This is a genomic window from Bradyrhizobium sp. Y36, assembly GCF_002531575.1.
In the GTDB taxonomy this organism is placed as follows: domain Bacteria; phylum Pseudomonadota; class Alphaproteobacteria; order Rhizobiales; family Xanthobacteraceae; genus Bradyrhizobium.
Window position 1 is genome coordinate 220,236 of record NZ_NWTI01000002.1, and the last position, 220,871, is coordinate 441,106.

Genomic DNA, 220,871 nt, shown 5'->3' on the forward strand with positions numbered 1-220,871 from the left:
CGGGTCTCGGCGAGGTAGCGCGCGGTGCCCAGCAGCATGGTGGTGTGGCCGTCATGGCCGCAGCCGTGGAAGCGGCCGGGGATCTTGGAGCTCCATTTCAGGTTGGTGTTCTCCTCCATCGGCAGCGCGTCCATGTCGGCGCGCAGGCCAATGCGCTTGCCTCCCGAGCCCTTGCCCTTGATGACCCCGATCACGCCGGTGCCGCCGAGGCCGCGATGCACCTCGATGCCCCAGCTCGTCAGCTTGTCCGCGACGATGCCGGAGGTGCGCACTTCCTCGAAGCCGATTTCGGGATGGGCATGAAGGTCGCGCCTGATGGCAGTGAGTTCGTCGGCAAAGCCGTCGATGCGCTCGAGTGTGGGCATGTGTTCCTGTCCGGTTAGCGTGAAGGGGGATTGAAGACGGGGCCGTTCGGCTTGATGCGGATACCCGGCCGCAGGCGGGTCCAGGGCAGCGACGCGGTGTCGGCCGGCATCGCGCCGGGCGCGGCGCAGATCATCAGCTTCTCCGCGATCGGCTCGAAATCGGCGCGGAAGTGCACGGAACTCTTGTTGACCAGGATCTTCTCCTGCGTCGGCTCGATCCCGACATAGCGGTACATCGCCTGGTCGGCGAGCTGCGCCTTGTGCGAGGACACGACGACACGGACGTCGCCGATGCGCAAGGCCGCGGAAGGACCCATTTCCATCTCGCGGCCGCCATAGTAGGGGCCGGGTGCAATGAAGCGTCCGTCGGACAATGTCTCGACGACAAAGGTCTCGGTGTAGGGCTCGTCGCCGGGAATGCCGGACTTGCCGCCGAGCGACAGCGTGACGGTGGCGCCGACGCCGGCCGCATGCGCGGCCTTGGCCGATTCCGGATCGTAGATCGCGCCGGTCGCGGCACTCGCCTTGTTGCGCACCAGCGCGCGCAGCATGCCGGTGGTGTCGGAATCGCCCCCGGCGCCCGGGTTGTCCTGGGTGTCGGCGATGATGATCGGCTTGCTCGCGCCCTTGGCAAGTTCCATGGCATGGCGCACGCCGTCGTCGGGTGACCAGATCTTGCCGTCGAAATCGTCCTCGTGGCTCTCGATCAGCTTGACGATCGCATCGGCCGCGCGATCGGCGTCTTCCTGCGTCCTCCCGTAGGCAAACACGCTCGGGCCGCAATCGCGGAAATCCGCGGCGGGGAAGCCGGGCGCGAAAGACAGCGTCGGAACCGCATCGCTCTCCAGCGCGGCGAGCTTGTCGTAGATGCCCTTGGTGGGCTGGTCGTTGGTGCATTGCCAGCTGATCGGAATCAGGAACGGCAGTTGCCGGAACGCCTTGGCGAAGCGTTGCTTGGTCTTCAGCAGCAAAGCGAGATGTCGCGCCGAAGCGCGGCCGGTCTCGGCCATGTCGACATGCGGATAGGTGCGGTAGGCGATCAGCGCATCGGCATGGTCCACCATCTCGGGCGTGACGTTGGCGTGGAGATCGAGGCTGGTGACCAGCGGAACGTCCTTGCCGATGACGCGGCGGACGCGCGCCAGGATCTCGCCTTCGCCGTCGTCGAGATGCTCGGTCACCATGGCGCCGTGCAGGTCGAGATAGACGGCGTCGATGGGGCCGGCGGCCTTGATGCCGTCCACCATCACCTTGACGATGCGCTCGAAGGCGTCCTCGGTGACATGTGCCGACGGGCTGGCGCCGCAGGCGATCGTCGGAACCAGTTCCCAGCCATTGGATTCGGCGCTGTCGACGAAACCGGCGAGGCCGACATTGATGCGCCGCATCACCTTGAGGACGTCGGCCCCTTCAGTCATCGCCGGCCAGCCGCCGCCGTGCTGGAAGTCCGCAAATGTCGCCTTTGTCGGGGCGAAGGTATTGGTCTCGTGCAGGAAGCCGCCGACGGCGATGCGTGTCATTCAATTCAGGTCCAGCGTTGAAAAGTGAGCGACGTTAGCCTTGGCCCAGAGGCGAGGGCAAGGCGGGACGCAGTCGCGCCGCGCATAGGGTCAAGCTGTTTTGGGAATGCTGCTCCGCCGTCATTCCGGGCTCATCGCTTCGCGATGCCCCGGAATGACAGGGATGAGTGTCGCTACGCGCTCGCCGCCACGCCGTCCGCCACCGGCCGGAAGTTCGCAAAGTCCCAGTTGCGTCCGGGAGCCGCATCCAGCAGCGCCTTGGTGTAGGCCTCCTTCGGATGCGTCAGCACTTCGGCGGCGGGGCCCTGCTCGACGACGCGGCCGTGCTGCATTACCACGACCTCGTCGCAGATTTGCGCCGCGACGCGCAGATCGTGGGTGATGAACAGGATCGCGATGCCGAGCCGCTTCTGGATCTCGTCGAGCAGGTCCAGCACCTGCGCCTGCACGGAGACGTCAAGCGCGGAGACCGCTTCGTCCGCGACCAGCACGTCCGGATCGAGCGCGAGCGCGCGGGCAATGGCGATGCGCTGGCGCTGGCCGCCCGAGAACTGGTGCGGATAGCGCGAGACGGCATCGGCGGGCAGGCCGACCAGTTCGAGCAGCTCGCGCGCGCGCTTGATCGCATCTGCGTGCGCGACGCCGTAGTTGATCGGACCTTCCGCGATGCTCTCGCCGACGGTGACGCGCGGGTTGAGCGAACGGTAGGGATCCTGGAACACGATCTGGATCTTCTGCCGGTGGGGCTGCAGCAGGCGGCGCGAGATGTCGGCGATCTCGCGGCCGGCGAGGCGCACGCCGCCCGATGTCGGGTCGATCAGGCGCACGATGCAGCGCGCCACGGTCGACTTGCCCGAGCCGCTCTCGCCGACGATGCCGAGCGTGCGGCCCTTGCGCAAGGTCAGCGTGACCTTGTCGGCGGCAACGACCTCGCGGCCTTTGCCGAAGAAGGCGCGTTCCTTGTACACCTTGCTGAGGTCGTTGGCCTCGAGCACGACGGGCTCGCGGCTTTCTTCGCGCGGCGGCCGCGGCACCAGGCTCGGCACCGCAGCGAGCAGGTTGCGGGTGTATTCCATGGCGGGGTTGCGCAGCACGGTGTCGAGCGGACCGGTCTCGACCAGGCGGCCCTGACGCATCACCGCGACACGGTCGGCGATCTCGGCAACCACGCCCATGTCATGGGTGATGAACAGAACCGCGGTGCCGTGCTCGCGCTGCAGCTCGCGGATCAGCGACAGGATCTGCTTCTGCGTGGTGACGTCGAGCGCGGTGGTCGGCTCGTCGGCGATCAGCAGCTTCGGCTCCAGCACCAGCGCCATCGCGATCATGATGCGCTGGCGCTGGCCGCCGGAGAGGCGGTGCGGATAGGAGGCAAAGATGCGCTCGACCTGGGGCAGGTGGACCTGCTCCATCATGTCGAGGATGCGCTTCTTGCGCGCCCTGGCATCGAGCTTGGTGTGCGCGCGCAGCACCTCGTCGATCTGGCGGCCGACCGGCACCACCGGATTGAGCGCCGTCATGGGCTCCTGGAAGATCATCGCCATTTGCGTTGCACGCAGTTGCCGCAGGCGGCGATCGGTCGCGGTGAGGATCTCCTCGCCGACCAATTTGACGCTGCCGCCGGTCGGTACCAGCGTGCCCTTCGGCAACAGGCCCATCGTGGTGAGCGAGGTTACCGACTTGCCCGAGCCGCTTTCACCGACGAGGCACAGCGTCTCGCGTTCGCGGACCTGGATCGAGATGCCGTCGATGATCTTGTGTCCGCCCGGCTTCTTGCCGACGGAGACGACGAGGTTGTTGATGTCGAGGATGGTGTTGGTCACGTCAGTTCTCTCCGCCGTCATTCCGGGGCGCGCGTTAGCGCGAGCCCGGAATCCATCGGGCCGCAGCGTCGGTGGTGAAATGGATTCCGGGCTCGCGACTTCGTCGCGCCCCGGAATGACTGAGTGGGGAATATCACTTGCCTTCCCGCTGCTTCATGCGGGGGTCGAGAGCGTCGCGGGCGGCGTCGCCGATCAGATTGATGCTGAGGATGGCGATCGAGAGCAGGAGGCCCGGCCAGAAGATCAGCGACGGCTTGATCTGGAAGTACTGGCGGCCCTCGGCCATGATGTTGCCCCAGGTCGGCGTCTCCGGCGAGATGCCGGCGCCGAGGAAGGAGAGAATGGCCTCGGTGAGGATGGCGCTGGCGCAGATATAGGTGCCCTGGACGATCAGCGGGGCGACCGTGTTCGGCATCAGATGCCGCCACATGATCTTCGGCAGCGACGAGCCGACCGAGATGGCGGCCTCGACATAAGGCTCCTCACGCGCCGACAGCACCACGGAGCGCACCAAGCGAGCGACGCGCGGAATCTCCGGAATGGTGATCGCGATCAGCACGGTCCAGATGCTGGCGCCGGAGAGCGAGACCACGGCGATCGCGAGCAGGATGCTCGGCATCGCCATCAGGCCGTCCATGATGCGCATCATCACGGCGTCGACCAGCTTGAAGAAGCCGGAGACGAGGCCGATCGCGAGCCCGATGGCGATCGACAGGATCGCCGAGCCGATGCCGATCAGGAGCGAGATGCGGCCGCCATAGACCACGCGCGACAACAGATCGCGACCATAGGCGTCGGTGCCGAGCAGGAATTGCGCCGAGGAAGGCTTCAATCGCTGCGACGGCGCAAGCTGAATCGGATCGTGCGGCGCGATCAGCGGCGCGATGATCGAGATCAGCAGAATCAGCGCGAGCAGCACCGTCGCCGTGGCGATGATCGGCGTCGAGGTGAGGAACCCGAAACGCGGCCGCAGCGGCGACGTGATCGGAATGGAGGACTGGGGAAGGGTATCGACCGACATGTTTGTTCTTAAATCCTTGCCTCAGTACCGGATCCGGGGATCGAGCAGGGTGTAGGCGACGTCGATCAGAAGATTGACGACGACATAGACCAGCGACGTCAGCAGGATCATCGCCTGGATCACCGGATAGTCGCGCGCCAGCACCGCATCCACGGTGAGGCGGCCGATGCCGGGAATGTTGAACACGCTCTCGGTGACGACGACGCCGGAGATCAGCAGCGCAAAGCCGGTGCCGATCACGGTGATGACGGGCACGGCTGCGTTGCGCAGCGCGTGGCGCATCATCACGGCGACCTCGTTGATGCCCTTGGCGCGCGCGGTGCGGACGTAGTCCTCGCCGAGCACGTCCAGCATCGCCGCACGCGTCATGCGCGCGATCAGCGCGATGTAGATGAAGGAGAGGGCACAGGTCGGCAGGATGATGCGCTCGAAGAACGGGCCGAAGCCGGCGCTGATGCTCTTGAAACCCTGCACCGGAACCCAGCGCAGTTCGATCGCGAACAGCTCGATCAGGACATAGCCGACCACGAACACGGGCACCGAGAAGCCGAGCACGGAAAGACCCATCACGAAACGGTCGATCCAGGTGCCGTGCTTCCACGCCGCGATCACCCCCAAGGGAACTGCGACGAGCACGGCGAGGACGATGGTGCACAGCGCGATCGAGATCGAGGGCTCGACGCGCTGGCCGATCATCTTCATGACCGGCAGATTGGAGATCAGGGACGTCCCGAGGTCGCCGTGCAGCAGCTTGTTCACCCAGGTGATGAACTGCACGATCAGCGGTTCGTTGAGACCGAGCGAGGTGCGGATGCGCTCCAGCCGTTCCGGGGTCGCGTTGTCGCCGGCGAGGATCGCGGCAGGATCGCCGGGGGTGAGGCGGAGCAGGAGGAAGACGAACAGCGCGACGACGCCCATGACGGGCACGGCGGCGAAAATTCGGCGAAGGAGATATCCGAGCAAGTTGGATCCGTCTGATTAGAGTCAAATCGGCCGGTCAGCCGTGATGGACTGTTCTGCCACCAGCCTAACATTTCAGCAATTCCCGTGCCATGAGGGCCACAGTTTTTGCAGTGCGGTCAGTCGCTGCCGCGAAGGCTGGTTCGAGCCTGTCATTCCGGGGCGCTTCGAAGACGCGAAACCGGAATCCTGGGATTCCGGGTTCGGGCCCTTCGGATCGCCCCAAAACTCAAAATCACTCCAAGGTCGCCAGCAGCCCCGCCATCAGCCGGCCGCGCTCGACCAGACTCTCGACCTCGATATACTCCTCCAGCGTGTGGCCATTGGCGCCGCGCACGCCCAGGCCGTCGAGCGTCGGGATGCCCATCGCGCCGGTGAAGTTGCCGTCGGAGCCGCCGCCCGAACTGGCGTGCGGTAATTCCGCGCCAAGAGATTTGGCAATGCCGCGCGCCTTTTCGTACAGCGCCATCGTGCCGGCATCCGGCTCCCACACTGGCCGCGTCACGCCGCGCGTCACCTTGAAGGCAACGTCGTTGGTCGTGCCTGACAGCGCCAGCATCCGCTCGACCCCGCGGTCGAGATCGGCCTGCCGTTTGGCCATGGAGAGCGCTTCGCCGGTGGCGGTCGTAGCAACGCAATTGACCCATTGGCCGCCATGCACGACGCCGACCGAGAAGGTGCAGTCCTCGGTCGTCATCGCGTCGATGGCAAGGATCTGCCGCGCCATCTCGCGGATTGCCGAGCGTCCCGCCGACAGTGTCGCACCGGCGTGACTCGGCCGGCCCGTCGCCTCGAGATTGAAACGCGCGATGGCGTAACGTCCGGTGGTGACGCCGTTGTCGGCGCGGCCGGGCTCGGGCACCAGCACATATTTGTTGCGCGCCGCCTCCGCCTCGATGATGTCGCGCGTCGAGGGCGTGCCGACTTCCTCGTCCGGCGTGAACAGCACGGTGATCGGCAGCGGCGTGGTGAAGGATGCGCGCGCCAGCTGCCGGATCGCTTCCAGCGAGAGGTAATTGCCGCCCTTCATGTCGTAGATGCCCGGGCCGTAGCACCTGTTGCCCTCGCGGCGCCATTTCAGCTTCTCGATGGTGCCGACCGGGTGGACGGTATCCATGTGGCCGGCGATCAGGATGCCGGGCTCGCCCTGCCTCGGATGCGGAAAGCGCGCGCGGATCACGCCGCCAAAGCCCTGCCGGCCGGCGATGCGTTCGATCGTCGCACCCATGATCGCCATATCCCGCGCCGCGATATCGAGCATGCGGTTGACCGCATCGGCGTCCCAGGTCGGGCTCTCGCACTCCACCCAGGTGCGCAGGCCTTCGAGCATGGCCTCGGAATCGAAGGGAAGATTGGCTGGATTCATCTGAATGTCTCTCAAGCTTCGAAAGATGGAACGCGCATTGCATCGCCGCGAGGCGAGACGAGCGGAGAGTGTTGTAGAGCTAAATCGATCCTTGTGGAGCCCGTGGCCGCGCCGCCAGGGCTTGCAGCGAAACCGGATTGACGCGCTCGGCACTGTCTGCAAGTCTCGAAAGATAAAGGCATTGCATGAGGTTAGTTCGCCCAAGGAACGAACCACATGCACAATCAATAACCCGCCTTTGAACAGTTTCACGTCAGGAGAAACTTTTTATGTTGCACTTCATGCGCCGGGGGCCTCGCGCGTTTGCCTCCAAACTTGCGCTGTCTGTCGTCGCGCTCTCGACGGCGCTCGCCTCGCCGGTGCTTGCGGCCGGCAAGACCATCACGGCGGTGATGCATTCGGATCTGCGCATCATCGATCCGATCTTCACCACGGCCTACATTACGCGTGACCATGGCTACATGGTCTACGACACGCTGGTGGCTCCTGATTCAAACTTCAAGATCCAGCCGCAGATGGCGGACTGGAAGATCTCCGACGACAAGCTCACCTACACCTTCACCCTGCGCGACGGCCTGAAGTGGCATGACGGCGCGCCGGTGACGGCGGAAGACTGCGTCGCTTCGCTGAAGCGCTGGGCCGCCGTCGACGGCATGGGCCAGAAGCTCATGGACTTCACCGCGAGCATCGAGGCGACTGACGCCAAGACCATCACGCTGAAGCTGAAGGAGCCTTACGGTCTCGTGCTCGACTCCATCGGCAAGCCGTCCTCGCGCGTCGCCTTCATGATGCCGAAGCGCCTCGCCGAGACGCCGCCGGACAAGCAGATCCCCGAGCAGATCGGCTCGGGCCCCTTCAAGTTCGTCGCGTCTGAATTCCAGCCCGGCGTGAAGGCGGTCTACGTCAAGAATACCGACTACGTGCCGCGCAAGGAGCCGGCGAGCTGGACCTCCGGCGGCAAGGTGGCGAAGGTCGACCGGGTCGAATGGATCACCATGCCGGATTCGCAGACCGCAGTGAACGCGCTGCAGTCGGGCGACATCGACTTCATGGAGAACCTGCCATACGACATGCTGCCGGTGCTGGAGGCGAACAAGGAGATCACCATCGAGGTCTCGAACAAGTTCGGCTTCCAGACGCTCGGCCGGATGAACTTCCTCTATCCGCCCTTCGACAACGTGAAGGTGCGACGGGCTGCTCTTCTGGCGATGAACCAGAAGGACGTGCTCGACGCGCTGGTCGGCAACGCCAAGTACCAGAAGATCTGCGGTGCCTTCTTCGTGTGCGACACGCCGTTCGCGACCGACATCGGTGCCGAGTCCCTGATCAAGGGCAACGGCATGGCGGAAGCCAAGAAGGCGCTCGCCGAGTCCGGCTACGACGGCACCCCGGTCGTGGTCATGGCGCCCGGCGACGTCACCACGCTGAAGGCGCAGCCGATCGTCGCAGCCCAGCTGCTGCGCGAGGCCGGCTTCAAGGTCGACCTGCAAGCGACCGACTGGCAAACGGTGGTGAGCCGCCGCGCCAGCCAGAAGCCGCCGAAGGAAGGCGGCTGGAACATGTTCTTCACCAACTGGGTCGCGGCCGACGTCTCCAACCCGATCGCCAATCTCTCGATCGGCGGCCAGGGCAAGAAGGGCGGCTGGTTCGGCTGGGCGGACGACCCCAAGATCGAGCAGCTCAAGGACGCCTTCGTCCGCGCGCCGTCGCTCGACGAGCAGAAGAAGATCGCTGCCGACATCCAGAAGGAAGCCTATGAGCAGGTGATCTACATCCCGCTCGGGCAGTACCTTTTGCCGAGCGGCTGGCGCAAATCGCTGACCGGCGTGCTCGACGGCCCGGCGACACCGCTGTTCTGGAACGTCGACAAGTCGGAGTAAGGGGGAGGCGGATTCACGAGCCTTCGCTGTATTCACCACGCGGCGCCGCTGTCACCAGCGGCGCCGTTGTCTTTTCCAGGTCTGCGCCGATCGAAAAGGCGTGAGGTCCTTAACCTTTTCAGTTTCCAGTCATTGCTATTTGTTTCAATCCTGAAATAGATGTGCCGTCCTCGCGCATCACTTTCCTTATCCCCTTTGATCCCGTGCCGATCGATCTTGCATTCCAGGCGATGGCCCAACGGTCCGATCGCGCGCCGGCGCGATGGCGGCGGCCTTTCCTCCGCTGGCTCGACGGCGTCGAGGCCGGCTGGGCGGTGCCGCTTCTCATCGCCTGCTTCGTTGCGGTCTGGACGCTTTATCTTGCCATCGCCTATGCCGGTGGCGGCCTGCACCCCGATACGCTGGAGGCCTGGACGTTGGGGCGGGATTTTGCCTGGGGCTATGCCAAGCATCCGCCGCTGATGGGGTGGGTCGCGGCGGCGTGGACCTCGGTCTTCCCGACCAGCGACTGGTCGCTGCAATTGATGGCGATGGCCAATGCGGGACTCGCACTGTTCTTCGTCGATCTGATCTCGCGGCAGTTCGTCACCGGGCACAAGCGCATTCTGGTGCTGCTGCTCCTGATGCTGACGCCCGCCTATCAATTCCACGCCCAGCGCTTCAACGCCAATGCCGTGCAGCTCGCGATCTGGCCGCTGGCGACCTGGTGCTTCCTGCGCGCGTTCGAGACCCGCGGTTCGCTATGGGCGATTGCGGTGGGGTGCACGACGGCGCTGGCGATGGTCGGCAAGTATTACTCGATTTTCCTCGTCGCGAGCTTCGCCTTTGCTGCGCTGGCGCATCCGGGGCGGCGCGTCTATTTCACCTCCGCCTCGCCCTGGATATCGATCGTCGTTGGGCTCGCCGCGCTGTCACCGCACATCCACTGGCTGGCGACAACCGGGGCCTCGTCCTTCACCTATGCGTTGGCTCACGCCAACGGCATTGCTGCGAGCTCGCTCAGCGAGGCCAGGACTTTTGTGTTGGGCCTGGTAGCGGCCATGGGCGTGTCGGCCGTGCTGTGGGTGCTGATCGCCGGCACGCGGCTGAAGCAGCTGCCGGCCGACTTCGCGGCCATGAGCCCGGGACTGCGGCTCCTGGTCTACGTTGCGATCGGCACGATCGTGCTGCCCGTGCTGACGTCGCTTGCGATGGGGACGGATCTGCCGTCCTTGTGGGCGTTGCAGGGTCTGTTCCTGTTCGTCGTTCCAGTGGTCTGTGGCACGCGCTACCCGATCGAGCGCTTCTACACCGTCAACGTCACCATGATCGTGGCCGGCGTCACGCTGGCTGCCGTCCTGGTCGCAGCTCCGATCCATGCCGTCCATCGCAACGATCACGGATATGAAGAGGGACGGAATCTCTACGCACAGGCGGCCCGCGAATTGACGCGCCAGTGGCGGGAGCTGACCGGCGAGCCGCTGAGTGCGGTGAGTGGTGATGGTTCGCTGGCTTTCGCCACCGCGTTCTACAGCCCGGACCATCCGAACAATGCGGGGCCCTTCGAGTTCGAAGATACGTTAGGCTTGCCCAAGGCCGCGCCCGAGCGCGGCATGGCCGCACTTTGTTTCCGCGACCAGGACATCTGCATTCATTGGATGGGGTGGGTGTCCCGCCGCGTCGGACATGTCGTCCGGCGCGAGTTTACCGTGCAGGCGTCGCTGTGGGGCCGGCCGGGTCTTGCGCGGGAGGTGGTCGTGCTGATGGTGCCGCCGCAGGACAAAGCGCCGGCCAGCGCGGCGGATGAATTCAGCGCCAACCGACGGGGGACCGAGTAGGCGTCGTGCTCAGCAGTGGCTGTCGCGCACCTGCTCCAGGCCCTCGCTCGCGAAAGGCGTTGGCAGCGCGGCCTGTCCGAGGCCTGGCTCGGAACGTTCCGCCGTCTGCGGTTCGACGTCAGCGTGATCTTCGCGGTGTTCCAGTTCCATCGCAGCGGCCCTTCAAAATTGCTGCACGACAACATCGCGGCCGCCGGGAAGTTCCTCAGCCGATGGGACGATGATGCGGCTTGAACAGCCGTCCCTTCTCCACCACCAGCACGATCGCGAGCGCAGCGAGCGTCGACAGGAAGAAGCCGACCGAGAACGGCAACAGCGTGCCGTCGAAGCTCTGTCCGATCGCCATGCCGACCACGATCCCGATCAGCGTCGTGATCGAACCGTAGAGCGAGGAGGCCGTGCCGGCGATGCGACCCTGCGGCTCCATGGCGAGCGCGGTGAAGTTCGCGACCATCATGCCGAACGAGAACATCATCAGGGCGGAGAGCACCATGAACAGGCTCAGCGGCAGCATGCCGAGGCTTTCCGTCAGCAGCATTACGCCGGCGACGGCCGTGTAGAGCACCAGCGCCCCGTGCGAGATCACGCGCATGCCGAGCCGCCCCACCAGCCTCGCATTGAGGAAGCCGGCGACGGCGGTGCCGGCCGCAATCGCCGCGAAGGCGAGCGGGAAGTAATGGCCGAGGTGATAGACGCCGGTGAAGACCTGCTGGGCGCAGAAGACATAAGCGAACAGCGCGCCAATGACGCTGCCTGCGGCCGTGGCATAGCCGATGGTCTGGCGATTGGTCACGGTCTGCCGGAACGCCACGAGCACGTCGGCGGGCGCCAGCGACCGGCGTCCGGACTCGGGGAGGGTTTCAGGCAGCCGCAGCACGCACCATGCAAGCGCGAGCAGGCCGTAGAGCATCAACACCACGAAGATGCCGCGCCATGCCGTTACCATCAGCACCGCCTGTCCGAACGAGGGCGCGATCACGGGCACCGCGATGAACACCATCATGGCGAGCGACATCACGCTCGCCATGCGGCGGCCGACATAGCAGTCGCGCACGATCGAGGTCGCGATCACGCGCGTGGCCGAGGTGCCGAGCCCCTGCAGCGCGCGCGCCAGCAGCAGCGTCTCGAACGAGGGCGCCGCGACCGCCAGCACGCTCGCCACCGCATAGACCGCCATGCCGCCGAGCAGCACCGGCCGGCGGCCGAAGCGATCCGACAACGGGCCCATGATGAACTGGCCGGCGCCGAAGCCGATCAGGAAGGTCGACAGCACCAGCTGAAGATGGTTCGCGACGGGAATCTTGAACGCCGACCCGATGTTGGGCAGCGCCGGCAGCATCATGTCCATTGCAAGCGGATTCAGCGCCATGATGGACGCGATCACGATGACGAATTCTGGAAAACCCATGGGACGGTGCCCGGAGGACACCCAGGAGTCGGCATTGACGTCGGACAAGCAGCTCACCTTCTGAAATCGAGCGACTTTATCCATTGTTTATGTTGCGTTGCACAACCCATGTTTCGGGATGGCAGGCAGGCGGGCGGACAAGAATTGGTGAAGCGGGGGCGGGGTCGCCTCCCCAATCAGCCGCGCTTGCGGGCCTGCTCGACCAGGCCGCGCGCCAGGCGCCCGGCGGTGTCGACATAGTCGAGATCCCGATGGATCAGCATCACGGTGGTGGCGCCGTCCAGAAGGATCACGAGCTGGCGGGCCAGCGTCTCTGCCCCAGCCACGCCGTGATCGCGCAACTCCGTCTCGAGCCAGGCCTCGAAGCGCTTCTTGTGCGCGGCGCCGGCCTTGACGGCCGGATGTGCCGGCGTGTTGGCGAGCTCGGCGATGGTGCGCAGGAAACCGCAGCCGCGCCAGCGCGGCGTATTCACGGAGCGTCCGAGCTTGACGAAGAGACCGCGGACCTTGTCGGCGACGGTGCCGTCGGTCTCGGCGAACCAGCGCATGTAGAGCTCCAGCGTCGGCTGGTCCCTCGCGGCGATGGTCTCTGCGACGAGCTCGTCCTTGCTGGTGAAGTGATAATAGAGCGTCTTCTTGGTAACGCCCGCCTTCTCGGCGACCGCGTCCATGCTGACCGCCCGGATGCCCTCGCCATAGAACAGGCGGGTCGCCGCAAGGACGATCTGCTCGCGCGTGGTGTCACCTCTTTCCGACATCCAGGCAATGTATACTGCCTAGTGAGTATACACAACAAGGCGGCTGTGGCTGACTTCCGTCCGACTGCTTGACCTGGAAGGAGCTGCGACTTGTCCGATTTGATACTCTGGGAAACACGGGGCGCGACCGCGCTGTTGACGTTCAACCGCCCCGGCAAGCTCAACGCTTTGAGCTACGCTCTCATCGACCGGCTGACGGCGATCCTCGACCGCATCGAGGATGATGCGAATGTTCGCGCGGTGGTCCTGACCGGGGCGGGCGATCGCGCCTTCTCGGCGGGCGCCGACATTGCCGAATTCTCCGAGAGCGCGAGGCGCGGACCGGACATTGCCGTGAAGGACTTCGTGCGCCGCGGGCAGGCGATGACGGCCCGCATGGAGGCCTTTCCAAAGCCGATCATCGCCGCGGTCAACGGCATCGCCTTCGGTGGCGGCTGCGAGATCACGGAGGCCGTGCATCTGGCCGTCGCCAGCGAGCGCGCGACCTTTGCCAAGCCGGAGATCGCGATCGGCATCACGCCGACCTTCGGCGGCACGCAGCGGCTGCCGCGGCTCGCCGGCCGGAAGCGGGCGCTGGAGCACCTGCTGACCGGAGATTCCTTTTCACCACAGCGAGCCCTGGAGATGGGATTGGTCAACCGCATCGTGCCGCATGCGCAGCTTCTCGACGCCGCCTTCGCACTGGCGGATCGGATCTCGCGGCATTCGCAGCTGGCGGTCGCCCGCGTGATCACGGCCGCCACGCGGGGCCTCAACGTCTCGATCGCGGAGGGCCTTGCCATCGAGAGCGAGCAGTTCGCGCGCATGGCCGCGACGGCTGAAACCCGCGAGGCGCTCGACGCCTGGCTGGCCGCCCGCGCGTCGCGGTAGGGGGCTGCCGGATCTTTCGCGACGCCGGCAACCAAGGATTCACCATAACAGCGGGCACGGCGCGTCGGGGAGATGAATCCGCAACCCATCCTGTCCATTGTGGCCCGACCCGCGCCGCGCAGTGCGCCCAGGGAACCCAGGAAGACAGGTATTTTCGCGGTGTCCGACGTGACCGATACAGCACGATGGTTGGCGCCCTCGGCCCCGGCCGCGAGGCGGGGGATCTGGCTGTCCTGCCTGATCGCGCTGACCGCGCTGTTCGTGTTCGGCAACCTCGCCAACTATGCCTTGCTCGACCTGAGATATGGCTGGGATCTTCTCGTCAATTGCGCGGCGGTCGATGCGCACCGAGCGGGGCTCGATCCCTACTTCGTCAAGAACCTGAAGGGCACCAGTTTCTCCTATCCCTATTTGCCGGTGACGCTCGACGTGTTCCGCCCGCTTTGCGCCGGTGGCCTTCTCGTCGATCATTACATGGGCCTCTATTTCGTCCTCGCCGTGCTCTGCGGGCTGCTCCTGCCCGGGCTCGGCCGAACGCGTCCGCGCGATGTCGCACTGAGGGTGTTGTGCGTGCTCGGCGCTTTCGTCGGTTTCGAATGGGTGCAAGTCTCGGGCAACTTCGCCATCCTGAGCGGCGTGCTGACCGCGATCGCGTTGATGCTCCTGCTTCGTGCGCCGACCGCCGGCGTGCCGGAAGAGCCGGGCTTTGCCTTGCGCCTCGCCGGTGCCGCGCTGCTCGGACTCGTGATGTCGTTCAAGCTGGTGTTCTTCCTGGTGCCGGCCGCGCTCTATCTTCTGCCGCTGCCGCGCGGCCGCAAGCTGCTGCTGATGGCGGTGGCGGCGTTCAGCTTCGCCTTGCCGATCCTGATATCGCGGCTGTTCTATCCCGATCTGTTCGCGAGCTGGCTGCTTGCGATCGGGGGACGAATTCCGGGCCAGCACGCCGTCGATCTCGTGGAGATCAATCCGTCGCTGCTGCTGCTCGCGCAGAATCTGCTGCATCATGCCGGCCTCGAGAGCAGGCCGGCCGTGCTCGCGACCTATGCGCTCGCCGCGCTCGCGCTCGTGCTCGTCCCGTTCGCCTTGTCGGTCCTGCGCGTGGCTGCGAGCCGGTCCGTGAGGGAAGGGGGATCGCGTTGGTCGCAGCTGGACCGCTGGCTGATGGATCATCCGCGCGCGGCCATGCGGATCACGGTGCTGGCCATGTTTGCGCTCTATCTCTGCTCGCCCAGGCTGAAGGAATACGCCTTCTTCGAGCTCGCGCTCTATGCCGCCATTCTTGTCGCCGACCTGCCGGTCCGCCCGCTCGCGGCCTTTCTCAGCGTCGGCCTGATCGCTCCCGCGCTGATCTCGCTGACGCGGACGACGCTCGAGGGGACTTTTGTCCTCCTCGTCGCCGCGTTGATCTGCTTCTGGATCCTGCTGCTGGATTTTCGCGCGGAGCCAGAACGCCTCGAGATGGAGGGCGCGAGCCCATGACTGACATCGCCGCGCCCGCGGAGGGCGGAAAACATATGGCCTTTGCCACTGAGACGCCGGGGAGCAATTGGCTGACCCGCTTCATCCTGGCGTTGGCGGTGCTGGTCGCAATGCTCGTCGCCATCGACATGGGCATGGACGGAACGTTCGGCTGGGATGCGCGGGTGAACTGCGCCGCCGTCGATGCGCATGTCCAGGGTCTCGATCCCTATTTCGTCAAGAACCTCAAGGACACCAAGCTCTCTTATCCCTATCTTCCGGTGACGCTCGATGCCTTCCGCCCGATTTGCGCCGGCGGTTTTCTCGTCGCGCACCACAAGCCGATCTTTCTCCTGCTCACGCTGATCTCTGCGCTGCTGCTGCCCGGTCTCGGCAGGTCCCGGCCGGGCGCGAGGGACATCGCGCTGCGGCTCATGTGTGCGTTTGGCGGCTTCCTCGGCTTCGAATGGATCGTCGCCACCGGAAATTTCGCAGCCCTGAGCGGCCTGCTGACGGCCGCATCGCTCGCCTTGCTGCTGCGCCCCGCACGGTCGGGCCAAGGCGCCGGCACAAGCCTGGCACCGCAGCTTGCAGGCGCCGCGTTGCTCGGCCTCGTGACCTCGTTCAAGCTGGTGTTCTTCCCGGTTCTGGCCGCGCTCTATTTCCTGCCACAGCCGAGAGGCCGCAAGCTTGTCCTGATCGCCGTCGCTTCCGGCATGTTCGCCCTCCCGATCCTCGTCTCGCTGGTGATCTACCCGGACCTGTTCAGGAGCTGGCTGAGCGCGATCCTCGGCCAGATCCCCGGGCAGCATTCGCCGGGCAACGAGGTCAATCCGTCGCTGCTCTTCATCGGGCTGACGCTTGCGGACAGGATCGGGCTTGCCGGCAGCAAGCCGGTGGTTGCCGCGATCTACGGCCTGCTCGCGCTCGCGCTGGTGCTCGCACCGCTCGCGATCTCGGTGTGGCACATGATCGGGGCGTGGCGCCCGGCGCGCAAGGCTTCGCCGCTTCAGGTGCTCGACGACTGGCTGGTCGCCCATCCCGAAACTGCGATGCGCATCACCGTGCTCGCGATGTATGCGCTCTATCTGTGCGCGCCCAGGCTGAAGGAATATGCCTTCTTCGAGGTCGCGCTCTACGCCGCCGTTCTCGTCGTCGAGCTGCCTGCCGTCCTGATGGCCGCCGTGCTCGCGATCGCGATCGCGATCCCGATCCTGGCGTCGGTCTCGGGCGTCTTCATCAGCGGCTTCGCCCAGCTCACCTTCGCGCTGATCTGCTTCTGGCTGCTGCTGCCGCGTGCACCCTCGGGCGATGCGGCGCCTCGGTAGATCCGATCTTACCGGGACGAGGCCTGTCGACGCGTGTAGAGGCTGACATAGGCGCCGGTGTACTCTTCTTTCCAGCCTCTCTCGCCGACCAGAAACTGCCGCAGCGGATCATGGGCCCTGACCCAGAGCACCGCGTCGATCGTGTACTTGCTGATCACCTTGTCCCAGCTGGCTGCGTCGATGTCCCAGCGAACCAGCTCGTGGTAGTCGCGCAGCAACTCATCCGGATAGGCAGTCGCCGCCCGTCCGTCGACGAAGACGGGCACTGATCCCCGCGTCCTGAAGATCAGGAGCCCGCCGACATTCCAATGGTTCAAGAGGCGCGCGTGCGAGACGTTCGCCTCGAGATAGCTTGCATCCTTCTCCGAGAGCATGTCGGGCAAGGCCAGAGCCGTGCGGACCTGCATGAAGGTGAACGGCAGCAGCAGCACGCCGACCACGCCTGCCGCCAGCATCGCGCGCCGGACCTCGGAGCCCGAAAACCGCCTCGGCAGCAGCCGGTCGAGATGGAGCGCCATCGGGACGCTGGAGAAGAGGAAGAAGAACGCGGTGTACCTGAACTGATAGAGGCCGAGAAACAGGAAGAGCCACGCCAGCACGCGCGCCTCGAGGGGAACGCGGGTGGTGTTGCGGTAGCGCAGCTCCAGGACGACGAACGTCAGCGCATAGACGATGCCGGGAAGGCTCCCCGGCATCTCCATGTTGAAGAAGTACGAGCGCCACTCGCCGATATCGGCCTGGACGAAATGACCGAGCGTCGCCCTCACGCCGTCATAGACGTGCCATCCCAGCGGATTGACGAAGATCGCGATGACGCAGCCCACGCCCGCCAGGCAGTTGTTCCGGAAGTTGGTCCAGTCGCGCCGCAGCAGGGCGATGCCGCCGAACACGCCGAGGATCGGAAAGGCGAGCATGAAGCCGCCGTGCAGATTGACCCAGGCGACCATCATCGGCGGCAACAGGAACCAGTTCCGCCGCCGCAGGCATTCGCCGTAGAACACGACCGCGAACAGCATGGTTGCGATGTTCGGCGAAGCCGCCAGATACATGTTGGGCGAGGCTTCGTAGCAGGGATAGAGCAGGCACGCGGCGAACACCGCGATGCAAATCGCGGGAGCCGATGCACCGCTGCTGAGGCCGCAGAAGGTCAGATAGCCGGTGATGACCGCGCCGCAGGCGACGACCATGAGCACGATCCCGGCAAAGCCCGCGTGCTGATACAGCACGCTCGCCATCACGTCCCACAGCCAGGACAGATTGTACCAGCGCCGGTCGCCGAGGGTGAACGCCCACGGATCCTGGAAGGGCACCTCGCCCTGCTGCCTGATCAGGTCGCCGGCGGCGAGGTGCCAGCCGAGATCGTAATGGCCGAGCAGCAGCGGCCCGTTCGACAGATAGAACACGGCGAGGAAGGCGATCAGGAAGAGGTAGACCTCGAACCCGTGCCGGTCACGTCCGGACGCGGCTTGTGCGTCGCCAATCCCGGGCCGGGACCAATCCTCGCGCGCGTCCATCGGAGCTCTCACCATCGCAGCCAGCCGCGCCAGGCTGCCATGTGCCCGGGTCTGCATTGCTTTAGCGGGAGACGCTCTAAGGCGGAGTAAAGGGGCCGGTCGCACCGAACGGGTTCTCGCATCAAGGGTATGTTGGTGAACCAATGATTGTGCTCCCGGCGGCGATCGCAGGCTTGCTTCATCGGATTCCGCCCCAAGGCCGATCGCGTTTGCACGCTATCTTGTGGCAGCCGTGATGGCCTTTTGTCGCCATCGGCGCGGGTCGACGGGCGTGGCATGTGCGGCGGTGCGCTCTTCGTATGACACGCTGAGGTTGACGGTCGATTGCCGACGACGTATCAATATTGATCTTTGCTGATCATTTTCGTTGCCCATTGCCTTGATTGTCGAACAATTTTTTAAGGCCGTCGTCGTGCGGCCGCAGGAGGATTGCATGACCAAGAAGCCGAAGGCCGCGATGTCGGTCGTCAGCCTGGATGGACAAGACCATCCCTTCGCACTCCTTGCGCCCTTGTCCGATGCCGCCCCCTTGGTGGCTGAGGTCAAGCCCCAGGTCATCACTGCAGCAAAAATGTCGGCGATCGGCCGATACGAGTGGAAAAACCGCGGCGTCGCCTGCATCGGCTACACTGCAGGCATGGCGGTGGCTTACGCGTCGGCTTACGCCCGATTGCAGGCGCATGATCCCGTCGCGGACCGGATGGCGCGCGCTCTGGAGCCGGCGTTCGTCGATTCCCACGGCAATCTGAAGGGAGATGCCCTGTCCTGGTACGCTGACCAGTTGAGAGCCATCGGCATGGGCACGGCGACGTCGGCCGAACGCCTGCGAGCCCTGTTCGTGCTGCTGCTCGGTCTCGGGATGCGGGAGAGCAGCGGGCGCTTCTGTGAGGGACGCGATCGGCACGCCAACAACCGGGCCGCTGACACGGCGGAGGCGGGGCTGTTCCAGATGAGCTTCAACCTCGTTGCGCCGCGTGCCGAATTGCTCGACGTCTTCCACCACTATCAGGACCATCCCGATGAGGGGCTCCGCGAGATATTCGAGGTGAATATGCGGCCGCGGGAAAACGACGACGACCGCGAGAATTTCGGTGACCCCAATTCCCGGGGCTTCGCCTTTCAGAGGCTCAGCAAGCAATGTCCGGCCATGGTGGTCGAGATCGCGGCGCTGGGGCTGCGGGAGCAGGCGGGACATTGGGGACCGATCATCAATCGCGCCGCGGAGGTACGGTCGGCGAGCAAGGAATTGCTGCTGGCGGTGGAACGGATCGTCGATGCGCCCGCCATCGCGGAGGCCGGGCCCGCCGCGCGGGGGCTCGGCGCAGACGCGACGCTGAGCCGTGCGGATCTCGCCCGCCGCTTTTCGGCACCGGTTCCTCTCGCCTCTCTGCTGCCCATCAACACGGGGTTATCGAGTGCCAAGGAGGAGACGATGATCTCGCTCCTCGGCTCGCCCCATATGCCTCTCACGACCGTCGGGCAGAACGAGCGCGCGTCCGATCTTGTCAAGCGCAACCTCGTGCTGGAGCGAATGTCGCCGCTCTTCCGCCTGACCGGCCTCAAGCCCGCGGTCGACGACGTGAAAGCCGTTCTGACGAAAGCGTTCGCAAAACAGCCCACTCTCGCGGAGGTTCTTTCGACAGAAGGCATGCTCAGCGTGCGCATGCGCAAGCCGACCAATGGTTCGGTCAGCACCCACGTCTCCAATCACGGCTGGGGAACGGCGGTGGATTTCAAGGTCGTCGGCTTCGACGCGCCCGCGAACACCGGTGCGACCGTGCCGGAGTTCATTGCGCTCCTGATTCCGCTTTTCAATAAGGCGGGTTGGTACTCAGGCGTCGCCTTCAACGACACCATGCATTTCGAGGTCTCGGAGGAGCGCATCCGGGAATGGGCGAAAAAGAAACTGTTGAAGTAGACCGGTCGTGCCGGGAGGGCCTTTGTCGTCTCGACGTCGCCTGGAATCGACTGTGCTGGGCGGAAGCCGGGGTGCGGCGTGGCCGTGAACAGTCGGCTGCCAAATCTGCAATGCCGCTCCCGACCGGGCTGTCGCAACGCCAGCTGCCGTCAAATCTCGTGGTGCGGGCAGCCGGGGTCGAACCGGCACAGCGCTTGCGCACCGAGGGATTTTAAGTCCCTTGCGTCTACCAATTCCGCCATGCCCGCTTGATCCAACGAGATCAAACACTTAAGTCCATCCCCGGGCGTCTGGAATTGGTGCTTTGCGTCTGCCGGGGACGTTCTTCCTTAAGCGAGCCGGGCGCACAAGGCAAAGCCTCAATCCGGACACCGGGAGTTGCTTTAGGCATTCTCAATCCAACGGGACTATTCATCCGGCATGTCTGCTTCGTTCTCCTCTTCCCTGCGCGGCCTTGGTGCGCTCCTCGCGCTGCTTGTGGCCGGCGCCGCGCTGTCCGGCTGCGCCGGCATGAGCGAGACCATCGCGCCGGCTTTTGCCGATCCCGCCAAATACGAATTGTACGACTGCAAGCAGCTGGAGGCTGAGCGCAAGACGCTCGCCAAGCGCACCGACGACTTGCGGGGGCTGATGGAGAAGGCCGAGACCGGGGCAGGTGGCGCGGTCGTGTCCGAGCTCGCTTATCGCAACGATTATGTCGCGGTGCGCGGGCAGGCCCAATTGGCCGAGGACGCCTGGCGCCGCAACAGATGCCGGGAAACGCCGCCCGAGGCGACACCGCCTGCGCCGTCACCCGCCGCAGTCAAGCCCGCACCGAAATCGGGCAGAGCGGCCCGCTGAAGCGCGGCGCCGTCGGCGCTTCGTCTCAGGGCCGCCAGCCGTAGATCCAGTCCTGCCGTGCCAGCATGCGGTCCGGGCCGAGCGCGCGGATCGCAAGGTCGCGCGCGACCGCAAACGGTCCGCTCAGGTGATAGATGCGGCCCTGCTGCCGCGCGGTCCGCTGCACCCGCCGCACACGCGCCTGGCGCGCGCGGCCATATTGCGCCAGCGCGGCCGAGATCCCCGCGCTGCTCTCGGCGGCCTCAAGACTCAAATGCCGGGCGAGCACGGCGGCGTCCTCGATCGCCATGCCGGCTCCTTGCGCTGCGAAAGGCAGCATCGCGTGCACGGCGTCGCCGAGCAGCGCCACCGGACCCTTGCTCCAGGGGCAGCCGTCGGGCACGCCGAACAGCGCCCATTTCCGCCAGCTGTCGACCGTGGCGAGCATCATGCGCGCCGAGGCCGGCCAGCGTGGGCCGGCAAAGGCGTCCATCACCTCGAGGGGATCGCCTGATGTGCTCCAGCCGGGCCTGTTCCAGGTGCCCGGCAGCACGGCGACCACGTTGATCTGCCGTCCGCCCGCGATCGGATAGGCGACGAGATGGGCATTCGGTCCCATCCAGAGCTGAACCCGGCGCGCGGTATAGTCCTTCGGCAGTTGCGTGGCGTCCAGCGTGCCGCGCCAGGCGATCAGTCCGGAGAAGCGCGGCTGCACCTCGGGAAACAGATGCTGGCGCACCGTCGACCAGATGCCGTCGGCGCCGATCAGCGCGCCGGCGAGATCGCTGCGGCGGATCGTGCCGCTGCGATGGACGACCGTCAGGCCCTTGGCATGAGGCGCGGCGTCTTCGAAGGTCGCGCCCAGTTTCAGGTCGACGTCGGGATGGTCGGCAACGGCGCCGGCCAGCGCCGATTGCAGATCGGCGCGGTGGACCACCCAATAGGGCGCGCCGGCCCGCAGCGAAGCGGCGTCACCGAGCGGCATGCGCAGGAGCTCGCCACCGGCCCGCGCGCTCATGATCGAGACCGCCTCCGGCACGACGGCGCGCAGCTTGAGGCGCTCGGCGAGGCCAAGCTCCACCAGCACGCGGCTGGCATTGGGGGAGAGTTGCAGTCCGGCGCCGACTTCCTCGAGGCGCTCGGCCTTTTCCAGCACGACGATGCGGAAGCCACGGGCGGCGAGCGCGAGCGCGGCCGTCAGCCCTCCGATGCCGGCACCGGCGATGACAATCGTTCGGGAGAGCGCCACCCCTGACCGGTGGAGGCGGTCAGGCCACCTTGTCCTTCAGCACGCATTCCGGCGGACGGGCTTCGCCCGCCTTCAGGTCGGCGGCAAACCGGTACAGCGTCGAGCAATAGGGGCAGATGATCTCGTTGTCGTTGCCGAGGTCGAGGAAGACGTGCGGATGGTCGAACGGAGGGTTGGCGCCCACGCACATGAACTCTTGCGAGCCGATCTCGATGACGGGGACACCGGCATCGTTATGGAAGTGCGGGACGACATGGTCGGACATCGTAACTCATCCTGGAGTGGCAATGGCGGCAGACACAATCAAGAACTGACGCGGCATCTTTGAGGCGCCGCGGACCATACTGGCGGGTGTGGATGATTGCTAGTCCAGCGGAACCGAAAGGCCCGCAATTGCCCCATGCTCATTTGCTCATGCAAATTCGACACAATCTTGGGGCCTGAGAGAAGCCCTTCTTTCGTCGGGGACGTTGTGTCGCAATTTTGGCATACTATGTCTCTCGGAGAAGCGAATTTGCGCCGAAAGACGAATCATCCTGCGCCAATCGATCCCGAGGACCGTAGGGCTTTTCCAGATCTGGCTTTTCCACATGAAATGGCTGCGAATCACCACAGCTCTGACCGGTATCGCGGCCTGCGGATTCATGCTCGCGCAGGTAGCACCGCACGCCCGTGAGGCCGGCGCGATCCTCGCCGCCCAGGACGATCCGGCCGCGCTCTCCGAGCTCAAGCTCGATTCATTGCTGCGGCAGAATGGCCGCCTGGTTCAGGACAACGTCGAGGCCGCGCTCGCCGCCGGCGATGCCGATCTCGCCGACAGCTTTGTCGCGCTGGCGCGTGACCGCAACATCGCGCTGCCCGACGAGCTCCTGAGCCGCGTTGGCGAGGCCGTCAAAGCCGAAGCTTCCACCTCGCACTTCGCCAAGCGGTTCGCCACCGGCCTCGTCACCGGCAACGCCGATGACGTTGCCAGCCTCTCCGGCACGGTGGCCGGCGATCTCTTCGTGATCGGCGACGTCAGGGACGTGGTGCGCGAGGGCAAGCATCTGGCCATGGGCGAGGACACCGACCGCCTCGTGCTCGGCCTTGCGGCTGCAGGCCTCGCTGTGACCGCGGCGACCTACGTCTCCGTCGGTGGCGCGGCGCCGGTGCGGGCCGGGCTGACGCTGGTGAAGGATGCGCGGAAAGTCGGGCGGCTCGGCGAAGGCCTTGCCGTGTGGGCCGGCCGCTCCGCGCGCGAGGTCGTCGACACGCCGATGCTCCAGAATGCGGTCGCCAGGGGTTCGGTGTTCCGCCCGGGCGAGACGGTGGGCGCGATCAAGGCCGCGTTCCGCGCCGAGAAGGCCGGTGCGCTGGTCCGGCTCGGCAAGGACGTGACGCGCGTCGCCGAGAAGACCGGCACGCGCGGGGCGATGGATACGCTGCGCATCGCCGAAGGTCCGAAGGACGTCGCACGCGCGGCGCGGCTCGCGGAAGCGCAGGGCGGCAAGACGCGCGCGATCATGAAGCTGCTCGGCCGCGGCGCGCTGCTGCTTGTCGGAGGCGCGTTCGATCTGGCGCTGTGGCTCTTCGGTGCGGCACTGACGCTGTTCGGCCTTCTCTCATCCATCAAGGCGACCACCGAGCGCCTCACCCAGGCCTGGTGCGATCGCAAACGGGCGCGGCGGCTGCGCCGTGCCCGGATCGCAGCCGAAGCGGCTCTGGCGAACGCGGCCGTCTCGGCCTGAGGCGCCCGGCGCTTCGGGTTATTGTTTGAGCATGATGTTGCCGGAAAACGGCTGCACACTTTCCCGGATCGTGCTCTAAGATCAATCATTCCCCGCAACACTACGGAACTGATGATGCCGAGCTTTCACAACGGCGCCGTTGAAATTGCCTATCTCGACGAAGGCGAGGGCGATCCGATCATTCTGGTGCATGGCTTTGCCTCCAGCAAGAACGTGAACTGGGTCTATCCGACCTGGGTTTCCGAGCTGCGCAAGAACGGCCGGCGGGTGATCGCGCTCGACAATCGCGGCCATGGCGAAAGCGCAAAGCTCTACGATCCCGCGCAGTACTCGATTCCCGTGATGGCCGGCGACGTGCTCGCGCTGATGGATCATCTCGCCATCCCGCAGGCCGACATCATGGGCTATTCGATGGGGGGCCGGATGACGGCCTGGCTGTCTCTCAACGAGCCGCAGCGGCTGCGCTCGGCGATCCTCGGCGGCATCGGCATCGGCGGCCTGATCGAGGGCACCGGCCCCGGCGAGAACGTTGCGAAGGCGCTGGAAGCGCCCGCGCTCGACGACGTCACCGATCCCGTCGGCCGCACGTTTCGTGCGTTTGCGGATCAAACCCGTTCCGACCGCAAAGCGCTTGCCGCCTGCCTGCGCGGCACGCGCGATCTCATGACGAAGGACGAAGCCGCGCGCATCGACGTGCCGGTGCTGATCGCAGTCGGCTCGACCGACGACGTCGCAGGAAGCGCCAGCGCGCTCGGCGAAATCATCCCCGGCTCCGAAGTGCTCGACATCCCGAACCGCGACCACATGCGCGCGGTCGGCGACAAGGTCTACAAATCAGGCGTGCTGGACTTCCTGTCACGCCGAGGCTGAGGTGGCAAAGAGCCAGGAGGCTGTCGCCTGCCAATCTGATTTCGGTGACGACCGCTGCTTCACACCGCCTTGTCGCTGAACGCGGCGGGAAGCGTGGCGAGGAACGACATGACGCGCTGTGTGCGCAGGGGCGGGCGGCGGCCCGAGGGGCGCAGCATCCATAGAGGTTCCCCGGACGCGCGCCACGGCGCCAGCACTTCGACCAGTCGGCCGGTGCGAAGGTCTTCGTTGACGAGCCACGCCGGCCCCCAGCCTACCCCAAACCCATTCGCGACCAAAGCGAGCGAAGCGTGCGCGTCATCGCAAATGTGCTTGGGCTTTGGCGTGACGCGAATGGGTGCTTTGCCGCGCGGGTTGGCGAAGCGCCACGTCAGGATCTGACCGCTCGCGGGATTCCGGAAGCCGACGTGGTCGTGCGCGGAAAGCTCGTCTGGAGTGGCCGGCGCGCCGCGCGCCTTCAGATAGGCGGGCGAGGCGCAAGCGATCCAGGAGAACGTGCAAAGCCGCCGCGCCTGATGACCGGGCGCGCGGTCGAGCGGCCCCGAGCGGATCGCGATGTCGACGCCTTCCGCCGCGAGATCGAGAATCTCGTTGCGGAATTTGACCTCGATCTCGATTTCCGGCCGTTCCCGCAGGAACGCCGGCAGTCGCGGCAGGATGCAGGCGCGCGCGAACGAAGCGGGGGCGGTCACGCGCACCCGTCCGCCTTCGTCGCGCGCGACTTCGCCGAGCGCGGATTGGACATGGGCGAGACTTTCGACCAACGCGCGTCCCGCCGCCATCAACCTGTCGCCCTCCGCCGTCAGCGCCAACGAATGGGTGGAGCGATGCAGGAGCCGCAACCCGCGAGCCTTTTCGAGGCGGGCCACTGCCTTGGACATCGCCGAGGTGGTCGTCCCCGCCCGCCGCGCGGCTTCGGCGAAGGAGCCCGCCTCGACGACGCGGACGAAGGCAAGAAGACGCGAGAGGTCGGGAGGCAAGGTTGTTGTGGACATGTAGTCCACATAGTCATGGCTGCGCAGGCACTACAAGAGGCATTCCCGGACGGCTAAATCGGGGGCGTCAGCGCGCATTCTGCGGCGCAGGAAACGCGGGAAATCCCATGAACCTCATCGAAATCACCCAGGAAGCCCTCGATGCCGCCGAGCGAGCTATCCCACCGGGACAGCCGATCTACATGCTCAATCTGCTGCGCTATCGCGCCCAGGCGCATTACGAGGACGGATTCGACGCCGCGCCCTGCTCGGGCCGCGAAGCCTTTAATGAACGCTATAGGCCGGCATTCCGCCGTCTTGCGGCCGGCAAGCCGCTGGTGCGGATATTTTCCGTGCCGGTCCTTGCGAGCCTCGTCGGCTCGCCGAGCGAACGCTGGGACGAAGCGGCGATCAATGAGTACGGCGATTTCGCTACCTTCCGCTCGATCGTCGAGACCGAGACTTACCAACGCGAAGTCGCCCCGCACCGGCACGCGGCGCTCGAGGATTTCCGGCTGATCGCGCTCGCCAAGGCGACGTGAACGCATGGAAGCGAATGAATGCGCTCGCTGCCTGGACGAAGCCAAGCGCGAGAACGCTTCATCCCAATCTCACCGCGCTTTGACGTCGTCGCCAAACCGTCGCGCCACTGCCATCAGCACCACGAAGGTCGCGACCCACACCATCCGCGCGCCGTAGCGATCGTGCGGGCCGGAGATGACGGCGCAGATGAAGGCGTTGCCGAGCAGCGCCAGCGTCACGGTCGCCGCCAGCAAGGTCAGGTCGTCGAGCCGGCGGCTGGCGAGTGCACGGGCGAGCAGCGCAAACAGCGCCAGCATCGAGGCCAATGCGACGGGCACGTGCAGCCAGTTGACATAGTCGAAATTGACGCCCCAGTGCTGCTGCCGTGCCGCGCGCATCGGCGCGGCCTGTGCGGGGATATAGCGCTCGATGATGCCGCGGGTGTGCGGGATCCAGCCATTGGTGCCTTCGCCGGTCGCCACATGCAGCAATTGCTGCGCCATCGCGCGGAGCGCCGCGCCGGCCTGCCAGGCCGGATAATCCTTCAGCGACTGCACGACGATGTAGCCCATCTCGTCGTTGAGCCCATCGAAGCGGCCGAGCGTGTTGAACATGCTGTTGCCCCACAGGAATTCGTCGGCGGTCGCCGGCAATTCGTTGCGATAGGGACAGAGCTTGAATGTCTCGCGCGGGCAATGATCGCTGAGGTAACGCGCGACGATGCCGTCCTGCATCATGCGGCCGAAGGCGACGCCGTAACCACCGGGCGTCCAGGCGACCTTGCCGGACAACGCGTAATTCGCCGAGACCAGCATCACGCCGCCCGCCACGATGGTGAGGCTCGCCTGCGCCAATCCGGCGAGCGGAAGGCGCTGCTTCAGAAACGGCCGGGCCATCCAGCCCACGGCACAAAGACCGAGCAGCACGCCGAGCGTGGCGCTGTGGGTTGCCGCGGCGAAGGCGGTGAAGACGAACAGCGCGATCTTTTCCGGCGTCGAGGTGCGGCCCGCGCCGACCACCAGCAAGAACAGCGACAGCACCGAAAGCCCGGCGAAGATGTCGGTGAGCAGCATGCTCGCAAGCCAGGGCAGCGCGGTCGACACGATCAGGCACAGGCTGATCGCGACGAAGCGCAAGGTCTGCATCATCGAGAGCACGCGCAGGGTGAGCTGAAGCAGCCACAGCGTCGCCAGCGACTGGACCGCGAGGTTGACCCAGAAGCCGAAGCTCTCGCCGTAGTGCAGATAGAGGCCGAACACCGTGGAGCGGCTCGGCACGAGATAACCCTCATACCACCGCGCCAGATAGCCGCCGGTATCCCATTGCAACAGCGGATAGCCGTTCCAGAACGCCGGCGCGATCATCAGCAGGGGCAGAGCCACCGCCGCCAGACGCAGCCCAAGCGCATCAGCGGCGCGCGCGCGCAATTGATCGGTGGTGATGCTCAAATCCGCTCCCGTCCTCGCCCCGAACCATGCTCGCAATAACGGTCGGGAGAGAATTCACCAATAGTTTGACGCCGCCCGGCTTGAATTTGGCAGAACTCTGACCACTTTGAGCCAACCTTGCCGCTTGGGGGCGTCAGAAGAAACCGTGGTGTTTCAACATCTTGACGTGCTTTCGCGACGCAACGTGCTGTTCACTCTCAGGCAAGCCCGATAGGGCTTTGTCGCCTAGACTATGCTATAGAGCCGGTCACACGAGCCCCATTCACATGGGCAAATCCCAAAGAGCGAATCCATGGCAGTGCATCAGGTCAATCCGGGAGGAAAGCTCGCATCGCTCGACCCGATCTGGGATCGGATCCGGGGCGAAGCGGAGGACATCGTCCGTCGCGAGCCGGAGCTTGCGACCTTCATCTATTCCTCGGTGCTGCATCACAGCCGCCTGGAGGACTCGGTCGTTCACCGCGTCGCCGAGCGGCTCGATCATTCCGCGCTGTCGGGCGACCTGGTGCGCCAGGCCTATATCGACGCGCTGCGCGACGATCCTGACATCGGCAACGCCTTCCGCGCCGATCTCGTCGCCGTCTACGACCGCGATCCCGCGACCTCGCGCTTCATCGATCCCTTGCTCTACTTCAAGGGCTTTCACGCCATCCAGACCCATCGCCTCGCGCACTGGCTCTATCTGAGGGGCCGCAAGGATTTCTCGTATTATCTGCAGAGCCGCGCCTCGGCGGTGTTCCAGACCGACATCAATCCCGCCGCGCGCATCGGCCGCGGCATCTTCCTCGACCACGCCACGGGGTTCGTCTGCGGCGAGACGGCTGTCATCGAGGACGACGTCTCGATCCTGCACGGCGTCACGCTCGGCGGCACCGGCAAGGAGAACGAGGATCGTCATCCCAAGATTCGCCATGGCGTCTTGATCGGCGCCGGCGCGAAGATCCTCGGCAATATCGAGATCGGCCATTGCGCGCGCATCGCCGCCGGCTCGGTCGTGGTCAAGCCGGTGCCGCACAATGTCACGGTCGCGGGCGTGCCCGCCAAGATCGTCGGCGAGGCCGGCTGTGCCGAGCCGTCGCGCACCATGGATCAGATGATCAACGCGATGGGGCTGTGAGTTCGCGTGCAAGGGCCGGATTTTCCGGCCCTTTTCGTCCCCAAATTCTTTGGCAATTCATGCTGGCGGTTCGCCGCATCTCGTCCTAAAACCCGCCGACCAATTTCGATCGGAGACTTGCCGTGGACGTCAAAGAAGTCAGAAAGTTAGATGCGTATCTGAAGCGCGTATTCGGCAATCCCAAGATCCGCGTCGTGCCGCGGCCGAAGAAGGACGATTCCGCCGAGGTCTATATCGGTGAGGAATTCATCGGCGTGCTCTTCGTCGACGACGAGGACGATGACCGCTCGTTCCAGTTCCAGATGGCGATCCTCGAAGACGATCTCGTCGATCAGGAATAGTTCTCGACGCCTCTCGTGTCCCGGACGCGCTGCCGCGTGAAACGCTGCTGCGCAGAGCCGGGACCCGGGAGCCACACGGCGCCTGTCTGCAACATGGGCCCCGGCTCAGCAGTGCGTCGTCGAAGAGACGATGCGCTGCGTCTGGGGGCACGCACCGGGATCGAGGCGCGCTCTTCCCGCACCGTCATTGCGAGCGAAGCGAAGCAATCCAGGAATCTTTCCGCAGAGGGATTGTGGATGGCTTCGCTGTGCTCACGCTGACAGCCCAAATCCACTTCGAAAAACACGAAACATCACAGGAGCTTGTCTACTGTGCATGGGGTTGTTTTCGCAGTTTTTGCATCGAGCGCGTGGCCTCAAGGCCGGCGTTCAACCCTTCGGCCCGCGCAGCTGCGCGGTCAGCCTGTCCATTGCCTCCGCCGTCTCGCGCCATTGCGACAGCCAGCTTCGTGGAAAGCGGAAGGTGAGGTCGGCGCCGCCGACGCGGCGCTCCGACAGGCACATCCCGGGCGTCGCGGCATCGCGCGTGCAGCGCGCGGTCAGCGCCGGGCTTGCGGCGGAATAGAGATCCTCGCTGCCGTAAGGCGTGTCGGCGCGAAACATCCGCATTGTCAGGCCGTCCGCGGGCGTCACGGCAGCCTGGTCGAGATAGCGCGGATAGATCGTGGCTGTACGCTGCTCGGGCGAGAGCGCATCGTGATGCGCCGAGATCGACAGGAAGATGCGGTCGATCGATTGCACCGCCGCTTCCACGGTGTCGGCGGTGACGTGCTTCGGCGCGCCGGGCGGCTCCAGCGAGGGATAGACGAAGTCGAGATCGATGCGCTCCTGCGGCCCGGAGTGACGCTGGATCTTCATGCGGATCGCGGTCACCGGCAGGTTGAACAACGTGCCGCCGACGCTGACCGGCAGCTTGTCGGGAGCGTTCGCGCCGCCCGAGCCCCAGGTCGGCCACAACAGATAGGCGACCAGTGCGACCGCGCCCATCGCCGCCGCGCTGCCGAGCACGATCGGCACGACATGCGCCCGGGGGCGCGTGCGTGGGGATCCGATGGGAGCTGCCGAAAACATCGTCATGAGCTTGCGCAAGGTCGAGCCGGACGTCGGCCGGTGGCCGACGAATCAGCGGCGAATATGCCACGCGGCGGCGATTTCGCGCAGCGTTCCCGGCTGCGGGGCGCGGGGGCAGCCCTGCGCGGGCGGGGCGGCGGCGTTAACCTTCCCTTAAGGATAATGTAGCGTTAACCAGCCCTTTTTGTCACAGGAAGGCGGTGGCGTTGCGTAAGGGCGGACCGTTCCGATGACACCTGAAGCTTTCAATACCCTCTTCTCGATCGGCATCGGTTTCGCGCTCGCGGGCGCGCTCGTGAACGGATACCAGGCGCTCGCGCAGCGGCCCGCCGGCTTCGGCCTGCTGCAGGACGGCGTGGCGCCGAAGACCTTCGCGGCGGTTCCGTTCCTGGTGTTCGCCGCGCCCTTCATCATCATGCGCAACACGCTGCGCGGCATGCGGGTGGAAAGCCGCCGCGTGGAATTCGTGATGATGGCGACCCTCATCGCCGGCTTCTGGAGCATGATGAGCGGCACCTTCTTCCTGATGACGCTGCGCGCCGCCGGCGTTCTGGCCTGATGCCGCCGCCTTGGCCGCTGCCGACGCGGCGGCCCTTTGCGTCAACGCTGCGGTTTGGCTATGCCTGTGGTCGACGTGACAGGAGACCTCCATGGCGATCTACGAGCTCGACGGGCAGGCGCCCGACCTTCCCGCCGACGGCAATTACTTCATCGCCGAGACTGCGACCGTGATCGGCCGCGTGCGCCTGAAACCGGGCGCGAGCGTCTGGTTCGGCGCGGTGCTGCGCGGCGACAATGAGTGGATCGAGATCGGCGAGGGCGCCAACGTGCAGGACGGCTCGACCTGCCACACCGACCTCGGTTTCCCGCTCGTCATCGGCAACAACTGCACGGTCGGCCACAACGTCATCCTGCACGGCTGCACCATCGAGGAGGGCGCTCTCGTCGGCATGGGCTCGATCGTGATGAACGGCGCCAGGATTGGCCGCAACAGCATCGTCGGCGCCGGCTCCGTCATCACCGAGGGCAAGGAATTTCCCGAACGCTCCCTGATCATCGGCTCGCCGGCGCGCGTGCTCCGCACGCTCGACGATGCGCAGGTGCAGCGAATGGGAAGCGCGGCCAGGTTCTATGTCGCCAACGGTCCGCGCTTCAAAAAGGGCCTGAAGCGGATCGGTTGACGCTCGGGCGATATCTGCCCGGTCCCGCGCACACGGTTCCGTGCCGTAAAAATACCGGTTGAAACTTTAAGCCTCCGCTAGCGCCGCACCGGTATCGTGGGGTGTTTTCAACCAGGGGGAGCTGCGCCATGAATGCTGCGGCACCGGCATCCGGCCTCGTCGCCGGAACAAATCTATTGAAGAAGCTCGTTCGCTTCGCGCGCGGCGCCGACACGCTGAGCGTCGCGGAGAAGGTCTACAGCATCGCTGCCTTCCTCGCGATCGTCACCACATTCCTGCTGGTGATGTCGGTGCAGACCGTACGTCTGCAGACGACGTATCGCCACATGCATGTGTCCTCCGCGGAGGCGGCGATCGCCGTGGGGCGCGTCAATGCGCTGATCTACGCCGTCGTGATGGAGTCGCGCGGCATCTACATGTCCACCGATCGTCGCGCGATGATGCCGTTCGCGGATAGGCTGAACCAGCGCAACCGCGAACTGGCCGACGCGGTGAAGAGCATGGAGCGCACCGTCAGCAATGACGATGCCGAACTGTTCGCTGCCTTCCGCCAGCGCATCGCGCAATTCATCGATTTCCGCAAGGAGCTGGCGCGGCGCGGCGTCGAGATCAGCTCCGCGGCGGCGCGCGAGTGGGGCGACAACGCCGTCAACCGGACGCTGCGCAGCCAGCTCAACTCAGACCTCGAAGCGCTCGAGCAGATCTACAGGCAGCGCGCCCTCGATGCGGACGCGCTCGCCGACGAGAACCGCTACGCGGCGGCCTATCTTTTCGCGCTCGGGCTCGCGGCGCTGCTGTTCGCGGGATTGAACGTCGTCGTCATGCGCGGCTCCGTGGTCGGCGCGCTGGCCGATATCACGCAGGCGACCGACAGGATCGCGCAGGGCGACGTCAAGAGCGAGGTGCCGCATCTCGGACGTCACGACGAGATCGGACGTCTTGCCCGTGCGGTGCAGAATTTCCGCGACGCGGTGGCGCGCATCTTCGAGCTCGAGGAGCTCGAGCTCGGCACGGCGCAGGCACGCGACGCGGCGATGACCGAGCGCGACACGTTCAATGACAAGTACCAGGCCAAGAAGTGGCAACTCTCTGCCGCGATCAACAGCATGCCGCAGGGCCTGGTCATGCTGGACGGCAAGGCCAACGTGGTCGCGATGAACGCGAATTATCGGCAGATCTACAATCTGCCCGAGACGATCCAGGCCGGATCGACCCTCGAGGAAATCCTCCAGCACCGGGTGAAGAGCGGGCTGTTCGATGGCGACGTCACGAAATACGTCGCGGCGGTTCTCGGCCGGATCGCCAGGCGCGAGCCGGCGGCCTACGAGATCGCCTTGAACGACGGCCGCACCATCAAGATCTACGAGCGACCGATGGACGGCGGCGGCTGGGTGTCGGTGCAGGAGGACGTCACCGAGCAGCGTCAGCGTGAGCGCATTCTCGAGCGCATGGAGCGCTTCCTCGCCACCATCATCGAGAACGTGGCCGAGGGCATCATCGCCAAGGATGCGCGCAATCTGCGCTACGTCTTCGTCAACAAGGCTGCCGAGAAGATGATCGGAATGTCGCGTGGCGAGATCATCGGCAAGACCGCGCGGGAATTGTTCTCCGCGGAAGCGGCCGCGCTGATCGAGCGGCGCGATCAGCAGCTGCTCGCCCAGAAGCAGCAGCTCGAACCGATCGTCGACACCATCGACAATCCCACGCGCGGCCGCCGCGTGATCTCGGCCCGCCGGGTGCAGATCGGCGGCGCCAACGAAGAGTCCCACATGTTCGTGACGATGGTCGAGGATCGGACCGAGGGACTGGTCGCGGCCGCGTAATTGCCGGCGCGCCGCGGCACGGCGTGTCAGCGGCCTTCGGATTGGCCCGCTTCGATGGTGCCGGCGATCTTCTCGTGGCCGGCGGCCCACAGGGCATGCTCGTCGCTGCCGTTTTGGTAGGGATTGGCCTCGGCCGGAATGGTCTCGCGCGCGGCGCGTTCGCCCTCCGCGAAGGGATCGCGATCTGTCATTGTCATTGGCCTCCTCAAGCCATCAAGCCGGTGTGGCGGCAATTGTTCCGGAACCGGACTTCGCAGCAGCGGTTGACCGGCGAAGGAGATTTCCAATGGCCGCATCGCCCGCAACCGCCTCACTCAAGACCATGATGCTGATCTTCGCGCTCGCGGCGATGCCCGCAATCGCCTTCGCACAGGCGGCCGGCGGGTCTGCCGGATCGAGTGGTGGTCCTGCGGGCTCGACCGGGGGTGTCGCCAATTCGCCGGCTCCGCCGCCTGGCACCAACAGTCTCGGCACGGCTCAGTCGTCAGGACCGGGCGGTGGAGGCGGCGCCGCCACCGGCGGCGGGACAGACGCGGCCGTCAATGCCGAGAATCGCCTGCTCGACAAGAAGCTCAAGAGCATCTGCCGCGGCTGCTGAACGCTCGCGCGGAAGTGAGGCAGTGTGGCTGTCCCGAATGCCCTGGTGACGCTAGCTTGATCCTGCTTTGAAGCGTGGAGCATGTCCATGCGGAGGAATCGAGTGATGTTACGCAGGATGATGATGGCGGCGCTGGCCGTTGCAGCGATTGGGCTGTCGGTGCCGCATGTGGCCGAGGCGCGAGGATTCGGGCACGGTGGCTGGGGTCACGGTGGCGGCTGGGGCCATGGCGGTCACTGGCATGGCGGCGGCTTCTGGCCGGGAGTGGCGATCGGAGCGGGCATCGCAGGCGCCGGCCTGTACGGCGGCTATTACGGCTACGGCTATGGCTACCCCTATTACGCCGTTCCCGACGACTATGGTCCTGCCTACAACGATGGCTATGGCGGCTGTTACGTGGCGCGCAAGCGCGTCATGACGCCTGCGGGATGGCGGTATCGCCGTGTGGACGTCTGCGAATAGTGCCTCGGCCAGAGGCGACCGACCAAAAAACAAGGCCGTTGACGCAGTATACCGTCAACGACCTTGCCAGCCCCGGACATTGAAATCGGCTCACGCCATCCGGTAATCGCGAGCATCGCGCGGAATCATACGGACGAATGTGATCCAGTTCACAAGTCGGAAAAATTAGTCCCGTTGTGAGCTGCTCAGCCGCGCGAGCGCTTGCGCGCACTGGCGTGGACGCGATGCCGCACCGGTTTCCTGCGGGTAACCGCAGGCGTCTCGACGTCGGTCGATCGTGCGCTGGCGAACGATTGCCGCAGGCCGTCGATGGACTCGTTCAGCGAAGCGACCTGTTCGGACAGGCGCTTGGTGTCGGCCTGCTGCGCCGCCATCAGCCGCTTCATCGTCTGGAGCTGGTCCTGCACGACCTGGAGCTGGTCGATCGATTCCTGCTGGGTCGCCTCCAGCCCCTTGGTCTTCTCGACGAGTTGCTCGGAGGCCTGGGCCGTCCGGGCCTGGAGCTGCCGCGATGCCACCACCCGGTCGGCTTCTGGTGCGGCGCCGGTATAGGCCCGCCAGATCGCTATCGAGGTCACCCCCGCGATCAGGAGCAGGAGGGCAGCGGCGGTCAGCGCGATGGGCTGGGCGCCAAGGCGAAGCAGGGGGTGGGACCGTGTGTCCTCTGCGAGATCGATCATCGCTGACAAAATCCAAATTGAAACTTGGTGAGTGGCGAAGACCGGCAAGCCGAAAGCCGCCGGGGCGTCCCGAAAGCGTTACTGTTCGGCAACAATTGGGACCAAAAAGAGGCTGGTCTGCTCAGATCAGTGCAATAAGCGAGGAAAGAGGTCTCTTGTTACCTCTTGGGCCATCGTCTCCGGCTCAGGCCGGATCGCTGCGCCCTGTCCGGGGAAGCGGTGCCAGCCGGATCGATCAAGGCCGGGCTAAAGCATGATCCGGAAAAGTGCGAAGCGGTTTTCCGAAAAGATCATGCTTAAACAACAACCTAAAGCGCGATGACGATCATCCTGATCGCATCGCGCTGTAGGCCGTGATCCGTATCAGAATCGGTAGGCGAGGCCGACCGTCGCAGTGTGGGTGCGGTCCTTGACGCGGGCGGTGAAGCGGTCGTCGAACCCGATCCCGACTCCCCCTGCGGCGAAGAAGGTCTGGGTCGAAGTCCCGAAATCGGCATAGCGGTAATCGACGCGCGCGAGCCAATGGCCAATCATGTGCTCGACACCGCCGCCGAGGGTCCAGCCGGCTTTGGTCGATGCAAAGGTTTCATTGTGAGCACTGCCGAAGCAGAAGGAGTTTCCGGGAACCACAGTGCAACTGGCGTTCAATTCGAGGCGGTGCCACGCCACGCCGCCGGAGCCGTAGACCAGTGTGTCGGGCGCTACGAGATAACCGAGACGGCCACGGAAGCTGCCGTCCCATGTTTCCTTCACGGTGCCGGATGGAAGGCCGACAAAAGGGACGCCGAAGAAGAGCCCAGCCGTCCCCGGTACGGGATTCGTCGTCTTCTTGTTGTCGGCCCAGCCAACATCGGCCTCGACGCCGGCCACCCAGGATGTCGAGATCTGCGCGTTGTAACCGAGATAGCCACCGAACCTCGCCGCGACGCTGTCGATCGCGCCGCCGGTGCCGCCCGTAGGTACGATCGCGCCGGCACCGAAAGTCGGGGCAATGTCGGAGGTCTGCCAGTCATTGTCTCCCCAGCGTGCGCCGATCGAAACACCGGCGTAAAATCCCGACCATGTCGGCGCGGCAGCCGGCGGCGCCTTCACCGGCAAGTCAGCCGCCAGCACCGGGCTCATCAGGGCGGCCCATGCCAGCGTCCCGACAACCGTCGAGATCAAGTATTTTGCTGCGTTCAGCCCCACCGCGCGCTCCGAATCTGCAAATGATTTTCGCAAGCTCGCAGTTCCCAGCATCGGCAGCAACCAAGGCGGAACTCGCAGCCGCAAAACGATCCCGATGTTGCCGCAGGGACACGCCTATGTCGCGGCCCCGAGATCAATCGGTGCTGCAGCACCTACGGCTGGAAGCCCGACAGCATTCCGTCATAGGCCTTCGGCCGCGGCGCCGCGTAGGGGCCGAGCCGCGACGTCTTCAGTCCAAGCCGCACCAGTGATTCCGCCAGCGTCACCGCCGCCGCGACGCCGTCGATCACGGGCAGGCCGTGGGTGGTCGCGAGCTCAGCGGCGAGATCGGCCATGCCGGCGCAGCCGAGCACGATGGCTTCCGCCCGATCGTCGCGGATCGCGGCGGTGATCTCGGCGGAGATCTTTGCGAGCGCGTCGGCGTTGCGTTCTTCCAGCGCGAGCACCGGCACCTCGGCGGCGCGAACGCGGGCGCAGCGCTCGGCGAGACCGTATTTCCGCAAATTATGTTCGATCGGCACGATGGAGACGCCGAGCGTCGTCACCACGGCAAAGCGCGCGGCGATCAGGCTCGCCATGTGGAAGCCGGCTTCGCCGATGCCGATCACGGGAGCCTTCGCAACGGCACGCGCGGCGTCGAGGCCGGTGTCGTCGAAGCAGGCGATGATGTGGGCGTCCGCACCGTCGCGATCGGCCTCGCGGATGCAGCCGAGCATGCCGGGGACAGCGAAGGCTTCGTCGTAAAATCCCTCGATCGAGACCGGGCCCATCGCCGGCTGCCGCGCGTCGATCGTCGTGTCGGGCAGGGCGACCGCGCGTGCCGCAGCGCCGATCTTCGCCGTCATGGACGCAGTGGTGTTGGGATTGACGATGTGCAGTCGCATCTCGATCAGACAAGCCCCTTGTCAGACAAGCCCTTTGCCGGCATCCGAACCCTTGGCCGCCTGCCGCTTGTTGAGCATGTGGATGGTGCCGAGCGCAAGGGTGATCACCGTGAACGAGACCGCCGAGATCACGGTGCCGAGCGCGTAGATATCGGGGTTCGTCACCGTGGTGGTGAGGCCCTGAAGATCGAGCGGCAATGTATTCACCGCCCCGATCGCCTGGCTGGAGCGGGCGAGCTCGTCCCAGGACAGCGTGAAGCCGAACAGGCCGATGCCGATCACCGAAGGCAGGATGATCGGCAGCACGACATGGCGGAAGGTCTGCCATGGCGTCGCGCCGAGATCGCGCGCGGCTTCTTCCAGCCTGGGATCGAAGCGGTTGAAGATTGCGAACATGATCAGAAGCCCGAACGGCAGCGTCCATGTCAGATGCGCGCCGAGCCCCGATGTGAGCAGGCCCATCGAGGTCTCGAAATTCTCGTTCCAATGTGCCTTAATCAGGTCGTCGATGATACGGAATTCCAGGGAGATGCCGAGCGAGGTGATGATCGAAGGCACGATCAGGCTGGCGATGGCCGAATAGAACAGGATGCTTTGCGCCTTGAACTTTCGCCGGAACGCCATGCCGGCGGCGACCGACAGCACGACGGTGACGATCATCACGATCACGCCCAGCAACAGCGAGCGGCGGAACGCCGCGCCGAGATCGACGATGCCGGTGCCCTGGAACAGTTTTGCGATCCAGAACGTCGAGACGCCGTTCATCGGGAAGGTGAGGCCGCCCTGTGGTCCCTGGAACGACAGCACGTAGATCGCGATCATCGGGCCGTAGAGAAACAGCACATAGGCTGCGAAGAAGATCGCGAGCACGTAGAACGAGCGCGGGCGTCCTTCCTTCATGCCTAGAGCTCCTTCTTGATGTCGACGATGCGCGACATCATCGTGATGATCAGGAAGGTGATGATGAGCAGGATCACGGCGTTGGCCGCTGCGGCCGGGAACTGCAGCGCGTTGACCCGCGTCTCGATGATCTTGCCGGCGGCGGCGATCTGCTGGCCGCCCATCACGCCGATGGTGATGAAGTCGCCCATCACGATGGTGATGACGAAGATCGAGCCGATCACGATGCCGGGCTTGGCCAGCGGAATGATGACGTTCACGAGGGTCTGGAAGCCGGTGGCGCCGGCGTCATAGGCGGCCTCGATCAGCGACTTGTCGATGCGGATCATCGAGTTGAAGATCGGCACCACCATGAAGAAGGTGAAGAGGTGCACGAGTGCCAGCACAACAGAGAATTCGGAGAACAGCAGCCATTCCAGCGGGTGGTTGATCAGACCCGTCTTGACCAGGCCGGAGTTCACGAGGCCGTTGCGGCCGAGCAGCGGAATCCAGGCGATCATGCGGATCACGTTGGAGGTCCAGAACGGGATCGTGCAGAGCAGCGACAATCCCATCTGCCAGGTCTTCGACCTGACGTGGAAGGCGAGGAAATAGGCGACCCAAAAGCCGATGAACAGCGTGATCGCCCAGACCATGAAGCAGAGCTTCAGCGTCTTCAGATAGGTTTTGCCGATCGTACAGAGGTCGGGGAGCTGCGCGATGCAGCCTTCGAACGTGTCGGTGTAGCCGCGGCCGGAGAACGCCGGCAGCAGGTGGTACTCGTTGTAGTCCCAGAACGAGACGATGACGACGAAGACGAGCGGAATGAGGAAGAAGGCGAGAAACACCAGCATCATCGGCCCGGCCTGGAGCCAGGAGACGAAGGAGGGCGGCAGGCGCGTCGGCTTGGCCGCGCGCGCCGTGCCCGACCCCGGGATCAGACCCGGGGACGCCTGTTGCAGAACTTCTTCCGACATCTGCGTTACGCCGCGATGAACTCATTCCATTTGCGGACCATGTAGTCGTTCTCGTCCATCACGGCGTTCCAGCAGGCGACGCCGCCCATGCGGTCCTCATAGGAGCCGCCATCGCGCACGGCGCCGGCCTTCTCCAGCAACGAGCCGTCGGGCGCCTTGATGTCCTTCTCGGCCGCCTTGCCTTCCATCCAGTACGCCCACTCGTAGGGCTCCATATTTGCCTTCGCGGTGGAGAGCACGGCGGAGTAATAGCCTTGACGGTTGAGATAGGCGCCGGCATAGCCTGATAGAAACCAGTTGACGAACTCGTAGGCCCAGTCGAGCTTCGCACCCGACACGCCCTTGGAGACGCAGAAGCCCGAGGCCCAGGAGCGGTAGCCTTCCTTCAGCGGCTGGAAGGTGCAGGCGATCCCCATCGAGCGTACCTTCGTCACGGCAGGAGACCACATCGACTGGATGACGGTTTCACCCGACGCCATCAGGTTCACGCTCTCGTTGAAGTCCTTCCAGAAGGCGCGGAACTGGCCGGCCTTCTTGGCCTCGGTCATCACCTTCATGGTGAGATCGATCTCTTCCTTGGTCATGTTGCCCTTGTCGGCATATTTGTACTTGCCGGTGGCTTCCACGACCATCGCGGCATCCATGATGCCGATCGAGGGGATGTTGAGGATCGAGGCCTTGCCCTTGAATTCGGGGTTGAGCAGCTCGGACCAGGAGCTGATCGGCCGCTTGATCAGGTCGGGGCGGATGCCGAGCGTGTCGGCGTTGTAGACGGTCGGGATTAGCGTGACGAACTCGGTCGCCGATGTCGCGAACTTCTTGGAGTCCTTGCCTTCGAGATAAAGCACCTTCCAGGGCGCGGTGCCCTGGCCGCCGATCTTCTTGCCGCCGGGCGTCTCGCCCTTGGTGAAGACCGGCGTGATGTTGTCGAATTCCTTGATCTTCCGGGCATCGAGCGCAAGGATGTTGCCCGACGGCACGATCTTCTTCAGCGAGAAATATTCGGTGTCCAGCACGTCGAAGGAGTTCGGCTGGGTCATCACGCGCTTGGTGACGTCGTCGGTGGTCGCGGTGATGTATTCGATCTTGATACCGGTGTCCTTCAGGCACTGCTTGGAGATGTCGTCGCCCTCGTTCACGGCGGTGCCGAGATAGCGCAGCACCTTCGCATCGGCCGACTTCACATAGGGAAAGCCGGTGATGGCGCCGGAGCCGGCGGCAAGGCCGGCGAGACCTGCGGTACCCCTAAGCAGCGTACGGCGGCTGACGCCTTTCGTCCCAGTGGTCTTGCTCATGTCAGTCACTCCTCTGTTGCGCATTTCCAGTGATCGATCGGCGCTATTGCAGGCGTTGCGCCTTGGCGGGATCCCAGGTGGCCAGCACGCGATCGCCCGGACGAAACGGATGGACGTCGAAGGTGGCCTCGGGAACGTGGGAGAACAGGGCGGTGCCGTCGTCGAGGGTGAGCGAGACGGCGATGTAGGAGCCCTGGTACTCGGTCTGGGTCAGCAGCGCCGGCGCGCCGAAGGCGCCGTCAGTGAACGGCGCGATGCCGAGCTGATCGGCGCGCACGGCGATGAGCTTGCCGGCGTCGCTGAGCACGTTGTGGCCGCCGATGAAGCGCGCCACGAATTCGGTGCGGGGGTGGTGGAAGATGTCGCGGGCCGTGCCCTGCTGCTCGATCTTGCCCTGGTTCATCACCACGATGTGGTCGGCGAGCGCCATCGCCTCTTCCTGGCCGTGGGTGACCTGGATGAAGCTGATGCCGAGCTCGCGCTGCAGCCGCTTCAGTTCACCGCGCATCTTCACCCGCAGGAACGGATCGAGCGCGGAGAGCGGCTCGTCGAGCAGCAGGATCTGCGGCTCGGTGATCAGCGCGCGCGCCAGCGCGACGCGCTGCTGCTGGCCGCCGGAGAGCTGCGCGGGCAGGCGGCCCGCATATTGGCTCATCGCCACCAGCTCCAGCAATTCGCCGGCGCGCTTGTGCCGCGTCGGCTTGTCGATGCCGCGCATCTTCAGGGCGAAGGCGACGTTGTCGATCACGGACAGATGCGGAAACAGCGCGTACGACTGGAACATCATCGCGGTGCCGCGGTCGGCCGGCGGCAGGTCGGTGACGTTCTGGCTGCCCAGGATGATGTCGCCCGCGCTGACCGCCTCGTGGCCCGCGATCATGCGCAGGGTCGAGGTCTTGCCGCAGCCGGACGGGCCGAGCAGACAGCAATAGGTGCCGGCCGGGATCTTCAGATTGACGGTGTCGACCGCCAGCGTGGTGTCGTAGCGCTTGGTGACGGCGACCAGTTCGAGGGCGGCGGGAGTGGCCATGGCATGTCCAGGGAGGGCGGTGCTTGGGCCTCTCTCCGCAAGGTCCGTGCCAACCGCCTGTCCTGAGGCCAAATTCCGGAACTGTGCAGCGGAGTCAGATCGTTAGATCGAATCCCGCAGATCGGGCCGCCTGCCGGGCACACAATCCTCTGCACACAAAACGGGCGAGGATTGTATAAAGTTTCGCCTGTAATTGGATACAGCTCGTCGACTAACATTCGGAGCGAACGTCGTCGATCGAGCCCACGCACCATGGCCGCCAAGTCCCGCCCCACATCCGACGCGCCCGATGCGAGCGATCGCGTCGGCCGCATCCGGGAGGGCGTGACCGCTGCAATCCTCGAGCATCGCCTGCTGCCAGGCACCAAGCTCGGCGAGGACGAGATCGGGGAAATCTACGGCGCGAGCCGCACGCTGGTCCGCACCGCGCTGCAGCAGCTTGCGCATGAGGGCATCGTCAGCATCGAGAAGAACCGCGGCGCCTTCGTCGCGCGCCCGACGCCGGCCGATGCCCGCGAGGTGTTCGAGGCGCGCCGCCTGATCGAGCCCACCATCGTCGATCATGCCATCGATGCGGCATCGCCGGCCTGGTTCGATCGTCTCGGCCGGCATCTTGCCGAGGAACGCGAGGCCGAGCGGCGCGGCGATGCGCGCGCCTCGGTCCGGCTCTCCGGCGAATTCCACAAGCTCGTGGCCGAGATGAGCGGCCACAGCATCTATCTCGGCTTCCTCAAGGAGCTGATCGCGCGCTCCTCGCTGATCATCCTGCTCTACCGCCGCCACGACACGCCGGCCTGCGGCACCGATCATCACGCCGAGATCGTCACCTCGATCCGCGAACGCGACAAGGCGAGGGCGCGCGCGCAGATGCTGTCGCATCTGAACGAGATCGAGGCCGAGCTGTTCTTGAAAGATCCCGCCGCCGACGAACTGCGGCTCGCGGATGTGCTGGGTTCCTGAGCGCGCAGCGCCAGGGTACGATCGTCCGGACTGGATTGCTTCTATTCCCGATCGTCGGGAACCTGCTTCTTGCAATGCGAAGCGGTTGCGGTTGGCGGGACGGCGGGAGACGGTGCGGCGCTTGGCGCAATCTCGGGTCTGTCATCGGAGGCGTGACTTCTAAGCGTCTCCAAAACCAGAAAGAATTTCTCGGCTAACATGAGTCCGGTTCGCTGATGCGTTCATCTTGGTTTCGAGAGCAGCGAGATTCGCTATCAATTCGACCGCCCGCGAATCTCTGCAGCAATTGTAGTTCGCAACGTCGCGACGAATTATGACAGTCGACGATCACGCCGCGCGATGTAACGTGACTATTCCTCGCGGGCCGGACAGGCTATATGCTGGCGCTCTGTCATCGAACTGTCATGTCTCCGGAAATGCTGAAATCAGACGCTACGCCGGCGCGCAAAACTGTGAGCGCGCCGGATGGGATTCCTGTCCCAAAAGACAACAAGAGAACGCAAGTTATCGCGGGCTTCCTCAGACAGATTGAACCGGCCGGGCCCGGCGCGGAACCTGCGGTCGTCGAGGGCGCCGTGATCGATCAGACGCCATCGCAAGACACGGCGCCCACGCCGCAACCGGCTCAGTCGACCGTTGCCGCGCATCCCGCCGGCGAGATCGAGCTCAAGCTTCTCGTCGATGCCCATCGCATCGCGGATTTCGACGCCGCGCCCGTCATCGCGGCCAACGCGCGCAACAAGGGCGTGCGCAAGCATCTCAGGTCCGTCTCCTACGACACGCCGGAACGGGCGCTTCGGCGCAACGGCCTGAGCCTGCGCGTCCGCCAGATTGGTGCGCGCTTCGTGCAGACCGTGAAGACCGAGGTTGCCGACGATCCGCTGCGCCGTGGCGAGTGGGAGGCCAGCGTGCCGTCGCTTGCGCCCGATCTCGCTCTGGCGATGCCTTTCATTCCGGAGAAGCTTCGCGGCGCTCTCCAAGCGCATCCGCTCGAAGCCGTCTTCACCGCCGACATCCATCGGCATGCACGCATGATCGACCTGCCGACCGGCACGGTTGAAGTCGCATTCGACCAGGGCCAGCTGACGGCCGGCGACCGCTCGCTGCCGGTGAGCGAGATCGAGCTCGAACTCAAGAGCGGCAGCGCGAGCACGATCTACGATGTTGCCTTGCTGCTTGCGGAGCAGGGGGCGGTGAAGCCGTCGATCCGCAGCAAGTCGGCGCGCGGCTTCGACCTTGCCGCCGACCTGCCGCCGGCGGCCCGACGGCCGCGCAAACTTCGCCTCGATCCGTCGGTGACGCTCGACGAAGCCTTCGCGACCATCCTGCGCTCCTGCTTCCTTCATCTGCTTCAGTCGCTGCCGGCGGCCGAGGACGGCCGCGATCCGGAAGGCGTGCATCAGCTGCGCGTCTCGCTGCGCCGGCTGCGATCGGCGCTGGATCTGATGCGATCGGTCGGCGCGCTCAGCGATCTCGACGCGCTGCGCTCGGAAGCGAAATGGCTGGCGCAAGCGTTGTCCGCTGCGCGCGACTGGGATGTGTTCCGGCTCGAGACCTTGCCGGCGGTCGCAACAGCCTGTCCTGCGGTCGCAGGCTTCGATGCGCTCGGCCGGGCTGCGGCCGGTCGCCAGTCCGACGCCTATCGCAGGGCGCATCATGCGCTCGACGATCGCCGCTGCGCCGTATTCCTGATCGGCCTCGGTCACTGGATCGAGACGCGGGGATGGCGCAACGATGTGGCCGCCGAGGATCTCGGCCAGCTCGCCGAGCCCGCCGTCAACTTCGCGCAGCGTATCCTGTCGGAGCAGCACGCGAAGGTGCTCAAGCGCGGCCGCCGCTTCAAGTCGCTCACGGTCGAGGAGCTGCACAGGGTCCGGCTCGCGACCAAGCGGCTGCGTTATCTCGGCGAATTCCTGCTGCCGCTGTATGAGGACCGCAAGTCCACGAGACGCTTCTCGCGCCGGCTTGCCGATCTGCAGGAGCAGCTCGGCGCCTTCAACGACATGGCGGTCACGGCCTCATTGCTGGAGGGGCTCGATCCCGAGGCCGACAGCGCCATTGCCGCGGCGGCGATCGCCGGCTGGCAGGCGCGCGCATCGGTCGGCGTGCAGCCCGTCTTGCAAGGCAGCTGGCGCGATTTCACCCGCGCGCGTGTGCCCTGGTCGTCACAGGGCTGAGTGCAGCCCCAAAAAAGTTGCGGCCAGGCTTTGGGGGAAGCCTGGCCGCGCGCGAACCGGTCTGGGACGGGGAGGGGTGGGGATGTGACCGGGTCGCGTAACCTGTTGTCTCGTTTCTAATCTCTTGCGCTGGCGGTGGAGACCGCCGGCCTGGTATCGCCGAGCGAGACCCAGACGTTGGGATCGCTCTGCGACTGCCGCTTGACGAAGCGGTAGCCGGTCTCCGTCCAGGCGACGACGTTCTCGTTCTGATTGTCGAGAACGAACTCGCCCTTGTCGGTCTTCACCGTCAGCACCGCGTGTCCTTCGCCCTTCTTGTCGCGCACGACGGTGATGAGCAGGGCCTCGCGCGGCCATCCGGCATCGATCAGCATCTTGCGCTTCAACAGCACGTAGTCTTCACAGTCGCCGTAACCGTCGGTCGGCAGCGACCACTTCTCGATCACGCCCCAGTGCTCCTGGTCGGTCAAAGGCTTGACGGTCTCGTTGACCCAGCGATTGACCTTGACGAGGTCGCGCCATGCAGCCTGCGACATCACGATGTCGCGCGGCTGCGTCGGTGCGCCCTGGCACTGGGCGGCATTGTCCGCGCAGAACTCGACCCAGCCGATCGGTGCACGCGTGGTGTCACCGAGGCTCGCGTAGAGCAGACGGCCTTCGCCGGCCTGCGCTGCCGCGCTGATCCCGAAGAGCATGGCGGCCAGCGCCAGACCCTTCCCCTGTCCCCTGAAGTCAAACATTGCGGCCCCCGTTTCTTGTTGGGACCACATTTCGCACGGAGCTTTTGAGTTGCCGCTAAGTCAGCCAAGTCAAGTCGAGACGAATACAAGTAAAAGCTGGAGCGAATTCGATCTATACTTGAATCGAATTCTCATAAAATTTGAAACAACAGCAATTGATTCAAATTTTATCGATTAACCCGGAAATGCCGCTGGAACCGCCATTTCCATCCGCAAACGGTGCGCGCGTTAACCCGCGCCGGAGCCGTCGCGGGGCATGAAAAAGGCGGCGTCCGCATCGCGGAGGCCGCCTTCGAGGCTGGAAATACAGGGGTTTTGGCGCGCTTGGGCTTTACCGCGCGGTAACGCTCTCTTCGAGAGTCTCGATCGGCTGCTCGTGCAGGAACTCCAGCGCGAAGCCGTCTTCGAGGTTTCGGACCACGCGGCCCTGGACCCGGCCGAGCAGAACCGTCGATTTGAGCGGCGGCCGGTTCTCCGCGGCAATGGCCGCGCCCGACAGCGAGAGGTCGATGATGCGGCAGGTCATCTTGGTGCCGTCCTCGAGCGTCAGCACCGCAATCGGGTTGCGCGGCACGATACGGTCGTGACGGCGGTCTTCCGGCAGATTGAGGATGTCGCGGTTGGCGAGCCAGGTCAGCTGAGCCGCGAGCTTGTCGCGCTTCCTGGGCGTCGCTCCGATCGTCATGGCAAAGCCGTTGTCGATGATGCGGGTGATCTTGCCCTCGACGCGGCCGATATGGTCGAGATAGGCGACCACGCGGTCACCGACATTGCCGATGCCGGGGGCGAGCAGGGCAAGGCCGCCGGGTGACATGTTGATCACCTGGCAGGGGAATTCCCGGCGGTCGGGCAGCATGTAGCGGCCGAGCAGGTGCACCTTCACCCGCTGGAAGCGCCGGCGCTCCTCGGCGGCCGGAAGAAATTTTTTGTTCGCCAACGCCATTTTCAACACCCGACCCCCCGCCCGGGCGGAGTCCGGGACGACCCTAAGGTGCACAGGGTTAATGCCGCGTTAGGATTGGGCGCGGCAGTCACGGACAGACATAATGCGCTTCAAAAGCCACACCCGAAAGGGGGCTCAAGCCGGCCTCGTCGCCCGACGCTGCAGCACCACCAGCAGCGCCAGCAGCAGCGCGGCCGACAGGCCGAGCGACCAGTGGATGCCGATCGCCGCGCCAAACAGCCCGACCGTGATGCCGCTGAACGCCCGCATGCCGAGCCCGGCCATATTATAAAGGCCGACGACGCGGCCGCGGATGTCGGCCGGCGCGTTCAGCTGCACCAGCGCCTGCGCCATGGTGTTGAACGACAGCTCGAAGAAGCCGGCGCAGAACAGCAGCATGATCGCGACCGGATAGATCCGCACCAAAGCGAAGCCGAGCAGCGCCAGGCTCCAGAGCATCGCGAGCAGGATCGCGGCGCTCGGCGTGCCCTTCAGGCGTCCCCAGGATTCCAGCGCGATCGCGGCGAGCACTGCGCCGGCCGCATCGGCCGCGAGCAGCACGCTGTAGGAGACGCCGGGATCGCCATGGCCGAGGTCGCCGGCAAAGCCCGGCATCTGGGCGTGGTAGGCATTGCCGATCATGAAGGAGGTGAGGCCGGCAAGCCAGGTCATCGCCGTCAGCACCGGCTGGGTGCCGATGGCGCGGATGGTCAGCACGATGTCGGCAAGGCCGCGGACCGCAAAGCGCCGCACCGCCACGCTCTTGTCGCGCACCGGCGCCCAGAACAGCCACAGCAGCATCGGCAGATAGAACAGCGTGTTGAAGATGATGCCGTGCGAGGTGCCGAGCGTCAGCATGATCACGCCGCCGACCGCAGGTCCCACCAGGATGCCGAGATAGCGCGCCATCGCGTTGAGCCGCACGGCGCTCGGCAGGTCGGCGGGGCCGACGAGGTCGTAGAGCAGCAGCTGGTTCGGCGTCTGCCAGAGCACGCCGGCGCAGCCATGGATCACCAGCAGCAGCATCGCGTGCCACATCTGGATCGTGTCGGTGAGGAAGAAGAATCCCCATCCGCTCGATGCCACGATGAACAGCAGCATGCCGCACTGGATGATGCGGCGCGGGTCGAACCGGTCGGCGAGCCCGCCGACCGCGACCGAGAACAGCAGGAACGGCAGCCAGTGCGACAGCACCGCAAAGCCCGCCAGCGCCGGCGAATGGAATTTCTGGAACACCACCCAATAACTGATCACGTGCTCGATATTGTCGGCCATCATCGCCAGCACGTAGGAGGCGAACTGGAGCCGGTACGGCCCCGACTTCATCGCCGCGAACGAGCCGGATGCGGCGGCAGGATTTTGGGGCAGGGGGTTCAAGGGAGCACCTGGGTAGGAACCTTGCGGCCTTACACGGTCGCTGGCGAGCGCTCAAGACAATTGGGCGTGCGGCGCCACGAACCCGCTAACCGATCTTCTCTCGCGCATAGGCCTCTGCCTGTGCGACGAGGTGATCGAGCGCGTCTCGGGCGGTGTCGAGCACGAGATGCTCCCGGTCCCACGGTTCATAGTGACGATTCACGACATCGTCCCAGCTTGGCAGCTTATGGCCGCTGATGTCGGCCGAGCGGCTTTCCACGCGTTGCCGGTGCAAAACCGGGTCACTGCACACAACTTCGATCTCGACGATTGGAGCAGAGTTCTGCAAGGCGGTCTGCCGCCAGGCCGCGCGGCTGACGTGGACTGGATTGACGCAATCGGCAATGACGGGCCGGCGGAGCTTCAGATTTTCGGCCGCGATCGCGTTGGCGATGGCGTAGCCTGCCGCACCGACTGCGAGACCATTGTCCCGCAGGGCCTGCTCAATGGCATCGATGCGAAGATGCGTCGCTGTGAGCCGCATCGCCAGCTCGCGGGAAAGGGCCGTCTTTCCGGTGCCGGGAAGGCCGCCAAAGACGATCAATGCCGGGCGTCCGAGGATTGTCATTTTTCGGGATCGCTCATGGGGTCCGCAAGCCGCAGCTTGGCACGGCCGCGCATCTCACATACGCTTCGACTTACGCCCGCACCCTTCAATCATAACAGACGGGCAATGAGGAAACAGCCATGCAACAGATCCGCGTCTGCACGCACGCCGGTCCCGGCTCGGAGCCGGTCATCAAGACCGTGCCGTGGCCGAAGGTCGGCAGGAAGGCCGCGCTGATCAAGGTCGGCGCCTGCGGGGTCTGCGGCACCGATCTGCACATCCTGAAAGGTCACTGGCCGAAACCGCTGCCTTGGCCGTTCACGCTCGGGCACGAGCTCGGCGGCGTCATCGTCGAATGCGGCGAGGAGTTCACCGAGGACTTCATGAGCAAGCCGCTCAAGGTCGGCTCGAAGGTGATGATCCCGCCGCTGATGCCCTGCGGCCATTGCTATTACTGCATCCACTATCCGCAGACCGCCAACAAGTGCCTGACGCCGGTCTATTACGGCCGCTATCTCGGCTTCGACAAGGCGCCGCACATGTGGGGCGGCTGGGCCGAATATGTCTATGTCGATCTCGAGATGCTGCCGGGCACCAAGATCTACAAGCTGCCCGACGACATGTCGCTGCGGCTCGGCGCGCTGTCGGAGCCGCTGACCTCCTGCATCCGTGCCTTCAACCGCGCCAGCCGTGCCGGCGGCTTTACCTGGGGCGACACGGTGGTGATCCAGGGCTCGGGCCCGATCGGCATTCTCGCGGTCGCGGCCGCCAGGGAGATGGGGGCAGGGCGCGTGATCTGCGTCGGTGCGCCCGAGGAGCCGCGGCTCAAGCTCGCCCGCGAGTTCGGCGCAGAAGCGACCGTGAATATCGAGGAGCTCAAATCGCCGCAGCAGCGCATCGCGCGCGTCCGCGAGATCGTCGGCGGCTTCGGCGCCGATCTCGTCATGGACTGCTCGGGCCATCCGACCGCCGGCCCCGAAGGCATCGAGATGCTGCGCGACGGCGGCACCTATGTCGAGATGGGCCAGTTCACCGACGCCGGCTCGATCGAGACGTCCTGGCACCGCATCTGCACCAAGGATCTCAACGTGCTGGGCTCCTGGGGCTTCACCGGCAACGATTTGCCGCTCGGCGTCGACATGCTCTACCGCACCGCGAACAAATATCCGTGGCTGAAGATGCAGACGATCTACCCGTTCACGGAAGCGGGCGTTTCGCAGGCCGTGAAGGACGCGATGGCGATGAAGACGGTGAAGTCGACCATCGTGCCGTGGCCGGAGCTGGTGGAGTAGCGGATGCCGTCGATCCCGCACGATCTTGCGGCCTTCCTGGTCGGGGCCAAGCGGCGCACCTATGCCGGCCTCGACGACGACGCGACGGTGGCAGCGCCACTGCTCGCGGGCTCAAAGCAGCTCGAGCACCGCGCGCCGCCCTACGCCTATCGCGATATCTATTTCGGGATGGGATTCTTCGTCGGGCAGGAGACGGTGTTGCGGGACGAGCGCGTGATCTGGTCGATGAGCTATAGCGGCGGCGCCCGCGCCGAGATCACGGATCGCGACACCTTTCTGGCGATCTACCAGTTCCTGCGCCAGGCGCTGCTGGCCGTGTCGATCGAAGAACCGTACCGCGGACCGCGCCGGTTCGAGCAGGCGGGAATGCTCTATCGCAACGAGGTCGACGGCGCGCTCGATCGCTTTCACGGTGTCGAGACGATAGCGCGGCGTGACGGCGCACCGCTGTACGAGCTGCGCTATGGTGGCGGTCTGCTGCGATAACCCTGTAGCCCGGATGGAGCGCAGCGGAATCCGGGGCCGCTCGCGGCGGAAAGACTTTTCCCGGATTGCGCTGCGCTCCATCCGGGCTACAGGTCGAGTTTGGAATGAAGGAAGAGATGACAAACGAATCCCACCCGCGTCCCCGTTCCCCCTTCAATGCCATCCGCGCGATCGACTACACCGTGATCTTCGTGCGCGACATGGCGGCGATGCGCCGCTTCTACCAGGACGTGCTCGCGTTTCCGCTGCTGCGGGAGCTCTCGCCGAACTGGATCGAATACGGCCTTGGCCACAACACGCTGGCGCTGGCGCGGCCGAGCCGCACTTCTGGTGATGCGCTGCTGCCCGCGGGCAGCGCCGCGCTGCAGCTGGCCTTCAAGGTCTCCGCGGCAGAGGTCGATGCCTGCGCCGAGGAACTCGTCCGGCAGGGTGTGGCGCTGGTGTCGCCGCCGACGAACCAGTCCTTCGGCCACCGCACGCTGTTCTTCCGCGACCCCGACGGCAATTTGCTGGAGGTCTACGCGGAGATCTGAGCGGCCGTTCCGCAAAAGTTCCCTCCAGCTGCCTCGAACTGTGCACGCACAGGTGAAACTTAGGCCCAGGTTCCGGCTTTCACTCTACGGGAGTGATGGCGTGAAGCGAATCCTGAAACCGATCACATATATCCTGGCGGCGATCTACTTCCTGGTGGACGCGGTCTTCATGGCCGTGGCCGCACCCGTCGCCCGCTGGATCGGGCGGTATGTCCAATTCAAGCGGTTGCGCGCCTGGATCGAATCACTTTCGCCATATGCGTCACTCGCCCTGTTCTTGGTGCCCGTCATCATTCTGGAGCCGGTCAAGCCGGTTGCTGCGTATCTCACCGCAACCGGTCAGGTGCTGAGCGGAGCGGTGGTCTTGATCGTGGGCGAGCTGCTCAAGCTGGTGCTGGTCGAACGCCTGTTTCATCTGACGCGCGACAAGCTGATGCGCATTCCAGCCTTTGCCTGGGCTTACGGAAAATACGCCGCGGCGAAGGCGTGGCTGCAGGAGACGGACGCTTGGCGCTTCGTCCGGGCCGTGAGCCGCGCGGTGAGGGACAGTGTTGCGCGGGCAAGAGCAAGGCTGGTCAACGGTTTCAGCAGGCTGGCGACCTCCCGGGACTGAAAGGGTCGCGCGAATTTGTCTTACATCGCGCGCGATCCTCGCTAAGACAATCCAAGTGCGCCCGAAGCGGCGGGGACATGATCTGGATCAGGGAACACAGGGACCATGACGCGTGACGCGAACGTTCGAGCCGGCCAGTGCCATTGTGGCGCGGTGCGCTTCGAGGTGACACTCAGCGACGGCTTCAAATCGATCCGCCGCTGCACCTGCTCCTATTGTCGAATGCGAGGCGCCGTCGTTGCCATGGCGGCGATGGGCGGGATCAAGTTCCTGCGGGGCGAGGAGGCGCTGACGACGTACCGCTTCCATACCGGATCGGCGCAGCACTTCTTCTGCTCCCGCTGCGGAATCTACACCCACCACCAGCGCCGGTCCGACCAATCGCTTTATGCCGTCAATGTCGCCTGCCTGGATGGGGTGAGCCCGTTCGATTTCGCCGAGGTGCCGGTCATGGACGGCGTCAATCACACCAATGACACCGGCAAGCCGACGCGTCAGGCAGGCACCCTTCGCTTCGTCCCTGCCGACTAAAGCTCCGTCAGCCCGCGATACCTACGCGAGCTTGCGCTTCGCCGCGGTTGCCTTGTCGCCGGTGTTCGGCGTGCCGGTCGGCTCGATCAGCATGAGGTGAACCTCCTCGCGCGCCACGGGGCGGTGCTCGACCCCTTTGGGGACGACATAGAGCTCGCCGGGACCGAGCGTCACAGTGCGGTCCCGCAATTCGATGTCCAGGCGGCCTTTCAGAACCAGAAAGAAATCGTCGGTGTCGTCGTGCTTGTGCCAGGTGAACTCGCCCTTCACCTTCACCACCATCACGTCGCAATCGTTGAAGGTGGTGACGGTGCGCGGCGACCAATGCTCCTCGAAGGTGGCGAGCTTGTCGGCCAGCGAGATGCGATCTGTCATGTTTCCCCCTGTTGCTCTTGCGTGCAAGATGTGGGATCGCGTGAAGGGCGCGACAAGATCGTGGTCATCTGTCCGGTCGATCCTGCCGTGCCGGCTTTGTCTCGGAGATCGCGCGAGAGCCGGCTATGTGACGCATCCGGTCAACATGGCCTGCGCCCATTCGGGGCGATTGTTGGCGAGCGCGCGTGCCGAAGCGGCGTCCCAATCATATTCGAGGGCCAGGAGCTCGACCTGCCAGCCCCGTTTCTGCTTCGTGAGGATCGCGTAGCGGGCGTGCGGCGAGCGATACTCCAGGTTGGCGGCAAACGGAATGTCGCCGAACACCGGGCAGCCGACGCTTCCCGGATTGAGAACCAGGCATTCGCCGGGGCCCTGGACGACCGCCTGACGATGGCTATGGCCGCACAGCACCACGCGGGCGGTCGGCTCACTCTCGAGACGCGTTGCCAGCACCTCGCGGCGTGCCGGCACGTAGCGGCCGTCATCGAGCAATTCCTCCAGCAGGCACGTCGTGTCGTCGTCGGGCGTGCCGTGGCAAGCCAATATCCCGTCGTCGAGCCGCAATTGCGAGGGCAGGCTGTGGAGCGCATGCCGTTGCTCCGCAGTCAATGCGCGACGTGCAAACAGGCCTGCCGGCGAGAGCTTGTCGTCCGGAAACTCCTCGATCCAGCGGTCATGGTTTCCGCGCACGGTCGGCAACGCCAGCGCCTGCAGCGCCTCGAAGGTCTCTTTCGGCCACAACGGGCTGGTGACGCAATCGCCGAGGTTCACGGTGCGATCGACGCCTCGCGCCTTGATGTCGGCCAGCACGGCCTCCAACGCGGCAAGGTTGCCGTGGATATCGGACATGACGGCCAATCGCATGGTTTATGCTCCCCATTGATCTCGGCCGGTTACTGCCGGCTCCGGTTGCACTGATGTTAAAGGCCGGCACAAAAATCCGCTGCAACCTTCAGGCGCGGTTCTCCCAGCCAAGCCATGCAACATAGGCATGGTGATTTCCGCGCGCTTGGCGTAAAGAGCGCCCAGATCAAATCGCCAGCGTGCGGCCGGGCCGATTGCCGCGCACGCCAGCCTCAGGCCCCTCGGCTCGCTGTTGCCGCGCCTGAATTAACCAAGGTTCTCCATCCGTGTCTCTTCCGGCCCTGACCCCGCCGCTCGCCCGCGCTTTGGCTGAGCGGAACTATGATTCACTGACCCCCGTCCAGCTCGCCGTGCTTGCCCACGAAGCCAACGGCCGCGACCTCCTGGTCTCGGCCCAGACCGGCTCCGGCAAGACCGTCGCCTACGGATTGGCCATCGCCAGGAATCTCCTCGGCGACGACGAGCAGTTCGGGCAGGCCGCAGCCCCGCTCGCCCTGATCGTGGCACCGACCCGCGAGCTGGCGCTTCAGGTTCAGCGCGAGCTCGCCTGGCTCTATGGGCAGGCGGGGGGCCGCGTCGTCTCCTGTGTCGGCGGCATGGATCCGCGCCGCGAGCAGCGCGAGCTTGCGGCCGGCGCCCACATCGTCGTCGGCACACCCGGCCGGCTGTGCGATCATTTGCGCCGCGGCCGGCTCGATATCTCCGAGCTCGCCGCGGTCGTGCTCGACGAGGCCGACGAGATGCTCAATCTCGGCTTTCGCGAGGACATGGAATTCATCCTCGAGACCACGCCGGAGACGCGCCGCACCCTGATGTTCTCGGCGACGTTCCCGCGCGGCATCGTCGCGCTGGCGCGGCAGTATCAGCGCGACGCCTTCCGGATCGAGGTCGCCGGCGACGAGGGCGGCCACGCCGACATCGAATATCGCGCGATCCGCATCGCGCCCGCCGACGTCGAGCACGCCGTCGTCAACGTGCTGCGCTTCTACGAGGCGCCGAGCGCGCTCGTCTTCTGCAGCACGCGCGACAACGTCAGGCACTTGCAGGCTGCGTTGCTGGAGCGCGGTTTTGCCGTGGTCGCGCTGTCGGGTGAATTGACACAGAACGAGCGGACCATGGCGCTGCAGTCGCTGCGCGACGGCCGCGCCCGCGTCTGCGTCGCGACCGACGTCGCCGCGCGCGGCATCGACCTGCCGAGCCTCGACCTCGTCATCCACGCCGACCTGCCCAACGACGCCGAGGTGATGCAGCATCGTTCGGGGCGCACGGGGCGCGCGGGCCGCAAGGGCACGAGCGTCCTGCTGGTGCCGCCGGCGCGGCGCCGGCGCGCCGAGCTGCTGCTCAATCTCTCCGGAATCGACGCGGCCTGGGGCACGGCGCCCCAGGCGGAGGAGATCCGCAAGCTCGACCACGATCGCATGAAGGACGTGCTGTTCACCGAGGAGACCACGCCCGACGATCTGGCGCTGGCGCAGGCCTTGCTCGCCGAACGGCCGGCCGAGGACATCGCCGCCGCGCTGGCGCGGCTCTATCGCGCGCGGCTGCCGTCGCCGGAGGACATCATCGATCCCGGCGAGCGACCCGCCCGGTCGCGTGACGATCGCGGCCGCGACAAATTCCGCGATCGCGGCGAGGGCGGCGACGACCGCGCCGACAAGCCCCGGCCGAAATCGGGGAAGGCGTCGGCGAAGCATACCATGGCCGAAGGCAGCGTCTGGTTCCGCGCGGCGATCGGACGGCGCAAGAATGCGGAGGCGCGCTGGCTGTTGCCGATGATCTGCCGCCGCGGCGGCATCGACAAGCGCGACATCGGCGCCATCAAGGTCATGGACACCACCACCGAGTTCGAGATTTCCGAGCGGGTCGCGGAATCCTTTGCCGCCAAGGTCAAGCGCCCGGACAAGGAAGACAGCATCCGCATCGAGCCGATGGCGGAGGTGCCGCAGCGACAAGAGGCCGCGGAAGAGCGGCCGCACGCGCCGCGCCGGGAGAGGGACGATCGCGAACGCCGCGACGAGCGCCCGCGCGAGCCAAATGATTTCAAGCCAAGCGAATTCAAATCACGTGATTTCAAGCCAAGCGAATTCAAGCCACGTGAATTCAAGCCGCGCGGCAAACCTTCGAGCGAGCGCGGACCGCGTTTCGACGATGCGCCGCCGTTCGGAAAGAAAAAGAAGAATCGCGACAAGCAGGCCCGCGCGGAGCCCTCGGTCACGCCGTGGCCGGTGAAGGGTGCGCCGGGAAAGAAGCCGAAGAAGAAAAAGCATCGCGGCTGAACCGCCCTCGGTCAGCGCAGACAGCAATGATGCCGCCGGATGGCACCGGCGGCATCATCTGAAGGGTCAGCTGTGCGTTCAGCGACCGCCGCCGCCACCGCCACCGCCACCACCTCCGCCGCCACCACCGCCACCTCCGCCGCCGTCACGCATCGACGAGCTGTAGCGCGGGTCAGTCTGCTTCATGTAGATCGGCGAAGTGTCGTTCGTGATGCGACCGACCAGGCGGCGTGCGCGGCCCGGGGTGGACGATTCCGCAACGATGCCGCAGCTTTCGAAGAAGCCGAATTGGCAGCCATCGGTTCGGTGCGACGCCGCGTTGGCGCCGGTCGTTGCGAATGCGCTCGTCGCAACGCATGCAGCAAAAACAAGTTTCGACAATGTGAGCTTCATGGATATTCTCCAGCCTCGGTTCGGCGAGACCGGAACGGCTCGCACATCCCTTCGACGGAGCCTGTTCTGATCCGGTTCGAGGCCGTGATGTCACGCCCGCGTGAGCCGGGGCCGCCGGGGAGGGACGTTACGTCGCAGTGAGGTCGCGCAGCATATAGGTCGCGCCATCGCCGTAGGAGGCGAGCTTTGACCGCAGTTCCACGTCCGCCGCGACGGGCTTGAAGCCGAGACGCTGCCACATCGGCCGCGTGGCGTAGACCGAGACCAGTGCCAGCATTGCGAAGCCGGAGGTGCGCGCCAGCCGTTCGATATCGGCGACATAGGCGCGCAGAACGCCGCCGCGAAACTCGGCCAATACGGCGACGTCGTGGACGTAGAGGCAATCCGCGTCGTCCGGCAATCGTGCAAGCAGGCCGTCGAGCGGCGGGATCCGGTGCTGCGTCCAGGGATGCGAAAGGCCGTAGCCGGCGATCTCACTGCCGGCGATGAGCACGCGGCATCCGTCGGGATAGAGCCGCATCTTCTCCGCGAACACCTCCGGGCTTTCGGGGAGGTCGGGATGAATCCGTGCGGCGATCGCGCTGATCGCGGGCAGGTCGGTTGCGTGCGCCGGGCGCCAGTGCGGCTTGCTCATGTGTCGTCGTTCCGTTTCGGTTGGCTCAGTTTATTCCGCTGCGTCGTGGCGCGCAGCGAAAAATATCCTTGCCGCAGTCTTGGGAATACGAGACCGCGCGCGGCGTCCTATCCATGCAAGCCAATTGCATGACAGGAGATATCATGACGTCCCCGATCCGCCTCGCGCTCGCGCTCGCACTCTCGCTCGCGATCGTTCCCGCCGCCTTCGCCGCGCCGCCGACCAAGACCGGCAAGACCGACAAGGGCAACGTGCTCACCGATGCCAAGGGCATGACGCTCTACACCTTCGACAAGGACATGGACGGCAAGTCCGCCTGCAACGGTCCGTGTGCGACCAACTGGCCGGTGCTGAAGGCCGAGGCGAGCGACGCTGCCGGCGACGGTTACACCATCATCACCCGCGACGACGGCTCCAAGCAGTGGGCCTACAAGGGCAAGCCGCTCTACACTTTCGCCAAGGACACCAAGCCCGGCGACATCACCGGCGACGGTTTTCTGAACGGCGCCTGGCATCTGGCGACGCCGTAGCGGCGTATCGCGCGCCGGCTGTTGCAGGCGACAGCCGGCGGCACGGCCGCGCCGTCATCTCGGATATTCCAGCTGCATCGCGACGAAGTCGGCCGTGCGCGCCCCGTAGCGCGCGTCGATGTCGTGCAGCGTCCGGTCCAGCGCGCGCGCCGGCGGCAGGTCGAACGCGGCCGGCGGCGTCAGCTTTGCCGGCCATTCGGCCACGACCTTGTCGGGCAGGATGCGAAGACCGCCGCGGCTTGTCTGCGGCTCTGCCGTGGCGGCGAAGGTGAGGGCGCGCGAGCGGTAGGTGCGCGACCACGCATCGGCGACGAGCGCAAGCGAGACCTCGTCGACACCAGGCGTGAGCGCAATTCCGAGCTGCTCGCGATTCCAGAAGGCGAGCGTGTTGGCGATCGCCGTCAGCGCGAAGGGGCGGGTGAACCTGAACGCCTCGCTGCGGTGGCGCGCATCCCAGTGCGCAAGGCCAATCTCGCGGGCGACCGCCTCCGCCCTGGCGCGGCCGGCGATGGCCTCGACCAGGGTCAGGGCCATCGGCATGGATGCGGTGATACCGGTCGTCGTCGCGACGCCGCGGTCGACCACCAGCCTGCGATCGGCGACATAGCGGATCGCCGAATGCTTCTGCAGATCGCGCACGGAATACCAGTGCGTGGTGGCCTGCCGGCCGTCGAGCAGCCCGGTGCTGGCAACGACCATGGCACCGACGCAGACGCCGACGACGATCGCGCCCTTGCCGGCCTGGCTTCTGATCCACTGCAAGGCCGCGGCATCGTCTTCGCGGCTCATCGCGGGCACGATCACGTAGTCGGCGCCGTCGGGATGGGCCGCGTCGAACTCGGCGATGGTCGCGTGCGGCTGCACTTTCAGCGCGGGGAAGAGTGTGACGGGTCCAGGCTGTGTCGACAATGTGAGGACGTCGGCGACATCGGCCCGCGCGAGAATGCCGTAAGGCATCAGATAGTCGGTCGTCTCGGTCATGTCGTTGATGCCGACGATGGCGATCAGGGGGCGCTTGCGCTTCGGCGGCTTCAGCGCCGCAAGCGTCGCCTCGGTTTCGTCTTTGGATATCGCAGGCGCGGTTCCCGGAGCCGGCGCGCCGGGCAGCAGCAACAGCCAGGTTCCGCCGATGACTGCGAGCAACGCCACGCAGCCGAGAGCGCTCCATGCCAGAATGCGCCAGCTCATGAGATGCCACCCGATCGTCGTTGCTTCACGCCGCGCGGAAGCTACTCGTTCGCAGCACGATCAGGAATGACGCAGATCCCGCAAAAACGGTCGCGTGCGCCGGCGCGATCAATCGTCACGCAGTGGGAACTACCGCAGTCCCTCATACACCATCAGCCCGCGTGCGATCTGCAATTTGCGGATCGCGCGTGGCAGCAGCTTCTCCGGCTGGTGCAGATAGCGCCAGGAGGTGAGGGTGAAGGTCGAAAGCGCGCCGCACTCGTCGTCGAACGGCGCGAGCACGCCGGTCACGCTCACCGGCGTGTGCGGGCGGGCGTTGAAGGGCAGCAGCAACAGCTCGAGATAGGCCTTGCTGCCGTCCTCGCGCGCGGCGGTGACGCCGGCGATCGCGCCCAGCGTCTCGTCGGCGACGATGGTCGTGATCTCCGCGAGCTCGCTGCGGCTCGCATCATCGAACAGCGCCGCGAAGCTCTGGTCCTTGAGGTCACGCCCCGCCAGCGCGCAGACCCGCGTGCCGGCGACGCGGAAGGGAAAGCCGAGATGGGGCTCGCAGGAGAGGACAAAAATGTCGCCGAGCAGGCCGCGCACCGCAGCCGGATCGATGTCGGCCCTGTCAGGGGCCCGCGCAGCGCCGCGCTTCTTGTCCCAATACGCGAAGAACGCGCGGCTCGACGAATGTTTCATGTCTGAACGCTTACCCCGGGGGTGCGACCTCGGAAGGACAGACCTGTCCCGCTTCAGTGCACCCGCGATCCCTTGTGTTGTTGTGCAGGAGGGGATTTGCAGCGTCCATGCCGCAGCGGCGTTTTCGCCTCCCTTAAGGCCGCCTTTGCGTCGTTAACGTTAAGTTAACTATGCGCTTTGCGCCGCGCCCCGCGCTGCTATGGTGATCGCAGTCGCAAGTCCCGCCGCTTTCTCCAGGTTCTCGGCGGGGTCTGTACACAGGGCGTCAAACAGTTTGGCCATGGGCCGGGGAGGGGTGGGGATACACCTTCATTCCCGAGGCACCAAAAGGCCGACACGGACAGGCGGGGCTTTCCCAGGGCCCCGCCTTTTCCTTTTGTGCACTTGCGCAAGGCCGGCAAAGGCGACTATCTGCAAGCATATCGCTCCGATCGCGCCTGAAAGCGAAGCTGCCTTGGATTCCCCGCCGCAAGATTCGTCGCAAGATCCCCAGCCCGCCCTGCCGGTCGTCCATGAGGAGGCCCCGCGCGAGCCGATCCTGACGCTGCCTGTGGCGCTGACTGCCTATATCCTCCTCCTGGCGGTGATCCATCTGCGGGTGCTGCTGCCGCCGGAGCTGGAGAACTGGACCATCGACGTCTTTGGCTTCATCCCGAAGCGCTACGATTCCTCGCTGCTCAATCTTGAGATCCCCGGCGGCGCCGGCGCGAAGGTCTGGACCTTCGTCACCTATTCGCTGCTGCACGCCAACCTGACCCATCTCGGCTTCAACGTGCTCTGGCTGCTGCCGTTCGGCAGCGCGCTGGCGCGGCGCTTTGGCGCGGTCAGGTTCTTCCTGTTCCTGGCAGTGACGGCGGCGGCCGGTGCGCTCGCCCATCTCGTCACCCACGAGCATGCGGTGGCGCCGATGATCGGCGCCTCGGCCTCGGTGTCGGGCGCGATGGCCGCCGCCATCCGCTTTGCCTTCGTCCGCGGCAGCTTCCTGTCGTTCAACCGATCGGATGCCGATACCGCCGCCAGGGTTCCGGCGCTGCCGCTGTCGCGCGCGCTGCGCGACGGGCGGGTGGTCGGATTCCTCGCCGTGTGGTTCGGCGTCAACATCATCTTCGGCGTCGGCGCGATTGGCGTCGATTCCGAAACCACCAGCGTGGCCTGGCAGGCGCATATCGGCGGCTTCTTCGCCGGCCTGTTGCTGTTCACCTTCTTCGATCCGGTGCCGCGCGTGCGAAGCGATGCTGCGGATGCGTCATCACAGGACGTTTCAGACCGTATCTGAAGCGGCGCTTGCGGCGCGGCCCGAATTCATCCATCATTTGCGCGAAGAATGTTCGAAGCGACAAAGCGGTAGCGACGCTGCTTCGCAAAGCGCCCGCGCGTGAAACTGGCGCCAAACAAAACTGTTAGTTGAAGACTCGACGAACAAGTCCGGACCGCCAAAGCGCGGACGGATCCGATTCAGGGAGGCGACAATGACGGTACGTTCCATTCTCAATACCAAGGGCCACCAGATCATGAGCGTCGAGCCCGACGCCAAGCTGGCGGCCGCGGTCAAACTGCTCGGCGAAAAGAAGATCGGCGCGGTGCTGGTGATGAACCAGAGCCGGCTCGAGGGCATCCTGTCCGAGCGCGACATCGTGCGCGTGCTCGGCGAGCGCGGTGCCAGCGTGCTGGAAGAGCCGGTCTCTCAGGTCATGACCCGCAAGGTCGTCACCTGCAAGGAGACCGACACGGTCGCCGAGCTCATGGAGATGATGACATCGGGCAAGTTCCGCCATCTGCCCGTGCTCGACAACGGCAAGGTGGTCGGCCTGATCTCGATCGGCGACATCGTCAAGCGCCGGGTCCAGGAATACGAGAACGAGCAGGAAGCCCTGCGCGACTACATCAAGACGGCCTGATCAGGCCTGCTCGTCTCAGGCCTGATCGTCGGCCTTCGGCGCGTGGCCCGCAGGCGCGGGGGCCAGCACGTCGATCGCCTCCTGGATCGACTCCAGCGCGCGTTCGGCGGCGCGCGCGCCGTGGGCGATCAGGTCCTCGGAGCGGTGGAAGTCGAACCAGCCGAACTGGCCGACCCGGGGCGAGATCAAGAGGTCCGGCGGATCGCCGGCGAGGCGGGCGCGAGTGATGCGGTCCTGCATGATGTTGAAGGCATCGACCATCACCGAGGAGATGCCCGGGCGCCCGGCGCTGCCGAAGAACTCGCGCTTCATCGTCTTCTCGGGTGAGAACAAGCGCGGAAAACGCCGCTTGGCGGTCGTCTCCTCCGGCTCGGCTGCGACCGGCGCGGCCATCGCGCCGTGCGAATAGATCGTCGTGGAATGGGTGAAGATGTCACTGGAAAGATTTGCAGCGATGACGATTTCGGCGCCGAGCGCACGGGCCGCCGAGACCGGTACCGGATTCACCAGCGCGCCGTCGACCAGCCAGCGGTCGCCGATCAGCATGGGCTGGAAGATGCCGGGCAGGGCGTAGGACGCGCGCATCGCATCGACGACGCGGCCATGCGTCAGCCAGATCTCGTGACCGGTGCGGACCTCGGTCGCGACACTCGCGAACTTGACCGGCAAATCCTCGATCAGGGTCTGGCCAACCGCATCCGCAAGGCGGCTTGCCAGCTTCTCGCCGCCAAGCAGGCCCGAGCCGTTGAGGCGGATGTCGAGATAGCCGATGATGTTGCGCATGCCCTGCAGGCTGCGGCCCCATTCTTCGAACGTCTCGAGCCGCCCGGCCGCATGGAGGCCGCCGACCACGGCGCCGATGGACGTGCCGACCACGACATCGGGCACGATGCCGTTGGCGATCAGGGTCCGGAGGATACCGATATGAGCAAAGCCGCGCGCCGCGCCGCCGCCGAGGGCGAGGCCGATGACCGGCCGCCGGGTGGGGCCAAGGCCGATCTTCTCACCGTTCGCCCCGTTTGCGCTGCGCCCCTTCAAGATGTCCAGCACCGAAACTCTCCTACGCCGGGGCCAACGCTGCAGCCAAGGCTGCGGCCGAGCCCGTATCGTCAGACTAGGTACCGCACTCGCACTCCGCCATCCCGGGCGCGAAGCATGGTTTATGCCGCTTTGGAGAGGGCACCGGGCAGGAGTATGGCGAGGGGCGGTTGCCTCAGGACTAATCACGCAGGCGTCAACCGGGTTCCATCAATCCGGGGACCCGTATTTCCTGGGGGTTCAGAGGCTTGAATTTGCCGCGTTTTCGGTGAAAAGCAGGGAGCATGACACGCGGGGGTGACGGCATCATCGGATGGCGGCGCAGCGGCAGGCTGCTGCCGGCGCTGATCCTTGCTGCGTGCCTCGTTACCTCGGGCCAACATGCTGCCCAGGCGCAGCTTTTCTCCGATCGCCCGCCGCCGGTGCCGCCCGCCTCGGTGCCCGATCCCGGCGGCGCCATCAATCTGGCACCGCCCGGCGGGCCGGGTGCCGGCCCGCCGAGCCTGCCGCCGACCCTGATGCAGCCGGCGACGCCCAGCATGCCGCCGCCCGCGGTCTCCACCGTGCCGCCGGCCGCGCCGCTCAATGCGGCCGTGCCCGGGCAGGGCGTGCTGTCGCTGACCGCCAAATACGGCAAGGACACGCCGGCGATCACCAGCGGTCTGGTCTGGCGCGTGTTCGCCGACCGCCCCGACGAGAACGGCACCTTCAAGCTGATCCGCGAAGACCGCAACGCGACGCCGAACATCGTGCTGCCGCCCGGCAATTACGTCGTGCACGTCGCCTTCGGCCTCGTCAGCGCGGTGCGCACCGTCAGCCTGAAGGCCGAGACCGACCGCGAATCCTTCGTGCTGCCGGCCGGCGGCCTGCGCATCGAAGGCCGCGTCGGCACCAGCCGCATCCCGCAGAACCAGATCTCGTTCGCAATCTACAAGGGCAGCCAGTTCGAATCCGGCGAGCGCGCCTCCCTGGTGCCGAACGTCGCCGCCGGCGACGTCGTGCTGATCCCGGAAGGCACCTACTACATCATCTCCAACTATGGCGACGCCAACTCGGTGGTGCGCTCGGACATCCGCGTCCAGGCCGGCAAGCTCACCGACGTCACCATCACCCACCGCGCTGCCGTGATCACGCTCAAGCTGGTCAGCGACAAGGGCGGCGAGGCGCTCGCCAACACCGCCTGGTCGGTGCTGACCCCCGGCGGCGACGTCATCAAGGAATCCATCGGCGCCTTCCCGCGCGTGGTGCTCTCCGAAGGCGAATACCGCGCCATCGCCAAGAACGAGGGCAAGGTCTACGAGCGCGGCTTCAATGTCGTGAACGGCGTCGACGGCGAAGTGGAAGTCGTCGCGCGCTAGAGCCGGGCGGCGCGGCTGCCTGCTGTATCAAGTCCGGCTTGACGTCGAGCCCGACTTCTCATCGCACGCATCATCGTGCATCTCCTGTTACCGCTTGCCAATTGCGCGGCCGGGAGAGTCGATCGCTCTGTGTACGGTGTTGAATACCGGCAGCACCGAAGAAATTGGCCGCTCGGGGCCAAGCAAACACCGCTGATCAGCGCTTATTCCCGCGCTCCGCGCGTTCATCACAGTCCGGTGCAAGATACCTATTTCCGATCATCAATTTTATTCTCTTTCCGTCCTGCTGCGTTATATGTCGGGCATCCGTCTAACGGAGGAGGCCGGAGCAGGCTTGTGCGTCTGCGAGACCGGCGGGAGCAGGGGACCAACTCGCCGGCATGTTCGAAGTGATCCTCACCAGGCGCAAGCGGTTTGGTTGGCGATGGCAGGTGTGCGACCAGTCCGGCAAGATCTTTGCTGACGGCTTCGAGCGCACCCGGCCGTCCGCCAAATACCATGGCGAGCGCGCATTATTCTTCCTGTTGTCGCAGGCCCATCTGCACAACCGCTCGGCGGCGCCCAGCAAGGACTAACGGCGGTACGGGCTACGGCCTCACACATCGACGACCAGCTTGCCCTTGGCGGCGTGATCCCTGATCAGCGCATAGGCCCCGCCGACATTCTCCAGCGTGAAACGCCTGGCATCGAGGATCGGCACGAGCTTGCCGGCCTCGGCAAGGCGCGTGGCCTCCATCATGATCTCGCCATGGTGCGCGCGGCCTTCGCCCGACAGCAGCGGCAGCAGGGTGAACACGCCGGAATAGGTGGCGGCACGGAATGACAGCGGGGCAAGCGCGTGCGTCCCCCAGCCGAGTGCACTCACCACATGGCCGAAGCGGCGCACCGCCTGGAAGGATGCGTCGAGCACCTTGCCGCCGACGGTGTCGTAGACGATGTCGAAGCCGCGGCCGCCGGTATGCTGGGCAACATAGGCATCGACCGCGCTGTCGCGGTCGATGAACACCGCGCCAAGACCTTCGACGGTGGGGCGCTGCGACACGGAGCCGGTGGCGAACACGTCCGCCCCGAAGGCGCGCGCGATCTGGATCGCGACATGGCCGACGCCGCCGGCGCCGCCATGGATCAACACCTTTTGGCCCGCCTTCAGGCCCGCGCGGTCGATCAGGCCTTCCCAGGCCGTGATGACGATCAGCGGCAGCGCCGCTGCTTCCCGCATGCTGAGATTGGCGGGCTTCAAGGCGAGGAGATCGGCATCGACCGCGGCGAACTCGGCGAGCGATCCCTGCACGCCGCCGACACCTCCGGTCATGCCGTAGACCTCGTCGCCCGGCTTGAACCGCGTCACCTCGCGCCCGGTGCGCTCGACGATCCCGGCAAGATCGATCCCGGGAATCGCCGGCAGCGGATGGCGCGCATGGGCGGCGGCGCCGGCATGGATCTTGGTGTCGAGCGGATTGACCCCGCTGGCCCGCACCCGGACAAGCACCTCGCGCGGACCGACCTCGGGCGTGGAGATGGTCGAGAGCCGCAGCGGCGTGTTGTGAGCCTCCAGCACGGCCGCGCGCATCGTCGATTGTGTCGTCATGATCGTCTGTCTCCGTTGTCGGCCTCCAATATGTCCATGAATTTTTGCATGGGAAGGAACAAGGTTGTACGATTGCCGTGCGTTTTTGTATGAGGTTGTCCGATGGATTGGAGCGATCTGCGCATCTTCCTGGCGATTGCGCGCGAAGGCACGCTCGGCGCGGCCGCACGCAGGATCGGCCAGACCCAGCCGACGATGGGGCGGCGGCTTCGCGCGCTCGAGACATCGCTGGGACAGACGCTGTTCCAGCGCACGGCGGACGGCTTCGTGCTGACCGATGAGGGCGCCGCCGTGCTGCGTCACGCCGAGCGGATCGAGGACGAGGCGCTCGCGCTGGAGCGCGAGGTGTCCGGAGCGAAGACGCAGCTCGATGGGCCGCTGCGCCTGTCGTCGTCCGACTGGTTCGGGACGGTGATGCTCTCGCCGCTGATCGCCGCGTTCGGCAAGCGGCACCCCGCCGTGACGGTGGAGCTTCTGACCGATGCGCGGCTCTACAGCCTGCCGCGGCGCGAGGCCGATCTGGTCTTCCGCATCAAGCCCTTCAGCGAGCCCGAGGTGATCTCCCGCAAGCTGCTGCACATTCCGTACGCGCTCTATGGCAAGAAGGGCAGCAAGCCGCCGCGTGCCGGTGACGGCAGCGGCGTTCGCGTCGTGACCATGAACGCGGAATTCGCCGACATGCCGGACGCGGTCTGGCTGAAACGCATGCTGCCGCATGCAGAGGTCGCCTCGCGCAGCAACAACAGGCAGGTGCAGGCCGAGCTTTGCGCGCGCGGCGGCGGCCTTGCCGTGCTGCCCCGCCCGCTCGGCGACGGCGACCGGCGGCTGGTCGCGCTCGACATCGGCACGGCGCCGCCCGGCCGCGACACTTATCTCGGCTATCACCGCGACATGAAGCGCCTCGCCCGCCTGCGTGCGTTGCTCGATCTCGTGATCGAGAAGCTGGCAGCTGATGCTGCGTAGCCCGGATGAAGCGAAAGCGTAATCCGGGGCGCTCCTTCCGCTCGGATAGATTCCCGGATTGCGCTGCGCTCCATCCGGGCTACCAGATATCGCGTTGCCCGACGGGCAAAACACGCGAGCGGTAGGGCAACGCCCTTCGTCAAAAATATTCCACTTTACCGAATTTCGGGAATGGCGTATCCATCGCGGTAACCCGGCCCAAGGAAGAGGGGCGTATCGCGATCGTCACGAACGCGGGCTGGGCGGCGGTGGACGTCAGTCACATCGGCGCGAAGGGTCTTGCAGGGCGGGCAACCGTGAGCAAGACGATCGCGCACACGACCGATGTGATCGGCGTACGGCAAAATCGTGTGGTCCTGACGCCCGGGGTCTGTGCGTCAAGTCTTGCGGTGATGCGTGTCGTTCAACCGGACGCGCGCGTCAGTCATCCGAAAGGCGACGGGGGCAAGAGTGCAACGCTCCCCGGGGAGAGCACGCCATAAGCCGTCAACCCACTGCGCAGGGAAGGCCGGGATGTCCTGGCTACACCTGTATGCCGCTGTGCAGCTTCTTGTTACGCAGGATTCGCACAGTGGACCGCGGGTGCCAGCCGGCGCCCGGTCTTCCCTGCGCCCTCTTTCAAGCGAGGGCGAAGAGACGAAGCAAAACTCGGGCGAGGAAAGCCGCGAGAATGCAGTGGTGTGTCTACGACATGAGCTGCGTGCCGCAAGCTCGATCTCGTAGGGTGGGCAAAGGCGCATTGCGCCGCGCCCACGATCTCTCTCGACAAGCAACAAGGCGTGGGCACGCTGCGCTTTGCCCACCCTACGGCACTCCATTCAAGAGGGCGAAGCGATCAGGCAAAGCTCGGGCGAACAAGCCGCGAGAATGCGATCCCATGTCAGCTATTCAACAACTCAGTCATTCACCAACGCTCTCGTGCCCCGGACGTAGCGCAGCGCTACTTCAGCGTTGCGCTGCAGAGCCGGGGCCCACGTTGCAGCACGCGCTGCGCTTGCTGGGTCCCGGCTCTGCGCAGCAACGCAAGAGCGTTGCAGCGCGTCCGGGACACGAGAGACGCGGGCCCGAACTTCGAGCGCGCGCCCGAACGCATCGCCTTCGCATCACCGTCATAGTCTCTAACACGCACTAACCAACGCCTGACTTAAAACTGTCATAATCGCCGAACGGAACCCGCGCCTGCGCGTTATTTACATGTCGTTAAGTGCGCCTGCATTGGATGCGCCGTGAAAGTGCGTTGGGGACTGCGATGACTGCCGCGAAGAAGATGCCGGGAAAACCGGCCGCCGAAATGTTCGACGACATCCCGGTGCTTCAGCGAAAATGGCGCGCCGCGTTGAAGCCGGGCGATCGGCTGCCGCGCTACGAGGACGTCATGCTCGGCAGTCTCGGACGGCTCGCCGATCACATCGCGCTTCTGAGGAACGACGGCAGGCTCGAACTGTCGCGCAGCGGACGTTACGTGCAGAAATGGCTCGGCGAGGAGCGCTGGGACATTGCGGTCGCGGAGCTGTCGCCCGATTGCGCCACGGCGCTGTCGGAAGCTGCTTCCATCGCGCTCGCGACGGGGCAGCCACATCACGCGAGCGCGCATTGCGTGCGCGACGGCATGGTCAGGACCTACGATGTGCTGGCGCTGCCGACGGCCTCGCGCTGGGGCGCCATGCTGGTCGGCGCCTATGTCAACGAGCGCGGTGCGCAGTACAATCTGCTGGACGCGATCTTCGCCGCGACCGACGATGCGGTCATCTCGCTGGTGATCATGCGCGATGCCGGCGGCAAGCCGTTCGATTTGCAGGTCGTGCATCACAACAACAGCGCAGGCGCGCTGCTGAATGTCGCGAGCGGCAGCCTGTTGTGGCGGCGGATCGGCGAGGGCAACACGTTGCTGGCCTTGCCCGAGATCATGGACTTCCTGCTCAAGGCCGTCGCGGGCAGTCGCGGCGAGCAGCTCGAGATCGAGCACGGGGATCGCCACCTCCGCCTCAGCGCCACCGCCTTCGCCGACGTTGTTTCGCTGACGATCTCCGATGTCACGGCGTTGAAGCGGCGCGACGCCTCGTTCCGCCTGCTGTTCGATAACAACCCGATGCCGATGTGGGTGTTCGACGCCGAGAGCAAGGAGTTCCTCAGCGTCAACGACGCCGCGGTCCAGCACTACGGCTACAGCCGCGCCACTTTCCTGCGCATGAAGCTGCACGAGATCTGGCCCGAGGACGAGTGGGACAGCCACGCCGAGGCGCTGGAGCGCATCGGCGACACCTATCATTCCTCGCGCAACTGGCGGCATTTGCGCGCCGACGGCAGCGAGATCGAGGTGCTGACCTTCGGCCGTCGCGTCGCCTTCGACGATCGCGACGGCTATCTGGTCGCCGTGGTCGACATCACCGAGCGGCGCAAGGCGGAGGCGCGCATCGCGCACATGGCGCACCACGACGGACTCACCGACCTGCCGAACCGCCAATATTTCCAGGAGCGCCTGAAGCAGGCCCTGGACCAGGCCGGAGACAAGCGCGTCGGCGTGCTCTACATCGACCTCGATCTGTTCAAGAACATCAACGATTCCTTTGGTCATCCCGTCGGCGATCGCCTGCTCAAGGAGGTCGCCGGACGCCTGACCACCGCCGTCCGCGGCGGCAATCTCGCGGCCCGGCTCGGCGGCGACGAATTCGCTGTGATCCTGGGGGCCGACATCTCGCCGAACGAGGCCAGCGCCTGCGCTGGCCTGCTGATCGACATGCTGAAGGCGCCCTACGATCTCGACGGTCAGGAGATGGTGATCGGCGCCAGCATCGGCATCGCGCTGTCGCCCGGCGACGGCGTGACTCCGGAAGAGCTGATGCGCAATGCCGACATGGCGCTGTATCGGGCGAAGTCCGAGGGCGGCGGCGTGCACCATTTCTTCGAGCGCGAGATGGACCTGCAGGCACAGAAGCGCCGCGACATGGAGCTCGATCTGCGCCGTGCCTTCGCCAATGGCGAGTTCGAGCTGCACTACCAGCCGCTGGTGTCGATCGCCTCCGATCGCATCTCCGGCTTCGAGTCCTTGCTGCGCTGGCGTCATCCGGACAAGGGCATGATCTCGCCCGGGGAGTTCATTCCCGTCGCCGAGGACATCGGCCTCATCACGCAGCTCGGGGAGTGGGTGCTTCGCGAGGCCTGCGCCGAAGCGGTGAAATGGCCCGTCGACGTCAAGGTCGCCGTCAATTTGTCGCCCGCGCAATTCCGCAGCCGCAACCTGGTTCAAATCGTGATCTCGGCGCTGGCGCAGTCCGGCCTGTCGCCGCGGCGGCTCGAGCTCGAGATCACCGAGTCGATCTTCCTGGCCGAGACCGACGCCAATCTCGCCATCCTGCATCAGCTGCGCGAGCTCGGCGTCGGCATCTCCATGGATGATTTCGGCACCGGCTATTCCAGCCTCAGCTATTTGCGCAGCTTCCCGTTCGACAAGATCAAGATCGACCGTTCCTTCGTCAAGGATCTGGCGGAGCGGCCCGATTGCGGCGCGATCGTGCGCGCGATCTCCGGGCTCGGCCGCAGCCTCAACATCACGACGACCGCGGAGGGCGTCGAGACCGAGGACCAGCTCGACTGGCTGCGCGCCGAGGGCTGCAACGAGGTGCAGGGCTTTCTGTTCAGCGCGGCGCGGCCTGCGGCTGAGATCGCGAAGCTGCTCGCCGATTTCGGCCAGCGCGCGTCACGGGCGGCGTAGGCCTTCGGGGTAGCTGTCATAGACCAGCGCCTTGAAGGCGGGCGTGATGCGGCTGCGCTCGTTCTGGGTCTGCTGCATCATGAGGTAGACCATGTCGAGCTTGGGATCGACGCCGAAATAGGTGCCGCTGCCACTGTCCCATTTCAATTCGCCGAGCGAGCCCGGCGGCGGCGGCTTCGCATTGCCGGGATCGGTCCGCACCGCAAGGCCGTAGCCATAGCCAAAGCCGTCGCCTGGAAAATAGAAATAGTCGCGACCGACGCCGGAGCCGGGCCCGATATGATCGGTCGTCATCGCCTTGAACGCGGCGGGGCTCAGATAGCGCCTGCCTTCGAACTCGCCGCCATTGAGCAGCATCTGCGAGAAGCGCTGATAGTCGGTGATGGTCGAGAGCAGGCCGCCGCCGCCGGACTGCCATTCCGGATGGTCGAGGCGCTCGCGCTCGGCCGCGAGCAGGATGAAATCGTTCGGCAGCGGCCGCGCCATCCGCGCCAGCTCGTCCTCGGTCGCCAGCGCGAATTTGGTGCTGGTCATGCCGAGCGGATCGAAGATGCGCGCCTTCAGGAATTCGTACAGCGTCTGGCCCGAGATGATCTCGATGACGGCGCCGAGCACGTCGGTGGAATGACCGTAGCGCCACAGCGTTCCCGGCTGCCGCGCCAGCGGCAGCTTGGCGATGCGGTCGGCGAATTCCTTGTTGTTGAACGGTCCCTCGAAGATGTTGGCGGCCTTGTAGGCCTGCTCGACCCATTTGCCGCCGATGTAGTCGTAGCTGATGCCCGAGGTGTGCCGCAGCAGGTCCTCGATGTTGACGGGGCGGACCGGCGGCACGAGGTCGAGCTCGAGCTTGCCGTCGGGCAGGGTGACCTCGAGGCCGACCTTGGTGCCGGCGAACAGGGGAACGTATTTCGACACGGGGTCGGTGAGCGCGAGCTTGCCCTCGTCGATCAGCATCATCGCCCCCAGGCACGTGATCGGCTTGGTCATCGAGTGGATGGCGAAGATCGTGTCGGGCGTCATCGCAAGGCCCGTCCGGGTGTCGCGCACGCCGAAGGTCTTGAGATAGACCGGCTTGCCGTGCTGCTGCACCAGGATCACCGCGCCCGGCAGGCGGCCGCTTCCGACCTCGTCGTTGAAATACGCCGTGATGCGCTCCAGCCCGTCGGGCGAGGGGGCGGGGATGTCGGCGGCCCGGCCTCGCGCCATCGAGCCGGCGAGCAGCGCGGCTCCGACCAGAAAATCACGACGCTTCATTCGGGCTTCCTCCCTCGGCGGGATCAAAGCCGCAAGACGCCGAAGGCGTCAACACGCCATCGATTAAAAACGCGTCACGATTTCCGAAAGGAACGGTCGCGGACGGTCTTCGCTCGGCTTGGTCGGCGTGCCCACGTGGATGAAGCCGGCGAGCTTCTCATCCGGCTTGAGGCCGAGGCCGTCGAGCACGTCGCGGTCGAACGAGAACCAGCCGGTCAGCCAGCAGGCGCCGTAGCCGAGCGCGGTCGCGGCCGTGACGATGTTCATGGCGCTGGCGCCCGCCGACAATTCCTGCTCGAAGGCCGGCACCTTCGGATGCGGCTTGGTGAAGCTGACGATGCCGATCACCAGCGGCGCATCCATCAGGCGCTTGCGCTCGGTCTCGACGTCGGCCGCGGGCGCGCCGGGATTCTTCCGCGCAAACACCTTGGCGATCACCTCGCCGGCGCGTGCACGGGCATCGCCCTCGAAAATGATGAAGCGCCAGGGCGCCAGCTTGCCGTGGTCGGGCACGCGCGCGCCGATGGTGAGGATGGTCTCGAGCTCGGCCGCCGAAGGGCCGGGCCCGGTCATCTCGCGCGGCTTGACCGAGCGGCGGGTCTTCAGGAGTTCGATGGCGTCGGGCACTGCGATATCCTCTTCAAATGGTCTGCGGGCGTGCCATGCCGAGATAAGCATGCACGCCCGCAACCGGAAGCGAATTTAGATCGATTTCAGGGATCAGACCGTGCCGCGCATCCGCTTGACGTCCGGTGGCGTTGCCTCGTCGACCAGCGCGGCGATCGCTTCCTCGGTCGTCATCACCTTCTGGCCGTCGCTGCCGAGCCGGCGGACCGAGACCGAATGCGTCTCGGCCTCTTTCTTGCCGACCACGAGCAGCGCCGGGATCTTGGCCAGCGAGTGCTCGCGGACCTTGTAGTTGATCTTCTCGTTGCGCAGATCGATCTCGACCCGAAGCCCTGCGCGCCGCGCCTGCTCCAGCACCACCTTGGCGTATTCGTCGCCTTCCGAGGTGATGGTCGTGACCACCGCCTGGACCGGCGAGAGCCAGAGCGGGAAGTTGCCGGCATAGTGCTCGATCAGGATGCCGATATAGCGCTCCATCGAGCCGCAGATCGCGCGGTGCACCATCACAGGCGGTTTCTTGCCGCCGTCATGGTCGATGTAGAACGCGCCGAACCGCTCCGGCAGGTTGAAGTCGACCTGCGTCGTGCCGCACTGCCAGTCGCGGCCGATGGCGTCGCGCAGCACGTATTCGAACTTCGGCCCGTAGAACGCGCCTTCGCCCGGGTTGATCTCGGTCTTGATGTGATTGCTCTGCGACTGGATCTCGCGCAGCACGGTGGCCATCACGCGCTCGGCGTGATCCCACATCTCGTCCGTGCCGACGCGCTTTTCCGGCCGCGTCGACAGCTTCACGGTGAGATCGCCGGTGAAGCCGAAATCCGCGTAGGTCGACAGGATCAGATCGTTGATCTTCAGGCACTCCTCGGCGAGTTGGTCCTCGGTGCAGAAGATGTGCGCGTCGTCCTGGGTGAAGCCGCGCACGCGCATCAGCCCGTGCATGGCGCCGGACGGCTCGTAGCGATGCACCACGCCGAACTCGGCGAGGCGCAAGGGCAGGTCGCGATAGCTCTTCAGGCCGTGCTTGAAGATCTGCACGTGACCCGGGCAGTTCATCGGCTTGAGCGCAAACCAGCGCTTGTCCTCGGCCTCGTCGCCGGCCGACTGCGCCGCGAACATGTTCTCGCGATACCAGCCCCAATGGCCCGAGGTCTCCCACAGCACCTTGTCGAGGATCTGCGGCGCATTGACCTCGCTGTAGTCGCCGGTCAGGCGGCGGCGCATATAGGCGATCAGCTGCTGGAAGATGGTCCAGCCCTTCGGATGCCAGAACACGACGCCCGGACCTTCCTCCTGGAAATGGAAGAGGTCGAGCTCGCGCCCGAGCTTGCGATGGTCGCGCTTCTCGGCCTCCTCGATCTGCTTGAGGTAGGCGTCGAGGTCCTCCTGCTTGGCGAAGGCGGTGCCGTAGATGCGCGTCAGCATCGGGTTGTTGCTGTCGCCGCGCCAATAGGCGCCGGCCACCTTCATCAGCTTGAAGGCGTTACCGACCTTGCCGGTCGAGGTCATGTGCGGGCCGCGGCACAGGTCGAACCAGTCGCCCTGGTAGTAGATCTTGATCGGTTCGGTGCCGGGAATGGCGTCGACCAGCTCGACCTTGAAGGCCTCGCCCTTGTCGCGGAACACCTGTTTTGTTTTCTCGCGATCCCAAACCTCCTTCGTGAAAGGTTTGTCGCGCGCGATGAGCTCGCGCATCTTCTTCTCGATCGCGGCGAAGTCCTCCGGCGTGAAAGGCTCGTTGCGGAAGAAATCGTAGTAGAAGCCGTTCTCGATCACGGGGCCGATGGTGACCTGCGTGCCCGGCCACAGCGTCTGCACGGCCTCGGCGAGAACGTGCGCGCAGTCGTGGCGGATCAATTCGAGCGCTTCCGGCTCGTCGCGGGTGACCAGCTTGATCTTGGCATCATCGTCGATGGGATCGTTGAGATCGGCGAGTACGCCGTCGAGCGCCATGGCGACCGTGCGCTTGGCCAGCGACGGCGAGATGCCCTTGGCGATGTCGAGGCCGGTGATGCCCTTGTCGTATTCGCGCCGGGCGCCGTCGGGGAAGGTGAGGGTAACTTTGGCTGCGGGGGTCACGGGCTTGAGATTGGAAAGGCTGTACTGGAAGCCGGACTCGGATTTGGGCTGGTCGGTCATTGCTTTTCTCCTGAGGCTCACTCCTGCGAACGAGCGCAGGTAAGCGGGAACGAGCGATATAACAGGCGATTCGGCCTGCGCAATCCGGCATTTCCAAGAAAATCGGCGCATAAAACGGGGGGCGCGCGAAGTATTTCGGATCGGCCCTTTAACTGGCTGGATAACCGCTCTACATGCATTTGCATGGAAAGCTCGCCCGCCGGCCGTTTTGCGCCGACCGCCCTGATGCTCGGCAATCTCGTCACCGGCTGCTCGGTGCTGGCCCCTGCGGGCATGCTGCCGGAATTGTCGGCGGGGCTCGGGATCAGCATCCATGCGGCCGGGCTGCTCATCACCTTCGGCGCGGTGACGCTGTGCATCGGCTCGCCGCTGACGGCCTGGCTGACCAGCCGCATCGACCGGCGGACGCTGCTGACCACGACGCTGGCGGTGCTCGCGCTCGGCAATCTCGCCTCGGCCTTTGCGCCCGACTACACCATTCTCCTCATCATCCGCCTCGTCATGCTTGGCGTCGGCGCACTCTATACACCGCAGGCTGCGGGCACGGCGGCACTGATCGTGCCGGCCGAGCGGCGCGGCAGCACCATCGCTTACATCTTCCTCGGCTGGTCGCTGGCCGCCGCCGTCGGCCTGCCGCTGATCACCTTCATCGCCAGCCGCTATGGCTGGCGCGCCGCCTATGGCGAGATCGGTGTGCTCGGCTGCATCAGCTTCCTGCTGTTGCTGCTGCGCCTGCCGGCAGGCCTGAAGGGCGCGCCGGTGGACCTGAAGACCTGGGCCGAGGTCGGCCGCAACGGCACAATCCTGCTGCTGCTTGCGGTCACCATGCTGCAGATGTCGGGGCAGTTCGTGGTGTTCACCTTCATGGGCCCGCTGCTTGGCAAGCTCACCGGCGCCGGCCCCGATGCGATCGGCACGGTGTTCGCGCTCTACGGCGTCTGCGGCTTTCTCGGCGTCGTCGTCGCCACCCGCATCGTCGATGGCTGGGGCCCTTATCGCACCTCGCTGTTGTTCACCTGCCTGCTGCTGTCAGGGATCGCCGGCTGGGCGTTCGGTGCGGGCACGCTTGCCTTCATGACGGCAGGTGTCGCGGTCTGGGGGCTCGGGTTCGCCTCGACCAATTCGATGCAGCAGGTGCGGCTGGTTGCGGCCGCGCCGCCCCTTGCATCGGCGACCGTCGCGCTCAATACGTCGGTCCTCTATATCGGCCAGGCCGTCGGCTCCGCCATCGGCGGAGTGTTGTTCGCCCGCGAGCTGCTGCATACGCTCGGCTTCGTCGCCGTCGGCTTCGTCATGCTGGCCTTGATGCTGGTGGTCCTGACCCGGCCCCGTCAGGCTGCTGCCGCGGCCTGACTCCCGCGCTTTCCTATGCGCAAGGTGCTTGGCAAACCGCGCGCCGGAGCGCTAGAAGGCCGGTCATGGGGACCAAAGAGAGTTGACTGAAATGAGGATGATTCTGGCGGTTGCCGCGGTGCTCTATTCAGCCTCCGCGTTCGCGCAGGCCGACAAGCCACCGATGGTGGGGGACAAGCCCTTGGTGCAGGTCAAGCCCAAGGGGACCAAGGCGGGGGCCAAGGAGGCCGCGGCCAAGCCGGCGGCAGCACCGAAGGGCAAGCCGCAATCGATCGCGGCCCGGCTTCAGGCCTGCCTCGAGCTTGATGACGGCACCAAGGACCGGCTCAATTGCTACGACGCCATCATTCCGCCGACGCCAAAGCCGAAGCCGGCGAAGGCCAAGGGCTACGCCGATTGCAAATTCTTCAAGGAAGAAGACGAGCGGCTGGCCTGCTTCAACGGCTTTGCCGAGAGCATTCCGAAGCTGCCTAAGACCTGATTCTCGGAGCTGATTCTCGCCAGGCTCAGTCGCTGATCCGGCTGAGCACGGCCCGGAAGGCGATGCCCGGCACCTGCAGCGCGTTGCCTTCGAACTCCGCGGTGTCGCCGTCCTCCCGGCCGGCGAGCGCCAGCGTGATGCGGTCGAGGCCGAACAGCGCCTTGAAGGACGGGTCGTCATTGTAGCGCTGGGTCGAGATCTTGACCTTGATGCTGTCGCCTTCGCCCGTATAGGTGCCGATGAAGGCGAAGGCCGAATTGCCGCCGCGCATCTTGCCACCCATCACATAAACGACGCCGCAGCCCGTTCCGTGGACGGTGTGGAAGTCGACCTTGTACAATCCCTGACGCACTGCCCTGTCCCCGCGGAATTCCGATCACAACGTGGTCGGCAAATTATGGCCGTTGCCGGCGGAAGCAATCCGGTCGCTTCCGGGGATGTCGGCCATCAACATCACATTTTGATCAGCGCCTGAGGCAATTGCAGGCAGTGCAGCCCAATGCCGGCTCGCGCAATATCCGTCAGCGGCTCGGCGCTGAAGGGTTGGTGGAAGCCACGCGCGTCAGCGCCAGTGCCGGCGTCGCCGACATCTTCACCAGCACGTCCTTGAGCGGATCTCGCGTCCAGGCGCGGGTGACATAGTCGCGATGGGTGATGCCCTCGGCGGTCTCGACGAATACCACGCTGCCGGGCCGCAAGGGGCCGTCCATGTCCTCGGCGACGCTGATGCCCTTCTGCCGCAGCATGCTCATCAGTTCGCGGTCGCGCCGCGCCGTGCCGCGGGTATAGGCGCTGACGAAGAAGCCGGAGCGGTGGCTCTCGATCCAGGAGGCGAACTTGTCCATTTCGCCGTAGACGGCGTCGAGCAGCACGACGCCGCGGACGCGATCGCTGATGCCGCCGACCTCGAGGCTCCAGGCCGTCGGCAGGAAGCCGCCGCTATAGCCGACGATGACGATCGGCATGTTGGCGAAGGCGCGCGCGCTGTTGGGATCGCCGGTGACGCGGGCCAGGTGCTCGGCCGATTCCGCCATGAAGCGCTTGAAGCCGCCCGGCTGCCAGAACTTGCCGGCGCTGGAATCGGCGGCATCGACCGCCATCTGCGGGGCAAGCAGCACGGCATTGGCGCCGGAATCGGTGATCTGCCTGGGCACCAGCTGGCGATCGCGCACGTCGCGTTCGAGCGTCGCGCCATTGCCGTGGAAGAACACCACGATCACGCCCGGCTTGCGTACGTCGAAATGCTCGGGCACGTGCATCAGCACGCGGCTGTCATTGTAGGTCTCGTCCTGCCAGAACACGCGCCCCGAATAGCTGCGATGTCCGCGACGGTCGCCCTTGCTGATGTTGAGGAAGGGCGCGTCGGAGGCGGGGTTGTTGCCGAAATAGGGAAAGGCCGACGACTTCATGCTGACGAGGGTCGTCAGGTCGTCGCGGGGAGGACGCTTGTAGGGGGCCTGCGGCTCCAGCGACGCGACCTTATAGGGCGCCTGCTCTGGCGGCTGTTGCTGCACGGCGCGCTTGGGCGAGAAGTCCGACATCTGCCGTTGCAGGAGGCTCTCGCTCGCCGAGGGGAAGCGCTCCTTGAATTGCGGAGCGGGAAAGCGATCCTCGAACGTGTCGCCGCTTGCGACTTGCTGGTTCGTCTTCGCAACGACCTGAACATTGGCCTGCGAGTTCGCCGCAAGCGCCGCCGGGTTCGGCGCCTTGCCGCATTGAACCAGCGTCAGCGACAGCGGCACCAAGGCTGAGATCAGGCCGACCCGAAGCGCACGACCGCGCCGACCGGACGGTGTCCGGTCGCCACGACCATCAGCTCTCAGTTTCGGAACGGCCCCGACCATCCACCCATGACCCCAAAGTCACGTCCATCGGCATATCAAGACAATTGAGCCGACTGGCGTTTAGGCGACGTTAAGCGTCCGGACAGACTTCCCCACATCCGGAACGCTCAAAGGGACCATGTAATCGTGTCCTGATTGTGGGGAAAAGGAACGGGGCTTCCCGGGGTATCGGCAGGCTTTTTGCCTGGCAGCGGGGAGAGGCGGTGCTGAAATACCCGTTTTCGCCGCCTCATTTAACCCTTGTTAACCCTGCTTGAATTGACTGGGCCAAGTGCACGATGCGCCCGCGAGGCAAGACGCCTGAGCGAAGGACCCCGATGACGGCATCAGATGCGGGAACTGCCCCCTGGACTGGCCGGCTGACCGGGGGCGGGAGCGGGGTCTCGGTTCTGGTCGCAACCGCCATCGTCGTGGCCGACATGATCGGGGTCGGCGTCTTCACCAGCCTCGGCTTCCAGGTCAAGGATATCCCGTCCGGTTTCTCGATCCTGCTGCTGTGGACCGTTGGCGGCATCGTCGCGCTGTGCGGCGTGTTCGCCTATAGCGAGCTCGGGGCGATGTTTCCGCGCTCGAGCGGCGAGTACAATTTCCTGGGACGGGCCTATCACCCGGCTTTCGGCTTTCTCGCCGGCTGGGTGTCGGCGACGGTGGGCTTCGCCGCACCGGTGGCGCTCGCGGCGATGGCGTTCGGCGAATACGCCAAATCGGTCGTGCCTGATTTGCCGCCGATCCCGCTCGCCATCGCCGTGGTGTGGCTGGTCTCGCTTGTGCAGCTGACCGGCGTCAGGCACTCCTCGACCTTCCAGCTGATCTCGACCATCATCAAGGTCGTGCTGATCGTCGCCTTCCTGGTCGCCGGCTTCGTCGTCAGCGTGCCGCAGTCGATCGCCTTCACGCCGCAGCCGGGCGATCTCGCCCACATCGTCAGCGCCCCCTTCGCGATCGGGCTCGTCTTCGTGATGTACTCGTTCTCGGGCTGGAATGCCGCGACCTACATCATCGGCGAGATGAACATGCCGCAGCGCGACCTGCCGCGCGCGCTGCTGGCGGGCACGCTGATCGTGCTCGTGCTCTACGTCGCGCTGAACGCGGTATTTCTGCATTCGACGCCGGTCGGCGCGCTCGCCGGCCAGCTCGACGTCGCCCGCGTCGCCGGAAGCGCCATCTTCGGCAGTCTCGGGGGGCGCATCGTCGGCGCCATGATCTGCGTCGGCCTGATCTCCTCGATCTCTGCGATGATGTGGATCGGCCCGCGCGTGATGATGACGATGGGAGAGGACATTCCGGCCTTGCGGGTGTTCTCGAAGCGATCGACGAGCGGCGCGCCGGCCTATGCGATCCTGTTTCAGCTCGCGGTCGCCAACCTCCTGCTGTTCACGCGCAGCTTCGAGGCGGTGCTCGACTTCATCCAGTTCGCGCTGCTGTTCTGCTCGTTCTTCACGGTCGCCGGAGTCATCAAGCTGCGCATCACCGATCCCGATTTGCCCAGGCCCTATCGCGCCTGGGGATACCCGTTCACCCCGCTGGTTTTCCTGCTCGTGACAGGGTTCATGATGTACTACCTGTTGACCGAGCGGCCGGTGCAGTCGCTCTCGGGGATGCTGGTCATGCTCTCCGGCCTGTTGATTTATGCTGTTTTCCGCAGGCGGCCGGTCGCCGCTGATACGTCACTCATTCGCGAATAGACATGGTCCGAGCCTTCAGAATTGCGGCCGCCGCTGTTGCCCTGCTGGCCGTGGCCGTCTCGTCCGCAAGCGCCGCCGAGGTCACCTTCGATGATACCGCGCGCTTCCTTGCGGGCATGCAGCCTTCGGCAGATTCGCCGCTGGTGCCGCTCACCAGGGATCCCAGCTGGCAGCGCCACGCAAAATTCTTCGACGGCGCCTTCGCCCAGCTCGAACAACGCCAGCTCGCGAAGATCCGCGACTGGGCCGACGTCAATCTGGCCGCGCCGCGGCCGACCATGTTCTACATGTTCAGCGGCCCCGATTTCCTCTACGCCAATGCCTTCTATTCCAAGGCCAGCACCTACGTGCTCGGCGCGCTGGAGCCGGTCGGCGCGGTGCCGGATCTGACGCGGCTGCCGCGCGGCTCGGTGGGCGCTGCGCTCTACAATGTCGAGCGCTCGCTCGGCTCGATCCTGAGCTTCTCGTTCTTCATCACCAAGCAGATGAAGGTCGACCTGCACGCCAACCAGGTCAATGGCACCTTGCCGATCCTCTATGTCTTCCTGGCGCGCTCGGGCAAGACCATCCGCAACGTCGAGATGGTCGCGCTCGACGACAAGGGCGGGATCCATGTCGGCGAGGACAATCCGGGGCGTAACGCGACGCACGGCGCTCGCATCACCTTTGCCGGCAGCGATGGCGAAGCGCGCACGCTGTATTATTTTTCGACCGACCTTTCCAATGCGGGTGCGCGCAACACCGGCTTCCTGAAATTCTGCGAGACGCTGGGGCCCGGCAACAGCCTGCTCAAGAGCGCATCCTACCTGCTGCACAAGAGCGACTTCGCGGTGGTCCGCGACTGGCTGCTCGCCAACAGCGCCACCATCATCCAGGACGATTCCGGCATTCCGCTTGCCAACTATGGCGCAAGGCAGTGGCGGTTCTTCCCGTTCGGCCGTTATCTCGGGCCGATCGGCGAATTTCCCGGCCGTTACCAGGAGCGCTACGCCGAGCTGTTCACGCGCGCCCAGCCGATCGATTTCGGCGTCGGCTATCGCTGGCGCATGCGTGAATCGAATTTGCTGCTGGCGGTGAGGGTGCCGGGCACCGAGACGGGACCGGGCGGGGAGGCCACTTCGTCGGCGGAGCCGACACCAAAGCCACCGCGTCCAAAACGGCTGCGGCCGCCTGAGCCAATCCCGCCGCCGCCGGGGCGATTCTACTGGTTCCGCTGATCACCAGTGCACGCTCTGGCTCGGCACGATGAACGCCGTCGTGCTCGGCGCCGTCGCAAGGCTCGAAGCCAGGTACCAGCCAGAACCAAGCACGAGCGTCAGCAAGGCGACGATCGCGAGCAGGTCCATGGTGCGGGGGTCGTGGTGCCGCCTGGCGCTGGGGGCCGGCCCAGGCTTGAGGTGCAGATGAGGGCTGATTTTCCAGCGCATTGTTGTTTCCTCCCGGGGGAGCGCCGAAACAACGCCGGAGGAACCTCTAATGTTCCGCAGAGCTCGCCGAAGCGTAGGACAACGCCGCGATCTCAGGATGCGTTGACGCCGCGCCAGCGGCCGTAGCGCCAGGGCAGATACCAGCGCGCGCCTTGCGGTGCGGCGAGCGGCACATTGTCGATACCCGACGTGCCGAAAGGATTGCAGCGCAGCAGCCGCGCGAGCGTCATCCAGCCGCCGGCCCAGAGGCCGAAGCGTTCGATCGCCTCGTCGCCATACACCGAGCAAGTCGGCAGATGCCGGCAATTGTAACCGACCAGGGGCGAGAGCGTGTGCCGGTAAATCCAGATCAGCGCACGGCCGAATCGGCGCGGGAGCCGAAGCGCCCCCTCGACCGAACTGGAACAGTGTCCGCAGGCTGAATGCTTCATGTGCGCGGTGCCGTCAGATTATGCGGTGAGTTGCCCGGTTCCGACGCAAGGAACGCCAAGGAACTGTAAGGTGTTGTTTGTACGCCATATTTTGCATGCTTTTGGGGAGCAGTGCAGCAAGTACCTATGGACGATCTGTATTCCCCCGGATACCATTTTTGTGACGTCCATGTGTACACTCGTCGGACGGAAAACGGGGCTTGCCTGAATCGCCTCCGGGGCTTGGGGAAGGGACCAGTTTGAAAGTTCTGAAGTCGCTTAAGCTTCGCGGCTGGTTGCTGGTGGGAACCGCCGTCTGTGGAGTTGCGCTGGCTGGCGCCATCGCGACATTCGGGTCATCGGCCAAGGCCGGCGGCGCGCTCGAAGAGCGCAAGCTTCCGATGAAATTCAACTGGATTGCGTGCGAGCCGAATTGCCGCGGCTGGGTCAGCGCGGTCGGCATCATCACCGCCGATACCCCGAAAGATTTCGAAGAGTTCTCGCGCGGCCGTCAGCTCGGCGGCGCCACCGTGGTGCTGGATTCCAGCGGCGGTTCCGTCAATGACGCGATCACGCTCGGTCGTCGCTTCCGCAATCTCGGTCTCCTGACCACGGTCGGCGTCAGCCTGCGCGGCGGTCAGTCGGCCCGTCCGGCGGTCGCGCCCGAGGCCTATTGCGAATCCATGTGCGTGTTCCTGCTGCTGGCCGGCAAGAAGCGCTACGTGCCGGAAGCGGCCCATGTCCGCGTCCACCAGATCTGGATGGGCGACCGCGCCGACGATGCCAAGGCGGCGAGCTACAGCGCGCAGGATCTGATGATCGTGGAGCGCGACATCGGTCGGCTCGCCAAATACACCTTCGATATGGGCGGCGCCGGTGATTTGCTGTCGCTCGCGCTCAGTGTTCCGCCCTGGGAAGATCTGCACGAGCTGGATGCCGGCGAGCTCAAGCTCACCAATCTCGTGACGACCGATCTCGTCGCCGACGTGCTGCCGCACGTGGACATCTCCGCGCCGGCGATGGCGGAACTCACCCCGAAGACGCAGGCAAGGTTCGGCGTGGAACCGGAGCAGCCTTCCAAGTCGACCAAGACGGCGGAGGCCCTGGTGCCGACCGGCGGCGTGGCCGCGCCGGCGGCGGCCGCTCAGAAGTAAGCTCTCAAATCCTGGGAATCTCGCGCCGCAATCTCTGGATTCCGGGTTCGTCGCTTGCGACGTCCCGGAACGATCATGAGAGGTCAGCCCTGCGCCGCGGCCGGCTGCTTGGTGTCGGACTTCGTCTTGGCTTCGATCTGGCCGATGGCATCGACCACGGCATCGAAGGTCAGAAGGGTGGAGGCGTGGCGTGCCTTGTAGTCGCGCACCGGCTCGAGGAACTTGATGTCCTCCCATTTGCCTTCAGGAGGCGCACCGTTCTCCTTCAGCATCTTGCGAACAGTTTCGCGTAACTCGCGGAGTTCGCTCGCAGTCGAACCCACCACCCGACTTGCCATGATGGATGAAGAGGCTTGGCCCAGCGCACAAGCTTTCACGTCGTGGGCGAAGTCGGTGACGGTATCTCCGGCCATCTTCAGATCGACCTTGACGGTCGAGCCGCACAGCTTGGAGTGGGCCGTGGCGGAGGCATCAGGGTCCGGCAGCCGTCCGAGACGCGGAATATTGCCGGCCAGTTCGATGATCCGCTTGTTGTAAATGTCGTTCAGCATGTGATGGAGTCCAGCACTTCCACACCCACTTCCCAGCCGGATCGGCCTTGGCGGGCGCCGTCCAGGGTCCTATATAGGGTCGGAACTGGCGGAAAAACAGTCCAGCGGTGCGGCGGCAGTGATCCAGATCTGCGCGTCCGGCGTTTTTGACGCGAGGCCCTTTTCCGCCAAAGCTGTTCTCTTCAGGCGTCCGGCGGCTTGCCGCCCCGTCTGCCGGTGACACTCCGGCCACGAGGCCGTCGAACGGAGTAGACATGGACGCGACAATCAAGCCGATCCGCCCCAGCAAGCAGCCCGAGACCCGTCCGGCCGAGCTTGATCCCGCTGAATTCCTCGCGGCCGCCGTCCGCGCCGACCAGCCGCGCCCGGCACGTGCCGAGGCGGAGGCGGCGGTGAAGACGCTGCTCGCCTATATCGGCGAGAACACCGAGCGCGAGGGCCTGCTCGACACGCCGCGCCGCGTGGTCGAGGCTTTCGACGAGCTCTATCAGGGCTACCATCAGTGCCCGGCCGAGGTGCTCGACCGCACCTTCGGCGAGACCGCCGGCTATGACGATTTCGTGCTGGTGCGCGACATCGAGTTCACCTCCCAGTGCGAGCATCACATGATGCCGTTCTACGGCAAGGCGCACATCGCCTACACGCCGGTGGAACGCGTCGTCGGCCTCTCCAAGCTCGCCCGCCTGACCGACATCTTCGCCCGCCGGCTCCAGACCCAGGAGCACCTGACGGCGCAGATCGCGGCGGCCATTGACGAGGTGCTCAAGCCCCGCGGCGTCGCCGTGCTGATCGAGGCCGAGCATACCTGCATGTCGGTGCGCGGCGTCGCCAAGCATGGCGCCTCCACCTTCACCAGCCGCTTCACCGGCATGTTCCGCGACAATCCGGCGGAGCAGGCCCGCTTCCTGTCCCTGGTGCGAGGCCTGCAGCGCTGACCTCGCGGACGAACGGCGAGAGTTGCTGTGTCTGCTCACTCCCATGAGATCGAGGAAGGCTTGTCCTTCCTGCCGCGCTTCGATGCGAACGGCCTCGTGACCGTTGTCGCGACCGACGTCGCCACCGGTGACGTTTTGATGGTCGCGCACATGAATGACGAGGCGCTGCGCAAGACGATTGCGACCGGCGAAGCCTGGTACTTCAGCCGCTCGCGCAAGGCCTTGTGGCGAAAAGGTGAGACCTCAGGTCAAACCCAGCGCGTGGTCGAGATGCGCACCGATTGCGACCAGGACGCGGTCTGGATTCGCGTCGAGCAGATCGGGGCCGCCTGCCACACCGGCCGGCGCTCGTGCTTCTACCGCAAGGTCGAGGCCGAAGGCGGAGGTGCGACGCTGGTCTTCGCCGATGCCGAGCGGCTGTTTGATCCGAACGACGTCTACAAGAAGTAGCCTGCGTCATTCCGGGGCGCACCGCAGGTGCGAGCCCGGAATCCATCCGACGGCATCATGTGAGGCTCGATGGATTCCGGGCTCATCGCTTCGCGACGCCCCGGAATGACTCGGGGAGGGGCTGATGCCCGAATTAACCCCGCATTAACCATACCTGTCCCACGGTGAGACGACAGGCGCCGAATTGCCGGCGCCGCTCAACGCCGCGCGAGGCGGGCCCTTCGTCATGTCGGTCGACAACTCCAGTGCCTCGCAGACGGCGGTTCTCGATCCGACGCGCGCGCGCGTCGCCGGTGCGATCAAGCAGGCCTCGAACGTTGCCGGCGTCAGCTTCCAGTACATGCTGACCACCGCCAAGATGGAATCGGATTTCGATCCGACGGCAGGGGCCTCCACCTCGTCCGCGCATGGGCTCTACCAGTTCATCGACCAGACCTGGCTCGGCACGGTGAAGGAAGCCGGCACCCAGCTCGGCTACGGCAATTATTCCGACGCCATCACCCGGACATCGTCGGGCAGCTACACCGTCGACGATCCCGCGATGAAGCGCTCGATCATGAAGCTGCGCGACGATCCGGAAGCGGCTTCCAGCATGGCGGCCGCGCTGACGCAGTCGAACAGCTTCAAGCTCACCGGTCTGCTCGGCCGCAGGCCGAGCGACAGCGAACTCTATATGGCGCATTTCATGGGCGTCGGCGGCGCCGCTAAGCTGATCGCCAATGCCGAGGACAATCCGCAAGCGGTCGGCGCGCGGCTGTTTCCCAATGCGGCCTCCGCCAATCGCTCGATCTTCTACGCCAAGGATGGCCGCGCCCGCAGCGTCTCCGAGGTCTACTCGGTGCTGGACGCGCGCTATGCCAGCGCGGCCAATTCGAAAGTCACCCGCAGCGCGATGGCGATGTATGGCGGCACGCCGTCGACGACGCAGGTTGCGAGCGCGAATGGCGTGCAGCCGACCGCACCTGTTGTCGACAACGCGGCTTATCTCCAGACTTTTCCCAACACCAACACCAACACCAACGCCGTGACGCCGGTCAGCGCGACGTCATCGACGACGGTCGCTGACAATTCGCCCGTCGCGCCGGCCTTCCGCTCGATCTACCAGCCCGGCGATGCCACCCAGCCGGTCTCGGCCACCGTGCAGAAATTGTGGGGCAACAACGCCTCGCTCACCTCGGTGGCATCGGCCACGCCCGACGTGCGTCCGCCGCAGCCGCTCGATCTCTTCAGCGATCGCAGCGGCACGTTCAGCAGCTGATACGCTTCCCGCGTCCCGGACGCGCTGCGCTGGGTCCGCGGCAGGCGGCTAAGGGTCCTTGTTCCCTTAACAAATCATCAACAAAACCAGCCAGTTATGGTGAACGCTTTGTTAAGCGTCGTGGTTTATTTTGTGTTGCAGGTGACGAGCCGTCACCATTTTCGTTTGTTGTGTAAGCCGGAAGCAGCATGATTGTTCGGCAGTTCATCAATTGGATCAGGACTGCGCCCGCCGGCGAGCGGGCCGAGGCGACACGGGCGTTGGCCCGGGCCTGGCTGATCTCGGACCTTTCGGTCGACGACCGCATCGCCGCCGAAGGCGCGCTTCTGATGCTGCTCGACGATCCCTCGCCGCTGGTGCGGCAGGCGATGGCCGAGGCTTTTGCGCGCAGCGCGGAGGCGCCGGCGTCGATCGTGCGGGCGCTGTCGGCGGACCAGCCGACGGTCGCGCTGCCCGTGCTCGAACATTCCCCGCTGCTGATCGACGCCGATCTCGTCGACATCGTCGCCACCGGCAATGACGACGTGCAATGCGCGGTCGCCCGCCGCATCGCGCTGCCGGTCTCGGTCTGCGCCGCCATCGCCGAAGTCGGCTGCGCGGCGGCCGCGCTGGAGCTGATCGAAAATCCCCATGCCGAGCTGGCGCCGTTCTCCTGGAATCGCATCGTCGAGCGCCATGGCCATCTGGCCGCGATCCGCGAGGCGATGCTGGTGCTGGATGATCTGCCGTCCGCAACCCGCGCGGCGCTGGTGGCAAAGCTCTCGGAGACGCTGGCGCAATTCGTCGTGGCGCGGAACTGGCTGAGCGCCGATCGCGCCGATCGCATCACGATCGAGGCGCGCGACCGCTCCACCATCAACATCGCGGCGCGCTCGCGCGGCGAGGACATGCAGGGCCTGGTGCATCATTTGCGCGTCACGGGCCAGCTGACCGCCGGCCTGATCCTGCGCGCGCTGCTGTCGAGCAATCTCGACCTGTTCGACGCGGCGCTGGCCGAGCTTGCCGATCTGCCGCTGGCGCGCGTCACCGCGCTGCTGCATGACCGCGGCGGCAACAGCCTGCACGCGCTGCTCCGCCGTGCCGGGTTGCCTGAGGCGACCTTCGCCGCGTTCCAGGTCGCGCTCGATGCCTGCCACGAGCAGGGCTTCGTCGGCAGCGACGACGGCGCGGTGCGGCTGCGCCGGCGCATGGTCGAGCGCGTGCTCACCCATTGCGAGACCGACCGCGGCGCCACCGAGCCGCTGATGGTCCTGCTGCGCCGCTTCGCCACGGAATCGGCGCGGGAAGAGGCCAGGATGTTCTGCGACGAGCTGGTCGCGGACGAGGCGATCGATCCCGCCTACGACGATCTGATCGCGGCGTAACGGGATGCCGTAGGGTGGGCAAAGGCGCCAAGCGCCGTGCCCACGATTTCTCAGTGATGACGAGGTAAGGAGACGTGGGCACGCTTCGCTTTGCCCACCCTACGATCCTGATCGTGGCGACAGAGCCGGGCCTTTCAACACCGTCGCAAGAGCTCCTCGCACCGACGAGCGGAGAGAGCGGGGGCCTTACTCCGCCGGCGCGATGCTCGGCGCCAGGATCACCTCGAGATGCTCGGGGCGGTCGCGGTTGACCTGGGTCAGGTAGTCGTCGGCGACCTTGCGCAGGCGGCGGCTGAGCTCGGCGGAAACGCTGATGGTGTCGAGCTTGGTGTTCTCGTGCACGATGGCGAGGATGGCGTTGATGTGGTGCGTGAACAGTTCGGCCGGGACTCTCTCCAGATCAGGCGCATGCTCGATGACGCGGCACAGGCTCTCGGCGATTCCCGACGCGGCCGGATAGCCGAACGTCGCGGCGTCGCCCTTGATGTCGTGGGCAGCGTGAAACAGCTCGTCGCGCCGTTCCCTGGTGAACCCATCATTGCGGATGGCGACATAGGCGGCCGACAGGCGGTTGACCTCGATCGTCATCCAGTCCTTGAACTCGCCGGAGAGGCCCGCGAGCGCCTGCTCGGCGCGGCCGACCGGATCGTCCAGGTCCTTCTCGTCGACGCGGCGCAGCACCTTGCGCAGCGGGTTGGGCTGCGTGATGATTTGATGCGTGGCGAAGGCCTTGACCTCGATGTCCTTTGCGCTGTTCTTCGCCATGATGCCTGCCTCGCCTGAAGACGCCTGCGCTAGATGGTGGAGCGGGCCTTGTCGAGCAGCGAGGGCTGCTGCAGCACCTCGTGCTTTTCGCCGACGCGGCGCTCGGGGCCCATATAGGCGGAGTTGGTGTTGCGGCGCCGGTCCGGACCGAAATAGGTCTTGGTCTTGATGAAGGGCCGGGGATTGGCGACGACGTTGAGGATGCGCTGATAGAGCCCCTTGGCCGAGATCGGCTTGGCCAGGAATTCGGTGACGCCGGCATCGCGCGCGACGGTGACGCGGCGCTTCTCGGAGTGGCCGGTGAGCATGATGATGGGCGCGTAAGGGTTGCCCTTGGATTCCGGTTGCCGGATCATCTGCGCGAGCTCGAGCCCGTCGAAGATCGGCATCGCCCAGTCGGTGATGACGATGTCGGGCACGTAATGGCTGTACATTTCCAGCGCGGTGGCGCCGTCCTCGGCTTCATAGACCTCGCGCGCGCCGAACGAATGCAGCAGCGTGCGCAGGATGCGGCGCATGTGCGGATTGTCGTCGCAGACGAGGAAGCGCAGCTTGTTGAAGTCGATACGGAACATGAGGCCTGGGCCAAAGCGGTCAACCTTCGTTAACCATATCGTGGCGGCGGTTAACGAAGGGTTGCTGCGGCCTTCCGAGACGCCTTCTGGGGAGGGGCGTTGCAATATCGTAATTTCGCCATTTTTTATCGTAAAACAATAAAAATACTCGATTGAACGGAGACCCAGTCTAATGAGCGTGATCGCGTTTCCTTACCCCGCACCGGTCGAGCCGCGGCTGCGCCGCATCGGGCGGATCGTGGCCATCGGCGCGCTGGTCTGCGTTGCGGGGGCGGTGCTCGCCGTGCCGCTGCTGTGGTCGAGCGACGAGCTGTTGCGGCACTGGATCGCGACACAGTCCCCGCTCGGTGCACGGCCCTACACGCTCCATCCCGGCACGCGCCTCGTTGGCGCGTTGATCAGCCTGGTCGGCCTGGCACCCGTGCTCTACGCCTTGTGGCAGCTCTCGATGTTGTTCTCCCGGTTTGCGCGCGGCGAGGTCTTCGTCACCGGGAACGCCTGGCGTATCCGTCGGATGGGCCTTGCGCTGATCGCCAATGCCTTGATCTCGCCCTTGGTGCAGATGCTCACCACGATCAATTTGACGCGAGCGAACGAGCCGGGCCAGATCGTGGTCATGTTCGGCATCGAACAGTCGCAGGTGCTGTCGGTGCTGAGTGGCCTCGCACTCGTCGCCTTCGCCACCGTGATGGCCGATGCCGTCCGCCTCTGGCACGAGAACAGCGAGATCATCTGATCATGCCGATCATCGTCAATCTCGACGTCATGCTCGCCCGGCGCAAGATCAGGTCGCGCGAGCTCGCCATGCGCATCGAGCTCACCGAGGCGAACGTCTCGCTGCTGAAGTCGGGCAAGGTGCGCGGCATCCGCTTCGACACGCTGGAGCGGATCTGCGCCGTGCTCGACTGCCAGCCCGGCGACATCCTGGAATATGTCCCCGACAGCGCGGACGACGCGCAGGACGCGCGCGCGGCCGGCCGCAAGTCGGCCTAGCCAACCCCGTTTCAACTCAAGCCCCGTTCAACTCTGGACTGGAGACCTCTGCGATGAACCGCCTCGCGCGCGTTCTTGTGAGCGCGGCTGCGCTCGCGCTTGCCAGTTGCAGCTCGGTGCCGCTGACATCGATCCCGCGGCTGGCGCGCATCGATGCCAAGACGACGGACCTGTCGATGCTGCGCGTCGCCGTGCAACTGCCAGCGGCGCTGCGGCCGCGTTCGGGCGGCGTCAAGCTCGACGTCGTCACCAAGGTGGCGGGTGAGGCGGAGGCCAAGACGAGTTTTGCCATGGTGGAGATGAGCGAGGCGCGAGATCGTGCCGGCCTGCCAGCGCCGCCGCAGGGCTCGGCAACCTACGCCTATCGCTTGTCACCGGGCGATGCGGCCCGCTTCGAAGCGCTGCGCGCCGCCATGGTCGAGCAGGGGAAGCAAGGCAGGCGCGGGTCGATGGGGCTCGGCGTGGCGGCGAAGGAATTCTGTCGCGCGAACGCGGCGCCGCAGGCCTCGCTGCCCGTCACGATCTATCTGATGACCTCGGAGACGCAGAGCTTCGTCCCCGTCGTCAGGGATTTCGACATGCTCTCCGATCCCGCTCTGGCGGGCGGCCTGGACTCGATCCAGCCTTGCGCTCAGTAGCCGAACTGCTCGCGCAAGATACGCTCTTCCAGACTGTGGCCGGGGTCGAACATCATCCGCATCGAGATGGTCTTGTCGGACAAGACCTCGACGCGGCGGACGTCGCGTACCTCGTCATGGTCGGCGACCGCCGCCACGGGGCGCTTGTCGCCCTCCAGCACCTCGATCACGACATAGGCGGTGTTGGGCAGCAGCGCGCCGCGCCAGCGGCGCGGGCGAAACGCGCTGATCGGGGTCAACGCCAGGAGAGCGGCGTTGATCGGCAGGATCGGTCCCTGCGCCGACAGATTGTAGGCGGTCGAGCCGGCCGGCGTTGCCACCATGATGCCGTCGGCGATCAGCTCCGGCATGCGCTCACGCTCGTCGATCATGATCCGCAGGCGCGCGGCCTGGTAGGTCTGCCGGAACAGGGCGACTTCGTTGATGGCGTGGTGCAGATGGACGCGGTCGTTGACGTCGGTCGCGCGCATCAGAAGCGGATTGATCTCGGATTCGTGCGCGGCTTCGAGCCGCGCGCGCAGATCGTGCGTCGCGTATTCGTTCATCAGGAAACCGACGGTGCCGCGATGCATGCCGTAGATCGGCTTTCCCGTGTGCATGTTCTGGTGCAGCGTTTGCAACATCAGCCCGTCGCCGCCGAGAGCGACCACGATGTCGGCCTCCTCGAGGGCGCAATTGCCATAGTCCCTGGTGAGCTGGACATAGGCGGCCTGCGCTTCGCTGCTCGGGCTGGCGACGAAGGCGATCCGGTCGTATCGCTGGGGCTTGGTCATGGCTTGTCGGGCAGGGCCGCTGGCTGGAGAAAGTTCCGCCGCGCTCGTCTATACGAGGTGGGCCTGCATTGTCGAGGACGACCGCCCCTCAAGGCAAACGGGCGATTGTCGTTCTCGGAGAACAAAACGGGTTGATTTGAGCCAGCCGAGGCTGCGCCATCGACCAATGATCCCGCAAACCGTCGCAATTCCTCGCTAGCTTTGCCGTGCATCGGCTATGACAGCCGGGCAGGGAGACCAATCATGCTCACGATCTTGCCGACGCTGCGACGAACCGGGCTGGTGCTGGCCGTGTCCACGGTCGCGCTCGCGAGCGTCGTGCGCGCGGACGATCCGCAGCCGCCGCGCGCCGAGGCCGCCTCGCCCGCGGGACAGAAGGGTGGGCGCGCCGGCAACGCACAAAGCGCGATGCAGGCTGCGCCGTCGGCGGCCGAGCTGCATCGTCTTCCGCCAGATTCGACCACGCAGCAGACGCTGGATCTGCCCGGCCGGACCCTCAACTTCGCCGCAACCGCCGGCTCCATCCGCGTGTTCGACGGCAAGGGCGAGCCGCTTGCCGACATCGCCTATACGTCCTATCAGCTCGACGGCGCTGACCGCGCCACGCGGCCGGTCACGTTCCTGTTCAACGGCGGACCCGGGGCGTCCTCGGCGTGGCTCCAGTTCGGCGCAGCCGGTCCGTGGCGGCTGCCGCTTGATGGCGATGGGCTGTCGCCGTCCGCCTCGCCCGAGGTGAAGCCGAACGCGGAGACCTGGCTCGACTTCACCGACCTCGTCTTCATCGATCCCGTCAGCACCGGCTACAGCCGCTTCGTGGCGAGCGGCGAGGATGCGCGAAAATCGTTCTATTCCGTCGACGGCGACGTCAACACCATCGCGCTGGTGATCCGCCGCTGGCTCGAGAAGCACGACCGCCTGACCTCGCCGAAATACGTCGCGGGCGAAAGCTATGGCGGCATTCGCGGGCCCAAGGTCGTGCGTCAGTTGCAGATCCAGCATGGCGTCGGCATCAAGGGCCTGATCCTGGTGTCGCCGCTATTGGACTTCCGCGAGTTCACCGGCACCAGCCTTCTGCAATATGTCGCGACGCTGCCGAGCTACGTGGCGGTGGCCCGTGAAGCCAAGGGACCGGTCAAGCGCGCCGATCTCGCCGACGTCGAAGCCTACGCCCGCGGTGAATTCCTGGCCGACCTCGTCAAGGGCGAGGCGGACAAGGAGGCCACCAATCGTCTGGCCGACAGGGTCGCCGCGCTCACCGGCATCGACCAGGCGGTGAGCCGCAGGCTTGCCGGCCGCTTCGACGTCGGTGAATTCCGCCGCGAGTTCGACCGCAAGAACGGCAAGGTGACCGGACGTTACGACGCTTCGGTGCGCGGCTTCGATCCCTATCCGGATTCCAGCAGCTCGCGGTTCGGCGACCCCTCGGGCGATGCGCTCCAGGCGCCGCTGACGAGCGCTGCGGTCGACGTGCTCTCGCGCAAGCTCAATTGGCGGCCGGACGGCTCCTACGAAGTGCTCAACGGCGCGGTGGAAGGCCATTGGGATTTCGGCCGCGGCATCAACCCGCCGCAATCGGTGTCCGAGCTGCGCCAGATCCTCGCCACCGACGCCAAGCTGAACGTCCTGGTCGCGCACGGCCTGTTCGATCTCGCCACGCCCTATTTCGGAACGAAGCGGGTGCTCGACCAGATGCCGGCCTTTGCGACGCAGCGCGTGAAGTTCGTCGTCTATCCCGGCGGCCACATGTTCTATTCCCAAGGCGGCTCGCGCCAGGCGTTTCGCAGCGAGGTCGAGGGGATGATCAGGGAATAGGCCGGCGCTTGCGCGGCTTGTACCTGCGCTCAATTTCCTTGGCGAGAACGTTCCCCGGCTTCACATGCGCGCCCGCGACCCAGACGTCGCTGACCTTGCCGCGGGCGTTGCGGATGCGGCGGACGGGCTCGCCGTGACTGGCGTAGCCGGCGCCCCAGGCGATCTTGCCGGTATCGCGGCCGGTGACCTCGATCTCGGTGGCATCCATGAACGGGTTGTTGAACTGCGGATTGGCGACGAGAACGCGGTTGCCCATTGGCACGAAATCGCTCGCGCCCCAGATCGTCCACCAGCGGCCGGTCCAGTCGCGCAGGCGACGGTCGGGCGCGCCGCGGCTCTTGAAGACGCGCAGGATCTGCATCGCGCCGTCCATCCAGAACGGCGCTGCGCCGTCGAGCGAGTTGCTGAGGATGCTGATCGAAAGCTCACAGGCGGGGATCGAACAGGTCCGCGAGACGTAGCCCTGGAAGCCGCCGCCATGGCCGAACCAGTCCCAGCCGTCGGTCTTGCCGGCGTTGACGCCTAGGCCATAATAGGCCTCAAGGGTCTGCGGAATGCGCCAGTGATGCCGCGTCATCTCGCGGCGGCTGGCAACCGACAGCACGCTCTTTTTCGCGTTGGGGGCAAGCTGATTGAAGAAGCGCGCGGTGTCGCCGGCGGTGGCGGCAAAGCCGGTGGCGGACGCCATTGCATGGGTGGGATTGTCGCCGGGGATCACGCCGCGCAGGCCCAACGGCATGCGTCGCGTGTGGCCGCGCGAAAGCAACGCGCCCTTGGGGAGCGGCGCGTCAGGTTCGGTCTCGCGCAGGCCCGCAGGCTCGACGATCTCGCGCTTGATCCAGGCCGGGTAGGGCTCCTTTGTTATCGCTTCAATCACGAGACCCATCAGGCCAAAGCCGTGATTGGAATATTTGAAGCGCGTGCCTGATGCGATCGTGGTCGGCAGCTTCAGCTCCGCGATCAGCTCCTTCGCGTTCAGATAGGTGCGGTTGTCGGTGAACTGGCCGGAATCGACGCCGTCGCGCGTCAGCCCGGCGCTGTGCGAGAGCGCCTGCGCAATCGTCGTCTCGGCCACGCGCGGATGCAGTCCGCTGACATATTGACCGACGGGATCATCGAGCCGGAGCTTGCGTTGCTCGCGCAGCTTCATGATGCCGGCTGAGGTGAAACTCTTGGAATGCGAGGCGATGCGGAAGCGGTGGCGTGGGGTGAGCTTTTCGCCGGTGTCGAGATTGGCGAGGCCGAATGCGTGCTCGGCGACGACCTCGCCGCGATGGGCAAAAGCGAGCAAGACGCCGGGCTGCTGGATTGTGGTCTGCTGGAATTCGATCCAGGAGCTAATGTAGTCGATCGCGGATCGCAGCCACGGGTCCATTGCGCTACCAATTTGCTGGGGGAGATTTGGTGCGCAAAGCTAGCCGAGAAAGCAGAACGGGCACAACCCCTGGGGGGGTGCCCGTTCGCGTCGTTCGAAGATGCGATTGTCTCAGTAGACGAGCGTCGCGCCGGTCGGCTTGTCGAGCGCCGCGGCGAGCGAGCGATACTCGGAGCTGTCGGTGCCGGCGAGCGAGGCGATCTTGTTCAGGTGGTACTGCGCCTGTTCGCGGTTGCCCTGCTCGAGCTGCCAGAGGCCGTAATACTGCCAGGTGCGGACATGGTTCGGATCGTCCTTCAGCGCCAGCTCGTAATAGACCTTCGACGACTGGTAGTCGCCGAGCTTGCGATAGGAGTAGCCGATCAGGTTGGCGACGTCGGCGACGTCGTCGCGCTTGAGGGACTTCAGCTGGCCGATCGCGCCGGTGTAGTCGTGGTTGTCGTAGATCGTGGTGTAGGCGGTGCGATAGGCAGCGAGAAATTTCGGATCGTTGACGGAAGAGCTCTTCTTCTTGCCCTTCTTGGACGAGGAGTCCGACTTCGGCGGCGAGGAGGGCTCGTCACTGCCGGCGGCATAGGCGCTGGACAGCACCGGTGCGGCCGCCAGCGACATGGCGACGAGACCCGGCACGACAAGCATTGAGAGTTTGCGCATTGAAGTTCTCCCGTATGGAACGTGGCGATCCTACACGATTGCCCGAAGACCGGAACACCCGTCCGGCAAAAACATTCCCGCATCGCACGATCCCCCGGCGCAGATGACAAACTTGTCATCGAGATGAACGGAAGCCTGCAATCGGCTTCAGATCGGGTTCAGCGCCCGCCCCCTAGGCTCCCACCTACGATCGAAGGGGTAGCGAGAGGGCGCCGCCTCGAGATCCTTCCAAGAGGAGACCACCATGCTGAAGACCATTTCCGCAGCCTTGCTCGCCGCTTCCGTGATCGCAGCCCCGGCCTTCGCCGCCGAGACCGGCAAGACCACCACGACCGCCCCGGTGATCAAGGCGGACCAGGCCCAGACGAAGGCCTCGACCACCACCGCGAAGCCCGAAGCCGCCGTCAAGGCCGACACCAAGGCGCCCGACGTCAAGGCGGACGCCAAGGTGGATACCAAGTCGAAGGCGATGAATGCCAACGCGGCCGTCACGCCGGACGAGCACAAGACGGTGCGCAAGCATCGCCATCACCACAAGCATCTGTCGGCCAAGAAGTCGCAGAAGGCGCAGCCGGACCTCACCAAGCCGGCGACCCTCGAGAAGCGCAGCTAACGACTGATCCTGCACGCGGCGGCATCGCATTGCCCCGCCGCCGCGTCAGGGCTTCAGGCCCGTCCCGTCCCGGCGCCTTGCGCGACAGCGCAAGACGCCGGCGGCGGGACGGTGCGTTGGTCGCAATGCCGCCCTTGCGGACGCGAATTCCCTTCGCGCAACCGAGCGGCTAGAACGGCTTTCGAGTCTGTTCGAGCGGAGCGCGTGACCTGTGGGGCGATTGGCGAAACATACGGTGCGGCTGGCGTTGATCCTGGCCTTGCCGCTGGCGCTTGCCGCCTGTTTCGGCAGCGACAGTGACCGTCCGACCTTCATGGGCGGGTCCCAGGCCGGCGGGCCGCAGCCCTTCCCGGACAATTTCCGCAGTGACACGCTGGCGCTGATGCGCACCTATCTGAACAACCCGGTCGGCGTGCGCGAGGCCAGCATGGCCGAGCCGGTCCAGCGCGAGGTCGGCGGCCGGCAGTTCTACGTCAGCTGCCTGCATTTCACCCCGCGCGAGAGCGACGGCAGCTACAAGGCCATGCGCGAGCGCGCCGTCATCTTCGTCAACGGACGGGCGGACCGTGTCGTCGACCGGACCAACGAGCTCTGCGCCGGTGCGGTTTACGCACCCTTTCCGGAACTCGAAAAGATGGCGCGGTAGCACAAAGCCCGCCTTCATCGCCTGGTGTTACAAGGATCGCCGCCGGAGCTGCCGGATCACATTTCGGGGAGCTTTGAACGGGGCGATTTCGTCGTGCGACAAATCGTTACGGAGAGCCGCGCAGGCAATAAAAACAGCCGGCGCGGGGCCTCGTGACGGAACAAAATCGCGATGTTGCCACTCCGTCACAGTAACGAACGATCAACGTTCCGGCATCGCCGCGAAGCAACCCAATTCACGCCACGTTGTTTCCTGAGTGTCGTAAATGAAAGAACGGGGATGATCATGAAATCGATTTTGCTGGGTGCAGCCGCCCTGCTTGCGCTGGTGGCGCCGGCTGCAGCCGCGGACATGCAACCGCGCACCTACGCCAAGGCTCCGGCCTATACGCCGCCGGCGGTGATCTATAACTGGACCGGTTTCTATATCGGCGGCCATGTCGGCGGCGCGTTTGCCGGCGACAGCAGCTTCCAGTCCAGCGACGCCCGCTTCCTGGGCGGCGTGCAGGGCGGCTTCGACTACCAGTTCGCCCCCAACTGGGTGGTGGGTATCGAGGCCCAGTATTCCTGGCTGCCGACCAACAATAACGGTGTCACGTTCCCGCTGGGCACGCAGGTGACCTCCAACACGGACCAGCTCGGGTCGGTGACGGGCCGCATCGGCTACACCTGGGGTCCGACGCTGCTCTACGCCAAGGGTGGTTACGCCTGGCGCAATGGCGGTCTCGGCGTCAACGTTGCCGGAGTACCGCAGGCCTTCACCACCACCGGCAACAGCAAGGACGGCTACACCGTCGGTGCCGGCCTCGAATACATGTTCGCGCCGAACTGGTCGGCCAAGGCCGAATACCAGTACTATAATTTCGGCAGCACCACCTTCACCTCCGGTCCGGCCGACATCGTCGGCGTCCGCGGCCGAGAGGACGAGCATACCGTCAAGGTCGGTGTGAACTATCGCTTCGGCTGGGGCGGTCCGGCAGCCTCGCGCTACTGACCCTCCACCGCGATCAAACTCTGACAAAGGCCGGCTCTGCCGGCCTTTCGTTTGTCCGCCGTCTCCGGTCAGCCCGCCCGCGTTTGCAATGCGTGAACCATCTGGCGCGTCATTTGCAAACGAACATTCCGGCGCGCGCCTTCTCACGCGCGTCATGGGATCCGGGTAAAGCAAAAATAATTTTTGCCGCTTACGGAACTCGCGCTCCGGAAAGCGTTATATGAGAATTACCGGGCTGGTGGGACGACGGACATGCGTATCTTGGTGTCGGCAGTAGCGCTCTCGTGCTTCTTTTCCATGCCGTGCTCTGCACAGACAATCCTCAAATCCGAGCCTCTGATGCTGGCACCTTACGAGGTGGCTTTCGTCAAGGACGCATCCTGTCCGTCGGGCAAGGTTCTGAAGGTCACCGGCGCCATCCGCGGGCTGCATCGCCGCAAGGCCTGCGTGGCCATGCCGGGTGAGCAGGCCTCCCTTGCGGCGGCGACGCCCTGACAACCAGCGGCATCCGCCGGTCGAACTTCACGTATTGAGCTGGAGCTCGGTCCGGGACTGGCGCTCGGCCTCGGCCTTGTTCTTGGCGGGGTCCTCGCCGTGGGCGGCCCGGCAGGGCCTGATCTCGTAATCATTGTCGAGCACCCGACGCGGCCCTGGACGGTCGTCGTCGGCGCTGACGTCCACGACCAGGCCGCTCCGCTGCGCGAGCTTCCAGACGTCGGACTCGCTCGGATAGGCCTTGCTGATCTGGGCGTCGTTGCAGAACAGGGCGTAGGGCATTTCTTCCCGCTCCGGAAAACCCGTTAACGACCTTGCGGGCTGACAGGTTCCAGGGGGAAGTTGATCACGGCGCCGTGATCAGGGGGCCGGGCCCTGAGTCCTTAACGAGTCCTGAATCGCGAAAAAAAGAATCCCTGGGACTCGTTTGGCGGAATCAGCGGATGTTTCCGGCCATGACGAGCGACCTGAAAACCTCCTGCGGGCACATGCTCCTGCCGCTGACGCTGGCGCTATTCGGCGCCTGCACGGCCAATCTTTTCCTGGTCTGGTCCTGGTTGTAGGGGCCGGTCGGCCTATTTCTTGACCAATGGGCCGGAGGCGTCGCGGATGGCGGCGCGCAGTTTGGTCAGGGTTTCGGCACAATACTCCTCCCGCTCGCGCTCGAACCGCTCCTGATGCTTGCGGAAACTGGCGATGCGGGCCTGCATCTCGGTGCGGAAGTCGCCGATCGCCCGCGCTGGCGGGAGAGGCGCGGGCGGGGGCGGCGGGGGAGCTTTCTCGACCGCGACGGTGACGGTCTCGACAGTGACAACCTCCGTCGTCACCGTCGACGCGACATGGGTCCCCTCAGGCAGAAAGACATCATCCTTTTTGCCGGTTACCGATTGGACGAAGGCTAGTGTCTGCGCGATCAGTGCGTCGCGTTCCCTGATCCATTTCATGATCCACCTCAGCCACCCCCCATTCCAGCAAAGCGGCTGCGTCGAATCAAGACGGTTGACAAGGGATTGCATATTTTTCCCGGTCGCCCGAAAGTGGACAAATGGATTCCGGAACAGACCGTTCGGACGAAGCGGAGGGCCTGAGGCTCATCCGCGCGTTCCTGTCGCTGCCGCCCGACAAGCGGGCAGAGGTGATCGCGTTCGTGGAGGAATTGGCGCGTGCGCAAACCCGGCCCGAGGAGGGCACGGAGGCGTCGCCAAGGTGAGCCCGCTAGCGCTGGCGCGGGTTGACGTTGGGCTCGAACGGGGCGCCCACCACCCGAACCGGCGTTAGATCCGACGTCCGGGGGACATCGGTCATCGATCTCTCGGCGACCAGCCTTTCGGGCTGTGGTCGAAGCACTGGCTCAAGCAGGGTCAACGTGCCGGCCACGGCGCCACAGCACAGCGTCACGGTCGCCAGCAGAAACATGTTTCGGTTTTCTTCTCTGATCCGCATGGGCCGACAACGGCTGAAGGCTCGCCGCGGTTCCGCTGCCGCCAGGCTCCGGATCGCGTGAGCGACAGCGGGTCAAGCTTGCGCGAAGCTTACGTCGGGACGCGGAAGGGTTATCTTCCCGTAAGCGGACGCATTCGATTTGCATTAAATCTTAACGACCCCGGGTTCCAATGCACGGTGCAGGGCTTATGCCTTGGCAGGACATTGGTGGGCGGCGGAAATGAGCTTTTTGAACAATCTGAAGATCGTCTGGAAGGTGGCGCTGATCGTGGCGGTGATGGGCTGCGCGATGATCGCGGTCGCGGGCTTCGGCGTGCGCGAACTCTCCGCAACCGTCGACGGCTTTGGCGAACTGGCCGCCGCGCAATCCGCCGCGCTCAACCTTGCGCGCGCGCAGCGCCGCAGCGAGACATACCATGCCGCGCTCTATGCCGTCTTCACCGAGGCAACCGAGGCCGGCAATGTGGCTCGCCTGAAGACCGCCAACCAGAACCGCGACGAGATCCGTCAATACCTGGACGCGGCGGAGCAGGATGATCCGCAGCGCGCCAGCCAGATCAAGAGCATTGGCGACCAGCTCAAGGCCGCGTTCGCGGGCTGCGACCCGGTGCTGAAGGCGGGATCGCAGGCCAGCAGCACGGAAGAGAATGCCAAAGCCGCCGACCGCGCACACAAGGAGTGCGATCCGCTGCTCGATGCGGCGCTGGCACGCATTGCCCAGTTCACCACCGAAACCGGTCAGGCCGTCGCCAAGCGCAAGGAGGCCATCAACCGCGACGCGCGCGCCGCGACCTGGACCGCGGTCGGCGTCAGCGCCGGCGGCCTGATCCTGGGCATCGCGATCGCGCTGTTCATCGGCCTCAAGGCGATGTCGCAGCCGATCGCCCGGCTCAAGCGCGCCATGGAGGGGCTCGCCCGCAACGATCTCAACACCGACGTGCCCGAGAAGGAGCGTCGCGACGAGATCGGCGAGATGGCGAGAACGGTCGAGGTGTTCAAGACCAATGGGCTCGAGGTCGAGCGTCTCAAGGCCGCGCAGCTCGAAGTGGAAAAGCAGGCCGCCGAGCAGCGCCGCCGCGACATGGTCAACCTCGCCGACGGTTTCGAGCGTGCGGTCGGCGAGATCATCGACACCGTCGGATCGGCGTCCACCGAGCTCGAAGCCTCGTCCTCGACGCTGGCCACCACCGCGCAGCGCGCGCAGGAGCTGACCTCGGTCGTCGCGGTCGCCTCGGGCGAGGCCACCGGCAACGTGCAGTCGGTCGCGACCGCCACCGAAGAGCTGTCCTCGTCGGTCAACGAGATCAGCCGTCAGGTGCAGGAATCCGCGCGGATGGCGGGTGAGGCCGTCGCCCAGGCCCGCACCACGACCGAACGGGTCAGCGAGCTCTCGGTCGCGGCGACGCGGATCGGCGACGTCGTCGAGCTGATCAACACCATTGCGGGCCAGACCAACCTTCTGGCGCTGAACGCCACGATCGAGGCGGCGCGCGCCGGCGAGGCGGGCCGCGGCTTTGCCGTGGTCGCCTCCGAGGTGAAGACGCTGGCCGAGCAGACCGCGAAAGCGACCGGCGAGATCAGCCAGCAGATCACCGGCATCCAGACCGCGACGCAGGAATCCGTCAACGCGATCCGCGACATCTCCGTGACCATCGAGCGGCTGTCGGAGGTGTCGTCGACGATTGCCGCCGCGGTCGAGGAGCAGGGCGCTGCGACCCAGGAGATCTCGCGCAACGTGCAGCAGGCCGCCCACGGCACCCAGCAGGTCTCCACCAACATCACCGACGTGCAGCGCGGCGCGGCCGAGACCGGCTCGGCCTCCTCGCAGGTGCTCTCGACCGCCAAGATGCTGGCGAGCGACAGCAACCGGCTGAAGGACGAGGTCGGCAAATTCCTGCGGACCGTGCGCTCGGCCTGAGCATAATGGCGGCGTACGTTCGCCGCGCGCGCGATCAAGCCAGCAGGAAACCGAGCACGAACACGAGCAGCATGGCCGTCATGACGACGGCCGTCACCGCGCCGGCGGCGATCATGGCCTTTTCTCGGGGCGTGGTGGAGCGCATTGCACGCGCATGCTACATCATGTTGAACGCCGATCCAATCTGAGGTCAGGCCGTCTTCGGAAACCCGCCTCGGTCAGGCAAAGAGCCTCGCCTGGAAGAACCGCGTGACGCGGTCGATCGCATCGAACGTCATCGGGTCGGTGTCAGAGAAATCAAAGCCGTGGGCCTTGCCTGGATAGGGCACGAATTCGGCCTCGGCGCCCACCGACTTGCCGAGCGCGACCAGTTGCCGTCCCTTCGCAACCGGTACGTTCCTGTCCGCCTCGCCGTGCAGTGCGATCAGGGGCGGCAGGTGGTTGACGTTGGCGGCCATAGCGTCGGGCATGCCGCCATAGAGGACCGCGAGTGCGGCGATACGCATGTCACGCGCGGCGGCGTCGGCGGCGATGTAGCCGCCCAGCGAGAAGCCGAGCAGGCCGATGCGTCCGGAACTGTCGGGTCGGCCAACGATGGTCGTCACGGTGACAGAGACCGTATCGGCCCAACCGTCGAACCGCTCTGCGTCATAGGCTTTCCGGCTCTCAGCCGTGCTGGACCTCGCCATCAACTCCGCCGTATCGGCCGGCGTCATGTAGCGAAGGAAATAGGTGTCGATGCCCTTGACTGACAGCGCATCGGCATATCGCTCATAAGCGCGGAGCCTGAGCTCGATGCCGCGGGAGCCATGCAGCACGATCACGGCAGGACGCTTCCCGGCCGTAGCCGCCGCATAACGCGACACGGTCAGGCTGTCATGGCCGGAGGTGACGTCGAATTGTTCAATGGTCGCTCCCCGCGCGGTGACGGGCGACAGTATTGCGGCGAGGCCGGTCAACGCGGTTCGGCGCGTGATCATCAGTGAACTCGCTGGCAGGGATTTCGGGCGCGATCTCTCGCCTGTATAGTGCGCTTGCGACGGAATCTTGACGCGAGCCCTCTTCGATGAATCCCAATCGTCCCCCCGTGCTCGCCCACGAACGCTTCGTCGCCGATCGCGACAATTTCTCAGGGCTGGATCTTGCCGCAAGGTTCGAGCGGATCGAGCGGACGAACCTCTGGGGCGCTGCCGGCTCGGTGTCGGGGCTCGGTTCGGAGGACATGGCCACCGCCGCGATCCGCGGCGCGCTTCCTTCGCTGTTGCAGCGGCTCGGCGCGCGCTCGCTGCTCGATGCGCCCTGCGGAGATGCGGGCTGGATCGGCCGCGTCAAGCTCGACCTCGACTATATCGGCGTCGACATCGTGCCCTCGCTGATCGCCGCCAACAAAAGGCGCGTGGCGGACGGCGAACTGACCGGCCGATTCCTCATTGCCGATGTCACGCGTGATGCGCTGCCGCGTGCCGATCTGATCCTGTGCCGGGACTGCCTGGTGCATCTGAGCTTTCAGAACATCGCGCGCGTCATCAGCCGCTTTCGCGACAGCGGCGCGCAATACCTGCTCGCCACGACATTTCCGGAATGGGAGGACAACGGCGATTGCGAGGATGGCGACTGGCGTGCGCTCAACCTGACGAAGGCGCCGTTCAATTGGCCCGCGCCGCGCGAGTTGATCGACGAGCGCTGCGAGGAGGGCGACGGCGGCTGGCGCGACAAGAGTCTCGGGCTGTGGCGGCTGGACGCCCTGCCGGATCCCGTCCGCATGGCCACGGATGTGTGACAGCTGCGGGCACAACCTCCATTGCGGACTCGATCGCACCGGCGATAGACTTCGGGTTGTGTGAGCGATCTCCCGTCGCATGCCGGAGCCCACCATGAATCTACGTGCCGTCCTGGTCGCGTTGTCGATCTGGTGCAGCGCGCCGGCGCTGGCGCAGCAGGACGGGGCCGCGCTCTATGCCGCGCATTGCGCGCAATGCCACGACAGCGATGCGCAGGCCCGTGTGCCCGGCCGCAGCGCCCTGCAGGCGATGTCGTTCGACCATGTGCTGGGGACGTTGACCACAGGCAGCATGGCGGCGATGGCGAAGGACCGCAGCGACGCCGATCGCCGCGCGATAGCTTCCTTCGTCACGGGCAAGATGCCGGCTGGCGCCGCCGCCGCCGCGGACGGCCGCTGCGCGCAGCAGGCGAGCGGCTTCCCGCAAGCCCTCGACGGTCCGCGCTGGAACGGATGGGGCGTCGACGCGGCCAACAGCCGGTTCCAGCCGGCAGACATGGCCGGGCTGACGGCGGAGCAGGTGCCGCACCTGCGGCTGAAATGGGCTTATGCCTTTCCCGGGGCCTCGGTGTCGTTCGCGCCGCCGACGATCGTCGGCGGGATGCTGTTCATCGGCGGCACCGATCGCAAGGTGCATGCGCTCGATGCGCGAAGCGGCTGCACGCTGTGGACCTTGGCGATCGATGCAGCGGTGCGCGCCGCAATCAGCTTTGCGAAGCTTCCGGGCTCCGATCAGGACGCGATCTTCTTCGGCGACCTGCGCGCCAACGCCTATGCGGTGAACGCGCTGACCGGTGCGCTGATCTGGAAGACGAAGGTGGAGGAGCATGCGGCCGCGCGCATCACCGGTGCGCCGACGCTGCACGATGGCGTGCTCTACGTGCCGGTGTCCTCGCTCGAGGAGGCCGCCGGCTCGCAAGCCTCCTACGAATGCTGCACCTTCCGCGGCAGCGTGGTGGCGCTGGAAGCTGCGACCGGCAAGACGATCTGGCAGGCCTACACGATTCCCGAGATCCCGCATCCCACGACCAGGAATGCCCGGGGCACGCAGCTGTTCGGGCCCTCGGGCGCTGCGATCTGGTCGGCGCCGACGATCGATGCGAAGCGTGGCGCGGTCTATGTGGCGACCAGCAATTCCTATTCGAACCCGCCGGCTGCGACCGCCGATTCCATCCTCGCGTTCGAGCTGACAACCGGGAAGCTGCTGTGGAAGCAGCAGGCAACGCTGAAGGACGCCTTCGTCGTGGCGTGCTTCATGGCAGACAAGACCAATTGTCCCGATGAGCCCGGGCCCGATCACGATTTCGGCCAGTCGCCGGTCCTCGTCACCTTGCGCGATGGCAAGCGCATCCTGGCCATCGCGCAAAAGTCCGGCGTCGTGCACGCGCTCGATCCCGACGACGGCGGCAAGATCCTGTGGCAGACAAGGATCGGGAAGGGCGGTTCGCTCGGCGGCAGCGAGTGGGGTTCGGCCGCGGACGGCGAGCGCATCTATGTCGCCAACTCCGACGTGCGCTTCATGCGTGATGGCACGCGGCAGCTCGATTCCACGCAAGGCGGCGGCCTGTTCGGCCTCGATCTCGCCAGCGGGAAAGTCGTGATGGAGGTGCCGCCCATCGCCTGTGGCGACCGTCCTCAATGCAGCCCGGCGCTCTCCGCGGCGGTGAGCCTGATCCCCGGCGTCGTGTTCTCCGGCGGCGTCAGCGGATTCCTGCGCGCCTACGCCACCGACGGCAAGCTGCTCTGGGAGTTCGACACCGCGCGGGACTTCAAGGCGGTGAACGGCATCCCCGCCCATGGCGGCGCGATCGACGGCCCCGGCCCCGTCATCGCCGGCGGCATGCTCTACACCAATTCCGGCTACGGCCAATGGAGCGGCGTCGCCGGCAACGTGCTGCTGGCGTTCGAGGTCGGAACGGAGTGAGCGTCACGCGTTCGCTCTCGTGTCCCGGACGCGCTGCAATGCTGGTGTTGCTGCGCTGAGCCCGGGCAAGGGCCGCCCTTCAATTTCGCATCCGTCCAGAACGAAGAGCGCATTCAATGATCGATGCCAGATGCTGCTGCGGTATGCTTTCACTGTCGCTGCCGGGACCATCGCAGCTCGTCGTCGCCTGTCATTGCCTCGACTGCCAGCGCCGAACCGGCGCGCCGTTCGGTGTCGGCGCCTTCTATCCGGCGCACGCCGTCACGATTTCAGGACCGTCACAGGAATACGTCAGGACAGCCGCAAGCGGCGGCAAGGTCCGTAGCCATTTTTGTCCCGACTGCGGCACAACGGTCTTTTGGCAAGCCGACAATCTGCCTGGGATGATCGGCGTTGCCGTTGGCGCCATCGCGGATCCGGACTTTCCACCACCGATCAGATCGGTGTTCGAACAGTCGAAACATGGCTGGGTGGAGATCGCAGGTGCCGAGCATTCTCAGCAGGGCAGCGTGGCGAAGAAGAATTCGAGCTGAGGGTATCAGAAGCTGGTGCCGGCTGAGGGGATTGAACCCCCGACCTTCGGTTTACAAAACCGCTGCTCTACCGCTGAGCTAAGCCGGCGACGCTGGGGAAGCAGGGCAGGGCTCGGCAGATGCGCCGGGTTGTCCGCCCGCGCGTCGCAATATCAGACTTGGTTGGAAAGTGCCAGAACCCGCGATGATGGTTGCGGGCATGGATCAGGCGGCCCGAAGGCCGCCTGATCCGATGCTCGCTCTCGATCGCCTTACTGGCAGATATGCCGGCGGCCGTCTTCGCCCTTGAACCAGGTGCCGGGCGTGCAGACGAAGCCGTTACGCTGGGCATAGGTGCGGGTGTCCCAGCCGCGATTGTCCCAGCCACGGTTGTCCCACGAATTGTCGTAGGCGTAGGAATTGTCCCAGGCGCGGAATGGCGCCGAGGCGATCGCGCCGGCAGTGCCGATCGCGGCGCCGGCGACGCCGGCCGCAACGTCGGTCGGCCAGAAGCCGGTGCGGCTCCTGTTCCAGTCGTTATTCCAGTCGCCATTGGCCTGACGATAGGAATTGGTCTGGCGATAGGACGCGCGATGGTGACGGTATCCGCGATCGGTGTAGGGATTGCCGGGACCGAGATTCTGGCAATTGGCGTTGGGGAATTGCGCCGCGCAGCGGCCGGGTTCGTTGACGACGGCCTGCGCCATGGCAGAGCCTGCCAGCATGGTTGCCGCAATCGCCGTGGCGCCGAGAAGTTTGAAGGTCATGGTTGTTTGGCTCCCAGTTTGTTGATGGGGGCTAAACGCTGGCGGCGCCGGACGTTCCGACGAAATCGGTGGATTTCGAGACGTGACGGTCAAACCAATGTGAGACTGCGGTTCCGCTGGCGGCGTCAAGCGCCGTTAACGCTTCGCTAGCTCGCCTGGCAGCATTTGAGCGGCGCGCAATCCTTACACATTAGGCTTACCGGAATTTGGTGAGCGGGCCTTAACCCTCTCCTCCCAGGGATCGGTTAGGTTGCGGCCGCATAACCGGGGTCCCCTCATGCGTGCTGTGGCGCTCGCTGCCTTTCTGATCGGACTGCCCGCGACGGCATTTGCCGGCAGCGGCTTCGATATCGTCGTGCCCGGCCGGCCCGGCGTGCCAATCATCATCAACAATATCGACGCCTCCTATACTGTCATCGAAGGGACCTGGGGCCTCGGCAAGGACATCCAGGTGCAGCCCACGATCTATGGCGGGCGCTACATCGCCGAGCGGCAGCCGTCCGATGTCGGTCATTATTATCCGACGATGGGCCTGCGGCCCGGCTACGGCCGGCTCGAGGTCGAGCCGCCCGCGAACCGCAAATTGCCGAAACCTGCCGAGAGCTATCATCAGAGCTGGGGCGCGCAATCCGCGCCGCTGCCGGCGCAGATGGATCCGCCTGTCGATCCGCCGCCGGTGATCTACGCGCCCGAGATCAACGATCGTCCGCGGCCGCCGCGGCCGCGGCCGCGTGCCCAAGTCCCCGGCAGACCGCCGGGTTAAGAAACGTCCAAATCCAACAAACGGAAATCAACAGGAGAGAGTAATGCGTCAGATGATTTCGGGACTGGTCGCGGCGGCTGCCGTGATGTTCGTCGGAGTGGCACCCGCCGCGGCCTGCGGCTTCAATCCGTGCCAGCCGGTCGCGCCGGTCTATTCCGGCTGCAACACCGGTTGCGGCGGCTACGGTTATGGTGCCGGCTACGGCTACGGCTACGGCTATGGCGCCGGCTACGGCGCCTATGAGCGTCTCGCCGAGCCCACCACGCAGTATTACCACGTCAACCAGGGCCCGACCTACACCGGCCCCGGCGCCTTCGCGCCGTATCCGACCTACCGTGAAGACGCGGTCGTCGCGCCCGCCAATTACGGCTACGGCTACGGCTATCGCGCCGCCGTGGCGCCGTATCATCGCCCGTACTACCGTCCGTATCGCTACGGCTACGGCCCGCGCGTGGGCTATCTGCCGCGCGTGCACTACGGCTACGGTCCGCGCTATGGCTACGCCCACCGCCACGCGCCGTATTACGGCGGCCATCGCGTGCTGCGCCGCTATTACTGATCTCTGATCGGTTGACCTGACGAGACGCCCGTTCGCAAAAATGCGGACGGGCGTTTTGCTTTTCTACCGCTTCATCAGCCCCAGCCGGCTGGCGCCAACATAGAGCGACAGCACGGCCGCGTTCGACACGTTCAGGCTCTTGATCTCGCCGGGCATGTCGAGCCGCGCCACGACGCTGCAGGTCTCGCGCGTCAACTGCCGCAGGCCTTTGCCTTCCGCTCCCAACACCAGCGCGAGCGGCTCGCGCAGCGCGACGTCCGAGAGATCCTCGCTGCCTTCGCTGTCGAGGCCGACGGTCTGAAAGCCGCGGTCGTTGAGCGCCGTGAGTGCGCGCGCGAGGTTCTGAACGGTCACCATGGGCACCAGCTCCAGCGCGCCGGAGGCGGCCTTGGCGAGCACGCCGGTCGCTTCGGGACTGTGGCGTGCGGTGGTGACGATCGCCTTGACCGCGAACGCCGCCGCCGAGCGCAGGATCGCCCCGACATTATGGGGATCGGTGATCTGGTCTAGCACCAGCACCATGCCTTCCTGCTTCAGGGTCTCGATGTCGGGCGAGGGCAGGGGATCGGCTTCGGCGAGCAGGCCCTGGTGCACGGCGTCGGGCGAGAGCAGCCGGTCGATCTCCTGAGGCCGGACGATCTCGGGGGTGACGCGGGTCTTGATGTTCTCATCCGCCAGGCGCTTGGCCGCGTTCTCGGTCAAGGTCAGCTTGCGGATCCGGCGCTGAGGGTTGGCCAGCGCCATGGAAACGGAGTGCCAGCCATAGAGGATGACCGGCCCGTCGGTTGCCGAATCGCGGTCGCGCCAGGGCGGGCGGCCGGCCGATTTCTCGGCCTTTTTGAAGGGCTTACCGTCCCGGCGGCGGCCCTTGGGTGCGAATTTTCGATCGTTCATGGCTGCGCTTGTGTCACGGGTTCCGGAATATGGCAATTTGGCCATCTCCCGAGGCCATTATGGGCCATTTTCCCCGAACGCGTCGGTTGACTTTGCCCCACCGCATCGCCCATAAACGCGCCCGGTCGCGCCCCCATCCGGGCTGTCGCGGCCTTCACGTTCCATGGCCGTCTTCGGTCCGCCGGCAAGGTCCGGCCCGATTGTGCTGCCGTCGAGCGGGGGAGTGTCCCGAGTGGCAAAGGGAGCTGACTGTAAATCAGCCGCCTCATGGCTTCGCAGGTTCGAGTCCTGCCTCCCCCACCAGCCTTCGCTCGCTTCGCGAGCTACGGCTCGGCAAGCCAGCGCAAGTACTCGTAGCGCGAAGCGAGTGAAGGCTGTCGCGCCGTAGCCCGTCAGGGCGTAGGCGGACTGTGTCGACAAATGTTAGTCGGCCGCTCTCCTATTTCCCATGCTCTTCCCGCTCGTGGATGACGTTCGCGCGCCCGACCAGGAGATCGTCGACCATGCCGATGCGCTTGCTGTCCTTGCCCGCATAGGGCATCGCGTGCAGCACGTAGCGCATCGCGTTGAGGCGGGCGCGCTTCTTGTCGTCGGACTTGATGACGATCCAGGGGCAGTCCGCCGTATCGGTGTGGAAGAACATGGATTCCTTGGCGCGGGTGTAGTCGTCCCATTTGTCGAGCGAGGCGAGGTCGATCGGAGACAGCTTCCACTGCTTCAGCGGATGGCCCTCACGCTCCTTGAAGCGGCGGCGTTGCTCCTCGCGGCTGACCGAGAACCAGAACTTGATGAGGTGCAAGCCGCTGCGCACGAGATTGCGTTCGAACTCGGGGACCTGACGCAGGAATTCGTCGTACTCTCCAGGCGAGCAGAAGCTCATCACCCGCTCGACGCCGGCCCGGTTGTACCAGCTGCGGTCGAACAGCACGATCTCGCCGGCGGTCGGCAGATGCTGCACGTAGCGCTGGAAGTACCACTGGCCGCGCTCGACCTCGCTCGGCTTTTCCAGAGCCACGACACGCGCGCCACGCGGATTGAGATGTTCCATGAAGCGCTTGATCGCGCCACCCTTGCCCGCGGCGTCGCGGCCCTCGAACAACAGGACGAGGCGCTGCCGGCCTTCCTTCATCCAGTTCTGCAATTTCAGCAGCTCGGTCTGAAGGACGAACTTCTGCTCCTCGTAGTCGCGGCGATACATTCGCGACTTGTAGGGGTAACCGCCCAGCCGCCAATCGTCGGCCAATTCGTCGCTGGTGATGCGCCTCGCACGCTTGGCTTCCTTGCCCGCCAGCATCGCCTGGAGACGCTTGGCATCATCAGGCGCCGCGCCGGTCAGTATGGCCTGCACCGGCTCGCTGTCCGGCGAAAGGGCCGGCGGCCCCTTCAGCACGCTGTCGAGCGCCGCCATCTCGGTTTGCAGCGCGGCCGATGACGACTGCTCGGCAAAAGACCTTTCGACCGCCGTCAGCTCGATCGCGCTCGTCCGCGCGCTTGCCGACTTGACCTTCGCTGCCGGTTTGCCGGGGGCCTTCCGGCGGCGCGCCTGAGGGGACTTGCTGGAAAGAGGTGCCATTCGCCTTGCTTGTCCTGATGCACTGGGAATCCCTCTTCTAGAGCGAAAGCCCGATCGGGCGAGTTGACGTGGATCAAGCGGCAAGCATCTCCTTCACCATCGGCACCACCTTCCGTCCATAAAGCGCGATGCTCTTCATCAGCTTCTCGTGCGGCAGGGGGCCCGCCGAATATTTCAACTGAAACCGCGAAATGCCGAGCGTCTTCGCCGTCTTGGCGATCTTGCGCGCGACCGTTTCCGGCGAGCCGACATAGAGCGAGCCGTGCTCGGCCTCATGCACGAACTCGTCGCGGCCCATTGGCGGCCAGCCGCGCTCCTTGCCGATGCGGTCGCGCATCGCCTTATAGTCGGGCCACAGCTCTTCGCGCGCCTCCGCATCCGTCTCGGCGACATAGCCGGGCGAATGCACGCCGATCGGCTGCGCGGGGCGGCCGAATTCCTTGGCGGCGCGGTGATGGAGATCGACGAAGGGCGCAAAGCGCGCGGGATCGCCGCCGATGATCGCGAGCATCAGCGGCAAATCATAATGTGCGGCGCGCACCACCGATTGCGGGCTGCCGCCGACGCCGATCCAGGTCTTGAGCCGGCCGTTCTCGACCGGGGGATAGACCAGCTGGTCCCGCAGCGGCGGGCGCAGCTTGCCTTCCCAGTTCACCGGCTGTTGCGACAAGAGTGCGGCGAACAGATCGAGCTTCTCCTCGAACAGCTCTTCGTATTTGCGCAGGTCGAAGCCGAACAGCGGAAAGGATTCGGTGAACGAGCCGCGTCCGAGGATCACCTCGGCGCGTCCGTTCGAGAGCGCATCGAGCGTGGCAAAGCGCTGGAACACGCGGATGGGATCGTCCGACGACAGCACCGTCGCGGCCGAGCCGAGATGGATGCGCCGGGTGCGCGATGCGATCGCCGCGAGCACGGTCTCGGGCGAGGAGATCGCGAAGTCGGCGCGGTGATGCTCGCCGAGCCCGATGAAGTCGAGGCCGAGCTCGTCGGCAAGCACGGCCTCGTCGACGACGTTGCGGATCACCTGCGCATGGGCAAGCATGGCGCCGGAGGCGTCCCTGGTGACGTCGCCAAAGGTGTCCAGTCCGAATTCGAGCGGTGCGGTCATCGATCAGGTCTCTGCGGGAAGGATCGGCCAGATTTAATGGCCGACCGCCGGCCCACAAGGCGGCTTTCGGAAATGCTCGGTTTCCGTTCGTGAGGTCTATCGCGTGACCCGCACCACCATCTTGCCGAGTGCCCCGCGCGTCTGCATGGTCCTGAACGCCTCCCGGAAATCCTCCAGCGCGAAGACGCGACCGACCACGGGCTTCAGCTGGCCGTCGGCGAGCCAGCCCGTCAGTTGCGACATCAGGCGCTTCTGCAGTTCGGGCTCGCGCAGCGGAATCTGCGCGAGATCGACGCCGAGCAGCGCGCCGCCTTTCAGCAGCGGCAGGTTGAACGGCAGCGCGGGGATGGAGCCGGCGGCAAAGCCGACCACGAGATGACGGCCGCGCCAGGCGATGGAGCGAAACGCCTGCACCGAGATCTCGCCGCCGACTGGATCGAAGATCACGTCGGCGCCGTGTCCCGCCGTCAGTTCCTTCAGCGTGTCGCGCCAGCCGGCCTGCGTGTAGTCGATCACGGCATCCGCGCCATGCGCCTGTGCGAATTCGCGCTTGTCCGGTGTCGATGCCGCCGCGATCACGCGGGCGCCGAGCAGCTTTCCGATCTGGACGGCCGCGATGCCCGTGCCGCCGGCCGCGCCCAGCACCAGAAGCTGCTCGCCTGCGAGCAACGTGGCGCGTGCGCTCAGCGCATAGAGTGCGGTCAGATAATTGGCGCGGAACGAGGCGGCGATCTCGGCCGCGACGCCGTCGGGCAGGGGGTGGAGCGCTTCGGGCCTGACGACGATCTCCTCGGCCAGCGCGCCCGACCGCGTCATGCCCATCACGCGCATGCCGGGCTGATAGCCGCCGGGTGCGCCGGGCGCGTCCGTCACAACGCCCGCGAACTCCGTCCCGGGAATGAAGGGCAGGGGATCTTTGGTCTGGTAGCGTCCCTCGATCTTCAAACCGTCGACGAAGCCGATTCCGGCAGCCTCCACGCGAACGCGCAATTGCCCGGGTTCGATGGACGGCGGCGGGACGTCCTTCAGCTCGATCTGATCGATGGGGGCGTATTGCTCGACGACGACGGCTTTCATGTCGGACCTCTGTTGTTGCAGCTATCCTGACAGGTCCCGAGGCCAGCCTCTTGTGTCTACCGCCACATTCCGCGCATCCGCGCCCCGATGTCGATCTTCGGCCCCTGCGCCGCGGTGCGGGCCGCGCCGCTTGCTGCTTTCGGCCAGGCGGTGCGGTCGAACAGATGGACGAGCGGCTCCGGGATGAAGCGGGTGCGCGAGGCGTAGACGTGGCGGTCGCCCTTGGCGGCCTGGCCGTGGGTGAAGAACCGCTGGGGCACGACGAGGTGCAGATCGTCCTTGGCGCGCGTCATCGCGACGTAGAGCAGGCGGCGCTCCTCCTCGAGCTCGGCAGAGGTGCCGGCGCCGAGATCGGACGGCATGCAGCCGTCGACGACGTTGAGCACGAACACGGATTTCCACTCCTGGCCCTTGGCGGAGTGGATGGTGGAGAGGATCAGATAGTCTTCGTCGCGCAGAGGTGGACCTGACTTGTCGCTGGTCGCATCGGGCGGATCGAGCGTGAGCTCGGTCAGGAACTTCTCGCGGCTGGCATAGCCGCTCGCGATCTGCTCGAGCTGCATCAGATCGGCGCGGCGCGTCTCGGAATCCTCGTGCAGGCGATCCAGATGCGGCTCGTACCAGAGCCGCACGCGCTCGAGATCGACAGGCCATTCCGAATAGCGCAAATTCTCGACCGTGCGGACGAAGGCAGTCCAGTCGTCGCCCGTGCGCGCCGGGACGGGAAGCTGGCCGAGCGCATGCAGCGGATCGGTGCTCTCCGACATCTGGTCGAGCACGCGCTGCGCGGTCGCAGGCCCGATGCCCGGGAGCAGATGCAGGATGCGGAAGCCGGCGACGCGGTCGCGCGGGTTCTCGGCGAAGCGCAGCAAGGCCAGCACGTCCTTGACGTGGGCGGCGTCGAGGAACTTCAGCCCGCCGAACTTGACGAAGGGAATGTTGCGGCGGGTCAGCTCGATTTCCAGCGGGCCGGAATGCGAGGACGTGCGGAACAGCACCGCCTGGTGCTTGAGCAGCGCGCCCTGCTCGCGGTTCGCCAGAACCTCCTCGACGATGTAGCGCGCCTGGTCGGCCTCGTCGTGGACGGTGACGAGCTGCGGCTTATGTCCCGAGCTGCGGTCGGTCCAGAGATTCTTGGTGAAGCGTTCGCGGGCGAGGCCAATGACGCCGTTGGCCGCCGCCAGCACCGCTTGCGTCGAACGATAATTGCGGTCGAGCGTGATCATCTCCGCGCGGGGCGAGAAGCTCTGCGGAAACTCCAGGATGTTGCGCACGGTGGCGGCGCGGAACGAATAGATCGACTGCGCGTCGTCGCCGACCACGGTCAGCCCGCGTCCGTCAGGCTTCAGCGCCAGCAGGATCGAGGATTGCAGGCGGTTGGTGTCCTGGTATTCGTCGACCAGGACGTGATCGAAGCGGCCGCCGATCTCCTCGGCGATCAGCGCATCGCTCATCATCTGCGACCAGTAGAGCAGGAGGTCGTCGTAATCGAGCACGTGCTGGGCCTGCTTGGCCTCGACGTAAGCCGCGAACAGGCCCTTCAGCTCGGCGGCCCAGCCCGCGCACCAGGGATAGTGCGCCCCCAGCACCTTCTCGATCTCCATCTCGGCGTTGACGCAGCGCGAGTAGATCGAAAGACACGTGCCCTTGGCGGGAAAGCGGCTCTCGGTCTTCGACAGGCCGCGCTCGTGCCGGACCAGGTTCATCAGGTCGGCAGAGTCCTCGCGGTCGTGAATGGTGAAGGCGGGATCGACGCCGATCCGCTCGGCATATTCGCGCAGCAGCCGCGCGCCGATGCCGTGGAAGGTGCCGGCCCAGGTGAGGGCGTCGCGCATGATCGCGGCGTTGTTCTCGCCGAGCACCTTGCGGGCGATGCGCTCGACCCGGCCGGCCATCTCGGCGGCGGCGCGGCGGGAAAATGTCATCAAGAGGATGCGGCGCGGGTCGCTGCCTGCGACGATCAGATGCGCGACGCGATGGGCCAGCGTGTTGGTCTTGCCGGAGCCGGCCCCGGCGATGACGAGCAGGGGGGCGCCCACGGTCGCTCCATCAGCCACGCCATGCTCGACGGCGCGGCGCTGCTCCGCATTGAGCGTGTCCAGATATGTCGCCACGAATCGCCCCGGTGAAAGGGCGAGAGTCGGCGATCCCGGCGGGAATCGCAATGCGGCTGGACGGAACCGATGCTAAGACCTAGGGGAAAGATGGCCCCCAAGTTCCAGCCCGAAAAGTGTACCCGGCATGACCGAACCTACGCCCGACCAGTTCGAGATGCGGCGGCTGGAATCGCTCAGCAACACCATCTTTGGCGTGGCCATGACGCTGCTCGCTTACGACCTGCCCAAGGCGGCCGTGTTCGCCGGCGCGCCCGACTGGAACGATCTTGCCCGGGTCTATTCCGGCAAGCTGATAGGCTTCGCGCTCAGCTTCATCATCGCCGGTGTGTTCTGGATCAGCCATCACCGGCGGCTGGCGCGCCAGCCGGTGGGCAGCCGCGGCGCGGTGATGCTCAACCTGTTCTTTCTTCTTTCGATCGTGCTGCTGCCGGTGACCAACGGCCTTTACACCAATTATCCCATGAGCAGCGCCGTCGCCGTGCTCTACGGCCTGCATCTGACCTCGATCGCCGGCCTCAACGCCTGGCTATGGTGGAGGATATTGGGCGGCTGGCGGCATGAGATCATGGCCTCGCTGTTTCCGCTGCTCGTGTTCATTCCGGGCACGATCGTGGCGGCATTCGCGCCGCATGTCGCGCCCTTCCTGTGGTTCGTCGCCTTCGGCGGGCTCCTGATCCAGCGCTTCTACGGTGCGCGGACCGGGCCCGATGCGTAGGGCGACAGCTCACCCGGGCGTCGCGCCGAACCCATCGGCCGGCACGTAAAGCTTGACCGGACGGATTTCGTAGACCGCAGTCGGATTGACCGCACGCAGCTTCCGCGCCGCCGCGATCGCCTCCTCCTCGCTGGCGCATTCCATCAGGTGAAAGCCGAGGAGCTGTTCCTTGGTCTCTGCAAACGGGCCGTCCAGCACCATGCCGGCGCCGGGGCCGCGCAAGGTGCGGGCCTTTCGGGTCTCATCCAGGCGGGCGGCCGGCCCGAACTGCCCGCTGGCCCGCAGGGGCGCCTGAACCTCGATGACTTTGGCCACGACCGCGGCGTCCTGCTCCGGCGTCCAGGACAGGATCTCGTCTTCCACGTGGTAGGCCAGGATCGCGTAGAGCATCTTTCCCTCGTTGTTTTTCTGCACAGATCCAAAGGACGTAGCAGCACGGACGGTGCCGACAATCCCCAGGGAGAGATTCAAGCACAAAATATTGCGTGGTCCGGCCGCGACGAAACCGTCCTGAAACCCGATTGGGCGCTTGCCGTGTGAACGCCGCCGAAAGCGGTCGCGACTGATGACCACAACAACAAGATTTCTGCTGGAGGCGGCAATGTCGGGTCACACCATCAAGTCCGTTTGCAAGATCATCTGCGACGCGCGTCGGACCGGACAATCGGAGACGGCCGATCCGCACGACCAGAGCGGCCATCACCGCTATTACGGCAGTTCGGCCGAGAATGGCGGCGAGCGCATCGTGGAAACCAGGCGCGGCAAGCGCCCTCGCGCCATCAATGTCTGCGGCTTCTGAAGCCTTCAAGGCGAATGTCGTTCGACATGAATGTCCTGCAAATATCGATCGCGGCGATGCCGTTCCTGCTCGCGCTGACCAGCCGGATGGGCAAGGCCATCGTGCCATGCCTGCTGACGAGCATCTTCACGGTGCTGCTCGGTGCGGAGCCTCATCGCGCCGTCGTGGCCTGGTGCGTCGGCATGCTGATTGCGGCCGTTGCGCTACGCGAGCGGCTTCGCGCGGGCTGACACGGCAGGCGTCACTTCCCGCTCAAGACCTGCTTGACCAGGGCCTCGCGCAGCGCTGCCAGCTCGCCGCTCGCCTCCATCTGCGCGATCACCTTGCCAACCTTCGGCACCAGATCGCGATGGCGTTCGTGCAGGTAATGGTAGATGTGGATGCGCTCCAGCGGCGGCGAGAGCGGATAGATCCTGTCCTGCAGATTGAGCTTCCTCACCGCGGCGAGCCCGCTGAAGAGGTCGGTGACCATCACGTCGAAACGGTCGGCGTCGAGCATCCGCACCATGTTGTCGAGGCCGGTGGTCGCCGTGACGCGGGCCATGCCGCGCGTGCCCGCTTCCGAGGAGCCGACGCCGCGGACGATGCCGATGCTGTAGTCCCTGATCGAATCCCAGCCAGCGACCTCGAACCGGATCCTGGTCGCGAACACCGCCGGCTCGATGTAGTTGATCGCCGGCGTGATCTGGACCAGCGTCGGGTAGTCGCGCGAGAGCGTGCCGATCCGCTGGACCTCGCCATCGACCTCGCCGGCGCTCGACAGCGCGAGCGCACGCTTGCCGGGGACGTCCTCGAATTCCAGCCTGATGTTCAGCTTGGCATAGACGGCCCGCAGCATCTCGCCGCCGACATATTGATCGGGGATGTCGGCGATCCGCGCCAGCCGGATCGTGTCCTGCGCCTGGGTGGGACCGGCTGCGAGCAGCGACAGGCAGGCGACAGCTAGGCGCCACATCAGGCGTCTCCCTCGGTCGTGCATTGCTACCCCTGGATTCGGACTCCGGCACGATCTACCGGGAGTTGGCGCCTTTGGCGCTGGCCGCAACGATGACCGCTCGCTCGTCCTGCGAGTCCGACCGGACTTTCACCGATGTCATTCTAGCACGCACAGTGCTAGTTTGCGCGGGAATCCTGCTGCCGGGCGGAAGACATGACCCGCCGACCTCGAGCCGCCTACGGGCCGGCAGGGTGATTGCGCATCGGGCCGGAGCAGAGAGCCGCCATTTCGGGGGACGTGGTGCATGGCCGACGCAGGTGACGAGGGTCCCAAGCGCAGCCGCGCCATTGCGCCGGCGGCCGCGAAGCCGGGTCTGTCCGGCATCGGTGCCGCGCTCGCGCCTGCGATGTCCGCATCGCTGCTGTCGCGGCTGTTCAACTGGACCCGCAGCGGCGTCGGGCCGCGGCTTCTCGCCGCCGTGCTGCTGTTCTCCTCGGTCGTGACGCTGACGCTGACCGGGCTCCAGCTCTATCTCGACTACGACCGCGAGGTCGCCCTGATCGAGACGCGGCTCGACGAGATCGGCCGCAGCACCACCGGCAGCCTCGGCGAAAGCCTGTGGAATCTCGACCAGAATCAGCTCAAGCTCCAGCTCGACGGTATCCTGCGGCTGCCCGACATCCGCGCCGCCGAGGTGCGCGAGATCGCCGACCGTCCCAATCCGATCCGCATCGCGGTCGGCGAGCCGGGCACGCGTTCGATCGTGACGCGCGACTATCCCTTGAACACCAATGTGCAGGGGACCTCGCGCCCGATCGGCGTGCTCCATGTCGAGGCGACGCTGAGCGAGGTCTATCAGCATTTGCTGAACCGGACGCTCGTCATCCTGGCCAGCCAGGCGGCGAAGACATTCCTCGTCTCGCTCTTCATCATCTACATGTTTCACCTGCTGGTGACGCGGCATCTGGTTGCCATCGCCGAGTTCGTCAGCAAGTACAGCCTGGCGCGGCCGCCGCCGCCCTTGCGCCTGGAGCGCCGGCCGCCCTACGACGCCGACGAGCTGGACAAGGTGATCGAGGCCTTCAACGCCATGTGCGCAAACCTGGAGCGGGCCTATGGCGAGCTGCGCGAGGCCAATGCAAACCTCGAGCGCGACCTGATCATCCGCCGACGTGCGGAAGAGGAGGCGCGGGCGAGCGAGGAGCGCTTCCGCGATTATGCCGAGACCGCCTCTGACTGGTTCTGGGAGACCGGGCCGGACCACTGCTTCACCTACCTGTCCGACCGGGTGATCGCCTTCGGCATGGATCCCAAGGTACGGATAGGCACGCGCCGCGTCGATACCGCGCTCGACCGCGAGACCGAGCCCGAGAAATGGCGCGCGCATTTGGCGACGCTGGACCGTCACGAACCGTTCCGCAAGTTCGAATATCGGGGGCGCGATACCACCGGGCGCATGCATCATTTCAGCGTCAACGGCAAGCCGGTGTTCGACGCCGACGGACGCTTCACGGGCTACCGCGGCTCCGCGACCGATCTCACCTCGCAGCACGAAACCGAGGAGCGGCTGCGTCAAGCTCAGAAGATGGACGCGATCGGCCAGCTTACCGGCGGCGTCGCGCACGACTTTAACAACGTGCTCACGGTCATCACCGGCACCATCGAGATCATCCGGGACGAGCTTGCGGACAAGCCCGAGCTCGCCGCGATCGCGCAGCTGATCGACGATGCGGCCGCGCGCGGCGCGGAGATCACCTCGCAGCTATTGACCTTCGCGCGCCGCCAGCCGCTGGAGCCGCGCGAGATCGACGTCAACGCCCTCGTGGTCGAGACCGCGAAGCTGCTCAAGCCGATCCTCGGCGAGCATATCGAGATCGATACCCGGCTCGCCGACGACGTCTGGTCCGCGATGGCCGATCCCTCGCAGCTGTCATCCGCAATCGTGAACCTCGCGGTCAACGCGCGCGACGCGATGCCGGGCGGCGGCAGGCTGACCCTGGAGACCGCGAACCGCGAGCTTGACGGCATGAGCAGCTCCGGCGACGGCATGGGCCGCGCCGGCGATGGCGACGTCCTGCGCGGCGCCTTCGTGATGGTCGCGGTCAGCGACACCGGTCACGGCATTCCGGCCGACATCCGCGAGCGCGTGTTCGAGCCCTTCTTCACCACCAAGGATGTCGGTCGCGGCACCGGGCTCGGGCTCAGCATGGTCTACGGCTTTGCCCGCCAGACCGGCGGCACGGTCGCCATCGAGAGCGAGGAGGGGCAGGGCACGGTGATGCGGCTGTTCCTGCCGCGGTCGAAGGGCGAGGCGCCGGCCAAGTCGGCCCCGGTTCAGCCGCTCGCCACGGCACGCGGACACGAGACGATCCTCGTCGTCGAGGACGATCCGCTGGTGCAGGGCTATGTCATCGCCCAGCTCGGCAGCCTCGGCTATCGCACGCTGGTGGCCGGCGACGGCGCGTCCGCGCTGGCACTGGTCGACCAGGGCGCCAGGTTCGATCTCCTGTTCACCGACATCATCATGCCCGGCGGCATGAACGGCCGGGAGCTGGCCGACGCGGTCCGGCTGCGCCGGCCGGGCGTGCGCGTGCTCTTCACGTCCGGCTACACCGACGATACCATCGTCCACGAAGGGCATCTGGATCCCGGCGTGGCGCTGCTCGGCAAGCCGTACCGGAAGTCGGAGCTGTCGGAGAAGATTCGCGAGGTGCTTGCGGGCGACCCGCCGGCCTGAGCTGTACGAGCCACGAAAAAGGCGCGGCGGGGAGGCCCCGTCGCGCCCGATTTCTTGCTCGCTGGTCCAGGGCTGAGAGCGCCCCGATGCCAGGCCCTTGTTCAGAACTTAGCGGGCGATCCCAGCGAGGTGACAGCGCTTGGTAAAAGACACTGGATCACCTCCTTTCGTTGGTTTCGGAAGACCTCAATATAGGCGGCATTGCCTCCGCTGTTAAGGGGGCTGCCGCTTTCCGGAGGAACCGGCGCGGTCCGTAACAGCCGCCGATGACGCCGGAAAGCCGTGTCCTGAACAGTTGAGACCGCCGCCGGGCCGTGTTAGGGAGCCCCTGACGCGGGTGTAGCTCAATGGTAGAGCAGCAGCCTTCCAAGCTGAATACGAGGGTTCGATTCCCTTCACCCGCTCCAGACGTTCAGAAGCGCATTCAAGCCTGATCCAGGTCAATGTCCCCGGCGCCGGATGGTCTATCCATCGGTCGCAACTTCGGGACACAAAGACATGACCGACAAGCCGATCGACTGGACGCCGGATCTCTCCTTGCCGACCTCCAAATCCACCGTCCAGCACTTCATCGCAAACGCCGGCGGCGACCGCCTGGAGATCGACACCACGCCCTGGGGCGAGGCTGATCTTACGGTGAACGGCCGGTCGATTGCTCATCTCGAGACCGCAGCGAGCGCCGGCGAGGCGTTTCGGACGCTCGAGACGATCGCGGAAGATTTCGAAGCCGGCAAGCAAGCCAGCAGGGATGCGCGCCTCGATCAGGTGATCGAGGATGACGAGGTCCGCGAAAAGCTGGGTCTGACGCGCATCTAGGGCCGTCTCGGTCCGTGAGATCGCTGCTCGCGATGAGCGCCCGCCGCGCCCGTCGGAACGAAGCGACGCGGATCGCCTAGGAACCATCACGCGGCGCACGAGTTGGCCGGTCGGGCGGGACCGAAAGTCACACGAGGCCAAACCGTGCAGCAAGACGTGCGCGTGCGCACCACCGCGCAGATCGCGGGTCATCCGATTCATCCGATGCTGGTGCCGATCCCGATCGCGTGCTTCGTCGGCGCGCTCTTCACCGACATCGCCTATGTCGCCAGTGCCGAGATCATGTGGGCGGATTTTTCCGCCTGGCTCCTGCTCGTCGGCGTCGTCTTCGGCGTGTTGGCGGCGATCGCGGGCCTCACCGATTTTCTCGGCAACCGCCTGGTGCGGGCGCAGACGCCGGCCTGGCCGCATCTGATCGGCAACGCCGTCGCGCTGATCCTTGGCATCGTCAATGCGCTGATCCACACCCGCGATGCCTGGACGTCGGTGTGGCCGACGGGGCTGGTTCTGTCCGTGATCACGGTCCTGATCCTGCCGGTCACCGGCTGGCTCGGCTGGGCCCTGGTCTATCGCCACGGCGTGGGAGTTGCGCGATGAATTTCCCGATTGGACGCGCGCTGCTGTGCTCCTCGGTGCTGCTGCTGGCCGGCTGCGATGACGGCAGCGGCGATCCCAAGGCGCAGATCGGCGCCAACCCGAAACTTCCCGACATCCAGCAATATCTGCTGCCGCCCATGCACATCGCGCGCATCGTCGGCTGGAAGAAGGACGAGGCGCCTTCTGTGGCCGAGGACCTGCAGATCAAGGCGTTCGCGACCGGCCTGCAGCATCCGCGTTTCCTCTACGTGCTGCCCAATGGCGACGTGCTGGTGGCTGAATCCAAAGCGCCAAAGGGGGCAGGCATCAAGCGGCCCAAGGAGATCGTCATGGGCTATGTCGAGTCCTGGGCGACCTCGGGCGGCGACGACACCGGGCCCGGCAACCGCATCACGCTGCTGCGCGACAACAATGGCGACGGTGTGCCGGATACGCAAAGCGTCTTCCTCGACCATCTCAACTCGCCGTTCGGCATCGCGCTGGTCGGCAGCGATCTTTATGTCGCCAATGCCGATGCGATCGTCAGATATCCCTATGGGGAAGGCGACACGAAGATTACCGCGCCGGGCACGGTGCTGACATCGCTGCCGGGCGGACCGATCAACCATCACTGGACCAAGAGCCTGGTCGCCAGTCCCGACGGCTCAAAACTCTACGCCGGCGTCGGCTCCAACAGCAACATCACCGAGAACGGCATGGAGGCCGAGCACAACCGCGCTGCCATCCTCGAGGTCGATCGTGCCAGCGGGCGCTGGCGCGTGTTCGCGAGCGGTCTGCGCAATCCCAACGGCCTCAGCTTCGAGCCGCAGACCGGCGCGCTATGGACCGTAGTGAACGAGCGCGACGAGCTCGGTCCCGATCTCGTGCCCGATTACATGACCTCGGTGAAGGACGGCGGCTTCTACGGTTGGCCCTACAGCTATTACGGCCAGCACGTCGATCCCCGCGTCAAGCCGCAGCGGCCGGATCTCGTCGCCAGGGCGATTGCGCCGGACTATGCCCTGAGCTCGCATGTCGCGCCGCTCGGGATGGCCTTCAACACCGGGACGAGCCTGCCGGCGGCCTATCGCGGCGGCGCCTTTGTCGGCGAGCATGGCAGCTGGAACAGGCAGGTGCTCAACGGCTACAAGGTGGTGTTCGTGCCGTTCACCGATGGCAAGCCGAGTGGCCCGGCGCAGGACGTCGTGACCGGCTTTCTCAACAGCGACAACAAGGCGCGCGGCCGGCCCGTCGGCGTTGCCATCGACAAATCAGGCGCATTGCTGGTCGCCGACGACAGCGGCAACACGGTCTGGCGCGTCACCGCCGCACATCCGCAACTGACGCAACGTTAAGCTCGCGTGCGCGTTGTCCGGCAGACGTTCTTCTGAAACTCAAAGCCAGGAGTGGGACAATGGGCCTTGCTCAATATGCCATCGTGCCGGTGCGGAACGAATGGGGCGTGCTGCACGACGGCGACGTCAGGAACACCTATGCCACCAAGGAAGCTGCGTTCGAATCCGCGGTCGCCGCCGCATCGCTCGCGCTTCGTGAGGGGCACGAAGTCCAGGTCAGCGTGCCCGGCCGCGAAGCAGGAGAAAGCGCACTCGGCATCTAGCCGTCACACGATCAGCCGGCCGCGCCGCGCGGCGATGCCGATCGCAACCTCGGTGCCGGCATTGAAATCGAGACGGTCCGCCTCGATGCCGTCACTGAAGATGACGCCGTTCTCCGGCATCAAGGAGCGGATGCGCAATTGGTCGGCCGGGGCCAGCCGGCCGCAGACGAGATTGGTCTGCGAATGACGGCTCGGGAAGGGCTCGCGCACGGCAAAGCGCAGCTCCGGCGCATCCCAGGGCAGGGCTTCGTAACGCGTTAGCGGGGGAGGCCGGCCAAGGCTGCCGGCAATGGCCAGCGATCCCGTGATTATGCTCTTGAACCAGGCGGTTGATCCGAGCCCGGTCGAGACGATCAGGCCGCTCGAGGACTGCCGTTCCGTGGCGCCGCCGGTCGCAAGCTCGTAGATCGCCGAGACATGCGTGCGCGCGCCGACGAACAGGTCGTTGACGGCGTGGAGCACCTGACCATTGCTGAGCCGCGCCTCCGCCATCGTCACAGCCTGGCTGCCGCGCTTGTCGGCGGCGACTTCCGGCAGCAGCTTCGCAAGGTCGCCAGGGGCGAAGGGCAGCAGGATGCCGTCGTGGCGGGCGGGGTCCGGGTTGAGCCCGATCAGCGGATGGTCGTTGAGATATTTCATCGTGTTGGCGACGACGCCGTCCTGGCCGAGCGCGACCACGATGTCGTCGGGGGCAAAGATGAAGTTCGGCAGGAAGCTGCGGTCGATGACCTGATAGCGCCCCCATTGCTCCAGGACCTGCAACGTGGTGTGACGCTGCGCCCGGTAGACCTCGTGCTCGCGCTCATAGTCGGAGAAGTCGGCGCCGAGACGCTCCACGTAGAAGCGCGCCTGCGCCGCCGTGAGGTGGCGCGCGATCAGGTCCTCCAGCCTGGTCTTGCGCGTCACCAGCACGATCTTGCGGTCATTGGCGGCGGGCATTGGCGGCCTCCGTCGGCTTCGGCTTCTCCATCAGCTGGCTGAGCAGGTCCGGCGAGACGTTGAGCTGGCCGATCTTCTCGGCCTTTTCGGCGATGCCGGAGAAGGCCTGCGCGATCAGCTGCCCCGGCTGCATGCCGGCCGCAGCGAGCGCCTGGATCACGCGGGTGTCGACGCCCTCGAAGATCTTCATCAGCGCGCCGACGCGATAGGCCTCGGCGTCGGCCAGCGTTCTCGTATTTTCGGCATTGAGCCCGACGAAATCCTTGCGCTTGCCTTCCAGCACGATGTCCGCGGCCATGCCGGCCTCGCGCAGCTCGTTGCGCTTGGCCGCAACGCTTGCCTCGGCGTCCATCTGGGTCTCGCGGATCGAGCGCTTCTTCTGCTCGACCGCGATCTCGGTGTCGAGCTCGCTCTCGCGAATGGCGCGCTCCTGCTCGACGGCGAAGTTGCGCCGGGCGAAGATGGCCTCGTCCGCGTTCTTCAGGATCGCTTCGCGCGCTTGCGCCTCCAGCGCCCTCGCGGTGTCCGGCGTCGCCCTGATGCCGCGGATCGACACGCCGAGGATTTCGAGGCCGAGGGAAACGATGTCGGCGCGCGCCCTCAATCCGCCTGCGATGATGTCGGCGATGCGGTCGGAGGCCTGCAGCGCCTCCCTCAGCGTCAGCTCCTTCACTGCCTGCTGGGCGAGAACCTCGACCGTGCCGAGAATCCGTTCCGGCAGCTTCTCCGGATCGTCGCTCGCATAGGTCTTGCCGTCGGCCTTCAGCGTGAAGTCGAGCATCGATGCCGCCTTCTTGGGGTCGCTGACGCGATAGGTCACCTGGCCCTGCACGGTCAGCGTCTGAAAGTCGCGCGCGGTCTGCTCGAAGATGAAGGAGGCGTCGCGGCTGCCGATGGGCACGGCGACCAGCATGGTCACCGGCGCGTAATACAGCGCGGAAAGACCGGCGCCCTCGGCGACGATGGCGCCGGCGCGGTACTTCATCAGATAGGTGGTGGGCTGAGCCTTGATGAATCTGACGCCGAACATGGCCTTCTCCGATCGCTGTCTGTAAGTGTGCCTGAGCAACTAAGTAAGTTGGACTGTACAACTAACTATGCTACTGTCAAGGCCAAAGCAGCGGAGTTCGGCGATGGCAGGCGAGGCGCTTGGCAAAGACCTTGGCAAAGGGCTTGGGAAACCTGGACAATTGGACTTTCCGCGCCCGCTGACCACGGTCGATGTGGCGATCTTCACGATCCGCGACGACCGCCTCCAGGTGCTGCTGGTGCGGCGTCCGGCGGGCGAGGGCGAGCCGTTTCCGGAAAGCCTGGCGCTGCCCGGCGGCTTCGTCGATGTCGCGAAGGACCGCGATCTCGCGGCCTGCGCCGCCCGCAAGCTGAAAGAGAAGACCGGCGTCACCAGTCCGTACCTCGAGCAGCTCGGAAGCTGGGGCAGCGCGACACGCGATCCGCGCGGCTGGTCGGCGACGCACGCCTATTTCGCGCTGATCCCGGAGGAGGCCGGCGAGCTCTCCGCGGATGCGCGCTGGTTTCCGTTGTCCGGCGGCAGGCTGAAGGAGAAGCTCGCCTTCGATCACGGCGAGATCCTTTCGACCGCCATTCAGCGCCTGCGCAACAAGGTGGAGTATACCTCATTGCCGGCCTATCTGATGCCGGCCGAGTTCACGCTGCCGGATCTGCAGCGGGTCTACGAGATCGTGCTCGACCGTCCGCTGGAGAAGAGCGCCTTCCGCACCCGCATCCTGTCGGCCGACATGATCGAGCCGGTGGCGAGGATGCGGCGCGGCCCCAACCGTCCGGCGCAGCTCTATCGCCTGACGAAGGGCCGCGAGCCCGTCTATTTCGTGCGGACATTCAACCCGCCGGAATGAGCGCCCGATCGAACGCCGCCCTGCGGCCAGCGCTGCCATGCCATTCGGAACGGACATGCCCTCGAGCCCAGTCTCCGGCTAAGACTGGCTGTGCCGGCGCGATCTGCGCCTGCGGGGCAGGCGACGTCTGGAATGCGGTTCTTGAAATCTGACAGCAGGTTGATCGGCGTCCTGCTGGTGCTCGCCATCACCCAGCTGGTCGGCTGGGGTACGATCGGGCTTCCTGCCATCGTCGGGCGCGATCTCGCCGCCGATCTCGGCATGAGCCTGCCGGCCGTGTTCGCCGGCACGTCCGTTCTCTATGTCTCGATGGGCCTGTGCGCGCCCTGGCTCGCCAAATCGTTCGCGCGGCATGGCGCGCGGGCGGTCATGATGGTCGGCACCGTCGTGACCGTGCCGGGCTTCGTGCTGCTGTCGCTCGCGCGCGAGCCGATGCTGTATTTCGCGGCCTGGATCGTGCTCGGCATCGCCGGCAGCGCCACGCTGTCGACCGGCGCCTATATCATGCTGAACGAGATCGCCGGGCGGCAGGCCAAGCACGCGATCGGGGCCTTGATGCTGGTGACGGGCCTCTCCAGCAGCATCTTCTGGCCGACGACGTCGTTCCTGAGCGGTCACCTCGGCTGGCGGGGAACGTGCCTCGTTTATGCCGCGATGATGCTCGTCGTCAGCCTCCCGCTCTATGCGTTCGCACCGCGCCGGAGGATCGCCGGGGGCGATGCCGGCGAGCCGGCGAGGTCGGCGCCGCCGCCGGTCGTTCCAAGAAGCACTTTCGGCCTCGTGGTCGCCGCGATCACGCTCAACGCCTTCGTCAATTTCGGCATCAGCGCCATCATGATCGAACTGTTGCGGGCGGAGGGACTGGCGCCGGCGCAGGCACTCCTCTTCGGCTCCATGCTGGGCGTGATCCAGGTCAGCGCCCGCGGGCTCGATCTCCTCGGCGGCGGTCGGTGGGACGGGATCACGACCGGGCTCGTCGCGGGCACGGCGCTGCCCGTGGCGATGCTGCTCTTGATGCTGAGCGAGGGCGCAACCTGGGCGGTTGCGGCCTTCATCCTGCTCTATGGCGCCGGCAGCGGCGCGATGGCGGTGGCGCGGGCCACCATTCCGCTCGTGTTCTACGACCAGGCCGAATTCGCCAGGGCGATGTCGATGATCGCGCTGCCGCTCAATCTCGCCTCCGCGATCTCGCCGCCGCTCCTGGTCGGCCTGCTCGCCGCATTCGGCAGTCGCGGTGCGCTCGGTCTCACCTTCGTCTGCTCCTGCGCGACGGTGCTGATTTTGGTGCTGCTCGGACGGCGCCGGCCGCGCGTGGCGGCTGCCGCGACCTGAGCCGCTTGGGGCAATATTCGCGGCGCGGAAAGTCGCGGACGGCGAGGGCCTTTCGGGCCGGCAGGGGATAGCCGTATGCCGCCAGTGCAGTGCTCAGGGCCTCAAAATGGTGTATCCGCAGGGAGCACGGAATGGTGTGGAGCCGCCGTGCCAAGATCAGTTCCCCGGAGGAAATCGACATGTCGGCCTTGCCGCTCTCAGGCATCAAGATCCTTGACCTCACCCGCGTTCTCGCCGGGCCTTTGTCGGCCCAGATGCTGGGCGATCTCGGCGCGGAGGTGATCAAGATCGAGCGGCCGGGCACCGGCGACGACGCGCGCGCCTTCGGCCCGCCTTACCTGACCGATCCCGAGGGCAAGGCAAACAACAACAACTCGTTCTACCTCTGCGCCAACCGCAACAAGAAGTCGGTCACCGTCAACATCGCCAAGCCCGAAGGGCAGGCGATCATCCGCGAGCTCGCGAAGGACGTCGACGTCTTCATGGAGAACTACAAGGTCGGCGACCTCAAGCGCTACGGCCTCGACTACGAGACCATCAAGGCGATCAATCCCGGCATCATCTATTGCTCGGTGACCGGCTTCGGCCAGACCGGACCCTACGCGCCGCGTGCCGGCTATGACGCCATCCTGCAGGCGATGGGCGGCCTGATGAGCGTCACCGGCCACATGGACGGCGAGCCGGGCGAGGGCCCGATGAAGGTCGGCCCGTCCATCGTCGACTACATGACCGGCATGAACACCTCGATCGGCATTCTCTCCGCGCTCTACCATCGCGACGCCAACAAGGGCCAGGGGCAGCACATCGACGTCTGCCTGTTCGACACCGTCATCGCCTCGCTGTCGCACTGGCTGCAGATCTATCTCGTCAACGGCAAGACGCCGCCGCGGCGCGGCACCTGGGGCAATGGCGGCATGCCGGCCGGCGTGTTCCGCTGCACCGACGGCGAGCTGATGCTGGTGGTCGGCAATGACGGCCAGTTCCGGAAGACCTGCGCCGTGCTCGGCGAGCCGGAGCTGGCAAACGATCCGCGCTTCATCAAGAACAACGACCGTGTCGTGCACGGCAAGGAGATCATGGCGATCTTCGCCGGCCTGTTCCTGAAGCAGCCGGTGGCCTACTGGCTGGAGAAGCTGGAAGAGGCCGGCGTGCCCTCGGGTCCCATCAACAATTTCGAGCAGGTGTTCTCCGATCCCCACGTCCAGTCGCGCGGCATGCGGGTGAAGACGCAGCACAAGTTCGAGCCCGAGCTGTCGCTGATCCGCAACGCGCTGACCCTCTCGGGCACCCCCATCACCGAATATCGCGCCCCGCCGCGGCTCGGCGAGCACACCCAGGAGGTGCTCGGCGGCAAGCTCGGCTATGATGCCGGGAAGATCGACGAGCTGAAGGCGCAGGGGATCATCTAGGCTTTGCTTCTTACCCTCCCCTGGAGGGGGAGGGTCGCCGCGCATGCAGCGAAGCGGAATGCGCAGCGGGGTGGGGTGACAGTCTCTCCGCGTTGAATGGTGCCGGTGTGGAGAGATCACCCCACCCCGGCGCTCCGCGCCGACCCTCCCCCTCCAGGGGAGGGTAAGATAGAGTTGCGCTTCAAAGTCACGGTGAGATCGGGACAACATCGCATGACCAAAACCATCATCACCTGCGCCATCACCGGCAATCTCACCAAGCCCGAGCAGTCGCCGTACCTCCCCATCACGCCCGAGCAGATCGCGACCTCCGCGCTGGAGGCGGCCGAAGCGGGGGCGGCCATCGCCCACATCCATGTGCGCGATCCCGCAACTGGCCGCCCCTCGATGGAGATCGACCTCTACCGCGACGTCGTGGACCGCATCCGCGCCCGCAACAAGAGCCTCGTCATCAATCTCACCACCGGTCCCGGCGGGCGCTTCGTGCCCTCGATCGAGGATCCCCGCGTCGCCGGTCCCGGCACCACGCTGCTGCAGCCGGAAAAGCGCGTCGCGCACATCGAGCTGCTCAAGCCCGACATCTGCACGCTCGATCTCAACACCATGAACTCCGGCGGCGAGGTCGTCATCAACACGCCGCGCAACGTCCGGATCATGGCCGAGCGGATGAAGGCGGCCGGCGTGCTGCCGGAGATCGAGCTGTTCGACAGCGGCGACTGCCATCTGGCGCGCGACCTGTTCGCCGACGGCACGCTGAAGGGGCCGGGGTTGTTCTCGCTCGTGCTCGGGGTGAAGTACGGCTTCTCGGCGACGCCGGAGACGATGTTCTACGCCCGCAGCCTGCTGCCGCCGGGCGCGATCTGGTCCGGCTTCGGCATCGGCCGCGCCGAATTCCCGATGGTGGCGCAAGCTTGGCTGCTGGGAGGCCACGTCCGCGTCGGCATGGAGGACAATCTCTATATGTCCAAGGGCGTGCTGGCGAAGACCAATGCCGAGCTGGTCGCGCACGCCGCGGGCATCCTGAAGAGCCTGGGCGCGAGCGTTGCGAGCGCGGAAGATGCGCGGGCGATGCTGGGGCTGCCGGCGGCAAGTTGATCGCCGGCTCTGATCGGCGAGCCCTTGCCGAACCATGCACCTTTCAATGTAATCTGGAGTTGTGTACAGTAGTTTGGTTGATCCATTTTGCATAACTTGACGATTTTGCCGACGAGAATGGTCGATCAAATTCCAGAACAGCAATCTGATCGGATCAAGCGCGCCGCCTCGGCGGAGATCGAGGATCTGATTGCCGCTGATGAAGTTCTTGAGGCGCTAAAGAAGTTGCGCCTTCTCGTTGCCGATTTTGGCGACACTGAACAACGATCGCAGGTGACCCTCCTCCTAAGGAGCATGAACCGCGCAAAGAGTGAAGAGCGTGGCGGGCGTACGAGTACGGTCAACGTCAACGACGTCAGCCAAAGCGCGCTTGAACTCGTTGCGCAGCTCATCTCGTCCGACGGTGTCTGGTCGCCTGAAGCAACCGCACGAGACCCGAGCCGTGGACAAGGATATCAAGGTGCTCGGCCGGCCCCGGACAGTGACCAGCTCCGACGTCAGTTCATCCAATCCAGGAAATCCTCGTCCGGGCCTAGCCTGGTTGAAGCCGATGGTCTGGAAAGACAGTTTCCAAATGGAAGATTTTGTCTCGGCCCGCTCTCTTTCAAGCTGGGCACCGGCGAAGTTTGCGTCGTCATCGGAAAGAACGGGAGTGGAAAGAGCACCTTGTTGCGTTTGGTCGCGGGCCGCCTGCTGCCGACCGCAGGCTCGCTTTCTTATCCAGCGTTGAGCCCGACCAAGGATTGGTTCGAAATTCGGTCGAAAGTCCAATTCCTCTCATCCAGATTCTTCGGCACGCGTGCAGGGATTCGGCCGACTCTGGAATTCGCAGCCTCGACCGCCGGCAAGCTCGGGTCCGACAACGAGCGCCTCGTCGACGACTACCTTGCGCGCTATGATCTCGAACGTTATGCAAGCCGCCAATGGAACGAGTTGTCCGACGGCTATCTCATGCGTTTCGAATTAGTGAGGGCTCTTGTTTCATCCCCTGAACTTCTGATTCTGGACGAGCCTTTAGCAAATCTCGATATCGTCGCTCGACTGTCTTTTCTCTCTGATCTCGTCGAACTCGCAACAACGATATCCAAGCCGACGTCTGTCGTTCTGAGCACGCATCACCTAGATGAAGCCGAACTCGTTGCGGACAAGATTCTGATCTTGGAGCGAGGAGCCTGCATCTTTTCAGGAACTAAAGCTGACGTCCGGCAGCGTTCTCCCGGCTCGATATTTCATCTGGTGGGGGATCTTACTCGCGCGGCTTTCGGTGCTGTGTCCATCCGCGGGCTTCGTCACGTGAGCTCCATACTGGGAGGCGTTGCTCTACATTTCGACGACTTTCTAACCGTAGCCCAACTCTTCGAGCGGTTGGGCGTACTCCAGAATGAGCACATTGTGTCGGTGACCGATATTACGGAGTCCACCAAGAGCATTTTGCTCAATGATGGCTACAGCGGTCCTGTCGACGGCACCGGCGATGGGTGAAGACGTGGCGCGAAGTATTCTCGAGCGGGAGAGGGAGGGCGAGGTGCTGAAGGCTGGATTACTATGGATCGTCCGGATCTGGATATCGTTTCTCAAGCGGTTGCGGCGGCTTGACGTTCACCTACGAAGGCATGCCCCACTTCTCTTTGCACTGCGGGGCGATTGGATCGTGGGAATGGCGGTAATTGCCTGGCCAGTGGTTTTCATCTGCGCCTTGATACGGATTATCTATCCGATCGGGTTGGATGTGGCCTTCCTGGGGCTGTTGGTGTTTCTCAACGTTTGTGGAGTTTTGATTTGGGCGATGCAGGTAATCCTGAGATTTGATCAAATCAGGCCGGTATTTCGTTCAATACGTCACTATGGGTTCTGGCAGCTCTGCTTGGCTGCTGCAGTGATAGTGCTCCCCGCCTTTCTGGCCCTCGATCTCATCGCCGCCTCGATCCAGCAAGAGTCAGGACTTTACGTGCTTGCAGGGATTTCCGTCATGCTTGGGCTTCTGGTCATTCTCATTTCGATCCAGATCCACGTCAGGATTTCCGAGTCGTTCAATGTGTTTTTTGCCGATCTCGATTCTCTCTCTCCAGAAGTTCGAGTCTTTACGCGGAACGTCGCTGTTCTTGGTGTCACCTTCATTGCCTGCTTATTGGCATCGTCCTCGTCGATCCCCTGGTGGGAGAAGAATTCGTTCGAATGGATATATGACCTGGCTCGCAGGTTCGCGGTGTTTCCGTTGGAAAGGACAGTGCTTGTCTTCTACTTCGTCGAACTTGTTCTATGTGCCGCTTCAACGATCACCATCGTGTTGTATTGGCAGGACGCGAGAGAGAGCGGCAATTCTGCGTGGCTCCGTCGGATGCAGTCCGTCGTAGTGGGACGGACCGTGCTGTTGGGCGCAATTGTGGCTCAGGCCCTGATATTGATCTCGGGCCCTTCTCAAAAGAACCTCTCGGCCCCGGTCATGATTGGTGTTGCATCGCTGCTGGTGCTTGGGATTGATCAGATCTATCGCCGAGGAGATCGTATCATCATGGGGCCACGATCGTGAGCGTGCAGGGCAACGCGGAGCGCGGCATCAGGCTGAATCGGGCGCGCATGTTGGTTGCGGAGGGAGAGCTTCAGCTGGCGTTGGAAGACCTCCGAAGCCTGCTCAGCGGGATTGATCGCAAGCAGTATCGTTCGAGTTGGCGGAACCTGGTCCTGAACCTGATGTCTCGCCGCGCGAGGGCGGACCGTGATCGCCGGAGCGGAACGAGCGACGACCGGGCCTATGACCGCAGCCAGAACGAGATCGCGATTGGCATCCTCGAGCTAATCGACGAACTGGAACAGTCCGACGCGGTCATTGGGACGTATATCGTTGAGCAGCCAATCGCGATTTCCGCGGCAGCGATGGGCAATGCCGAGGTTCTGACGACGGATCGCAGCCGGCTGAAGAGTGTTGCCTGGCTGCGGCGGGGTTTGGACTGTGCGAAATCAGTGTGTCGAGTCGTGACCCCTAATCGGCGCGGCACCGGTTTCGTCGTAAATGCCAACACGCTGGTCACGAACCACCATGTGTTGGAAACGGCTTCGGAGGCGGCCGATACCGTAGTCGAGTTCAACTTCGAGGCGGATGATGAAGCCGGTCTTTGTGAAGTGGAGCGCTTCTACCTTGATGCCGCCACGTTCAAGACGAGCGAGACACTCGACTGCACGGCGGTCAAGATACGGGATTTTGGCGGCAAATGGGGGCAGCTGACCATCGAGGCCGGAAAATCCGTGAAGGTGCAAGACCACGTTGTCATCGTTCAGCACCCGCAGGCGGGTATCAAGCAAATCTGCATGACGGACAACGGGGTTGTGAACCTCTTCGAAAACTTCGTCCAGTATACGACTGACACGATGGCCGGATCGAGCGGGTCTCCCGTGTTTAATGACGAGTGGCGGGTGGTTGCGATCCATCACAAGGGAGGCGATCTGGCCAAGAACGTGGCGGGAGACGTCATCTTCGTCAATCAAGGCGTGCTGATGTCGGCGATCGTCGCCGATCCTGACTTGGCAGGGTTCATTTGCGCAGGGTGACGGGTGTCGGCGCTGAGCCTTGCCTGAGGCTTGCGGGCAATCCCCAGATAATCACGGTCCGTAGTCGCACAGGCTTCCGCTTCGCCTCCGACTCTGATTCGATCTCCCCACTTGAGTTCGGGGAGGGAAGTGAATGTCCTACACGATTGGATTCCAGGCCAAGAACCAGAAGTCGGTTCTGGCGACCGAGGCCGCCACCGCCAACCAGGCCGTCGCCATCGTTGCCGCGCTGCGGCAAAGCGCCGACGAAATAAAGTTCATCCGCTCGCCGCAGGAAGGCGAGATGGGCATCGAGATGCTGCTGCTGCTCGCCAAGGAAGAAGCCGAGGAGATGCCGCAGCAGGCCTAGTCCCCGCCACCACACTTCGATCAGAAGCGAAGCATATCGGCTACGAAATAGCGTAGTCAGCGATCAGTCTCGCTCGAGCCGAAGGTGGCTGCCATGAAACGCGAAGCGCTCCGCGTCGAACCGATCTCGTCCTTTCTCGATCGCGTGAAGGCGCCGACCTCGCCGGTGACGCGTGCCGGCAACATGATCTTCGTCGCCGGCCTGCCGCCGTTCGACCCTGATACGGGCGAGATCGGCGGGATGGCGATCGAGCGGCAGAGCGAGATTGTCATGGAGCAGATGAAGCTGTGCCTTCAGGCGGCCGGCGCCTCGCTCGACAACGTCATGAAGTGCAACGTCTACTGCACCTCGACCAAACACTTCGCCGCATTCAACGCGGTCTATGCCCGCTATTTCCCAATCGATCCGCCGGCGCGGATCTTCGTCTGCACGCCGGAATGGTTCGGCCCCTTCGACGTCGAGATCGATTGCATCGCGATGGTGTGAGGCGGGGTTGAGGCCTATCCGTCTTCGATGGTGATCCTAAATCTTCCGAATCCGCCGCAAAATTGCTTGCGCGCGCATCAAGTCTATTGAACAATCTTCGCGAGCATTTTAGCGGAGGCCTGATTGTTTTACAGACTTTTTCAATTGATGAGCCGTTGGTGGATTTCTTGGAAGCAATTCGCGGTGGGTTCAATTCGACTTGGCAGGAGGTGGTGGCGCTCGCTCAGCGGGTTTGGCCAAAAAGCTGTGAGCACAATCGCTGCTCTGGGTACAATATCTTCTCTTGTGCTTTGGGCAGTAGGCTCGGAACCGGCGCGAGATTGCCTGGCGCCAGATCTAAATTTCGATCAAGTCGAGAAGTGCTTTTTTAGCCGGACCAGCGAGCAGATGCGGGCTGCCTTCGTCGAAAGTCAACGAGGCCGTCGCCTTACATTTAAGACGAGCTTCCTCCTGGATGGATCTGATCCCGAGCGCGATGGACACCTTTTCTCTGTTGTCGGAAAATGGGGACCTCAGTCACAATACTCTCAGCCGACGATACTTTGCGAACGAACCTATTCGGCAAATCGTGATGCCCAAGAAGAGAAATCTTTTCGCGCCAAGCTCAAGCGAGGAGATTCAATCGGAGTCAGTGGCCTTATCGACACGATTTCTGAAAACCAACTGATACTTCATGAATGTCTGATATTCTCGCCGGCTTAATGGGAGAATTGGTGGATCATCGAGAGTTAGCAAAGTCTTCTTCCGTCATATGGGCGCATTCGTTAGTTGCCTACCACGGACAAGGGTCGACGAATTTCTTCTGTTACTAGCGCGCCGCCACCCGCGACGGCGCCTTCGTCTCGGTCTTCCTCGCCGTCAGCGCCATCGTCGCCACGCTGACCACGCGCTCCACCACGTCCTCGACGTCGTCGAGGTCGCATTTGCCTTCCGACAGCTTTGTCAGCCGCTCGCTCTCGCGGATGGTGTGGTGCGCCATCGCGAGCGCGAAGTTCAGGCCCCAGTAGATGTCGACGTCGCAGCGCTCGGGCAGGGCGCGGCGCATCGCGCCGGCGAATTTCCGCAAATGGTCGATCTCGCGGTTCTTGATGCGGCGGATCGGCGGCACGGATTCGATCGAGGCGCGGATCATGAAACGCGCCGCGGTCGAGCGCTGGTTCTCGGGGCCGAGGCAGCCGCGCAAGGTCGGTCCGACCAGCGCGCGCAGGATCACCTCGATCGGCGCGCGGCCGCCGCCTTGCTCCTCAGCCGCCTTCAATTCGCGCAGGCGCTCGCGGTTGGTCTGAACCGAACGCGTGACGAATAATTCCGCGATCAGCTCGTCCTTCGAGCCGAAATGATAGTTCACCGCCGCGAGGTTGACGCCGGCTTCCGCGACGATGTCGCGCAGCGTCACGTCGCCGAAGCCGCGGTCGGCATAGAGCCGTTCGGCGGCGGCGAGAATGGCAGACCTTGTGTGATCGCTGGCCATGAGGGCGCCCGGGGAGGGGAGTTGCAATTCAAACAGTTGTATGAAACTATCGTTTGAAGGCCGGAGAATGTCAATCCGCAATCGGGACTCGTTCGCAACTCGCGGGCCAGCTCGGGCCGCCTCGCAATGCGCGGGTTCGCGCTTGCGGGCCGTGCCATGCGGGAGGACAGTCCGGGCAAAACGAGTTCGCAAAAGAGAGACGAGGAGCGTCCCATGGATTTCGATCTGTCCCCCAAGCAGAAGGAATGGCTCGACCGCGTGCGGTCCTTCATGGCCAAGCATGTGCGCCCGGCGGTGCCGATCTACGATCAGCAGGATCACAGCGGTGAGCGCTGGAAGGTGATCCCGGTCCTCGAGGACCTCAAGAAGAAGGCCAAGGCCGAAGGCCTCTGGAACATGTTCATGCCGCCGAACGAGCATGAGGATGACGAATTCCGCGGCGCGGGATTGACCAATCTCGAATACGCGCTGCTGTCCGAAGAGATGGGCCGCATCACCTGGGCCTCGGAAGTCTTCAACTGTTCCGCGCCCGACACCGGCAACATGGAAGTGTTCCTCCGCTACGGCTCCAAGGAGCAGAAGCGCAAATGGCTGCGTCCGCTGATGGACGGCGAGATCCGCTCGGCCTTCCTGATGACGGAACCGGCGGTCGCGTCGTCCGACGCCACCAACATCGAGACCCGCATCGAGAAGGACGGCGACCATTACGTCATCAACGGCCGCAAATGGTGGTCGTCCGGCGTCGGCGATCCCCGCTGCAAGATCGCGATCCTGATGGGCAAGACCGATTTCAAGGCGGCCAAGCACCAGCAGCAGTCGCAGATCCTGGTTCCGCTCGACACACCCGGCATCAAGGTCGAGAAGATGCTCCCCGTCTTCGGCTTCGACGACGCGCCGCACGGCCACGCCCAGGTGCTGCTCGATAACGTCCGCGTGCCCAAGGAGAACATCCTGCTCGGCGAAGGCCGCGGCTTCGAGATCGCGCAGGGCCGGCTCGGCCCGGGCCGTATCCATCACTGCATGCGCACCATCGGCAAGGCCGAGGAGGCGCTGGAGAAGATGGTGAAGCGGCTGTCCTCGCGCACCGCGTTCGGCAAGAAGATCGTCGAGCACTCGGTGTGGGAGCAGCGCATCGGCGAAGCCCGCACCAACATCGAGATGACGCGTCTGCTGTGCCTCAAGGCGGCCGACATGATGGACAAGGTCGGCAACAAGACCGCGCAGGCCGAGATCGCCATGATCAAGGTCGCAGCGCCCAACATGGCGCTGAAGATCATCGACGAGGCGATCCAGGCCTTCGGCGGCGCCGGCGTCTCGGACGAGGCGGGCCTCGCCAAGGACTACGCCCACATCCGCACGCTCCGTCTCGCCGACGGTCCGGACGAGGTGCACAATCGCGCCATTGCCAGGCTCGAGGTTCGGAAGTATGCCAACTCTCCCAGTCACTAAGAGGGAGAGCCGGGCGGCGCTCCCGACTTGAAGAAACGACAGGGCATGGTCCCATTCGCAATGACCGCTTGACGCAAGTGCGTCAGCGGTTACCGATTAGGATCATGCTCGACCTGAAAAGGTCAGGACTGAAGAGGGAGCGTCATGGCCGACGGCGTCAGGAAAGACGAAGAGTTTTCGGGCACCAAACCCGTCGAGGAGCGGCATCGCTTCGACGAGATGCGGCTCGAGGCCTGGATGCGCGAGCACGTCGAAGGCTTCGAGGGCCCGCTGGTCGTCCTGCAATTCAAGGGCGGCCAGTCCAACCCGACCTATCGCCTCAACACGCCGAAGCGCTCCTACGTGATGCGTCGAAAGCCGTTCGGCAAATTGCTGCCGTCGGCGCATGCGGTCGACCGCGAGTATCGCGTCATCGCGGCCCTCGGCAAGCAGGGCTTTCCGGTCGCGCGCGCCTATGCGCTGTGCCAGGACGACAGCGTGATTGGAGCTGCCTTCTACATCATGTCGATGGAGGAGGGGCGTGTGTTCTGGGATCCGACGCTGCCGAGCCAGGACAGCGATGCACGTCGCAAGATCTTCACCAGCAAGATCGAGACGCTGGCGAAGCTCCACATGTACGATCCCACGGCGATCGGCCTCGGCGACTTCGGCAAGCCCGGCAATTATTTTGCGCGCCAGATCGACCGCTGGACCAAGCAGTATCGCGCGTCCGAGACCCAGCACATTCCGGAGTTCGAGAAGGTCGCCGAATGGCTGCCCAGGACCGTGCCGGAGCAGGCGCGCGTCTCGATCGTCCACGGCGACTACCGTCTCGACAACATGATTTTCCATCCGACGGAACCGCGGGTGCTGGCCGTGCTGGACTGGGAGCTGTCGACCCTCGGCGATCCCATGGCCGACTTCACTTATCTGTTGATGCAGTGGGTTATGCCGGGTCTCGAGGGCGCCGACCTCAAGGCGCTCAACATCCCGAGCGTGGAGGAAGCCGCCCAGATCTATTGCAACGTCACCAAGATGACGGTGCCCGATCTCAACTGGTACTTCGCCTACAATCTGTTCCGCCTCGCCGGCATCACGCAAGGAATCGCCGGCCGCGTCCGCGACGGCACCGCCGCCAACGCCAAGGCGCTGGAATCCGCCAAGCGCACCGTGCCGCTGTCGAAGGCGTCATGGGAGTACGCGCAGAAGGCGGGCGCGGTGTAGGAATGAAAAAGGCGCGGCCGATGGCTGCGCCTTTTTCTTTTGCGTTCTTGCACAGCTCTCGTGTCCCGGACGCGGTGCAGCACGCAGTGCTGCTCCGCAGAGCCGGGACCCAGCAAGCTCCAATTACCCCTTCGCACAATGCGCGATCAGCTTCTCCACGAAGCCTGCGCATTTCTCCAGCTCCGCCATCTCCACGAACTCGTCCGGCGTGTGCGCCTGCGCGATCGAGCCCGGTCCGATCACCACCGACGGGATATCGGCGATGGCGGAGAACAAGCTCGCCTCGGTGCCGAACGCGACCTTGGCGTGGTCATTGCGCCCGGCAAGGCTCTTGGCGAGCGTGACGATCGCGGCATCGGCGGCGGTGTCGAGCGCGGGGTAGTCGAGGATCTCCTCGAAATCGATACCGCAGTCCGGATGCCGCGCCTTCATCGCCGGCTCGAGCTCGGCCCTGGCCCAGGCGACGATCGCATCCGTCACCTCGCGTGACTCGGTGATGCCGATGCCGCGGCATTCGAAATCCACCGCGCAGGTGTCGGGCACGATGTTCAGCGCCGCGCCGCCATGCACGATGCTGGTGAGCAGCGTCGAGTGCGGCACGTCGTAGAGGCTGTCGTTCGCCCGCGCGAGCGCAAGCTTCTCGGCGCGGCGGCGGATCTCGACGATCAGCTCGGCGGCATATTCGATCGCGTTGACGCCGTCGGGCGCGATCGAGGAATGGCGGGCGAGGCCGTGGAAGGTGGCGCGCACGCCGTGCTTGCCCTTGTGGCCGATGATCACCTTCATCTCGGTCGGCTCGCCGATGAAGGCACCCAGAGGCTTGACTTTCTTCTTCGCGATCTCGCCGAGCATCGGCCGTACCCCGACGCAGCCGATCTCCTCGTCATAGGAGATCGCCAGATGAATCGGCGTTGCGAGCTTTGCCTCCACCATCTCCGGCACCATGGCGAGGCACACCGCGACAAAGCCCTTCATGTCGGTGGTGCCACGGCCGTAGAGCTTGCCGTCGCGCTCCACGAGCTTGAACGGGTCGTGGCTCCAGTCCTGGCCCACGACGGGCACGACGTCGGTATGGCCCGACAGCACGAGGCCTGGCCGGTCCTCGGGGCCGATCGTGACCCACAGCGAGGCCTTTTGCCCCGTCGTGTCGACGACGCGCTCGCCCTTGATGCCGAACGTGGCGAGGTAGCTCTCGATATGGGCAATCAGCGGCAGGTTGGTGCGATCGCTGACGGTGTCGAACGAGACGAGGTCGGCGAGGAGCTTGCGAATCCGGTCGGGTCTTGAGTCCAGCATTCTCGGGATCATGTGATGGGAGGGGTGTGGTCGGCTCTGCCGCCTGCACGAACCATACCAAGGGATCGGCCTGGCATGCAAACCCACCCGGCGAGGGCGGTCATGGCCTCATGCCGCCCGGCTCGCTCAGTTCTTCGGGGCCGCGCTCTTCCTGGCCGGGGCGGCTGGGGGCGCGGCGGCGGCTTCCGGCGGCGCCTGCGGCGTTGCCACCGAAATGCCGTAGGGCCGCCACTGGTTGCCGACATTCTGGAAGGTGAGGTCGAAATTGATCTGGAGCGGACGGGTCGGAAAGAATCCCGTCAGGCGCAGCATCTTGCTGGGATCGAGATAGGGCGGCGTCGACAACTGCGGCGCGGCAAGGGCGACCGAGAACAGGTCGAAATTCCGCCGGCGCAGGTCGGTGAATCCAAGCGCGAGATCCGCAGCGGTGTTCTTCGCCTGGAAATCGGGCGCGGCAAGGTCGCGCAGCACCGAATAGTTTCCGCTGCGGTTGGCGTCGTTGAGCGTCAGCAGTGTCGAGCGGATCAGATAGAGCGCCTGTTCGGGGCTGACCGGGAGTTGCGGCGGCTGCTTGGTGGCAGCCTTGTCGTCCTCGGCGCTGATCGGGTTCATCACGACCGGCGACAGGGCGAGCATCACGCCCAGAACGGGGCCGAGACATTTTCGCAAGCGCATGGCCAGATCCGAACTCACCATCCGAGCCGGTCTCCGATCCGCGCGCCGAATCCTGTCAATCCAGGTCGGGCGCACGCATGCGAGCCCATGAAATCGTGCATCACCATTCCTCAAACCAATCCGAGCCCAACGACACTAGCGGTTCGATCGAACGGAATCTGTCACTGTCCGGCAACATCCAGACATTCGAAATAGCCGCAGCGCGCCCGGTCGGGCGGCACCGTCCTTAGTTCAGCGTCCACGACGCGCCGGCCCGCACGCCGATGGCGCCTTGCTGCGCTGCCGTGAACGCTGCGTTGAAGCGCATGGCGTCCGAATAGGAGTAGCCGAGGCCGACCGCGAGGCCGGATTGCCCCTGGAAATTGCCGAAACCGCCTGAGACCGAGACCTTGCCCGGGCGCGGATCGAATTGCAGGCTGGACGCCGCCAGCGCCAGTGCCACGCCGCCGCGCGCCTCCCGCGTCAGGCTGTCGACGCGGTTACTCAGCGTCGCCAGCTGGGCGTTGATCCCCTGGATGTCGGCTGCCGATGCGAGCCCGAGGCCGGCCAGCGTCGTCGTCGCGAGATTGCCGGCGGCGTCCGACGTCACGAGCTGGGTCGGCCCGGACTGCGCGGCCTTGCTCGCGGCCGAGCTGATTCCGCTCATCGTGTAGGTGCTGGCGGCGGTGCCGACTACGACCTGGTTGGCGCGCGTCGTGGCTGCGCCGCTGCCGATCGCAACCGAGTTGTCGAAATTCGCAGCCGCGCCGGTGCCCATCGCGATCGCGTTGACGCCGGCCACCGTGGTGCCGTTGCCGATCGCGACTGCGGAGGCGCCGGAGACGGTGCTGCTGTTGCCCATCACGATCGCATTGGTCGCGTTGACGGCGTTGCCGCTGCCGAACACCGAGGAGCCGGCGGCGCTCGCGGTGGCTGCGACGGCGTTGTTCGAGCCGACGAGCTGGATGTCGTCGCCGTTGCCGGCGACGGCGGGCCCGTTCACAACGTTGTTGTCGCCGAGCACGAAAGAGCCGTTGCCGTTGACGGTATTGGGATCGCCGATCGCGAAACTGCCGTTGCCGTTGACGGTCTGCCCGGTGCCGAACGCGCCGCTGTTGTCACCGGTCACATTGTTGTTGAAGCCTACGGCCGTGCTGTTGGTGCCGGCGGCGACGCTCTGATTTCCGAGGGCGGTGCTCCGGCTGCCGAGCGCCTGCGCGTTGGTGCCGAAGGCGGAGGCAATGAAGCCGGTTGCGACCGAAAGTGTGCCCACCGCGACGCTGGCGTTGGAGTCGCCGCTGGCGTTGGCACCGCGGCCGATCGCGATATTGTTGCTGAAATTCCCCTGTGCGTTCGCGTTGCCGCCCGCGGCGATGTTGAAGCTCAGATCGCCGTTGGCATTTGCCGAGAAACCGACCGCCACGTTTCGTCCCGAGTCTCCCGCCGCGGAGCTGGACGTGCCGATCGCCGTGTTCCTCGGGATGGAGCCGGGCGTGCCGCTTGCATTGGCGTTGATGCCGCAAGCGAAAGTGTTGGTGCCGCCGGACGCGTTGGCTCCTGCATCCGATCCGGTCCCGGCCTGGCCGCAGATGAATTGCGCCGCAGCGGGGCCGTTTTCGGACAGCAGACACAGGGACGACATGGCCAGGATCGCGACCAGGCGCACCATGTCATCCAGGCACGGCCGGCGATTGGAAACGCGCCGCGTCTCGGCTGGTCGACGAGATATGAGTCCCGCCCAATTCAACATCACGTCGTTCTCGCCCTTGCCCGCAGGAGGTGCATCTGCCTCGTGACTGCCCGCGATCGCGATGCGATCGCCGCGCTGCATCGGGCCGAAGCCGCGACGTGCAACGATTTGTGGTTGCCGAGTCTATTGCTCCGGCCGGGCAAGCTCTACCGCTTGGCACGCAACCGCATTGCGTCTATTGCAAATCATTGCCGGAAGACGCGTCCATCGTTTCCCGGGATATTTTTTTGACTACAACCACGAGGCGGGGTCGATGTCGGTCTTTCAGAGCCTGGTTTTCGATACGACTATGCTTGACGGGATGACCGATCCCGCGGTCCGGGCCCGGGTGTGGGCCGAGTGCTTCGAGCAGATCGTCACCGGGATGGACATGGGGTTTGCCGAGGATGATGCCCGCATCATCGGAACGCACAAATTCCTCGTGAACGAGACCGTCGCGCTGGGAGAGATGTTCTCCTCTTCCTTCGTCGGCGCGCGGACCAGGAAGCACATCAACCGCGACGATGAGGACCACGTCTATCTGAGCTTCAACATCGGTCAGACCAACCAGATCGGTCGGCAGCTCGGGCGCGAGATCGACATCGCGCCGGGGCAGGCGGGACTGGTCGTGCTGGACGCGAGCACGGAGGCCATCGCCCCGAACAACGGTCATTGCATCAGCCTGAAGCTGCCGAACGCGCTCTTCAGGGAGTGGGGCCTGTCCCCGGTCGATCTCGCCTGTCGTCCGCTCGATTGCACCGGCGCCGACTATCAGCTCCTGACCGGCTATGCGCGGCTGTTGATCGCGAGCGGGGCAGGGCTGGACGAAGGCAGTGCGGCGGATGCGACGCAACACCTGATCAAGCTCACCGGCCGCTGGCTCGGCGCGAAGGACGGCGTGCAGGGTGCCAATGGCGAGGAGGCGGTCTATCGCGCCCGGCTCGCCTTCATCCGGCAGACGATCAGCAAGCAGGCGCTCGATCCCGAGATCAGTCTCGATCGCGTGGCGCGGCGGCTCGGCATGCCCTCCCGCACCGTGCAGCACATGCTGGCGAAGGCCGGTGAGAGCTTCTCGCAGATCGTGATGGCGGCGCGGCTGCGGCGGGCCCGCGTCTATCTGCTCGATCCCGTCTATGCCGACCTCTCGGTCGCGGACATCGCGTTTCGCTGCGGCTTCCTCGACGTGTCGAGCTTCTATCGCGCATTCCGCGCCGCCTATGACATCACGCCGAAAGCGCTGCGCGAGCAGGCCGGGAGTCTCCCGCCGGAGTGAGACGCTCCGTCCGGGCTGCGAGATGTTGCGCCGCCCGCCGGGCAAAACACCCAAGATAGCGGTCAATCCGCGCGGGTGAAAATATTCCACTTTACCGAAATTCGGAAAGGGCGTATGTGTCGCCGCAACCCGGCCCACCGAAGAGGGGCGTATCGCGATCGTCACGAACGCGGGCCGGGCGGCGGTGGACGTCAGTCACATCGGCGCGAAGGATCTTGCAGGGCGGGTCACCGTGAGCAAAGCCATCGCGCACACGACCGATGTGATCGGCGTACGGCAAAATCGTGTGGTCCTGGCGCCCGGGGTCTGTGCGCCAAGTCTTGCGGTGATGCGTGTCGTTCAACCGGACGCGCGCGTCAGTCATCCGAAAGGCGACGGGGGCAATAGCGCAACGCTCCCCGGGGAGAGCACGCCATAAGCCGTAAAGCCACTGCGCAGGGAAGGCCGGGATGTCTCCGGTTGCCCTGTTCTCCGCTATGCACGAAGCGCACGCAGTCTGCCCTTGGCATGGCGGTCGATGGGAGCCAACCGGCTCCCGGTCTTCCCTGCGCCCTCGTTCATGAGAGGGTGAGGCATCGAAGCAAAGCTCGGGCGAGAAAAGCCGCGAGGCCGCGAAGGCGTGTCTGGGAGCCGTAGGATGGGTAGAGCGAAGCGAAACCCATCGCCTTTCGTCTGCAGGGAAGCATGATGGGTTTCGCAAGTGCTCTACCCATCCTACGAACTCTCTGCGGAGCGACATGCGAGTTTGAAGGATCGACGTCATCACCACGTCATTGCGAGAAGCTCTTGCGACGAAGCAATCCAGAGTCCTTCCGCGAAAAGATTCTGGATTGCTTCCGCCTTCGCCAAGGCGTCGGCGGACAAGTCGCTGCGCTCGCAATGGCGACGTGGAAGCGGCTGTGCGCGAAGATCACGCTCTCGTGCCCCGGACGCAGCGCAGCGTCCCTTCGCTGCAGAGCCGGGGCCCATGTCACAGCACGTGCTGTGGCCTGCTGGATCCCGGCTCTGCGGCGCGTCACTGCGTGCCGCACCGCGTCCGGGACACGAGAACCGCCGCTGCTAAACCGGCTTGCCGGTATACGGCATCGACGCCGTCAGGCCGCCATCCACCGGGAAGGCCTGGCCGTTGACGTACGACGCCTCGTCGCTGGCCAGAAACAGGCCCATCGCCGCGAGCTCGTGCGGCTGGCCGGGGCGCTTGAGCGGGTTGAGCTGGCCGATCTTGTCCTGGGTGCCGCGCTCCTTGGCGCGGTCGAAGATCGGCTTGGTCATGCCTGTCTCGATCAGGCCCGGGCACACCGCGTTGATGCGCACGCCGGTGCCTGTGAGCGAATAGGCCGTGGTCTGCACCAGGCTGATCACGCCCGCCTTGCTCGCGGCATAGGGATGTCCGCTGGCACCGGCCTTGAGACCCGCGACGGACGCCGTCAGCACGATCGCACCGGATTGCTGCTTCACCATGTGCGGCATCGCATGCTTCACCGCGAGGAACGGCCCGATCAGGTTGACGCGCAAGACCTCCTGCCACTGCTCGACGGTCTGCTCGCCGAGCGGGACGAGCCCGCCGGAGATTCCGGCATTGGCCCAGATCACGTCGAGCCGGCCGTGCGCCTTCACCGCCTTGTCGATGACCGCGATGACGTCCTTTTCGGAGCCGGCATCTGCCATCATGGCTTCAGCAACACCGCCGGCCTTCTTCACCTCCTCGACCGTCTCCTTCACCGCCTCGGTGCGATCGACCGCGATGAGCTTTGCGCCCTCCCTGGTGAACAGCAGCGCAGCCGCACGGCCGATGCCGCTGCCGGCGCCGGTGATGATGACGGATTTGCCTTGCAGGCGGCCCATGCGTTTCTCCCTTTGGTGCGCGCGCGACGCTTGCCGCGCGACGGAATTTCAAACAAGATTTCAAACGGTAAAGTGTCTTGAGACACGTTGCCTACTGACGTACAGCGACATCAGACGGGATGGAAGGGTTTCGATGGCAGGCGCAGACAAGCCGAATGTGGTCACGACACGATGGTGGTGGGTCCGTCACGCGCCGGTGCGGAATGACGGCGGCAACATCTACGGTCAGAGCGATCTCCCCTGCGACACCAGCGATACCTATGTTTTCAGCGCTGTTGCCAAGGTGCTGCCACGCAAGGCGGTCTGGTATTCGAGCAATCTGATGCGCACGCACCAGACGGCGGAAGCGATCTGGGCGGCGGGCTATCCGAAGCCTGCGTCGATGCCATGGGAAGCGGATCTCGCCGAGCAGAATCTCGGAAGATGGCAGGGCATGAACCGTGCGCAGTTCATCGCCAGCCGTCCGGTCGGTTCGAGCTGGTTCGCCGACATCAACGAGCCCGCGCCCGGCGGCGAAAGCTTCATGGATCTTTACAACCGAACCCGCCGTACCGTCGAGCGGATCAACGGCGAGGCCGGCGGGCAGGACATCATCGCGGTCGCGCATGGCGGCACCATCAAGGCGGCGATCGGCCTCGCGCTGGACGGCCAGGTCGAGCGCGCTTTGTCGTTCGACATCGACAATTGCTCGATCACGCGGCTCGATTATTTCGCAAGCCCCGAGCGCTCGGTCTGGCGGTTGCCGATGGTCAACCAGCAGCCCTGGATCGCCGATGATGCGCATGCGGCGATGCATCAGCTGGCGGGACCGGAAGTCAAGAAGCTGGCGTGAGTTAAGCTGTCATTCCGGGTTCGATGCTTCGCATCACCCCGGAATGACATTGAATACGAAGATCCATAGGGGAGAGAAACATGACCTTGTTCGACATGAAGGGGAAAGTTGCCGTCATCACGGGATCGACGCGCGGCATCGGGCTTGCGATCGCCGAGCGCATGGCCGAGCACGGCGCCAAGGTCGTGATCTCCTCGCGCAAGGCCGACGTCTGCGAGCAGGTCGCCAAGGGCATCAACGACAAGTTCGGCAAGGGCACTGCGGTCGCAATCGCCGCGAACATCTCCTCGAAGGAGAACCTGCAAAACCTCGTCGACGAGAGCAACCGCGCCTTCGGCAAGATCGACGTGCTGGTCTGCAATGCCGCCTCGAACCCGTATTACGGTCCGCTCGCCGGCATCTCCGACGACCAGTTCAGGAAGATCCTGGACAACAACATCGTCGCCAACAACTGGCTGATCTCGATGGTGGTGCCGCAGATGATCGAACGCAAGGACGGCTCGGTCATCATCGTCTCCTCGATCGGCGGCCTGAAAGGCTCGACCATCCTCGGCGCCTACGCGATCTCGAAAGCCGCGGACATGCAGCTCGCGCGCAACCTCGCCTGCGAGTACGGCAAGCACAACATCCGCGTGAACTGCATCGCGCCCGGCCTGATCAAGACCGATTTCGCCAAGGCGCTGTGGGACAATCCGGAGAACCTGAAAGCCTCGACCGCGCGCTCGCCGCTGCTGCGCATCGGCATCCCCGACGAGATCGCCGGCGCGGCCGTGTTCCTGGGATCGAAGGCCGGCGACTTCATGACCGGCCAGACCATGGTGATCGACGGCGGCGCGACCATCAGCTGACGCGCACGCAGGTGCGAGGATGTGGTTGGGAGAGCCGCTGCGGCGAGGAACCAACCACTTTCCGGCTCGTTAGCCCGCGCATCCATCGCCGGCCCATATGGCTCGCGAGGGCGAAAAGCGAGACAAATGATCCCCACGGTGATCAAGCCGCAATCTCCCGACGACGTCTCCGCAATGGTGTTTACGGTGGGCGCGGCGGTGCTGAGCATCATCATCATCGCGGCCCTTTATCTCGGGCGGGAGATTTTCGTCCCTGTGGCGTTGGCGATCCTGCTGAGCTTCGTGCTCGCAGGGCCCGTCACGCTGATGCAGCGCCTTCATGTGCCGCGTGCGCTCGCCGTGGTCGGTGTCGTGCTCTTCGCTTTCGCGATCATTTTCGCCTTGGGCAGTGTGATCGCGACCCAGCTCAACGGCCTGGCGGGCGATCTGCCGAAGTACCAGGCCACGATCCTGTCCAAGATCCAGTCGGTGCGCGGCGTGGCGGGGGGCAGCTCCACGCTCGAGCGGGCCGCCGAGATGCTTCAGGACCTCGGCAAGGAGCTCGACAAGCCCAAATCGGTGGCGCCCGCCAATCCGCTGACCTCGGGCGCCCCGGCCCACCCCGGCGTCAAGCCGGTCCCGGTCGAGGTCTTGCAGCCTGATCCCGGCGCACTGGAGAGCCTGCGCTCCCTGATCGCCCCCCTGGTATCGCCCCTGGCAACGACAGGGATCATCGTCATCTTCGTGATCTTCATCCTGATTCAGCGCGAGGATCTGCGAAATCGCCTGATCCGGCTGGCGGGCTCCCACGATCTGCAACGCACGACTGCGGCGCTCGACGACGCCGCGGCTCGCTTGAGCCGGCTGTTCCTCAATCAACTCATGCTCAACACGGGCTTCGGCGTTCTGATCGGCACCGGCCTGTGGCTGATCGGGATTCCCAGCGCGGCGCTATGGGGCATCCTCGCTGCCGTGCTGCGGTTCGTCCCCTATATCGGCTCGATCATAGCGGCGGCGTTCCCGCTCGCGCTCGCGGTGGCGGTCGACCCGGGCTGGTGGATGCTGGCTTGGACCGCGGCGCTTTTCTTCGTCATTGAACCGCTGGTCGGGCAGGTCGTCGAACCGCTGTTGTACGGTCGCACCACGGGCCTCTCGCCCGTCGCCGTCGTCGTCTCAGCGACCTTCTGGACGGCGCTGTGGGGACCGATCGGGCTCATCCTTGCCACGCCTCTCACCGTCTGTCTGGTCGTGCTGGGGCGCCACGTCGAAAGGCTGTCCTTCCTGGACGTCATGTTCGGCGATCGTCCGGCGCTGTCGCCCCCGGAGATCTTTTATCAGCGGATGCTGGCCGGCGATCCCACGGAAGCTGCCGAGAAGGCCGAGGAATTCCTCAAGGAGAGGTCGCTCGCTGCCTATTACGACGAGGTCGCGCTCAAGGGCATGCAGCTCGCACAGTCCGATTTCGACCGGGCCGCGCTCGATCAGGTCCGGCTCGCGCGCATCCGCGATACCGTGGTTGAATTCGTCGACGATCTCTCGGACCTCGACGACGTTCGCCCGGTCGGAATTGAGCGGACCGAGGATGCCGAAGCGGCCGATGCCGTCGAAGGTGTCGCGCCTGCTAAAGACCAGCCCGATATTCCCATCCTCGATGAGACGGCTCTTGCAGAGCAGTTCCGCGGCGAAAGCGCTGTGCTCTGCATCGGAGGCCGAACCATGCTGGACGAGACCGCCGCGATCATGCTGGCACAATTGTGCCGCGCGCACGGGGTGGGCAGCCGCGTCGAAGGGCCGGACGCGTTGTCGACCGCCAACATCTTCCGCCTCGATACGACAGGCGTGAAGCTGGTCTGCTTGAGCTATATCGGCATCACCAGTCCCGCGCATCTGCGCTACGCGGTGCGACGGCTTCGCCGCAAGCTGCCGCAGGCATCCATCATGGTTGGATGCTGGGCGGAGGGTGTCGCAAACATCGACGAACTGGGGGAGTCCGCCAAGGCCGATCTGTTCGCCACCTCGCTGCGCGAAGCGGCGCAGATTGTCGTCTCCATGGCACAAGGCCAAGCGGGCTCCGCGTCTGTCGCGGAGCCTGCCCTGTTGGCGCGCGCCTGAACGCTACTCCACCGCCGCGTAAACCAGATCCCGCACCAGGGTGCGCGTGTAGTCGCGCTGGCCGGGGCCCTGGCTCATGAACACTGCGCACAGATCCTCCTTCGGATCGATCCAGAAGAACGTCCCGGCGATGCCGCTCCAGAAATACTGGCCGACGCTGCCGGGGAAGGGGGCGATGCCGGCCTCGCGGCGCACGGCGAAGCCGAGGCCGAAACCGTGGCCGGGCGAGAGCAGGGTGCCATTCGTCACAACGTGCGGCCCGAGGTGATCGGACGCCATCAGCTCCAGCGTCTTGCGGCCGATGATCCTGTTGCCGTCGAGCGTGCCGCCATTGCGCAGCATCAGGCAGAAGCGGGCATAGTCCATCGTGGTCGAGACCAGGCCGCCGCCGCCGGATTCCATCACCGGCTGCTCGAGCATATTGAAGAGCGCGACCTTGTCGCCGGTCCAGGGATCGGCCGCGAACGGCTCGGCAAGCCGGCCGGCATTGGCCTCCGAGGTCGAGAAAGCGGTCTCGGCCATCTGCAGCGGTGCGAGCACGCGCTCGGTGAGGAACGTGCCGAGCGACTTGCCGCTGACGACCTCGATGATGCGGCCGAGGATGTCGGTGGAGCGGCTGTAGTTGAACTCCGCGCCGGGCTGGCAGACCAGCGGGAAGCTCGCCACCAATGCGGCATGCTCGGCATTGCTGATCTTGCGGCTGCGGACGCGGGAGTCCTGGTAGAGCTTGTGCACGGGGCCGTCGCCCTGATGCTCGTAGGTGAGCCCCGAGGTGTGGCGCAGCAGGTCCTGCACGGTCATCGGCCGCGTCGGCGGCACCAGCTCCAGCTTGCCGTCCCTGACGATTCCGACCTGCTGGCGCGCAAACTCCGGAATGAATTTGGCGACGGCGTCGCTGAGCAGGAGGTGGCCGTCCTCGACCAGCGCCATGATGGCGACCGAGACGATGGGCTTGGTCATCGAGAAGATCCGGAAGATCGAGTCCCGCGTCATCGACGCGGCGGCCGCCGGGCTCTGCTTGCCGAGCGCCTCGAACCAGCCGACCTGGCCGCGCCTCGCCACCAGCACGGTCGCGCCGGGAATGGTTCCCTTGTCGATCTCGCGCTTGAAGGCGTCCGACATGGCCTGCAGGCGCGGCCGCGACAGGCCGAGCGTCTCCGGCCTTGCCTCCGGCAAGGGCGGGGTCAGCGGCGTCGAGGTGGCTTTCGTGGCGGCTTGGGCGTTCATGGAGCCTCCCGGACTCTTGTTCTTGGTTGATCGGGAAAGTGTGGCTCAGAAGCCCCGTGAAGAACAGATGCATTCGGCGCGGTGACATCTGCAGCAAACGCTCGGCATCGGGCCTTGCGCTCGGAAATACAATTTGCGGGCTGCGTCACCGCCCTCGCTCGATACCGGACAGGGGATCGTTGGGGCGGCGGTGCAGGCTGCGATCGACAATGGCGCGGGGCCAACCCCGGTGGACAAGGTGAGCGTGCGCTACGGGGAGATCTACCGGAACTGGCTGTTGAAGGACGGGGCCTAGCGCGAAGTACGGGCATGGCACTCGCTTCGCTCTTGCAATCCGGCCGCGCTCTGTGCTTGAAAGCGGCCCTGATCCGGGGGCGACCCCGGGTCCGTAGGAGTGTAGCTCAATTGGTAGAGCACCGGTCTCCAAAACCGGGGGTCGCAGGTTCGAGCCCTGCCACTCCTGCCAGTAAAATCAATCACTTAGGTCAAATGCTGGCAGGATAGGGACGAGGCGTCCCGCGGGCGAGGCGCCACGCGTAGGCTATCCGCTTGAGATCCGGGGTCAGCAGGCCAGGCGTCGCCTAGCGCGCCGTGGCCCGTTCCCCGTCGGTCGGAACCTGGCTACGATCAACGTCCCGGATCGGAACGCGGCGCAGCAGCGAGACGATGGTGCCGCCGAGCTCGACATAGGTGCGCAGCCGCAGCGCACGGGAGGAGCCCTTCAGCTCCGCGTTCAGGCTCACGGGCACCTGGACGTAGGTGAGGCCGAGCTGGAGCAGCGAGATCAGGGCGCAGATCTGATAGCCATAGCCATCGGCCTTGACCGCGATCTGGCGCAGCCATTTCACGGGGTAGACGATCATGCTGTGGTAGTCGGACAGCCAGAAGCCGAACAGGCAGTTCAGGATGAACCGCAGCGAATGCGACTGCAACGAGCGGTTGACCGAGCGGTCCGACTGGTTGTCGCGATAGGTGATGACGAGGTCGGCGGCGCCCGCCGCCTTGAACATCCGGGCAATACCCTCGTTCTGGAAGGCATGGTCGCCGGGAATGAGCGTGATGGCATCGAATTTCGCGCGCGACAGGGCATATTCGAAGCCCGCACCGACACCGCGGGGCTCGGCGTTGTGCTGCACGATGATGCGCGGCTCGCCGGCCGCGAACTCGTCCATGATCGCGCCGGTGGCGTCGGTGCTGCCGTCGTCGATCAGGAAAATCTCGAAATCGTCAAGCAGGTCGCGGGCAAGCGGCAGCACGCCGTCGATGGTGTCGGCGATCTTGTCCTGCTCGTTCAGTGCAGGGATGACGATCGTAAGCCGTTTTGCCGCCCTGGAAGGTGTCATCTTATGCCGCCCGCTGCAGGCCACTCTTTTACCGGTGGAACCCTGGCGCAACTCTAGGTCATCTGGGCGGGGCGAACAATAAGGGGCCCGCAGATATGCCCTGCACAACCGGCAGGAAACCGGCGACCTGTGTGTTCCCTGCAACTAGTCGGAGGAAAAATCGTAAAGACTGGTGTCGCCGATGCCGAAGGCGCGGCGCAGCTGTCCGACGCGGCCTGCCATGCTCCGTCCTGCCGCCGTCGCGGCGAAGTGCGAACCGACCGGCTCGACCAGGCCGCTGTCGACCAGGTTTCCAATTCGCCCCTGGAACAGAGCTGGAACCTGCCGTTCGACGATGTCGGAAAGCGGAGCTCTCCGCTCGGACCGGCCGACGAGGCTGAGCAGAATGTCCAGCGAGACCGATTTGTAAACTGCGCCAAAAGCGAAAACATAGCCCATGACGCAAAATCCGAAAATCGACGCGGCGTCCCAATACTGAAACTGCGCGACGACGAAAACCCCGAGCATCACGCCGAGACCATGGGTGACGATCGCGGCGATCGCGAGCAGGGTCACGGGTGCAACGGTCCATCCGCGCGCGCGGGCCGTCAGCTGCAGGGCAGGCGACAGCAGGGCGAAGGTGACGGCGGCGAGGAATCCGACAACGAAGGACATCGTGGCCGCTCACCCGAGGCCCGTCGACAGACGAACGAATTTGACGAGACGCGCGACCGCCACGCCCTTCGTCGTCGGAGCCAGCTTGCCGTCCGCGATGGTCAACATCCCCGCGCCGACCAGGAGCTTCAGGCGATTGTGCGTGAAGGTGCCGAGATCGCCGCCCTGCATGTAGGCCACGGCCCATTGCTCCAGGGTGAGGGGACGCCCGGCCTTATCGAGGGCCGTGAGCAGCGTCAGCGTGAAGCCCCAGGCCAGCAGGCTGAACAGGATGTAGAAAAACATCATCGCCGTCGCCAGCAGGAACAGGCCGCCAACGACGTCGTCGAGATGGCGTTGACCGGGAAGCGCGACGCAGGCGATCGCGTAGAGGGCCAGGATGCTGACGCAGCCGAGCCGGAAGCGGCGGCCGGATCCGCCGGTGGCGGCGATACGCGCATAGCACAGCAACAGCAGCGGCAGCGCAGCACTGAGACCAATCGCAGCAGCTTGCGCGGGGCCCGGTAGCATGTTCATTGCGGAAAATCGTCCCGGACGCCTCTCAGGCCCTGCCAGTGCAGGAGTCTATAGGAGGTCGCATTTTTCGGGTCAAGGGAGCCCGTCATGGTCGCTCTTGCGGACCTCAATCGGGCGTGCGAATCCTTGTCGGCGATGCCGTTCCTCCCTCCGAGATGTCTCCATTGCTGCGTGCGATAGTCGTCCTCCTCGTCGTTCTGTTGGCTGCGCATGCACCGATGCTCCTCAACGACGGTCTCTTCATGGACGACTGGCTCGTGCTCAAGCCGCGTCCGGACTATTTCATCGACATCGATTTCCTGCTGAACGGCGCCGGTCATCCGATATTTTACAGCTACGACACGTTCGCGAACTGGACCGGTGCCCCTGTCGTCGTGATGGTATCGCTCGCGATCGCCGGAATTGTCTTCGGGGCAATATCGCTCGCGCTGACCGCAACGCGTCTCGGTCAGCTTGACCGCTCCGAGGCGGTCGGCTTGGCGCTGATCGTCTGGACCTATCCCGGCTACCAGCTCTGGGCTGGCAAGGCGAACGCGGTCTACGTCTTCAGCTTCGGCCTCCTGTTCACCGGTGCATGGCTGCTGACGCTGGCCTTCAGGGCCTGCGGTCTGCGGCGCGTGCTGCTTCGCCTCGCTTGTGCGTTCGTGTTCCTGCTGGGCTTCGCGCTCAACTCGACGATCGTGCTTTATGCCTTCGTGATGCTGGGTCTCTTCGTTGCGATATGGCAGGGTGGAAACGCGGCGGACGGCTTCGTTCGCCGCACGTGGCTCGCATCCTGGCGCTGCGCCCTCGGCTATCCGGAATTGATGATGCTGCCGCTGATCTACTGGGGCACGCTCAATCTCTGGTTCAAGCGGATCGGCGTGTATGCGCAGCACTATGATGCGCATTTCCCGACCCTCGGCGAATTGGCGAGGGGATGGTGGGCGTTTTTCGTCACGGGCTACCGGGACGTCCTGGCCCATGCCGCGCGCGCGGCGATCACGGTTCCGACGCTCTTCATTTTGGCGGCGGTGCTCGTCGGCATCGTCCTGCTGCTGCTGCGTTCCGACACGAAGCCGGCCAGATCCAGACCTGCGATCCTCGTGCCGCTCGTGCTCGCCGTGGTCTTGTTTCTCGCATTGTCGTCACCCTATCTGATCGCCGGCCTGCGGCCGTCGTCCACGCATTTCTACGAGAGCCGTCATCTGCTGATGTTCGGCGTGCCGTCGGCGCTGGTGTTTCTCGCATTCAAGAGGGTGGCCGAACGCTGGACCGGTCCCAACATCGCCTTTGCGGTCGTGTTCGGAGCGGGCCTGATCCTGTCGATCGGCATGCTGTGGAGCGATTACGTCTTCATGCAGGCGAGAACGTTGAAGCAGGAGGCCCTGGAGCGCAACCTTGCCGGCCGGGTCCAGCCGGCTGCGACCGTCTATGCGCTCGACGACGGTTTCTTCGACTATCCGTCGCGGCATGTGCCGTTCGGCCTCGCCGAGGTCACCGGCATGCTGCGCCTTGCCTGGGGCAATCAGCCGTTCTTCGGATTTGCGCTGCGCGCCGAGCGGCCCGACATCCTGCGGAGAATGGACGAGGCGCGGAAGGCGCCGGGGAGTGCCTTCCATCATTTCGATCCGACGGGGCCGCAGGCGACGATCTCGTTTCAGCCGGGCGCGGGCGCCGCATCGAACCAGACCCTGGTACGGAGATACTATGCTTGCCGCTTGCTGGCGCGCTGCGATGTTGCAGAGTTCCTGGCTCAGCTTGCGCAGGTGACGATCAAGCTCGGGCCGATCGCCGGCATCCTGCCGATCGAAAAGGATGCCGCGCCTAGCCGCTAGCCCGCCGTTGCCAGACGGCTTCCGCCAGCGCGATGTCGGTCACCGAATCCGCGCCGGAGGCCAGCGGGGCGCCTCGCGCAGCGACATCGGACACGAATGCGTCGGCCTGGCGCCGGAATGCCCAGCTCGCTTCGCCGGTCAGGCGTGTGCTTTGACCATCGTGCTCGATAATGACCTCCGCCTCCTGCTCGGCAAAGGGGGGAGGCAATTCCAGAGTCACCGCGCCGCGCTCGAAGTCGATCGTCAGCCCCTCGCGCCAGGCGCCGTCTGATCCGCTCACGAGATCCAGCGCGCAGGCGACGCCGTCGAAGTCGAGGGTGATGCGCCCGGCACCCGAAGCCTCGATCGCGCTTTCAGCGACCGTCGGCGACGATCCGAGCAAATAGCGCGACAGATTGATGATGTGGCTGAAGACATTCAGAAAGTTGTCGTAGCCGGGACGTATCGCGCGCGGCATCCAGTCGGGACCATCCTGCCAGAGCTCGAGCCCGTCCGGACGCGCTTCGCCGGTCATCACGAAATTGTCCTGCGCGCGGCCCGTCTCGCCGCCGAAGCACCAGCCTCTCGCCCGGACGATGCGTCCGAGCGACCGGTCCTGGCGCAAGCGCGTCAGCACCTCCAGCGCCCGCGCCACGCCGGCATCGTGACGCTTCATGTAGCCGATGCTGTAGACGAGGTTTTGCCGCCGCGCGGCGTCGACCAGCAATGCGGCCTGGGCCGTCGTGTAGGCCATCGGCTTTTCCGAGAGCACGTGCCGGCCGCTGTTCAGCGCGTCCAGCACGATCGGGCCGGTGGCCCGGCGCTTGGTCACGACGACGACAGCGGACACCGCGCTGTCTGCGAGCAGCTCCCGGTGCGTGCCGTAAACCCGGGGAATGCCGAATTTCTGCGCCGCGGCGGCGGCCAGGTCCGGCCGGAGATCGGCGATCGCGACGACGCGGCAGGCGGGATTGGCAGCGAAATTGGCGAGGTGGCACATCTGGCCGACCATGCCCGTTCCGATGATGCCAATGCCTGGCCTCACTGGCTATGATCCCTCAGCGCTTCCGGACGACGAGGAAATGCGCCGGCTGTCCCCACGTATTGATGAAGGCCGGATCCGACTGGGTAAGGCCAGTGATCGCGGCCGCGTCCCGCCGCCCGATCGCGGCGAAGATACGATGGAAACCGTCGAGCGTGGCGATGATGGCATCGATGTCGGCGACATCGTCGGCGAGAATGTCCGTGGTCCGGATCGTCTCGCGCAGCGAGGCGAGGCCCGCAATGACGCGCGGCAGGCTCTCGCCGAAGGGATTGTCGATCATGCCATCGACGTCGCGAACCAGCGCCTCGATCGATGCCGAGATCGCCTGGACTGCATCGGCCTTGCCGACGAGATAAAGCTTTCGGCCGCCGAGGAAGCTCAGGCGGCTCCGGTCGAGATGGCGTGCGGCGCGATGCAGCTTGTCGTCACCGGACAGCATCTTCTTGTGCCAGTAGATGTCCAGGCTGTCGCGGTAGGCCGGCCATGCCGAATGGACGTCGAAACCCTGGTCATGCGCCGCCGTGCACAACGCAGTCGCGTCGAGGAAGTAGCGATGCCGGACGAACGGATTTTCCAGCACGTCCATCAGCCAGGATTCGAAGCTGCGGGTGTGCGGGATGCTGTTCCACTTCGGCTCGAACAGCATCTTGGCCGTGTCGAGCGCGGCGCGACCGGTCAATGCCTTGCCCGCTGCATGGATCGCCTTGAGCGTGAGCTCGAAGAAGCCGCCATAGCGCTCGTAATAGGACACGACGGCGTAGCCGTCCGGATTGAGCAGGCGGTGGAAGATGCCGAGCCATTTCTCGCTCGGCTGCACGGTGTAGATGAAGCCCTCGGCATCGATGATGTCGAAACGGCGATCGCTGCGGAAGCCTTCGACATCGGCCAAGGCAAGCTCGCGCAGACGCTGAGTGAGGCTGAAATGCGCGAAGTAGGCTTCGATCTTCGGGTGGGCGAGCCGGTTCGGCTCGGCGAGCGTCATGTTCGCCCCCCAGCCGGCGAACACCAGCGCATTCTCGCCGGAATCGGGACCGAATTCGAGCACCTCGGCATCGCGGAACAGTCGGGGCGGCAGCACGAGCTTGTCCGAAAACAATTCGCGCCGCTGGCTGGCGTAGGCCTCGAGCTCGGCGGACGACTTGAAATTGCCGAACGTCGGCAGAACGTCCTGACGTTCGTAATAGTTGAAGAGCTTGTCCTCAGCCATGCCGCGACCTTAGCGACGCCTCGAGGCGATCGAGCTCGCTCCAGATATCGTTTGGCGCGAAGATCGAAACGATCTCGAGCGGACGCTTCACGCTCTCGCGCAGCCGGCTGGAGACCTTGGCCTCGTTCTCTTCGTTCACTGCCAGAAGACAGACGAGCGGCCCGGACTTGCCGGCGAGATCCTCTGGCGCGCGGATCGGGATGCCGGTGCCGGGCAGGAACAGCCCCTGGCGCTCCTTCTGGTCATCGACCGAGAGGTCGACGAGATCCGCCAGCTCGTGGGCGTTGGTGAAGGTGCAGGCGCGGCAGCCGGCGCCGTAGATGGCGATCTCGGCGCCGTTGGCGCGGGCCTTCGCCAGAACAGGCCGCAAGCGCGCGCCGTACTCACGCGCGCGCTGACCGAATTTCTCGCCGACGCCGGACGGCGCGGGTGGCGCCGTCACGGCGCCCTTGGCACGGCGGGCTGCGATCGCGAGGGTGCCGCCGCTGAAATTGTATTTCTTCACCGACACGGCCTCGAAGCCATGGCGCGCCAGCAGCGCGAGCAGGGTCGGCTCGGTGAAATAGCTGACGTGCTCTTCCCAGAGCACGGAGAGGTCTCCCACCGCCGAGCCCGGGGCGAAATCGGGCACGTCGATGAACAGCAGGCCGTCGTCGCTGAGCGCGATCTTCACGCAATTGAAGAAGTTCTCGAAATCGACGATGTGCTCCAGCACCTGGCGCGATATGACGAGGTCGAACTTGCCGGACTGAGCGACAGCATCGTGAGCCATCTCCGGGCTGAGCATGTCGGCATAGACTTTGATGCCGCGCTCGCGGGCGATCTTGCCCGACACCGGATTGGGCTCGACACCGACCATGACCTTGGTGCCGCGCTCGCGCAGCTTGTCCATGAACAGACCGTCATTGCATCCGATCTCGAACACGGATTGATGCTTGGAGAATTTCGCGATGGTGTCGAGCTCGTCTGCCTGATGCGGCTCCGGCTTCCAGCTGCTGAAATTGTAGTTGAACTGCCGGTACAGAATCTCGGGATCGATCGGCTTGACGATCTGAGGCAGGCCGCAATCGCCGCAGGCCAGCACGTCGAATGGATAGCGTTCCTCCTGCTCGTCTCGGCTGTGCCGAAGCCGATGCGCAATCGGCATCAGTCCGAGGTCGATCACCGGACGCAGGTTGGTCGAATGGCAAAGGCGGCAATGGTCGGTCACGGTTTCAGCTCTTTGCAGGAAAACAGGGGAATGTCGGCGCCCCGAGGCGATACGCGGCGCAGTTGAAGCCTATATAGCCCCGCAGGCCGTGCCACAATTCTTAAGTTGGCCCGGGCAGGCCATTCACAAGCCTGGCGCCACTCTCGAGCTGGTACCTCTTGGCCTTCGTTTGAGCTCTTGCTTCCCGACATGCGCGGAACCGGCTGGGACCTAGTGACAGGTCATGAGCTGATCGAGGGCCGTGATGTCCGCTCGCTGGCCGTTGGGAGACAGGCGGTGCTTCACCACCTCGAACGGCTCGATCCCATAGGCCCGGCGATAGATGTCTTTCGATCTCGTCCGTAGCGCAGATATCCCGGCCTCGGCTTCGGGGCTCAGCGGCTGTCCGCCATCCCTCCACGTCAACAGCCAGTAGTTCGGGGTCTCGCTATGCAAAGCGAACCGTTTCTCCAGCTCAGCGCTCTGAAAGACGTCGGAGAAGCCGTTGAGCCAGAAATCGCAATTCTGCTTCTGAACATAGAACAGCTTGACGCCAAGTGATCGAAGGGTGGCCTCGGCCGTATCGGCAGTCCCAAGTGCGATGTTCTTGAAATTGCGCGCGACGTCGCTCTGATAGGTATGGATGATCTTGCCGCGCGTGAGCAGCGGCGAGAAATAGCAGGGCACCATCGCGCGGTATCCGTTCAGCGCGAGAATCCGATCGGAGCCCGTGGATTGCTGCAGCTCGTCACAGCGCTGCCAGTTCAGGCTGACCCGGGGCATCTGGATGAGAGAGCGCCCGCCTGCAAAGGCGATGGCTCCGTCATCCCTGAAGCTCTGCCAGGGAAACCAGATCGTCATCCAGGCGCAAGCGGCAAGCAGCGCCAGGATGGCGACATTGGGTGCAAAGCGCCCGGCGAATATGGCCGGGACCAGCCGCCGCACGATGACCAGTCCCCAGCAGGCGATCGCGGCGGCCGCGAGCGGGAACAGCGCGTTGACGTGAATGGATAGCCTGATCAGGCTCGGAATATTCAGCGTCATGTCCAGCAGCCGCACGCTGGCGACGTAGGCGATAACGACGAAAACGCCGGCGATACTGGGCAGGGGGCGCGATTTCGTGACGCCGGTGCGATCCGGAAACAACTTCGAATCGAGGAAAGAGATCGCGCAAGTCGTCGCCGCGATGAGAGCTGCAACCAGCACGACGGATTTGGCCTGCCTGATGAAGGCGACCACTCCCGACTTGCTGAGGAAATCGCTGACCTCCAGCGACTGCGCCAGCACGAAGAAATCAAGAATATCCAGGCTGCCGAACTGCGAGAAGCGCTCGACCGATGCGATCTTTCGAAAGAGCGAGTACGGGTTGGTCGCGGGGATTCCGAGATAGAGATAGTTGATGGAGAAGGCCAGGATGCACCCGGCAACCGCTCCAAACCCGAGCAACAGGCTGGTGACGAGGCCGGATCGGTCGCGCTGAAGAACCTTGGTGAAGGCGCCCAGCGACGAAATCAGGAACACGAACGCCGCATAGAGCGGATAGGAGGCGGCGACGGCAAGGCCGCAAATGCCGGCGGCCAGCCGGTCGCGGGCTTGGGACGATCGAATGACGACCAGCAGGAAATAGACGAAGAATGCCGCCGTCTGCAGATGGTACTTGCCGAACTCCATGATGTAGAGGCCAGCCTTGACGCTCGGCATCGTGCGGGGCCAAGCAAGCCCGAGGATCGCCACGCCGAGCGCAATCGGTATCGCCGCGTCTTCCCAGCGGCGTCCGAGCGCCTGCAACGGCAGAACGAGGCGGGCGAGCTCGAAAATCACCGCGCCGATGCCGACGAAGTAGAGAAACGAAACGATCTGGGCGACATGGGGCGGCAGGAACGTCGCCATCAACAGATGCAGCCCGTTGCCATGGCCGATCTCGAAGTCGGAGAAGATGGGGTTGTCGGGCGCCAGCCAGATGCTGTGATTTCTCGCGACTTCTGCAAGATACGGGGCGTAGAGCTGTTGGACGTCGGTCGAAATGACGTCGGGTATGACCGCACGGTCGAGGAACACGGTCGCCAGTAGCCAAAGCCCCATCAGCGATGTTGCGATCAGCGGCAGGGTCACCGCATGCTTCTGCGGCGTGCCGAAGCTGCGGCTATCCCACAGCAGCACCACGGTCGCACATCCGAGAACGATTTGCGGGTACAGGATCGAAAGTGCGCCGAAGCCAAATCCCGTCAGAATGAGCGCGGCTGCGCCGACAAAGAACTCGTCGACGCGCTGAGTGGGCTCGTGCTTGATGAGCGAGAACGTCAGGCGTCCGGTCGCCATGATGAGCCAGCCGAGATACGGCGTCAGGACGATCCAGGCGAGGACGTAAAATCGCGTCGTCCAACCGCCATCGAACAGCAGCGCACGGTAGGTCCCGGTTCGATTCACGAACCAGATCGAAAGCGCCGCGGGCACGAAGATGAGGACACGCGGCCACCACGTCTCGATCAGGGCACGCAGACGCATCTCGCCGGCCGTCATCGTTTGATCTTGTCCAGAGGTGCTCATGCTAAACCGGCGCTGCATCCGTTCGTTCGGCGATGGCCCGCGCCTGGTCGGGGGTGAAGCCGGCGCGCTCGGGCGCGATCAGCCATACCAGTCCGCCGAACAGCCCGACGATCAGGCCGCCGAGGCCTAGCAGGACCGATATCGCGAGCGCCTTGTCGGATGCAATTCCAGCCAGACCAAGCGCGCCGATCATGGCGCCTTCGCGCACGCCCCAGCCTCCGATCGAGATGGGGACGGCGGAAGACAGGATGACGAGCGGGATCAGCACGAAGGCGCCGAGTGGGGAGAGTGGCGCTTGCAGTCCGACCGCAAGGACGTAGCAGGTCGTGACGGTGATCAGGTGAACGACAATGGCGGATCCGATCAACATGGCTCGCCCCTTCACCGCCAGCAACGGGGCTCTGACCAGCATCACGAATTGCACGACTTTGGCTGGCACGGCCGAGAGCAGGCGCGGTGGCCACCAATCCAGCGTAATGAGCGCGATTGCACCGAGGCATGCAGCCGCCAGAATGGTCACGATCGCGAAAAGGAGCGAGCTGTCTCGGACGAGAGGCAGCAGGAACGGCATTCCCGAGAGGACGATGAGGCCGAGGGCCAGCAGGGCCAAAAAGCGATCGGCCACGATGCTGCCGATGGTTTGCGACCATTGCACGCCCTGACGCCGCAGCATCCAGATCCGGACCGCATCACCGCCCGCGGGCAACACCTGATTGAAAAAGGTGCTGACGATGAGAATGCGCCAGCCGGGCAGCCAACCCAGAGGCACGTTCATGGCGCGGAGGATCAATATCCAGCGGTGGCAGAGGACGAAAGTCTGGGCAAACAGCAAGAGCACCGCAAGCGCCAGCACGCTCGGATCGACGGCAAGCAGATCCGTTTTCAGGGACGAAAGGTCCTGGCTGCGCAACAGCAACACCAGGATCCCGATCGACACTGCGAACTTGACCAGGGTAACCATTGCTTTTGCTGGCGGCTTCATCGGCTGGTGTTCGTCCTCGATCATTCACTGTGGGATCGTCGAGCCGCGATAGGGGAAGTCTACGGTGTCGCCAGATGCGCCGCGGCGAGCGCGCCAGTCCTCGCGACGTAGTCCTGGACCTCGGCGGCGTCGCCGCCATCGGGGGCCCAGTCGGGAAATGCCGTGCGCGAGGGATCGAACGGGCCGGCCGTGGTTTCGTGGAATACCAGCCACTCCGACGTGATCAGGATCGAGTGGAAGACCTTTTCCGGCATGCGGTAATAGCAGCGCTTGCCATGGCCGTAGGGCGCCATCTCGAGCACGTCGCGAATGCGGCCGTCATCCTCGAAGATCAAAACCTGCGCGGTGCCCTCGATCACGTGAAAGGATTCAGGTTTGCCGAGATGCTTGTGGGGCCGCACATAGGCCTCGCGGTGATGCACGATCAGCATCTCGTGCAGGCCGGACGACGGGTCGGGGTGCGTGCACAGCCGGCTGCGCAGGCGCGGGTTGCCCGCGGCGATGCGCTTCAGCTCCGCGATCGTGGCGTCATCCGCCGTGACGATCGCGTCGTCGGAATAATAGACTTCGGGATTTTGCGCCCGCAGTGACGTCGGCCGGCGCGGGCCCGTCGCCTCATTCGAAGAAGATGAACCCATGGTCGCCCCGATAGCCGCATTTGTCGTAGATCCACGCCCAGGTTTCCGGGCCGTGGAAGCTCAGGCAGGTGAGCTGCCAGTAGAGCAGGTTCGCCTTCTCGCGCTCGTTGCGGAAGGATTCCACCATCAGATATTTCGAGCTGCCGCGACCGACGCGCTCGATCTCGGCCACCGCACGGAACACGTCCTCGAGCGGAAGGTTGTGCAGCACGCCGAGCGATACCACGAGATCGAAGCTGTGATCGGGGTAGGGCAGCTCGACGGCACTGCCGACCTTGAGCTGCGGTCGCACCTCGTCCTTGGCATTGGCGATGCCGTAGTCGGAGATGTCGATGCCGGCGATCGTCAGGTCGGGGACGAGTTGGGTGAACTCGTAGAGCAGGTAGCCCTTGCCGCAGCCGACGTCGAGCACGCTCATGCCTGGCTTGATGCCGTAACGGTCGATCAGGGTCTGGGCGAGGGGGCGCCAGCGTCCGTCGTAGCGGTAGCCGCCATAGCCGTAGCGCCGGTCGCCGTCCCAGTAGTCGCGTCCCCATTGCCGCGCGACGGTGGCGGATTCGGCCTTGTCGTGCTCGACCACGCGCTGAACGTAGTTCCGCCTGGTCGAGGCGTGCATCGGTTGGAGCAGGTTGATCTCGCTCATGGGGCTCAACCGGTCCGCAGCATCGTCACAGGATGGTGGCGTATTTGTTGACCAGCAGGATGTCCTCGACGGCCTGGATGTCCTTCGGCGACGACAGCGTGATTTCCTCGACGGCCGCGTGCAGGTCGCAGCCCTCGCGCAGCACGCGGTCGTAGATCTCCCGTCGCCGCGCCTCGTCGGGCGGCAGCATGAAGATGCTGTAGAGGATCAGGCCATTCAGGCGGGGCAACTCGTCCATGATGTCCTCGAGCACCATGTAGCTGCCGGGCATGATGTGCTCGACGGCGCTGAGCAGGAACTGCAAATTCTTCCGCCGCGCGTAGTCGCGGATCACGATGTTCTGGACGTGCTGCGGGGTGCGGCTGCCGTTCAGCGGCCGCGCGCCGATATAGCCGCGATGGCCGGCTCGCTCAGCCATGGAAGCCTCCCGGCAGCTTGTATTGCATGCCGACGCGCGTCGCCGGGCGCAGCAGGATCGGCTCGAAGAACTCGCCGAAGCGCTTGTCCGCGTAGGGTGACATGATGCTCTTGAAGCGGCAGTTCATGCTCCAGCGCGTGCCGGGCTCCTCGTTGACGCGATTGCCGTGCATCAGGGTCTGGTTGAACAGCATCACGTGACCGTAGGGAATCTCGATGAAGGTCGCGTGCGGCTTGATGGTCTTGTAGAGCTCCTCGGCGCTGCGCAGGTTCGCCATCCGGTCCTGCATGTCGCCGTTCAGCGACGGCGGCAGCAAATACATCGCCTTGGTGTGGTGGACGTCCACCAGCGGCACCCACACCACGACCTCGAACGGCGAGTCGCCCGACCAGACGTCGGAATGCGTGGCGAGCAGCGAGGAATCGTCGCCGGGCATCTGGATGCTGAGATTGACGCGGCGCTGCATGCAAAGCTCGTTGCCGACGATGGTTTCGATCGTCGAGCGCGCCAGGCGGAAATAGGTCGGCCGGAACCAGGGCTCGGCGTTGAGGCCGTTGAAGACGTGCAGCCGCAGGCCGTTGAGATCGTCCACGCTCACCCGGGTGTGGATGCTGTCGAGCATCGCATAGGGATCGTTGCTGTGCGGCAGCTTGAGATAATCAGCCGCGAGCTCGGCGGCGCGGCGCTGGATGCGGTCGAGGCCTGCGCGATCGTCGGCCGGCGTGGTGACGAAGCCGTTGTCGATGAAGCGCTGCGCCAGCGCCTGCTCATCGGCCTGAAGGAAGTCGGTATCCGTCATGCAAAATACTCCCGGGCGGTCGCGCAGATATAGCTGATGTCTGCGGCCGACAGGAACTGGTTGATGGGAAGCGTGAGGATCTGGTCCGCCTGCCGTTCCGTCACCGGGAACGCGCCGCGGCCTTGCCCGAGATGCGCTGCCGCCGGCTGCAGGTGGATCGGGACCGGATAGTGGATGGCGGTCTCGATGCCCTTGTCGGCCAGATATTTCTGGAAGTCGTTGCGGCGGTCGGTCTGCACCACGAAGGTGTGGAAGGTGTTGAATTCGATGTTGCGGCAGGGCGGAATGAACAGGGGGAGCCCTGCGAGCTCGGCGCGGTATTGCGCGGCGTTGCGGCGCCGGCGTTCGATCACCGAGGGCAGGTGACGCAGGCGAATGCGCAGCACTTCGGCCTGGAGCGTGTCGAGCCGTGAGACGATGCCCCATTCCTGGACGTCGCTGCGGTTGATCAGGCCGTGATTGCGCAGGCGGCGGATGCGTGCAGCCATCTCGGCGTCGCCTGTGACGAGGAAGCCGGCATCGCCCGCGGCGTTGAGATTCTTCAAGGGGTGGGCGGAGAAGCAGCCGAACGTGCCGATGGTGCCGCTCATGCGGCCGTCATAGGTCGAACCGATCGCCTGGGCGCTGTCCTCGATCACGGCGAGCGCGTGCTTGTCTGCGATGGCCATCAGCGGGGTCATGTCGGCCATGCGCCCGGTCAGGTGTACCGGCATGATCGCCTTGGTGCGCGGCGTGACCGCGGCCTCGACCGCGGCGGGGTCGATGTTCTGGTCCGGCAGCACGTCCGCGAAGACCGGCGTGGCGCCGACCGCGATGACCGCGGCGGTCGATGCCACGAACGAGTTCGGCGGCGTGATCACCTCGTCGCCGGGACCGATGTCGAGCGCCCGCAAGGCGAGGATCAACGCGTCGGTGCCGGAATTCAGCGTCACGACATGGGGCGAGCCGAGATAGGCGGACAGCTCCTCTTCGAGCTTTCCGACCGCTGCGCCGCCGATGAAGTCGCCGCGCTGGAAGACGCCCTCGACCGCCTGCATGATCTCGGCGCGCTCTTCCTCGAACTGCGCGGGAAGATTGACGTAGCCGATACGCCGGCGGCCGGTGTCAGCGTCCATGGCAGAACTTCCTGACGGTCTCGATGACGCGATCCTGCTGGGCGCGCGTCAGATGCTGGTCGACGGGAAAGCTGATGACTTCCTTGGCGTGACGATCGGTGACCGGGAAGGTGCCGGGCGCGTAGCCGAGATGCTTGAGACCTTCCTGCTGATACAGCGGGATCGGATAGTGGATCTTGGCCTCGATGCCGTTGTCCAGGCAGTACTTGTAGAGTTCGTCGCGGCGTTCGGCGAACACCATGTAGAGATGGTAGACGTGCTTCACGTTGGCCCGGCGCGTGGGAACGCGCAGGCCGGGCAGGCCGGCAAGGCCCGCATCGTAATAGGCCGCGTTCTCGATCCGGCGCCGCGTGATCTCGCTGGTCTGGCCGATCAGCCAGTTGCCGACGACCGCCTGCAGCGAGTCGAGCCGCGAATTGCAGCCGAGGATCGAAATCTCGTCCCGGTTCTTCATGCCGTGGTTGCGGATCAGGCGGAGCTTCTCGTTCATGCCGTCGTCATTGGTGACGACGACGCCGGCATCGCCCCAGACGTTGAGGTTCTTGAGCGGATGCAGCGAGAAGCCGGCCGCGATGCCATGGGTGCCGGAGCGCTTGCCGGAAAACTCCGACAGGATGCCCTGGCAGGCGTCCTCCACCACGGGCAGGTTGTGGCGCTGTGCGATCGGCATCAGCTTGCCCATGTCGGTGACCTCGCCGGTCAACTGAACCGGCATGATCGCCTTGGTCTTTTTGGTGATCGCAGCCTCGACCTGATCGACGTTCATGCAGAAGGAATCGTCGCAGTCGACCAGCACGGGCGTTGCGCCGGTCTCGGCGATCGCGCCGACGGTCGCGATGAAGGTGTTGGCGGCGGTGATGACCTCGTCGCCATGGCCGATGCCGAGCGCCTTGAGCGGCAGCTTGAGCGCGTCGGTGCCGGATCCGACGCCGATCGCGTGGCGGACGCCGATCAGTTCGGCGAAGCGCTTCTCGAATTCGGCAACGGGCTTGCCAAGGGTGAAGTCACCGGTCGCAACCAGCCGGCCGATCTCGGCCAGGATCGGAGCGGGGTCGGAGAATTGCTCGAGCAGATAGGAATATCGAACGTCGTACATGTGACCCGTCAGGTGGAATGGAGTTGAGGAGCGGAGGTGCGCGACGCCGCGAGCGCGTGCTCGATCGAGGTCGCAATGGCGTTGGCGGAGAGGCCGTGCTTCTTCAGCAGCGAATCCTGCGAGCCGTAATTGTGCATGAAGCGGTCCGGCAGCGACAGCCGCAGCATCGCGGGCAGGCCCGAGCCGAGCTTGTCGATCAGCGTCTCGGCGACCGCGCTGCCGAGGCCGCCGGAGGGCACGTGCTCCTCCAGCGTTGCCAGCAGCTTGACGCCGCGGATCGCCTGCAGCAGCGCTTCGGTGTCGAGCGGCTTCACCGTGTGCATGTGCAGGATGCCGGCGCGCACGCCTTGCGCCGCCAGCAGGTCGGCTGCGGCCAGCGCCCGCTGCAGCATGATGCCGGTGGTCACCATGAGGACGTCGCCCGGGGGGCGCATCAGGATGGCCTTGCCGATCTCGAAGCCGTGCTCGGCCTTGGAGACGATCGCGTCGCCGCCCTTGCCGAGCCGAATGTAGATCGGGCCCTTCCAGTCTAGCGTGTGCTCCATCATGCGCGCCGCCTCGTCGGCGTCGCACGGGCAGATCACCGTCATGTTCGGCAGCGCCCGCATGATGGCGATGTCCTCGATCGCCTGGTGGGTGGGGCCGAGCGGGGCGTAGACGAGCCCGCCGCCATTGGCGATCAGGCGCACCGGCAGATTGTGCAGGCAGAGATCGACCGCCACCTGCTCGTAGCAGCGGCGGGTGAGGAAGGTCGCGATGGTGTTGACGTAGGGCACGAAGCCTTCCATCGCCAGGCCAGCCGACATGCCGATGATGTGGGCTTCCGAAATGCCCTCGATCAGATGGCGCTTGGGAAACTCCTTGCTCATCGCGCGCAGGGTGCCGGCGCCGGGATCGGAGCCGATGTAAAGCACACGCTCGTCGCGCGCGGCGAGCTTGTGGACCATGTTCATCGCTGTGTTGCGCATGGGATGCCGATCAAAAATCGCCGACGGCGACGCGAATGGCGTCGAGCTCGCTGTCGGACAGCTTGTTCTTGTGATGCCAATCCGCGTTGGACTCCGCGGCCGGCAGACCCTTGCCCTTGACGGTATGGCAGATCACCGCGGTGGGCTTGCCCGGAACGGCCGGAACCTGCTTCAGCACGGTGCGCAGCGCGGCGACGTCGTGGCCGTTCACCTCCTGCACGGCGAAACCGAAGCTGCGCCACTTATCCGCGAGCGGCTCCAGCGGCAGCACGTAATCGGTGGGCCCGTAGCTCTGCAGCTTGTTGTAGTCGATCATCGCGACGAGGTTGTCGAGGCCGTGCTTGGCCGCGCCCATGGCGGCTTCCCAGACCGATCCCTCGTTGATCTCGCCGTCGCCGAGCAGGACGAAGGTCCGGTAGCTGCGCTCGCGCATGCGGGCGGCGAGGGCAAGGCCGACGCCGATCGACAGGCCGTGTCCGAGCGCGCCGGTCGAGGCCTCGACGCCCGGCACCATGCCGTATTCGGGATGTCCGCCCAAAATGCTGTCAGAGCCGCAAAAGCCGTCCAGCTCCGACAGCGGGAAGAAGCCGCGATCGGCGAGCAGCGCGTAGAGCGCGAGACAGCCGTGTCCCTTGCTGAGGATGGCGCGGTCGCGATGGGGATCTTGCGGGTTCTGCGGGTCGATCCGCAGCACGTCGTCGTAGAGCACGCGGACCATCTCGATCAGCGACAAGGCGGGACCGACATGGCCGCGTCCGGCCGAGCGGACAGAACCGAGGACCAGGCGGCGCAAGTAAAGGCTGCGCTCGTCCAGCGTGCAGGTGAGGGCGGCTTCAGCGTGGGGTGAGATCTGGATCACGTTGGCAAATCGTTTGATGGAGCCGGCGGGCTTTGTCGAGCTGGCCGGCAAGGCGGACCGTCAGATCGCCACCTTGCGCAGCCAGGGCGCGCCGGGAGCGGCTTTCCGGCAAATAAGCATTCAGGACAATCAGGCACCAAATCGCCCCGAACACAGGATACAGTACGTCCCGGCGGATCGCAAACGCGTCATCCCTAGCCGCGAAGGCTTGCGTGAGGCGTTCGATGAGGCAATTCGCGCTCGTTGCCGGCAGATCGCTGCCGGGGTGGATCGCGGTATCGGACAGCAGTTTGACCGGATCGTCCCAGCCGAAATATTCGAAGTCGATGAAGCGCAGCCGGCCGTCTTCGCCGCGCAGCGCGTTGTGCAGTCCGAAATCCGACGGACTCAACGCGCGATGCGCGGGTGCCAGGTCCGCTGCGGGATTCAGTCCCAGTTCCGCATAACGCGTGCGGAGCCGCCGAACGGCGGCGGCAGTGCTGGGAACCAGGCTGCCATCGATGAACGCGCGCAGATCCGGATGATCGCCGGAGGCGCGCCTCAGTCCGTCGAGGCGCTGCTCGTACTGGGCGATAGCTTCCTCGGGCGAAAAGATGCTGGCCGATGCGTTCCGCAAGGTCTGCGCGCCCTCGGCATCGCGCAGCTTCTGCAATTCGATCAGGAAATCAGCCAGCTGGTCGGCATCGCCGTCCTGGGGATGCAGCACCGCCGCTTCACCGTCGAACCATTGATACAGCGCGCAGAACGCGTCCGCGTCCTTTGCGACCGGCCGTGGCGTCGATGTCATGCCGTGACGCGACAGAAACGACAGCGCGTCATATTCCTGCCCGAGGCGGTCGCGCCCGTCGGAGGGGTAGTGCTTGAGGGCGAGGGGCGGGCCCGCCGCCATCTCCAGACGAAACACCCTGTTGTTGCCGCCGGACCGCGCCGGTTGGGCGGCCGCGACCCGTGCTCCGGCCAGGCGGCTGCCGATCGAGATCGCATCCTGCGCGCTCAGGTCCGGCTCGCTCATGGCGCGAACACTCCGCGGCTTATGTCGGCCCAGGTCGCGCGCGGCTCGCAATGAGCGGGATGAGGGGGCCGCGATTGCGTGAACAGGATCGATCGCGTCGCCTTCGGATAATGCGGCTGCTCGAAGACGTCGACGAGATCGTCGATGAAGATATCGAGATCGAGGCTCGCGAGCCGCTCGACCTTGGCGGCCATCGTGTCCTCGAAATAGACGTTGCCCGCGGCGACGGCCGCATCCGCAGCGTCGATCAGGCCGGCTCCCCGCAGCCAGCCGCGCGCGGCCTCGCGCAGGTCGGTGTGGTCGGGGTCCTGGTGGCCGAACTGCGTCTTGTGGCTGACGATGTAGACGTTCGCGCCGGCTTTGCGGCAGCTTGCGAGAAACTCGCGCACCCCGGGATAGATCTCGGCGCCGCCGATGCCCTTGCCGTAGACGAAGCCCTGCAGACCCTGCCAGGCCAGCTCGCCGCCGGGGCGGGATCGCAGGAAATCCCGAACGTCGGTCTTCAGCCCCGCCCAGCCCTCGGGCACCAGCCCGCGCTGGCGCGCGACGGCGGCAAAGACCTTGTCGTAGCAGATGATCGTGTTGTCGAAATCGATGCCGATCCGCACGCCGCTCACTTCAGGCTGATGTTCTGCATCATCTTGATGTTGAAGTACCGGGGATCGTTCAGCGAGTTCGGCAGGCGGCCGGCCTTGAAGGCGTCCACGAGGCCGGAGACGGCCTGCTCGATCGTGTGCGTGGGCGCAAATCCGAGCTCGCGGCGGATCTTCTCGGAGGAGACGTGGTAGGAGCGCAGATCGTCGGTCGGCTCGACGGCGACCTCGACGTTGTTGCCGACCACCGACTTGACGATGTCGGCGATCTTCATCAGCGCGTGGTTCTCGTAGCCGATGTTGTAGGTCTTGCCGTCGATCTTGGCGTCATCCTGCTGGAGCAGGAACAGATAGGCCGCCGACATGTCCTGGATGTGCAGATTCGGCCGCTTCTGCGTTCCGCCGAACACGCGGATGCGGCCGGTGTTGACCGCGAGATTGGTCAGGATGTTGACGACGACGTCGAGCCGCTGCCGCGGAGCGTAGCCGCACACCGTGGCGGGACGAACCGTGCAGGTGACGAAGCCGGAGGCGGCCTCGTCGGCGAGATCGGTCTCGCACATCGCCTTGAACTTCGAATAGTCCGTGAGCGGCTCGCAGGACAGTTCCTCGGTCACCTCGGCCTCGTCCTTGATGCCGTAGACGCTCGAGGAGGAGGCGTAGATGAAGCGCTTGATGCCCGCCTTCTTGGCGGCGCGCACCATGGGGCGGAAGCAGTCGTAGTTGATGGACTTGCCGAGCCCCGGATCCAGCTCGAACGAGGGATCGTTGGAGATGCAGGCGAGGTGGATCACCGCGTTGTTGCCGCGCAGCGCCTCGTTGATCGCGGCCTCGTCGCGGATGTCGCCCTTGATCAGGCGAAGATTGGGATTGTCGCGAACGGCGTTGAAGACGTCCTCGCCGTACATGAAGAGGTCGAGCACGGTGACCTTGTGGCCCGCCGCCAGCAATTGCGGAACCAGCACGCTGCCGACGTAGCCGGCGCCACCGGTGACCATCACGTTCCATTTCTGATCAATCACTGTCGTTCTCCAGATTTTTTCGATCGCGCTTACTTCAACAACGCGGTGACAAACTTGACCAGCGGCGCCTTCTCGACCGAGCTGCGGTGACCGACGATGCCGACCTTGATCGCGCCCGCCGCGTTGCCGATGAAGGCGACGTCCTCGATATTGCCGCCGGCCGCCACCAGCGGCGCGGTAATCGTCAGGAAAGCGTCGCCGGCGCCGACCGTGTCGACCACGGTCTTGGTGAAGGCGGGCACGCGCGCGACGCCGGTCTTCGACGAGAAGGGGTAGCAGCCGAACGAGCCGTGCGTGATGATCATGTTGTCGCAATCGATCTTGCGGTGCAGGCCGTCCTCGATCACCGAGGCTATGTCGTTGAACTTGTCGGTGGCGGCGAGGCGCGCTTCCGGCGCGTCGATGCAGATGTAGTCGGCCTTCGGATACTTCGTGATCAGATTGTAGCCGTGGTTGCCGCTGTTGCTCTGGGCGTTGACCGCCAGGAACTTGGAGTTCGCGATCAGCGTCTCGATCGTGCTGGACGCGATCATGCCGTGACCGAAATCGGTGACGATGACGACATCCGCACCGCGCACGCGCTCGGCGGTGACCTTGTCGATCTCCTTGCGCGCGGTCTCGTCGAGCGGCGTGTCGTCCATCGTGTAGACTTCGAACAGCTTGTGCAGATAGCCCATCTCGACGTACCGCAATTTGCGGGTCGTGGGACGGCCCTGGATGCGGATCGGCGTCAGGGTGACGTTCGGGCGGACATGCGCGCGGATGAACTCCTCGGGGTAGTCGTTGCCGCCGAGCGTCGTGACGATCTCGACCGATTTGCAGAAGCTCGCGACGTGGTTGGCCGCGGCGATGACGCCGCCGGCAAACTGCTCGCCGTTCTTGAGCAGGGTCGCGACGATGTTCTCCTTGGAGGCTTTCCCGAGCGCGGTGACGTACTGGTATTCGTCGATGATGGTGTCGCCGACCAGCACCACGTGCATGTCCTGGATCTTGTCGATCAGCTTCAGCAGGCGGTCGGCGCCGCCGCCTTCGCGCACCTTCTGCAGGTAGTCGCGCAGGGGCGGATCGTAGATGTCGAAATAGCGGTTCAGCAGCGAGGACGAAGAGAAGGTCACGTCGCGCGTGAAGACGATGCGCCCGCCGTGGCGCTCGACGGCCTCGCGCTCGACGGCGATCTTGCCGGTGACATCGTCCTCGGGATTTTCGTAGTCCGAGCCCTTCACGTAGATGTCGGGGCGCACGGTGTCGAGGACCGGTTCGGCGCTGGAGGTCAGGTTGATGCCGACCCAGTCGACCGTGCCGAGCGCGGCCAGCATCTCGGCGCGCATGTTCTCCGGAAAGATCGGCCGTCCCGGGCCCTTGTTGACGAAACGGTCGGCGGTGATGGTCACGATGACCACGTCGGCCTCGTTGCGCGCCGCCAGGATGTGGCGGACGTGGCCGAGATGCACCAGATCGAACACGCCGTGACAGAGCGCGACCGTCAGGCCTTTTGCCTGCGCGGCGCGCGCCACCTCGCCGAGCTCCTCGATCGTCCTGATCTTGTCGTGCGGGGCCGGATGGACGGCCGGCTTGTCTTTCGGAGCATTACCCATGTGAATTACCCAAAGCGCCGGTAGGTCTCAGATGGCCGCCCGGAAATGATCGAATCGCAAGCAACGTTATCCGGCGAACCTGTTCAAGAGCTTGCCCCTGTTCAAGAGCCTGCTTTGGGCGAGCCGTTGTCGTCACCGAGATATTTGAACCAGTCCTTGGTGGCGTCGGCGATCTTGTCGACCGTCCACAGCGGCGCGTCCTTGTACTGATCCATCGATTTCAGCATCGTCGCAACGCCGTCCTCGAATTTCACCTTCGGCGTCCAGTTCAGGACCCGCTTGATCTTGGCGATGTCGGCGTAGGTGCAATCGGGCTCGCCGGGGCGCTTGGGAATGTGGACCTTTTCGCCGCCGAGAAGTTCGACCAGCCGGTTGACGCTGTAGGTGTTGTCCGAGCCGACGTTGAGTATTTCGTGCGAGACGTCGGAGCGGGCGGCGGTGACGAAGGCGTCCGCGACGTCGCTGACGAAGGTGAAGTCGCGCGTCTGCTCGCCGTCGCCGACCACCGTGAAGGGCTTGCCGGCGAGCTTCTGCGCCATGAACACGCCGAACACGGCGCCGTACGTGCCGGTGGTCCGATGGCGCGGCCCGTAGACGTTGAACAGGCGCAGCGCGACCGCGGGCAGCTTGTAGACCTGGCACCAGTGCATGACGCACTGCTCGCCGAGATTCTTGGTAAGCGCGTAGGGATACATCGGCCGGATCTCGGCGCTCTCCGGCGTCGGATAGACGTCGGGAATGCCGTAGCAGGACGACGATGCGGCGTAGACGAAGCGCTTGGCGCCGGCGTGCCGTGCCGCCTCGAGAACGTTGACCGTGCCGTCGACATTGGCGCGATGATACGGGATCGGGGACTCGATCGAGGGAACGATGTCGGCGAGCGCGGCGAGGTGGAAAACCCAGTCGATCCCGTGGAAATACGGTTTGATCGATTCGAGGTCGGTGACGTCAGCCCGCACGACCTTCAGCTGGCTCGAATTGGCGCGCGAGGCCAGATTTTCGGGGCGGCCGATCACGAAATTATCGAGCGCGACCACTTCATGGCCATCGTCGAGGAGGCGGTCGACGAGGTGACTGCCGATGAAACCTGCGCCACCAGTAACAATGCATTTCATGGGGAACATCCGTGACGCGAATGCCCAGCGAAATAGGCCCGCCAATGTGTAAGTGAAACCCGAAAGCCGACTATCAGCCGCTCGCCGACTTTGCAAGCAATATACCTTTGCAATCCCTAGTAATAGCCGGTATCAGGGCTTCATGTTGCAGCAGAGCCGCCAGTCCATGCCCGTTGAGTCCGTCGATCCCGATCACAAGGCTTTCCTCGACGATTACGTGGGGCGCCTCCATCGCGCGACGGCGGTCGACGATCGTGTTTTCGCTCAGATCTCCGCCACGCGCGCGATCTGGTTGCGCGTGCGCGAGCAGGGCGGCCGCGTCATCTTCATCGGCAACGGCGGCTCCGCCGGCATCGCCTCACATCTGGCGATCGATCTTGCCAAGAATGCATCGGTGCCCGCGCTCTGCTTCAGCGACGCGAGCATGATGTCGTGCCTCGCCAACGACTACGGGTTCGAGGATTGGATTGCACACGCCGTGCGGCTGAACGCCCGTGCCGGCGATTGCCTGGTCGCGATCAGCTCGTCGGGGCGCTCGAAGAACATCCTCAATGCGGTTGCGCAGGCGCGGTCGATGAAGCTCGACGTGATCACGCTGTCGGGGATGAATGCGGACAATCCCCTGCGCAATCTCGGCGACGTCAATTTCTTCGTCGACAGCCGCAGCTACAACATTGTCGAGACGACGCACCAGTTCTGGATGATGGCCGCGATCGACCTCGTCATCGGTCGTGCGGAATATCCGGCGTCCTGAGGCGAGGCATCCGATGCAGTCGCGGTTCAAGCAGGCGGCCCTGTTTTCGGTAAAGCTGCTGCTGTCGATCGCGGTGCTGGTCTACATCGCGCGCGGTCTCGACCTGCAGCGGTTGCGCAGCCATCTCGTCTCGGTCGATCCTTTGCTGTTCGTCCTCGCGCTTGCGCTGATCTTCTTCCAGACCTTCGTGCTCAACGGCCGGTGGGAGCTGATCATGCGCGCGCTCGGCGTGTCGCTGGACTGGCTCGCGGGCTGGCGGATCCTCATGATCAGCCTCTGGTTCAATCAGGTGTTGCCGTCCTCGGTCGGCGGCGACGCGGTGCGGATGTGGTTGCTGCGCCAGCGCGGCGTGCAGTGGCCGGAGGCGGTCAAGGGCGTCGCGGCCGACCGTTTCACGGCGCTGATCGGGCTGATCGCGCTGATGGTGGCCGGATTGCCGTTCCTGTTGTCTCGCGTGTCCGATCAGGCCGCGATCCTGGCCATCGGCGGGCTGACGCTCGCCGGCGTCGCCGGTACCGTGGTGTTGTTGACGCTCGACCGTCTGCCGCAGCGCCTCATCGCCCATCGGGCGATCGCAAGCTTCGTTCGGTTCGGGGCGCTGGTCCGGTTTCTTCTGCTGCAGTCCGAGCGCCGCGCGTTGCTGTTCGGGTCGGCGCTGCTCATCCATCTCGTGACCGCGGCGGCGTGTTTCGCCCTGGCGCGCGGCGTCGGCGCGCAGCTCTCGGTGGTGGATGCCGGCATCCTGATTCCGCCCGTGGTGCTGTTGACGGCGGTTCCGATCTCGATCAGCGGCTGGGGCGTTCGCGAGGGGGCGATGGTTGCCTGCCTCGGTCTGGCGGGTGTCCCTTCCGAGGAAGCGCTGTCGGTGTCGCTCCTGCTCGGCGCCATCAGCGTGATCATCGGGCTCGTCGGCGGCGCGATCTGGCTGGCAAGTCCGGAGCGCGGATCGTATTCAGCTGACAAGGCCGCCCTGGCGGCGCAGGAAGCCCCCAGCTACGACGGGCTGGGCAAGGAAGTTTCGAGCCACCCATGACCCGCTTCAGCGCGTTGCTGCCGGTCTGGACTTCACGGGGTGGGATTGCCTCACCCGATCGCGTATCTCATTATTCGGTTCCACGATGAAAAACCTGTTCTACGTCCGCCATACCTGCCGCCTCTGTCACTCGGACAAGCAAGAGCTGGTCGTCCCGATGGCTGGCATGCCCATCGGCACGCCGAACTTCCAGGTCCCCGACGCCAGCGTCGACGATCCCGTGTTCCGCGCGGCGGTGCCGATGGCGCTGCATCTGTGCAGGGATTGCGGCCACCTCCAGATTCTCCATGTCGGCAATCCCGAGGTCCAGTACCGCAACTACGTCTACACGACCTCGCTCTCGCTCGGATTGCGAGAGCATTTCGCCGGCTATGCCAACGACGTCGTCAGCCGCTTCGGCATCGCGCCTGGCTCGCTGGTCGTCGAGCTCGGCAGCAACGACGGATCGCTGCTCGGCTTCTTCAAGGAGCGCGGCATGCGGGTGCTCGGTGTCGATCCCGCCGTCGATATCGCCAAGCGCGCGACCGAGGCGGGGATCGAGACCATCGGCGATTTCTTCACCGATGCGATCGGTCACCGCATCCTGCAGAGCCACGGCCCGGCGAGCGTCGTGATCGCCAACAACATGATCGCCAATGTCGACAATCTCGATCCGCTCGTGATCGGCGTTCGCGACGTGCTGGCGCCTGACGGCTTGTTCGTGTTCGAAACCCAATACGGCGTCGACGTCACCGAGAAGAACCTGCTCGACACCGTCTATCACGAGCATCTGTCCTATTTTAACATCAAGCCGCTGATCCGTTTCTTTGCCCGGCTCGGCATGGAGCTGATCGACGTCCAGCACATCTGGACCAAGGGCGGTTCGATCCGCGTCACCGTGCAGCGCGCCGGCGGCGCCAAGAAACCCTCGGCCGAGGTCGCGCGTTTCGTCGCCGAGGAAGAGCGGCTCGGTGTCGATCAGCCGGCCTATTATGCGCCCTACGTGAAGCGGATCGCCGCCATCCGCGACGAGCTGGTCGCGATGGCCGACGCCGCCCACGCGCGCGGTCAGCTGGTCGCAGGCTACGGCGTCTCCGTGGGCACCACGACGCTGCTGCCGCAGTTCGGCCTGGAGAACAAGATCGACTTCCTGGTGGACGACGACCCCAAGAAGGGCAACGTGATGGCGGGTCCCGGCTACGACATCCCGATCCTGCCGCCGGCGGCCCTTTACGAGCGCAAGCCGGCCTTCGTCGTCGTTTTCGCTTGGCGCTATGTCGACCCAATCCGGGCCAAGCACGCCCGCTATTTCGCCGAAGGCGGCAAGTTCGTGGTGCCGCTGCCGGGCATTTCCATGGTCGACCGGGCCGACTGACGGCCGTCCGGGGCCGCCGTCCGCGCGGGCAGGGCGGCCCGGCCGGTTCAGGCGGCTCCGGCCCGGGCGGCCGGCCCGTTAAGCCGTTGATTCGCATGGGCTCCGGCGGAGCCCGTCGCGGGTAAGGGGCGGTTTGGCCAGCGCGCCGCTACCTTGACGTTTGGCCTCATCCGCAGTAGATACCCCGCACTCGCTGCCGGCCCGTTAGACGCGGATCTCCGGCGCGGCTTTGAAATCCCCGAACAATCGAGCCCGGATTCCGGCTCATCCTTCGAGACAGAGGGCTGGGCCAACGGCGGCTGTTCGGATCCCTGAAATTCATGCGCGTCCGGCGACGGACGTTGGACATTCGCACGATGGCAGTCAGCCCGTTCAAGTTCTTGCAGGAAGTGCGCTCGGAGACCGCCAAGGTCACCTGGCCGACCCGTCGTGAGACCACGATCACCACCATCATGGTGTTCGTGATGGTCGCCGTGGCCTCGATCTTCTTCTTCGCCGCCGACCAGATCATCCGCGTCCTCATCACCTTCCTTTTGGGCATTCACTGATGGCTACAGCAACCGCTCAACTGTCCGACAAGCGCTGGTACATCGTCCACGCCTATTCGAACTTCGAGAAGAAGGTCGCCGAATCCATTCGCGAGCAGGCCAAGCAGCGCGGGCTTGAGGAGCTGTTCGAACTGGTGCTGGTTCCGACCGAGAAGGTCACGGAAGTGCGCCGCGGCCGCAAGATCGACGCCGAGCGCAAGTTCTTCCCCGGCTACGTGCTGGTGAAGATGAAGCTGACCGACGAGGCGTTTCATCTGATCAAGAACACGCCGAAGGTCACGGGCTTCCTCGGCGCCGAAAACAAGCCGATGCCGATCTCGGAAGCCGAAGCCATGCGGATCCTGCACCAGGTGCAGGAGGGCGTGGAACGGCCGAAGGCGTCGGTGTCGTTCGAGATCGGCGAGAACGTGCGCGTGGCCGATGGCCCGTTCGCCTCGTTCTCGGGCGTTGTCGAGGAAATCGACGAGGCGCGCTCGCGCGTGAAGGTCGCGGTGTCGATCTTCGGCCGCGCAACGCCGGTCGAACTGGAATTCGGTCAGGTCGAGAAGGTCTGATCGGGTCGCGCGTGAAGCCGAAGGGCTTCGCGCAAGGAGAGGCCGTGGGAGGACGCGGGCGGTCGCCAGCTGCTTGAGGTCCCCACCACGAACCTGAAACCGCCGGCGGTCGCCGGCACAACAGGAGTGATACATGGCAAAGAAAGTGACCGGATACCTGAAGCTTCAGGTCCCGGCCGGTGCGGCGAATCCTTCGCCCCCGATCGGTCCCGCGCTCGGTCAGCGCGGTCTCAACATCATGGAGTTCTGCAAGGCGTTCAACGCGCAGACCCAGAAGGAAGAGAAGAACACCCCGATTCCCGTCGTGATCACGATCTACGCCGATCGTTCGTTCACGTTCGAGATGAAGACCCCCCCGATGTCCTTCTTCCTCAAGCAGGCCGCAAAAATCCAGTCCGGCTCGAAGGCGCCGGGCCGTGACAAGGCCGGCAAGGTGACCAAGGCGCAAGTGCGCGAGATCGCCGAGAAGAAGATGAAGGATCTCAATTGCGACTCGATCGAGTCGGCCATGAAGATGGTCGAGGGCTCTGCCCGTTCGATGGGTCTGGAAGTGGCGGGGTAAGCGGTCATGGCAATCGGAAAGCGTTTGAACAAAGCCCGCGAAGGTGTTGACCGCGAAAAGCTTTACCCGCTCGCGGAAGCCATCAAGATGGTCAAGGAACGCGCCAAGGCGAAGTTCGACGAGACCATCGAGGTCGCGATCAATCTCGGCGTCGATCCGCGTCACGCCGACCAGATGGTCCGCGGCGTCGTGACCCTGCCGAACGGCACCGGCCGTACGCTCCGCGTCGGCGTGTTCGCCCGCGGCGCCAAGGCTGACGAAGCCAAGGCCGCCGGTGCCGACGTCGTCGGTGCCGAAGACCTGGTCGAGAAGGTGCAGAACGGTTCGATCGATTTCGACCGCTGCATCGCCACTCCCGACATGATGCCGCTGGTCGGCCGCCTCGGTAAGGTGCTCGGCCCGCGCGGCCTGATGCCGAACCCGAAGATCGGCACCGTGACCATGGACGTCACCGGTGCGGTGAAGGGCGCCAAGGGCGGCTCGGTCGAGTTCCGCGTCGAGAAGGCCGGCATCCTGCAGGCCGGTGTCGGCAAGGCCTCGTTCACCGAGGAGAAGCTGGTCGAGAACATCAAGGCGCTCGCCGATGCCGTCTCGAAGGCGAAGCCGGCTGGCTCCAAGGGCACCTACATCCAGCGCGTTGCGGTGTCCTCGACGATGGGCCCCGGCGTGAAGGTCGAGCCGGGCACCATTCTCGGCTAAGTCTGGAAATTGCATGAGGCGAGGGGCGGAATTGGGCAACCGATTCCGCCCCTCGTCGTTTGTGAAGGCGCTCACCGGAAACAACAACAATGGCTGACAAGGTCCTGATCTATTCGCGCTTTCCCAAGACCATGATGGCGCGCTTCGCCGAGCGGTTCGAACTGCTCGACACCGGCGGCAAGCCTGCGCGCGACGCCTTTCCGGCGGAGGAGCTCGGCGGCATCCGCGCGCTGCTGACCGCCGGCGGCTCGCCGCTGGGGCCGGAGGCGATGGACCTGTTTCCGAAGCTCGGCGCGATCGTCTGCTACGGCACCGGCTATGACGGCGTCGACCTGAAGGCCGCAGCCGCCCGCAACATCGCGGTCGGCCACAGCCCCGGCGCCAATGCGGCCTCGGTCGCCGATATCGCGATGACGCTGATGCTGGCGACGACCCGGCGGATTCTGGTCGCCGACCAATATGTCCGCAGTGGCGACTGGGCCGCCTCGAAACAGTCGCCGATGATGCGCCCGCAGGCCGGAATGCCCGGCCGCCGCATCGGCGTCTACGGCATGGGCGAGATCGGCCGCAAGATTGCCGCGCGCTGCGCCGCCTTCGAGAGCGAGGTCGGCTATTTCAGCCGGACCCAATACGACCTGCCGTATCAGTATTTCCCGAGCCTCGAGGCGCTCGCCGAGTGGTGCAGCGTGCTGATGATCGCGGTCCGGGCAGGGGCCGACACCCAGCATGCCGTCAATGCTGATATCCTGGGGCGCCTCGGCGCGGACGGCTATGTCGTCAACATCTCCCGCGGCTCGGTCATCGACGAGAAGGCCCTGGTCGCGGCCCTGACAGACAAGACCATCGCCGGCGCCGGCCTCGACGTGTTCGAGACGGAGCCGCACGCGCCCGACGCCCTGACCGCGCTCCCCAACGTGGTGTTCGCCCCGCATATCGGCGGCCACACCCTCGAATCGCACGTGGCCATGCAGACTTGCGTGCTGGCGAACCTGACGGCGTTCTTCGCGGGCAAGCAGCTGCCTTACGCGGTCAAATCGGCCTGAATCGGTCCTTATCGGCTCGCCTCAAGCCCCGCCGGCAACGGATTGGAACTGGTGTGAATTTTGCTCTTGGCAAGCAGGCACGGAGCGGTTAAAGAACCGCTTCCGGACGTGCCGGCCTCGGCTGGCGCGTTCGTGCACGCATTCCGAAAACCCGACACGATAGGAGATCATTCCTTTTCAGGACGTCCGCAAGGATTTGCCCGAAAAGGAAGGAAGATCCGTCGGTTGGTGGGGTGCGGGCAAGGGTCGGGCGGTTCGCCGGCTGACCTTGTCCTGTCCAAGACTGCAGGCGCTCGCGGGAAATTTCGATTTCTCAACGGCTTAATCGCATGGCCTGCATAGACGGGTGAAGACCGGATTTCACTTCGCATCCAGCTTTAAGGGCTGCCTGCGAAACGGGTCTGGTTCGGACCTCGACACGCCGTGGGCCCTCAGGGGCTTTCGGAGGGCAGGCTTTGAATTGTCGTCTCGCCCGGCGCGTGTCCTCAGGGTTTTGGCCCCGGGGTTCAGGTTTTGGGTGGGGCGATGGGTGCAACCCGGCGGTCCCGCTTTTTGCGATGACCGCCAACCGGAAAGAGCTTGCTGTGGAACGAGCGGCAAAAAAGGACGCGGTCGAACAGCTCAATGGGGTCTTCAAGACCACGAGCGTCGCGATCGTTGCTCAATATTCCGGCCTGACCGTTGCCCAGATGCAGAAGCTGCGGACGCAGATGAAGCAGGCTGGCGCCTCGGTGAAGGTCTCGAAGAACCGTCTCGCCAAAATTGCTCTTGAAGGCACTGACGTCGTTGCCATCGGCCCCATGCTGAAGGGACCGACCGTGATCGCCACTTCGAACGATCCGGTAGCGGCGCCAAAGGTCGCCGTCGAATTCGCCAAGGCGAACGAAAAGTTCGTCATCGTTGGCGGTTCGATGGGGAAGACCGTCCTGAATGTCGACGGCGTGAAGGCGCTTGCCTCGCTGCCGTCGCTTGACGAACTGCGCGGCAAGATCGTCGGCCTCATCGTGGCCCCGGCGACCAAGCTGGCTCAGCTCGCCAATGCGCCCGCGGGCAAGCTCGCGCGCGTCATCCAGGCTCATGCCTCAAAGGGCGAAGCGGCCTGACGCCCTTCGCAAAACTCAAACCCGAACCAGACTTACACTCAAGGAAACTGAACAATGGCTGACTTGCAGAAGATCGTTGACGACCTCTCGAGCCTCACCGTGCTCGAAGCCGCTGAACTCGCGAAGCTCCTCGAAGAGAAGTGGGGCGTTTCGGCTGCCGCGGCCGTCGCCGTGGCCGGCCCGGCTGGCGGTGGCGCTGCCGCTGCTCCGGCGGAAGAGAAGACCGAGTTCACGGTCGTTCTCGCCTCGGCTGGCGACAAGAAGATCGAGGTCATCAAGGAAGTCCGCGCCATCACCGGTCTCGGCCTGAAGGAAGCAAAGGACCTCGTCGAGGGTGCTCCGAAGCCGCTGAAGGAAGGCGTGAACAAGGAAGAAGCCGAGAAGATCAAGGCCCAGATCGAGAAGGCTGGCGCCAAGGTCGAGCTCAAGTAAGCACTGCTTACTGGCGCGGGATCCCGGGCGGAGCGCCCGGGATCCCAGTCCGCTCTCGAGGCGGGCAGATGCAAAAGGCGTGCGACGGAAGGTCCCGACGCGAGCCGAACACGAAAAAGTGTGGGGATTTGCGGGCTTGACCCTCGAATCTGCACTATTGTCGCCCCATATCGGGTCGGCAGCACGAAAGCGCGGTGGGCAGGGAGGCCGGATTTCCCTGTAAGCCGTTGGGAGAGCAAGCTATTTCGGGCTTTTGCAGTCCGTGAAGACGATCGTTGTGACGGGCGGGCGCGCCTATGCGCCCCGCGCGTCGTTTTGCGTTTTGAAGGTCTGAAGAACAGATTCAGGACATTCCGGCCTGAAACTGAGTTTCCGACCCCCAAAACGGGTTCGAAAAATTCAACCCGGGGAGCGGTGGCAGCCGCGTTCCGGACGGCGCGCCCAGAGCGGGCGACGAAATGAGAGGCCACGATGGCGCAGCAGACATTCACCGGTCGCAAACGCGTTCGCAAGTTCTTCGGACACATCAAGGAAGTCGCCGAGATGCCGAACCTCATCGAGGTTCAAAAGGCGTCCTATGACCAGTTCCTGATGGTCGATGAACCCACGGGTGGTCGCCTCGACGAGGGCCTGCAGGCGGTGTTCCGCTCGGTGTTCCCGATCTCCGACTTCTCGGGCACCTCGATGCTGGAGTTCGTCCGCTACGAGTTCGAGCAGCCGAAATACGACGTCGACGAGTGCCGCCAGCGCGGCATGACCTTCGCGGCGCCCCTCAAGGTGACGCTGCGCCTCATCGTGTTCGATATCGACGAGGAAACCGGCGCGAAGTCGGTGAAGGACATCAAGGAGCAGGACGTCTACATGGGCGACATCCCGCTCATGACGATGAACGGCACCTTCATCGTGAACGGCACCGAGCGCGTCATCGTCTCGCAGATGCACCGCTCGCCCGGCGTGTTCTTCGACCACGACAAGGGCAAGACCCATTCCTCGGGCAAGCTGCTGTTCGCCGCCCGCGTGATCCCGTATCGCGGCTCCTGGCTCGACATCGAGTTCGACGCCAAGGACATCGTCTATGCGCGTATCGACCGTCGCCGCAAGATTCCGGTGACGTCGCTGATGTTCGCCCTCGGCCTCGACGGCGAGGCGATCCTGTCCACGTTCTACAAGAAGATCCTCTATAAGCGGACCAAGGAAGGCTGGCGCGTTCCGTTCGACGCCAACCGCTTCCGCGGCTATTCGACCGTCAACGACCTGATCGACGCCGACACCGGCAAGGTCGTGCTCGAGGCCGGCAAGAAGCTCACCGTCCGCGCCGCCCGCCAGCTCCAGGAAAAGGGCCTGAAGGCACTGCGCCTGGCCGATGAGGAACTGGTCGGCAACTACATCGCCGAGGACCTCGTCAACCCGAAGACGGGTGAGATCCACGCCGAAGCCGGCGAGGAAATCACCGACAAGTCGATGAAGGTGCTCAACGAGCACGGCTACAAGGAACTGCCGCTGCTCGACATCGACCACGTCAATGTCGGCCCCTACATCCGCAACACGCTCTCGGCCGACAAGAACATGACGCGTGAAGACGCGCTGTTCGACATCTACCGCGTGATGCGTCCGGGCGAGCCGCCGACGCTGGATTCGGCGCAGGCCATGTTCCAGTCGCTGTTCTTCGACGCCGAGCGTTACGACCTCTCCGCGGTCGGCCGCGTCAAGATGAACATGCGCCTCGACCTCGATGCGCCCGACACCCAGCGCACGCTGCGCAAGGAAGACATCCTCTCCGTCATCAAGACGCTGGTGGATTTGCGCGACGGCAAGGGCGAGATCGACGACATCGACCATCTCGGCAACCGCCGCGTGCGCTCGGTCGGCGAGCTCATGGAGAACCAGTACCGCATCGGCCTGCTGCGCATGGAGCGCGCGATCAAGGAGCGCATGTCCTCGGTCGACATCGACACGGTCATGCCGCAGGACCTGATCAACGCCAAGCCCGCGGCTGCCGCCGTGCGCGAGTTCTTCGGCTCCTCGCAGCTCTCGCAGTTCATGGACCAGACCAACCCGCTCAGCGAGATCACCCACAAGCGCCGCCTGTCGGCGCTTGGACCGGGCGGTCTGACCCGCGAGCGCGCCGGCTTCGAAGTCCGCGACGTGCATCCGACCCATTACGGGCGCATCTGCCCGATCGAGACGCCGGAAGGCCCGAACATCGGCCTGATCAACTCGCTCGCGACGTTCGCGCGCGTGAACAAGTACGGCTTCGTCGAGACGCCGTACCGCAAGGTCAAGGACGGCCGCGTCACCGACGAGGTGGTGTACCTCTCGGCGATGGAAGAGGGCCGCTACACGGTCGCGCAGGCCAACGTGCCGCTCGACCCGAAGGGCCGCTTCACCGAAGACCTCGTGGTCTGCCGTCACGCCGGCGAAGTCTTGCCGGTGACGCCGGACAAGGTCGACTACATGGACGTGTCGCCGAAGCAGCTGGTTTCGGTGGCCGCGGCGCTGATCCCGTTCCTCGAGAACGACGACGCCAACCGCGCGCTGATGGGCTCGAACATGCAGCGCCAGGCGGTGCCGCTGGTTCGCGCCGAGGCGCCGTTCGTCGGCACCGGCATGGAAGGCGTGGTTGCGCGTGACTCGGGTGCCGCGATCGCGGCGCGCCGTTCGGGCGTGATCGACCAGATCGACGCGACCCGCGTCGTCATCCGCGCCACGGAAGATCTCGATCCGACCAAGTCGGGCGTCGATATCTACCGTCTGATGAAGTACCAGCGCTCCAACCAGTCGACCTGCATCAACCAGCGTCCGCTGGTGAAGGTCGGTGACATCGTCAAGAAGGGCGACATCATCGCCGACGGTCCGTCGACCGACCTCGGTGAGCTCGCGCTCGGCCGTAACGTGCTCGTCGCGTTCATGCCGTGGAACGGTTACAACTTCGAAGACTCGATCCTGCTCTCCGAGCGGATCGTGAAGGAAGACGTCTTCACCTCGATCCACATCGAGGAGTTCGAGGTGATGGCCCGCGACACCAAGCTCGGACCCGAGGAAATCACCCGCGACATTCCGAACGTCTCGGAAGAAGCGCTGAAGAACCTCGACGAAGCCGGTATCGTCTACATCGGCGCGGAAGTGCGCGCCGGCGACATCCTGGTCGGCAAGATCACGCCGAAGGGTGAGAGCCCGATGACGCCGGAAGAAAAGCTCCTGCGCGCCATCTTCGGCGAGAAGGCCTCCGACGTTCGCGATACCTCGCTGCGCGTTCCTCCGGGCGTGCAGGGCACGATCGTGGAAGTGCGCGTGTTCAACCGTCACGGCGTCGACAAGGACGAGCGTGCGCTGGCGATCGAGCGGGAAGAGATCGAGCGTCTGGCCAAGGACCGCGACGACGAGCAGGCGATCCTGGACCGCAACGTCTACAACCGTCTTGCCGAGCTGCTCGAGGGGCGGCAGGGCATTGCAGGTCCCAAGGGCTTCAAGAAGGACACCAAGATCACCCGTGCGGTGCTCGAGGAGTACCCGAAGTCGCAGTGGTGGCTGTTCGCCTCGCCGAACGACAAGCTGATGGCCGAGATCGAGGCCATGCGGAAGCAGTACGACGAGTCGAAGAAGGGGCTTGAACAGCGCTTCCTCGACAAGGTCGAGAAGCTGCAGCGCGGTGACGAATTGCCGCCCGGCGTGATGAAGATGGTCAAGGTCTTCGTCGCGGTGAAGCGCAAGATCCAGCCCGGCGACAAGATGGCCGGCCGCCACGGCAACAAGGGCGTGGTGTCGAAGATCGTGCCGATCGAGGACATGCCGTTCCTCGAAGACGGCACGCACGCCGACATCGTGCTCAACCCGCTCGGCGTGCCCTCGCGCATGAACGTCGGGCAGATCCTCGAGACCCATCTCGGCTGGGCCTGCGCCGGCCTCGGCAAGCGTATCGGCCAGACGGTCGATGCCTATTTGTCGAAGCAGGACATCAAGCCGCTGAAGGAAACCTTGAAGAAGGTCTACGGCGAGGACGAGACGATCAAGTCGCTCAACGACAACGAACTGATCGAGCTCGGCCACAACCTCAGCCGCGGCGTGCCGATCGCAACGCCGGTGTTCGACGGCGCCAAGGAAGCCGACATCGAGGAGATGCTGAAGCTTGCCGGTCTCGACGCGTCGGGCCAGTCGACCGTCTATGACGGCCGCACCGGCGATGCCTTCGATCGCAAGGTGACGGTGGGCTACATCTACATGCTCAAGCTGCACCATCTGGTCGACGACAAGATCCACGCGCGTTCGATCGGTCCGTACTCGCTCGTCACCCAGCAGCCGCTGGGCGGCAAGGCGCAGTTCGGCGGCCAGCGCTTCGGCGAAATGGAGGTGTGGGCGCTCGAGGCTTACGGCGCGGCGTACACGCTCCAGGAGATGCTGACGGTGAAGTCGGACGACGTCGCCGGCCGTACCAAGGTCTACGAAGCGATCGTGCGCGGCGACGACACGTTCGAGGCCGGTATTCCGGAATCGTTCAACGTGCTGGTCAAGGAAATGCGCTCGCTCGGCCTCAACGTCGACCTGCACAACTCCAAGGTTGGACCGGCGCCGACGTCGGAAGCGGCCGAGTAACACGACCTTTCATGCCCGGCCTTCACGGCCGGGCATTGGCGCCCCTCCCGATGCCTTGAGGGCAGGGCGCCTGATCGAGTGATTTTCGAATTTGCGGCCGGAGGCGACCGGCACGCGAGGAGAAGACGATGAACCAAGAAATTATGAATCTCTTCAACCCGACGACGCCGGCTCAGGTCTTCGACCAGATCCGGATCTCGATCGCGTCTCCAGAGAAGATTCTGTCCTGGTCCTACGGCGAGATCAAGAAGCCGGAGACCATCAACTACCGCACCTTCAAGCCCGAGCGCGACGGCCTGTTCTGCGCCCGCATCTTCGGGCCGATCAAGGATTACGAGTGCTTGTGCGGCAAGTACAAGCGCATGAAGTACAAGGGCATCATCTGCGAGAAGTGCTCGGTCGAGGTCACGCTGTCGCGCGTCCGGCGCGAGCGCATGGGCCATATCGAGCTCGCCGCTCCCGTCGCCCACATCTGGTTCCTGAAGTCGCTGCCCTCGCGCATCGGCCTCCTGCTGGACATGACGCTGAAGGATCTCGAGCGGATCCTGTACTTCGAATACTACGTCGTTCTCGAGCCGGGCCTCACCGCGCTGAAGGACCGTCAGCTGCTGTCTGAAGACGAGTATCTGAAGGCGCAGGACGAGTACGGCCAGGACAGCTTCACCGCCATGATCGGCGCCGAAGCGATCCGCGAGCTGCTCAAGGGCATGGACCTCGAGAAGCTGGAAGCCAGCTTGCGCGTCGAGATGCAGGAGACCGACTCCGACATCAAGCACAAGAAGCTCGCCAAGCGCCTCAAGATCGTGGAAGCGTTCCGCCACTCCGGCAACAAGCCGGAATGGATGATCATGACCGTGGTCCCGGTGATCCCGCCGGACCTGCGTCCGCTGGTGCCGCTCGACGGCGGCCGTTTCGCGACCTCGGACCTCAACGACCTCTACCGCCGCGTCATCAACCGCAACAACCGCTTGAAGCGGCTGATGGAGCTGCGCGCGCCCGACATCATCATCCGCAACGAGAAGCGCATGCTTCAGGAAGCGGTCGATGCGCTGTTCGACAACGGCCGCCGCGGCCGCGTCATCACGGGTGCCAACAAGCGCCCGCTGAAGTCGCTCGCCGACATGCTCAAGGGCAAGCAGGGCCGCTTCCGTCAGAACCTGCTCGGCAAGCGCGTCGACTATTCGGGCCGTTCGGTGATCGTGGTCGGTCCCGAGCTGCGCCTGCATCAGTGCGGCCTGCCGAAGAAGATGGCGCTCGAGCTGTTCAAGCCGTTCATCTATTCGCGGCTTGACGCCAAGGGCCTGTCCACCACGGTGAAGCAGGCCAAGAAGCTGGTCGAGAAGGAGCGGCCCGAGGTCTGGGACATCCTGGACGAGGTCATCCGCGAGCATCCGGTGCTGCTCAACCGCGCGCCGACGCTGCATCGCCTCGGCATTCAGGCGTTCGAGCCCGTGCTGATCGAAGGCAAGGCGATCCAGCTCCACCCGCTGGTCTGCTCGGCGTTCAACGCCGACTTCGACGGCGACCAGATGGCCGTGCACGTCCCGCTGTCGCTCGAGGCGCAGCTGGAAGCGCGCGTCCTGATGATGTCGACCAACAACATCCTGCATCCGGCCAACGGCCAGCCGATCATCGTGCCGTCGCAGGACATCGTGCTCGGTCTCTACTACGTCTCGATCATGCGCGAAGGTCTGCCCGGCGAGGGCAAGATCTTCGGCGACATGGCCGAGCTCGAGCACGCCCTGCATGCGAAGGTCATTCACCTCCACACCAAGATCAAGTACCGGTGGCAGGGCATGGATGAGACCGGCAAGGTCTCGACGCGCTGGATCGAGACCACCGCCGGCCGCGTCATGCTCGGCAATCTGCTGCCGAAGAACCCGCGCATCACCTACGAGATCATCAACAAGCTGATGACCAAGCGCGAGATCTCGGGCGTCATCGACCAGGTCTACCGTCACTGCGGTCAGAAGGAGACGGTGATCTTCTGCGACCGCATCATGGCGCTCGGCTTCTACAACGCGTTCAAGGCCGGCATCTCGTTCGGCAAGGACGACATGGTCGTGCCGCACGGCAAATGGAAGATCGTCGACACCACCCGTACGCTGGCGAAGGATTTCGAGCAGCAGTACAACGACGGTCTGATCACCCATGGCGAGAAGTACAACAAGGTCGTCGACGCCTGGTCGAAGGCCACGGAAGAAATCGCCAAGGCGATGATGAAGGAGATCTCCTCGACCAAGAAGACGGCGAGCGGGGCGGATGCCGACATCAACTCGATCTACATGATGGCCCACTCCGGTGCCCGCGGTTCGCCGGCCCAGATGCGCCAGCTCGCCGGCATGCGCGGCCTGATGGCCAAGCCGTCGGGTGAGATCATCGAGACGCCGATCATCTCGAACTTCAAGGAAGGCCTCTCGGTGCTCGAGTACTTCAACTCGACCCACGGCGCCCGCAAGGGCCTCGCGGACACCGCGTTGAAGACCGCGAACTCGGGCTACCTGACCCGTCGTCTCGTCGACGTCGCGCAGGACTGCATCATCACGCAGTCCGACTGCGGCACCAAGCTCGGCATCAAGATGCGCGCCATCGTCGACGCCGGCACGGTGGTTGCCTCGCTCGGCTCGCGCATCCTGGGCCGCACGGCTTGCGAAGACATTCGCGACAGCTCGGGCAAGGTGATCATCAAGCGCGACACGCTGATGGAAGAGAGCCATCTGGACGCCATCCAGCAGGGTGGCGTGCAGGAGGTGAAGATCCGCTCGGCGCTGACCTGCGAACTCGTCAACGGCATCTGCGGCAAGTGCTATGGCCGCGACCTCGCCCGCGGCACGCCGGTCAACCACGGCGAAGCGGTCGGCGTCATCGCGGCGCAGTCGATCGGCGAGCCGGGCACCCAGCTCACGATGCGCACCTTCCACATCGGCGGTGCGGCGCAGCTCAACGAGCAGTCCTTCGTCGAAGCCAATTTCGACGGCAAGATCGTGATCAGGAACAAGTCGATCGCCCGCAACAGCGAAGGCCACCTGATCGCGATGGTGCGCAACATGGTCGTGGCGATCGTCGATGCCGACGGCACCGAGCGTGCGACGCACCGCGTCCAGTACGGCTCGCGCCTGCACGTCGACGAGGGCGACATGGTCAAGCGTGGCCAGCGCATCGTCGAGTGGGATCCCTACACCCGTCCGCTGCTCACCGAAGTCGAAGGTACCATCGGCTTCGAGGATCTGGTCGAGGGGCAGTCGATCTCGGAAACGCTCGACGAGGCCACCGGCATCGCCAAGCGCGTGGTCATCGACTGGCGCTCGACCCGCGGCGGCTCGGATTTGCGTCCGGCCATCGTGGTCAAGGGCAAGGACGGCAAGGTGCTCAAGCTCGCCCGTGGCGGCGATGCCCGCTACATGCTGTCGGTCGACGCCATTCTCTCGGTCGACGTCGGTGCCAAGGTCAATCCGGGCGACATCCTCGCCCGTGTCTCGACCGAAAGCGCCAAGACGCGTGACATCACCGGCGGTCTGCCGCGGGTGGCGGAACTGTTCGAGGCACGGCGTCCGAAGGATGCGGCGATCATCGCCGAAATCGCGGGCACCATCCGGTTCGGGCGCGACTACAAGAACAAGCGTCGCATCTCGATCGAGCCGATGGACAAGACCGACGAGCCGCGCGAGTACCTGATCCCGAAGGGCAAGCACATCCACCTTCAGGACGGCGACGTCGTCGAAAAGGGCGACTTCATCGTGGAAGGCAACCCGGCGCCGCACGACATCCTTGCGGTCAAGGGCATCGAGGAGCTCGCGGCCTACCTGGTCAACGAAATCCAAGAAGTCTACCGGCTCCAGGGCGTGCTCATCAACGACAAGCACATCGAGGTGATTGTCCGTCAGATGCTCCAGAAGGTGGAAGTCACCGACCAGGGCGACACGGACATGATCTCCGGCGAGCAGGTCGACAAGATCGAGTTCGACGCGCTGAACGAGAAGGCCAAGGAAGAGGGCAAGAAGGTCGCCACGGGTACGCCGGTTCTGCTCGGCATCACCAAGGCGAGCCTCCAGACCCGTTCGTTCTTCTCGGCGGCCTCGTTCCAGGAGACCACCCGCGTCCTCACGGAAGCGGCGGTCAACGGCAAGATCGATCCGCTCGAAGGCCTCAAGGAGAACGTCATCGTCGGCCGGCTGATCCCGGCAGGCACCGGCGCCTCCATGGCCAAGATCCGCGAAGTCGCAATGAAGCGCGACAAGCTGATTCTGGACGAGCGCGAGAAGCAGGCGGCGGTCGTGTCGCCCGCGCCGGAAGCGGAGCTTCCTGCGCTGCCGCCCGCGGAATGATCGTTCATCCGTAGGAATACCGAGGACCTTGAAAAGGCCGGCGCAAGCCGGCCTTTTTGCTGCTTTCTTTGCTTGCTGCGATGCGGGATCAACCTTTGTTCATCTTTCCTTCAGGCGCAAAAGCGCTTCTGCTAGGGGAGTTTAGGCCGGTGGATCCCGTGACGGGGGCAGGGCCGGAGACCACGGAACTCACATGCTTGATCTGGCAATCGTAGGCGGCGGCCCGGGCGGGCTGATGAGCGCTTGGTATCTGAAGCGCAAGCTCGGCGACCTCTGCCGCGTCACAATCTACGAGGCCTCCGACCGGCTCGGCGGCAAGGTGGTCACGCGCAAATTCGATTCCGCGCCCGCGATGTACGAAGCCGGCGTCGCCGAGATCTACGACTACTCGATGACCGGTCCCGATCCGCTGCGCGAGCTGATCCAGCATTTCGGGCTGCAGACCATTCCGATGGATGCCGAGCAGGTGCATCTCGGCGGCGAGCTGTTGAACGACGTTCCCGGCATGCGCCGCAGATACGGGGCCAAGACCGCCGCTGCGATCGAGGCCTTCCGCAAGCGCTGCAGCGAGGTGATGTCGCCGATCGAATATTACGAGGGCGTCGGCGCGCACGACAACGAGAATCCCTGGGCCTACAAGACCGCCGAGCAGGTGCTCGACGAGGAGGTCGACGACGAGACCGCCAAGCGCTTCTTCAAGGTGATGGCGCGTTCCGACATCGCGACCGAGAGCCACAACACCAACGGCCTCAACGCGCTCAAGAACTATCTGATGGACGTCGACGGTTATATCGGCCTCTATTCCATCCAGAACGGCAATGAGCAGCTGATCGAGTGCCTGCAGTCGGAGGTCAACGCCGACATCCAGCTCAACCACCGCGTCCTCGCCGTGGGCAAGGCCCCGACCGGTCGCTACCAGCTCAAGATGATGAACGGCAAGGGACCGGAGACCCGCGACTTCGATCTCGTGCTGGTCTGCCTGCCGCATTCCTGGCTCGCCACCGTGGGGTGGGAAGGCGAGCAGCTGCGCAAGTCGATGGTCAAGCACGTCGCCTATTTCGATCGTCCCGCGCATTACCTGCGCGTCTCGATCCTGTTCGACGCGCCGTTCTGGGGCGAGAAGATTCCCGGCGCGTGGTTCATGTCGGAAGCCTTCGGCGGCTGCTGCGTCTACAATGAGGGCGCGCGCCACGACGTCGGCAAGCACGGCGTGCTGAACTGGCTGATTCCCGGCTCCGATGCGCTCGCCTTCGCCAACCTGTCGGACCAGGAACTGATCGACGCCGCGCTGAAATCGCTGCCGGCTTCGCTTGGCGACGCTCGCGCGCATTTCATGGAAGGCAAGATCCACCGCTGGCTGTCGTCGGTGAACGCGATACCCGGCGGTCTGCCGGTGCGCGACGTCATGACCAATCACCGTCCCGAGCCGAAGGAGCATCCGGGCATCGTGGTGGTCGGCGACTATCTGTTCGACTCGACGCTGAACGGCCTGCTCGACTCCTCGGATGCCGCCACCGACATCATCCTGACCGAGATGATGCGGCTGCGCCGCGAACGCGCGCAGCAGGACAAGCCGCTGTCCGACAAGATCGACCGCGATTATTTCGAGAACTATCGTGGCCTCGGTCCCTATCACGAGGCGTGGCGTCACTTCAGCGATCCCGACTATCTCACCAGGCTGCTCGGCATCGTCTGGGGCAAGACGAAGGGCGCCAGGCTGCTCGTCGCGGGCTCGGCCAGCGGCGAGCTGGTGGGCGCGCTGCGCGAGCGCGGCATCGATGCCTACGGCATCGAGAACAACCGCGCCATCCATGCCAAGACGCCGAAGGCGCTGAAAAAGTACAACAAGCTCGGCTCGATCACCGACATGCCGTTCAAGGACGGCAGCTTCGACTTCGTGTTCGAGACCAGCCTCTGCCACGTTTCCCCCAAGCAGGTGGTCCGCGCGATCCGCGAGCTCAACCGGGTGGTCAAGACCGGCCTCGTGTTCGGCTCGATCACCTCGGACATGGCGCCGGCGCTGATCGACCGCTACGACCTCTTGCGCGGGGTCAAGAAGCTCGGCACCTGGTGGGAATGGTCCGAGCTGTTCTTCGGCAACGGTTTCGACCTCTCGATGCACCGCAAGGATTGCACCGATGCGCTCTGGGAGGCGACGCTCGCCGCCAACAAGGGGCCGGGGCAGTGGTACGCCGACGCCGACAGCTTGCGCTATTCCTTCTTCGACAAGGTCGAGGACGACGACGAGGACTAGCCCCGGAAGGCGCGTCGATTCGCCAATTGTTTTGCTGAATTCATCCTGATCGCATAGAATCGGTGCGATAGCGGCCCTCCGCTATCTCCTGCTTTCTCTGCGGTCATGCCGGCCGTCAGCATCGGTTGGTTTCATGGCATCCAAGCCTCTCTCGCCCGACGAAAAACCTCTTTCGCCCGACAAACAGAAGCTCGCCGCCGAAGAGGCGGCCAAGCTCGACGACAAGCTCGCCTCCGCCGCCAAGCCGGACCTCGAAGACGACGAGGATGCCGAAGACGAGGCGGATGACGAGCTGGAGCTCGACGACGACGACGACGAGGACGAGGATCTCGTCGTCTTTACCGCCCGCGAGGCCGCCGGCGCGCTCGCGACCATCGTCGGTTTCGTCAAGCCGTTCCTCTCGAACTACAAGCGGATGCTGTCCTTCGTGGGGTTCGGCGTCTTCGTCGAGACGCTTTTCAACGTCATCATGCCGCTCAGCCTCAAGTTCCTGATCGACGACGCGCTCGGCGAGGAGGATTTTCACGCGCTGTACAAGATCCTCGGCGTACTTGCCGTCGCAGGCATCTTCACCTCGATCGTCGCAGTCTGGTACGAGCGCTGGGACGCGCGATTGGCGGCCTGCATCATCTCCGACGTCCGCAAGCGCCTGTTCGAGCACGTTCAGGACCTGCCGGCCGGCTATTTCGGCCGCACCAAGCGCGGCGAGATCCTGTCGCGCTTCTCGGTCGACCTCTCGGCCTTCGAAGGCTCTGTGAAGACCTTCGCCAACAGCGCCGCGCTGCCGTTTCTGGAATTGATCGCCGGCATCATCCTGATGGTGTTTTTGAACTGGCAGCTTGCGGTGGTCGCGCTGCTGGTGTTCCCGATCACGCTGATCGGTCCGCGGATCCTGACGCCCAAGGCGGTGCAGGCCAATTACGAGCAGAAGCTCAACGAGAGCGCGCTGCTCGGCATGGTGCAGGAGAACGTGGCGGCGCAGGCCGTGATCAAGGCGTTCAGCCTGCAGCGCAAGATGTTCGGCTTCTTCACCTTCCGCAACGACGCGACGCGCGACAAGATCGCCTCGGCCGCGTTCCTGTCGACCATGGTGGAGAGGACCGTCACCATCTCGGTGCTGATGCTGCACCTCGTGGTGCTCGCGATCGGCGCGTATCTGGCGACCAAGGGCCAGATCACCATCGGCACCTTCGTCACCTTCGAGAGCGCGTTCTGGGAGGTCTCCTACAACATCGCCCATGTGATGCATTTCATCCCGGTGTCGATCTCCTCGGCCGCCGCGATCCGGCACATCCAGGAACTGCTGGACGAGCCGACCCGCGGCGCCGACCGCCCCGGCGCCCCCGATCTGCCACGCATCACCAACGACATCACCTTCGATCACGTCACCTTCCAGTATGAGGGCAGCCAGACGCCGGTGCTGGACAATCTCAGCCTCAAGCTCAACGCAGGCAAGCGCATCGCGATCGTCGGTCCGAGCGGCTCCGGCAAGAGCACCTTGCTCAACCTGATCCTGCGGCTCTACGTGCCCGACGAGGGGCGCGTCGCCATCGACGGTGTCGACGTCCGCAAGGTGACGCTGGATTCGCTGCGCCGGAGCATGGCGGTGGTGTTCCAGGAGAACATGCTGTTCAACATGTCGATCCGCGAGAACATCCGGCTCGGCAAGGAGGGGGCGACCGACGAGGAGGTGGAGGAGGCCGCCAAGAAGGCCGAGATCCACCGCTACATCATGAGCCTGCCGCAGCGCTACGACACGCCGGTCGGCGAGCGCGGCGATACGCTCTCGGGCGGCCAGCGCCAGCGCATCGCGATCGCGCGCGCGATCATCCGCAACCCCTCGGTGCTGCTGCTGGACGAGGCCACCTCGGCGCTGGACCAGACCACGGAAGCTGCGATCAACCGCACCCTGCTCAAGGTCGCCAAGGGCCGCACCATGATCTGGTCGACCCACCGCCTGACGTCGGTGGTCGAAATGGACGAGATCATCGTGATTTCCGGGGGCAGGGCGATCGAACGCGGCTCGCATGCCCAGCTGCTCGCCAAGAACGGGACCTATCGCAAGCTCTGGAACGACCAGATGCACCAGCCGCATGGCGCGGCGGCTCTCGCCGGTGACGGCAGTGACGAGGATGACGACGACGACCTCGAGGACGATGAGGACGAGGACGAGGACGACGACGAGGAGTGAGTCGCGCTGATTCTGCGAATCCCGTCATCGGCCTCGCGCGGTCGGCGCGTCAGGGCTTCGATTCCAGGACTTGAGCCGGATAGCTCGCATGCGGATTGGCCGGGGCCGGGCAGGGCGGTGTCGATCGAATCTGACGGCCTGCCGTCCGTCGTGGTGAGATCGCCGTCGCCAATTTCGGTCGAAGTGAAGAGATTAATGCGCCTTAAGGAATTGAGAGCGCAAAAAGGGCCCTCGGAGCATTATAAAATTACTTTTCACCCGGGTTTAAATTGACGGCGCGCTGGCGAAATGCCGGTTGCGCTGCCATATCCAGGTTACGCGGGGAGGGTGGCAAACGGCGATTTTAACAGGCTCCTGAAGCGCTTCGTGACTGTCGTTTCGCCTTGACTTGAGCGACTCCCACTTATAGAAAGCGCCTCACTTAACGACAGGCGGTGAGCATCGCCAGCGTCGGAACGGGCCACCCGTCAGACCTCCGAAGACTAGAGCCGCAAGGACTAGATCCACGAGGGTCGCTCAAGACGGGCACCAACCTCGACGAATGCCGCTCAAACGCTGTCGATCATAGCTAGGCAATGCCAGTGCGATTCTAGTTCTCTTGAGATCGTTCTCTTGAGATCGAATTCGGATGCATGACCTCAGTGCGCGGGCCGCGGCTTTCCGCCGACCGGCCTTGATACTGCGGTCCTCTGTGGCGTCGAAGCGCTTTCCGCCCGTTGATGGGGCGGTTGGCGCAATTTCGCTTTGCGCGGATTGTTTCGCGGAAGGCGACCTCGTCGGGCGGGTGGCTCGAAAGAATTTGCAGTCCCGGCAACGGGCTGCGGCAAGACAGCGGATCCGGACAGGGTTCGCGACAGAACAAAGGGTAAGGCCAGGATGCCGACGATCAACCAGCTGATCGCTCAACCGCGTGAAGTGCAGAAGTCGCGCAAGAAGGTGCCGGCGCTGCAGCAGTCGCCGCAGAAGCGTGGTGTTTGCACCCGCGTCTACACCACGACCCCGAAGAAGCCGAACTCGGCGCTTCGTAAGGTCGCCAAGGTGCGCCTGACCAACGGCTTCGAGGTGATCGGCTACATCCCCGGTGAAGGCCATAACCTCCAGGAGCACTCGGTGGTCATGATCCGCGGCGGTCGCGTCAAGGACTTGCCCGGCGTGCGCTACCACATCCTCCGCGGCGTTCTGGATACCCAGGGCGTCAAGAACCGTAAGCAGCGTCGTTCGAAGTACGGCGCGAAGCGTCCGAAGTAAGCGGGAACCAGCTCCATGTCTCGTCGCCACTCAGCGGAAAAGCGCGAAGTCCTTCCCGATCCGAAGTTCGGGAACATCATCGTCACGAAGTTCATGAACTCGGTGATGTACGCCGGCAAGAAGTCGGTCGCGGAAGGCATCGTCTACGGTGCGTTCGGCATCATCGAATCCAAGACCAAGCAGAACCCGCTCGGCGTGTTCGAGCAGGCGCTTGAGAACGTCATGCCGACGATCGAGGTTCGCTCCCGTCGCGTCGGCGGCGCCACCTACCAGGTTCCGGTCGAGGTTCGTTCGACCCGCCGTCAGGCGCTGGGCATCCGCTGGCTGATCTCGGCCGCGCGCGAGCGCAACGAGAAGACCATGACCGAGCGGCTCTCGGCCGAACTGCTGGACGCCTCGAACAACCGTGGCAACGCCGTCAAGAAGCGTGAAGACGTGCACCGCATGGCGGAAGCCAACCGTGCCTTCTCGCACTATCGCTGGTAACGGCGAAACACGGAATCTAAGGAACATCCAATGCCCCGCGTTCATGCCATAGAGAATTACCGCAACTTCGGTATCATGGCGCATATTGATGCCGGCAAGACCACGACGACCGAGCGCATCCTCTATTACACCGGCAAGAGCCACAAGATCGGCGAAGTGCACGAAGGTGCCGCGACGATGGACTGGATGGAGCAGGAGCAGGAGCGTGGCATCACGATCACCTCGGCTGCGACCACCGCCTTCTGGGCCGGCAAGCGCCTGAACATCATCGACACCCCCGGCCACGTCGATTTCACCATCGAGGTCGAGCGTTCGCTGCGCGTGCTCGACGGCGCCGTCTGCGTGCTCGACTCCAACCAGGGCGTCGAACCCCAGACCGAGACCGTCTGGCGCCAGGGCGACAAGTACAAGGTTCCGCGCATCGTCTTCGCCAACAAGATGGACAAGACCGGCGCCGACTTCTTCAAGTGTCTGTCCGACATCGTCGACCGCCTCGGCGCCAAGCCGATCGCGATCCAGCTGCCGATCGGTGCCGAGAACAACTTCAAGGGTCTCGTCGACCTCGTGAAGATGCAGGGCATCATCTGGAACGATGAATCGCTCGGCGCGAAGTTCGACTATGTCGACATCCCGGAAGATCTGGTCGAGCAGGCCAAGGAATATCGCGAGAAGATGGTGGAAGCCGCCGTCGAGCTCGACGACGACGCCATGGCCGCCTATCTCGACGGCAAGGAGCCGGACGAAGAGACCCTGAAGCGCCTGATCCGCAAGGCGGTGCTGACCGGTGCGTTCTATCCCGTGCTGTGCGGTTCGGCCTTCAAGAACAAGGGCGTGCAGCCGCTGCTCGACGCCGTCGTCGACTATCTGCCGTCGCCGGTCGACGTGCCCGCGATCAAGGGCACCGACGACCGTGGCGAAGAGGTCGTGCGCAAGGCGGACGACAAGGAGCCGCTGGCGCTGCTCGCGTTCAAGATCATGGACGACCCGTTCGTCGGCACCATCACCTTCTGCCGCATCTACTCCGGCGTCCTGCAGAGCGGCACCGGCGTCGTGAATTCGACGCGCGAGAAGAAGGAGCGCATCGGGCGCATGCTGTTGATGCATGCGAACAACCGCGAGGACATCAAGGAAGCCTATGCCGGCGACATCGTCGCGCTGGCCGGCCTGAAGGAAGCGCGCACCGGTGACACGCTGTGCGATCCCGACAAGCAGGTGATCCTGGAGAAGATGGAATTCCCCGAGCCGGTCATCGAGATCGCGATCGAGCCGAAGTCCAAGGCCGACCAGGAAAAGCTGGGCGTGGCGCTGGCCAAGCTCGCCGCGGAGGATCCGTCCTTCCGCGTGTCGACCGACCAGGAGTCCGGCCAGACCATCCTCAAGGGCATGGGCGAGCTCCATCTCGACATCAAGGTCGACATCCTCAAGCGTACCTACAAGGTCGACGCCAACATCGGCGCGCCGCAGGTTGCGTTCCGTGAGCGTGTCACCAAGAAGGCCGAGGTCAAGTACACCCACAAGAAGCAGACCGGTGGTACCGGTCAGTTCGCGGAAGTGTCGATCGTGGTCGAGCCGAACGAGCCCGGCAAGGGCTACGAGTTCGAGTCCAAGATCGTCGGCGGTGCGGTTCCGAAGGAATACATCCCCGGCGTCGAAAAGGGCCTCAACAGCGTGATGAGCTCTGGCGTGGTCGCGGGCTTCCCCGTGGTCGACGTCAAGGTTCAGCTCGTCGACGGCAAGTACCACGACGTCGACTCGTCGGCACTGGCCTTCGAAATCGCATCGCGCGCGGCTTTCCGCGAAGCGCTGCAGAAGGGCAAGTCCGTCCTGCTCGAGCCGATCATGAAGGTCGAAGTGGTGACCCCGGAAGACTACACCGGCTCGGTCATCGGCGACCTGAATTCCCGGCGCGGTCAGATCCAGGGTCAAGACATGCGCGGCAACGCCAACGTCATCAACGCGATGGTGCCGCTCATGAACATGTTTGGTTACGTGAATAACCTGCGCTCGATGAGCCAGGGGCGCGCAACCTTCACCATGCAGTTCGACCACTACGCAGAAGCGCCGGCCAACGTGTCGGCAGAAGTCCAGAAGAAGTTTGCCTGATTGTCGTCGGTCACGAACTGACGATTGAACGGAGAGTCAAATGGCCAAAGCAAAGTTTGAACGTAACAAGCCGCACTGCAACATCGGCACCATCGGTCACGTCGACCATGGCAAGACGTCGCTGACGGCGGCGATCACCAAGGTTCTCGCCGAAGCCGGCGGTGCGACGTTCACCGCGTACGACCAGATCGACAAGGCGCCGGAAGAGAAGGCGCGCGGCATCACGATCTCGACCGCGCACGTCGAGTACGAGACGCCGAACCGCCACTACGCCCACGTCGACTGCCCCGGCCACGCCGACTACGTCAAGAACATGATCACCGGCGCCGCCCAGATGGACGGTGCGATCCTGGTCGTTTCGGCCGCTGACGGCCCGATGCCGCAGACCCGCGAGCACATCCTGCTCGCCCGCCAGGTCGGCGTGCCCGCGCTGGTCGTGTTCCTCAACAAGTGCGACATGGTCGACGATCCGGAGCTGCTCGAGCTCGTCGAGCTCGAAGTCCGCGAACTGCTCTCGAAGTACGACTTCCCCGGCGACAAGATCCCGATCATCAAGGGTTCGGCGCTCGCCGCTCTCGAAGATTCCGACAAGAAGCTCGGCCACGACGCCATCCTCGAGCTGATGAAGAACGTCGACGAGTACATCCCGCAGCCGGAGCGTCCGATCGACCAGCCGTTCCTGATGCCGGTCGAAGACGTGTTCTCGATCTCGGGCCGCGGCACCGTCGTGACCGGCCGTGTCGAGCGCGGCATCGTCAAGGTCGGCGAGGAAATCGAGATCGTCGGTCTCCGTGCCACCCAGAAGACGACCGTCACCGGCGTCGAAATGTTCCGCAAGCTGCTCGACCAGGGTCAGGCGGGCGACAACATCGGTGCGCTGCTCCGCGGCACCAAGCGCGAAGACGTCGAGCGCGGCCAGGTGCTGTGCAAGCCGGGTTCGGTCAAGCCGCACACCAAGTTCAAGGCTGAGGCTTACATCCTCACCAAGGAAGAGGGCGGTCGCCACACCCCGTTCTTCACCAACTACCGTCCGCAGTTCTACTTCCGCACCACCGACGTGACCGGTGTCGTGCATCTGCCGGAAGGCACCGAGATGGTGATGCCGGGCGACAACATCGCGATGGAAGTGCACCTGATCGTGCCGATCGCGATGGAAGAGAAGCTCCGCTTCGCGATCCGCGAAGGTGGCCGCACCGTCGGCGCCGGCGTCGTCGCCTCGATCATCGAGTAATTGCGAGAATAGGGACGGCGGGTAGCGAATGGTGACATTCGCTATTCGCTATTCGCCACCCACGGAAGAGAGACCACGGCAATGAACGGCCAAAACATTCGTATCCGTCTCAAGGCGTTCGACCATCGTATCCTCGATACGTCGACCCGCGAGATCGTGAACACGGCGAAGCGCACCGGCGCGCAGGTTCGCGGACCCATTCCGCTGCCCACCCGCATCGAGAAGTTCACCGTCAACCGTTCGCCCCACGTCGACAAGAAGAGCCGCGAGCAGTTCGAGATGCGCACTCACAAGCGCCTGCTCGATATCGTCGATCCGACCCCGCAGACCGTCGATGCTTTGATGAAGCTCGACCTGGCCGCCGGTGTCGACGTCGAGATCAAGCTCTAAGATTTTGGATCCCGTTCGCGTAAGCGGACAAAGAGAACAGGAAGCAAGCCGATGCGCTCCGGAGTGATCGCACAAAAGGTCGGGATGACGCGGGTCTTTACGGAGGCCGGCGAACATATCCCCGTGACCGTGCTGAAGCTCGGCAATTGCCAGGTCGTAGGCCACCGCACCGAAGAGAAGAACGGTTACGTCGCGCTCCAGCTCGGTTCTGGCGCCCGCAAGACCGTTTACATGCCCAAGGCGGAGCGCGGCCAGTTCGCAGTCGCCAAGGTCGAGCCGAAGCGCCGGGTCGAGGAGTTCCGCGTCACTGCGGACGCCATGATCCCGGTTGGCGCCGAGATCCTCGCGGATCACTTCGTCGTCGGCCAGTTCGTCGACGTCACCGGCACCTCGGTCGGTAAGGGCTTTGCCGGCGGTATGAAGCGCTGGAACTTCGGCGGTCTGCGCGCCACCCACGGCGTGTCGGTCTCGCACCGTTCGATCGGTTCGACCGGCGGCCGTCAGGACCCCGGCAAGACCTGGAAGAACAAGAAGATGCCCGGTCACATGGGCGTCGATCGCATCACCACGCTCAACCTCCGCGTCGTTCAGCTCGACGTCGAGCGTGGCCTGATCCTCGTCGAAGGCGCCGTTCCCGGCTCCAAGGGCGGCTGGATCCGCGTGCGTGACGCCGTCAAGAAGCCGCTGCCGAAGGAAGCTCCGAAGCCCGGCAAGTTCAAGGTTGCTGGCGACGAAGCCGCTCCGGCCGCGCAGGAGGCGTGAGATGGAATTGAAGGTCACCACCCTCGAAGGTAAGGAAGCCGGCTCCGTCCAGCTGTCCGACACCATTTTCGGTCTCGAGCCGCGCCAGGACATCATTGCACGCTGCGTGCAGTGGCAGCTCAACAAGCGTCAGGCTGGTACCCACAAGGCCAAGGGTCGCGCCGAGATCTGGCGCACCGGCAAGAAGATGTACAAGCAGAAGGGCACCGGCGGTGCTCGTCACGGCTCGGCCCGCGTGCCGCAGTTCCGCGGCGGCGGTCGTGCCTTCGGTCCGGTGGTGCGTTCGCACGCCACCGACCTGCCGAAGAAGGTCCGCGCGCTCGCTCTGAAGCATGCGCTCTCGGCCAAGGCCAAGGACGGCGATCTCGTCGTGATCGACAAGGCCGCGCTGGAAGCCGCGAAGACCAAGGCGCTGCTCGGTCACTTCTCGGGCCTGGGCCTGACCAACGCGCTGATCATCGACGGTGCCGAGCTCAACAACGGCTTCGCCGCTGCGGCTCGCAACATCCCGAACATGGACGTGCTGCCGATCCAGGGCATCAACGTCTATGACATCCTGCGCCGTCAGAAACTCGTTCTGACCAAGGCCGCCATCGATGCGCTGGAGGCGCGCTTCAAATGAGCAAGAACATCGAGCCTCGCCACTACGACGTGATCCTGTCGCCGGTCGTGACCGAAAAGGCCACGATCGCCTCGGAGCACAACAAGGTCCTGTTCAAGGTGGCCGCCAAGGCGACCAAGCCGCAGATCAAGGAAGCGATCGAGAAGCTGTTCGACGTCAAGGTCAAGAGCGTCAATACGCTCGTCCGCAAGGGCAAGACCAAGATCTTCCGCGGCAATCTCGGTTCGCAGTCGAACAGCAAGCGCGCGATCGTGACCCTCGAAGAGGGTCACCGGATCGACGTCACCACCGGTCTGTAGGGTCGCACGACGATGGCACTGAAGAAATTCAATCCCACGACGCCGGGCCAGCGCCAGCTGGTCATGGTCGATCGTTCGGCCCTGTACAAGGGCAAGCCGGTCAAGGCGCTCACCGAAGGTAAGCACTCCTCGGGCGGTCGCAACAACACCGGTCGCATCACCGTGCGCTTCCGCGGCGGCGGTCACAAGCAGACCCTGCGCATTGTCGACTTCAAGCGTGACAAGGTCGATGCGCCCGCGACGGTCGAGCGGCTGGAATATGATCCGAACCGCACCGCGTTCATCGCGCTGGTCAAGTACGAGGACGGCACCCAGGCTTATATCCTGGCGCCGCAGCGCCTGGCCGTTGGTGATTCCGTGGTTGCCGGCAACTATGTCGACGTGAGGCCGGGCAACGTCATGCCGCTCGGCAACATGCCGGTCGGCACGATCATCCACAACATCGAGGTCAAGATCGGGAAGGGCGGTCAGCTCGCCCGTTCGGCTGGCACCTACGCCCAGCTCGTCGGCCGGGACCAGGACTACGTCATCATCCGCCTGAACTCGGGCGAGCAGCGTCTCGTGCACGGCCGTTGCCGCGGCACGATCGGCGCGGTGTCGAACCCGGATCACATGAACACCTCGATCGGCAAGGCCGGCCGCAACCGTTGGCTGGGCCGCAAGCCCCATAACCGCGGTGTTTCGATGAACCCGATCGACCATCCGCACGGCGGTGGTGAAGGTCGTACCTCGGGCGGTCGCCACCCGGTCACTCCGTGGGGCAAGCCGACCAAGGGCAAGAAGACCCGCACCAACAAGTCGACCAACAAATTCATTCTCCTAAGCCGCCACAAGCGGAAGAAGTAAGGAACGCCGGACATGGTTCGTTCAGTCTGGAAAGGCCCGTTCGTCGAGGGTTCTCTGCTCAAGAAGGCAGATGCCGCGCGCGCGTCCGGCCGTCACGACGTCATCAAGATCTGGAGCCGTCGCTCGACGATCCTGCCGCAGTTCGTCGGCCTGACCTTCGGCGTGTACAACGGTCAGAAGCACGTGCCGGTGGCGGTCAACGAGGAAATGGTCGGTCACAAGTTCGGCGAGTTCTCGCCGACCCGGACCTTCCATGGCCACTCCGGCGACAAGAAAGCCAAGAAGGCTTGAGGATTAAACGATGAGCAAACCTAAGCGCGAACGGAGCCTCGCCGAGAACGAGGCCAAGGCGGTCGCCCGGATGCTGCGGGTGAGCCCGCAGAAGCTCAACCTGGTCGCCCAGCTCATTCGCGGCCGGAAGGCTGCTGCTGCGCTCGCCGATCTGCAGTTTTCGCGCAAGCGGATCGCGGTCGACGTGAAGAAGTGCCTGGAATCGGCTATCGCCAACGCCGAGAACAACCACGACCTCGACGTCGACGATCTCGTCGTGGCGCAGGCCTTCGTCGGCAACGGCCTCGTGATGAAGCGCTTCGCCGCTCGCGGCCGCGGCCGCTCGGGCCGTGTCTACAAACCATTTTCGCAGCTGACGATCATTGTTCGTCAGGTCGAAGCTGAAGCCGCCGCTTAAGGGCGCAGGAGAACACGATGGGTCAAAAGATCAATCCGATCGGTCTGCGTCTCGGCATCAACCGCACCTGGGATTCCCGCTGGTTCGCCGGCAAGCAGGAATACGGCAAGCTGCTGCACGAAGACGTCAAGATCCGTGAGATCCTGCACAAGGAGCTCAAGCAGGCCGCCGTCGCCCGCATCGTGATCGAGCGTCCGCACAAGAAGTGCCGCGTCACCATCCACTCGGCTCGTCCGGGCGTGGTGATCGGCAAGAAGGGCGCCGACATCGACAAGCTTCGCAAGAAGGTCGCGGACATCACCTCGTCCGACGTCGTCATCAACATCGTCGAGATCCGCAAGCCGGAACTCGATGCGACGCTGGTGGCCGAGTCGATCGCGCAGCAGCTCGAGCGCCGCGTGGCGTTCCGCCGCGCCATGAAGCGCGCCGTGCAGTCGGCGATGCGTCTCGGCGCGGAAGGTATCCGCATCAACTGCTCGGGTCGTCTGGGCGGTGCGGAAATCGCGCGCATGGAGTGGTACCGCGAAGGTCGCGTGCCGCTGCACACGCTGCGCGCCGACATCGACTACGGCGTTGCGACCGCGTTCACGACCTTCGGCACCTGCGGCGTCAAGGTTTGGATCTTCAAGGGCGAGATCCTCGAGCACGATCCGATGGCCCAGGACAAGAGAATGGCCGAAGGCGAGACGGGTGGCAGCAGTGATCGTGGTGGCCGTCAGCGCCGCGATACGGCCGCAGCCTAAAGCCGCACAGGAATTTGAGGGCTTAAAGCCATGATGCAACCTAAGAAAACGAAGTTCCGGAAGGCGCATAAGGGCCGCATCCACGGCGTTGCTTCTTCGGGCGCGACGTTGGCGTTCGGCCAGTTCGGCCTGAAGGCGACCGAGCCTGAGCGCGTCACCGCGCGCCAGATCGAAGCCGCTCGCCGCGCGCTGACCCGCCACATGAAGCGCGCCGGCCGCGTCTGGATCCGCGTGTTCCCCGACGTTCCGGTGTCGAAGAAGCCGGCCGAAGTCCGCATGGGCTCCGGCAAGGGTTCGCCGGAATTGTGGGTCGCCCGCGTCAAGCCGGGCCGGGTGCTGTTCGAGATCGACGGCGTCAACACCCAGACGGCGCGTGAGGCGCTGACCCTGGCGGCCGCCAAGCTGCCGATCAAGACGCGCTTCGTCGAGCGCATTGCGGAGTAATGGCCATGGCCCAGATGAAGATCGAAGACATCCGCGCGATGAGCCCCGACCAGCAGGATGACGCCATCCTGAACCTGAAGAAGGAGCGCTTCAACCTGCGCTTCCAGCGCGCCACCGGGCAGCTCGAGAACACCTCGCGCTTGCGCGAGGCCCGCCGTGACATCGCCCGGATCAAGACCGTCGCCGCGCAGACGCGCGCCAAGAAGAAGTAAGAGGCTTACGAAGATGCCGAAACGTACTTTGCAGGGCGTGGTCGTCAGCGACAAGCAGGCCAAGACCATCGTGGTGCGCGTCGATCGCCGCTTCACGCACCCGATCTACAAGAAGACGATCCGCCGTTCGAAGAACTACCACGCGCACGACGAGAGCAACCAGTTCAAGCCGGGCGACATGGTGTGGATCGAGGAATCGAAGCCGATTTCGAAGTTGAAGCGCTGGGTCGTGATCCGGGGCGAACACAAGAAAAGCGCCTGATCTGTTGGCTTTAGCCAGCTGACTTCAGGGAAATGTTGAGCGCCGGCTGGGCTGGCGCAAAGAGAAAGAGGACGAGGTGCATCAATGATTCAGATGCAGACCAACCTCGACGTGGCCGACAATTCTGGCGCACGCCGTGTCATGTGTATCAAGGTGCTCGGGGGCTCCAAGCGCCGCTACGCCACGATCGGCGACATCATCGTCGTCTCGATCAAGGAAGCAATTCCGCGTGGCAAGGTGAAGAAGGGCGACGTGATGAAGGCCGTCGTGGTGCGCGTCCGCAAGGACATCCGCCGCGCCGACGGTTCGGTCATCCGGTTCGACCGCAACGCCGCCGTTCTGATCAACAATCAGTCCGAGCCGGTCGGCACCCGTATCTTCGGGCCCGTGCCGCGCGAGCTGCGCGCCAAGAACCACATGAAGATCATCTCGCTCGCGCCGGAGGTGCTGTGATGGCTGCGAAGATCCGCAAGGGCGACAAGGTCGTCGTGCTGACCGGTCGCGACAAGGGCCGCACCGGCGAAGTGTTCGAAGTGCGTCCCGACGCCGGCACGGCGCTCGTGCGCGGCATCAACATGGTCAAGCGTCACCAGAAGCAGACGCAGGCCCAGGAGGGCGGCATCGTCTCGAAGGAGTCGCCGATCCAACTGTCCAACATCGCGTATGTCGGCAAGGACGGAAAGCCGACCCGCATCGGATTCAAGATTCTGGCGGACGGCAAGAAGGTCCGCATCGCCAAGAGCTCGGGAGCTGAGATCGATGGCTGAGGCCGCTTACACCCCGCGCCTGCGCGCGGAATATGACGCGAAGATCCGCACGGCTCTGACCGAGAAGTTCGGTTATGAGAACGTGATGCAGGTTCCGCGCCTGGACAAGGTCGTGCTGAACATGGGCGTTGGCGACAGCGTCAATGACCGCAAGAAGGCCGAGACCGCCGCTGCCGAGCTGACCCAGATCGCCGGCCAGAAGGCGATCGTGACCTATTCGCGCATCGCGATCGCGACCTTCAAGCTGCGTGAGAACCAGCCGATCGGCTGCAAGGTCACGCTGCGCAAGGCCCGCATGTACGAGTTCATCGATCGCCTGGTGACGGTCGCGCTGCCGCGCGTCCGCGACTTCCGCGGCCTGAACCCGAAGAGCTTTGACGGCCGCGGCAACTACTCGCTCGGCATCAAGGAACACATCATTTTCCCCGAGATCGACTTCGACAAGGTCACGGAAGCCCGCGGTATGGACATCACCGTCTGCACCACGGCCAAGACCGACGAAGAGGCGAGGGCCTTGTTGACCGCTTTCAATTTCCCGTTCCGGCAGTGAGACGCTGACCTCAAGCCTCTCAAACGCGGATACCCAGGAGCCAAGCATGGCAAAGAAGAGTTCAGTCGAGAAGAACAACCGGCGCAAGCGGATGGTGAAGAACGCCGCCGCCAAGCGCGAGCGGTTGAAGGCGATCATCGCCGACAAGAAGCTGCCGATGGAAGAGCGTTTCGCCGCGACGCTGAAGCTGGCCGAGATGCCGCGCAACTCGTCCGCGACCCGCATCCGCCTGCGTTGCGAGCTGTCGGGTCGTCCGCGCTCGAACTACCGCAAGAACAAGCTGTCCCGTATCGCGCTGCGCGAACTTGGCTCCAAGGGCATGGTCCCGGGCCTCGTGAAGTCGAGCTGGTAAGGAGGGTCGTTTAGATGTCTACGCACGATCCAATCAGCGATCTGATCACCCGTATCCGCAACGCGCAGATGCGCTCCAAGACCAAGGTCTCCACGCCTGGCTCGAAGATGCGCGAGAACGTGCTCGAGGTCCTCAAGAGCGAGGGCTACATCCGCGGCTACGCCACGCTCGAGCATTCCTCGGGCCGCAGCGAGATCGAGATCGAGCTGAAGTATTTCGACGGCGAGCCCGTCATCCGCGAGATCGAACGTGTTTCCAAGCCCGGGCGTCGTGTCTACGCCTCGGTGAAGAACCTGCCGCGGGTCAACAACGGGCTCGGCATTTCGGTGTTGTCGACGCCGAAGGGGATCATGGCCGACCACAGCGCGCGCGACGCGAATGTGGGCGGTGAAGTCCTCTTCACGGTGTTCTGAGAAGGATTTTTCATCCATGTCACGTGTTGGCAAAAGGCCTGTGGCGGTTCCGTCGGGTGTGACCGCGACCGTCGATGGGCAGACCGTCAAGATGAAGGGGCCGAAGGGCCAGCTTCAGTTCGTCGTCCATGACGACGTCGAGGTGAAGCTCGAGAGCGGCCAGATCAAGGTCAAGCCGAAGACCGAGACCAATCGCGCGCGGGCGCTGTACGGCACCGCTCGCGCCCAGGTCGCGAATCTGGTCGAAGGCGTCACCAAGGGCTTCGAGAAGAAGCTCGAAATCACCGGCGTTGGTTACCGCGCCGCGATGCAGGGCAAGAACCTGCAGCTCGCGCTCGGCTACAGCCACGACGTGATCTACACGATCCCTGAGGGGATCACGATCACCGTGCCGAAGCCGACCGAGATCACGGTGGCGGGCAGCGACATCCAGCGCGTCGGCCAGGTCGCGGCCGAGATCCGCAGCTATCGCCCGCCAGAGCCCTACAAGGGCAAAGGCGTGAAGTATGTTGGCGAATTCATCTTCCGCAAGGAAGGCAAGAAGAAGTAACGGAGCCGGTCATGTCCAAAGCCAAGGTTACGAATGCCCGGCGCAAGCGGAGTGTGCGGCTGAAGCTGCGCCGCTCCGGTGGTGGCCGTCCGCGTCTGTCTGTGTTCCGCTCGTCCAAGCACATCTACGCCCAGGTCATCGACGACCTGAAGGGCGAGACGCTGGCCTCTGCCTCTTCGCTCGAGAAGTCGATGCGCGACGGCGGCAAGACCGGCGCCGACATCGATGCGGCGAAGGCGGTCGGCAAGCTGCTGGCCGAGCGCGCCGCCGAGAAGGGTGTCAAGGAAGTCGTGTTCGATCGCGGCAGCTACCTCTACCACGGGCGCGTCAAGGCTCTCGCCGACGCCGCGCGTGAGAGCGGGCTGAGCTTCTAACAGAATTTGAGGATTGAGGCGCAAGCCTCTGAAGGATTGGAAAAATGGCAGAACGCGAACAACGTGGTGGACGCGATCAACGCGGCGGCGGACGTGAACGCAGGGAGCGCGAGGAGCGCGACAGCGAGTTCGTCGACAAGCTCGTCCACATCAATCGCGTGGCCAAGGTCGTCAAGGGCGGCAAGCGCTTCGGTTTCGCTGCGCTGGTCGTGATCGGCGACCAGAAGGGCCGCGCCGGTTTCGGTCACGGCAAGGCGCGCGAAGTGCCCGAGGCGATCCGCAAGGCCACCGAGTCCGCCAAGCGCAACCTGACCCGCGTCTCGCTGCGCGAGGGCCGCACGCTCCATCACGACATCGCCGGCCGTCATGGCGCGGGCCGCGTCTATCTGCGTGCAGCTCCCGCCGGTACCGGCATCATCGCCGGCGGCCCGATGCGCGCCGTGTTCGAGACGCTGGGCGTCCAGGACGTGGTCGCCAAGTCGATCGGCTCGTCGAACCCCTACAACATGGTTCGCGCAACCTTCGACGCGCTGAAGCATCAGGATTCGCCGCGTTCGGTCGCAGCCCGCCGCAACATCAAGGTGTCCACTCTGCAGTCGCGCCGTATCGGCGGTGATGCCGAGGCGGCTGCCGATTAACGGAAGCTTTCGGAGTAGACTCCCATGGCCAAGGCCGCAAAGACGATCAAGCTCGAGCAGATCGGCAGCGCAATCCGCCGCCATCACTCGCAGCGCTCGACGCTGATCGGGCTCAAGCTCAACAAGATCGGTCGCGTCAGCGAACTGCAGGATACCCCCGCGGTTCGTGGCATGATCCTGAAGGTTCACCATCTCGTCCGCATCGTCGACGAGAAGTAAGAAGCGGCGTGCGATCCCGAACGCGGGCTACCCGTTTTCGGTGAAGATCGTGCGCAAGATACAAGGAGAAGGGCGATGAAGCTCAGCGATATCGCCGACAACGCCGGCTCGCGCAAGAAGCGTATGCGCGTCGGCCGCGGCATCGGTTCGGGCAAGGGCAAGCAGTCCGGCCGCGGCGGCAAGGGCCAGACCGCGCGTTCGGGCGTGCGCATCAAGGGCTTCGAAGGCGGTCAGATGCCGATGCATCGCCGTCTGCCCAAGCGCGGCTTCAACAACATCTTCCGCGTCGAGTTCGCCGAGATCAATCTCGACCGGCTCCAGGAAGCTGTCGATGCCAAGAAGATCGACGCCGGCAGCGTCGTGAACGTCGAGGCCCTGGTGAAGGCCGGCGTGCTGCGCCGCGCCAAGGCGGGCGTGCGGCTGCTCGGCCGCGGCGAGCTCAAGTCCAAGCTCAACATCGAAGTGCACGGCGCCACCAAGACCGCGATCGCCGCGGTCGAGAAGGCCGGCGGTTCGGTGAAGATCCTCGCCCCTGCCAAGGAAGAAGGCGAGGCGGCGTAACAACTGCGTCATCGGCCCGCAGCTCGCGGGCCTTTACGCATGCGGGACGTGGACTTATCGAAGCCGAGCCCCAGATAATGTCCGGCGTCCGCTATATAGTAGCCCGGCCGCGGGCATGACGGCGCAATAGGCGGCGGGAGAAAGTCCAAGATGGCCTCTGCAGCGGAACAACTGGCAGCCAATCTCAATTTCGGTGCGTTTGCCAAGGCTGACGAACTGAAGAAGCGCATCTGGTTCACCCTGGGTGCGCTGCTCGTTTATCGGCTCGGGACCTACATCCCGCTGCCCGGCATCGATCCCAACATCTGGGAGCAGGTGTTCCGCTCGCAGGCGGGCGGCATCCTCGGCATGTTCAACATGTTCGCCGGCGGCGGCATCCACCGCATGGCGATCTTTGCGCTGAACATCATGCCGTACATCTCGGCGTCGATCATCATCCAGCTCCTCACCACCGTCTCGCCGCAGCTCGAGGCGCTGAAGAAGGAAGGCGAGTCCGGCCGCAAGCTGCTGAACCAGTACACGCGCTATCTCACCGTGATTCTGGCAGCGTTCCAGTCCTACGGCATTGCCGTGGGCCTCGAGGGCGCCGGCAACGTCGTCAGCGATCCCGGCATGTTCTTCCGCCTGTCGACCGCGATCACGCTGACCGGCGGCACCATGTTCCTGATGTGGCTGGGCGAGCAGATCACCTCGCGCGGCATCGGCAATGGCATCTCCCTGATCATCCTCGCCGGCATCGTCGCCGAGCTGCCTGCCGCGCTCGCCAACATGCTCGAGCTCGGCCGCCAGGGCGCGATGTCGACCGGACTGATCCTGGTCGTGATCATCATGGCGGTGGCCGTGATCGCCTTCATCGTGTTCATGGAGCGCGCCCAGCGCCGCCTCCTGATCCAGTATCCGAAGCGCCAGGTCGGCAACAAGATGTTCGAAGGCCAGTCCTCGCATCTGCCGCTCAAGCTCAACACCTCCGGCGTGATCCCGCCGATCTTCGCGTCCTCGCTGCTGTTGCTGCCGACCACGGTGGCGAACTTCAACGCGGGCAGTGGGCCGGAGTGGTTCCAGTGGATCACCACCCAGCTCGGCCACGGCCGTCCGCTGTTCCTGATCATGTATCTGGCGCTGATCGTGTTCTTCGCCTTCTTCTACACCGCGATCGTGTTCAACCCGACCGAGACCGCGGACAATCTGAAGAAGCACGGCGGCTTCATTCCGGGCATCCGTCCGGGCGAGCGCACCGCGGAATACATCGACTACGTGCTGTCGCGCATCACCGTGCTCGGTGCGGTTTACCTCGCGATCGTCTGCTTGATCCCGGAGATCCTGATCTCGTACGCCTCGGTGCCGTTCTACTTCGGCGGTACCTCTCTGCTGATCGTCGTCAGCGTCACCATGGATACCGTGGCGCAGGTGCAGGGCTATCTGCTGGCGCACCAGTATGAAGGCCTGATCCGCAAATCGAAGCTGCGCGGCCGCCGTCGCTAGCGCTGCGGCGTCATGAGGCGGCGCGTTTCGCGCCGCCGATTCGCCGCGCGAACAACGCGCGGCGCCGCGCGAAGGCGATCGATCAACTGCTCGATCGCACCGGCAGGGCTGATTTCACTGCAGCGCAATCACTGATTTCAAAGCCTTCTTGGCGTCCACCCATCTGCTCCCCTATGATATGGGTAGCGGTGCAACGCCGATTATGGTTTGCACTGTTCTTGGACTTCAAACACAGGTGCGCGACGTATCGCTCACCAATCCGGGGGGCGTACGCCGATGAGAATTATACTTCTGGGACCGCCGGGGTCGGGCAAGGGGACGCAGGCGCAGCTCTTGGTGCAGCGCCATGGCATCGTCCAGCTCTCGACCGGCGAGATGCTGCGCGCCGCGGTTGCGGCCGGCACGCCGGTCGGGCTGAAGGCCAAGGAGATCATGGCCAGCGGCGCCCTCGTGCCCGACGAGGTCGTGGTCGGAATTATTTCCGATCGGATCGACCAGCCGGACGCCCAGAACGGTTTCATCCTCGACGGCTTCCCGCGCACCGTGCCGCAGGCCGAAGCGCTGGACGAGCTGCTCAAGAACAAGCGCCTCAAGCTCGACGCCGTGATCGAGCTCCGCGTCAACGAGAGCGCGCTTCTGAGTCGGGTCGAGACCCGCGTTGCCCAGATGCGCGAGCGCGGGGAGGAGGTCCGACTCGATGACACCCCGGAGGTCCTGACCAAGCGGTTAGCCAACTACCGCAGCCAGACGGAACCGCTGATTCACTACTATTCCGAGCGGCGGAAGCTTTCGACCATCGACGGTATGATGGCCATCGACGAGGTCACCCGCGCCATCGACCGCCAGCTCCAGGCGCTGGGGGCGGCCGAGGCGAAAACCCAGACCAAGGGGACGACCAAGAGCGCGGCCAAGAAAGCCCCCGCCAAGAAAGCCAAGGCGGCGAAGAAATCGGCCAAAAAGCCGGCGAAAGCCGCCAAAAAGGCCGCTAAATCGGCTAAAACCGCCAAACAGGCGGCCAAGAAGGCCGTGAAGGCGCCCAAGAAGGCGGCCAAGAAAACCGTCAAGAAAGCCGTCAAGAACGCGGCGAAGAAGGCAGCCAAGAAGACCGCCGGGAAGGCGGTCAAAAAGGGGGCCAGGAAAGCTGCAAAAAAGGTCACGAAAAAGCGAGCCAAGCGCTAGCAGCGGTTGACGAAAGCCCCCGGAATCCCCTAATAAGCCCCGCATCCAAGTCGGATAGTTTCAGACGATGCCGGGCCCCAGGAAGACCGGGGGTGGGCGTCGTGTTCGCGTTTGTGAACACCTGCCCGAGAACACAAGCACTTAAAGCCCGGTCCTGACGAGGATCGGCGACAGGAGAGAAGGCCGTGGCCCGTATTGCCGGCGTGAACATTCCCACCAACAAGCGCGTGCTGATCGCGCTCCAGTACATCCATGGCATCGGTCAGAAGATCGCTGGTGAGATCCTGGAGAAGGTGAAGATCCCCGTGGATCGTCGCGTCAATCAGCTCAGCGATGCCGAAGTGCTGCAGATCCGCGAAGTGATCGACCGCGACTATCTCGTCGAGGGCGACCTGCGCCGCGAGGTCGGCATCAACATCAAGCGTCTGATGGACCTCGGCTGCTATCGCGGCCTGCGTCATCGTCGCGGTCTGCCGGTGCGCGGCCAGCGTACCCACACCAATGCGCGCACGCGCAAGGGTCCGGCGAAGGCCATCGCCGGTAAGAAGAAGTAAGTTTTCGCATCTCATCGCGGCGTGTGGCGAAAGGGGATGACCCGTTCGCCACGCGCTTTTCGTTCCACAGGTGTAGCCGCTGGCATTACGGCGGCGTTTGAGATCTTCAGGAAAGGGACTCAATGGGCAAGGAAGCCACCCGCGTTCGCCGTCGCGAGCGCAAGAACATCGCCTCCGGCGTTGCGCACGTGAACTCGTCGTTCAACAACACGACCATCACCATCACCGACGCGCAGGGCAACACGATTGCCTGGTCCTCCGCCGGCACGATGGGCTTCAAGGGCTCGCGCAAGTCGACCCCGTACGCGGCGCAGGTCGCCGCCGAGGACGTGTCGAAGAAGGCGCAGGAGCACGGCATGCGCACGCTGGAAGTCGAAGTCGCCGGCCCCGGTTCGGGCCGTGAGTCGGCGCTCCGTGCGCTCCAGGCCGCAGGCTTCACCGTCACCTCGATCCGCGACGTGACCACGATCCCGCACAACGGTTGCCGTCCCCGCAAGCGTCGGCGCGTTTGATACCGAGTTGCGGGTGCATCGACGCCCGCAATGACTTTTGCAAGAAGCCGCCGGTGCGACCTGCGGCCTTTCTCCAACGCCAGTGTCTGCAATGGCAGTTCGACTGGCCTGTATGGGTGAAACAGTGACGATCCAGAAAAATTGGCAAGAACTGATTCGGCCGAACAAGCTCCAGGTGCAGCCCGGCAGCGATTCCTCGCGTTTCGCGACCATCGTCGCCGAGCCGCTCGAGCGTGGTTTCGGCCAGACCCTCGGCAACGCGCTTCGCCGCATCCTGCTCTCCTCGCTCCAGGGCGCGGCGGTGCAGTCGGTGCACATCGACGGCGTGCTGCACGAGTTCTCCTCGATCGCGGGCGTCCGTGAGGACGTCACCGACATCGTGCTCAACATCAAGGACATCGCGATCAAGATGCAGGGCGAAGGCCCCAAGCGCATGGTCGTGAAGAAGTCGGGCCCGGGCACTGTCACCGCCGGTGACATCCAGACCGTCGGCGACGTCGTCGTGCTGAACCCGGACCTGCAGATCTGCACGCTCGACGAGGGCGCCGAGATCCGCATGGAGTTCACGGTCTCGACCGGCAAGGGCTACGTGCCCGCCGAGCGCAACCGTCCCGAGGACGCGCCGATCGGCCTGATCCCGGTCGACAGCCTGTACTCGCCGGTCCGCAAGGTCTCCTACAAGGTCGAGAACACCCGCGAGGGCCAGATCCTCGACTACGACAAGCTGACCATGACGATCGAGACCAACGGCGCGATCTCGCCGGATGACTCGGTGGCTTATGCCGCCCGCATCCTCCAGGATCAGCTCAACGTGTTCGTCAACTTCGAAGAGCCGCGCAAGGAAGTCGCCCAGGAGATCATCCCGGACCTCGCCTTCAACCCGGCCTTCCTCAAGAAGGTGGACGAGCTCGAGCTGTCGGTGCGTTCGGCCAACTGCTTGAAGAACGACAACATCGTCTACATCGGCGACCTCGTGCAGAAGAGCGAAGCGGAAATGCTCCGCACCCCGAACTTCGGCCGCAAGTCGCTGAACGAGATCAAGGAAGTGCTGGCCCAGATGGGTCTGCATCTCGGCATGGAAGTGCCGGGCTGGCCGCCGGAGAACATCGACGAGCTCGCCAAGCGCTTCGAGGATCACTACTGAGAAATCGTCGTTCCGGGGCGGCTCGCGAGAGCCGAACCCGGAACCTCGAGATTCCGGATCGTCGCTTCGCGCCGTCCGGAATGACTGACAGGGCGAACGCAGGCAGCCCACCTGAGCAACATGTCCGACGAACCGTCGCGGCAGTTCTAAAACAAGGAATAGTTACATGCGTCACGGCAAGGTTCATCGGAAGCTCAACCGCACGGCCGAGCATCGCCGCGCGATGTTCGCGAACATGTGCGCCGCGCTGATCAAGCACGAGCAGATCGTCACCACGCTGCCGAAGGCCAAGGAGCTTCGTCCGATCGTCGAGAAGCTCGTCACCCTCGGCAAGAAGGGCGGCCTCTCCATGCGTCGCCAGGCCATCTCCGAGATGCGCGACAAGGACCAGGTCAAGAAGCTGTTTGACGTGCTGGCGCCCCGCTACAAGGATCGCCAGGGCGGCTACACCCGCATCATCAAGGCCGGCTTCCGCTACGGCGACAACGCCGCGATGGCCGTGATCGAGTTCGTCGATCGCGACGTCGATGCCAAGGGCCAGGATTCCGGTCCGGTGCAGGAAAAGGAAGCCGAGGCGGCGTGAGCCGACCGGCCTGAGGTTTTCGAAAGCGGCGCCCCTGGGCGCCGCTTTTTTGTATGGCGCGGCGGTATCTCATGCAGCGCATCGTCTGATGAACGCGATTCCGGTCGGAGGCCTTTCGATGAGGATTGTGTGGGGGATCGTGCTGGCGCTCGCGACGTCGCCGGCCTCCGGGGAGACGCTGGTCGAGCGCGGCGCCTATCTCGTCGGCAACGTGATGGTCTGCCATAATTGCCACACGCCGCGCGGGCCGCAGGGCCCCGATCTCTCGCGCGCGCTCTCGGGCGGCAGCCAGATCTTCGAAGAATCCCGCTTCAAGGTCTCCGGCTCCAACATCACGCCGGACAAGGACACTGGAATCGGCCGCTGGAGCGATGCCGAGCTGAAGCGGTTTCTGGTCAGCGGCATGAGGCCCGATGGCACCAGGGTGGCGCCGATCATGCCGACGTCGTTCTACGATGTGCTCACGGCACGCGATCTCGACGCGCTCACGGCTTACCTGCGCTCGGTGCCGGCGGTACGCCACGAGGTGCCGGCGCCTGAGTACAGGATGGCGTCGAAGCCGGAGACGCCGACCTACGCCGGCAAGCAGGCCAGCGAGGCCGAGCTGAGCGACACGCTGGCGCGCGGCCGATACCTGCTGACCATTGCCCATTGCCTGGAGTGCCACACGCCGGAGGGGGCATCCGCCGTGCATGATTTCGCCGGCGCGAGCGGCAAGGGCGGCCGCACCTTCAAGGGACCGTGGGGCGAATCCGTCTCCGCCAACATCACCTCCGATCCCGCCGCCGGCCTTGGCCGGTGGAGCGACGACGAAATCAAACGTGCGATTACGCAGGGCGTTGCGCGCGACGGGCACAAGCTGAAGCCGCCGATGGCCTATGCTGCCTATGCCGGCATGACGGCGCAGGATCTCGATGCCATCGTCGCCTTCCTCAGAACGCTGCCGCCGCGGAGCTAGCTCCTCACGCGTCGGTGAGGGACGATTGAAGCTGCTACGCAGCGCACGATATCTCCGTCAGCCTCAATGGAGATGATTCATGAAGATCGACCTTTCCGGAAAGACTGCCCTCGTCACCGGCTCGACCGCCGGCATCGGCCAAGCCATCGCCAAGGGCCTGGCAGCCTCCGGGGCCAGCGTCGTGATCAACGGCCGCGGCCAGGACAAGGTCGATGCGGCCGTGGGCAAGCTGGAAGCGGCGGGCACCAAGGTCCGCGGCATCGCCGCCGACGTCTCGACGGCTGCGGGCTGCAAGGCGCTGGTCGCGGCGCTGCCCGAGGTCGACATCCTCATCAACAACGCCGGCATCTTCGAGCCCAAGGATTTCTTCGAGATTCCGGACGAGGATTGGAGCCGCTTCTTCGAGGTCAACGTGATGAGCGGCGTTCGGCTGGCGCGGGCCTACATGAAGGGCATGCTCAAGCGCAATTGGGGCCGCATCGTCTTCATCTCATCGGAGTCCGGGCTCAACATTCCCGTCGAGATGATCCACTACGGCATGAGCAAGACGGCCCAGCTCTCGGTCGCGCGCGGTCTCGCCCAGCTCACCCGCGGCACCGGCGTCACCGTCAATTCCGTGCTGCCGGGTCCGACCATGTCGGAGGGAGTCGAGACCTTTGTGAAGGATCTGGCGAAGCAGAACGGCCAGTCGGTCGACGAAGCCGCCGCAAATTTCGTCAAGCAGCATCGTCCGAGCTCCCTGCTGCAACGCTTCGCCAGCGTGGACGAGATCGCCAACATAGTGGTCTATGTCGCCTCGAAGCAGGCGTCCGCCACCAACGGCGCGGCGCTGCGCGCGGAAGGCGGCATCGTCAATACCATCGCCTGAGGCCGTGCATGGCAGCCTATGTGATCTCCGAAGTCGAGATGCGCGATCCCGATGGCTTCGAGGCCTACCGCGCACTCGCCGCCACGACGATCGCGCAGTACGGCGGGCGTTATCTCGTCCGCGGCGGCAAAGCCGAGCTTGCCGAAGGCAATTTGCCGCCGAAGGCCATCGTCATCGTCGAATTCGCATCGATGGCGCGGCTGAAGGAGTGGTACGCCTCGCCGGAATATGCCGAGGCGCTCAAGCTGCGGCAGACGGCGCTCGAGCGGCGGCTGCTGTTCGTCGAGGGGGCGACGGAATCGTAGCTGCCCCAGGATGAGCAAAGCGAAGCGTGCCCACCCTTGTCGCGAATTGGAGAAAGATGGTGGGCACGGCGCAAGCGCGCCTTTGCCCACCCTACGCACCGACGTTGTCGCCGCTACCACCCCTCCAGCACGATCTTGCCGCGCGACTTGCCGCTCTCGAGCAGCGCATGCGCGCGCTTGAGGTTGGCGGCGTTGATGGTGCCAAACGTCTGGTCGAGCGTGGTGCGCAGCACGCCCTTGTCGATGAGGTCGGCGACGTCATTGAGCAGGTGATGCTGCGCGATCATGTCCGGTGTCTGGAACGAGGAGCGCGTGAACATCGATTCCCAGTGCACCGAGATGGCCTTGCCCTTGAATGCGGCAATCGTGAACTCCGGGGGATCGTCGATCAGGCCGAACCGGCCCTGCGGCGCCATGAAATCCGCGATGCTCTTGTAGTGTTGGTCGGTGAAGGTGAGGCTCGCCACCAGCGCGATCGGCGGCAGCTTGAGCTTCTCGATCTGCTCCTTCATCGGCTTGCCGTGGTCGATCACCGCGTGCGCGCCGAGATCGAGGCACCATTTTTGCGACTCCGGCCGCGTCGCGGTCGCGAGCACGGTGAGGCCGGTGAGGCGGCGCGCGAGCTGGATCAGGATCGAGCCGACGCCGCCGGCGCCGCCCGTGATCAGCAGCGTGCGCGGATCGACACTCTTGCCCGGCACCGCGCCGAGCCGGTCGAACAGCAATTCCCAGGCGGTGATGGAGGTGAGGGGAAGGGCGGCGGCCTGCGCAAACGAGAGAGACTTCGGCTTGTTGCCGACGATGCGCTCGTCGACCAGATGGAATTCGGCGTTGGTGCCCTGGCGCAGGATCGAGCCCGCGTAAAACACCTCGTCACCCGGCTTGAACAGCGTGACCTCGGGCCCGACGGCATCGACCACGCCGGCCGCGTCATAACCCAGAATCTTGGTCTCGCCCTCGGGCGGCGCGGCACGCTTGCGCACCTTGTAATCGACCGGATTGGCGGAGATCGCTTTCACGGCGACGCGGATGTCGCGCCCTTTGGGCTCGGGCTTTGCGGTCTCGAAATCGAACAGTGAATTCGCGTCCTCGATCGGAAGCGATTTCTTGTAGCCGACGGCCTTCATGGCTTGTCTCCATCAGATGGCGTGCTCGCCTGCCGCCCTAACTGTCGCTGTGGCTCCAATTTGGCAAGTACTGTAAATTCGGGGATATAGTCCCTGTTTGGATACTATTGGGAAAACGTGCATGAAACGGCGCAATTTTGCCCGCCGTCCCGGCTGCTCGGTCGAGGCGACATTGGACCTCATCGACGGCAAGTGGAAGGGCGTGATCCTCTATCACCTGCAGAGCGGCACCCAGCGCTTCGGCGAATTGCGCCGCCGAATGCCCGGCATCACCCAGCGCATGTTGACGAAGCAGCTTCGCGCGCTGGAGGAGGACAAGCTCGTCATCCGCAAGGTCTACGCGGAAGTGCCGCCACGCGTGGAGTATTGCCTCTCCGAACTCGGCGAGAGCCTCAAGCCGGTGATCGACATCCTGAAGGCCTGGGGCGAGAGCCACCAGCAGCTTCTGTCCTGCGCGCCAGCGCCCGAAGTGGAGCCGATCAAGAAACGCAAGCGCGCGGCTTGAAGTCCGGCGCAGCCGTCGGGGCAGGGCCGGCCGCGCCAGCCTGACACAGTCAGCATTCGCGCAAGGCCAACGGCCGTTCCGCACGCTTGTCCTGCAGGCTTCCGGCGTCAGACGAGGGCCGAATATTGCCGCCTTGCGCCCTTCTATTGAGGAGCGAACGCGCCTATATTCCGTCGTCTTTTCCAAGAGGTAGGAATGTTTCGATCGATCCGGACCGCCGTCGTCACGGCCTTGTGCATAGCCTTTGTCGCCCAGTTCAATCCGGCTGCGGCGCAGGACCGTCGGGTCCCGTCCTCGCCGGCCGAATTGCGGCTCTCCTATGCGCCGATCGTGCAGCGGGTGCAGCCGGCGGTGGTCAACGTCTACGCCGCGAAGGTCGTGCAGAACCGCAACCCGCTGCTGGACGACCCGATCTTCCGCCGCTTCTTCGGCGTGCCCGGCCAGCAGCCGGAGCAGATGCAACGCTCGCTCGGCTCGGGCGTCATCGTCGACGCCTCCGGTCTCGTCGTCACCAACGTCCACGTCATCGAGGGCGCGGACCAGGTGAAGGTGTCGCTGTCGGACAAGCGCGAGTTCGAGGCCGAGATCCTGCTGAAGGACACGCGCACGGACCTTGCCGTGCTGCGGATGAAGGACACCAAGGAGAAGTTCCCGACCCTCGACTTCACCAATTCCGACGAGCTCCTGGTCGGCGACGTCGTGCTGGCGATCGGCAATCCGTTCGGCGTCGGCCAGACCGTCACGCACGGCATCATCTCGGCGCTGGCGCGCACACAGGTCGGCATCACCGACTACCAGTTCTTCATCCAGACCGATGCTGCGATCAATCCCGGCAATTCCGGCGGCGCGCTGGTCGACATGAGCGGCAAGCTCGCCGGCATCAACACCGCGATCTATTCGCGCTCCGGCGGCTCGCAGGGCATTGGCTTCGCGATCCCCGCCAACATGGTGCGCGTCGTCGTCGCCTCCGCCAAGGGCGGCGGCAAGGCGGTGAAGCGTCCCTGGCTCGGGGCAAAATTGCAGGCGGTGACGCCGGAGATCGCCGAGAGCCTCGGCCTGCGCTCGCCGACCGGTGCGCTGGTCGCGAGCGTCGTGTCGAATGGTCCTGCGGCGAAGGCCGGCTTGAAGTCTTCCGATCTCATCACCGGCATCGACGGCCAGGCCGTGGATGATCCCAACGCCTTTGAATATCGCTTCGCCACCCGTCCGCTCGGTGGCACCGCGCAGATCGACGTGCAACGCAGCGGCAAGCCGCTGAAGCTGACGATCGCGTTGGAGGCCGCGCCCGATACAGGACGCAACGAGCTTGTCGTCACGGCGCGCTCGCCGTTCCAGGGCGCGAAGGTCTCGACCATCACGCCGGCGGTTGCCGATGAGCTGCACCTCGACGCCGACACCGAAGGCGTCGTGATCACCGATCTTGGCGGCGACAGCGCGGCCGCAAATGTCGGCTTCCAGAAGGGCGACGTCATCCTGCTCGTCAACAACCAGAGGATCAGCAAGACCGGAGACCTCGAGAGGGCCGCCGGCGAGCGGCCGAGGCTCTGGCGCATCACGCTGGTGCGTAACGGCCAGCAGATCAACGTCACGCTGGGCGGATGAGTCCGAAGCGACCACAGCAGACGCCAACTCTCTTCGCGGCGGCGGGGCTCGACCACGAGGCGCCGCATCCGCTGCCGGATCGGTTGCGCCCGCGCGTGCTGTCGGAGGTCGTCGGCCAGGATCACATCCTCGGTCCCGACGGTGCCCTGACGCGCATGCTGGAGACACGCACGCTGGGCTCGCTGGTGTTCTGGGGTCCGCCCGGCACCGGCAAGACCACGGTGGCGCGGCTCCTGGCGGATGCGACCGACCTGCACTTCGAGCAGATCTCCGCGGTGTTCTCCGGCGTCGCCGATTTGAAGAAGGCATTCGACGCCGCGCGCGCCCGCCGCGAGATGGGCAAGGGCACGCTGCTGTTCGTCGACGAGGTGCACAGGTTCAACCGCGCCCAGCAGGATTCCTTTCTGCCCGTGATGGAAGACGGCACCGTTGTCATGGTCGGCGCCACCACGGAGAACCCGTCCTTCGAGCTCAACGCGGCGTTGTTGTCTCGCGCGCGCGTGCTGGTGTTTCGCTCGCTGGACGCCGCCGCGATCGAAAAGCTGTTCGCACATGCCGAGGAGATCGAGGGCAGGAAGCTGCCGCTCGATGCCGAGGCGAGGGCCGTTCTGGTGCGCATGGCCGATGGCGATGGCCGCGCCTCGCTGACGCTCGCCGAGGAAGTCTGGCGCTCGGCGCGGGCGGACGAGATTTTCAATGCCGCGCAGCTGCAGGAGATCCTGCAGCGGCGCGCGCCGATCTACGACAAGTCGGCCGACGGCCATTACAACCTGATCTCCGCACTGCATAAATCGGTGCGCGGCTCCGATCCCGATGCGGCGCTATATTATCTCTGCCGCATGCTGGATGCCGGCGAGGACCCGCTGTTCCTGGCGCGCCGCGTCGTGCGCATGGCGGTCGAGGATATCGGCCTTGCGGACCCGCAAGGACTCGTGATCGCCAATGCGGCCAAGGACGCCTTCGACTTCCTCGGCCATCCCGAGGGCGAGCTCGCGATCGCGCAGGCCGTCGTCTATCTCGCCACCGCGCCGAAATCGAACGCGGTCTACACGGCCTTCAAGGCCGCGATGCAGACCGCAAAACACGGAGGCTCGTTGCTGCCGCCAAAGCACATCCTCAACTCGCCGACGCAACTGATGAAGTCGGAAGGCTACGGCGCCGCCTACGAATACGACCACGACGCCCCCGACGCCTTCTCCGGCCAGGACTATTTTCCCGAAGCCCTGGGCCGCCAGACCTTCTACGACCCGCCCGAGCGCGGCTTCGAGCGGGAGATCCGCAAGCGGCTGGATTACTGGGCCAAGCTGCGCAAAGAGCGGGGCGGCTCGCGCTAGAAATGGCCGTTTCACCGTGACGGCCGCCGGCTTTTAGGGTAGGCAGGCAGCCATGAGCCGCCGTATCAAGAGAATGAACCCAAAGCCGCGTTCGCGTGACGAGCGTGACGACTCACGCCCGCATCAGGCGCGGAGCGCGAAGAAGGCCGGGCCGCGTCCCGGTGGCAAGCCGGGCGGTAAACCCGGCGGCAAGCCGCCGCGGTTTGCCGGCGAGCGCGCCGAGCGGCGTCCGCCCAAGGCCAGGCTGGAGAAGGCTGAGTTCGAAAGGCCTGCGCCCAAAGAGCCGGTCGAGGCGCTGCTGCCAACCAAGGTGCAGACCGTCAAGGTGACGGCCGACGAGAACAACATGCGCGTGGACCGTTTCCTCGAGGCGCGCTTTCCGGGCCTGTCGTTCTCCCACATCCAGCGCGTCGTGCGCAAAGGCGAGCTGCGCGTCGACGGCAGGCGCGTCGACAGCAAGGACCGCCTGGAGGAGGGCCAGAGCGTCCGCATTCCGCCGCTCAAGCTCGATGCGCCCAAGGTCGTCGGCGAGCTCTCGGACGCCGCGCAGAAGACGCTCAAGGCGCTCAAGGAGATGACGATCTACGAGGATGACGACGTCCTCGTCCTCAACAAGCCGGCCGGCCTAGCCGTGCAGGGCGGCTCCGGCATGACCCGCCACATCGACCAGATGCTGGAGGTGATGCGGGATGCCAAGGGCCAGAAGCCGCGCCTCGTGCACCGTATCGATCGCGAGACCTCGGGCTGCCTGCTGATCGCCAAGACGCGCTTTGCCGCCTCGCATCTGACCGGCGCGTTCCGCTCGCGCTCTGCGCGCAAGGTCTATTGGGCGCTGGTGCCGGGCCTGCCGAAGCCGAAGCAGGGCCGCATCTCGACCTTCCTCGCCAAGGAAGAGAGCGAGGACGACACCATCATGCGCATCGCCCAGCACGGCGACGAGGGCGCCAGCCACGCGGTGACCTATTACGCGGTGGTCGAGACCGCCGGCAACAAGCTGACCTGGGTGTCGCTGAAGCCGGTGACGGGCCGCACCCACCAGCTCCGCGCCCACATGGCCCATATCGGCCATCCCATCGTCGGCGATCCCAAATATTTCAACATCGAGAACTGGCAGCTGCCGGGCGGCCTGCAGAACCGGTTGCATCTCCTGGCACGCCGCATCGTCATTCCGCATCCGCGCGGCGGCGTGATCGACGCCACCGCGCCTTTGCCGCCGCACATGCAGCAGTCGTGGAATCTGCTCGGGCTGGATGCGAGCAGGTTCGACCCGATCGAGAACGCGCCGGAGGAGTAGGCGGCGGGGCGCGCCAAACACTCGGTGTCATCGCCCGCGAAGGCGGGCGATCCAGTATTCCAGAGGCCAGCGTTTGAGAGCCTGCTCTCACGATGTCCGCCACGGCGTACTGGATGCCCCGGTCAAGCCGGGGCATGACAGCCCCCCTCACTTCCGGAACTGCTCCAGAAACATCCGCAAGGAATCGTGCGGGCTCTCGACATCCGTGATCAGCCAGCCCTCGGGACCGTTGACCAGGATGAAGTTCAGCACCACGGCTCTGCCGCGATTGTCGAAATTCGCGGCGACATAGGTCTTGTCGTATTGTCTGCGGACGACCGCGATCGCGACCGGCCCGAGCTTCCAGCT

222 protein-coding genes and 5 tRNA genes (2 of these 227 cut by a window edge) are annotated in these 220,871 nt (G+C 64.9%); 136 read left to right on the forward strand and 91 right to left on the reverse strand.

Annotated elements, in window-relative coordinates:
• From CO669_RS04525 to CO669_RS04550, 6 genes are all read right to left on the reverse strand, one after another.
• Positions 1-365: the 5' end (the start) of a M20 aminoacylase family protein gene (locus tag CO669_RS04525; RefSeq protein WP_097658374.1), read on the reverse strand. It extends 799 nt beyond the left edge of the window; the window shows 365 of its 1,164 coding nt (coding positions 1-365); its start codon is at positions 363-365; its stop codon lies beyond the left edge, outside the window.
• 14 nt (positions 366-379) lie between these two features.
• The gene (locus CO669_RS04530; protein ID WP_097658376.1) at positions 380-1,885 is read right to left on the reverse strand and encodes a M81 family metallopeptidase; all 1,506 of its coding nucleotides are present in this window, start codon (positions 1,883-1,885) and stop codon (positions 380-382) included.
• Between the two features lie 173 nt (positions 1,886-2,058).
• The gene (locus tag CO669_RS04535) at positions 2,059-3,708 is read right to left on the reverse strand and encodes an ABC transporter ATP-binding protein (protein WP_097658949.1); all 1,650 of its coding nucleotides are present in this window, start codon (positions 3,706-3,708) and stop codon (positions 2,059-2,061) included.
• A gap of 133 nt (positions 3,709-3,841) precedes the next feature.
• Positions 3,842-4,729, reverse strand: coding sequence for an ABC transporter permease (locus tag CO669_RS04540; RefSeq protein WP_097658378.1), 888 nt, complete (start codon positions 4,727-4,729; stop codon positions 3,842-3,844).
• A 21-nt stretch (positions 4,730-4,750) separates the two neighbouring features.
• Positions 4,751-5,692, reverse strand: coding sequence for an ABC transporter permease (locus CO669_RS04545; protein ID WP_198963831.1), 942 nt, complete (start codon positions 5,690-5,692; stop codon positions 4,751-4,753).
• A gap of 232 nt (positions 5,693-5,924) precedes the next feature.
• Positions 5,925-7,055 (reverse strand): M20/M25/M40 family metallo-hydrolase, encoded by a 1,131-nt coding sequence (locus tag CO669_RS04550; RefSeq protein ID WP_097658380.1) that lies wholly within the window; start codon positions 7,053-7,055, stop codon positions 5,925-5,927.
• A 269-nt stretch (positions 7,056-7,324) separates the two neighbouring features.
• Here CO669_RS04550 and CO669_RS04555 point away from each other — a divergent pair, with 269 nt between their 5' ends.
• The 3 genes from CO669_RS04555 (at position 7,325) to CO669_RS35600 (ending at position 10,986) form a co-directional block, all read left to right on the forward strand.
• A complete protein-coding gene (locus CO669_RS04555) occupies positions 7,325-8,935 on the forward strand; it encodes an ABC transporter substrate-binding protein (RefSeq protein WP_097658401.1) in 1,611 nt (536 codons plus the stop codon).
• 230 nt (positions 8,936-9,165) lie between these two features.
• Positions 9,166-10,752 (forward strand): glycosyltransferase family 39 protein, encoded by a 1,587-nt coding sequence (locus CO669_RS04560; protein WP_097658951.1) that lies wholly within the window; start codon positions 9,166-9,168, stop codon positions 10,750-10,752.
• 15 nt (positions 10,753-10,767) lie between these two features.
• Positions 10,768-10,986 (forward strand): hypothetical protein, encoded by a 219-nt coding sequence (locus CO669_RS35600; RefSeq protein WP_158228736.1) that lies wholly within the window; start codon positions 10,768-10,770, stop codon positions 10,984-10,986.
• Here the strand turns inward: CO669_RS35600 and CO669_RS04565 are convergent.
• Together CO669_RS04565 and CO669_RS04570 are read right to left on the reverse strand one after the other, a co-directional pair.
• Positions 10,958-12,208, reverse strand: a complete 1,251-nt coding sequence (locus CO669_RS04565) for a multidrug effflux MFS transporter (RefSeq protein WP_097658410.1) — start codon at positions 12,206-12,208, stop codon at positions 10,958-10,960. The two genes, CO669_RS35600 and CO669_RS04565, sit on opposite strands and share 29 nt — an antisense overlap.
• 128 nt (positions 12,209-12,336) lie before the next feature.
• Positions 12,337-12,918 carry a TetR/AcrR family transcriptional regulator gene (locus tag CO669_RS04570; protein WP_097658416.1) on the reverse strand — a complete coding sequence of 194 codons (582 nt, stop codon included), beginning with the start codon at positions 12,916-12,918 and terminating at the stop codon, positions 12,337-12,339.
• A gap of 90 nt (positions 12,919-13,008) precedes the next feature.
• Between CO669_RS04570 and CO669_RS04575 the strand changes: the two genes are divergently transcribed.
• From CO669_RS04575 to CO669_RS04585, 3 genes are all read left to right on the forward strand, one after another.
• Positions 13,009-13,788 (forward strand): crotonase/enoyl-CoA hydratase family protein, encoded by a 780-nt coding sequence (locus CO669_RS04575; protein WP_097658428.1) that lies wholly within the window; start codon positions 13,009-13,011, stop codon positions 13,786-13,788.
• Between the two features lie 168 nt (positions 13,789-13,956).
• Complete coding sequence (locus CO669_RS04580; protein ID WP_245444159.1) at positions 13,957-15,267, forward strand: hypothetical protein; 1,311 nt, start codon at positions 13,957-13,959, stop codon at positions 15,265-15,267.
• Complete coding sequence (locus tag CO669_RS04585; RefSeq protein ID WP_097658440.1) at positions 15,264-16,574, forward strand: hypothetical protein; 1,311 nt, start codon at positions 15,264-15,266, stop codon at positions 16,572-16,574. Before CO669_RS04580 ends, CO669_RS04585 begins: the two co-directional genes overlap by 4 nt.
• Before the next feature lie 8 nt (positions 16,575-16,582).
• Here CO669_RS04585 and CO669_RS04590 read toward each other — a convergent pair whose 3' ends face one another.
• Positions 16,583-18,145, reverse strand: coding sequence for a hypothetical protein (locus tag CO669_RS04590; RefSeq protein WP_349626998.1), 1,563 nt, complete (start codon positions 18,143-18,145; stop codon positions 16,583-16,585).
• Positions 18,146-18,521: 376 nt separating this feature from the next.
• Between CO669_RS04590 and CO669_RS04595 the strand changes: the two genes are divergently transcribed.
• Positions 18,522-20,006 (forward strand): M15 family metallopeptidase, encoded by a 1,485-nt coding sequence (locus tag CO669_RS04595; protein ID WP_143278618.1) that lies wholly within the window; start codon positions 18,522-18,524, stop codon positions 20,004-20,006.
• 159 nt (positions 20,007-20,165) lie between these two features.
• On the opposite strand, the gene CO669_RS04600 is transcribed toward CO669_RS04595, so the two are convergent.
• Positions 20,166-20,254: transfer RNA gene (locus CO669_RS04600), tRNA-Leu, on the reverse strand.
• Positions 20,255-20,426: 172 nt separating this feature from the next.
• Between CO669_RS04600 and CO669_RS04605 the strand changes: the two genes are divergently transcribed.
• Entirely contained in the window at positions 20,427-20,846 is a 420-nt protein-coding gene (locus CO669_RS04605) for a twin-arginine translocation pathway signal (protein ID WP_097658467.1), read from the forward strand.
• Positions 20,847-20,871: 25 nt separating this feature from the next.
• Here the strand turns inward: CO669_RS04605 and CO669_RS04610 are convergent, their stop codons facing one another.
• Both CO669_RS04610 and CO669_RS04615 read right to left on the reverse strand, forming a co-directional pair.
• Complete coding sequence (locus tag CO669_RS04610; RefSeq protein ID WP_097658507.1) at positions 20,872-22,074, reverse strand: FAD-dependent monooxygenase; 1,203 nt, start codon at positions 22,072-22,074, stop codon at positions 20,872-20,874.
• A gap of 19 nt (positions 22,075-22,093) precedes the next feature.
• Positions 22,094-22,339 carry a zinc-finger domain-containing protein gene (locus CO669_RS04615; protein WP_007602543.1) on the reverse strand — a complete coding sequence of 82 codons (246 nt, stop codon included), beginning with the start codon at positions 22,337-22,339 and terminating at the stop codon, positions 22,094-22,096.
• Between the two features lie 325 nt (positions 22,340-22,664).
• On the opposite strand from CO669_RS04615, the gene CO669_RS04620 reads away from it, so the two are divergent.
• Both CO669_RS04620 and CO669_RS04625 read left to right on the forward strand, forming a co-directional pair.
• A complete protein-coding gene (locus tag CO669_RS04620; protein WP_097658519.1) occupies positions 22,665-23,801 on the forward strand; it encodes a hypothetical protein in 1,137 nt (378 codons plus the stop codon).
• A gap of 114 nt (positions 23,802-23,915) precedes the next feature.
• Positions 23,916-24,671 carry an alpha/beta fold hydrolase gene (locus tag CO669_RS04625; protein WP_097658952.1) on the forward strand — a complete coding sequence of 252 codons (756 nt, stop codon included), beginning with the start codon at positions 23,916-23,918 and terminating at the stop codon, positions 24,669-24,671.
• A gap of 59 nt (positions 24,672-24,730) precedes the next feature.
• On the opposite strand, the gene CO669_RS04630 is transcribed toward CO669_RS04625, so the two are convergent.
• The gene (locus tag CO669_RS04630) at positions 24,731-25,666 is read right to left on the reverse strand and encodes a LysR family transcriptional regulator (RefSeq protein ID WP_097658953.1); all 936 of its coding nucleotides are present in this window, start codon (positions 25,664-25,666) and stop codon (positions 24,731-24,733) included.
• A gap of 107 nt (positions 25,667-25,773) precedes the next feature.
• On the opposite strand from CO669_RS04630, the gene CO669_RS04635 reads away from it, so the two are divergent.
• Complete coding sequence (locus CO669_RS04635) at positions 25,774-26,187, forward strand: hypothetical protein (RefSeq protein ID WP_097658534.1); 414 nt, start codon at positions 25,774-25,776, stop codon at positions 26,185-26,187.
• A gap of 69 nt (positions 26,188-26,256) precedes the next feature.
• Here the strand turns inward: CO669_RS04635 and CO669_RS04640 are convergent, their stop codons facing one another.
• Positions 26,257-27,615, reverse strand: a complete 1,359-nt coding sequence (locus CO669_RS04640) for a hypothetical protein (RefSeq protein WP_198963832.1) — start codon at positions 27,613-27,615, stop codon at positions 26,257-26,259.
• 292 nt (positions 27,616-27,907) lie between these two features.
• On the opposite strand from CO669_RS04640, the gene cysE reads away from it, so the two are divergent.
• Together cysE and CO669_RS04650 are read left to right on the forward strand one after the other, a co-directional pair.
• A complete protein-coding gene (cysE, locus tag CO669_RS04645; RefSeq protein WP_097658548.1) occupies positions 27,908-28,732 on the forward strand; it encodes a serine O-acetyltransferase in 825 nt (274 codons plus the stop codon).
• Positions 28,733-28,854: 122 nt separating this feature from the next.
• Positions 28,855-29,073: a DUF3126 family protein gene (locus CO669_RS04650; RefSeq protein WP_007602550.1), complete on the forward strand. Its 219-nt coding sequence runs from the start codon at positions 28,855-28,857 to the stop codon at positions 29,071-29,073.
• Positions 29,074-29,442: 369 nt separating this feature from the next.
• Here CO669_RS04650 and CO669_RS04655 read toward each other — a convergent pair whose 3' ends face one another.
• The gene (locus tag CO669_RS04655) at positions 29,443-30,150 is read right to left on the reverse strand and encodes a hypothetical protein (RefSeq protein ID WP_097658955.1); all 708 of its coding nucleotides are present in this window, start codon (positions 30,148-30,150) and stop codon (positions 29,443-29,445) included.
• 223 nt (positions 30,151-30,373) lie between these two features.
• Here CO669_RS04655 and CO669_RS04660 point away from each other — a divergent pair, with 223 nt between their 5' ends.
• The 3 genes from CO669_RS04660 to CO669_RS35885 all read left to right on the forward strand — a co-directional run bounded on the left by CO669_RS04660 (position 30,374) and on the right by CO669_RS35885 (position 33,148).
• Positions 30,374-30,703: a DUF6949 family protein gene (locus CO669_RS04660; protein WP_097658550.1), complete on the forward strand. Its 330-nt coding sequence runs from the start codon at positions 30,374-30,376 to the stop codon at positions 30,701-30,703.
• 91 nt (positions 30,704-30,794) lie between these two features.
• Positions 30,795-31,325 (forward strand): gamma carbonic anhydrase family protein, encoded by a 531-nt coding sequence (locus CO669_RS04665; RefSeq protein ID WP_097658552.1) that lies wholly within the window; start codon positions 30,795-30,797, stop codon positions 31,323-31,325.
• Between the two features lie 128 nt (positions 31,326-31,453).
• Positions 31,454-33,148, forward strand: coding sequence for a PAS-domain containing protein (locus CO669_RS35885; protein WP_097658554.1), 1,695 nt, complete (start codon positions 31,454-31,456; stop codon positions 33,146-33,148).
• Between the two features lie 26 nt (positions 33,149-33,174).
• On the opposite strand, the gene CO669_RS35610 is transcribed toward CO669_RS35885, so the two are convergent.
• Positions 33,175-33,339: a hypothetical protein gene (locus CO669_RS35610; RefSeq protein WP_210202675.1), complete on the reverse strand. Its 165-nt coding sequence runs from the start codon at positions 33,337-33,339 to the stop codon at positions 33,175-33,177.
• Between the two features lie 95 nt (positions 33,340-33,434).
• Between CO669_RS35610 and CO669_RS04675 the strand changes: the two genes are divergently transcribed.
• Both CO669_RS04675 and CO669_RS04680 read left to right on the forward strand, forming a co-directional pair.
• Positions 33,435-33,746: a hypothetical protein gene (locus CO669_RS04675; protein ID WP_097658556.1), complete on the forward strand. Its 312-nt coding sequence runs from the start codon at positions 33,435-33,437 to the stop codon at positions 33,744-33,746.
• Between the two features lie 105 nt (positions 33,747-33,851).
• On the forward strand, positions 33,852-34,208 hold the full coding sequence (locus tag CO669_RS04680) for a hypothetical protein (RefSeq protein ID WP_097658558.1): 357 nt from the start codon (positions 33,852-33,854) through the stop codon (positions 34,206-34,208).
• Between the two features lie 185 nt (positions 34,209-34,393).
• Here the strand turns inward: CO669_RS04680 and CO669_RS04685 are convergent, their stop codons facing one another.
• The 7 genes from CO669_RS04685 to CO669_RS04715 all read right to left on the reverse strand — a co-directional run bounded on the left by CO669_RS04685 (position 34,394) and on the right by CO669_RS04715 (position 41,141).
• On the reverse strand, positions 34,394-34,888 hold the full coding sequence (locus CO669_RS04685; protein ID WP_097658561.1) for a hypothetical protein: 495 nt from the start codon (positions 34,886-34,888) through the stop codon (positions 34,394-34,396).
• A 363-nt stretch (positions 34,889-35,251) separates the two neighbouring features.
• Positions 35,252-36,127, reverse strand: a complete 876-nt coding sequence (locus tag CO669_RS04690; protein ID WP_245444195.1) for an outer membrane protein — start codon at positions 36,125-36,127, stop codon at positions 35,252-35,254.
• Between the two features lie 101 nt (positions 36,128-36,228).
• A complete protein-coding gene (locus CO669_RS04695; RefSeq protein ID WP_097658563.1) occupies positions 36,229-36,960 on the reverse strand; it encodes an aspartate/glutamate racemase family protein in 732 nt (243 codons plus the stop codon).
• A gap of 21 nt (positions 36,961-36,981) precedes the next feature.
• On the reverse strand, positions 36,982-37,860 hold the full coding sequence (locus CO669_RS04700) for an ABC transporter permease (protein WP_097658565.1): 879 nt from the start codon (positions 37,858-37,860) through the stop codon (positions 36,982-36,984).
• Between the two features lie 2 nt (positions 37,861-37,862).
• A complete protein-coding gene (locus CO669_RS04705; protein WP_097658567.1) occupies positions 37,863-38,816 on the reverse strand; it encodes an ABC transporter permease in 954 nt (317 codons plus the stop codon).
• 5 nt (positions 38,817-38,821) lie between these two features.
• Entirely contained in the window at positions 38,822-40,111 is a 1,290-nt protein-coding gene (locus tag CO669_RS04710) for an ABC transporter substrate-binding protein (RefSeq protein ID WP_198963833.1), read from the reverse strand.
• A gap of 43 nt (positions 40,112-40,154) precedes the next feature.
• The gene (locus CO669_RS04715) at positions 40,155-41,141 is read right to left on the reverse strand and encodes an ABC transporter ATP-binding protein (protein ID WP_097658571.1); all 987 of its coding nucleotides are present in this window, start codon (positions 41,139-41,141) and stop codon (positions 40,155-40,157) included.
• A 252-nt stretch (positions 41,142-41,393) separates the two neighbouring features.
• On the opposite strand from CO669_RS04715, the gene CO669_RS04720 reads away from it, so the two are divergent.
• Positions 41,394-42,101, forward strand: a complete 708-nt coding sequence (locus CO669_RS04720; protein WP_097658573.1) for a GntR family transcriptional regulator — start codon at positions 41,394-41,396, stop codon at positions 42,099-42,101.
• A 416-nt stretch (positions 42,102-42,517) separates the two neighbouring features.
• A complete protein-coding gene (locus tag CO669_RS04725; RefSeq protein ID WP_097658575.1) occupies positions 42,518-44,278 on the forward strand; it encodes a CYTH and CHAD domain-containing protein in 1,761 nt (586 codons plus the stop codon).
• Positions 44,279-44,394: 116 nt separating this feature from the next.
• Here CO669_RS04725 and CO669_RS04730 read toward each other — a convergent pair whose 3' ends face one another.
• From CO669_RS04730 to CO669_RS04745, 4 genes are all read right to left on the reverse strand, one after another.
• Positions 44,395-45,018, reverse strand: coding sequence for a transglutaminase-like cysteine peptidase (locus CO669_RS04730; RefSeq protein ID WP_174718829.1), 624 nt, complete (start codon positions 45,016-45,018; stop codon positions 44,395-44,397).
• Positions 45,019-45,349: 331 nt separating this feature from the next.
• Positions 45,350-45,961, reverse strand: coding sequence for a PilZ domain-containing protein (locus CO669_RS04735; RefSeq protein WP_024340745.1), 612 nt, complete (start codon positions 45,959-45,961; stop codon positions 45,350-45,352).
• Positions 45,962-46,096: 135 nt separating this feature from the next.
• Positions 46,097-47,338, reverse strand: a complete 1,242-nt coding sequence (locus CO669_RS04740; protein WP_283806767.1) for an MFS transporter — start codon at positions 47,336-47,338, stop codon at positions 46,097-46,099.
• An 85-nt stretch (positions 47,339-47,423) separates the two neighbouring features.
• Positions 47,424-47,945, reverse strand: coding sequence for a P-loop nucleotide/nucleoside kinase family protein (locus CO669_RS04745; RefSeq protein WP_097658582.1), 522 nt, complete (start codon positions 47,943-47,945; stop codon positions 47,424-47,426).
• Positions 47,946-48,064: 119 nt separating this feature from the next.
• On the opposite strand from CO669_RS04745, the gene CO669_RS04750 reads away from it, so the two are divergent.
• The 5 genes from CO669_RS04750 to CO669_RS04770 all read left to right on the forward strand — a co-directional run bounded on the left by CO669_RS04750 (position 48,065) and on the right by CO669_RS04770 (position 51,379).
• Positions 48,065-49,216, forward strand: coding sequence for a zinc-binding dehydrogenase (locus tag CO669_RS04750; protein ID WP_097658584.1), 1,152 nt, complete (start codon positions 48,065-48,067; stop codon positions 49,214-49,216).
• A gap of 3 nt (positions 49,217-49,219) precedes the next feature.
• Positions 49,220-49,702 (forward strand): DUF5680 domain-containing protein, encoded by a 483-nt coding sequence (locus CO669_RS04755; RefSeq protein ID WP_097658586.1) that lies wholly within the window; start codon positions 49,220-49,222, stop codon positions 49,700-49,702.
• Between the two features lie 116 nt (positions 49,703-49,818).
• On the forward strand, positions 49,819-50,235 hold the full coding sequence (locus CO669_RS04760; RefSeq protein WP_097658957.1) for a VOC family protein: 417 nt from the start codon (positions 49,819-49,821) through the stop codon (positions 50,233-50,235).
• A gap of 100 nt (positions 50,236-50,335) precedes the next feature.
• Positions 50,336-50,848 (forward strand): hypothetical protein, encoded by a 513-nt coding sequence (locus tag CO669_RS04765; protein ID WP_097658587.1) that lies wholly within the window; start codon positions 50,336-50,338, stop codon positions 50,846-50,848.
• A 105-nt stretch (positions 50,849-50,953) separates the two neighbouring features.
• A complete protein-coding gene (locus CO669_RS04770) occupies positions 50,954-51,379 on the forward strand; it encodes a GFA family protein (RefSeq protein WP_097658589.1) in 426 nt (141 codons plus the stop codon).
• 21 nt (positions 51,380-51,400) lie between these two features.
• Here CO669_RS04770 and CO669_RS04775 read toward each other — a convergent pair whose 3' ends face one another.
• Together CO669_RS04775 and CO669_RS04780 are read right to left on the reverse strand one after the other, a co-directional pair.
• Positions 51,401-51,754: a cupin domain-containing protein gene (locus CO669_RS04775; RefSeq protein ID WP_097658591.1), complete on the reverse strand. Its 354-nt coding sequence runs from the start codon at positions 51,752-51,754 to the stop codon at positions 51,401-51,403.
• Positions 51,755-51,877: 123 nt separating this feature from the next.
• Positions 51,878-52,618, reverse strand: a complete 741-nt coding sequence (locus CO669_RS04780; protein ID WP_097658593.1) for a metallophosphoesterase family protein — start codon at positions 52,616-52,618, stop codon at positions 51,878-51,880.
• Between the two features lie 266 nt (positions 52,619-52,884).
• On the opposite strand from CO669_RS04780, the gene CO669_RS04785 reads away from it, so the two are divergent.
• Positions 52,885-54,894: a DEAD/DEAH box helicase gene (locus CO669_RS04785; RefSeq protein WP_097658595.1), complete on the forward strand. Its 2,010-nt coding sequence runs from the start codon at positions 52,885-52,887 to the stop codon at positions 54,892-54,894.
• Between the two features lie 78 nt (positions 54,895-54,972).
• Here the strand turns inward: CO669_RS04785 and CO669_RS04795 are convergent, their stop codons facing one another.
• The gene (locus CO669_RS04795; RefSeq protein ID WP_097658599.1) at positions 54,973-55,287 is read right to left on the reverse strand and encodes a hypothetical protein; all 315 of its coding nucleotides are present in this window, start codon (positions 55,285-55,287) and stop codon (positions 54,973-54,975) included.
• 127 nt (positions 55,288-55,414) lie between these two features.
• Positions 55,415-55,921 (reverse strand): GNAT family N-acetyltransferase, encoded by a 507-nt coding sequence (locus CO669_RS04800; protein ID WP_097658601.1) that lies wholly within the window; start codon positions 55,919-55,921, stop codon positions 55,415-55,417.
• Between the two features lie 143 nt (positions 55,922-56,064).
• Here CO669_RS04800 and CO669_RS04805 point away from each other — a divergent pair, with 143 nt between their 5' ends.
• Positions 56,065-56,451, forward strand: a complete 387-nt coding sequence (locus tag CO669_RS04805; RefSeq protein ID WP_198963834.1) for a COG4315 family predicted lipoprotein — start codon at positions 56,065-56,067, stop codon at positions 56,449-56,451.
• A gap of 54 nt (positions 56,452-56,505) precedes the next feature.
• On the opposite strand, the gene CO669_RS04810 is transcribed toward CO669_RS04805, so the two are convergent.
• Together CO669_RS04810 and CO669_RS04815 are read right to left on the reverse strand one after the other, a co-directional pair.
• The gene (locus CO669_RS04810; RefSeq protein ID WP_097658603.1) at positions 56,506-57,639 is read right to left on the reverse strand and encodes a DJ-1/PfpI family protein; all 1,134 of its coding nucleotides are present in this window, start codon (positions 57,637-57,639) and stop codon (positions 56,506-56,508) included.
• A gap of 129 nt (positions 57,640-57,768) precedes the next feature.
• Positions 57,769-58,323: a PAS domain-containing protein gene (locus tag CO669_RS04815; protein ID WP_097658605.1), complete on the reverse strand. Its 555-nt coding sequence runs from the start codon at positions 58,321-58,323 to the stop codon at positions 57,769-57,771.
• A gap of 454 nt (positions 58,324-58,777) precedes the next feature.
• Between CO669_RS04815 and CO669_RS04820 the strand changes: the two genes are divergently transcribed.
• On the forward strand, positions 58,778-59,599 hold the full coding sequence (locus CO669_RS04820; RefSeq protein WP_097658607.1) for a rhomboid family intramembrane serine protease: 822 nt from the start codon (positions 58,778-58,780) through the stop codon (positions 59,597-59,599).
• 193 nt (positions 59,600-59,792) lie between these two features.
• Positions 59,793-60,221: a CBS domain-containing protein gene (locus CO669_RS04825; protein ID WP_097658609.1), complete on the forward strand. Its 429-nt coding sequence runs from the start codon at positions 59,793-59,795 to the stop codon at positions 60,219-60,221.
• A gap of 15 nt (positions 60,222-60,236) precedes the next feature.
• Here the strand turns inward: CO669_RS04825 and CO669_RS04830 are convergent, their stop codons facing one another.
• Entirely contained in the window at positions 60,237-61,271 is a 1,035-nt protein-coding gene (locus CO669_RS04830) for a patatin-like phospholipase family protein (protein WP_198963835.1), read from the reverse strand.
• Positions 61,272-61,543: 272 nt separating this feature from the next.
• Here CO669_RS04830 and CO669_RS04835 point away from each other — a divergent pair, with 272 nt between their 5' ends.
• Positions 61,544-62,617 (forward strand): RgsD C-terminal domain-containing protein, encoded by a 1,074-nt coding sequence (locus CO669_RS04835; protein ID WP_097658613.1) that lies wholly within the window; start codon positions 61,544-61,546, stop codon positions 62,615-62,617.
• Positions 62,618-62,997: 380 nt separating this feature from the next.
• The gene (locus CO669_RS35890) at positions 62,998-63,192 is read left to right on the forward strand and encodes a hypothetical protein (RefSeq protein WP_198963836.1); all 195 of its coding nucleotides are present in this window, start codon (positions 62,998-63,000) and stop codon (positions 63,190-63,192) included.
• 20 nt (positions 63,193-63,212) lie between these two features.
• Here the strand turns inward: CO669_RS35890 and CO669_RS04845 are convergent, their stop codons facing one another.
• Positions 63,213-64,205 carry a zinc-dependent alcohol dehydrogenase family protein gene (locus CO669_RS04845; RefSeq protein WP_198963837.1) on the reverse strand — a complete coding sequence of 331 codons (993 nt, stop codon included), beginning with the start codon at positions 64,203-64,205 and terminating at the stop codon, positions 63,213-63,215.
• Between the two features lie 102 nt (positions 64,206-64,307).
• Here CO669_RS04845 and CO669_RS04850 point away from each other — a divergent pair, with 102 nt between their 5' ends.
• Both CO669_RS04850 and CO669_RS04860 read left to right on the forward strand, forming a co-directional pair.
• Positions 64,308-65,168, forward strand: a complete 861-nt coding sequence (locus CO669_RS04850) for a LysR family transcriptional regulator (RefSeq protein WP_097658617.1) — start codon at positions 64,308-64,310, stop codon at positions 65,166-65,168.
• Between the two features lie 1,249 nt (positions 65,169-66,417).
• Positions 66,418-68,880, forward strand: coding sequence for a putative bifunctional diguanylate cyclase/phosphodiesterase (locus tag CO669_RS04860; RefSeq protein WP_198963838.1), 2,463 nt, complete (start codon positions 66,418-66,420; stop codon positions 68,878-68,880).
• Here the strand turns inward: CO669_RS04860 and CO669_RS04865 are convergent.
• From CO669_RS04865 to thrS, 3 genes are all read right to left on the reverse strand, one after another.
• A complete protein-coding gene (locus CO669_RS04865; RefSeq protein ID WP_097658623.1) occupies positions 68,866-70,134 on the reverse strand; it encodes a serine hydrolase domain-containing protein in 1,269 nt (422 codons plus the stop codon). The genes CO669_RS04860 and CO669_RS04865 overlap by 15 nt on opposite strands.
• A 63-nt stretch (positions 70,135-70,197) precedes the next feature.
• The gene (locus CO669_RS04870; RefSeq protein WP_198963839.1) at positions 70,198-70,761 is read right to left on the reverse strand and encodes a nitroreductase family protein; all 564 of its coding nucleotides are present in this window, start codon (positions 70,759-70,761) and stop codon (positions 70,198-70,200) included.
• Positions 70,762-70,854: 93 nt separating this feature from the next.
• On the reverse strand, positions 70,855-72,897 hold the full coding sequence (gene thrS, locus CO669_RS04875) for a threonine--tRNA ligase (protein ID WP_198963840.1): 2,043 nt from the start codon (positions 72,895-72,897) through the stop codon (positions 70,855-70,857).
• A 183-nt stretch (positions 72,898-73,080) separates the two neighbouring features.
• Between thrS and CO669_RS04880 the strand changes: the two genes are divergently transcribed.
• The gene (locus CO669_RS04880; protein ID WP_097658629.1) at positions 73,081-74,250 is read left to right on the forward strand and encodes an MFS transporter; all 1,170 of its coding nucleotides are present in this window, start codon (positions 73,081-73,083) and stop codon (positions 74,248-74,250) included.
• A gap of 91 nt (positions 74,251-74,341) precedes the next feature.
• The gene (locus CO669_RS04885; RefSeq protein ID WP_097658630.1) at positions 74,342-74,731 is read left to right on the forward strand and encodes a hypothetical protein; all 390 of its coding nucleotides are present in this window, start codon (positions 74,342-74,344) and stop codon (positions 74,729-74,731) included.
• A 25-nt stretch (positions 74,732-74,756) separates the two neighbouring features.
• Here CO669_RS04885 and CO669_RS04890 read toward each other — a convergent pair whose 3' ends face one another.
• Positions 74,757-75,083: a GrlR family regulatory protein gene (locus CO669_RS04890; protein WP_097658632.1), complete on the reverse strand. Its 327-nt coding sequence runs from the start codon at positions 75,081-75,083 to the stop codon at positions 74,757-74,759.
• Positions 75,084-75,252: 169 nt separating this feature from the next.
• A complete protein-coding gene (locus CO669_RS04895) occupies positions 75,253-76,575 on the reverse strand; it encodes an alpha/beta hydrolase (protein WP_097658635.1) in 1,323 nt (440 codons plus the stop codon).
• A 317-nt stretch (positions 76,576-76,892) separates the two neighbouring features.
• Between CO669_RS04895 and CO669_RS04900 the strand changes: the two genes are divergently transcribed.
• Both CO669_RS04900 and CO669_RS04905 read left to right on the forward strand, forming a co-directional pair.
• A complete protein-coding gene (locus CO669_RS04900) occupies positions 76,893-78,260 on the forward strand; it encodes an APC family permease (protein WP_097658636.1) in 1,368 nt (455 codons plus the stop codon).
• A 2-nt stretch (positions 78,261-78,262) separates the two neighbouring features.
• Complete coding sequence (locus CO669_RS04905; RefSeq protein WP_097658637.1) at positions 78,263-79,477, forward strand: hypothetical protein; 1,215 nt, start codon at positions 78,263-78,265, stop codon at positions 79,475-79,477.
• Here CO669_RS04905 and CO669_RS04910 read toward each other — a convergent pair whose 3' ends face one another.
• Together CO669_RS04910 and yidD are read right to left on the reverse strand one after the other, a co-directional pair.
• A complete protein-coding gene (locus CO669_RS04910) occupies positions 79,478-79,687 on the reverse strand; it encodes a hypothetical protein (RefSeq protein WP_097658638.1) in 210 nt (69 codons plus the stop codon). It lies immediately after the preceding gene.
• A 92-nt stretch (positions 79,688-79,779) separates the two neighbouring features.
• Positions 79,780-80,118, reverse strand: coding sequence for a membrane protein insertion efficiency factor YidD (yidD, locus tag CO669_RS04915; RefSeq protein WP_097658639.1), 339 nt, complete (start codon positions 80,116-80,118; stop codon positions 79,780-79,782).
• Between the two features lie 239 nt (positions 80,119-80,357).
• Here yidD and CO669_RS04920 point away from each other — a divergent pair, with 239 nt between their 5' ends.
• The gene (locus CO669_RS04920) at positions 80,358-81,251 is read left to right on the forward strand and encodes a COG3904 family protein (protein ID WP_198963841.1); all 894 of its coding nucleotides are present in this window, start codon (positions 80,358-80,360) and stop codon (positions 81,249-81,251) included.
• Positions 81,252-81,334: 83 nt separating this feature from the next.
• Here the strand turns inward: CO669_RS04920 and CO669_RS04925 are convergent, their stop codons facing one another.
• A complete protein-coding gene (locus CO669_RS04925) occupies positions 81,335-81,802 on the reverse strand; it encodes an iron-sulfur cluster assembly scaffold protein (protein WP_097658640.1) in 468 nt (155 codons plus the stop codon).
• A 254-nt stretch (positions 81,803-82,056) separates the two neighbouring features.
• Between CO669_RS04925 and folE the strand changes: the two genes are divergently transcribed.
• The 4 genes from folE to CO669_RS04945 all read left to right on the forward strand — a co-directional run bounded on the left by folE (position 82,057) and on the right by CO669_RS04945 (position 85,809).
• Complete coding sequence (gene folE, locus CO669_RS04930; protein ID WP_097658641.1) at positions 82,057-82,737, forward strand: GTP cyclohydrolase I FolE; 681 nt, start codon at positions 82,057-82,059, stop codon at positions 82,735-82,737.
• 27 nt (positions 82,738-82,764) lie between these two features.
• Positions 82,765-83,187, forward strand: a complete 423-nt coding sequence (hisI, locus tag CO669_RS04935; RefSeq protein ID WP_097658642.1) for a phosphoribosyl-AMP cyclohydrolase — start codon at positions 82,765-82,767, stop codon at positions 83,185-83,187.
• A gap of 226 nt (positions 83,188-83,413) precedes the next feature.
• Positions 83,414-84,445, forward strand: coding sequence for a lytic transglycosylase domain-containing protein (locus tag CO669_RS04940; RefSeq protein ID WP_245444161.1), 1,032 nt, complete (start codon positions 83,414-83,416; stop codon positions 84,443-84,445).
• 188 nt (positions 84,446-84,633) lie between these two features.
• Complete coding sequence (locus CO669_RS04945) at positions 84,634-85,809, forward strand: DUF2336 domain-containing protein (protein WP_097658644.1); 1,176 nt, start codon at positions 84,634-84,636, stop codon at positions 85,807-85,809.
• Positions 85,810-85,995: 186 nt separating this feature from the next.
• Here the strand turns inward: CO669_RS04945 and CO669_RS04950 are convergent, their stop codons facing one another.
• Entirely contained in the window at positions 85,996-86,574 is a 579-nt protein-coding gene (locus tag CO669_RS04950) for an Hpt domain-containing protein (protein WP_097658646.1), read from the reverse strand.
• A gap of 29 nt (positions 86,575-86,603) precedes the next feature.
• Positions 86,604-87,149 (reverse strand): response regulator, encoded by a 546-nt coding sequence (locus CO669_RS04955; RefSeq protein ID WP_011088265.1) that lies wholly within the window; start codon positions 87,147-87,149, stop codon positions 86,604-86,606.
• A 172-nt stretch (positions 87,150-87,321) separates the two neighbouring features.
• Between CO669_RS04955 and CO669_RS04960 the strand changes: the two genes are divergently transcribed.
• The 3 genes from CO669_RS04960 to CO669_RS04970 are packed head-to-tail and all read left to right on the forward strand — an operon-like array spanning position 87,322 to position 88,780.
• A complete protein-coding gene (locus CO669_RS04960) occupies positions 87,322-87,885 on the forward strand; it encodes a DUF2975 domain-containing protein (protein ID WP_097658649.1) in 564 nt (187 codons plus the stop codon).
• Positions 87,886-87,887: 2 nt separating this feature from the next.
• Positions 87,888-88,142 carry a helix-turn-helix domain-containing protein gene (locus tag CO669_RS04965; RefSeq protein ID WP_097658651.1) on the forward strand — a complete coding sequence of 85 codons (255 nt, stop codon included), beginning with the start codon at positions 87,888-87,890 and terminating at the stop codon, positions 88,140-88,142.
• A gap of 53 nt (positions 88,143-88,195) precedes the next feature.
• Positions 88,196-88,780 (forward strand): hypothetical protein, encoded by a 585-nt coding sequence (locus tag CO669_RS04970; protein WP_097658653.1) that lies wholly within the window; start codon positions 88,196-88,198, stop codon positions 88,778-88,780.
• On the opposite strand, the gene CO669_RS04975 is transcribed toward CO669_RS04970, so the two are convergent.
• Positions 88,774-89,553, reverse strand: coding sequence for an NAD kinase (locus tag CO669_RS04975; RefSeq protein WP_097658655.1), 780 nt, complete (start codon positions 89,551-89,553; stop codon positions 88,774-88,776). The genes CO669_RS04970 and CO669_RS04975 overlap by 7 nt on opposite strands.
• A 243-nt stretch (positions 89,554-89,796) precedes the next feature.
• On the opposite strand from CO669_RS04975, the gene CO669_RS04980 reads away from it, so the two are divergent.
• Positions 89,797-91,365 (forward strand): S10 family peptidase, encoded by a 1,569-nt coding sequence (locus CO669_RS04980; protein ID WP_097658657.1) that lies wholly within the window; start codon positions 89,797-89,799, stop codon positions 91,363-91,365.
• Here the strand turns inward: CO669_RS04980 and CO669_RS04985 are convergent.
• Both CO669_RS04985 and CO669_RS04990 read right to left on the reverse strand, forming a co-directional pair.
• Positions 91,355-92,740, reverse strand: a complete 1,386-nt coding sequence (locus CO669_RS04985; RefSeq protein ID WP_097658659.1) for a serine hydrolase domain-containing protein — start codon at positions 92,738-92,740, stop codon at positions 91,355-91,357. The genes CO669_RS04980 and CO669_RS04985 overlap by 11 nt on opposite strands.
• A 111-nt stretch (positions 92,741-92,851) precedes the next feature.
• The gene (locus CO669_RS04990) at positions 92,852-93,394 is read right to left on the reverse strand and encodes a tetratricopeptide repeat protein (RefSeq protein ID WP_097658661.1); all 543 of its coding nucleotides are present in this window, start codon (positions 93,392-93,394) and stop codon (positions 92,852-92,854) included.
• Between the two features lie 244 nt (positions 93,395-93,638).
• On the opposite strand from CO669_RS04990, the gene CO669_RS04995 reads away from it, so the two are divergent.
• The 4 genes from CO669_RS04995 (at position 93,639) to CO669_RS36590 (ending at position 96,141) form a co-directional block, all read left to right on the forward strand.
• Positions 93,639-94,007 carry a His-rich protein BRANT gene (locus tag CO669_RS04995; protein WP_097658663.1) on the forward strand — a complete coding sequence of 123 codons (369 nt, stop codon included), beginning with the start codon at positions 93,639-93,641 and terminating at the stop codon, positions 94,005-94,007.
• Between the two features lie 211 nt (positions 94,008-94,218).
• Positions 94,219-94,653, forward strand: a complete 435-nt coding sequence (locus tag CO669_RS05000) for a hypothetical protein (protein ID WP_198963842.1) — start codon at positions 94,219-94,221, stop codon at positions 94,651-94,653.
• 285 nt (positions 94,654-94,938) lie between these two features.
• Positions 94,939-95,646: an outer membrane protein gene (locus CO669_RS05005; RefSeq protein WP_174718921.1), complete on the forward strand. Its 708-nt coding sequence runs from the start codon at positions 94,939-94,941 to the stop codon at positions 95,644-95,646.
• Positions 95,647-95,898: 252 nt separating this feature from the next.
• Complete coding sequence (locus CO669_RS36590; RefSeq protein WP_097658667.1) at positions 95,899-96,141, forward strand: DUF6719 family protein; 243 nt, start codon at positions 95,899-95,901, stop codon at positions 96,139-96,141.
• 27 nt (positions 96,142-96,168) lie between these two features.
• Here the strand turns inward: CO669_RS36590 and CO669_RS05015 are convergent, their stop codons facing one another.
• The gene (locus CO669_RS05015) at positions 96,169-96,423 is read right to left on the reverse strand and encodes a hypothetical protein (protein WP_097658669.1); all 255 of its coding nucleotides are present in this window, start codon (positions 96,421-96,423) and stop codon (positions 96,169-96,171) included.
• Between the two features lie 293 nt (positions 96,424-96,716).
• Complete coding sequence (locus CO669_RS05020; RefSeq protein ID WP_097658961.1) at positions 96,717-97,085, reverse strand: hypothetical protein; 369 nt, start codon at positions 97,083-97,085, stop codon at positions 96,717-96,719.
• A gap of 719 nt (positions 97,086-97,804) precedes the next feature.
• On the opposite strand from CO669_RS05020, the gene CO669_RS05030 reads away from it, so the two are divergent.
• Complete coding sequence (locus CO669_RS05030; protein ID WP_097658672.1) at positions 97,805-99,502, forward strand: methyl-accepting chemotaxis protein; 1,698 nt, start codon at positions 97,805-97,807, stop codon at positions 99,500-99,502.
• Between the two features lie 218 nt (positions 99,503-99,720).
• Here the strand turns inward: CO669_RS05030 and CO669_RS05035 are convergent, their stop codons facing one another.
• Positions 99,721-100,482 (reverse strand): dienelactone hydrolase family protein, encoded by a 762-nt coding sequence (locus CO669_RS05035; RefSeq protein ID WP_245444165.1) that lies wholly within the window; start codon positions 100,480-100,482, stop codon positions 99,721-99,723.
• 86 nt (positions 100,483-100,568) lie between these two features.
• On the opposite strand from CO669_RS05035, the gene CO669_RS05040 reads away from it, so the two are divergent.
• The 3 genes from CO669_RS05040 to CO669_RS05050 all read left to right on the forward strand — a co-directional run bounded on the left by CO669_RS05040 (position 100,569) and on the right by CO669_RS05050 (position 103,739).
• The gene (locus CO669_RS05040) at positions 100,569-101,282 is read left to right on the forward strand and encodes a class I SAM-dependent methyltransferase (protein WP_097658673.1); all 714 of its coding nucleotides are present in this window, start codon (positions 100,569-100,571) and stop codon (positions 101,280-101,282) included.
• A gap of 94 nt (positions 101,283-101,376) precedes the next feature.
• Positions 101,377-103,206: an outer membrane protein assembly factor BamB family protein gene (locus CO669_RS05045; protein WP_097658963.1), complete on the forward strand. Its 1,830-nt coding sequence runs from the start codon at positions 101,377-101,379 to the stop codon at positions 103,204-103,206.
• A gap of 116 nt (positions 103,207-103,322) precedes the next feature.
• Positions 103,323-103,739, forward strand: a complete 417-nt coding sequence (locus CO669_RS05050) for a GFA family protein (protein ID WP_097658674.1) — start codon at positions 103,323-103,325, stop codon at positions 103,737-103,739.
• A 13-nt stretch (positions 103,740-103,752) separates the two neighbouring features.
• On the opposite strand, the gene CO669_RS05055 is transcribed toward CO669_RS05050, so the two are convergent.
• Both CO669_RS05055 and CO669_RS05060 read right to left on the reverse strand, forming a co-directional pair.
• Positions 103,753-103,827, reverse strand: a tRNA-Thr gene (locus CO669_RS05055).
• Between the two features lie 163 nt (positions 103,828-103,990).
• Complete coding sequence (locus CO669_RS05060) at positions 103,991-104,485, reverse strand: hypothetical protein (RefSeq protein ID WP_097658675.1); 495 nt, start codon at positions 104,483-104,485, stop codon at positions 103,991-103,993.
• A 277-nt stretch (positions 104,486-104,762) separates the two neighbouring features.
• Here CO669_RS05060 and CO669_RS05065 point away from each other — a divergent pair, with 277 nt between their 5' ends.
• Complete coding sequence (locus CO669_RS05065) at positions 104,763-105,248, forward strand: hypothetical protein (protein WP_097658676.1); 486 nt, start codon at positions 104,763-104,765, stop codon at positions 105,246-105,248.
• Between the two features lie 43 nt (positions 105,249-105,291).
• Positions 105,292-105,807, forward strand: a complete 516-nt coding sequence (locus CO669_RS05070; RefSeq protein ID WP_097658677.1) for a hypothetical protein — start codon at positions 105,292-105,294, stop codon at positions 105,805-105,807.
• A gap of 63 nt (positions 105,808-105,870) precedes the next feature.
• Here the strand turns inward: CO669_RS05070 and rlmB are convergent, their stop codons facing one another.
• The gene (rlmB, locus tag CO669_RS05075; protein ID WP_097658678.1) at positions 105,871-106,701 is read right to left on the reverse strand and encodes a 23S rRNA (guanosine(2251)-2'-O)-methyltransferase RlmB; all 831 of its coding nucleotides are present in this window, start codon (positions 106,699-106,701) and stop codon (positions 105,871-105,873) included.
• A 217-nt stretch (positions 106,702-106,918) separates the two neighbouring features.
• Between rlmB and CO669_RS05080 the strand changes: the two genes are divergently transcribed.
• Positions 106,919-107,004, forward strand: a tRNA-Tyr gene (locus CO669_RS05080).
• Positions 107,005-107,140: 136 nt separating this feature from the next.
• On the opposite strand, the gene ppk2 is transcribed toward CO669_RS05080, so the two are convergent.
• The 4 genes from ppk2 to CO669_RS05100 form a co-directional block, all read right to left on the reverse strand.
• Positions 107,141-108,274 (reverse strand): polyphosphate kinase 2, encoded by a 1,134-nt coding sequence (ppk2, locus tag CO669_RS05085; protein ID WP_097658679.1) that lies wholly within the window; start codon positions 108,272-108,274, stop codon positions 107,141-107,143.
• Between the two features lie 73 nt (positions 108,275-108,347).
• Positions 108,348-109,382, reverse strand: coding sequence for an LLM class flavin-dependent oxidoreductase (locus tag CO669_RS05090; RefSeq protein WP_097658680.1), 1,035 nt, complete (start codon positions 109,380-109,382; stop codon positions 108,348-108,350).
• Positions 109,383-109,478: 96 nt separating this feature from the next.
• Positions 109,479-110,459, reverse strand: a complete 981-nt coding sequence (locus CO669_RS05095) for an NADPH:quinone oxidoreductase family protein (protein ID WP_097658681.1) — start codon at positions 110,457-110,459, stop codon at positions 109,479-109,481.
• Positions 110,460-110,515: 56 nt separating this feature from the next.
• Positions 110,516-112,573 (reverse strand): ATP-dependent helicase, encoded by a 2,058-nt coding sequence (locus CO669_RS05100; protein WP_097658682.1) that lies wholly within the window; start codon positions 112,571-112,573, stop codon positions 110,516-110,518.
• A gap of 127 nt (positions 112,574-112,700) precedes the next feature.
• Here CO669_RS05100 and CO669_RS05105 point away from each other — a divergent pair, with 127 nt between their 5' ends.
• Positions 112,701-113,291, forward strand: coding sequence for a TMEM175 family protein (locus tag CO669_RS05105; protein ID WP_097658683.1), 591 nt, complete (start codon positions 112,701-112,703; stop codon positions 113,289-113,291).
• A gap of 9 nt (positions 113,292-113,300) precedes the next feature.
• On the opposite strand, the gene CO669_RS05110 is transcribed toward CO669_RS05105, so the two are convergent.
• Positions 113,301-113,681 carry a YciI family protein gene (locus tag CO669_RS05110; RefSeq protein WP_097658964.1) on the reverse strand — a complete coding sequence of 127 codons (381 nt, stop codon included), beginning with the start codon at positions 113,679-113,681 and terminating at the stop codon, positions 113,301-113,303.
• Positions 113,682-113,892: 211 nt separating this feature from the next.
• Here CO669_RS05110 and CO669_RS05115 point away from each other — a divergent pair, with 211 nt between their 5' ends.
• Positions 113,893-114,090, forward strand: coding sequence for a hypothetical protein (locus tag CO669_RS05115; RefSeq protein WP_097658684.1), 198 nt, complete (start codon positions 113,893-113,895; stop codon positions 114,088-114,090).
• 26 nt (positions 114,091-114,116) lie between these two features.
• Positions 114,117-114,320 carry a hypothetical protein gene (locus CO669_RS05120; RefSeq protein WP_097658965.1) on the forward strand — a complete coding sequence of 68 codons (204 nt, stop codon included), beginning with the start codon at positions 114,117-114,119 and terminating at the stop codon, positions 114,318-114,320.
• Positions 114,321-114,331: 11 nt separating this feature from the next.
• Here CO669_RS05120 and CO669_RS05125 read toward each other — a convergent pair whose 3' ends face one another.
• Positions 114,332-115,045 (reverse strand): substrate-binding periplasmic protein, encoded by a 714-nt coding sequence (locus CO669_RS05125; protein ID WP_198963843.1) that lies wholly within the window; start codon positions 115,043-115,045, stop codon positions 114,332-114,334.
• Between the two features lie 286 nt (positions 115,046-115,331).
• Between CO669_RS05125 and CO669_RS05130 the strand changes: the two genes are divergently transcribed.
• The 6 genes from CO669_RS05130 to CO669_RS05155 all read left to right on the forward strand — a co-directional run bounded on the left by CO669_RS05130 (position 115,332) and on the right by CO669_RS05155 (position 120,774).
• Complete coding sequence (locus CO669_RS05130) at positions 115,332-117,764, forward strand: ATP-binding protein (protein WP_097658685.1); 2,433 nt, start codon at positions 115,332-115,334, stop codon at positions 117,762-117,764.
• A gap of 333 nt (positions 117,765-118,097) precedes the next feature.
• A tRNA-Gly gene (locus CO669_RS05135) sits at positions 118,098-118,171 on the forward strand.
• 91 nt (positions 118,172-118,262) lie between these two features.
• The gene (locus tag CO669_RS05140; protein ID WP_143278619.1) at positions 118,263-118,580 is read left to right on the forward strand and encodes a hypothetical protein; all 318 of its coding nucleotides are present in this window, start codon (positions 118,263-118,265) and stop codon (positions 118,578-118,580) included.
• A gap of 144 nt (positions 118,581-118,724) precedes the next feature.
• On the forward strand, positions 118,725-119,177 hold the full coding sequence (locus CO669_RS05145) for a DUF2231 domain-containing protein (RefSeq protein WP_097658687.1): 453 nt from the start codon (positions 118,725-118,727) through the stop codon (positions 119,175-119,177).
• On the forward strand, positions 119,174-120,511 hold the full coding sequence (locus CO669_RS05150; protein WP_097658688.1) for a PQQ-dependent sugar dehydrogenase: 1,338 nt from the start codon (positions 119,174-119,176) through the stop codon (positions 120,509-120,511). Before CO669_RS05145 ends, CO669_RS05150 begins: the two co-directional genes overlap by 4 nt.
• Before the next feature lie 59 nt (positions 120,512-120,570).
• The gene (locus CO669_RS05155) at positions 120,571-120,774 is read left to right on the forward strand and encodes a hypothetical protein (protein WP_097658689.1); all 204 of its coding nucleotides are present in this window, start codon (positions 120,571-120,573) and stop codon (positions 120,772-120,774) included.
• Between the two features lie 3 nt (positions 120,775-120,777).
• Here the strand turns inward: CO669_RS05155 and CO669_RS05160 are convergent, their stop codons facing one another.
• Positions 120,778-121,713, reverse strand: a complete 936-nt coding sequence (locus CO669_RS05160; protein ID WP_097658690.1) for a diacylglycerol kinase catalytic domain-containing protein — start codon at positions 121,711-121,713, stop codon at positions 120,778-120,780.
• Positions 121,697-122,743 (reverse strand): SPFH domain-containing protein, encoded by a 1,047-nt coding sequence (locus CO669_RS05165; protein ID WP_097658691.1) that lies wholly within the window; start codon positions 122,741-122,743, stop codon positions 121,697-121,699. Before CO669_RS05165 ends, CO669_RS05160 begins: the two co-directional genes overlap by 17 nt.
• A 103-nt stretch (positions 122,744-122,846) precedes the next feature.
• On the opposite strand from CO669_RS05165, the gene CO669_RS05170 reads away from it, so the two are divergent.
• The 9 genes from CO669_RS05170 to CO669_RS05210 all read left to right on the forward strand — a co-directional run bounded on the left by CO669_RS05170 (position 122,847) and on the right by CO669_RS05210 (position 131,804).
• Positions 122,847-123,587 carry an NUDIX hydrolase gene (locus CO669_RS05170; RefSeq protein WP_097658692.1) on the forward strand — a complete coding sequence of 247 codons (741 nt, stop codon included), beginning with the start codon at positions 122,847-122,849 and terminating at the stop codon, positions 123,585-123,587.
• 132 nt (positions 123,588-123,719) lie between these two features.
• Positions 123,720-124,919 carry an MFS transporter gene (locus CO669_RS05175; RefSeq protein WP_198963844.1) on the forward strand — a complete coding sequence of 400 codons (1,200 nt, stop codon included), beginning with the start codon at positions 123,720-123,722 and terminating at the stop codon, positions 124,917-124,919.
• 179 nt (positions 124,920-125,098) lie between these two features.
• Positions 125,099-126,328, forward strand: coding sequence for a CaiB/BaiF CoA transferase family protein (locus CO669_RS05180; RefSeq protein ID WP_097658967.1), 1,230 nt, complete (start codon positions 125,099-125,101; stop codon positions 126,326-126,328).
• Positions 126,329-126,541: 213 nt separating this feature from the next.
• Positions 126,542-127,423: a beta-keto acid cleavage family enzyme gene (locus CO669_RS05185; RefSeq protein ID WP_097658694.1), complete on the forward strand. Its 882-nt coding sequence runs from the start codon at positions 126,542-126,544 to the stop codon at positions 127,421-127,423.
• Positions 127,424-127,540: 117 nt separating this feature from the next.
• Positions 127,541-128,905 carry an ATP-binding cassette domain-containing protein gene (locus CO669_RS05190; protein WP_097658695.1) on the forward strand — a complete coding sequence of 455 codons (1,365 nt, stop codon included), beginning with the start codon at positions 127,541-127,543 and terminating at the stop codon, positions 128,903-128,905.
• Entirely contained in the window at positions 128,898-129,953 is a 1,056-nt protein-coding gene (locus CO669_RS05195; protein ID WP_143278620.1) for a hypothetical protein, read from the forward strand. Before CO669_RS05190 ends, CO669_RS05195 begins: the two co-directional genes overlap by 8 nt.
• Positions 129,950-130,969, forward strand: coding sequence for a trypsin-like peptidase domain-containing protein (locus tag CO669_RS05200; RefSeq protein ID WP_097658697.1), 1,020 nt, complete (start codon positions 129,950-129,952; stop codon positions 130,967-130,969). The genes CO669_RS05195 and CO669_RS05200 overlap by 4 nt, the downstream gene beginning before the upstream one ends.
• Before the next feature lie 133 nt (positions 130,970-131,102).
• Positions 131,103-131,318, forward strand: coding sequence for a hypothetical protein (locus CO669_RS05205; RefSeq protein WP_097658698.1), 216 nt, complete (start codon positions 131,103-131,105; stop codon positions 131,316-131,318).
• A gap of 93 nt (positions 131,319-131,411) precedes the next feature.
• Positions 131,412-131,804, forward strand: coding sequence for a RidA family protein (locus CO669_RS05210; RefSeq protein WP_198963845.1), 393 nt, complete (start codon positions 131,412-131,414; stop codon positions 131,802-131,804).
• A gap of 808 nt (positions 131,805-132,612) precedes the next feature.
• Here CO669_RS05210 and CO669_RS05215 read toward each other — a convergent pair.
• Positions 132,613-133,275 carry a TetR/AcrR family transcriptional regulator gene (locus CO669_RS05215; protein WP_097658700.1) on the reverse strand — a complete coding sequence of 221 codons (663 nt, stop codon included), beginning with the start codon at positions 133,273-133,275 and terminating at the stop codon, positions 132,613-132,615.
• A gap of 213 nt (positions 133,276-133,488) precedes the next feature.
• Between CO669_RS05215 and CO669_RS05220 the strand changes: the two genes are divergently transcribed.
• Together CO669_RS05220 and CO669_RS05225 are read left to right on the forward strand one after the other, a co-directional pair.
• Entirely contained in the window at positions 133,489-134,724 is a 1,236-nt protein-coding gene (locus CO669_RS05220; protein ID WP_097658701.1) for an acyl-CoA dehydrogenase family protein, read from the forward strand.
• 144 nt (positions 134,725-134,868) lie between these two features.
• Positions 134,869-135,927, forward strand: coding sequence for a phosphotransferase family protein (locus tag CO669_RS05225; RefSeq protein WP_097658702.1), 1,059 nt, complete (start codon positions 134,869-134,871; stop codon positions 135,925-135,927).
• 123 nt (positions 135,928-136,050) lie between these two features.
• Here CO669_RS05225 and argE read toward each other — a convergent pair whose 3' ends face one another.
• The 3 genes from argE to CO669_RS05240 form a co-directional block, all read right to left on the reverse strand.
• Positions 136,051-137,223, reverse strand: a complete 1,173-nt coding sequence (gene argE / locus CO669_RS05230) for an acetylornithine deacetylase (RefSeq protein WP_097658703.1) — start codon at positions 137,221-137,223, stop codon at positions 136,051-136,053.
• A 126-nt stretch (positions 137,224-137,349) separates the two neighbouring features.
• On the reverse strand, positions 137,350-137,898 hold the full coding sequence (locus CO669_RS05235) for a hypothetical protein (protein ID WP_245444167.1): 549 nt from the start codon (positions 137,896-137,898) through the stop codon (positions 137,350-137,352).
• Positions 137,899-138,124: 226 nt separating this feature from the next.
• The gene (locus CO669_RS05240) at positions 138,125-139,546 is read right to left on the reverse strand and encodes a YadA family autotransporter adhesin (RefSeq protein ID WP_198963847.1); all 1,422 of its coding nucleotides are present in this window, start codon (positions 139,544-139,546) and stop codon (positions 138,125-138,127) included.
• Between the two features lie 370 nt (positions 139,547-139,916).
• Between CO669_RS05240 and CO669_RS05245 the strand changes: the two genes are divergently transcribed.
• Entirely contained in the window at positions 139,917-140,879 is a 963-nt protein-coding gene (locus tag CO669_RS05245; protein ID WP_198963848.1) for an AraC family transcriptional regulator, read from the forward strand.
• Positions 140,880-141,938: 1,059 nt separating this feature from the next.
• Here CO669_RS05245 and CO669_RS05255 read toward each other — a convergent pair.
• Positions 141,939-142,724: an SDR family NAD(P)-dependent oxidoreductase gene (locus CO669_RS05255; protein WP_097658706.1), complete on the reverse strand. Its 786-nt coding sequence runs from the start codon at positions 142,722-142,724 to the stop codon at positions 141,939-141,941.
• A 133-nt stretch (positions 142,725-142,857) separates the two neighbouring features.
• Between CO669_RS05255 and CO669_RS05260 the strand changes: the two genes are divergently transcribed.
• The 3 genes from CO669_RS05260 (at position 142,858) to CO669_RS05270 (ending at position 146,495) form a co-directional block, all read left to right on the forward strand.
• Entirely contained in the window at positions 142,858-143,556 is a 699-nt protein-coding gene (locus CO669_RS05260; protein ID WP_198963849.1) for a histidine phosphatase family protein, read from the forward strand.
• A gap of 80 nt (positions 143,557-143,636) precedes the next feature.
• Positions 143,637-144,404, forward strand: coding sequence for an SDR family NAD(P)-dependent oxidoreductase (locus CO669_RS05265; RefSeq protein ID WP_097658708.1), 768 nt, complete (start codon positions 143,637-143,639; stop codon positions 144,402-144,404).
• 126 nt (positions 144,405-144,530) lie between these two features.
• Positions 144,531-146,495, forward strand: coding sequence for an AI-2E family transporter (locus tag CO669_RS05270; RefSeq protein WP_097658709.1), 1,965 nt, complete (start codon positions 144,531-144,533; stop codon positions 146,493-146,495).
• 3 nt (positions 146,496-146,498) lie between these two features.
• On the opposite strand, the gene CO669_RS05275 is transcribed toward CO669_RS05270, so the two are convergent.
• A complete protein-coding gene (locus CO669_RS05275; RefSeq protein WP_097658710.1) occupies positions 146,499-147,722 on the reverse strand; it encodes a serine hydrolase domain-containing protein in 1,224 nt (407 codons plus the stop codon).
• A gap of 133 nt (positions 147,723-147,855) precedes the next feature.
• Here CO669_RS05275 and CO669_RS35615 point away from each other — a divergent pair, with 133 nt between their 5' ends.
• Together CO669_RS35615 and CO669_RS05280 are read left to right on the forward strand one after the other, a co-directional pair.
• The gene (locus CO669_RS35615; protein WP_158228738.1) at positions 147,856-148,017 is read left to right on the forward strand and encodes a hypothetical protein; all 162 of its coding nucleotides are present in this window, start codon (positions 147,856-147,858) and stop codon (positions 148,015-148,017) included.
• Positions 148,018-148,112: 95 nt separating this feature from the next.
• Positions 148,113-148,188: transfer RNA gene (locus CO669_RS05280), tRNA-Trp, on the forward strand.
• A gap of 115 nt (positions 148,189-148,303) precedes the next feature.
• On the opposite strand, the gene CO669_RS05285 is transcribed toward CO669_RS05280, so the two are convergent.
• The 3 genes from CO669_RS05285 to CO669_RS05295 all read right to left on the reverse strand — a co-directional run bounded on the left by CO669_RS05285 (position 148,304) and on the right by CO669_RS05295 (position 150,235).
• Positions 148,304-149,065: a glycosyltransferase family 2 protein gene (locus tag CO669_RS05285; protein WP_097658969.1), complete on the reverse strand. Its 762-nt coding sequence runs from the start codon at positions 149,063-149,065 to the stop codon at positions 148,304-148,306.
• 144 nt (positions 149,066-149,209) lie between these two features.
• Positions 149,210-149,719 carry a hypothetical protein gene (locus CO669_RS05290; protein ID WP_097658711.1) on the reverse strand — a complete coding sequence of 170 codons (510 nt, stop codon included), beginning with the start codon at positions 149,717-149,719 and terminating at the stop codon, positions 149,210-149,212.
• A 9-nt stretch (positions 149,720-149,728) separates the two neighbouring features.
• A complete protein-coding gene (locus tag CO669_RS05295; protein WP_097658712.1) occupies positions 149,729-150,235 on the reverse strand; it encodes a hypothetical protein in 507 nt (168 codons plus the stop codon).
• Between CO669_RS05295 and CO669_RS05300 the strand changes: the two genes are divergently transcribed.
• A complete protein-coding gene (locus CO669_RS05300) occupies positions 150,235-152,052 on the forward strand; it encodes a hypothetical protein (protein WP_245444169.1) in 1,818 nt (605 codons plus the stop codon). The two genes, CO669_RS05295 and CO669_RS05300, sit on opposite strands and share 1 nt — an antisense overlap.
• On the opposite strand, the gene CO669_RS05305 is transcribed toward CO669_RS05300, so the two are convergent.
• From CO669_RS05305 to CO669_RS05390, 18 genes are all read right to left on the reverse strand, one after another.
• Positions 152,042-153,076, reverse strand: coding sequence for a Gfo/Idh/MocA family protein (locus CO669_RS05305; protein WP_097658714.1), 1,035 nt, complete (start codon positions 153,074-153,076; stop codon positions 152,042-152,044). The genes CO669_RS05300 and CO669_RS05305 overlap by 11 nt on opposite strands.
• A gap of 13 nt (positions 153,077-153,089) precedes the next feature.
• Positions 153,090-154,283, reverse strand: coding sequence for a class I SAM-dependent methyltransferase (locus tag CO669_RS05310; protein ID WP_097658715.1), 1,194 nt, complete (start codon positions 154,281-154,283; stop codon positions 153,090-153,092).
• A complete protein-coding gene (locus CO669_RS05315) occupies positions 154,276-155,493 on the reverse strand; it encodes a class I SAM-dependent methyltransferase (RefSeq protein WP_097658716.1) in 1,218 nt (405 codons plus the stop codon). Before CO669_RS05315 ends, CO669_RS05310 begins: the two co-directional genes overlap by 8 nt.
• Positions 155,494-155,703: 210 nt before the next feature.
• Positions 155,704-157,992, reverse strand: a complete 2,289-nt coding sequence (locus tag CO669_RS05320) for a hypothetical protein (protein ID WP_245444171.1) — start codon at positions 157,990-157,992, stop codon at positions 155,704-155,706.
• Between the two features lie 28 nt (positions 157,993-158,020).
• Positions 158,021-159,025 carry a lysylphosphatidylglycerol synthase transmembrane domain-containing protein gene (locus tag CO669_RS05325; RefSeq protein WP_245444173.1) on the reverse strand — a complete coding sequence of 335 codons (1,005 nt, stop codon included), beginning with the start codon at positions 159,023-159,025 and terminating at the stop codon, positions 158,021-158,023.
• A gap of 35 nt (positions 159,026-159,060) precedes the next feature.
• Positions 159,061-159,639: a WbuC family cupin fold metalloprotein gene (locus CO669_RS05330; protein WP_097658718.1), complete on the reverse strand. Its 579-nt coding sequence runs from the start codon at positions 159,637-159,639 to the stop codon at positions 159,061-159,063.
• Positions 159,617-160,282 (reverse strand): class I SAM-dependent methyltransferase, encoded by a 666-nt coding sequence (locus tag CO669_RS05335; RefSeq protein ID WP_097658719.1) that lies wholly within the window; start codon positions 160,280-160,282, stop codon positions 159,617-159,619. Before CO669_RS05335 ends, CO669_RS05330 begins: the two co-directional genes overlap by 23 nt.
• Before the next feature lie 25 nt (positions 160,283-160,307).
• Positions 160,308-160,700, reverse strand: coding sequence for an LIC12192 family sporadic carbohydrate cluster protein (locus CO669_RS05340; protein WP_097658720.1), 393 nt, complete (start codon positions 160,698-160,700; stop codon positions 160,308-160,310).
• Positions 160,693-161,499, reverse strand: a complete 807-nt coding sequence (locus CO669_RS05345) for a sporadic carbohydrate cluster 2OG-Fe(II) oxygenase (RefSeq protein ID WP_097658721.1) — start codon at positions 161,497-161,499, stop codon at positions 160,693-160,695. The genes CO669_RS05340 and CO669_RS05345 overlap by 8 nt, the downstream gene beginning before the upstream one ends.
• Complete coding sequence (locus tag CO669_RS05350) at positions 161,496-162,614, reverse strand: DegT/DnrJ/EryC1/StrS family aminotransferase (RefSeq protein WP_097658722.1); 1,119 nt, start codon at positions 162,612-162,614, stop codon at positions 161,496-161,498. The genes CO669_RS05345 and CO669_RS05350 overlap by 4 nt, the downstream gene beginning before the upstream one ends.
• Complete coding sequence (locus tag CO669_RS05355) at positions 162,604-163,710, reverse strand: DegT/DnrJ/EryC1/StrS family aminotransferase (protein ID WP_097658723.1); 1,107 nt, start codon at positions 163,708-163,710, stop codon at positions 162,604-162,606. Before CO669_RS05355 ends, CO669_RS05350 begins: the two co-directional genes overlap by 11 nt.
• Positions 163,711-163,718: 8 nt before the next feature.
• Positions 163,719-164,678, reverse strand: a complete 960-nt coding sequence (locus CO669_RS05360) for a transketolase family protein (protein WP_097658724.1) — start codon at positions 164,676-164,678, stop codon at positions 163,719-163,721.
• 10 nt (positions 164,679-164,688) lie between these two features.
• Positions 164,689-165,537 (reverse strand): transketolase, encoded by an 849-nt coding sequence (locus tag CO669_RS05365; protein WP_097658725.1) that lies wholly within the window; start codon positions 165,535-165,537, stop codon positions 164,689-164,691.
• Positions 165,512-166,549, reverse strand: coding sequence for an aminoglycoside phosphotransferase family protein (locus CO669_RS05370; RefSeq protein ID WP_198963850.1), 1,038 nt, complete (start codon positions 166,547-166,549; stop codon positions 165,512-165,514). Before CO669_RS05370 ends, CO669_RS05365 begins: the two co-directional genes overlap by 26 nt.
• Positions 166,546-167,157 (reverse strand): HAD family hydrolase, encoded by a 612-nt coding sequence (locus CO669_RS05375; protein ID WP_245444175.1) that lies wholly within the window; start codon positions 167,155-167,157, stop codon positions 166,546-166,548. Before CO669_RS05375 ends, CO669_RS05370 begins: the two co-directional genes overlap by 4 nt.
• A gap of 5 nt (positions 167,158-167,162) precedes the next feature.
• On the reverse strand, positions 167,163-168,164 hold the full coding sequence (locus CO669_RS05380) for an NAD-dependent epimerase/dehydratase family protein (RefSeq protein ID WP_097658727.1): 1,002 nt from the start codon (positions 168,162-168,164) through the stop codon (positions 167,163-167,165).
• 29 nt (positions 168,165-168,193) lie between these two features.
• Positions 168,194-169,759, reverse strand: a complete 1,566-nt coding sequence (locus tag CO669_RS05385; RefSeq protein WP_097658728.1) for a PfkB family carbohydrate kinase — start codon at positions 169,757-169,759, stop codon at positions 168,194-168,196.
• Between the two features lie 101 nt (positions 169,760-169,860).
• Positions 169,861-170,874 carry an SDR family oxidoreductase gene (locus CO669_RS05390; protein WP_097658972.1) on the reverse strand — a complete coding sequence of 338 codons (1,014 nt, stop codon included), beginning with the start codon at positions 170,872-170,874 and terminating at the stop codon, positions 169,861-169,863.
• A gap of 52 nt (positions 170,875-170,926) precedes the next feature.
• On the opposite strand from CO669_RS05390, the gene CO669_RS05395 reads away from it, so the two are divergent.
• The 48 genes from CO669_RS05395 to CO669_RS05630 all read left to right on the forward strand — a co-directional run bounded on the left by CO669_RS05395 (position 170,927) and on the right by CO669_RS05630 (position 214,661).
• On the forward strand, positions 170,927-171,628 hold the full coding sequence (locus tag CO669_RS05395) for an SIS domain-containing protein (RefSeq protein ID WP_245444177.1): 702 nt from the start codon (positions 170,927-170,929) through the stop codon (positions 171,626-171,628).
• Positions 171,629-171,641: 13 nt separating this feature from the next.
• Positions 171,642-172,661 (forward strand): lysylphosphatidylglycerol synthase transmembrane domain-containing protein, encoded by a 1,020-nt coding sequence (locus CO669_RS05400; RefSeq protein WP_097658730.1) that lies wholly within the window; start codon positions 171,642-171,644, stop codon positions 172,659-172,661.
• Positions 172,662-172,746: 85 nt separating this feature from the next.
• Positions 172,747-174,015, forward strand: a complete 1,269-nt coding sequence (locus tag CO669_RS05405) for a class I SAM-dependent methyltransferase (protein WP_097658731.1) — start codon at positions 172,747-172,749, stop codon at positions 174,013-174,015.
• 356 nt (positions 174,016-174,371) lie between these two features.
• Positions 174,372-174,563 (forward strand): preprotein translocase subunit SecE, encoded by a 192-nt coding sequence (secE, locus tag CO669_RS05410; protein ID WP_007602984.1) that lies wholly within the window; start codon positions 174,372-174,374, stop codon positions 174,561-174,563.
• Positions 174,563-175,117: a transcription termination/antitermination protein NusG gene (gene nusG / locus CO669_RS05415; protein WP_007602985.1), complete on the forward strand. Its 555-nt coding sequence runs from the start codon at positions 174,563-174,565 to the stop codon at positions 175,115-175,117. The genes secE and nusG overlap by 1 nt, the downstream gene beginning before the upstream one ends.
• A 133-nt stretch (positions 175,118-175,250) precedes the next feature.
• The gene (gene rplK, locus CO669_RS05420; RefSeq protein WP_006611824.1) at positions 175,251-175,679 is read left to right on the forward strand and encodes a 50S ribosomal protein L11; all 429 of its coding nucleotides are present in this window, start codon (positions 175,251-175,253) and stop codon (positions 175,677-175,679) included.
• A gap of 6 nt (positions 175,680-175,685) precedes the next feature.
• On the forward strand, positions 175,686-176,378 hold the full coding sequence (gene rplA, locus CO669_RS05425; protein ID WP_097658732.1) for a 50S ribosomal protein L1: 693 nt from the start codon (positions 175,686-175,688) through the stop codon (positions 176,376-176,378).
• An 89-nt stretch (positions 176,379-176,467) separates the two neighbouring features.
• Positions 176,468-177,421, forward strand: coding sequence for a 2-hydroxyacid dehydrogenase (locus CO669_RS05430; protein ID WP_097658733.1), 954 nt, complete (start codon positions 176,468-176,470; stop codon positions 177,419-177,421).
• Between the two features lie 584 nt (positions 177,422-178,005).
• Positions 178,006-178,524 (forward strand): 50S ribosomal protein L10, encoded by a 519-nt coding sequence (rplJ, locus tag CO669_RS05435; protein ID WP_097658973.1) that lies wholly within the window; start codon positions 178,006-178,008, stop codon positions 178,522-178,524.
• 54 nt (positions 178,525-178,578) lie between these two features.
• Entirely contained in the window at positions 178,579-178,956 is a 378-nt protein-coding gene (rplL, locus tag CO669_RS05440) for a 50S ribosomal protein L7/L12 (RefSeq protein WP_061026886.1), read from the forward strand.
• Positions 178,957-179,427: 471 nt separating this feature from the next.
• The gene (gene rpoB, locus CO669_RS05445) at positions 179,428-183,546 is read left to right on the forward strand and encodes a DNA-directed RNA polymerase subunit beta (RefSeq protein WP_097658734.1); all 4,119 of its coding nucleotides are present in this window, start codon (positions 179,428-179,430) and stop codon (positions 183,544-183,546) included.
• A 128-nt stretch (positions 183,547-183,674) separates the two neighbouring features.
• Positions 183,675-187,871: a DNA-directed RNA polymerase subunit beta' gene (gene rpoC, locus CO669_RS05450; protein WP_097658735.1), complete on the forward strand. Its 4,197-nt coding sequence runs from the start codon at positions 183,675-183,677 to the stop codon at positions 187,869-187,871.
• Positions 187,872-188,064: 193 nt separating this feature from the next.
• Positions 188,065-190,125 (forward strand): FAD-dependent oxidoreductase, encoded by a 2,061-nt coding sequence (locus CO669_RS05455; RefSeq protein WP_097658736.1) that lies wholly within the window; start codon positions 188,065-188,067, stop codon positions 190,123-190,125.
• A 133-nt stretch (positions 190,126-190,258) separates the two neighbouring features.
• The gene (locus CO669_RS05460; protein WP_097658737.1) at positions 190,259-192,316 is read left to right on the forward strand and encodes an ABC transporter ATP-binding protein; all 2,058 of its coding nucleotides are present in this window, start codon (positions 190,259-190,261) and stop codon (positions 192,314-192,316) included.
• Between the two features lie 876 nt (positions 192,317-193,192).
• Complete coding sequence (rpsL, locus tag CO669_RS05465) at positions 193,193-193,564, forward strand: 30S ribosomal protein S12 (protein WP_007603006.1); 372 nt, start codon at positions 193,193-193,195, stop codon at positions 193,562-193,564.
• Positions 193,565-193,579: 15 nt separating this feature from the next.
• Complete coding sequence (gene rpsG, locus CO669_RS05470) at positions 193,580-194,050, forward strand: 30S ribosomal protein S7 (RefSeq protein WP_008136420.1); 471 nt, start codon at positions 193,580-193,582, stop codon at positions 194,048-194,050.
• A gap of 30 nt (positions 194,051-194,080) precedes the next feature.
• Positions 194,081-196,153, forward strand: coding sequence for an elongation factor G (fusA, locus tag CO669_RS05475; protein ID WP_097658738.1), 2,073 nt, complete (start codon positions 194,081-194,083; stop codon positions 196,151-196,153).
• A gap of 40 nt (positions 196,154-196,193) precedes the next feature.
• Positions 196,194-197,384 (forward strand): elongation factor Tu, encoded by a 1,191-nt coding sequence (tuf, locus tag CO669_RS05480; protein WP_008136415.1) that lies wholly within the window; start codon positions 196,194-196,196, stop codon positions 197,382-197,384.
• Positions 197,385-197,465: 81 nt separating this feature from the next.
• Positions 197,466-197,774 carry a 30S ribosomal protein S10 gene (gene rpsJ, locus CO669_RS05485; protein WP_002712302.1) on the forward strand — a complete coding sequence of 103 codons (309 nt, stop codon included), beginning with the start codon at positions 197,466-197,468 and terminating at the stop codon, positions 197,772-197,774.
• A 51-nt stretch (positions 197,775-197,825) separates the two neighbouring features.
• Positions 197,826-198,536: a 50S ribosomal protein L3 gene (rplC, locus tag CO669_RS05490; RefSeq protein ID WP_097658739.1), complete on the forward strand. Its 711-nt coding sequence runs from the start codon at positions 197,826-197,828 to the stop codon at positions 198,534-198,536.
• Between the two features lies 1 nt (position 198,537).
• Complete coding sequence (gene rplD / locus CO669_RS05495; RefSeq protein WP_074116741.1) at positions 198,538-199,158, forward strand: 50S ribosomal protein L4; 621 nt, start codon at positions 198,538-198,540, stop codon at positions 199,156-199,158.
• Positions 199,155-199,457 (forward strand): 50S ribosomal protein L23, encoded by a 303-nt coding sequence (locus CO669_RS05500; RefSeq protein WP_097658740.1) that lies wholly within the window; start codon positions 199,155-199,157, stop codon positions 199,455-199,457. The genes rplD and CO669_RS05500 overlap by 4 nt, the downstream gene beginning before the upstream one ends.
• A gap of 12 nt (positions 199,458-199,469) precedes the next feature.
• Positions 199,470-200,303, forward strand: coding sequence for a 50S ribosomal protein L2 (gene rplB / locus CO669_RS05505; protein WP_097658741.1), 834 nt, complete (start codon positions 199,470-199,472; stop codon positions 200,301-200,303).
• A 12-nt stretch (positions 200,304-200,315) separates the two neighbouring features.
• On the forward strand, positions 200,316-200,594 hold the full coding sequence (gene rpsS, locus CO669_RS05510; protein ID WP_008136357.1) for a 30S ribosomal protein S19: 279 nt from the start codon (positions 200,316-200,318) through the stop codon (positions 200,592-200,594).
• Positions 200,595-200,604: 10 nt separating this feature from the next.
• Positions 200,605-200,991 carry a 50S ribosomal protein L22 gene (gene rplV, locus CO669_RS05515; RefSeq protein ID WP_008136353.1) on the forward strand — a complete coding sequence of 129 codons (387 nt, stop codon included), beginning with the start codon at positions 200,605-200,607 and terminating at the stop codon, positions 200,989-200,991.
• Between the two features lie 17 nt (positions 200,992-201,008).
• Entirely contained in the window at positions 201,009-201,734 is a 726-nt protein-coding gene (rpsC, locus tag CO669_RS05520) for a 30S ribosomal protein S3 (RefSeq protein ID WP_092294149.1), read from the forward strand.
• A gap of 30 nt (positions 201,735-201,764) precedes the next feature.
• Positions 201,765-202,178, forward strand: coding sequence for a 50S ribosomal protein L16 (rplP, locus tag CO669_RS05525; RefSeq protein ID WP_008136349.1), 414 nt, complete (start codon positions 201,765-201,767; stop codon positions 202,176-202,178).
• A 5-nt stretch (positions 202,179-202,183) separates the two neighbouring features.
• Positions 202,184-202,390, forward strand: coding sequence for a 50S ribosomal protein L29 (rpmC, locus tag CO669_RS05530; protein ID WP_011088144.1), 207 nt, complete (start codon positions 202,184-202,186; stop codon positions 202,388-202,390).
• Between the two features lie 13 nt (positions 202,391-202,403).
• On the forward strand, positions 202,404-202,652 hold the full coding sequence (gene rpsQ, locus CO669_RS05535; RefSeq protein ID WP_097658742.1) for a 30S ribosomal protein S17: 249 nt from the start codon (positions 202,404-202,406) through the stop codon (positions 202,650-202,652).
• Positions 202,653-202,736: 84 nt separating this feature from the next.
• Positions 202,737-203,105, forward strand: a complete 369-nt coding sequence (gene rplN, locus CO669_RS05540) for a 50S ribosomal protein L14 (RefSeq protein ID WP_007603030.1) — start codon at positions 202,737-202,739, stop codon at positions 203,103-203,105.
• Positions 203,105-203,419 (forward strand): 50S ribosomal protein L24, encoded by a 315-nt coding sequence (gene rplX / locus CO669_RS05545; protein ID WP_097658743.1) that lies wholly within the window; start codon positions 203,105-203,107, stop codon positions 203,417-203,419. The genes rplN and rplX overlap by 1 nt, the downstream gene beginning before the upstream one ends.
• The gene (gene rplE, locus CO669_RS05550; protein WP_018647250.1) at positions 203,412-203,969 is read left to right on the forward strand and encodes a 50S ribosomal protein L5; all 558 of its coding nucleotides are present in this window, start codon (positions 203,412-203,414) and stop codon (positions 203,967-203,969) included. Before rplX ends, rplE begins: the two co-directional genes overlap by 8 nt.
• Positions 203,970-204,015: 46 nt before the next feature.
• Positions 204,016-204,321 carry a 30S ribosomal protein S14 gene (gene rpsN / locus CO669_RS05555; RefSeq protein WP_018322268.1) on the forward strand — a complete coding sequence of 102 codons (306 nt, stop codon included), beginning with the start codon at positions 204,016-204,018 and terminating at the stop codon, positions 204,319-204,321.
• Positions 204,322-204,335: 14 nt separating this feature from the next.
• Entirely contained in the window at positions 204,336-204,734 is a 399-nt protein-coding gene (gene rpsH / locus CO669_RS05560) for a 30S ribosomal protein S8 (protein WP_018322269.1), read from the forward strand.
• Between the two features lie 16 nt (positions 204,735-204,750).
• Positions 204,751-205,284 (forward strand): 50S ribosomal protein L6, encoded by a 534-nt coding sequence (gene rplF / locus CO669_RS05565; RefSeq protein WP_097658744.1) that lies wholly within the window; start codon positions 204,751-204,753, stop codon positions 205,282-205,284.
• Positions 205,285-205,295: 11 nt separating this feature from the next.
• Positions 205,296-205,658: a 50S ribosomal protein L18 gene (gene rplR / locus CO669_RS05570; RefSeq protein ID WP_007603036.1), complete on the forward strand. Its 363-nt coding sequence runs from the start codon at positions 205,296-205,298 to the stop codon at positions 205,656-205,658.
• A gap of 44 nt (positions 205,659-205,702) precedes the next feature.
• On the forward strand, positions 205,703-206,296 hold the full coding sequence (gene rpsE / locus CO669_RS05575) for a 30S ribosomal protein S5 (RefSeq protein WP_025036985.1): 594 nt from the start codon (positions 205,703-205,705) through the stop codon (positions 206,294-206,296).
• Between the two features lie 24 nt (positions 206,297-206,320).
• Positions 206,321-206,515 (forward strand): 50S ribosomal protein L30, encoded by a 195-nt coding sequence (rpmD, locus tag CO669_RS05580; RefSeq protein WP_097658745.1) that lies wholly within the window; start codon positions 206,321-206,323, stop codon positions 206,513-206,515.
• A gap of 75 nt (positions 206,516-206,590) precedes the next feature.
• Positions 206,591-207,076 (forward strand): 50S ribosomal protein L15, encoded by a 486-nt coding sequence (gene rplO, locus CO669_RS05585; RefSeq protein WP_097658746.1) that lies wholly within the window; start codon positions 206,591-206,593, stop codon positions 207,074-207,076.
• 150 nt (positions 207,077-207,226) lie between these two features.
• Complete coding sequence (gene secY, locus CO669_RS05590) at positions 207,227-208,558, forward strand: preprotein translocase subunit SecY (protein ID WP_071912844.1); 1,332 nt, start codon at positions 207,227-207,229, stop codon at positions 208,556-208,558.
• Between the two features lie 276 nt (positions 208,559-208,834).
• Positions 208,835-209,737 carry an adenylate kinase gene (locus CO669_RS05595; protein WP_097658747.1) on the forward strand — a complete coding sequence of 301 codons (903 nt, stop codon included), beginning with the start codon at positions 208,835-208,837 and terminating at the stop codon, positions 209,735-209,737.
• Positions 209,738-209,922: 185 nt separating this feature from the next.
• Positions 209,923-210,291 carry a 30S ribosomal protein S13 gene (rpsM, locus tag CO669_RS05600; protein ID WP_008549231.1) on the forward strand — a complete coding sequence of 123 codons (369 nt, stop codon included), beginning with the start codon at positions 209,923-209,925 and terminating at the stop codon, positions 210,289-210,291.
• 122 nt (positions 210,292-210,413) lie between these two features.
• Positions 210,414-210,803 (forward strand): 30S ribosomal protein S11, encoded by a 390-nt coding sequence (gene rpsK / locus CO669_RS05605; protein WP_007603045.1) that lies wholly within the window; start codon positions 210,414-210,416, stop codon positions 210,801-210,803.
• A gap of 112 nt (positions 210,804-210,915) precedes the next feature.
• A complete protein-coding gene (locus CO669_RS05610) occupies positions 210,916-211,947 on the forward strand; it encodes a DNA-directed RNA polymerase subunit alpha (protein ID WP_097658748.1) in 1,032 nt (343 codons plus the stop codon).
• 166 nt (positions 211,948-212,113) lie between these two features.
• Positions 212,114-212,530, forward strand: coding sequence for a 50S ribosomal protein L17 (gene rplQ, locus CO669_RS05615; RefSeq protein WP_014494513.1), 417 nt, complete (start codon positions 212,114-212,116; stop codon positions 212,528-212,530).
• 118 nt (positions 212,531-212,648) lie between these two features.
• Complete coding sequence (locus tag CO669_RS05620; RefSeq protein ID WP_097658974.1) at positions 212,649-213,488, forward strand: cytochrome c; 840 nt, start codon at positions 212,649-212,651, stop codon at positions 213,486-213,488.
• 79 nt (positions 213,489-213,567) lie between these two features.
• Positions 213,568-214,356 carry an SDR family NAD(P)-dependent oxidoreductase gene (locus CO669_RS05625; RefSeq protein ID WP_097658749.1) on the forward strand — a complete coding sequence of 263 codons (789 nt, stop codon included), beginning with the start codon at positions 213,568-213,570 and terminating at the stop codon, positions 214,354-214,356.
• Between the two features lie 8 nt (positions 214,357-214,364).
• Positions 214,365-214,661, forward strand: a complete 297-nt coding sequence (locus CO669_RS05630) for a DUF1330 domain-containing protein (RefSeq protein WP_097658750.1) — start codon at positions 214,365-214,367, stop codon at positions 214,659-214,661.
• Between the two features lie 113 nt (positions 214,662-214,774).
• On the opposite strand, the gene CO669_RS05635 is transcribed toward CO669_RS05630, so the two are convergent.
• Positions 214,775-215,788, reverse strand: a complete 1,014-nt coding sequence (locus CO669_RS05635) for a zinc-binding alcohol dehydrogenase family protein (protein ID WP_097658751.1) — start codon at positions 215,786-215,788, stop codon at positions 214,775-214,777.
• A 121-nt stretch (positions 215,789-215,909) separates the two neighbouring features.
• Here CO669_RS05635 and CO669_RS05640 point away from each other — a divergent pair, with 121 nt between their 5' ends.
• From CO669_RS05640 to CO669_RS05655, 4 genes are all read left to right on the forward strand, one after another.
• Positions 215,910-216,293, forward strand: a complete 384-nt coding sequence (locus CO669_RS05640; RefSeq protein ID WP_097658752.1) for a winged helix-turn-helix transcriptional regulator — start codon at positions 215,910-215,912, stop codon at positions 216,291-216,293.
• A gap of 195 nt (positions 216,294-216,488) precedes the next feature.
• A complete protein-coding gene (locus CO669_RS05645; protein WP_198963851.1) occupies positions 216,489-217,895 on the forward strand; it encodes a DegQ family serine endoprotease in 1,407 nt (468 codons plus the stop codon).
• Complete coding sequence (locus CO669_RS05650) at positions 217,892-219,229, forward strand: replication-associated recombination protein A (RefSeq protein WP_097658753.1); 1,338 nt, start codon at positions 217,892-217,894, stop codon at positions 219,227-219,229. The genes CO669_RS05645 and CO669_RS05650 overlap by 4 nt, the downstream gene beginning before the upstream one ends.
• Before the next feature lie 52 nt (positions 219,230-219,281).
• Positions 219,282-220,523, forward strand: coding sequence for an RluA family pseudouridine synthase (locus tag CO669_RS05655; RefSeq protein ID WP_097658754.1), 1,242 nt, complete (start codon positions 219,282-219,284; stop codon positions 220,521-220,523).
• A gap of 147 nt (positions 220,524-220,670) precedes the next feature.
• Here CO669_RS05655 and CO669_RS05660 read toward each other — a convergent pair whose 3' ends face one another.
• Positions 220,671-220,871 carry the end of a hypothetical protein gene (locus tag CO669_RS05660; protein WP_097658755.1) on the reverse strand. 246 nt of this gene lie beyond the right edge of the window, so the window shows 201 of its 447 coding nt (coding positions 247-447); its start codon lies beyond the right edge, outside the window — the gene reads right to left on this strand; the stop codon is at positions 220,671-220,673.

What these genes read in the sequence shown, in the direction of transcription:
- CO669_RS04530 (WP_097658376.1), bottom strand. Translation starts at nt 1,885, where the DNA reads ATGACACGCATCGCCGTCGGCGGCTTCCTGCACGAGACCAATACCTTC.
- CO669_RS04540 (WP_097658378.1), bottom strand. Translation starts at nt 4,729, where the DNA reads ATGTCGGTCGATACCCTTCCCCAGTCCTCCATTCCGATCACGTCGCCG.
- CO669_RS04550 (WP_097658380.1), bottom strand. Translation starts at nt 7,055, where the DNA reads ATGAATCCAGCCAATCTTCCCTTCGATTCCGAGGCCATGCTCGAAGGC.
- CO669_RS04555 (WP_097658401.1), top strand. Translation starts at nt 7,325, where the DNA reads ATGTTGCACTTCATGCGCCGGGGGCCTCGCGCGTTTGCCTCCAAACTT.
- CO669_RS04560 (WP_097658951.1), top strand. Translation starts at nt 9,166, where the DNA reads ATGGCCCAACGGTCCGATCGCGCGCCGGCGCGATGGCGGCGGCCTTTC.
- CO669_RS04570 (WP_097658416.1), bottom strand. Translation starts at nt 12,918, where the DNA reads ATGTCGGAAAGAGGTGACACCACGCGCGAGCAGATCGTCCTTGCGGCG.
- CO669_RS04585 (WP_097658440.1), top strand. Translation starts at nt 15,264, where the DNA reads ATGACTGACATCGCCGCGCCCGCGGAGGGCGGAAAACATATGGCCTTT.
- CO669_RS04590 (WP_349626998.1), bottom strand. Translation starts at nt 18,145, where the DNA reads ATGCAGACCCGGGCACATGGCAGCCTGGCGCGGCTGGCTGCGATGGTG.
- CO669_RS04595 (WP_143278618.1), top strand. Translation starts at nt 18,522, where the DNA reads ATGACCAAGAAGCCGAAGGCCGCGATGTCGGTCGTCAGCCTGGATGGA.
- CO669_RS04605 (WP_097658467.1), top strand. Translation starts at nt 20,427, where the DNA reads ATGTCTGCTTCGTTCTCCTCTTCCCTGCGCGGCCTTGGTGCGCTCCTC.
- CO669_RS04615 (WP_007602543.1), bottom strand. Translation starts at nt 22,339, where the DNA reads ATGTCCGACCATGTCGTCCCGCACTTCCATAACGATGCCGGTGTCCCC.
- CO669_RS04620 (WP_097658519.1), top strand. Translation starts at nt 22,665, where the DNA reads ATGAAATGGCTGCGAATCACCACAGCTCTGACCGGTATCGCGGCCTGC.
- CO669_RS04625 (WP_097658952.1), top strand. Translation starts at nt 23,916, where the DNA reads ATGCCGAGCTTTCACAACGGCGCCGTTGAAATTGCCTATCTCGACGAA.
- CO669_RS04630 (WP_097658953.1), bottom strand. Translation starts at nt 25,666, where the DNA reads ATGTCCACAACAACCTTGCCTCCCGACCTCTCGCGTCTTCTTGCCTTC.
- CO669_RS04635 (WP_097658534.1), top strand. Translation starts at nt 25,774, where the DNA reads ATGAACCTCATCGAAATCACCCAGGAAGCCCTCGATGCCGCCGAGCGA.
- cysE (WP_097658548.1), top strand. Translation starts at nt 27,908, where the DNA reads ATGGCAGTGCATCAGGTCAATCCGGGAGGAAAGCTCGCATCGCTCGAC.
- CO669_RS04655 (WP_097658955.1), bottom strand. Translation starts at nt 30,150, where the DNA reads ATGACGATGTTTTCGGCAGCTCCCATCGGATCCCCACGCACGCGCCCC.
- CO669_RS04660 (WP_097658550.1), top strand. Translation starts at nt 30,374, where the DNA reads ATGACACCTGAAGCTTTCAATACCCTCTTCTCGATCGGCATCGGTTTC.
- CO669_RS04665 (WP_097658552.1), top strand. Translation starts at nt 30,795, where the DNA reads ATGGCGATCTACGAGCTCGACGGGCAGGCGCCCGACCTTCCCGCCGAC.
- CO669_RS35885 (WP_097658554.1), top strand. Translation starts at nt 31,454, where the DNA reads ATGAATGCTGCGGCACCGGCATCCGGCCTCGTCGCCGGAACAAATCTA.
- CO669_RS35610 (WP_210202675.1), bottom strand. Translation starts at nt 33,339, where the DNA reads ATGACAGATCGCGATCCCTTCGCGGAGGGCGAACGCGCCGCGCGCGAG.
- CO669_RS04675 (WP_097658556.1), top strand. Translation starts at nt 33,435, where the DNA reads ATGGCCGCATCGCCCGCAACCGCCTCACTCAAGACCATGATGCTGATC.
- CO669_RS04680 (WP_097658558.1), top strand. Translation starts at nt 33,852, where the DNA reads ATGTTACGCAGGATGATGATGGCGGCGCTGGCCGTTGCAGCGATTGGG.
- CO669_RS04685 (WP_097658561.1), bottom strand. Translation starts at nt 34,888, where the DNA reads ATGATCGATCTCGCAGAGGACACACGGTCCCACCCCCTGCTTCGCCTT.
- CO669_RS04690 (WP_245444195.1), bottom strand. Translation starts at nt 36,127, where the DNA reads ATGCTGGGAACTGCGAGCTTGCGAAAATCATTTGCAGATTCGGAGCGC.
- CO669_RS04695 (WP_097658563.1), bottom strand. Translation starts at nt 36,960, where the DNA reads ATGCGACTGCACATCGTCAATCCCAACACCACTGCGTCCATGACGGCG.
- CO669_RS04700 (WP_097658565.1), bottom strand. Translation starts at nt 37,860, where the DNA reads ATGAAGGAAGGACGCCCGCGCTCGTTCTACGTGCTCGCGATCTTCTTC.
- CO669_RS04705 (WP_097658567.1), bottom strand. Translation starts at nt 38,816, where the DNA reads ATGTCGGAAGAAGTTCTGCAACAGGCGTCCCCGGGTCTGATCCCGGGG.
- CO669_RS04710 (WP_198963833.1), bottom strand. Translation starts at nt 40,111, where the DNA reads ATGAGCAAGACCACTGGGACGAAAGGCGTCAGCCGCCGTACGCTGCTT.
- CO669_RS04715 (WP_097658571.1), bottom strand. Translation starts at nt 41,141, where the DNA reads ATGGCCACTCCCGCCGCCCTCGAACTGGTCGCCGTCACCAAGCGCTAC.
- CO669_RS04720 (WP_097658573.1), top strand. Translation starts at nt 41,394, where the DNA reads ATGGCCGCCAAGTCCCGCCCCACATCCGACGCGCCCGATGCGAGCGAT.
- CO669_RS04725 (WP_097658575.1), top strand. Translation starts at nt 42,518, where the DNA reads ATGCTGAAATCAGACGCTACGCCGGCGCGCAAAACTGTGAGCGCGCCG.
- CO669_RS04730 (WP_174718829.1), bottom strand. Translation starts at nt 45,018, where the DNA reads ATGTTTGACTTCAGGGGACAGGGGAAGGGTCTGGCGCTGGCCGCCATG.
- CO669_RS04735 (WP_024340745.1), bottom strand. Translation starts at nt 45,961, where the DNA reads ATGGCGTTGGCGAACAAAAAATTTCTTCCGGCCGCCGAGGAGCGCCGG.
- CO669_RS04745 (WP_097658582.1), bottom strand. Translation starts at nt 47,945, where the DNA reads ATGACAATCCTCGGACGCCCGGCATTGATCGTCTTTGGCGGCCTTCCC.
- CO669_RS04750 (WP_097658584.1), top strand. Translation starts at nt 48,065, where the DNA reads ATGCAACAGATCCGCGTCTGCACGCACGCCGGTCCCGGCTCGGAGCCG.
- CO669_RS04755 (WP_097658586.1), top strand. Translation starts at nt 49,220, where the DNA reads ATGCCGTCGATCCCGCACGATCTTGCGGCCTTCCTGGTCGGGGCCAAG.
- CO669_RS04760 (WP_097658957.1), top strand. Translation starts at nt 49,819, where the DNA reads ATGACAAACGAATCCCACCCGCGTCCCCGTTCCCCCTTCAATGCCATC.
- CO669_RS04770 (WP_097658589.1), top strand. Translation starts at nt 50,954, where the DNA reads ATGACGCGTGACGCGAACGTTCGAGCCGGCCAGTGCCATTGTGGCGCG.
- CO669_RS04775 (WP_097658591.1), bottom strand. Translation starts at nt 51,754, where the DNA reads ATGACAGATCGCATCTCGCTGGCCGACAAGCTCGCCACCTTCGAGGAG.
- CO669_RS04780 (WP_097658593.1), bottom strand. Translation starts at nt 52,618, where the DNA reads ATGCGATTGGCCGTCATGTCCGATATCCACGGCAACCTTGCCGCGTTG.
- CO669_RS04795 (WP_097658599.1), bottom strand. Translation starts at nt 55,287, where the DNA reads ATGAAGCTCACATTGTCGAAACTTGTTTTTGCTGCATGCGTTGCGACG.
- CO669_RS04800 (WP_097658601.1), bottom strand. Translation starts at nt 55,921, where the DNA reads ATGAGCAAGCCGCACTGGCGCCCGGCGCACGCAACCGACCTGCCCGCG.
- CO669_RS04805 (WP_198963834.1), top strand. Translation starts at nt 56,065, where the DNA reads ATGACGTCCCCGATCCGCCTCGCGCTCGCGCTCGCACTCTCGCTCGCG.
- CO669_RS04810 (WP_097658603.1), bottom strand. Translation starts at nt 57,639, where the DNA reads ATGAGCTGGCGCATTCTGGCATGGAGCGCTCTCGGCTGCGTGGCGTTG.
- CO669_RS04815 (WP_097658605.1), bottom strand. Translation starts at nt 58,323, where the DNA reads ATGAAACATTCGTCGAGCCGCGCGTTCTTCGCGTATTGGGACAAGAAG.
- CO669_RS04825 (WP_097658609.1), top strand. Translation starts at nt 59,793, where the DNA reads ATGACGGTACGTTCCATTCTCAATACCAAGGGCCACCAGATCATGAGC.
- CO669_RS04835 (WP_097658613.1), top strand. Translation starts at nt 61,544, where the DNA reads ATGACACGCGGGGGTGACGGCATCATCGGATGGCGGCGCAGCGGCAGG.
- CO669_RS35890 (WP_198963836.1), top strand. Translation starts at nt 62,998, where the DNA reads ATGTTCGAAGTGATCCTCACCAGGCGCAAGCGGTTTGGTTGGCGATGG.
- CO669_RS04845 (WP_198963837.1), bottom strand. Translation starts at nt 64,205, where the DNA reads ATGACGACACAATCGACGATGCGCGCGGCCGTGCTGGAGGCTCACAAC.
- CO669_RS04850 (WP_097658617.1), top strand. Translation starts at nt 64,308, where the DNA reads ATGGATTGGAGCGATCTGCGCATCTTCCTGGCGATTGCGCGCGAAGGC.
- CO669_RS04860 (WP_198963838.1), top strand. Translation starts at nt 66,418, where the DNA reads ATGACTGCCGCGAAGAAGATGCCGGGAAAACCGGCCGCCGAAATGTTC.
- CO669_RS04865 (WP_097658623.1), bottom strand. Translation starts at nt 70,134, where the DNA reads ATGAAGCGTCGTGATTTTCTGGTCGGAGCCGCGCTGCTCGCCGGCTCG.
- thrS (WP_198963840.1), bottom strand. Translation starts at nt 72,897, where the DNA reads ATGACCGACCAGCCCAAATCCGAGTCCGGCTTCCAGTACAGCCTTTCC.
- CO669_RS04880 (WP_097658629.1), top strand. Translation starts at nt 73,081, where the DNA reads ATGGAAAGCTCGCCCGCCGGCCGTTTTGCGCCGACCGCCCTGATGCTC.
- CO669_RS04885 (WP_097658630.1), top strand. Translation starts at nt 74,342, where the DNA reads ATGAGGATGATTCTGGCGGTTGCCGCGGTGCTCTATTCAGCCTCCGCG.
- CO669_RS04895 (WP_097658635.1), bottom strand. Translation starts at nt 76,575, where the DNA reads ATGGTCGGGGCCGTTCCGAAACTGAGAGCTGATGGTCGTGGCGACCGG.
- CO669_RS04900 (WP_097658636.1), top strand. Translation starts at nt 76,893, where the DNA reads ATGACGGCATCAGATGCGGGAACTGCCCCCTGGACTGGCCGGCTGACC.
- CO669_RS04905 (WP_097658637.1), top strand. Translation starts at nt 78,263, where the DNA reads ATGGTCCGAGCCTTCAGAATTGCGGCCGCCGCTGTTGCCCTGCTGGCC.
- CO669_RS04910 (WP_097658638.1), bottom strand. Translation starts at nt 79,687, where the DNA reads ATGCGCTGGAAAATCAGCCCTCATCTGCACCTCAAGCCTGGGCCGGCC.
- yidD (WP_097658639.1), bottom strand. Translation starts at nt 80,118, where the DNA reads ATGAAGCATTCAGCCTGCGGACACTGTTCCAGTTCGGTCGAGGGGGCG.
- CO669_RS04925 (WP_097658640.1), bottom strand. Translation starts at nt 81,802, where the DNA reads ATGCTGAACGACATTTACAACAAGCGGATCATCGAACTGGCCGGCAAT.
- folE (WP_097658641.1), top strand. Translation starts at nt 82,057, where the DNA reads ATGGACGCGACAATCAAGCCGATCCGCCCCAGCAAGCAGCCCGAGACC.
- CO669_RS04940 (WP_245444161.1), top strand. Translation starts at nt 83,414, where the DNA reads ATGTCGGTCGACAACTCCAGTGCCTCGCAGACGGCGGTTCTCGATCCG.
- CO669_RS04945 (WP_097658644.1), top strand. Translation starts at nt 84,634, where the DNA reads ATGATTGTTCGGCAGTTCATCAATTGGATCAGGACTGCGCCCGCCGGC.
- CO669_RS04950 (WP_097658646.1), bottom strand. Translation starts at nt 86,574, where the DNA reads ATGGCGAAGAACAGCGCAAAGGACATCGAGGTCAAGGCCTTCGCCACG.
- CO669_RS04955 (WP_011088265.1), bottom strand. Translation starts at nt 87,149, where the DNA reads ATGTTCCGTATCGACTTCAACAAGCTGCGCTTCCTCGTCTGCGACGAC.
- CO669_RS04960 (WP_097658649.1), top strand. Translation starts at nt 87,322, where the DNA reads ATGAGCGTGATCGCGTTTCCTTACCCCGCACCGGTCGAGCCGCGGCTG.
- CO669_RS04965 (WP_097658651.1), top strand. Translation starts at nt 87,888, where the DNA reads ATGCCGATCATCGTCAATCTCGACGTCATGCTCGCCCGGCGCAAGATC.
- CO669_RS04970 (WP_097658653.1), top strand. Translation starts at nt 88,196, where the DNA reads ATGAACCGCCTCGCGCGCGTTCTTGTGAGCGCGGCTGCGCTCGCGCTT.
- CO669_RS04975 (WP_097658655.1), bottom strand. Translation starts at nt 89,553, where the DNA reads ATGACCAAGCCCCAGCGATACGACCGGATCGCCTTCGTCGCCAGCCCG.
- CO669_RS04980 (WP_097658657.1), top strand. Translation starts at nt 89,797, where the DNA reads ATGCTCACGATCTTGCCGACGCTGCGACGAACCGGGCTGGTGCTGGCC.
- CO669_RS04985 (WP_097658659.1), bottom strand. Translation starts at nt 92,740, where the DNA reads ATGGACCCGTGGCTGCGATCCGCGATCGACTACATTAGCTCCTGGATC.
- CO669_RS04990 (WP_097658661.1), bottom strand. Translation starts at nt 93,394, where the DNA reads ATGCGCAAACTCTCAATGCTTGTCGTGCCGGGTCTCGTCGCCATGTCG.
- CO669_RS04995 (WP_097658663.1), top strand. Translation starts at nt 93,639, where the DNA reads ATGCTGAAGACCATTTCCGCAGCCTTGCTCGCCGCTTCCGTGATCGCA.
- CO669_RS05005 (WP_174718921.1), top strand. Translation starts at nt 94,939, where the DNA reads ATGAAATCGATTTTGCTGGGTGCAGCCGCCCTGCTTGCGCTGGTGGCG.
- CO669_RS36590 (WP_097658667.1), top strand. Translation starts at nt 95,899, where the DNA reads ATGCGTATCTTGGTGTCGGCAGTAGCGCTCTCGTGCTTCTTTTCCATG.
- CO669_RS05015 (WP_097658669.1), bottom strand. Translation starts at nt 96,423, where the DNA reads ATGCCCTACGCCCTGTTCTGCAACGACGCCCAGATCAGCAAGGCCTAT.
- CO669_RS05020 (WP_097658961.1), bottom strand. Translation starts at nt 97,085, where the DNA reads ATGAAATGGATCAGGGAACGCGACGCACTGATCGCGCAGACACTAGCC.
- CO669_RS05030 (WP_097658672.1), top strand. Translation starts at nt 97,805, where the DNA reads ATGAGCTTTTTGAACAATCTGAAGATCGTCTGGAAGGTGGCGCTGATC.
- CO669_RS05035 (WP_245444165.1), bottom strand. Translation starts at nt 100,482, where the DNA reads ATGATCACGCGCCGAACCGCGTTGACCGGCCTCGCCGCAATACTGTCG.
- CO669_RS05040 (WP_097658673.1), top strand. Translation starts at nt 100,569, where the DNA reads ATGAATCCCAATCGTCCCCCCGTGCTCGCCCACGAACGCTTCGTCGCC.
- CO669_RS05045 (WP_097658963.1), top strand. Translation starts at nt 101,377, where the DNA reads ATGAATCTACGTGCCGTCCTGGTCGCGTTGTCGATCTGGTGCAGCGCG.
- CO669_RS05050 (WP_097658674.1), top strand. Translation starts at nt 103,323, where the DNA reads ATGATCGATGCCAGATGCTGCTGCGGTATGCTTTCACTGTCGCTGCCG.
- CO669_RS05060 (WP_097658675.1), bottom strand. Translation starts at nt 104,485, where the DNA reads ATGACCTTCAAACTTCTCGGCGCCACGGCGATTGCGGCAACCATGCTG.
- CO669_RS05065 (WP_097658676.1), top strand. Translation starts at nt 104,763, where the DNA reads ATGCGTGCTGTGGCGCTCGCTGCCTTTCTGATCGGACTGCCCGCGACG.
- CO669_RS05070 (WP_097658677.1), top strand. Translation starts at nt 105,292, where the DNA reads ATGCGTCAGATGATTTCGGGACTGGTCGCGGCGGCTGCCGTGATGTTC.
- rlmB (WP_097658678.1), bottom strand. Translation starts at nt 106,701, where the DNA reads ATGAACGATCGAAAATTCGCACCCAAGGGCCGCCGCCGGGACGGTAAG.
- ppk2 (WP_097658679.1), bottom strand. Translation starts at nt 108,274, where the DNA reads ATGGCACCTCTTTCCAGCAAGTCCCCTCAGGCGCGCCGCCGGAAGGCC.
- CO669_RS05090 (WP_097658680.1), bottom strand. Translation starts at nt 109,382, where the DNA reads ATGACCGCACCGCTCGAATTCGGACTGGACACCTTTGGCGACGTCACC.
- CO669_RS05095 (WP_097658681.1), bottom strand. Translation starts at nt 110,459, where the DNA reads ATGAAAGCCGTCGTCGTCGAGCAATACGCCCCCATCGATCAGATCGAG.
- CO669_RS05105 (WP_097658683.1), top strand. Translation starts at nt 112,701, where the DNA reads ATGACCGAACCTACGCCCGACCAGTTCGAGATGCGGCGGCTGGAATCG.
- CO669_RS05110 (WP_097658964.1), bottom strand. Translation starts at nt 113,681, where the DNA reads ATGCTCTACGCGATCCTGGCCTACCACGTGGAAGACGAGATCCTGTCC.
- CO669_RS05115 (WP_097658684.1), top strand. Translation starts at nt 113,893, where the DNA reads ATGTCGGGTCACACCATCAAGTCCGTTTGCAAGATCATCTGCGACGCG.
- CO669_RS05120 (WP_097658965.1), top strand. Translation starts at nt 114,117, where the DNA reads ATGAATGTCCTGCAAATATCGATCGCGGCGATGCCGTTCCTGCTCGCG.
- CO669_RS05125 (WP_198963843.1), bottom strand. Translation starts at nt 115,045, where the DNA reads ATGTGGCGCCTAGCTGTCGCCTGCCTGTCGCTGCTCGCAGCCGGTCCC.
- CO669_RS05130 (WP_097658685.1), top strand. Translation starts at nt 115,332, where the DNA reads ATGGCCGACGCAGGTGACGAGGGTCCCAAGCGCAGCCGCGCCATTGCG.
- CO669_RS05140 (WP_143278619.1), top strand. Translation starts at nt 118,263, where the DNA reads ATGACCGACAAGCCGATCGACTGGACGCCGGATCTCTCCTTGCCGACC.
- CO669_RS05150 (WP_097658688.1), top strand. Translation starts at nt 119,174, where the DNA reads ATGAATTTCCCGATTGGACGCGCGCTGCTGTGCTCCTCGGTGCTGCTG.
- CO669_RS05155 (WP_097658689.1), top strand. Translation starts at nt 120,571, where the DNA reads ATGGGCCTTGCTCAATATGCCATCGTGCCGGTGCGGAACGAATGGGGC.
- CO669_RS05160 (WP_097658690.1), bottom strand. Translation starts at nt 121,713, where the DNA reads ATGCCCGCCGCCAATGACCGCAAGATCGTGCTGGTGACGCGCAAGACC.
- CO669_RS05165 (WP_097658691.1), bottom strand. Translation starts at nt 122,743, where the DNA reads ATGTTCGGCGTCAGATTCATCAAGGCTCAGCCCACCACCTATCTGATG.
- CO669_RS05170 (WP_097658692.1), top strand. Translation starts at nt 122,847, where the DNA reads ATGGCAGGCGAGGCGCTTGGCAAAGACCTTGGCAAAGGGCTTGGGAAA.
- CO669_RS05175 (WP_198963844.1), top strand. Translation starts at nt 123,720, where the DNA reads ATGCGGTTCTTGAAATCTGACAGCAGGTTGATCGGCGTCCTGCTGGTG.
- CO669_RS05180 (WP_097658967.1), top strand. Translation starts at nt 125,099, where the DNA reads ATGTCGGCCTTGCCGCTCTCAGGCATCAAGATCCTTGACCTCACCCGC.
- CO669_RS05185 (WP_097658694.1), top strand. Translation starts at nt 126,542, where the DNA reads ATGACCAAAACCATCATCACCTGCGCCATCACCGGCAATCTCACCAAG.
- CO669_RS05190 (WP_097658695.1), top strand. Translation starts at nt 127,541, where the DNA reads ATGGTCGATCAAATTCCAGAACAGCAATCTGATCGGATCAAGCGCGCC.
- CO669_RS05195 (WP_143278620.1), top strand. Translation starts at nt 128,898, where the DNA reads ATGGGTGAAGACGTGGCGCGAAGTATTCTCGAGCGGGAGAGGGAGGGC.
- CO669_RS05205 (WP_097658698.1), top strand. Translation starts at nt 131,103, where the DNA reads ATGTCCTACACGATTGGATTCCAGGCCAAGAACCAGAAGTCGGTTCTG.
- CO669_RS05210 (WP_198963845.1), top strand. Translation starts at nt 131,412, where the DNA reads ATGAAACGCGAAGCGCTCCGCGTCGAACCGATCTCGTCCTTTCTCGAT.
- CO669_RS05215 (WP_097658700.1), bottom strand. Translation starts at nt 133,275, where the DNA reads ATGGCCAGCGATCACACAAGGTCTGCCATTCTCGCCGCCGCCGAACGG.
- CO669_RS05220 (WP_097658701.1), top strand. Translation starts at nt 133,489, where the DNA reads ATGGATTTCGATCTGTCCCCCAAGCAGAAGGAATGGCTCGACCGCGTG.
- CO669_RS05225 (WP_097658702.1), top strand. Translation starts at nt 134,869, where the DNA reads ATGGCCGACGGCGTCAGGAAAGACGAAGAGTTTTCGGGCACCAAACCC.
- argE (WP_097658703.1), bottom strand. Translation starts at nt 137,223, where the DNA reads ATGCTGGACTCAAGACCCGACCGGATTCGCAAGCTCCTCGCCGACCTC.
- CO669_RS05235 (WP_245444167.1), bottom strand. Translation starts at nt 137,898, where the DNA reads ATGCGCTTGCGAAAATGTCTCGGCCCCGTTCTGGGCGTGATGCTCGCC.
- CO669_RS05240 (WP_198963847.1), bottom strand. Translation starts at nt 139,546, where the DNA reads ATGGTGCGCCTGGTCGCGATCCTGGCCATGTCGTCCCTGTGTCTGCTG.
- CO669_RS05245 (WP_198963848.1), top strand. Translation starts at nt 139,917, where the DNA reads ATGCTTGACGGGATGACCGATCCCGCGGTCCGGGCCCGGGTGTGGGCC.
- CO669_RS05255 (WP_097658706.1), bottom strand. Translation starts at nt 142,724, where the DNA reads ATGGGCCGCCTGCAAGGCAAATCCGTCATCATCACCGGCGCCGGCAGC.
- CO669_RS05260 (WP_198963849.1), top strand. Translation starts at nt 142,858, where the DNA reads ATGGCAGGCGCAGACAAGCCGAATGTGGTCACGACACGATGGTGGTGG.
- CO669_RS05265 (WP_097658708.1), top strand. Translation starts at nt 143,637, where the DNA reads ATGACCTTGTTCGACATGAAGGGGAAAGTTGCCGTCATCACGGGATCG.
- CO669_RS05270 (WP_097658709.1), top strand. Translation starts at nt 144,531, where the DNA reads ATGATCCCCACGGTGATCAAGCCGCAATCTCCCGACGACGTCTCCGCA.
- CO669_RS05275 (WP_097658710.1), bottom strand. Translation starts at nt 147,722, where the DNA reads ATGAACGCCCAAGCCGCCACGAAAGCCACCTCGACGCCGCTGACCCCG.
- CO669_RS05285 (WP_097658969.1), bottom strand. Translation starts at nt 149,065, where the DNA reads ATGACACCTTCCAGGGCGGCAAAACGGCTTACGATCGTCATCCCTGCA.
- CO669_RS05290 (WP_097658711.1), bottom strand. Translation starts at nt 149,719, where the DNA reads ATGTCCTTCGTTGTCGGATTCCTCGCCGCCGTCACCTTCGCCCTGCTG.
- CO669_RS05295 (WP_097658712.1), bottom strand. Translation starts at nt 150,235, where the DNA reads ATGAACATGCTACCGGGCCCCGCGCAAGCTGCTGCGATTGGTCTCAGT.
- CO669_RS05310 (WP_097658715.1), bottom strand. Translation starts at nt 154,283, where the DNA reads ATGGCTGAGGACAAGCTCTTCAACTATTACGAACGTCAGGACGTTCTG.
- CO669_RS05320 (WP_245444171.1), bottom strand. Translation starts at nt 157,992, where the DNA reads ATGACGGCCGGCGAGATGCGTCTGCGTGCCCTGATCGAGACGTGGTGG.
- CO669_RS05325 (WP_245444173.1), bottom strand. Translation starts at nt 159,025, where the DNA reads ATGATCGAGGACGAACACCAGCCGATGAAGCCGCCAGCAAAAGCAATG.
- CO669_RS05330 (WP_097658718.1), bottom strand. Translation starts at nt 159,639, where the DNA reads ATGGGTTCATCTTCTTCGAATGAGGCGACGGGCCCGCGCCGGCCGACG.
- CO669_RS05335 (WP_097658719.1), bottom strand. Translation starts at nt 160,282, where the DNA reads ATGAGCGAGATCAACCTGCTCCAACCGATGCACGCCTCGACCAGGCGG.
- CO669_RS05340 (WP_097658720.1), bottom strand. Translation starts at nt 160,700, where the DNA reads ATGGCTGAGCGAGCCGGCCATCGCGGCTATATCGGCGCGCGGCCGCTG.
- CO669_RS05345 (WP_097658721.1), bottom strand. Translation starts at nt 161,499, where the DNA reads ATGACGGATACCGACTTCCTTCAGGCCGATGAGCAGGCGCTGGCGCAG.
- CO669_RS05350 (WP_097658722.1), bottom strand. Translation starts at nt 162,614, where the DNA reads ATGGACGCTGACACCGGCCGCCGGCGTATCGGCTACGTCAATCTTCCC.
- CO669_RS05355 (WP_097658723.1), bottom strand. Translation starts at nt 163,710, where the DNA reads ATGTACGACGTTCGATATTCCTATCTGCTCGAGCAATTCTCCGACCCC.
- CO669_RS05360 (WP_097658724.1), bottom strand. Translation starts at nt 164,678, where the DNA reads ATGCGCAACACAGCGATGAACATGGTCCACAAGCTCGCCGCGCGCGAC.
- CO669_RS05370 (WP_198963850.1), bottom strand. Translation starts at nt 166,549, where the DNA reads ATGAGCGAGCCGGACCTGAGCGCGCAGGATGCGATCTCGATCGGCAGC.
- CO669_RS05385 (WP_097658728.1), bottom strand. Translation starts at nt 169,759, where the DNA reads ATGGGTAATGCTCCGAAAGACAAGCCGGCCGTCCATCCGGCCCCGCAC.
- CO669_RS05390 (WP_097658972.1), bottom strand. Translation starts at nt 170,874, where the DNA reads ATGAAATGCATTGTTACTGGTGGCGCAGGTTTCATCGGCAGTCACCTC.
- CO669_RS05400 (WP_097658730.1), top strand. Translation starts at nt 171,642, where the DNA reads ATGCAGTCGCGGTTCAAGCAGGCGGCCCTGTTTTCGGTAAAGCTGCTG.
- CO669_RS05405 (WP_097658731.1), top strand. Translation starts at nt 172,747, where the DNA reads ATGAAAAACCTGTTCTACGTCCGCCATACCTGCCGCCTCTGTCACTCG.
- secE (WP_007602984.1), top strand. Translation starts at nt 174,372, where the DNA reads ATGGCAGTCAGCCCGTTCAAGTTCTTGCAGGAAGTGCGCTCGGAGACC.
- nusG (WP_007602985.1), top strand. Translation starts at nt 174,563, where the DNA reads ATGGCTACAGCAACCGCTCAACTGTCCGACAAGCGCTGGTACATCGTC.
- rplK (WP_006611824.1), top strand. Translation starts at nt 175,251, where the DNA reads ATGGCAAAGAAAGTGACCGGATACCTGAAGCTTCAGGTCCCGGCCGGT.
- rplA (WP_097658732.1), top strand. Translation starts at nt 175,686, where the DNA reads ATGGCAATCGGAAAGCGTTTGAACAAAGCCCGCGAAGGTGTTGACCGC.
- CO669_RS05430 (WP_097658733.1), top strand. Translation starts at nt 176,468, where the DNA reads ATGGCTGACAAGGTCCTGATCTATTCGCGCTTTCCCAAGACCATGATG.
- rplL (WP_061026886.1), top strand. Translation starts at nt 178,579, where the DNA reads ATGGCTGACTTGCAGAAGATCGTTGACGACCTCTCGAGCCTCACCGTG.
- rpoB (WP_097658734.1), top strand. Translation starts at nt 179,428, where the DNA reads ATGGCGCAGCAGACATTCACCGGTCGCAAACGCGTTCGCAAGTTCTTC.
- rpoC (WP_097658735.1), top strand. Translation starts at nt 183,675, where the DNA reads ATGAACCAAGAAATTATGAATCTCTTCAACCCGACGACGCCGGCTCAG.
- CO669_RS05455 (WP_097658736.1), top strand. Translation starts at nt 188,065, where the DNA reads ATGCTTGATCTGGCAATCGTAGGCGGCGGCCCGGGCGGGCTGATGAGC.
- CO669_RS05460 (WP_097658737.1), top strand. Translation starts at nt 190,259, where the DNA reads ATGGCATCCAAGCCTCTCTCGCCCGACGAAAAACCTCTTTCGCCCGAC.
- rpsL (WP_007603006.1), top strand. Translation starts at nt 193,193, where the DNA reads ATGCCGACGATCAACCAGCTGATCGCTCAACCGCGTGAAGTGCAGAAG.
- rpsG (WP_008136420.1), top strand. Translation starts at nt 193,580, where the DNA reads ATGTCTCGTCGCCACTCAGCGGAAAAGCGCGAAGTCCTTCCCGATCCG.
- fusA (WP_097658738.1), top strand. Translation starts at nt 194,081, where the DNA reads ATGCCCCGCGTTCATGCCATAGAGAATTACCGCAACTTCGGTATCATG.
- tuf (WP_008136415.1), top strand. Translation starts at nt 196,194, where the DNA reads ATGGCCAAAGCAAAGTTTGAACGTAACAAGCCGCACTGCAACATCGGC.
- rpsJ (WP_002712302.1), top strand. Translation starts at nt 197,466, where the DNA reads ATGAACGGCCAAAACATTCGTATCCGTCTCAAGGCGTTCGACCATCGT.
- rplC (WP_097658739.1), top strand. Translation starts at nt 197,826, where the DNA reads ATGCGCTCCGGAGTGATCGCACAAAAGGTCGGGATGACGCGGGTCTTT.
- rplD (WP_074116741.1), top strand. Translation starts at nt 198,538, where the DNA reads ATGGAATTGAAGGTCACCACCCTCGAAGGTAAGGAAGCCGGCTCCGTC.
- CO669_RS05500 (WP_097658740.1), top strand. Translation starts at nt 199,155, where the DNA reads ATGAGCAAGAACATCGAGCCTCGCCACTACGACGTGATCCTGTCGCCG.
- rplB (WP_097658741.1), top strand. Translation starts at nt 199,470, where the DNA reads ATGGCACTGAAGAAATTCAATCCCACGACGCCGGGCCAGCGCCAGCTG.
- rpsS (WP_008136357.1), top strand. Translation starts at nt 200,316, where the DNA reads ATGGTTCGTTCAGTCTGGAAAGGCCCGTTCGTCGAGGGTTCTCTGCTC.
- rplV (WP_008136353.1), top strand. Translation starts at nt 200,605, where the DNA reads ATGAGCAAACCTAAGCGCGAACGGAGCCTCGCCGAGAACGAGGCCAAG.
- rpsC (WP_092294149.1), top strand. Translation starts at nt 201,009, where the DNA reads ATGGGTCAAAAGATCAATCCGATCGGTCTGCGTCTCGGCATCAACCGC.
- rplP (WP_008136349.1), top strand. Translation starts at nt 201,765, where the DNA reads ATGATGCAACCTAAGAAAACGAAGTTCCGGAAGGCGCATAAGGGCCGC.
- rpmC (WP_011088144.1), top strand. Translation starts at nt 202,184, where the DNA reads ATGGCCCAGATGAAGATCGAAGACATCCGCGCGATGAGCCCCGACCAG.
- rpsQ (WP_097658742.1), top strand. Translation starts at nt 202,404, where the DNA reads ATGCCGAAACGTACTTTGCAGGGCGTGGTCGTCAGCGACAAGCAGGCC.
- rplN (WP_007603030.1), top strand. Translation starts at nt 202,737, where the DNA reads ATGATTCAGATGCAGACCAACCTCGACGTGGCCGACAATTCTGGCGCA.
- rplX (WP_097658743.1), top strand. Translation starts at nt 203,105, where the DNA reads ATGGCTGCGAAGATCCGCAAGGGCGACAAGGTCGTCGTGCTGACCGGT.
- rplE (WP_018647250.1), top strand. Translation starts at nt 203,412, where the DNA reads ATGGCTGAGGCCGCTTACACCCCGCGCCTGCGCGCGGAATATGACGCG.
- rpsN (WP_018322268.1), top strand. Translation starts at nt 204,016, where the DNA reads ATGGCAAAGAAGAGTTCAGTCGAGAAGAACAACCGGCGCAAGCGGATG.
- rpsH (WP_018322269.1), top strand. Translation starts at nt 204,336, where the DNA reads ATGTCTACGCACGATCCAATCAGCGATCTGATCACCCGTATCCGCAAC.
- rplF (WP_097658744.1), top strand. Translation starts at nt 204,751, where the DNA reads ATGTCACGTGTTGGCAAAAGGCCTGTGGCGGTTCCGTCGGGTGTGACC.
- rplR (WP_007603036.1), top strand. Translation starts at nt 205,296, where the DNA reads ATGTCCAAAGCCAAGGTTACGAATGCCCGGCGCAAGCGGAGTGTGCGG.
- rpsE (WP_025036985.1), top strand. Translation starts at nt 205,703, where the DNA reads ATGGCAGAACGCGAACAACGTGGTGGACGCGATCAACGCGGCGGCGGA.
- rpmD (WP_097658745.1), top strand. Translation starts at nt 206,321, where the DNA reads ATGGCCAAGGCCGCAAAGACGATCAAGCTCGAGCAGATCGGCAGCGCA.
- rplO (WP_097658746.1), top strand. Translation starts at nt 206,591, where the DNA reads ATGAAGCTCAGCGATATCGCCGACAACGCCGGCTCGCGCAAGAAGCGT.
- secY (WP_071912844.1), top strand. Translation starts at nt 207,227, where the DNA reads ATGGCCTCTGCAGCGGAACAACTGGCAGCCAATCTCAATTTCGGTGCG.
- CO669_RS05595 (WP_097658747.1), top strand. Translation starts at nt 208,835, where the DNA reads ATGAGAATTATACTTCTGGGACCGCCGGGGTCGGGCAAGGGGACGCAG.
- rpsK (WP_007603045.1), top strand. Translation starts at nt 210,414, where the DNA reads ATGGGCAAGGAAGCCACCCGCGTTCGCCGTCGCGAGCGCAAGAACATC.
- CO669_RS05610 (WP_097658748.1), top strand. Translation starts at nt 210,916, where the DNA reads ATGGGTGAAACAGTGACGATCCAGAAAAATTGGCAAGAACTGATTCGG.
- rplQ (WP_014494513.1), top strand. Translation starts at nt 212,114, where the DNA reads ATGCGTCACGGCAAGGTTCATCGGAAGCTCAACCGCACGGCCGAGCAT.
- CO669_RS05620 (WP_097658974.1), top strand. Translation starts at nt 212,649, where the DNA reads ATGAGGATTGTGTGGGGGATCGTGCTGGCGCTCGCGACGTCGCCGGCC.
- CO669_RS05625 (WP_097658749.1), top strand. Translation starts at nt 213,568, where the DNA reads ATGAAGATCGACCTTTCCGGAAAGACTGCCCTCGTCACCGGCTCGACC.
- CO669_RS05630 (WP_097658750.1), top strand. Translation starts at nt 214,365, where the DNA reads ATGGCAGCCTATGTGATCTCCGAAGTCGAGATGCGCGATCCCGATGGC.
- CO669_RS05635 (WP_097658751.1), bottom strand. Translation starts at nt 215,788, where the DNA reads ATGAAGGCCGTCGGCTACAAGAAATCGCTTCCGATCGAGGACGCGAAT.
- CO669_RS05640 (WP_097658752.1), top strand. Translation starts at nt 215,910, where the DNA reads ATGAAACGGCGCAATTTTGCCCGCCGTCCCGGCTGCTCGGTCGAGGCG.
- CO669_RS05645 (WP_198963851.1), top strand. Translation starts at nt 216,489, where the DNA reads ATGTTTCGATCGATCCGGACCGCCGTCGTCACGGCCTTGTGCATAGCC.
- CO669_RS05650 (WP_097658753.1), top strand. Translation starts at nt 217,892, where the DNA reads ATGAGTCCGAAGCGACCACAGCAGACGCCAACTCTCTTCGCGGCGGCG.
- CO669_RS05655 (WP_097658754.1), top strand. Translation starts at nt 219,282, where the DNA reads ATGAGCCGCCGTATCAAGAGAATGAACCCAAAGCCGCGTTCGCGTGAC.